At 33.0% G+C, this 230686-nt stretch carries 205 protein-coding genes, 2 tRNA genes, 21 pseudogenes, 1 riboswitch and 1 other annotated feature; of the genes and pseudogenes, 135 read left to right on the top strand and 93 right to left on the bottom strand.

What is annotated here, in order from left to right; translation table 11 throughout:
• Positions 1–330: 330 nt before the first annotated feature.
• The gene (gene icaR / locus JQN76_RS03980; protein WP_000653261.1) at positions 331–891 is read right to left on the bottom strand and encodes an ica operon transcriptional regulator IcaR; all 561 of its coding nucleotides are present in this window, start codon (positions 889–891) and stop codon (positions 331–333) included.
• A 163-nt stretch (positions 892–1054) separates the two neighbouring features.
• Here icaR and icaA point away from each other — a divergent pair, with 163 nt between their 5' ends.
• From icaA to icaC, 4 genes are read left to right on the top strand one after another with little or no spacing between them, the layout of a single operon-like run.
• Positions 1055–2293 carry a poly-beta-1,6 N-acetyl-D-glucosamine synthase IcaA gene (gene icaA, locus JQN76_RS03975; RefSeq protein ID WP_001159430.1) on the top strand — a complete coding sequence of 413 codons (1239 nt, stop codon included), beginning with the start codon at positions 1055–1057 and terminating at the stop codon, positions 2291–2293.
• Entirely contained in the window at positions 2257–2562 is a 306-nt protein-coding gene (gene icaD / locus JQN76_RS03970; protein WP_000240580.1) for an intracellular adhesion protein IcaD, read from the top strand. The genes icaA and icaD overlap by 37 nt, the downstream gene beginning before the upstream one ends.
• Entirely contained in the window at positions 2559–3431 is an 873-nt protein-coding gene (gene icaB, locus JQN76_RS03965) for an intercellular adhesin biosynthesis polysaccharide N-deacetylase (RefSeq protein WP_000877369.1), read from the top strand. The genes icaD and icaB overlap by 4 nt, the downstream gene beginning before the upstream one ends.
• Entirely contained in the window at positions 3418–4470 is a 1053-nt protein-coding gene (gene icaC / locus JQN76_RS03960) for a polysaccharide intercellular adhesin biosynthesis/export protein IcaC (RefSeq protein WP_000723832.1), read from the top strand. The genes icaB and icaC overlap by 14 nt, the downstream gene beginning before the upstream one ends.
• 447 nt (positions 4471–4917) lie before the next feature.
• On the opposite strand, the gene lip1 is transcribed toward icaC, so the two are convergent.
• From lip1 to JQN76_RS03875, 16 genes and pseudogenes are all read right to left on the bottom strand, one after another.
• Positions 4918–6960, bottom strand: a complete 2043-nt coding sequence (gene lip1 / locus JQN76_RS03955) for a YSIRK domain-containing triacylglycerol lipase Lip1 (RefSeq protein WP_072433551.1) — start codon at positions 6958–6960, stop codon at positions 4918–4920.
• Between the two features lie 720 nt (positions 6961–7680).
• On the bottom strand, positions 7681–7884 hold the full coding sequence (locus tag JQN76_RS03950; RefSeq protein ID WP_049872615.1) for a hypothetical protein: 204 nt from the start codon (positions 7882–7884) through the stop codon (positions 7681–7683).
• A 159-nt stretch (positions 7885–8043) separates the two neighbouring features.
• Positions 8044–9431: pseudogene (hisF, locus tag JQN76_RS14185) on the bottom strand (imidazole glycerol phosphate synthase subunit HisF).
• The gene (hisA, locus tag JQN76_RS03935; RefSeq protein ID WP_000571737.1) at positions 9428–10132 is read right to left on the bottom strand and encodes a 1-(5-phosphoribosyl)-5-((5-phosphoribosylamino)methylideneamino)imidazole-4-carboxamide isomerase; all 705 of its coding nucleotides are present in this window, start codon (positions 10130–10132) and stop codon (positions 9428–9430) included. Before hisA ends, hisF begins: the two are co-directional and overlap by 4 nt.
• Positions 10125–10703 (bottom strand): imidazole glycerol phosphate synthase subunit HisH, encoded by a 579-nt coding sequence (gene hisH, locus JQN76_RS03930; RefSeq protein ID WP_000635623.1) that lies wholly within the window; start codon positions 10701–10703, stop codon positions 10125–10127. The genes hisA and hisH overlap by 8 nt, the downstream gene beginning before the upstream one ends.
• Complete coding sequence (gene hisB / locus JQN76_RS03925; RefSeq protein WP_000640266.1) at positions 10700–11278, bottom strand: imidazoleglycerol-phosphate dehydratase HisB; 579 nt, start codon at positions 11276–11278, stop codon at positions 10700–10702. Before hisB ends, hisH begins: the two co-directional genes overlap by 4 nt.
• Positions 11247–12260, bottom strand: coding sequence for a pyridoxal phosphate-dependent aminotransferase (locus JQN76_RS03920; RefSeq protein WP_000639183.1), 1014 nt, complete (start codon positions 12258–12260; stop codon positions 11247–11249). The genes hisB and JQN76_RS03920 overlap by 32 nt, the downstream gene beginning before the upstream one ends.
• 15 nt (positions 12261–12275) lie before the next feature.
• On the bottom strand, positions 12276–13526 hold the full coding sequence (hisD, locus tag JQN76_RS03915) for a histidinol dehydrogenase (protein WP_001836605.1): 1251 nt from the start codon (positions 13524–13526) through the stop codon (positions 12276–12278).
• Positions 13519–14133: an ATP phosphoribosyltransferase gene (hisG, locus tag JQN76_RS03910; protein WP_001836604.1), complete on the bottom strand. Its 615-nt coding sequence runs from the start codon at positions 14131–14133 to the stop codon at positions 13519–13521. Before hisG ends, hisD begins: the two co-directional genes overlap by 8 nt.
• Positions 14134–14150: 17 nt before the next feature.
• A complete protein-coding gene (locus JQN76_RS03905) occupies positions 14151–14969 on the bottom strand; it encodes an ATP phosphoribosyltransferase regulatory subunit (protein WP_001065590.1) in 819 nt (272 codons plus the stop codon).
• A gap of 303 nt (positions 14970–15272) precedes the next feature.
• Positions 15273–16397, bottom strand: coding sequence for a polysaccharide deacetylase family protein (locus JQN76_RS03900; RefSeq protein ID WP_000549222.1), 1125 nt, complete (start codon positions 16395–16397; stop codon positions 15273–15275).
• Between the two features lie 117 nt (positions 16398–16514).
• On the bottom strand, positions 16515–17012 hold the full coding sequence (locus JQN76_RS03895; protein WP_001836606.1) for a GNAT family N-acetyltransferase: 498 nt from the start codon (positions 17010–17012) through the stop codon (positions 16515–16517).
• A 46-nt stretch (positions 17013–17058) separates the two neighbouring features.
• Positions 17059–17892 (bottom strand): energy-coupling factor transporter transmembrane component T family protein, encoded by an 834-nt coding sequence (locus tag JQN76_RS03890; RefSeq protein ID WP_001077824.1) that lies wholly within the window; start codon positions 17890–17892, stop codon positions 17059–17061.
• On the bottom strand, positions 17889–19601 hold the full coding sequence (locus JQN76_RS03885; protein WP_000138656.1) for an ABC transporter ATP-binding protein: 1713 nt from the start codon (positions 19599–19601) through the stop codon (positions 17889–17891). Before JQN76_RS03885 ends, JQN76_RS03890 begins: the two co-directional genes overlap by 4 nt.
• A gap of 52 nt (positions 19602–19653) precedes the next feature.
• Positions 19654–20208, bottom strand: a complete 555-nt coding sequence (locus tag JQN76_RS03880; RefSeq protein ID WP_000743714.1) for an ECF-type riboflavin transporter substrate-binding protein — start codon at positions 20206–20208, stop codon at positions 19654–19656.
• Positions 20209–20236: 28 nt separating this feature from the next.
• Complete coding sequence (locus tag JQN76_RS03875; protein ID WP_000528921.1) at positions 20237–21085, bottom strand: SAM hydrolase/SAM-dependent halogenase family protein; 849 nt, start codon at positions 21083–21085, stop codon at positions 20237–20239.
• Between the two features lie 379 nt (positions 21086–21464).
• On the opposite strand from JQN76_RS03875, the gene JQN76_RS03870 reads away from it, so the two are divergent.
• On the top strand, positions 21465–21980 hold the full coding sequence (locus JQN76_RS03870; RefSeq protein ID WP_000181131.1) for a YceI family protein: 516 nt from the start codon (positions 21465–21467) through the stop codon (positions 21978–21980).
• A 108-nt stretch (positions 21981–22088) separates the two neighbouring features.
• On the opposite strand, the gene JQN76_RS03865 is transcribed toward JQN76_RS03870, so the two are convergent.
• Positions 22089–22253, bottom strand: a complete 165-nt coding sequence (locus JQN76_RS03865; RefSeq protein ID WP_001029364.1) for a hypothetical protein — start codon at positions 22251–22253, stop codon at positions 22089–22091.
• Between the two features lie 204 nt (positions 22254–22457).
• Entirely contained in the window at positions 22458–23429 is a 972-nt protein-coding gene (locus tag JQN76_RS03860; RefSeq protein WP_000082554.1) for an SMP-30/gluconolactonase/LRE family protein, read from the bottom strand.
• Positions 23430–23672: 243 nt separating this feature from the next.
• Between JQN76_RS03860 and trhO the strand changes: the two genes are divergently transcribed.
• The 4 genes from trhO (at position 23673) to JQN76_RS03840 (ending at position 27643) form a co-directional block, all read left to right on the top strand.
• Complete coding sequence (gene trhO, locus JQN76_RS03855) at positions 23673–24629, top strand: oxygen-dependent tRNA uridine(34) hydroxylase TrhO (protein ID WP_001109276.1); 957 nt, start codon at positions 23673–23675, stop codon at positions 24627–24629.
• A gap of 151 nt (positions 24630–24780) precedes the next feature.
• Positions 24781–25419 (top strand): pyroglutamyl-peptidase I, encoded by a 639-nt coding sequence (pcp, locus tag JQN76_RS03850; protein WP_000547837.1) that lies wholly within the window; start codon positions 24781–24783, stop codon positions 25417–25419.
• A 103-nt stretch (positions 25420–25522) separates the two neighbouring features.
• Complete coding sequence (gene bstA, locus JQN76_RS03845) at positions 25523–25987, top strand: bacillithiol transferase BstA (RefSeq protein ID WP_000208919.1); 465 nt, start codon at positions 25523–25525, stop codon at positions 25985–25987.
• A gap of 237 nt (positions 25988–26224) precedes the next feature.
• Positions 26225–27643, top strand: coding sequence for an anion permease (locus JQN76_RS03840; RefSeq protein ID WP_000432352.1), 1419 nt, complete (start codon positions 26225–26227; stop codon positions 27641–27643).
• Between the two features lie 412 nt (positions 27644–28055).
• Here the strand turns inward: JQN76_RS03840 and rarD are convergent, their stop codons facing one another.
• Positions 28056–28964, bottom strand: coding sequence for an EamA family transporter RarD (rarD, locus tag JQN76_RS03835; RefSeq protein WP_001091168.1), 909 nt, complete (start codon positions 28962–28964; stop codon positions 28056–28058).
• A gap of 220 nt (positions 28965–29184) precedes the next feature.
• On the opposite strand from rarD, the pseudogene JQN76_RS03830 reads away from it, so the two are divergent.
• From JQN76_RS03830 to JQN76_RS03820, 3 genes and pseudogenes are all read left to right on the top strand, one after another.
• Positions 29185–29759: pseudogene (locus JQN76_RS03830) on the top strand (helix-hairpin-helix domain-containing protein).
• 165 nt (positions 29760–29924) lie between these two features.
• Positions 29925–30941 carry a HoxN/HupN/NixA family nickel/cobalt transporter gene (locus JQN76_RS03825; protein ID WP_000215642.1) on the top strand — a complete coding sequence of 339 codons (1017 nt, stop codon included), beginning with the start codon at positions 29925–29927 and terminating at the stop codon, positions 30939–30941.
• 242 nt (positions 30942–31183) lie between these two features.
• The gene (locus tag JQN76_RS03820; RefSeq protein WP_001017423.1) at positions 31184–31978 is read left to right on the top strand and encodes an arylamine N-acetyltransferase family protein; all 795 of its coding nucleotides are present in this window, start codon (positions 31184–31186) and stop codon (positions 31976–31978) included.
• 133 nt (positions 31979–32111) lie between these two features.
• On the opposite strand, the gene JQN76_RS03815 is transcribed toward JQN76_RS03820, so the two are convergent.
• Complete coding sequence (locus JQN76_RS03815; RefSeq protein ID WP_000410771.1) at positions 32112–32624, bottom strand: HdeD family acid-resistance protein; 513 nt, start codon at positions 32622–32624, stop codon at positions 32112–32114.
• Positions 32625–32906: 282 nt separating this feature from the next.
• Here JQN76_RS03815 and vraD point away from each other — a divergent pair, with 282 nt between their 5' ends.
• The 4 genes and pseudogenes from vraD to JQN76_RS03795 form a co-directional block, all read left to right on the top strand.
• Complete coding sequence (gene vraD, locus JQN76_RS03810) at positions 32907–33665, top strand: peptide resistance ABC transporter ATP-binding subunit VraD (RefSeq protein ID WP_000154162.1); 759 nt, start codon at positions 32907–32909, stop codon at positions 33663–33665.
• A complete protein-coding gene (gene vraE, locus JQN76_RS03805; protein WP_000143652.1) occupies positions 33655–35535 on the top strand; it encodes a peptide resistance ABC transporter permease subunit VraE in 1881 nt (626 codons plus the stop codon). Before vraD ends, vraE begins: the two co-directional genes overlap by 11 nt.
• 92 nt (positions 35536–35627) lie before the next feature.
• Entirely contained in the window at positions 35628–35819 is a 192-nt protein-coding gene (gene vraH, locus JQN76_RS03800; protein ID WP_000672038.1) for a peptide resistance ABC transporter activity modulator VraH, read from the top strand.
• A gap of 35 nt (positions 35820–35854) precedes the next feature.
• A pseudogene (locus tag JQN76_RS03795) lies at positions 35855–36367 on the top strand (IS30 family transposase); the annotation flags it as partial.
• 59 nt (positions 36368–36426) lie between these two features.
• Here JQN76_RS03795 and JQN76_RS03790 read toward each other — a convergent pair.
• On the bottom strand, positions 36427–36924 hold the full coding sequence (locus JQN76_RS03790) for a hypothetical protein (protein WP_000586232.1): 498 nt from the start codon (positions 36922–36924) through the stop codon (positions 36427–36429).
• A gap of 1 nt (position 36925) precedes the next feature.
• Positions 36926–37012 (bottom strand): annotated as a pseudogene (locus JQN76_RS03785) (toxin C-terminal domain-containing protein); the annotation flags it as partial.
• Between the two features lie 14 nt (positions 37013–37026).
• Here JQN76_RS03785 and JQN76_RS03780 point away from each other — a divergent pair.
• From JQN76_RS03780 to JQN76_RS03770, 3 genes and pseudogenes are all read left to right on the top strand, one after another.
• A pseudogene (locus JQN76_RS03780) lies at positions 37027–37353 on the top strand (IS30 family transposase); the annotation flags it as partial.
• Positions 37354–37381: 28 nt separating this feature from the next.
• A complete protein-coding gene (gene vraH / locus JQN76_RS03775) occupies positions 37382–37573 on the top strand; it encodes a peptide resistance ABC transporter activity modulator VraH (RefSeq protein ID WP_000672039.1) in 192 nt (63 codons plus the stop codon).
• Positions 37574–37965: 392 nt separating this feature from the next.
• The gene (locus JQN76_RS03770) at positions 37966–38166 is read left to right on the top strand and encodes a cold-shock protein (protein WP_001059079.1); all 201 of its coding nucleotides are present in this window, start codon (positions 37966–37968) and stop codon (positions 38164–38166) included.
• Positions 38167–38292: 126 nt separating this feature from the next.
• Here JQN76_RS03770 and JQN76_RS03765 read toward each other — a convergent pair whose 3' ends face one another.
• The 9 genes from JQN76_RS03765 to rpmH all read right to left on the bottom strand — a co-directional run bounded on the left by JQN76_RS03765 (position 38293) and on the right by rpmH (position 46063).
• Positions 38293–38862 carry a helix-turn-helix domain-containing protein gene (locus JQN76_RS03765; RefSeq protein WP_001054118.1) on the bottom strand — a complete coding sequence of 190 codons (570 nt, stop codon included), beginning with the start codon at positions 38860–38862 and terminating at the stop codon, positions 38293–38295.
• Positions 38863–39121: 259 nt separating this feature from the next.
• Positions 39122–39517, bottom strand: a complete 396-nt coding sequence (locus JQN76_RS03760; RefSeq protein WP_000779136.1) for a DUF3147 family protein — start codon at positions 39515–39517, stop codon at positions 39122–39124.
• 67 nt (positions 39518–39584) lie between these two features.
• Positions 39585–39938: a DUF3147 family protein gene (locus JQN76_RS03755; RefSeq protein ID WP_000491382.1), complete on the bottom strand. Its 354-nt coding sequence runs from the start codon at positions 39936–39938 to the stop codon at positions 39585–39587.
• A gap of 450 nt (positions 39939–40388) precedes the next feature.
• Complete coding sequence (noc, locus tag JQN76_RS03750; protein WP_000742837.1) at positions 40389–41228, bottom strand: nucleoid occlusion protein; 840 nt, start codon at positions 41226–41228, stop codon at positions 40389–40391.
• A gap of 42 nt (positions 41229–41270) precedes the next feature.
• Positions 41271–41990 (bottom strand): 16S rRNA (guanine(527)-N(7))-methyltransferase RsmG, encoded by a 720-nt coding sequence (rsmG, locus tag JQN76_RS03745; RefSeq protein ID WP_000215595.1) that lies wholly within the window; start codon positions 41988–41990, stop codon positions 41271–41273.
• Positions 41990–43867: a tRNA uridine-5-carboxymethylaminomethyl(34) synthesis enzyme MnmG gene (mnmG, locus tag JQN76_RS03740; protein WP_000249668.1), complete on the bottom strand. Its 1878-nt coding sequence runs from the start codon at positions 43865–43867 to the stop codon at positions 41990–41992. The genes rsmG and mnmG overlap by 1 nt, the downstream gene beginning before the upstream one ends.
• Positions 43868–43933: 66 nt before the next feature.
• On the bottom strand, positions 43934–45313 hold the full coding sequence (gene mnmE, locus JQN76_RS03735) for a tRNA uridine-5-carboxymethylaminomethyl(34) synthesis GTPase MnmE (RefSeq protein ID WP_000362503.1): 1380 nt from the start codon (positions 45311–45313) through the stop codon (positions 43934–43936).
• Positions 45314–45451: 138 nt separating this feature from the next.
• Entirely contained in the window at positions 45452–45805 is a 354-nt protein-coding gene (gene rnpA, locus JQN76_RS03730; protein WP_001789343.1) for a ribonuclease P protein component, read from the bottom strand.
• A gap of 120 nt (positions 45806–45925) precedes the next feature.
• Positions 45926–46063, bottom strand: a complete 138-nt coding sequence (gene rpmH, locus JQN76_RS03725; protein WP_000240855.1) for a 50S ribosomal protein L34 — start codon at positions 46061–46063, stop codon at positions 45926–45928.
• 730 nt (positions 46064–46793) lie between these two features.
• On the opposite strand from rpmH, the gene dnaA reads away from it, so the two are divergent.
• From dnaA to gyrA, 6 genes are all read left to right on the top strand, one after another.
• Positions 46794–48155 carry a chromosomal replication initiator protein DnaA gene (gene dnaA / locus JQN76_RS03720; RefSeq protein WP_001290433.1) on the top strand — a complete coding sequence of 454 codons (1362 nt, stop codon included), beginning with the start codon at positions 46794–46796 and terminating at the stop codon, positions 48153–48155.
• Between the two features lie 277 nt (positions 48156–48432).
• The gene (gene dnaN / locus JQN76_RS03715) at positions 48433–49566 is read left to right on the top strand and encodes a DNA polymerase III subunit beta (protein ID WP_000969811.1); all 1134 of its coding nucleotides are present in this window, start codon (positions 48433–48435) and stop codon (positions 49564–49566) included.
• A gap of 380 nt (positions 49567–49946) precedes the next feature.
• A complete protein-coding gene (yaaA, locus tag JQN76_RS03710; RefSeq protein ID WP_001789359.1) occupies positions 49947–50192 on the top strand; it encodes a S4 domain-containing protein YaaA in 246 nt (81 codons plus the stop codon).
• Positions 50189–51301 (top strand): DNA replication/repair protein RecF, encoded by a 1113-nt coding sequence (recF, locus tag JQN76_RS03705; protein ID WP_000775113.1) that lies wholly within the window; start codon positions 50189–50191, stop codon positions 51299–51301. Before yaaA ends, recF begins: the two co-directional genes overlap by 4 nt.
• A gap of 9 nt (positions 51302–51310) precedes the next feature.
• Positions 51311–53245, top strand: coding sequence for a DNA topoisomerase (ATP-hydrolyzing) subunit B (gene gyrB / locus JQN76_RS03700; RefSeq protein ID WP_000255578.1), 1935 nt, complete (start codon positions 51311–51313; stop codon positions 53243–53245).
• A gap of 36 nt (positions 53246–53281) precedes the next feature.
• Positions 53282–55945 (top strand): DNA gyrase subunit A, encoded by a 2664-nt coding sequence (gene gyrA, locus JQN76_RS03695; protein WP_000819084.1) that lies wholly within the window; start codon positions 53282–53284, stop codon positions 55943–55945.
• Between the two features lie 86 nt (positions 55946–56031).
• Here the strand turns inward: gyrA and JQN76_RS03690 are convergent, their stop codons facing one another.
• Positions 56032–56844 (bottom strand): NAD(P)H-hydrate dehydratase, encoded by an 813-nt coding sequence (locus tag JQN76_RS03690; protein ID WP_000449218.1) that lies wholly within the window; start codon positions 56842–56844, stop codon positions 56032–56034.
• A gap of 290 nt (positions 56845–57134) precedes the next feature.
• On the opposite strand from JQN76_RS03690, the gene hutH reads away from it, so the two are divergent.
• The 20 genes and pseudogenes from hutH to JQN76_RS03590 all read left to right on the top strand — a co-directional run.
• Positions 57135–58649 carry a histidine ammonia-lyase gene (gene hutH, locus JQN76_RS03685; RefSeq protein WP_000177459.1) on the top strand — a complete coding sequence of 505 codons (1515 nt, stop codon included), beginning with the start codon at positions 57135–57137 and terminating at the stop codon, positions 58647–58649.
• Between the two features lie 79 nt (positions 58650–58728).
• Positions 58729–58938, top strand: a binding site (T-box leader).
• An 89-nt stretch (positions 58939–59027) separates the two neighbouring features.
• Positions 59028–60314, top strand: a complete 1287-nt coding sequence (gene serS, locus JQN76_RS03680; RefSeq protein ID WP_000884334.1) for a serine--tRNA ligase — start codon at positions 59028–59030, stop codon at positions 60312–60314.
• A gap of 650 nt (positions 60315–60964) precedes the next feature.
• The gene (locus JQN76_RS03675) at positions 60965–61660 is read left to right on the top strand and encodes an AzlC family ABC transporter permease (RefSeq protein WP_000190726.1); all 696 of its coding nucleotides are present in this window, start codon (positions 60965–60967) and stop codon (positions 61658–61660) included.
• Positions 61657–61986: an AzlD domain-containing protein gene (locus tag JQN76_RS03670; protein ID WP_000628051.1), complete on the top strand. Its 330-nt coding sequence runs from the start codon at positions 61657–61659 to the stop codon at positions 61984–61986. Before JQN76_RS03675 ends, JQN76_RS03670 begins: the two co-directional genes overlap by 4 nt.
• Positions 61987–62190: 204 nt before the next feature.
• A riboswitch (SAM riboswitch) is annotated at positions 62191–62289 on the top strand.
• Positions 62290–62348: 59 nt separating this feature from the next.
• On the top strand, positions 62349–63317 hold the full coding sequence (metX, locus tag JQN76_RS03665; RefSeq protein WP_000186490.1) for a homoserine O-acetyltransferase MetX: 969 nt from the start codon (positions 62349–62351) through the stop codon (positions 63315–63317).
• A gap of 293 nt (positions 63318–63610) precedes the next feature.
• Complete coding sequence (locus tag JQN76_RS03660; protein WP_001791710.1) at positions 63611–64549, top strand: YybS family protein; 939 nt, start codon at positions 63611–63613, stop codon at positions 64547–64549.
• 14 nt (positions 64550–64563) lie between these two features.
• Positions 64564–66531 (top strand): cyclic-di-AMP phosphodiesterase GdpP, encoded by a 1968-nt coding sequence (gene gdpP, locus JQN76_RS03655; RefSeq protein ID WP_001081634.1) that lies wholly within the window; start codon positions 64564–64566, stop codon positions 66529–66531.
• Complete coding sequence (gene rplI / locus JQN76_RS03650; RefSeq protein WP_000864305.1) at positions 66528–66974, top strand: 50S ribosomal protein L9; 447 nt, start codon at positions 66528–66530, stop codon at positions 66972–66974. Before gdpP ends, rplI begins: the two co-directional genes overlap by 4 nt.
• A 31-nt stretch (positions 66975–67005) precedes the next feature.
• Complete coding sequence (gene dnaB / locus JQN76_RS03645; RefSeq protein WP_000375647.1) at positions 67006–68406, top strand: replicative DNA helicase; 1401 nt, start codon at positions 67006–67008, stop codon at positions 68404–68406.
• 277 nt (positions 68407–68683) lie between these two features.
• Positions 68684–69967, top strand: a complete 1284-nt coding sequence (locus JQN76_RS03640; protein ID WP_000095328.1) for an adenylosuccinate synthase — start codon at positions 68684–68686, stop codon at positions 69965–69967.
• 428 nt (positions 69968–70395) lie between these two features.
• Positions 70396–70470: transfer RNA gene (locus JQN76_RS03635), tRNA-Glu, on the top strand.
• A gap of 7 nt (positions 70471–70477) precedes the next feature.
• A tRNA-Asp gene (locus JQN76_RS03630) sits at positions 70478–70550 on the top strand.
• A 619-nt stretch (positions 70551–71169) separates the two neighbouring features.
• On the top strand, positions 71170–71871 hold the full coding sequence (gene yycF / locus JQN76_RS03625) for a response regulator YycF (protein WP_000101976.1): 702 nt from the start codon (positions 71170–71172) through the stop codon (positions 71869–71871).
• Positions 71872–71883: 12 nt separating this feature from the next.
• A complete protein-coding gene (gene walK / locus JQN76_RS03620) occupies positions 71884–73710 on the top strand; it encodes a cell wall metabolism sensor histidine kinase WalK (protein WP_000871607.1) in 1827 nt (608 codons plus the stop codon).
• The gene (gene yycH / locus JQN76_RS03615; protein WP_001060140.1) at positions 73703–75037 is read left to right on the top strand and encodes a two-component system activity regulator YycH; all 1335 of its coding nucleotides are present in this window, start codon (positions 73703–73705) and stop codon (positions 75035–75037) included. Before walK ends, yycH begins: the two co-directional genes overlap by 8 nt.
• A complete protein-coding gene (locus JQN76_RS03610; RefSeq protein WP_001104177.1) occupies positions 75038–75826 on the top strand; it encodes a two-component system regulatory protein YycI in 789 nt (262 codons plus the stop codon). It begins immediately after the preceding gene.
• Between the two features lie 395 nt (positions 75827–76221).
• Positions 76222–77022 carry an MBL fold metallo-hydrolase gene (locus tag JQN76_RS03605; RefSeq protein ID WP_000088649.1) on the top strand — a complete coding sequence of 267 codons (801 nt, stop codon included), beginning with the start codon at positions 76222–76224 and terminating at the stop codon, positions 77020–77022.
• Between the two features lie 227 nt (positions 77023–77249).
• Positions 77250–79568, top strand: coding sequence for an LPXTG-anchored adenosine synthase AdsA (gene adsA / locus JQN76_RS03600; protein ID WP_000645751.1), 2319 nt, complete (start codon positions 77250–77252; stop codon positions 79566–79568).
• Positions 79569–79935: 367 nt separating this feature from the next.
• A complete protein-coding gene (gene rlmH / locus JQN76_RS03595) occupies positions 79936–80415 on the top strand; it encodes a 23S rRNA (pseudouridine(1915)-N(3))-methyltransferase RlmH (protein WP_000704775.1) in 480 nt (159 codons plus the stop codon).
• 39 nt (positions 80416–80454) lie between these two features.
• Positions 80455–80814, top strand: a pseudogene (locus tag JQN76_RS03590) (DDE-type integrase/transposase/recombinase); the annotation flags it as partial.
• 116 nt (positions 80815–80930) lie between these two features.
• On the opposite strand, the gene JQN76_RS14180 reads toward JQN76_RS03590, so the two are convergent.
• Complete coding sequence (locus JQN76_RS14180) at positions 80931–81494, bottom strand: hypothetical protein (RefSeq protein ID WP_223297765.1); 564 nt, start codon at positions 81492–81494, stop codon at positions 80931–80933.
• Between the two features lie 187 nt (positions 81495–81681).
• Between JQN76_RS14180 and JQN76_RS03575 the strand changes: the two genes are divergently transcribed.
• Positions 81682–82197 (top strand): hypothetical protein, encoded by a 516-nt coding sequence (locus JQN76_RS03575; protein ID WP_000377077.1) that lies wholly within the window; start codon positions 81682–81684, stop codon positions 82195–82197.
• A gap of 194 nt (positions 82198–82391) precedes the next feature.
• On the opposite strand, the gene merB is transcribed toward JQN76_RS03575, so the two are convergent.
• From merB to JQN76_RS03540, 7 genes are all read right to left on the bottom strand, one after another.
• Positions 82392–83042 carry an organomercurial lyase MerB gene (gene merB / locus JQN76_RS03570; RefSeq protein ID WP_000790334.1) on the bottom strand — a complete coding sequence of 217 codons (651 nt, stop codon included), beginning with the start codon at positions 83040–83042 and terminating at the stop codon, positions 82392–82394.
• 81 nt (positions 83043–83123) lie between these two features.
• Complete coding sequence (gene merA, locus JQN76_RS03565; protein ID WP_000193219.1) at positions 83124–84767, bottom strand: mercury(II) reductase; 1644 nt, start codon at positions 84765–84767, stop codon at positions 83124–83126.
• A 57-nt stretch (positions 84768–84824) separates the two neighbouring features.
• Positions 84825–85163 (bottom strand): hypothetical protein, encoded by a 339-nt coding sequence (locus JQN76_RS03560; RefSeq protein ID WP_000968575.1) that lies wholly within the window; start codon positions 85161–85163, stop codon positions 84825–84827.
• A 134-nt stretch (positions 85164–85297) separates the two neighbouring features.
• Positions 85298–85978, bottom strand: coding sequence for a cytochrome c biogenesis CcdA family protein (locus tag JQN76_RS03555; RefSeq protein ID WP_001836597.1), 681 nt, complete (start codon positions 85976–85978; stop codon positions 85298–85300).
• On the bottom strand, positions 85975–86328 hold the full coding sequence (locus tag JQN76_RS03550) for a TlpA family protein disulfide reductase (protein ID WP_000746201.1): 354 nt from the start codon (positions 86326–86328) through the stop codon (positions 85975–85977). Before JQN76_RS03550 ends, JQN76_RS03555 begins: the two co-directional genes overlap by 4 nt.
• A gap of 16 nt (positions 86329–86344) precedes the next feature.
• A complete protein-coding gene (gene merR, locus JQN76_RS03545; protein ID WP_025175377.1) occupies positions 86345–86752 on the bottom strand; it encodes an Hg(II)-responsive transcriptional regulator MerR in 408 nt (135 codons plus the stop codon).
• Between the two features lie 299 nt (positions 86753–87051).
• The gene (locus JQN76_RS03540; protein WP_000163428.1) at positions 87052–88398 is read right to left on the bottom strand and encodes a dihydrolipoyl dehydrogenase family protein; all 1347 of its coding nucleotides are present in this window, start codon (positions 88396–88398) and stop codon (positions 87052–87054) included.
• Between the two features lie 282 nt (positions 88399–88680).
• Between JQN76_RS03540 and JQN76_RS03535 the strand changes: the two genes are divergently transcribed.
• From JQN76_RS03535 to JQN76_RS03515, 5 genes and pseudogenes are all read left to right on the top strand, one after another.
• Positions 88681–89355: an IS6-like element IS257 family transposase gene (locus tag JQN76_RS03535; RefSeq protein ID WP_001105999.1), complete on the top strand. Its 675-nt coding sequence runs from the start codon at positions 88681–88683 to the stop codon at positions 89353–89355.
• A gap of 58 nt (positions 89356–89413) precedes the next feature.
• Positions 89414–90037: pseudogene (locus JQN76_RS03530) on the top strand (replication initiator protein A); the annotation flags it as partial.
• A 19-nt stretch (positions 90038–90056) separates the two neighbouring features.
• A pseudogene (locus JQN76_RS14320) lies at positions 90057–90346 on the top strand (protein rep); the annotation flags it as partial.
• Positions 90347–90930: 584 nt separating this feature from the next.
• Positions 90931–91119: a hypothetical protein gene (locus JQN76_RS03520; RefSeq protein ID WP_001039249.1), complete on the top strand. Its 189-nt coding sequence runs from the start codon at positions 90931–90933 to the stop codon at positions 91117–91119.
• 660 nt (positions 91120–91779) lie between these two features.
• The gene (locus tag JQN76_RS03515) at positions 91780–92211 is read left to right on the top strand and encodes a hypothetical protein (RefSeq protein ID WP_000428914.1); all 432 of its coding nucleotides are present in this window, start codon (positions 91780–91782) and stop codon (positions 92209–92211) included.
• Positions 92212–92578: 367 nt separating this feature from the next.
• Here the strand turns inward: JQN76_RS03515 and JQN76_RS03510 are convergent, their stop codons facing one another.
• Positions 92579–92728 carry a hypothetical protein gene (locus JQN76_RS03510; RefSeq protein ID WP_001813125.1) on the bottom strand — a complete coding sequence of 50 codons (150 nt, stop codon included), beginning with the start codon at positions 92726–92728 and terminating at the stop codon, positions 92579–92581.
• Between the two features lie 208 nt (positions 92729–92936).
• On the opposite strand from JQN76_RS03510, the gene JQN76_RS03505 reads away from it, so the two are divergent.
• Entirely contained in the window at positions 92937–93104 is a 168-nt protein-coding gene (locus JQN76_RS03505; RefSeq protein ID WP_001813124.1) for a hypothetical protein, read from the top strand.
• 405 nt (positions 93105–93509) lie between these two features.
• Here JQN76_RS03505 and JQN76_RS03500 read toward each other — a convergent pair.
• The 3 genes and pseudogenes from JQN76_RS03500 to JQN76_RS14315 form a co-directional block, all read right to left on the bottom strand.
• Positions 93510–93623, bottom strand: a pseudogene (locus JQN76_RS03500) (IS3 family transposase); the annotation flags it as partial.
• A 52-nt stretch (positions 93624–93675) separates the two neighbouring features.
• Positions 93676–94485, bottom strand: a pseudogene (locus JQN76_RS03495) (IS30 family transposase); the annotation flags it as partial.
• A 66-nt stretch (positions 94486–94551) separates the two neighbouring features.
• The gene (locus JQN76_RS14315; RefSeq protein ID WP_012816687.1) at positions 94552–94773 is read right to left on the bottom strand and encodes an exotoxin beta-grasp domain-containing protein; all 222 of its coding nucleotides are present in this window, start codon (positions 94771–94773) and stop codon (positions 94552–94554) included.
• A 67-nt stretch (positions 94774–94840) separates the two neighbouring features.
• Here JQN76_RS14315 and JQN76_RS03490 point away from each other — a divergent pair, with 67 nt between their 5' ends.
• From JQN76_RS03490 to JQN76_RS03485, 3 genes and pseudogenes are all read left to right on the top strand, one after another.
• Positions 94841–98953, top strand: coding sequence for an Ig-like domain-containing protein (locus JQN76_RS03490; RefSeq protein WP_205397783.1), 4113 nt, complete (start codon positions 94841–94843; stop codon positions 98951–98953).
• 67 nt (positions 98954–99020) lie between these two features.
• Positions 99021–99092 (top strand): hypothetical protein, encoded by a 72-nt coding sequence (locus tag JQN76_RS14170; RefSeq protein ID WP_227710902.1) that lies wholly within the window; start codon positions 99021–99023, stop codon positions 99090–99092.
• 272 nt (positions 99093–99364) lie between these two features.
• Positions 99365–99616 (top strand): annotated as a pseudogene (locus tag JQN76_RS03485) (helix-turn-helix domain-containing protein); the annotation flags it as partial.
• A 140-nt stretch (positions 99617–99756) separates the two neighbouring features.
• Here the strand turns inward: JQN76_RS03485 and JQN76_RS03480 are convergent.
• A pseudogene (locus JQN76_RS03480) lies at positions 99757–100466 on the bottom strand (transposase); the annotation flags it as partial.
• 184 nt (positions 100467–100650) lie between these two features.
• On the opposite strand from JQN76_RS03480, the gene JQN76_RS03475 reads away from it, so the two are divergent.
• Positions 100651–100743 carry a type I toxin-antitoxin system Fst family toxin gene (locus JQN76_RS03475; RefSeq protein WP_001791613.1) on the top strand — a complete coding sequence of 31 codons (93 nt, stop codon included), beginning with the start codon at positions 100651–100653 and terminating at the stop codon, positions 100741–100743.
• Positions 100744–100914: 171 nt separating this feature from the next.
• On the opposite strand, the gene JQN76_RS03470 is transcribed toward JQN76_RS03475, so the two are convergent.
• Complete coding sequence (locus tag JQN76_RS03470; protein WP_001670418.1) at positions 100915–101886, bottom strand: oxidoreductase; 972 nt, start codon at positions 101884–101886, stop codon at positions 100915–100917.
• 123 nt (positions 101887–102009) lie between these two features.
• On the opposite strand from JQN76_RS03470, the gene JQN76_RS03465 reads away from it, so the two are divergent.
• Positions 102010–102429, top strand: a complete 420-nt coding sequence (locus JQN76_RS03465) for a MarR family winged helix-turn-helix transcriptional regulator (protein ID WP_000418034.1) — start codon at positions 102010–102012, stop codon at positions 102427–102429.
• Between the two features lie 285 nt (positions 102430–102714).
• Here the strand turns inward: JQN76_RS03465 and JQN76_RS03460 are convergent, their stop codons facing one another.
• Positions 102715–103290 (bottom strand): recombinase family protein, encoded by a 576-nt coding sequence (locus tag JQN76_RS03460; RefSeq protein ID WP_000690626.1) that lies wholly within the window; start codon positions 103288–103290, stop codon positions 102715–102717.
• Between the two features lie 266 nt (positions 103291–103556).
• Here JQN76_RS03460 and copB point away from each other — a divergent pair, with 266 nt between their 5' ends.
• Positions 103557–105602 (top strand): copper-translocating P-type ATPase CopB, encoded by a 2046-nt coding sequence (gene copB, locus JQN76_RS03455; protein WP_000069452.1) that lies wholly within the window; start codon positions 103557–103559, stop codon positions 105600–105602.
• 14 nt (positions 105603–105616) lie between these two features.
• Positions 105617–107050: a multi-copper oxidase Mco gene (gene mco / locus JQN76_RS03450; protein WP_000277154.1), complete on the top strand. Its 1434-nt coding sequence runs from the start codon at positions 105617–105619 to the stop codon at positions 107048–107050.
• Between the two features lie 66 nt (positions 107051–107116).
• On the opposite strand, the gene JQN76_RS03445 is transcribed toward mco, so the two are convergent.
• From JQN76_RS03445 to JQN76_RS03430, 4 genes are all read right to left on the bottom strand, one after another.
• A complete protein-coding gene (locus JQN76_RS03445; protein WP_047210381.1) occupies positions 107117–108763 on the bottom strand; it encodes an IS1182-like element ISSau3 family transposase in 1647 nt (548 codons plus the stop codon).
• 362 nt (positions 108764–109125) lie between these two features.
• Positions 109126–111306 carry a cadmium-translocating P-type ATPase CadA gene (gene cadA / locus JQN76_RS03440; RefSeq protein ID WP_000378396.1) on the bottom strand — a complete coding sequence of 727 codons (2181 nt, stop codon included), beginning with the start codon at positions 111304–111306 and terminating at the stop codon, positions 109126–109128.
• The gene (locus JQN76_RS03435; protein WP_000159128.1) at positions 111299–111664 is read right to left on the bottom strand and encodes an ArsR/SmtB family transcription factor; all 366 of its coding nucleotides are present in this window, start codon (positions 111662–111664) and stop codon (positions 111299–111301) included. The genes cadA and JQN76_RS03435 overlap by 8 nt, the downstream gene beginning before the upstream one ends.
• 237 nt (positions 111665–111901) lie before the next feature.
• Positions 111902–112279 (bottom strand): DUF6262 family protein, encoded by a 378-nt coding sequence (locus JQN76_RS03430; RefSeq protein WP_000361064.1) that lies wholly within the window; start codon positions 112277–112279, stop codon positions 111902–111904.
• 94 nt (positions 112280–112373) lie between these two features.
• On the opposite strand from JQN76_RS03430, the gene JQN76_RS03425 reads away from it, so the two are divergent.
• Positions 112374–113048: an IS6-like element ISSau6 family transposase gene (locus tag JQN76_RS03425; protein ID WP_001105942.1), complete on the top strand. Its 675-nt coding sequence runs from the start codon at positions 112374–112376 to the stop codon at positions 113046–113048.
• Positions 113049–113082: 34 nt separating this feature from the next.
• Here the strand turns inward: JQN76_RS03425 and JQN76_RS03420 are convergent, their stop codons facing one another.
• Entirely contained in the window at positions 113083–113295 is a 213-nt protein-coding gene (locus tag JQN76_RS03420) for a hypothetical protein (protein WP_001035802.1), read from the bottom strand.
• 277 nt (positions 113296–113572) lie between these two features.
• On the opposite strand from JQN76_RS03420, the pseudogene JQN76_RS03415 reads away from it, so the two are divergent.
• The 12 genes and pseudogenes from JQN76_RS03415 to JQN76_RS03355 all read left to right on the top strand — a co-directional run.
• Positions 113573–113950, top strand: a pseudogene (locus tag JQN76_RS03415) (helix-turn-helix domain-containing protein); the annotation flags it as partial.
• A gap of 60 nt (positions 113951–114010) precedes the next feature.
• Positions 114011–114325 carry an As(III)-sensing metalloregulatory transcriptional repressor ArsR gene (arsR, locus tag JQN76_RS03410; RefSeq protein ID WP_000120605.1) on the top strand — a complete coding sequence of 105 codons (315 nt, stop codon included), beginning with the start codon at positions 114011–114013 and terminating at the stop codon, positions 114323–114325.
• Positions 114322–115614, top strand: coding sequence for an arsenite efflux transporter membrane subunit ArsB (gene arsB / locus JQN76_RS03405; RefSeq protein ID WP_001834181.1), 1293 nt, complete (start codon positions 114322–114324; stop codon positions 115612–115614). The genes arsR and arsB overlap by 4 nt, the downstream gene beginning before the upstream one ends.
• 17 nt (positions 115615–115631) lie before the next feature.
• Entirely contained in the window at positions 115632–116027 is a 396-nt protein-coding gene (locus tag JQN76_RS03400) for a thioredoxin-dependent arsenate reductase (RefSeq protein ID WP_000358995.1), read from the top strand.
• Positions 116028–116406: 379 nt separating this feature from the next.
• Positions 116407–116700, top strand: a complete 294-nt coding sequence (locus JQN76_RS03395) for a lactococcin 972 family bacteriocin (RefSeq protein ID WP_000726502.1) — start codon at positions 116407–116409, stop codon at positions 116698–116700.
• A gap of 74 nt (positions 116701–116774) precedes the next feature.
• Positions 116775–118709: a bacteriocin-associated integral membrane family protein gene (locus tag JQN76_RS03390; RefSeq protein ID WP_000713732.1), complete on the top strand. Its 1935-nt coding sequence runs from the start codon at positions 116775–116777 to the stop codon at positions 118707–118709.
• Between the two features lie 3 nt (positions 118710–118712).
• Positions 118713–119024 (top strand): YxeA family protein, encoded by a 312-nt coding sequence (locus tag JQN76_RS03385; RefSeq protein WP_000831610.1) that lies wholly within the window; start codon positions 118713–118715, stop codon positions 119022–119024.
• An 11-nt stretch (positions 119025–119035) separates the two neighbouring features.
• Entirely contained in the window at positions 119036–119662 is a 627-nt protein-coding gene (locus tag JQN76_RS03380) for an ABC transporter ATP-binding protein (protein ID WP_000593106.1), read from the top strand.
• A 237-nt stretch (positions 119663–119899) separates the two neighbouring features.
• Positions 119900–120543 (top strand): annotated as a pseudogene (gene mobV / locus JQN76_RS14310) (MobV family relaxase).
• A 66-nt stretch (positions 120544–120609) separates the two neighbouring features.
• Complete coding sequence (locus tag JQN76_RS03365; protein ID WP_000273007.1) at positions 120610–121110, top strand: hypothetical protein; 501 nt, start codon at positions 120610–120612, stop codon at positions 121108–121110.
• Positions 121111–121474: 364 nt separating this feature from the next.
• Positions 121475–122335 carry a replication initiation protein gene (locus tag JQN76_RS03360; RefSeq protein WP_000145511.1) on the top strand — a complete coding sequence of 287 codons (861 nt, stop codon included), beginning with the start codon at positions 121475–121477 and terminating at the stop codon, positions 122333–122335.
• Positions 122336–122421: 86 nt separating this feature from the next.
• On the top strand, positions 122422–122763 hold the full coding sequence (locus tag JQN76_RS03355; protein WP_000761344.1) for a helix-turn-helix transcriptional regulator: 342 nt from the start codon (positions 122422–122424) through the stop codon (positions 122761–122763).
• 214 nt (positions 122764–122977) lie between these two features.
• Here JQN76_RS03355 and JQN76_RS03350 read toward each other — a convergent pair whose 3' ends face one another.
• Together JQN76_RS03350 and JQN76_RS03345 are read right to left on the bottom strand one after the other, a co-directional pair.
• Positions 122978–123073, bottom strand: coding sequence for a type I toxin-antitoxin system Fst family toxin (locus tag JQN76_RS03350; protein ID WP_001002795.1), 96 nt, complete (start codon positions 123071–123073; stop codon positions 122978–122980).
• Between the two features lie 549 nt (positions 123074–123622).
• Complete coding sequence (locus JQN76_RS03345) at positions 123623–124393, bottom strand: DUF536 domain-containing protein (protein ID WP_001813127.1); 771 nt, start codon at positions 124391–124393, stop codon at positions 123623–123625.
• A 443-nt stretch (positions 124394–124836) separates the two neighbouring features.
• Here JQN76_RS03345 and JQN76_RS03340 point away from each other — a divergent pair.
• Together JQN76_RS03340 and JQN76_RS03335 are read left to right on the top strand one after the other, a co-directional pair.
• Positions 124837–125172 (top strand): annotated as a pseudogene (locus JQN76_RS03340) (replication initiator protein A); the annotation flags it as partial.
• Between the two features lie 52 nt (positions 125173–125224).
• Positions 125225–125899 (top strand): IS6-like element IS257 family transposase, encoded by a 675-nt coding sequence (locus JQN76_RS03335; RefSeq protein WP_001105999.1) that lies wholly within the window; start codon positions 125225–125227, stop codon positions 125897–125899.
• 40 nt (positions 125900–125939) lie between these two features.
• Here the strand turns inward: JQN76_RS03335 and JQN76_RS03330 are convergent, their stop codons facing one another.
• The 7 genes from JQN76_RS03330 to JQN76_RS03300 all read right to left on the bottom strand — a co-directional run bounded on the left by JQN76_RS03330 (position 125940) and on the right by JQN76_RS03300 (position 130597).
• Positions 125940–126734 (bottom strand): replication initiation protein, encoded by a 795-nt coding sequence (locus JQN76_RS03330; protein ID WP_047210380.1) that lies wholly within the window; start codon positions 126732–126734, stop codon positions 125940–125942.
• 624 nt (positions 126735–127358) lie between these two features.
• Entirely contained in the window at positions 127359–127754 is a 396-nt protein-coding gene (locus JQN76_RS03325; RefSeq protein ID WP_001836857.1) for a hypothetical protein, read from the bottom strand.
• 112 nt (positions 127755–127866) lie between these two features.
• A complete protein-coding gene (locus JQN76_RS03320) occupies positions 127867–128877 on the bottom strand; it encodes a relaxase/mobilization nuclease domain-containing protein (RefSeq protein WP_001836862.1) in 1011 nt (336 codons plus the stop codon).
• The gene (locus JQN76_RS03315; protein ID WP_001836858.1) at positions 128864–129061 is read right to left on the bottom strand and encodes a hypothetical protein; all 198 of its coding nucleotides are present in this window, start codon (positions 129059–129061) and stop codon (positions 128864–128866) included. The genes JQN76_RS03320 and JQN76_RS03315 overlap by 14 nt, the downstream gene beginning before the upstream one ends.
• Positions 129037–129426, bottom strand: a complete 390-nt coding sequence (locus JQN76_RS03310) for a plasmid mobilization protein (RefSeq protein ID WP_001836861.1) — start codon at positions 129424–129426, stop codon at positions 129037–129039. Before JQN76_RS03310 ends, JQN76_RS03315 begins: the two co-directional genes overlap by 25 nt.
• Before the next feature lie 360 nt (positions 129427–129786).
• Entirely contained in the window at positions 129787–130041 is a 255-nt protein-coding gene (locus JQN76_RS03305; RefSeq protein WP_001836853.1) for a hypothetical protein, read from the bottom strand.
• A gap of 13 nt (positions 130042–130054) precedes the next feature.
• Positions 130055–130597 (bottom strand): recombinase family protein, encoded by a 543-nt coding sequence (locus JQN76_RS03300; protein ID WP_001836856.1) that lies wholly within the window; start codon positions 130595–130597, stop codon positions 130055–130057.
• A gap of 113 nt (positions 130598–130710) precedes the next feature.
• Between JQN76_RS03300 and JQN76_RS03295 the strand changes: the two genes are divergently transcribed.
• The 3 genes from JQN76_RS03295 to JQN76_RS03285 are packed head-to-tail and all read left to right on the top strand — an operon-like array spanning position 130711 to position 133088.
• Positions 130711–132162, top strand: coding sequence for a SulP family inorganic anion transporter (locus JQN76_RS03295; protein WP_001836864.1), 1452 nt, complete (start codon positions 130711–130713; stop codon positions 132160–132162).
• A 13-nt stretch (positions 132163–132175) separates the two neighbouring features.
• Positions 132176–132589, top strand: a complete 414-nt coding sequence (locus JQN76_RS03290) for a universal stress protein (protein ID WP_001836859.1) — start codon at positions 132176–132178, stop codon at positions 132587–132589.
• 55 nt (positions 132590–132644) lie between these two features.
• On the top strand, positions 132645–133088 hold the full coding sequence (locus JQN76_RS03285) for an MFS transporter (protein ID WP_001836860.1): 444 nt from the start codon (positions 132645–132647) through the stop codon (positions 133086–133088).
• Positions 133089–133535: 447 nt separating this feature from the next.
• On the opposite strand, the gene JQN76_RS03280 is transcribed toward JQN76_RS03285, so the two are convergent.
• Together JQN76_RS03280 and JQN76_RS14305 are read right to left on the bottom strand one after the other, a co-directional pair.
• On the bottom strand, positions 133536–133985 hold the full coding sequence (locus tag JQN76_RS03280; protein WP_001836863.1) for a hypothetical protein: 450 nt from the start codon (positions 133983–133985) through the stop codon (positions 133536–133538).
• 282 nt (positions 133986–134267) lie between these two features.
• Positions 134268–134357, bottom strand: a pseudogene (locus JQN76_RS14305) (replication initiation protein); the annotation flags it as partial.
• Positions 134358–134412: 55 nt separating this feature from the next.
• Between JQN76_RS14305 and JQN76_RS03275 the strand changes: the two are divergent.
• Positions 134413–135087, top strand: a complete 675-nt coding sequence (locus JQN76_RS03275) for an IS6-like element IS257 family transposase (RefSeq protein WP_001105999.1) — start codon at positions 134413–134415, stop codon at positions 135085–135087.
• Between the two features lie 264 nt (positions 135088–135351).
• Here JQN76_RS03275 and JQN76_RS03270 read toward each other — a convergent pair whose 3' ends face one another.
• The 10 genes from JQN76_RS03270 to ssb all read right to left on the bottom strand — a co-directional run bounded on the left by JQN76_RS03270 (position 135352) and on the right by ssb (position 144431).
• Positions 135352–135849, bottom strand: coding sequence for a GNAT family N-acetyltransferase (locus tag JQN76_RS03270; protein WP_000776433.1), 498 nt, complete (start codon positions 135847–135849; stop codon positions 135352–135354).
• A gap of 667 nt (positions 135850–136516) precedes the next feature.
• Positions 136517–136927, bottom strand: coding sequence for a DUF2871 domain-containing protein (locus JQN76_RS03265; RefSeq protein WP_001836564.1), 411 nt, complete (start codon positions 136925–136927; stop codon positions 136517–136519).
• 162 nt (positions 136928–137089) lie between these two features.
• Positions 137090–137311 (bottom strand): hypothetical protein, encoded by a 222-nt coding sequence (locus JQN76_RS03260; RefSeq protein WP_001836575.1) that lies wholly within the window; start codon positions 137309–137311, stop codon positions 137090–137092.
• Between the two features lie 13 nt (positions 137312–137324).
• Positions 137325–137828: a DUF1643 domain-containing protein gene (locus tag JQN76_RS03255; RefSeq protein WP_002494302.1), complete on the bottom strand. Its 504-nt coding sequence runs from the start codon at positions 137826–137828 to the stop codon at positions 137325–137327.
• A gap of 14 nt (positions 137829–137842) precedes the next feature.
• Positions 137843–138154, bottom strand: a complete 312-nt coding sequence (locus JQN76_RS03250; RefSeq protein WP_001836584.1) for a DUF960 family protein — start codon at positions 138152–138154, stop codon at positions 137843–137845.
• An 86-nt stretch (positions 138155–138240) separates the two neighbouring features.
• Positions 138241–138591, bottom strand: a complete 351-nt coding sequence (locus JQN76_RS03245) for an SAUGI family uracil-DNA glycosylase inhibitor (RefSeq protein WP_001836581.1) — start codon at positions 138589–138591, stop codon at positions 138241–138243.
• Between the two features lie 520 nt (positions 138592–139111).
• On the bottom strand, positions 139112–140740 hold the full coding sequence (gene ccrB, locus JQN76_RS03240; protein ID WP_001836582.1) for a cassette chromosome recombinase CcrB: 1629 nt from the start codon (positions 140738–140740) through the stop codon (positions 139112–139114).
• Between the two features lie 21 nt (positions 140741–140761).
• On the bottom strand, positions 140762–142111 hold the full coding sequence (gene ccrA / locus JQN76_RS03235) for a cassette chromosome recombinase CcrA (RefSeq protein WP_001836585.1): 1350 nt from the start codon (positions 142109–142111) through the stop codon (positions 140762–140764).
• Between the two features lie 233 nt (positions 142112–142344).
• On the bottom strand, positions 142345–144138 hold the full coding sequence (cch1, locus tag JQN76_RS03230; RefSeq protein WP_001836568.1) for a cassette chromosome replicative helicase: 1794 nt from the start codon (positions 144136–144138) through the stop codon (positions 142345–142347).
• A complete protein-coding gene (gene ssb, locus JQN76_RS03225; protein ID WP_001836558.1) occupies positions 144138–144431 on the bottom strand; it encodes a cassette chromosome ssDNA-binding protein in 294 nt (97 codons plus the stop codon). The genes cch1 and ssb overlap by 1 nt, the downstream gene beginning before the upstream one ends.
• Positions 144432–144664: 233 nt before the next feature.
• On the opposite strand from ssb, the gene JQN76_RS03220 reads away from it, so the two are divergent.
• Positions 144665–145806, top strand: a protein-coding gene (locus tag JQN76_RS03220) for an IS3 family transposase (RefSeq protein WP_100228308.1) whose coding sequence is annotated in 2 segments (ribosomal slippage) — positions 144665–144935 and positions 144935–145806 — 1143 coding nt in all. Because the reading frame shifts where the segments join, the coding sequence is not laid out codon by codon here.
• A gap of 71 nt (positions 145807–145877) precedes the next feature.
• Here JQN76_RS03220 and JQN76_RS03215 read toward each other — a convergent pair.
• The gene (locus JQN76_RS03215) at positions 145878–147392 is read right to left on the bottom strand and encodes a hypothetical protein (protein WP_001836559.1); all 1515 of its coding nucleotides are present in this window, start codon (positions 147390–147392) and stop codon (positions 145878–145880) included.
• 169 nt (positions 147393–147561) lie between these two features.
• Here JQN76_RS03215 and JQN76_RS03210 point away from each other — a divergent pair, with 169 nt between their 5' ends.
• The 9 genes from JQN76_RS03210 to JQN76_RS03170 all read left to right on the top strand — a co-directional run bounded on the left by JQN76_RS03210 (position 147562) and on the right by JQN76_RS03170 (position 159936).
• A complete protein-coding gene (locus tag JQN76_RS03210) occupies positions 147562–148611 on the top strand; it encodes an ATP-binding protein (RefSeq protein ID WP_001836576.1) in 1050 nt (349 codons plus the stop codon).
• On the top strand, positions 148604–150817 hold the full coding sequence (locus tag JQN76_RS03205; protein ID WP_205397782.1) for a S8 family peptidase: 2214 nt from the start codon (positions 148604–148606) through the stop codon (positions 150815–150817). Before JQN76_RS03210 ends, JQN76_RS03205 begins: the two co-directional genes overlap by 8 nt.
• 163 nt (positions 150818–150980) lie before the next feature.
• Entirely contained in the window at positions 150981–152252 is a 1272-nt protein-coding gene (pycC, locus tag JQN76_RS03200) for a Pycsar phage resistance system cytidylate cyclase PycC (RefSeq protein WP_000368660.1), read from the top strand.
• A 5-nt stretch (positions 152253–152257) separates the two neighbouring features.
• Positions 152258–152734, top strand: coding sequence for a Pycsar system effector family protein (locus JQN76_RS03195; protein ID WP_001836567.1), 477 nt, complete (start codon positions 152258–152260; stop codon positions 152732–152734).
• Between the two features lie 38 nt (positions 152735–152772).
• Entirely contained in the window at positions 152773–154287 is a 1515-nt protein-coding gene (locus tag JQN76_RS03190) for a class I SAM-dependent DNA methyltransferase (RefSeq protein WP_000190898.1), read from the top strand.
• A complete protein-coding gene (locus JQN76_RS03185) occupies positions 154277–155509 on the top strand; it encodes a restriction endonuclease subunit S (protein ID WP_000394003.1) in 1233 nt (410 codons plus the stop codon). The genes JQN76_RS03190 and JQN76_RS03185 overlap by 11 nt, the downstream gene beginning before the upstream one ends.
• A complete protein-coding gene (locus JQN76_RS03180) occupies positions 155493–158621 on the top strand; it encodes a type I restriction endonuclease subunit R (RefSeq protein ID WP_001836570.1) in 3129 nt (1042 codons plus the stop codon). Before JQN76_RS03185 ends, JQN76_RS03180 begins: the two co-directional genes overlap by 17 nt.
• A gap of 111 nt (positions 158622–158732) precedes the next feature.
• Positions 158733–159440 (top strand): hypothetical protein, encoded by a 708-nt coding sequence (locus JQN76_RS03175; RefSeq protein ID WP_000667076.1) that lies wholly within the window; start codon positions 158733–158735, stop codon positions 159438–159440.
• Positions 159433–159936 carry a hypothetical protein gene (locus JQN76_RS03170; protein ID WP_000575288.1) on the top strand — a complete coding sequence of 168 codons (504 nt, stop codon included), beginning with the start codon at positions 159433–159435 and terminating at the stop codon, positions 159934–159936. The genes JQN76_RS03175 and JQN76_RS03170 overlap by 8 nt, the downstream gene beginning before the upstream one ends.
• Before the next feature lie 90 nt (positions 159937–160026).
• Here the strand turns inward: JQN76_RS03170 and JQN76_RS03165 are convergent.
• The 4 genes and pseudogenes from JQN76_RS03165 to cstR form a co-directional block, all read right to left on the bottom strand.
• Positions 160027–160485: pseudogene (locus tag JQN76_RS03165) on the bottom strand (tRNA-dihydrouridine synthase); the annotation flags it as partial.
• 9 nt (positions 160486–160494) lie between these two features.
• A complete protein-coding gene (locus JQN76_RS03160; protein ID WP_001791873.1) occupies positions 160495–160596 on the bottom strand; it encodes a hypothetical protein in 102 nt (33 codons plus the stop codon).
• Positions 160597–160693: 97 nt separating this feature from the next.
• Complete coding sequence (locus JQN76_RS03155) at positions 160694–161449, bottom strand: sulfite exporter TauE/SafE family protein (RefSeq protein ID WP_000355841.1); 756 nt, start codon at positions 161447–161449, stop codon at positions 160694–160696.
• Positions 161449–161709: a persulfide-sensing transcriptional repressor CstR gene (gene cstR / locus JQN76_RS03150; RefSeq protein ID WP_001105089.1), complete on the bottom strand. Its 261-nt coding sequence runs from the start codon at positions 161707–161709 to the stop codon at positions 161449–161451. Before cstR ends, JQN76_RS03155 begins: the two co-directional genes overlap by 1 nt.
• 136 nt (positions 161710–161845) lie before the next feature.
• Here cstR and cstA point away from each other — a divergent pair, with 136 nt between their 5' ends.
• Genes cstA through sqr form a run of 3 tightly spaced genes read left to right on the top strand, consistent with a single transcriptional unit; the run spans position 161846 to position 165490 of the window.
• Complete coding sequence (cstA, locus tag JQN76_RS03145) at positions 161846–162913, top strand: persulfide response sulfurtransferase CstA (RefSeq protein WP_001836572.1); 1068 nt, start codon at positions 161846–161848, stop codon at positions 162911–162913.
• Between the two features lie 30 nt (positions 162914–162943).
• Positions 162944–164278: a persulfide dioxygenase-sulfurtransferase CstB gene (gene cstB, locus JQN76_RS03140; protein ID WP_000465473.1), complete on the top strand. Its 1335-nt coding sequence runs from the start codon at positions 162944–162946 to the stop codon at positions 164276–164278.
• Between the two features lie 18 nt (positions 164279–164296).
• The gene (sqr, locus tag JQN76_RS03135; RefSeq protein WP_001033011.1) at positions 164297–165490 is read left to right on the top strand and encodes a type II sulfide:quinone oxidoreductase Sqr; all 1194 of its coding nucleotides are present in this window, start codon (positions 164297–164299) and stop codon (positions 165488–165490) included.
• A 665-nt stretch (positions 165491–166155) separates the two neighbouring features.
• Here sqr and JQN76_RS03125 read toward each other — a convergent pair.
• On the bottom strand, positions 166156–167142 hold the full coding sequence (locus tag JQN76_RS03125; protein WP_000662023.1) for a tRNA dihydrouridine synthase: 987 nt from the start codon (positions 167140–167142) through the stop codon (positions 166156–166158).
• Between the two features lie 308 nt (positions 167143–167450).
• Here JQN76_RS03125 and JQN76_RS03120 point away from each other — a divergent pair, with 308 nt between their 5' ends.
• From JQN76_RS03120 to norC, 16 genes are all read left to right on the top strand, one after another.
• A complete protein-coding gene (locus tag JQN76_RS03120) occupies positions 167451–167654 on the top strand; it encodes a DUF6007 family protein (RefSeq protein ID WP_000389759.1) in 204 nt (67 codons plus the stop codon).
• 48 nt (positions 167655–167702) lie between these two features.
• Complete coding sequence (locus tag JQN76_RS03115; RefSeq protein ID WP_000201644.1) at positions 167703–167999, top strand: TfoX/Sxy family protein; 297 nt, start codon at positions 167703–167705, stop codon at positions 167997–167999.
• 207 nt (positions 168000–168206) lie between these two features.
• Complete coding sequence (locus JQN76_RS03110; protein WP_000908956.1) at positions 168207–168809, top strand: hypothetical protein; 603 nt, start codon at positions 168207–168209, stop codon at positions 168807–168809.
• A 266-nt stretch (positions 168810–169075) separates the two neighbouring features.
• Entirely contained in the window at positions 169076–172228 is a 3153-nt protein-coding gene (locus JQN76_RS03105) for a DEAD/DEAH box helicase (protein ID WP_001836569.1), read from the top strand.
• Between the two features lie 56 nt (positions 172229–172284).
• Positions 172285–172767 carry a hypothetical protein gene (locus tag JQN76_RS03100; protein WP_000410567.1) on the top strand — a complete coding sequence of 161 codons (483 nt, stop codon included), beginning with the start codon at positions 172285–172287 and terminating at the stop codon, positions 172765–172767.
• 205 nt (positions 172768–172972) lie between these two features.
• Entirely contained in the window at positions 172973–173959 is a 987-nt protein-coding gene (locus tag JQN76_RS03095) for a phosphatidylinositol-specific phospholipase C (RefSeq protein WP_000710555.1), read from the top strand.
• Between the two features lie 220 nt (positions 173960–174179).
• A complete protein-coding gene (locus JQN76_RS03090; RefSeq protein ID WP_000977774.1) occupies positions 174180–174950 on the top strand; it encodes a tandem-type lipoprotein in 771 nt (256 codons plus the stop codon).
• A 51-nt stretch (positions 174951–175001) separates the two neighbouring features.
• Complete coding sequence (locus JQN76_RS03085; protein ID WP_029693997.1) at positions 175002–175772, top strand: tandem-type lipoprotein; 771 nt, start codon at positions 175002–175004, stop codon at positions 175770–175772.
• A gap of 51 nt (positions 175773–175823) precedes the next feature.
• Positions 175824–176594, top strand: a complete 771-nt coding sequence (locus JQN76_RS03080; protein ID WP_001805401.1) for a tandem-type lipoprotein — start codon at positions 175824–175826, stop codon at positions 176592–176594.
• 51 nt (positions 176595–176645) lie between these two features.
• On the top strand, positions 176646–177416 hold the full coding sequence (locus tag JQN76_RS03075; protein WP_024273388.1) for a tandem-type lipoprotein: 771 nt from the start codon (positions 176646–176648) through the stop codon (positions 177414–177416).
• 64 nt (positions 177417–177480) lie between these two features.
• A complete protein-coding gene (locus JQN76_RS03070) occupies positions 177481–178251 on the top strand; it encodes a tandem-type lipoprotein (protein ID WP_031790901.1) in 771 nt (256 codons plus the stop codon).
• Between the two features lie 64 nt (positions 178252–178315).
• The gene (locus tag JQN76_RS03065) at positions 178316–179086 is read left to right on the top strand and encodes a tandem-type lipoprotein (RefSeq protein WP_000977800.1); all 771 of its coding nucleotides are present in this window, start codon (positions 178316–178318) and stop codon (positions 179084–179086) included.
• 63 nt (positions 179087–179149) lie between these two features.
• Positions 179150–179920: a tandem-type lipoprotein gene (locus JQN76_RS03060; protein WP_024273389.1), complete on the top strand. Its 771-nt coding sequence runs from the start codon at positions 179150–179152 to the stop codon at positions 179918–179920.
• A gap of 96 nt (positions 179921–180016) precedes the next feature.
• A complete protein-coding gene (aryK, locus tag JQN76_RS03055) occupies positions 180017–182254 on the top strand; it encodes a transcriptional regulator AryK (RefSeq protein ID WP_001188474.1) in 2238 nt (745 codons plus the stop codon).
• A gap of 150 nt (positions 182255–182404) precedes the next feature.
• Positions 182405–183583, top strand: a complete 1179-nt coding sequence (locus tag JQN76_RS03050) for a M20 family metallopeptidase (RefSeq protein ID WP_001075826.1) — start codon at positions 182405–182407, stop codon at positions 183581–183583.
• 1 nt (position 183584) lies between these two features.
• Complete coding sequence (gene norC, locus JQN76_RS03045) at positions 183585–184973, top strand: multidrug efflux MFS transporter NorC (protein ID WP_001006443.1); 1389 nt, start codon at positions 183585–183587, stop codon at positions 184971–184973.
• 405 nt (positions 184974–185378) lie between these two features.
• On the opposite strand, the pseudogene JQN76_RS03040 reads toward norC, so the two are convergent.
• From JQN76_RS03040 to JQN76_RS03025, 4 genes and pseudogenes are all read right to left on the bottom strand, one after another.
• Positions 185379–185795, bottom strand: a pseudogene (locus JQN76_RS03040) (transposase); the annotation flags it as partial.
• A gap of 280 nt (positions 185796–186075) precedes the next feature.
• Positions 186076–187736 (bottom strand): annotated as a pseudogene (locus JQN76_RS03035) (Na/Pi cotransporter family protein).
• A 325-nt stretch (positions 187737–188061) separates the two neighbouring features.
• Positions 188062–189837: an oleate hydratase gene (locus tag JQN76_RS03030; protein WP_001834576.1), complete on the bottom strand. Its 1776-nt coding sequence runs from the start codon at positions 189835–189837 to the stop codon at positions 188062–188064.
• Positions 189838–190010: 173 nt separating this feature from the next.
• Positions 190011–190883, bottom strand: a complete 873-nt coding sequence (locus tag JQN76_RS03025) for a DMT family transporter (protein ID WP_001038103.1) — start codon at positions 190881–190883, stop codon at positions 190011–190013.
• Between the two features lie 112 nt (positions 190884–190995).
• Here JQN76_RS03025 and JQN76_RS03020 point away from each other — a divergent pair, with 112 nt between their 5' ends.
• The 3 genes from JQN76_RS03020 to JQN76_RS03010 all read left to right on the top strand — a co-directional run bounded on the left by JQN76_RS03020 (position 190996) and on the right by JQN76_RS03010 (position 194910).
• Positions 190996–192393, top strand: a complete 1398-nt coding sequence (locus JQN76_RS03020) for an aminotransferase-like domain-containing protein (protein WP_001151814.1) — start codon at positions 190996–190998, stop codon at positions 192391–192393.
• A 189-nt stretch (positions 192394–192582) separates the two neighbouring features.
• A complete protein-coding gene (locus JQN76_RS03015; RefSeq protein ID WP_000036331.1) occupies positions 192583–193056 on the top strand; it encodes a DUF1648 domain-containing protein in 474 nt (157 codons plus the stop codon).
• 261 nt (positions 193057–193317) lie between these two features.
• Entirely contained in the window at positions 193318–194910 is a 1593-nt protein-coding gene (locus JQN76_RS03010; RefSeq protein ID WP_000173890.1) for an L-lactate permease, read from the top strand.
• A 328-nt stretch (positions 194911–195238) separates the two neighbouring features.
• Here JQN76_RS03010 and spa read toward each other — a convergent pair whose 3' ends face one another.
• The 5 genes and pseudogenes from spa to sirA all read right to left on the bottom strand — a co-directional run bounded on the left by spa (position 195239) and on the right by sirA (position 201280).
• Entirely contained in the window at positions 195239–196741 is a 1503-nt protein-coding gene (gene spa / locus JQN76_RS03005) for a staphylococcal protein A (protein WP_001836627.1), read from the bottom strand.
• A gap of 419 nt (positions 196742–197160) precedes the next feature.
• Positions 197161–197913: pseudogene (gene sarS, locus JQN76_RS03000) on the bottom strand (HTH-type transcriptional regulator SarS).
• A gap of 368 nt (positions 197914–198281) precedes the next feature.
• Positions 198282–199280 carry a staphyloferrin B ABC transporter permease subunit SirC gene (gene sirC, locus JQN76_RS02995; RefSeq protein WP_000136636.1) on the bottom strand — a complete coding sequence of 333 codons (999 nt, stop codon included), beginning with the start codon at positions 199278–199280 and terminating at the stop codon, positions 198282–198284.
• Positions 199277–200272 (bottom strand): staphyloferrin B ABC transporter permease subunit SirB, encoded by a 996-nt coding sequence (gene sirB, locus JQN76_RS02990; protein ID WP_000924990.1) that lies wholly within the window; start codon positions 200270–200272, stop codon positions 199277–199279. Before sirB ends, sirC begins: the two co-directional genes overlap by 4 nt.
• A gap of 15 nt (positions 200273–200287) precedes the next feature.
• Positions 200288–201280, bottom strand: a complete 993-nt coding sequence (sirA, locus tag JQN76_RS02985; protein ID WP_001045111.1) for a staphyloferrin B ABC transporter substrate-binding protein SirA — start codon at positions 201278–201280, stop codon at positions 200288–200290.
• Positions 201281–201510: 230 nt separating this feature from the next.
• Between sirA and sbnA the strand changes: the two genes are divergently transcribed.
• From sbnA to JQN76_RS14290, 21 genes and pseudogenes are all read left to right on the top strand, one after another.
• Positions 201511–202491 carry a 2,3-diaminopropionate biosynthesis protein SbnA gene (sbnA, locus tag JQN76_RS02980; RefSeq protein ID WP_000570808.1) on the top strand — a complete coding sequence of 327 codons (981 nt, stop codon included), beginning with the start codon at positions 201511–201513 and terminating at the stop codon, positions 202489–202491.
• On the top strand, positions 202488–203498 hold the full coding sequence (gene sbnB / locus JQN76_RS02975; RefSeq protein ID WP_001078456.1) for an N-[(2S)-2-amino-2-carboxyethyl]-L-glutamate dehydrogenase SbnB: 1011 nt from the start codon (positions 202488–202490) through the stop codon (positions 203496–203498). Before sbnA ends, sbnB begins: the two co-directional genes overlap by 4 nt.
• 20 nt (positions 203499–203518) lie before the next feature.
• A complete protein-coding gene (sbnC, locus tag JQN76_RS02970) occupies positions 203519–205273 on the top strand; it encodes a staphyloferrin B biosynthesis protein SbnC (protein ID WP_001179398.1) in 1755 nt (584 codons plus the stop codon).
• Complete coding sequence (sbnD, locus tag JQN76_RS02965) at positions 205266–206522, top strand: staphyloferrin B export MFS transporter (protein WP_000610042.1); 1257 nt, start codon at positions 205266–205268, stop codon at positions 206520–206522. The genes sbnC and sbnD overlap by 8 nt, the downstream gene beginning before the upstream one ends.
• Positions 206512–208248: an L-2,3-diaminopropanoate--citrate ligase SbnE gene (gene sbnE, locus JQN76_RS02960; RefSeq protein ID WP_001179871.1), complete on the top strand. Its 1737-nt coding sequence runs from the start codon at positions 206512–206514 to the stop codon at positions 208246–208248. The genes sbnD and sbnE overlap by 11 nt, the downstream gene beginning before the upstream one ends.
• Entirely contained in the window at positions 208157–210007 is a 1851-nt protein-coding gene (gene sbnF, locus JQN76_RS02955) for a 3-(L-alanin-3-ylcarbamoyl)-2-[(2-aminoethylcarbamoyl)methyl]-2-hydroxypropanoate synthase SbnF (protein ID WP_072399331.1), read from the top strand. The genes sbnE and sbnF overlap by 92 nt, the downstream gene beginning before the upstream one ends.
• Positions 209982–210758, top strand: coding sequence for a staphyloferrin B biosynthesis citrate synthase SbnG (gene sbnG / locus JQN76_RS02950; protein ID WP_001186807.1), 777 nt, complete (start codon positions 209982–209984; stop codon positions 210756–210758). Before sbnF ends, sbnG begins: the two co-directional genes overlap by 26 nt.
• Positions 210758–211960 carry a staphyloferrin B biosynthesis decarboxylase SbnH gene (gene sbnH / locus JQN76_RS02945; protein ID WP_001223704.1) on the top strand — a complete coding sequence of 401 codons (1203 nt, stop codon included), beginning with the start codon at positions 210758–210760 and terminating at the stop codon, positions 211958–211960. Before sbnG ends, sbnH begins: the two co-directional genes overlap by 1 nt.
• A 3-nt stretch (positions 211961–211963) precedes the next feature.
• Positions 211964–212728: a bifunctional transcriptional regulator/O-phospho-L-serine synthase SbnI gene (gene sbnI, locus JQN76_RS02940; protein ID WP_001015549.1), complete on the top strand. Its 765-nt coding sequence runs from the start codon at positions 211964–211966 to the stop codon at positions 212726–212728.
• A 195-nt stretch (positions 212729–212923) separates the two neighbouring features.
• A complete protein-coding gene (locus tag JQN76_RS02935) occupies positions 212924–213331 on the top strand; it encodes a hypothetical protein (protein WP_000094899.1) in 408 nt (135 codons plus the stop codon).
• Positions 213332–213367: 36 nt separating this feature from the next.
• Positions 213368–214006, top strand: a complete 639-nt coding sequence (locus tag JQN76_RS02930) for an MFS transporter (protein ID WP_000528197.1) — start codon at positions 213368–213370, stop codon at positions 214004–214006.
• A 211-nt stretch (positions 214007–214217) separates the two neighbouring features.
• Positions 214218–214994, top strand: coding sequence for a (S)-acetoin forming diacetyl reductase (locus JQN76_RS02925; RefSeq protein ID WP_000183771.1), 777 nt, complete (start codon positions 214218–214220; stop codon positions 214992–214994).
• Positions 214995–215137: 143 nt separating this feature from the next.
• Positions 215138–215260 carry a hypothetical protein gene (locus JQN76_RS02920; protein WP_001789407.1) on the top strand — a complete coding sequence of 41 codons (123 nt, stop codon included), beginning with the start codon at positions 215138–215140 and terminating at the stop codon, positions 215258–215260.
• Positions 215261–215329: 69 nt separating this feature from the next.
• Complete coding sequence (locus JQN76_RS02915) at positions 215330–216310, top strand: NAD-dependent epimerase/dehydratase family protein (RefSeq protein WP_001793242.1); 981 nt, start codon at positions 215330–215332, stop codon at positions 216308–216310.
• Positions 216273–216965: a sugar transferase gene (locus tag JQN76_RS02910; RefSeq protein ID WP_000736084.1), complete on the top strand. Its 693-nt coding sequence runs from the start codon at positions 216273–216275 to the stop codon at positions 216963–216965. The genes JQN76_RS02915 and JQN76_RS02910 overlap by 38 nt, the downstream gene beginning before the upstream one ends.
• A 209-nt stretch (positions 216966–217174) precedes the next feature.
• Positions 217175–218341 (top strand): glycosyltransferase family 4 protein, encoded by a 1167-nt coding sequence (locus JQN76_RS02905; protein WP_000692494.1) that lies wholly within the window; start codon positions 217175–217177, stop codon positions 218339–218341.
• Positions 218322–219560 carry an O-antigen ligase family protein gene (locus tag JQN76_RS02900; protein ID WP_000431226.1) on the top strand — a complete coding sequence of 413 codons (1239 nt, stop codon included), beginning with the start codon at positions 218322–218324 and terminating at the stop codon, positions 219558–219560. Before JQN76_RS02905 ends, JQN76_RS02900 begins: the two co-directional genes overlap by 20 nt.
• The gene (locus tag JQN76_RS02895; RefSeq protein ID WP_000834086.1) at positions 219550–220980 is read left to right on the top strand and encodes an oligosaccharide flippase family protein; all 1431 of its coding nucleotides are present in this window, start codon (positions 219550–219552) and stop codon (positions 220978–220980) included. The genes JQN76_RS02900 and JQN76_RS02895 overlap by 11 nt, the downstream gene beginning before the upstream one ends.
• A 267-nt stretch (positions 220981–221247) precedes the next feature.
• Complete coding sequence (locus JQN76_RS02890; protein ID WP_000874681.1) at positions 221248–221847, top strand: superoxide dismutase; 600 nt, start codon at positions 221248–221250, stop codon at positions 221845–221847.
• A 367-nt stretch (positions 221848–222214) separates the two neighbouring features.
• A pseudogene (locus JQN76_RS02885) lies at positions 222215–222816 on the top strand (hypothetical protein).
• Positions 222707–222940 (top strand): LPXTG cell wall anchor domain-containing protein, encoded by a 234-nt coding sequence (locus JQN76_RS14290; RefSeq protein ID WP_306008886.1) that lies wholly within the window; start codon positions 222707–222709, stop codon positions 222938–222940. Before JQN76_RS02885 ends, JQN76_RS14290 begins: the two are co-directional and overlap by 110 nt.
• Positions 222941–223130: 190 nt before the next feature.
• Here JQN76_RS14290 and JQN76_RS02880 read toward each other — a convergent pair whose 3' ends face one another.
• On the bottom strand, positions 223131–223886 hold the full coding sequence (locus tag JQN76_RS02880; RefSeq protein WP_001789411.1) for a GntR family transcriptional regulator: 756 nt from the start codon (positions 223884–223886) through the stop codon (positions 223131–223133).
• Between the two features lie 235 nt (positions 223887–224121).
• On the opposite strand from JQN76_RS02880, the gene deoD reads away from it, so the two are divergent.
• The 4 genes from deoD to deoB all read left to right on the top strand — a co-directional run bounded on the left by deoD (position 224122) and on the right by deoB (position 228137).
• On the top strand, positions 224122–224829 hold the full coding sequence (gene deoD, locus JQN76_RS02875; RefSeq protein WP_000843287.1) for a purine-nucleoside phosphorylase: 708 nt from the start codon (positions 224122–224124) through the stop codon (positions 224827–224829).
• A 6-nt stretch (positions 224830–224835) separates the two neighbouring features.
• The gene (tet(38), locus tag JQN76_RS02870) at positions 224836–226188 is read left to right on the top strand and encodes a tetracycline efflux MFS transporter Tet(38) (RefSeq protein ID WP_001100300.1); all 1353 of its coding nucleotides are present in this window, start codon (positions 224836–224838) and stop codon (positions 226186–226188) included.
• Between the two features lie 80 nt (positions 226189–226268).
• Positions 226269–226931, top strand: a complete 663-nt coding sequence (deoC, locus tag JQN76_RS02865) for a deoxyribose-phosphate aldolase (RefSeq protein WP_000667269.1) — start codon at positions 226269–226271, stop codon at positions 226929–226931.
• 27 nt (positions 226932–226958) lie between these two features.
• Complete coding sequence (deoB, locus tag JQN76_RS02860; RefSeq protein WP_000197808.1) at positions 226959–228137, top strand: phosphopentomutase; 1179 nt, start codon at positions 226959–226961, stop codon at positions 228135–228137.
• Positions 228138–228267: 130 nt separating this feature from the next.
• On the opposite strand, the gene phnE (JQN76_RS02855) is transcribed toward deoB, so the two are convergent.
• Genes phnE (JQN76_RS02855) through phnC form a run of 3 tightly spaced genes read right to left on the bottom strand, consistent with a single transcriptional unit; the run spans position 228268 to position 230655 of the window.
• Entirely contained in the window at positions 228268–229083 is an 816-nt protein-coding gene (gene phnE / locus JQN76_RS02855; RefSeq protein WP_000191092.1) for a phosphonate ABC transporter, permease protein PhnE, read from the bottom strand.
• Positions 229080–229880, bottom strand: a complete 801-nt coding sequence (gene phnE, locus JQN76_RS02850; RefSeq protein WP_001127863.1) for a phosphonate ABC transporter, permease protein PhnE — start codon at positions 229878–229880, stop codon at positions 229080–229082. The genes phnE (JQN76_RS02855) and phnE (JQN76_RS02850) overlap by 4 nt, the downstream gene beginning before the upstream one ends.
• A gap of 1 nt (position 229881) precedes the next feature.
• Positions 229882–230655, bottom strand: coding sequence for a phosphonate ABC transporter ATP-binding protein (gene phnC / locus JQN76_RS02845; protein ID WP_000078092.1), 774 nt, complete (start codon positions 230653–230655; stop codon positions 229882–229884).
• Positions 230656–230686: the final 31 nt, after the last annotated feature.

Here is a 230686-nt window from a genome sequence, read left to right as displayed (position 1 = left end):
ATTACTTTCCATTTCATCTAATTTATGCGGATTTCCTGTAATTAGATGACAACTTATTCTTTTCAGGGGAACATTACACTTTTATAATATGTTCAAAGACAAACTTAACCATTCACAAATATAAAGAATAATATTATCAAATCATTGAACAAATCGTATTTTGCAACAATTGATATTTATATTAATGTATTGCATTTAATTTATAAAATTCATATACATCTTAATATTCTCAATATCGATTTATATTGTCAACTTTATATAGATTTAAAAAAATAATCTCATGTCTTTTTTTACAAAAGTAAGTTAATTATTACAAACTAGTAACAAAAATTATTTCTTCAAAAATATATTTAGTAGCGAATACACTTCATCTTTGAATTGACTTTTACTTTCTTCCACTGCTCCAAATTTTTGCGAAAAGGATGCTTTCAAATACCAACTTTCAAGAAACAGCAATATTAAATTCTGAAAGTCTTCTTTTGTCATCTTTATCTTTGATTCATCATAGAATTTTGCTATCTCTTTACTTAATGATTGATTTAAATCTTGTATTTGTCCGTAAATATTTCCAGAAAATTCCTCAGGCGTATTAGATAATTGAACGTACATTCTAATATACCTTTCTTCGATGTCGAAAATAAACTCAAATAAGAATTGATATAAAGCATCAATTGAATAGTTCGATTTATTTTGATTCATCATAATAATATTATTAAGGTAATCAAAACAACATTTAACACTTTGTTCGTAAATACTTTTTTTCGAGTCAAAATGGTAATATAAACTCGCTTTTTTTATATTTACACTTTTAGCTATATCATCAAGTGTTGTACCGTCATACCCCTTCTCTGAAAATAAGGTTATTGCGTTATCAATAATCTTATCCTTCAATTTTTAAAACCCCCTACTGAAAATTAATCACACTATGTTACAGGAAAATTAAGTTGCAATTACAAATATTTCCGTTTAATTATAACAACAATCTATTGCAAATTAAAATACTATCAATTACCATATGGCTTACAACCTAACTAACGAAAGGTAGGTAAAGAAATTGCAATTTTTTAACTTTTTGCTTTTTTATCCTGTATTTATGTCTATTTACTGGATTGTCGGTTCAATTTATTTCTATTTTACCAGAGAAATTAGATATTCATTGAACAAGAAGCCTGACATAAATGTGGATGAATTAGAAGGCATTACATTTTTACTTGCCTGTTATAACGAAAGTGAAACAATTGAAGATACGTTGTCTAATGTTCTGGCACTCAAATACGAGAAAAAAGAAATTATTATCATTAATGATGGAAGTTCAGATAATACAGCAGAACTCATCTATAAAATTAAAGAAAATAATGACTTTATTTTCGTCGATTTACAAGAAAACAGAGGTAAAGCCAACGCACTCAATCAAGGCATTAAACAGGCTTCATATGATTATGTAATGTGCTTGGATGCAGATACTATCGTTGATCAAGATGCACCATATTATATGATTGAGAATTTCAAACATGATCCAAAACTTGGTGCAGTTACAGGTAATCCTAGAATTCGAAATAAGAGTTCTATTTTAGGTAAAATTCAAACGATAGAATATGCAAGTTTAATTGGCTGTATTAAGCGAAGTCAGACACTTGCTGGCGCAGTCAATACTATTTCGGGTGTCTTCACTCTATTTAAAAAAAGTGCAGTTGTCGATGTTGGCTACTGGGATACTGATATGATTACCGAAGATATTGCAGTTTCTTGGAAATTGCATTTACGTGGATATCGTATTAAGTATGAACCGCTTGCCATGTGTTGGATGTTGGTTCCAGAAACATTGGGAGGTCTTTGGAAGCAACGCGTGAGATGGGCTCAAGGGGGACACGAAGTATTACTACGAGACTTTTTTAGCACAATGAAAACGAAAAGGTTTCCTTTATATATTTTGATGTTTGAGCAAATCATCTCGATTTTATGGGTATATATAGTGCTTCTATATTTAGGCTATTTGTTCATAACAGCAAACTTCTTAGACTATACATTTATGACATATAGTTTTTCAATATTTCTACTATCATCATTTACTATGACTTTTATAAACGTTATTCAATTTACAGTCGCACTCTTTATTGATAGTCGCTACGAGAAAAAGAATATGGCTGGACTCATATTTGTAAGTTGGTATCCGACAGTATACTGGATTATTAACGCAGCAGTAGTTCTTGTCGCATTTCCAAAAGCATTAAAACGTAAGAAAGGTGGTTACGCAACATGGTCAAGCCCAGACAGAGGGAATACCCAACGCTAAAATCATCGCTAAATATTGTAAGAGAAACAGCACTTATCGCTATATCGTGTGTCTTTTGGATATATTGTTTAGTTGTTCTACTCGTTTATATTGGTACTATATTTGAAATTCATGACGAAAGTATCAATACAATACGTGTTGCTTTAAACATTGAAAATACTGAAATTTTAGATATATTTGAAACTATGGGCATTTTCGCGATTATCATTTTTGTATTTTTTACAATTAGCATATTGATTCAAAAATGGCAGAGAGGAAGAGAATCGTGAAGTATAGAAAATTAATAATTTTAGTGTTGAGTATCTTGATCATATTGCCTGTAAGCACACTGGATGGTCATCATATTGCAAATGCAGATGACGATTCACCTAAAAAACTGAAATATAAAGAAAATAGTGCTCTGGCATTAAATTATCACCGTGTAAGAAAAGCGAATTTTCTGAATAATTTCATTTACTTCTTTTCTAGTAGTAAAGAAATTAAAAATTATAGTGTTAGTCAATCACAATTTGAATCTCAAATAAAATGGCTAAAATCACATGATGCTAAATTTTTAACCTTGAAAGAATTTTTATATTACAAGAAAAAAGGTAAGTTTCCAAAACGAAGTGTATGGATTAACTTTGATGATATGGATGAAACTATTTATGAAAATGCTTATCCAATCTTAAAAAAATATAAAATACCGGCAACTGGGTTTATTATCACAGGTCATGTTGGGGAAGAAAACTTTCACAACCTCGATATGATTAGTAAAAAAGAACTAAAAGAAATGTATAAAACTGGGTTATGGGAATTTGAAACACATACCCACGATTTGCATAACTTATCTAAAAATAATAAGTCAAAATTAATGAAAGCTTCTGAAGCTACAATCATAAAAGATTTAAACAAAAGTGAAAAATATCTAACTAAAAACTTTAAAAAGTCGCAGAAAACTATAGCCTATCCTTATGGCTTGATGAATGACGATAAATTACCGGTAATCAAAAAAGCTGGGTTAAAATACGGTTTTTCATTAGAGGAAAAAGCAGTCACTCCGAACTCCAATGATTATTACATCCCTAGAATATTAATTAGTGATGATGCTTTTGAGCATTTAATTAAGAGATGGGACGGATTCCATGAAAAAGATTAGACTTGAACTCGTATATTTACGCGCTATTATATGTGCAATTATTATTATCACACATTTACTTACACAAATTACTTTAAAACATGAGAATATGGAGGGAGGATCCTTAGTATTACAATTTTACATTCGTAATATTGTGATTTTTGGTACACCTTGCTTTATTATCTTGTCACAGTTACTGACAACCTTGAATTACCAAAAAGTCACCTATAGATACTTAACTACACGCGTAAAATATATACTTATTCCTTACATATTAATGGGATTGTTTTACAGTTATAGTGAATCATTATTAACAGATTCAAGTTTCAATAAACAATTCATTGAAAATGTCCTATTAGGTCAATGGTATGGCTATTTTATCGTTGTTATCATGCAATTCTTTATTTTGAGTTATATCATTTTTAAAATTAACTATAACCTATTCAACAGTAAAATATTATTATTGTTATCTTTTATTTTACAGCAATTATTTTTATATTACTTTACGAACAACACAGCGTTTCACGATACCGTGCTACACTATTATCCATTAAGTGAAAACACTATAATATTCGGATGGATTTTTTATTTCTTTTTAGGTGCATATATGGGTTATAACTACGAACGTGTATTAAATTTCTTAGAACGTTATTTAGTTATTATGATTGTATTAGCTGTAGCTACTTATTTTGTGTTTATTGCGTTAGCAAATGGAGACTATTGGAACGTTACCAGCTTTTCATATTCATTAACACCATATAATAGTATTATGTTTATTGTTATCTTGGGTATTTGCACGCATTTTAAAACAATGTTATTTAATACGATTCAAATGATTAGTGCTTTCTCATTCTTTATTTATTTATTACATCCAATCATTCTAGACTCATTGTTTGCATATACAAATATATTTGAGGATAATACAATGGTCTTTCTAGCGATATCACTACTATTCATTTTAGGGTTATGTATAGGTGTCGGTATGATATTGCGTGAATTCTATATCTTTAGGTTTATTATTGGAAAACAACCATATAAATTGAACATTAATGCTTATTAATTATTAAGCTATGTTAAAAACACGCGGTGGGCGAAATCAGTTTGAATTGACTGACTTCGTTTTACCGCGTGTTTAATAATGTTATACATATATTCTAATTGCACATTTAAACTTCGTAAATGCCAATGGGAGTGGGACAGAAATGATATTTTCGCAAAATTTATTTCGTCGTCCCACCCCAACTTGCACATTATTGTAGGCTGACTTTCCGCCAGCTTCTATGTTGGGGCCCCGCCAACTTGCACATTATTGTAGGCTGACTTTCCGCCAGCTTCTTTGTTGGGGCCCCGCCAACTTGCATTGTCTGTAGAAATTGGGAATCCAATTTCTCTTTGTTGGGGCCCCGCCAAGATATTACTTGAATAATTCTTTTAGAATTCTAAATAATGATCCGATTAATTGAAAGAAGTCTGCTGTCATTGTATATACCTCCCTTTACTTTATAAATTATGCTTGCTTAGTATCAGTCACCTTTTCAGTTTTCACTAAATCGTCTGCTAAATGATGCCAAAAATCTTGTAATTCTTCTCTTGTGCGCACTGTATCAGAACTGTCTTGTCCTACAAAGTCAACATGATCCCAATCATGTTTTGTAGGCGTCACTTGCCAAATGCCTTTTTGAATTTTATCCGTCGCATTTGTATAAGCTTGATTAAATGGATGTTGAGAAGAAATAACGGATACTAAACCATCGTTTTCTCGCCATTCTTTTTCAGTTGCTTTACCGATTAAGTTACCAGTAATCACAAATGGGAAAAACATATTTAAGTCTGCTTTTTGTCTATCGCTATTTAATGCTTTGTGCGTTGCTTCACCAGTGTATGTTTTATACACAATGTTAGGGTTCAACGACGTTTTACGATTTAAATCTGTTGCACCCTCACGCGTCAGATCGTAAAATCCATTATCTTTTGATTTCCATAAATTAGATTGTTTAACGCGTTTGACATAATCAATATATGATTCATTTGGCTTCTGTTTTAGACCCCATTGAGCCAACCCGAAGTCTACTCTTGAATTTTTATTACCAAACATTTTACCGATATCAAATACGATTTGTCTCACTAAAGCTTCATTACCAGCTAAATCTGATGCGTGTGTACCATTATGTGGTGTTCCTAAAGTAGTAATTGATGAAATCATATTGTCATGATTACCTTTGAATAGTGGAGAAATTTCGCCACCATGTTTCTTTTGATACTCTATTTCTTCACGATTACCATTACGCAGTAATTCTTCTAGTTGACGTATCGTTTGACCGCCCATACTATGTCCAACTAGGTGTACCTTCTGTCCTGGTTTCCAGTCTTTGTAAATTCCTTCGTATGTTTTTCCATAACGTTCATGTCCATATTTTGCTGCATGTGCTGCACCATAATCTACACGACCGCCTTTGATATAATAATAAAGTTCAACTGCGCGGTCATAGTTACTTCCAAAAGCACTTATACTTGCTTCATAAGCTTTGTAACCATTTTCTTCTAAATCTTGGCGAATGTTCATTTTATTACCGCCCCAATAATGAGCTAACACTGAAGGATTAATATCATCTGTAAACCCATTGAAACCATGCACTAAAACGATAGGATCCTGATTTTTATACTGCCCTTGTTTGGCAACTTTATTCGTTTGATCATCTTTCGCTTTTGCAGTAAGTTCCTTTGTCCCTTTGTTTGGTAACGTTGCTACTGCACTACTTTTTAATAAATTTAATCCATTTTTCTTGTCATTTTCCTTTGTTGGTTCTACTGGTGATTTTTGATTGTTTTTTAAATCTGAAACTGATAGTGTTTTTTCGTCTTTTTGAGGTTTCACTTCTTGTTCATTTTTAAAATTGTAGTTAGTAATTTTATCATTCGCTTGATTATTTTGTTGTGGTTGTACTTTCTCTATTTCTGTCTCATTAACAATTTCTCGTTGACTTGTTTGATCTGACTTATTTAATGATGGTGCTTCCTTTGTTAAACTTTGTGAAGGTAGATTGTTATTAGCGTTTGAATCTTGACTATTATCTGCCTCTTTTGACTGTTGCTGTGACGTCACTTTACTTTGTTTGCCATCATTAATAGCCTGTTCTAACCCTTGATTTACATCGCTAGGATTAGCATTGTTATTTTTTGTTGTATCACGTTGAATATTTTTATTATTAAGCGATGATTTTTTATCATCCTTTAGTTGATCTTTATTCAAATCATCTGTTTTACGATGATTTTCTTCTGATATTGTTTTATCATTATGCAAGTTCTTAGTTAAATTTTCAGTATGTTGCTGTTCGTCAACACCGTTTTCACGTTGATAATTAGCATTTTCCCTAGTTTGTTGATCCCCAATAGATTGTGCTGTAACTGTATCCTCCTGTGAATTTCCCATATTCACTTGCTTCTCAGCTGCTTGTGCTTGTCCACCACTTAAAAATAGTAATGTAGCTATTAAAATGGAAGATGCACCTACACTAAATTTACGAATACTATACTTATTTTGACTTTTCATCATTGTCAGCACCTCTATTTTTTTATTTTAGATAAACAAATTGATAATTATTCGAGGAATAAACTCAAATAATTTACTTAACCAAGCACTCATAATGACCATCCTTTCTATTGTTTAATTTGACGAGAAAGCGTTTACATTTGTATTTAAAAAATATATTCTCCAAAGAGAATTTAAAGTGTATACGCTAATCATTTCAAATTATTAATTAATATTATATTTGGCAAAATTTAATTAGTCAATAATTAGACACAATTTAATTATGCAAATTGTAACTTTTTTACATATATCTTTTGTGATTTTTAATATTTACATGCTTGGGGCTTGATTCCAATGATGTATTATTTTTTTAGATTAGCTGTATGGGGTGATTTATGAGCTATCACAGTTATAATGTTTGCTGGTGTCGTATTTTAAACCTAAAAATATCATCCCATCCACAATAATTGTATCAGGATAAACCGTAATACTTGTTCCTAAACTAAATATATACAGTTAATTTTCTTCCCTCAAAGTAAGTATCCTACTATTTTTAATTTATTGTTTAATTACTCTTGAACTACCTTTAACTTAATCTCGAATTTATGATGATTAGCATAAAAATACATCCCATAAAGTTAGTTTTTTAGTCTAACTTTCGGGATGCACATCTTAGTTCTAATGGAGATTGTCTTTTAAATAGGCTATGACATTTCTATTTCAGGCTAGATATATTTTTATTTACAGTATAAATACAAAGAATGTAAAGACAACTATGATATTAAAGGTTACTAAATTCTCTTTAGCTTTTTCGCCATTTTTTCCCTTCATAACTTCATTATATCGATTCATATACTTTTCAACATCTTTAACAGTGACATCTATTCCTGAGTTGCTCAATTTACTTTTTATAATTATTTTTGATTTCGTATTGTGATTATCCACTACTTATCTATAACGAGTTCGCAACTTTAGTACCATCACAGCATTCATAGTTAAAATATGTTGGTGTCGTATTTTAAACTTGAAAATGTCACGTTTTCCACAATATTTGTAAGTGTATAAGCCATGATCCTTTTCCTTATATCTTAGTCCATACTTGCTTTACCACTGTTCGATATTTTGTCGTTCACCTTTAAAGTTATTGCGCTTATGATGTCTACGCGCTAATTCCGCCTCAATTTCTGAAAAATCGACGCCAAGCGCATGCATCAAGACAAATAAATGATAAAGTTCATCTGCTACTTCACTTACAAATGCTTTTTTGTCACCTTTAATTGCTTCAATTACGACTTCAAAAGCTTCTTCACCGTATTTTTTTGTAATCTTTTCTATACCTTCTGTTAATAAATATTTTGTATATGACTTTTCATTATTGGATTGGGCACTATCTTGAACTGTCTGCGCTAATGTTTGCACTGAAAATGGAACTTCTGTGTTGAAACAACTTTGACTGCCTGTATGACATGTTGGTCCATTTGGTATGACATCAATTAAAATAGTGTCATTGTCGCAATCTACATGAATATCTTTAACACGTTGCGTATGACCAGATGTTTCACCTTTTGTCCATAGCCGTTGTTTCGACCGCGAATAGAAACATACCACACCATCTTCTATCGTTTTATCAAAAGCTTCTTGATTCATATAGCCCAACATCAATACTTGTTTTGTTTGATTATCTTGTAAAATTGCTGGCACTAAACCTTTGCTAAAATCAATTTTATATTTGGTCATCTTACTGCTATACCCCCTTGCCGTATCACTTCTTTAATAGATTGAACCGTCGTTTCTCGGTCATGTAATATACTTGCAGCTAAACCTGCAGAAACATCCGTCTGATCAAATAATTCTACAAAGTGTTGTGCATTGCCACCACCACCAGAAGCAATGATTGGAATATTTACAAGAGACTTAATATTTGCTAGGTGTTCAATATCAAATCCTTGCTTCATACCATCATGTCCCATACTTGTAACGAGGAGCTCACCTGCACCTAACTGTTCTACTTGCTGTACCCAGTCATATACTTTAATATTTGTCATCTTTTTACCACCATGCGTACAACAATAATGTGCTTTTCTTTCAGGATCATAATAGCTATCAATTGCTATACAGATGCATTGTCTACCGAATTTATCACTCGCTTGTTTAATGAGCTGTGGATTTTTTAAAGCACTTGAATTTAATGATACTTTATCTGCACCATGATTTAACAATTGGGTAATATCATCGAGACTTTGAATCCCACCCCCTACAGTAAGAGGGATAAACAAGCGTGACGCTGTCTGTTCAATCACTTCTAGCATTAAGCTATGACCCTCTTCCGTCTTAGAGATGTCTAAAAATACTAATTCATCAGCACCCGCTTCATTGTAATACATTGCTAAATCAACAGGATTCCCAATATCCCTTAATCCTTTAAATTGAATCCCTTTAACGACACGACCATCTTTGACATCTAAACATGGAATGATACGTTTTTTAATCATTTTAGCCCCTCCCAAAAAGATGCTTGATGTGCAGCCTTTCCTATAATAGCAGCGTGAACATTTAGCGACGCTAATCGTTGAATATCTTGCTGATGTCTAATACCACCGGAAGCAATGACAGGAATCGTCGTTGCCTTTACTAATTGACCAGTTAATTCAAAGTTAGGTCCGGACATTTTGCCATCTTTAGCAATATCAGTATATATAATGCCGCCAAGAGGTATATCCGATAACTGTCTCACAAAACTAAATAAATTTAACTCTGTGTCCTCTTCCCATCCGTTCACTTTAATATCTTCTCCATAAGCATCAACTGACAGATAAATACGACCTGGAAATGTATGTGCCATCACTTTAAGCCAATCAGTATCTTGAATGCCTTTCGTTCCAACTATGCAATAATTAATCCCTGCGGCAAAGTAGTCCATGATTTGTGACTTCGTACGAATGCCACCACCTACTTCAATATCTTTGGTTGTTAATCTCCTCAATGACTTAATATAATCAAACTCTCGGGCATGCTGTGCCTTAGCACCTATCAAGTCGACGATATGAATACGATTCACACATTCAAATTGACTATAGTAAGCAATACTTTCTTCAGCCGAGCGTGACATTTTTTCTTCACTATCATATTTACCCTCTGTTAACCTCACACTTGTTGACCCAATCAAATCAATCGCTGGCCATAATTCAATCATTTATAAATCCCCCTTGTATTGCCTGACGCAAAATTTGTAACCCATATGTACCGCTTTTTTCAGGATGGAATTGAATACCAATATAATTGTTAAATTGAACAATTGCAGGAATATCAGCCCCATACTGCGCATATGCAATGACATTTTCTGACATCGGCGCTTGGTAAGAATGTACGAAGTAAACATCTTGATTTAACATAGGATGCTTACTCACTAAATTATTCCAACCTAAGTGCGGCACTGGGTATTCTGTTTGGATACGCGAAATATTTCCTGGGATAAACCCTAATCCAGATGCATCGCCTTCATCACTATGCTCATACATTAATTGCATGCCTAAACAAATACCAATCATCTTCTTATCAGTATTCTTAGCCAATATTGCATTGAGATTTAATCGTTTTATCTCTGACATCGCATCTTTAAAATGGCCGACACCGGGCAATATGATTGTTTCTGCTTGATCGATTATTTTTGAGGTATTTGAGACAACCACCTCATACCCCAAATGTTCAATAGCGCGTTTTACATTACTAATATTCCCTAATCCATAATCAACGATGACAATCATTCAATCACACCTTTCGATGACGGCACACGCTGATCATCAGTTGCAGTTAGCGCTATGCCTAATGCACGGGAAAACGCTTTGAATATAGCTTCAATTTCATGGTGTGTATTACCTCCACGAATTAAATCAATATGCGTTGTTAATCTTGCATTGATTACGACCGCTCTAAAAAATTCTTCTACTAACTCCGTATCAAACGTACCAACTTTTTCTTTACTTAATGATGCATTGAATGATAGGTATGGGCGCCCACTTATATCCACAACGACACGTGCTAATGTTTCATCCATTGGAATGTACATCGTTCCATAACGAACGAAATGCTTTTTATCTTTAATCATTTCAAGTAACAATTGGCCAATGACAATGCCGATATCTTCAGTTACGTGGTGATCATCTACGTCAATATCACCTTGTGCCTCAATGTTTAATGACAGACCGCTATGAAATGTAAACAAGGTTAACATATGATTTAAAAAGCCCACACCTGTATTAATATGCGATGGTGACTGATCATCAGATATTGAAATATTTAGTTGCGTTTCAGCTGTGTTTCGTTGTTTTTGATAAATCATATTTTGCACTCCATTCTTTAACAATTTCTTCTAATTGCTTTAACTGTGATGCTGTTGCAATTGAGTATCTTACATAGCCCTTCATCACCGGCTCATCATAAAAGCGAGGTTTAAATCCTTGTTCATATACGTATTGTCCTAATTGTTGCGCTGCTGAGCCTTTAGTAAGTACAAAATTAGCATTTGATGGGAACACTGACATTTTATCTGCAACATGTGTATCAAATATTTGTTTTAACTGCTCAGCTAACTGTCGTTGCATCGTTAAAAATTGTCTTGTCTCTTCTCTATGTCTAAAAATATAAGTCGCAATATTTAGCGTAAATACATTTAATGGATATGGATGTTCTATTTTTTGAATATGCTTTATCGTTCCAGCAGTACTAATTAAGACACCTAATCTTAAGCCGGCAATTCCAAACGCCTTTGATAATGTACGCATTCTTAAGATGTGTGGTGCCAGTTCCACGTCATATGCCGTACCATAATCTAAATATGCTTCATCAATGACAAAGTATCCGTTTAATGCTTTCATCTTATCTGCAATAGCTGTTAAAAATGCCGTATCAAATTGCTTGCCTGAAGGGTTATGTGGATTACTCATAATAAAAAATGATGGTTGTACTTCATCGATTTTCGTTAAAATGGTTTCCAAATCAAACGTTAAATCTGATCCTGCATCTACAAATGCAATTTCACGATTTACTTGTGCCGCATATGCTTGATACATAAAAAAATCAGGATTTAGCGTTAATGCCGGACCTTCTGGCATGATCAGCATTAACTTTTGAATCAATTCATCAGATCCATTTCCTGCAATAATTTGTTCAGGCGATAATCCGTAAAACTTAGCATAAGCTTCCTTGAATTGTTCATATGCTGCATCAGGATATAAATTATATGGCGTTGCACTAATAATAGACGTCATTGTTTTTTCATCCAACGGCGTAACTGGACTTTCATTTTTATCAATATAAATCATTTCAATTACACTCCCCTAAGACTGACGTATTAAAATAGACTGCTGGTGATTGTATAATGCTTCAACATGAGCAATATGTTGTGCTGAATCAGCAATTTGTTCAAACGTATCTTTTGATAAATGGATGACCGTGTTCCGTGTTAAGAAATCATTGACCGATAACCCATTGGTAAATCTAGCTGTTCTATTTGTAGGTAATACATGACTTGGACCTGCAACGTAATCTCCTATGACCTCTGGCGAATAATGTCCAATAAACAATGCACCCACATATTTCACTTTTTCAATATATGGTTGAGGATTTACTGTTTGAATCGACGCATGTTCAGGCGCGATTGTATTCATGACATGGCATGCTTCATCAAAATTACTAGCATGGATAAGGTAGTGTTGATTAGCGATACTTTTAGAAACAATGTCGTATCTGTCCACATTAGGCAATGCTTTAGCAATACGTGATTCTAAATCTTTAAGGACTTGCGCATCTTCACTAATGGCATATGTACGTGCTAATTCATCATGTTCTGCTTGTGCAAAAACATCATATACGATGGCATCTAAATCTGCTGTTTCATCAATAATAAGTGCTATTTCTGTTGGTCCAGCTATTTGGTCAATACCTACTTGTCCAAATAAATATTTCTTGGCATATGCAACAAATTGATTGCCTGGACCTACAACCTTATCAACTTTAGGTATCGTTTCTGTGCCATAAGTTAACGCAGCAATACTTTGAGCACCACCAACTTGAAATACTTGATCAACTTGCGTAATATAGCATGCTGCTAATACTTCTTGAGACACACCATTAGGTTGAGGTGGTGTCACAACGACAATATTTTCCACACCTGCTACTTGTGCTAACGTCGCTGTCATTAATACCGTTGAAGGATAACTTGCTTTACCACCAGGCACATAAATACCGACACTTTCTAGTGGATGGTATATTTCATAACACTCCACTGATTCTTCTAACTGTTGATTCGTCTGTTTAATACTTTCTTGATATGCTTTAATTCTTTCATAACTTTGTTGTAATGCTTGTTTTGTTTTTTCATCTAATGTGTCAAATGCTGCTTTAATTTGTTCATGACTAATTTCTAAATGATCTGTTTTCGTATGATCGAATGTTAGATTATACATTTTCAAAGCCTTATCTCCATGAACTTTAACTTCCTGACAAATATCGCGAATAATTGGATACAATGACTCATCTAATGGTGCTTCTAATGAAAATTGATTTAAAAATTGTTGTGCATTAAGCATTGGCAATAGACACCTCCAAAGAGCGAATAAATTGCTCTATTAATTGTGATTTTTTAAAATAAGCTGCTTTATTAGTTATTAATCTTGCATTGATATCACTAATATGTTGCTTTTCAACCAGTCCGTTCGCTTTTAGCGTAGTACCTGTTTGAACGATGTCGACAATTCCGTCTACCATATCTACAACACAGGCCAATTCAACAGAGCCATTCAATTTAATCAATTCGACATCAATACCTTTTGATTTAAAATATGTTTCAGCAGTATGAACATAACTCGTTGCGATTTTACGATAATTGGTCGTTTCAGGTTTCGCTGCAACCGCAAAATGACATGCTCCAAAAGGCATATTCAACAAATTATTAACATTATATTGGCGCTCATCTAATATGTCGCTACCAACAATGCCTATGTCTGCCATTCCTTGTTCCACATAGATTGGCACGTCACTTCCTTTTTCTAAAATGCATTCAATATTATCTACACTTAATAATAATTGGCGTTCTCTATTTTTTAATGTTTCTGATAATGTCGTATATTCAATTACATCTAAATAGTTAATTAAACTATCCATTAGACGTCCTTTGGCTATGGCGATTCTTAACATTGTGCATACTCCCTTACTTAAAGTGTTAATCCTAATCCAAACCCTTCGATGCTTCCTTTGTAATAACCACCTGTTAAAACTCGAGATTCATTTTCAGCAAAATGACATTGAATAAATAAACCTGTGTAATAGGATCTAGGTGGCTGCGCAGTAATATCTAAATGGATGTCTTTGTAACCTTGTTTATGTAACCAACGTTCCCATATTTTTAATTCAACGAGTGCTGGATGGTCATTTGGAATATAGTGTTCCAATACATTTAATTGTTGTTGCGTATTCTCTTTCAAGATTTGCACGATTGGATGTTCAGTCGACAAATATGTAACCAGTCCCGATAAATTACGTTCCTCAATCATTGATAGTATGTCTGGTGTTTGTAACGATTTATCGAGTAAGGCATCAAGCAATTGATAATGTCCCAATACAACAAAATGCACGTTGTCTCTCAACTGCTGTTGAATAAACTGAATAAATAGCTTTAAGCTCTGTTGTACATTCGCTAATGATGGTGCATAGTTTTCCAAACCAACTTGTACAGCCGCTTCATTATTCCGAATGATTAAACCTGTGTATGCCACTTTTGTTGCTGCAGTTGGATACATTGAGTAATAACGCAATAATTGATCTGTAAAATCATTTCGAAGTGCATAAATTTGATGCTCATGTTGCCAAAAATTTCGCTCACCCATCTGCTGCAAATCCTCATGGTTCAATTGTTTCCAGTCCAACTTTTCAACCACACTAAAATCAACTAACTCATAATCCGCTTTATTAAAATATTTTAAAAATGCTGTTTCCGATTCTTTTAACGCAATTAATTGTTCTGAATTATTCACTCGACCACCCTTTACTTTTAATACTGTATTTAAAATCACTTGGTATTTTCGTTGTTCACTTTACTTCTCTACCACGCTAAAGTGTAATATGATTAATAACTTATCATTTTTAGCAATACATTACAACCTTTTTCAGAAAATTTGGTGTATTGTATTTAAATTTTTACAAAAGAAAAAGGCAAGACATTTGTGCCTATAAAAATGCTTAACCAAGATTTTTATATTGAAGTTGTACTTCTTGCACATATTGTCCTTGCCTTATTATGTAAAGTTATTTTCTTTCTATCTTTTTATTAAATTTAACTATTCTTCATAATCCCGATTACCTTTAAAGAATTGTCTATCTTGTTTACTATATACATTTTCAGGATTAAAAAACGGTTTGAGTTTATATTTAAATTCAAATAAGTTTAGACCATCAATCGCAACCCTATCTTGGTAAACGTTCGTTGCTGATATATCTGTAAAATTGTTTGGACCGACACCTGCAATAAACTTAAACTCTGCTTCATCTACCAAATAATCATACGCTTGTGTATGTCTATCCTGTGCGCCATGTGGAAATACAAACATATCTGTTTTACCTACAATTGGTTCAACTTCATCTTTCCATCTTTTAGTATCACGTTTAATACCTTCTAAAGATGTTTTTTCAAAATTAATGTGACCATATGAATGACTCGCAAATGACCATCCATCCCGTTTCATTGCGCGAACAACTTCCTCAGCTGCCTTTTTATTCTTTGTATAATCTTTACTCGTTAATTCATTCGTGCGATAACCTAATACGCCCTCATAACCGGTTAAAGCAACAACACCCTTTTCACCATTTAAAGAAAAATCTGGATGCTCTTTTACAAATTTATTTAAAATTGGCACGATATCATTGTCATCAGAATAAGTAGCATGGCCTTTTTTGTCTGTCGTTTCAGATACAACATGTTTATTTTTATCGAGTACTAAACGGTCAGCATAACCATGGTGTCTCATGTAACTATAGTAATTCATATCATCAATTGAGATGATTAGTGGCTTTTTACCTTTCGGCAATTTTATTTTTTTGGCTTTTACATGATGAGATGATAAGTCGTATACATCATGTGGATTAACGATGATGTAATTATTTTTATATAATTCGTTCAATGATTTTTTAAATTCACTTACAGTAATCATCCAATCATTGTTGCCCTTAGCTTGGTGTGTATCTCCTGTAAACGCAACTTTTGGGTCTGTAATTAATGGGTGATAAAACACATGATAAACTTGGCCGTGATATGTTTCCCAATGTTCATCCATTTTCGATTTATGCTTTGCATACTCATTTGGATTAACAGATTTATTTTGAGCTTTCTCATTTTGCTTGGAACAGCTATATAACAATGCAACTGATAATAACAGAAAAAATAGCAATAAATATTTTTTATGCATTAAACATTCTCCCTATGTTTTATTATGCACAATTATAACATTTTTATTATGTGGCTCATAACTTTTTAAGAAACTGTTGGGATTTTAATTTTATTTTTTAGATAATGTCATAGTGTTTTATTTATAAAACACTATATCTCCTTGATTGATAATGTCGTCCATAGCTTTGTCTCGCTTGAATTTAAGCCTTTCTGCTAAATTTATTGAACGTTGGTTACACCTATTTGTCCTGATAACTTTTACTGTTTCTTGATCGATATAATTCACAAAATTTGTGATTGCTGTAATAGCCTCACATGCGTACCCTTGTCCTTCAAAACTTGGATGTAATTTATAAAATAAATTTAATACTGTTTCTTGCTTTAATTGTCGATATTCATATCCACAAATACCAATAACACTACAATCTATTTTTTTTACCAATACAAAGTAACCAAATTGATATTGTTGCCAATGGTTTCGCCATTTTTCAATCCACCGTTGTGTGTCTAATTTGGAATTATGTAAACCTTTGGGAGTGTATATATTTGCTTGTGGATGACTACAAATATTATAAAGTTCAATTAAATGCGAGGAACTTGGAATCATTAAATTTAATCTTTCAGTATTTATCATTAAATGTCTCCCTCCTATTTCTATTTAAAGACTATTTATATGAATACTAATGCCACGGGTTGAAATATCGACTATTATTTAAAAAGAATAATGTAACTACTAACATCAGAAGTATTAACGTCAAACACAAAACAACATAATCATCTTTTTTTAATTGTTTTTTGACGTACCAGGTTCTCCTTTTATACTGTCCGAATTGTCTTAACTCCATAGCAGTACTAATAGTGTCAATTCTTTCGATACTAGAAAATATTAAAGGTAACACAATGCGTTTGATACCTTTAACACGGCTAGTAAATTTCGCTTTTTTCGAATTATCATATCCTCTTGCTTGTTGCGCTTGTGAAATATTAAAATATGTTTCTTGAATATCTGGAATATACCTTAATGCTAGTGAGACTGCGTAACTGATTTTATAATTCACACCTAGCTGATTTAAACTTGCAGCAAAATGACTCGGATTCGTTGTGAATAAAAATATTAACGCTAAAGGAACTGTGCTAATATATTTTAATATTAGATTAAAAAGATAGAATAATTCCTGTGATGTTAGCGTAAATCGACCAATACCATTGACTAACTCTGTACGCTGATTATAAATCCTCACACCATATTCAGGGTCAAATATGTATACGGCAATAATATTTAATATTGTGAAAAACAGAATGAATTTAACAACAAAGCGAACTTGTTTCCATTCAATATGAGCATATTTGAACAATAAAATAGATGAAGCACTAATTAAAATTAAATATCTTGTGTCATAAGTCACCATTGCAGAAATAGAAACAACTAATAAGAATAAAAGTTTAACAGTCGCATTTAATTGATGAATACGACTATTTCCCGGGTGAAAACCTATAGTATTATATTGATTCATTGGCGTCTCACCTTCCTATCATGGTTAATAAATAATTGTACTAATTTCTGTGGCTCGCTAATCCCTATATATTCGGCCATTTCAAATAGCGATGTTTGTCTCAATGATGCAATCTCACAGATTTTTTTATCATTTAATACCAATACTGGCGTGGTATCAGCAACGACTTGTCCTTTTGATAATACAATTGTTCTTGAACTATACTCAGACAATAAATGCATATCATGCGTAATCATAATAATCGTCTTCCCCTGTCTGTTTAGCTCAATTAAAAATGACATTATCTCATTATAATGATAGAAATCTTGACCAGCAGTCGGTTCATCCAATATGATTATTTCCGGATTTAAGACTAAAACAGATGCTATAGTGACCCTCTTTTTTTGACCATAGCTTAAAGCTACAATTGGCCAATTCCGAAATGCATAAAGTCCGCATATTTTGAGCACATTCTCTACTCGTATCTTTATATCTGATTCTTTCATACCTCGTGCTCTTAACCCTAATGCTACTTCATCGTAAATCATTTTTTCAGAAATCATATGATTTGGATTTTGCATCACATAACCTACGAATTCAGATCGTTCGCTAATTGACAATTGATTAAATCCCCTATTACAAAATTGGATATTACCTGTTATATCTAAAAATCCACAAATTGCTTTAGCAAGTGTTGATTTGCCGGCACCATTGTGACCAACTATACTAAGCATTTCTCTTCTATAAACATTTAATTGAACATTATTAAGTACACTATTACTATAGTCACTATATTGAACACATACCTCATTTAATTCTAATAGCGGTTCAGATTTGTACTTATTATCATTATTTGCAGATGTTTCATCTATCCATTTTTTCACTTTAAATTTAACATGTTCACTCATACAAACGTCACGTAAATTCGCTAAGTTATCAATGGATTCGACATCTACTTCTGCATATTTAAGCGCTGTACAGTATAATGGTTCACGTATGCCTGCTTCTTTAAGCTTAGATGATTTTAGCAAATCACTAGGCGTTGTATTAGCGATGATTTTTCCATCTTTAAAAAGAAGAACTCTATCAAACGTATCATCTAATGATTCTTCTAATCGATGTTCGACAATAATCATCGTTGACTTTGTTTCTTCATGAATATTGTTTAACAATCTCAGCGTTTCATGTCCTGTCGCAGGATCTAAATTGGCCAGTGGCTCATCCAATATTAAAATAGGCGTACGATGGATTAATATACCACCTAATGAAACGCGTTGTTTTTGACCTCCAGATAAATCTTGCGGTCGGTGATTTAAATGTTCTATCATGCCAACTTTTTCAGCCCAATAACTTACATTTTTCTTCATATCATCTTGTTCAACACAATTATTTTCTAATAAAAAGGCCATATCTTCAGCTGCTGTTAAGCCTATGAACTGTCCATCTGTATCTTGTAAAACTGTACCAACAACATTAGATCTATCATGTAAACAACTAACGGTTGCATCTTGATTATTTATATATAGTTCCCCAGTTATGTTACCTTTAGTTTTAAATGGAATTAATCCGTTTATGCAATTTGCAAAAGTCGATTTACCACTACCTGAAGCACCAACTACTAGCACTTTTTCTCCTGGATAAATATCAACATTTATATTCTGTAATGTAGGTGTTGCTTGACTATGATATTGAAAACTAAAGTCTTTGAACGAGATAATTGGTTCAGTCATGATATATCATTACCTTTCTACATTCATTTACATATCTGATTCAACAAAATGATTATTCTTTACGTAAACTACCTTTTTTTATTTGAGATGAAGCATATGCTTTTAATAATATTGTCCCAATAATACCAACTGAAATAATATTTAATACTGCAGAGATAACACCTTGTGTATAAACCTTGTTAGCCGGTTCGTTATAAATCAAAATATCTAATGTTGGTGCAATAAGTGCCCAGCAAATAATATTCGCAATAATTTGACCGATATTAAAATAAATCATCGATTTCCTAGAAAATCGGCCTGAAGAAAGATTTAATTTTAGGCCAATCCATCCATATAAACAGCCTATAATTCCTGAACAAATAACCCAACTCCACCAAGCACTACCGTATGTCGTGAAATCTTTAATAGCGTGTCCAACTAATCCAGTCATTAAACCAGCAAAAGGCCCAAATATTGCAGATATTAATGCTAAAAATGCATAAGATGTTTCTATATTCGTATTAGGAAAACCTGTTGGTATTACAACAAAACGCCCTAAAATTACAAATACCGCTGCTCCTATACCAATTGCAACAACAGTTTTAACTGAAATATCTTGTTTTTTCATCTTCATTACTCCTTACATAAAAAATTCATTATATTGATGGTGCTTTAGATAAATGAATCGTCCAATCATTTCCAGTACCAATATGATATAAATCTGAAAATGAGTCTTGATTGACCGCTACACCAATATTTACTAGCGAGTTAACATACACAAGAGGTTCACCCACATTAACATCTGCAAACGATCGCGCAAATTTAATAATATTTTGATAGACTTTCTTATCTTGATGATAAATTGTTACCACCAAATTATTACCATGAACAATTTCCAAGGATTTTAAGAATGCCAATGGAATATTTGTCCATAATGACCCAAATCTGATATCTAAAATATCAATGCTTCCTGTAACAGAATCCTCATTTTTTGTCGCTTCTCTTATTTCTAATGCCTCAATACTATCAACATTAATTGCCTGACCGAGACGTTCAAACGCTATCTTATTTGCAGCTAATCTCGCACCATTGTATGCATAAACATCTCTACCATGAAAAGTATGACTTTCTTCCGAATGAGGCAATCGGCTTTTCACTTCATCAATTTCGATAACTTTTTTAATACCTTCGTAATGTTTAATATGACTTAAAGAACCATTATCAGGTGTAATAATGTAATGACCTGAAAATGTTAAGCAAGCAATGCTCCGCCTATCACTACCTACACCCGGGTCTACCACTGATACAAAAACTGTGCCTTTAGGCCAGTATTTTACAGTTTGATATAAACGATATGACGCTACCCAAATGTCATACGGTGGTATATCATGCGTTAAGTTTTCAACACGTATATCATCACTTACAGTATATGCAACTCCATACATTGCACTTACAGCGCCATCACTAAGTCCAAAATCTGATTGCAATACCAAATAATTTCCCATAAAATGCCTCCTTTTTTTAAAACTTCAAAAAAATATTATCTACATAATTAATGTTCTATATTTTGAATTTTCAGAATTATATTAAAATAGTACGAGTCACTTGATGCAAAGTCAATAGTAGTGACTATAAAAATGATAATAATAGTCAGATTTATCTCATTAACTAAATTTCACGGACTTGTAATCACTTCTTTATGTTTGAATTAATTGACTAGGGTATAACAATAGTGTGGTGTTTTATAGGTCATTCTTTAAATACATCACAGAAAATATTCGAATTCGAAATAAAATGCTTGCATCTTTGTTTTTTAGGTGGTATCGTATGTATATCAAGTATAAAAAATATATCTAAGAGATAAAAATATGGAGGTTTTATATTATGACTAACTTTACTTTTGATGGTGCACACAGTAGTTTAGAATTCCAAATTAAACATTTAATGGTTTCTAAAGTGAAAGGTTCATTTGATCAATTTGATGTAGCTGTTGAAGGAGATATTAATGACTTCAGTACTTTGAAAGCTACTGCAACAATTATTCCAAGCTCAATTAACACTAAAAACGAAGCACGTGATAACCACTTAAAATCTGGTGATTTCTTTGGTACTGACGAATTTGATAAAATTACATTTGTGACAAAATCAGTATCTGAAAGCAAAGTTGTTGGTGATTTAACAATTAAAGGCATCACTAACGAAGAAACATTCGATGTTGAATTCAACGGAGTAAGTAAAAATCCAATGGATGGTTCTCAAGTAACAGGTGTTATTGTTACTGGTACAATCAATAGAGAAAACTACGGCATTAACTTTAACCAAGCACTTGAAACTGGTGGCGTAATGCTAGGCAAAGATGTTAAATTCGAAGCATCAGCTGAATTCTCAATCTCAGAATAATCTCATTACACAATCCTCATTGTTTTAATATATATACGAAATGCCAACTATATCATCCCTAGGTATAGTTGGCATTTTTTAACTTCTAAATTAAAAATCATATTTAACTTAATTGATAATAACACCATAAAGTAACAATGATATTGATGAAATTAAAAGTAATACACTAGATAAAATATCTAGCCTTTTATCTTTTTTATCCCTTATTCTATTTGTCAAAAGTGCTCCAACTGCAACTAAAACTAGTATTGTACAAAAAATATAAATAGCCAAAATAAACAACTCCTTATTAAATTGGCATTGGCTTCATTAGAAATAATCAAGAAAATTCTTCTTTATACTTTCTTATATTAAATATTGCCTATTTACGTTATACAAAACTTCATTTTACAAATTGAAGCAAATTATATTTAACTTCTAACTTAAAAATCGCTAAGATTTAAACTTATATTAAGACGCCTTTCATTCAGGTAGGTCTTATTGAAACTGAAAACTTTGATGACCTTTTGCAAAGCCATTAACTGTATAAAGCATAGATCCTCCGCCCATTTCTATATCATTGGAACAAATGATGAGTTGATTTGTTCCAGGTATAAATTGCGGATGAGTAGAACGTAACATATGCCCTTCATCTCGGCCTGGTATCAATATTTGTCCTATTGGATAACCCCTTTTATTAAAAACTAACACTCGACCTTGACCATACATTGCTACGTATAAATTATCGTCACTATCAATACAACATGAGTCTGGTCCTTCATGACCTGTAAAATAGTACGGTATAGTAGCTCCAAATGGTTGTATCGTCACACCATCATCTTCAAGTGCAATGCGATGTAATCGATTGGCTGTAGTTTCTGTTACCCATAGTACTTTTTCATCTGTACTTAAAGCAATACCATTTGCTACGCTAATATTTTGAATGATAGGCGTCACTGTTCTAAAGTCCGGCGAAACATAATAAACGCCTCCTAGTGGATTGGTAGAGTATCCTCTAAAATCTGTAAAATAAAATCCACCTTTAGAATCAAATACCATGTCATCAATACAATATGCTGTTGAAAGATCTTCAATAATATCTTGTAAGTTGTCACCATTTTCTGTAGCTGCAAAAATGCCTCCTGTAGATTTAAAATCTCCTAAATAACAAACGAATAATCGGCCATCTTTATGTATTTTGATTGCTGCAGGATTCGCTTTGTGACTTACAAAAGGTTGTTTGATTTCCTTCGTTTCAGGATTGATTTTGAAAATATTGCCTTCGAATACATCCAATAAAAAGAGTTGTCCCTGCCGATCAAAGTTCAATCCTTCTAGTTGCAATCCTTTTTTGGAAATTTCAAGCCATGGTTCAGCTGTAATTGTTTGTAATTCACTTTCAGATATAATTGGAACAGCACTATTGGACTTCCCGCTATAAAATAATGTAGGTAAATCTTGTTGTGACATCATGATCATTCCTTTCATTTCATTCGTTTTAACTATCATTTTCATTTTAAACAAGATAACTATCAAATAAAATGATAACGGTTTCATTTATCTATTTTATCGGTCTAGTGGCTGATTTCAAGCTAGAAATATTGAATGACAATACAACTCTGTTAAAATGATGGACGTAGACAAATATGCGTATTGACGCTTTATTTTAAAAATTAACATGCTTATAACATGTTTTTAGAAGGAGATTAACCTATGAACTATCAAGTTCTTTTATATTATAAATATACGCCGATTGATGACCCTGCACAGTTTGCTCAGGATCACTTAGCGTTTTGCAAAGCACACCATTTAAAAGGTAGAATTCTTGTTTCTACAGAAGGTATTAACGGCACATTATCTGGTACAAAAGAAGAAACCGAACAATATATGGCACATATGCATGCCGATGAACGATTCAAAGATATGGTGTTTAAAATTGATGAAACTGAAGGACATGCTTTTAAGAAAATGCATGTACGTCCTCGAAAAGAAATCGTTGCTTTAGATTTAGAAGATGACGTCGATCCAAGACACACAACTGGCCAATATTTATCACCTGTAGAATTTAGAAAAGCTCTTGAAGATGATGACACAGTCATTATTGATGCACGTAATGATTATGAATTTGATTTAGGTCATTTCCGAGGTGCAATTCGTCCAAATATCACGCGCTTTAGAGATTTGCCTGACTGGATTAAAGAGAATAAAGCGTTATTTGCAGATAAAAAAGTGGTTACGTACTGTACTGGTGGCATTCGATGTGAAAAATTTTCTGGATGGCTTTTAAAAGAAGGTTTCGAAGATGTAGCTCAACTTCATGGCGGTATTGCTACATATGGTAAAGATCCTGAAACAAAAGGTGAATATTGGGACGGTAAAATGTACGTATTTGATGACCGTATCAGTGTTGATATCAACCAAGTTGAAAAAACAATTATTGGTAAGGATTGGTTTGATGGCAAACCATGTGAACGTTATATTAATTGCGCTAACCCAGAATGTAATAAACAAATATTAGTTTCTGAAGAAAACGAAACTAAATATTTAGGTGCATGCTCTTATGAATGTGCTAAACATGAGCGTAATCGTTATGTTCAAGCAAATAATATTAGTGATAATGAGTGGCAACAACGTTTAACAAACTTTGATGATTTACATCAACATGCTTAGTTTTAATTAAATACCTTTCAAAACACGCTTTGAAAATCCGATTTATAAAGGTTTTTCAAGGCTGTTTTTTATGCGCATACATAACCTGATATGTTTTTAATTATGCGCGTGTTATACTAAATTAAATTTTAATACTGCGGGGTGTCTTAAAATGCACATTTTAGTAACAGGGTTTGCGCCTTTTGACAATCAAAATATTAATCCCTCATGGGAAGCTGTGACTCAACTAGAAGATATTATTGGCACACATACAATCGATAAATTAAAACTACCAACCTCTTTTAAGAAAGTAGATAATATTATAAATAAAACGTTGGCATCTAATCACTATGATGTTGTACTAGCTATAGGACAAGCTGGTGGTAGAAATGCCATTACCCCAGAACGTGTCGCCATTAATATTGATGATGCACGTATTCCAGATAATGATGATTTTCAACCTATTGATCAAGCCATTCACTTAGACGGTGCGCCAGCTTATTTTTCAAATTTACCAGTTAAAGCAATGACTCAAAGTATTATTAATCAAGGACTTCCTGGAGCACTTTCAAATAGCGCAGGTACGTATGTATGTAATCACGTGCTTTATCACTTAGGTTATTTACAAGATAAGCATTACCCTCACCTACGATTCGGATTTATTCATGTGCCATACATACCAGAGCAGATTGGTGGTAAACCCGATACACCATCTATACCATTAGAAAAGATAGTTGCAGGTTTGACTGCAGCCATTGAAGCTATTTCTAATGATGAGGATTTACGTATAGCTCTAGGCACAACGGAATAGTTATAAGAGTAACAACAAAATACATTCCTTAAATGACTAACAACTTTGTTAATAGGGTAATACTTACGGAAGTATGTTTTATTTATGGGGGGAGGAATTAATAATGACTACAAAAACGGTATTTGATGTCATTGATATGGGTTTAGGATATTTAGTAAATGTGTATGATACTTGGAAAGTTGAAAAGATACTTGATGATTATCATAAGCCTTTTTCTAATACCATTCATTGGCAATTTGGGCATGTATTAACAATTTTTGAATCAGCCTTAGCTGTTACTGGTAAAGAGAATATTGATTTAAATATATATAGACCTTTATTCGGAAATGGTTCGTCTCCAGATGAATGGAAGGGCGAAGTACCGAGTATTGGAACGATTTTAGAAGGTCTTCAAACATTACCTGAACGTGCACGAAAACTAACTGAAGATGATTTAGCAATTGAATTGAAACAACCAATTGTTGGTTGTAATAACTTAGAAGAGTTATTAGTATTAAATGCCATTCACATCCCACTTCATGCTGGTAAAATTGAAGAGATGTCTCGTATATTAAAAAATTTAAAATAAATATGTGCTTATTAACCGTTAACAACACGTTAACGGGTTTTTTATTTGTTTAAAAGGTCACTTTTTTGAATTTAATAAACACCATCTATACCAGTTCTTCACCGATTCTCGAAAAATAATTATATTAATGATTTCGTTAATTTAATTTTATATTTAATTATTACTGTACATCTTTTGTAGTTAGCTTTATTCTTAAATTGAAATATGTATAAAACATAGAAAGAAGGACGTTTTAACATGGAAAACACGGTTAAATATCGTAAGTTTATACTCCCTATCGTTGTAGGTCTCCTTATTTGGGCACTTACACCTTTTAAACCGGATGCTGTGGATCCAACAGCATGGTATATGTTCGCAATATTCGTCGCGACAATCATTGCTTGTATTACACAACCGATGCCAATTGGGGCCGTCTCTATAATTGGATTTACAATCATGGTACTCGTTGGCATTGTTGACATGAAAACGGCTGTCGCTGGTTTTGGTAATAATAGCATTTGGTTAATTGCTATGGCATTTTTCATTTCGAGAGGATTTGTGAAAACAGGTCTTGGTAGACGGATCGCACTTCATTTCGTCAAATTATTTGGTAAAAAAACATTAGGCTTAGCATATTCTATCGTCGGTGTAGATTTAATTCTAGCGCCTGCTACACCGAGTAATACCGCGCGTGCTGGTGGAATCATGTTCCCAATTATCAAATCACTTTCTGAATCATTTGGTTCGAAACCGAAAGACGGATCAGCACGCAAAATGGGTGCATTTCTTGTTTTCACAGAATTCCAAGGTAATTTAATTACTGCGGCTATGTTTTTAACTGCAATGGCCGGTAACCCCCTTGCACAAAATTTAGCATCTAGCACATCTAATGTTCACATTACATGGATGAATTGGTTCCTAGCTGCTTTAGTTCCTGGACTTGTTTCCTTAATTGTTGTACCTTTTATTATTTATAAAATTTATCCACCAACTGTTAAAGAAACACCAAATGCTAAGAGTTGGGCTGAAAATGAATTAGCGACTATGGGTAAAATCGCTTTAGCTGAAAAATTTATGATTGGTATTTTTGTCATTGCTCTAACATTATGGATTGTCGGAAGTTTCATTCATATTGATGCAACTTTAACGGCCTTTATTGCGCTAGCATTGTTATTATTGACAGGTGTCTTAACATGGCAAGACATTTTAAACGAAACAGGTGCTTGGAACACATTAGTATGGTTCTCAGTATTAGTGTTAATGGCCGACCAATTAAACAAGCTTGGATTTATTCCTTGGTTAAGTAAATCCATTGCTACAAGTCTTGGTGGCTTAAGCTGGCCTATAGTCCTGGTCATTTTAATATTGTTCTACTTCTATTCACATTACTTATTTGCAAGTTCTACAGCACATATCAGTGCGATGTATGCAGCATTACTAGGCGTTGCCATCGCAGCCGGTGCACCACCATTATTCAGTGCATTAATGTTAGGTTTCTTCGGTAACCTATTAGCTTCAACAACACACTATAGTAGTGGCCCAGCGCCGATTCTATTCTCTTCAGGTTACGTGACTCAAAAACGTTGGTGGACAATGAACTTAATATTAGGTTTCGTCTACTTTATTATCTGGATTGGTTTAGGATCACTTTGGATGAAAGTAATTGGTATATTTTAAAATATTTAAATTAGTGCTCGAATCTCATTGATTTGGGCGCTTTTTAATTTGTATTTAAAATCAACCTTTGCTAAATCAAGACTCCCTTTTTAAAATACGTTTATCCTTTAAATCATTGCGTGCTTCACTGAAAATTTGTATAAAGATTTAAGTCATTACGTAACATCACATAAAATACATTTCTATACTATTCCGCTTCATTGATTAACATTACGTATGCCCTCATAAATCATCATACAAAAAACACCTTCGTTTAAATTCATTTTAATTGCGAATTCAACGAAAGTGCCTTATTTCATATTTAATGTTTCAAATTTATACGTCTGTCACTGTTACTGCACACATACCTCAGTCTCACCTCATCATGACACAAAGGATATTGAAAACACGTATAATTATCTTTCCTCGTATTTTATAGGGTTTTTGCGACCGGATGTTTCTTCAATTTAATGTATTGAGAAAGACTATATAACACAATACCTGTCCAAATAAATATAAACGTAATTAATTGATCTATACTAAAAGGCTCTTTGAAAACAAATATGCCGAGTACAAACATTATTGTTGGTCCAACGTATTGAATAAATCCTATTAGCGAAAGTGGAATACGTTTTGCCCCGGCTGAGAATAGGATTAGTGGTATTGCCGTAATAGCACCAGAAAATAACAACCAAAATGATGACATGTTCAATCCAAATGACATCTGATGTTGCTGCCATAAATAAATAACGTATATTAGTCCAGCAGGTGCGGTAACAATACATTCAATCGTAATACTGCTGATGGCATCAATATGTACTACTTTTTTCAATAATCCGTATGTACCAAAGGATAACGCTAATATAATAGAGACGATTGGGAATTCTCCAATCTTGAGCGTCATATATAATACACCGATGAATGCGAATAAAATGGCTAGCCATTCAAATTTATTGAATCTTTCTTTTAAAAAGATAAGTGCGAGCAAAATGCTAACAAGTGGATTTATATAATAACCTAAACTTGTTTGTAGGACGTGACCGTTCGTTACAGCCCAAATAAATGTACCCCAATTTAATGTAATGACATAGCCTGCTACGACAATCGCTAATAGCTGAATGGGCTTGCCTAACAATTGATTCTTATCTCGTTGAAATGCATTGCGTTGTTTTTGTCCAACCGCGAGTATGAATATCATGAATATTGCTGAAAATATAATACGAAAGGCTAAAATTTCAAATGCGCCTATTGCATCAACGAACTGCCAATATATAGGTAGTATTCCCCACAGAATGTATGCACTGAGTGCTAAAAATATACCTTTTTTATATTCTGTATTCACTTACATACCTCCTTACTCTCCCAATTTTTAACATGTTACGCTCACTTAGTTAAGCTAATATAACGATTTTACTAATAATATTTCGATAAAGATATCATTTTGTTTATATTTCCCACATTTATTCACCAACCACTAAACAATATTAATTTTATAAATAATTCTGTACAAATCAGGGTATATTGCCAGAAAGACTACCATACAACATAAAGGATGGATACAAATGACTTTACCTAAAATTGGAAAGCCTGCAACACGCGCGCTAAATTCACAAGGTATATACACATTAGAAGCAGTATCACAATATACGAAGTCATCTCTAATGGAGATGCATGGCGTTGGTCCTAAAGCTATATCAATATTGGAACAAGCTTTATTTCAGCACCAACTACATTTTAAAACGGAAGTTCAGTCTTCATTACCTTTTAAGTTAACAGGAGATGTGTCATGCAATCATGCGCCTAAACGTCAACAAATGATAGATTTTATAGTTGCTACAGCAGCATTAGATATTGAATTATTACGTTCACTGGTTACAACAGAATTTATTTGGTCTGTCCCTGGCCGCTTTGACATATACGGACCTCAAATATTAATTCAAGAACTATCTAATCATTACAATCAGGTTGCTAGTCTCAATATCCATTCCAGCATCACACATGGGTGCTTAGGTTCCATGCATGGTATTGAAATATTAAAAACTGGTAAAGAGATTCATTTTGCTCATTTTTTGAATTTGAAAATCATAAAAAGGATGCCAAGTTAAGCAAAGTGACATCTTACATTGTTGTTGGTTAATTTATCAAATTATATATATCGCAAAAAAATCTTTTGTGGTTACATGTATATTTTTATATAACAAATAATTTTGCATAACATTTTCGTTATATGAACACTTATTACTAGAGTGCACATTGAACATACAGTATGATTAAATATCATGTTATGAAAGAAGGATATATTTTGACTGTTTTTAAAAATGAGCGCTTAAGCTGGTTACCATACATAGCTATTGTCATTTTGTTACACGTTATTGGGTTTAGTTTTTTATGGATTGCTGGAAAAGACCATCATATCTTATTTGGTATGGGGATTCTTGCATATACATTAGGTTTACGTCATGCATTTGATGCTGATCATATCGCCGCGATAGATAATACGGTTCGCAAATTATTACAGCAACGCAAAGATCCATCTGGTGTGGGTTTCTATTTTTCAATTGGACATTCATCTGTCGTATTTTTAATGGCTGTTTTTTTAGGGGTATCTGTAAAATGGGCTAAAGATGAATTACCGCATTTCCAAGATATTGGTGGAACGATTGGTACACTAGTTTCAGGTTTCTTTTTAGTGCTTATCGGTGTGTTGAATCTAATTATTTTAATCTCTTTAATTAACTTGTTCGCTAAATTACGTCGTGAACACATTGAAGAAGCTGAAGTCGATGCATTACTTGAATCTAGAGGATTGGTTTCTCGATTTGTAGGACCTTATTTCAAATTAATCACGCGTAGTTGGCACGTATTGCCACTTGGCTTTTTATTTGGACTTGGTTTTGATACAGCTAGTGAAATTGCGTTACTCGCTCTTTCTTCAGGCGCATCACAACAAGCCATTTCATTTATCGGAATCTTATCTTTACCAATTTTATTCGCATCAGGTATGAGTTTATTGGATACATTAGATGGTGTTGTAATGAAGTATGCCTATAATTGGGCATTCTTCAATCCTATTCGCAAAATCTATTACAATATAACGATTACTGCGATATCAGTCATGGCAGCATTAGTGATTGGGATGATTGAATTGCTACAAATTCTTGCTGATAAGTTAGATTTACATGGTGCGTTTTGGGCATTCATTGGTTCGATCGAATTTGATTATTTAGGCTATATTTTAGTTGCATTATTTTTAATTACTTGGCTTATTTCAAGTTTAATTTGGAAGTTTGGTCGCATAGAACACAAATGGTCTAGATAAGGCAACTTGTCTTGCAACTACCTTTGTATTGTTGCATTTTTAGACACCCTGCACACTTCTTCCATTATGCTACGCTCTCAGTAGTCATCTTTAAATCGTTTCTTTTAGAGATGACTTCATTTTGAGAGCGTATTTTTCTATTTAAAATGTATTTATCCAAAATTCAATGCTTTCGAATTTAAAATTTCAGTATTTCTGTTTAAAATTTAATTATAATCTTTAATACAGGAGGCGCTATGCTTATGAATATTGCGAAGTTAGAGAATTATTTACAAATTGATTCATCTCGTTATAATCGACCGAGTATTGAAGCATTAAATTATTATGCAACACGTTTTATGTTAACTGTACCTTTTGAAAATATTGATGTTCAAAATAGTAAGCCGATATCTATAAATATCGATGCACTTTTTAATAAAATTGTTCATGATAAACGTGGTGGTTTTTGTTATGAATTAAATACATTTTTCAAAGCCTATTTACAACAAAAAGGATTTAATCCTGAATTAATGTCAGCTACTATTCACACACCCGGTGGCGGTCGTAGTCTGAACGGTTCACATGCTTCACTTGTTGTTTCTATAAATGATGTATTCTATGTAACTGATGTTGGCTTTGGAGACTTACCTCTACATGCCATTCCTATTACTTCATCTGAGCATACACAACCAATTACTGATATCAGTGGTACATTCCGCGCTATTTTTAACAACGAAGACAAGGATATTTTCTATGTTCAAAAATTCGAAAATGATCATTGGCATACAAAATATGAAGCTGAATTCAAACCTAAACAAATAGAAGATTTTAATAGCAACATCGAATATAATCAAACGCATCCAGATTCAATATTTGTACAGCATTTATTAATTACAATGCCACAATCATTTGGCCGTGCTACAATGTCTGAAAATCATTTAACTTTAACAAGGAATGGTAGCTCAGAAAAATTTGATGTCACTAAAGATAACTATAAACATTTTTTAGAAAAATATTTTGGACTAAATGTAACTATTAATCGTATTGAAAAACAATAATAGTAAAATATAAAAATATGGGCGTATCTTACTTATTGTAGGTAGCGCCCCTTTTTTATGCTTCATAAACACAACAAAAAGGATATGACACAAACTTCATGTCACACCCTTCTTTTGAACCGCTTCATTTTACTTAAGCAAGTGCATCTACAACATAAATGACACCTACGAATACAAATGCAATAGCAATCATCGTCGAAATAAAGACGATACCCATTAATGGATTAAATAATAAAATGACACCGAAAACAATACCTAATAAATTAAAAATCACTGAAATTAGTTTTAAGCTACCACTACCCGAAAACGTAAATAATCCAGAGATAGAACTAAAAATAAACCAAAAAGCAAACATATAAATAAAGAATGCTGAACTTGCGCCAACATTAAAAATAACTAATAGACCAAATAGAATATCTACAATCCCCATAAACAGAATCCAATTTTGGTTACCACCTACTAAAGCTTTTGCTTTTCTACGGTAAACGATTTGAATCACACCGTTAATTAATACAAACAGTCCAATCAACCAGGTAATAGCATAAAAATTTTCAATTGGAAATGTAAAAATAACGACTGCCAACATTAATAATAATACACCCATTATTAAACTAGACCATTTAATACCTTGATTTCCTTTTTCCATAACAATCAATTCCTTTCAAATAAAACCCTCTTTTAATTTTTACAAAAAATTTATTATACAATAATTAAATTCCCTTTTCTCAATTTACACAAACATCATCACTTAGAAAGCACCATTGCTTTTGTCTAATATGTACGATGAATCTGTATCCTCACTCAAAAATCTACTAAGTAGCGATAGCTTTCAACTCTGTAAGGTTCATTCATTGAATTGTAAGTTTAGATAAAGGCTACTACTCCAAACATTATTTAAAATGAAATTAAATACAAAAGGAGTGAGACTATGACGATATTATCAGTGCAACATGTTTCAAAAACATACGGTAAAAAGCACACATTTCAAGCACTTAAAGATATTAACTTTGACATACAAAAAGGCGAATTCGTTGCGATTATGGGGCCTTCTGGATCAGGTAAGACAACCTTATTAAATGTACTAAGTTCAATTGACCAAATTTCTAGCGGTAGCGTGATTGCTAACGGACAAGAGCTTAATAAACTTAATCAAAAAGCACTTGCCAAATTCCGCAAAGAATCATTAGGTTTCATCTTCCAAGATTACAGTATTCTGCCGACATTAACCGTTAAAGAAAACATTATGTTACCTTTATCTGTTCAAAAAATGTCGAAGGCAACAATGGAAGAAAATTATAAAGCGATCACGACAGCATTAGGTATTTATGACCTAGGAAATAAATACCCTAGCGAATTATCTGGTGGTCAACAACAAAGAACTGCAGCAGCGAGAGCATTTGTTCACAAACCACAAATCATATTTGCAGATGAGCCAACAGGCGCACTCGACTCGAAAAGTGCAAATGACCTATTACAACGTTTGGAAGAAATGAATAAATCGTTTGATACAACTATTGTCATGGTTACACATGATCCGGTTGCAGCAAGTTTTGCAGAACGTGTCATCATGCTAAAAGATGGCCAAATTCATACACAACTTTATCAGGAAGGACGTTCTAAACAGGCCTTTTATGAAGACATTGTACATCTTCAATCAGTATTAGGTGGTGTCTCAAATGACATTTAACCATATCGTTTTCAAAAACTTACGACAAAACTTAAAACATTATGCAATGTATTTATTTTCATTATTTTTTAGCATCGTCTTATATTTCAGTTTTACAACCTTACAGTTTACTAAAGGTGTAAATAATGACGACTCGATGGCCATCATTAAGAAAGGTGCTTTAGTCGGATCAATATTTTTATTTATCATTATTGTCATCTTTTTAATGTATGCCAATCATTTATTCGTAAAACGCCGTACACGTGAATTTGCGCTATTTCAGTTGATTGGTTTAACACGACAAAACATTTTGAAAATGTTAGCACTTGAACAAATGATCGTATTTTTAATCACAGGTGTTGTCGGTGTATTATGTGGCATTGCAGGTGCACAATTATTGCTTTCCATAGTATCTAAATTGATGTCGTTATCGATTAACTTATCGATACATTTCGAACCTATGGCCCTTGTTTTAACTATTTTCATGCTAATTATTGCGTATGTACTGATTTTATTTCAAAGTGCTTTATTTCTAAAAAGACGTAGTATCTTATCAATGATGAAAGATTCAATTAAAACTGATGCCACAACTGCTAAAGTAACGACTGCAGAGGTTATTTCAGGCGTATTAGGTATTGCTATGATTGCACTAGGCTATTATATGGCGACAGAAATGTTTGGTACGTTCAAAGCACTAACTATGGCTATGACATCACCGTTTATCATTTTATTTTTAACGGTTGTAGGCGCCTATTTATTCTTCAGAAGTTCCGTGTCACTTATTTTTAAAACATTGAAAAAATCAAAAAATGGACGCGTATCTATTACCGATGTTGTATTCACATCGTCTATTATGTACAGAATGAAGAAAAATGCCATGTCTTTAACTATCATTGCAATTATTTCTGCAGTTACAGTAACTGTATTGTGTTTTGCGGCATTATCTAAATCAAATACAGATCAAACCCTTACATCTATGGCACCAAATGAATTTAACGTGGTCGCTACTCAAGATGCTAAACAATTTGAAACTAAACTAAGCCAACAACAAATTACATTTTCTAAAAATACTTACGAAACTATTACTGTAGATAATGTTAATGATCAGGTTATTACTTTGGAAAATGGTAGTGATTCAGGTCGCACGAATTCTATTTTAAGTGCAAATAACAAGTTAACAGGCAACAATGCCATCATTACAAATACAAAATCGCTGCCTAACATTATTAATATCCATTTAAACAAAGATTTAGTAGTAAAAGGTACTAAGAATGAAACTTTCCGTGTTACACAAGAAGACAAAGGTAAGGTTTATCCTTTAAATCTAAGCTTCAACTCACCTGTCATCGAAGTAAGTCCTGAAAAGTATCAGCAGTTGAAAACACAAAATAACGTTCATACTTTTTATGGATATGATATTAAACAAACATCACAAAAGGAAAAAGCTCAAGCAATTGCAAAACAGTTTGGAGACAAAGTCATCACGTATGATGAAATGAAAAAAGAGGTCGATGCTACTAACGGTATTCTAATATTTGTTACATCATTTTTAGGATTAGCATTTTTAGTAGCAGCTGGATGTATTATTTATATTAAACAAATGGATGAAACTGAGGATGAACTAAGTAACTTCAGAATATTAAAACGCATAGGCTTTACGCATACAGATATGCTTAAGGGATTATTATTAAAAATTACTTTCAACTTCGGTTTACCATTATTGATTGCTATATTACATGCAGTATTCGCCGCAATAGCATTTATGAAATTGATGGGTAATATTTCCTTCATGCCGGTTATTGTAGTAATTGTTGTATACACCCTCATTTACATTACTTTTGCTTTAATTGCTTTTGTACATTCAAACAAATTGATTAAGAAAACCATTTAACACTTACGATTAAAAGATGCTTCATTAGATATTTTGATTTTAAGCAATGCAGTATAACTATTAATTGATTTAAGAAAAGGAGAGATTGAATCATGAAATTTAGAGAATTAGTAAAACAATCATATGAGGATTTGAAAAATTTGACTGTAACTTGGTATAACGTCATTGCTTTAACAATACTTGTTATTGTATTAAGCTCATTCACAACACCAATGATAGGCATTCCAGCTGGTTTATTAGGTGGCGCCTATTATTTAAAACGTCGTGAAGAAAAAGGTAAATAAATAAGCCTTATGTGCTAAACTCAATATGTATTTCCTACCAAAGAAAACATAAGGAGTTTGGACATCTTGAAGGAGATACTATTGTTGGTCGTCGTCATGGTAGTGCAATCATTACTTTGGTAGAAAGAGTATCCAAGATGATTATCACCTTACGACCCTTAGGTCGTAAGGCAACTGATATAGAAAACGCTCTACACTCAATGTTTTCATCTTTACCTTCTCATATATTTAAATCAATTACTTTTGATTGTGGTAAGGAGTTCTCAAACTGGAAAACATTATGTAACTGTCACGATATATCTATATTTTTTGCTGATCCAGGCACGCCATCACAGCGAGGTTTAAATGAACATTCTAACGGAATACTTAGACGCAGTGGATTAGATAAAGAACTAGATTTCAATTTAGTAACAGACGATCATATCATCAGTGTTGCTCAAAAAATCAATCATCGTCCTAGAAAATCTTTAGGTTATAGAACACCATTGGAAGTATTTATGAGTTTCATCGAAGATGATAAACTTGTCCAGCTTAATTTGACAATCTAAAGATTTATAAAAAAGCCGTTGGTCTCTTCGAAACTACGGCTTTTCTCTGTGCTATAAAATCAGTATGGCGAAGCACAGTGATCATTGAATTCTGACTTTATATAATCAAGAGTATCTTTGGATACACTGATGATATCTATAACAGCATTGCTAATGTAGAATATATTTTCTTGATTATAGAATACAATAAATGGCTCCACTAAACCTTTTTTAATATATAAAGAATAATCAATTAAGTCTTTGTTTTTTATATTTTTAATAGTTGCAATAACATACTTCTCATCGGTAGAATGGATTTCTTCGTACCAGTTAGTAATATTAAAAAAACGACCAATTCTTGTTTTTTCTCTAAATTTAACAGGATATAAGTATTCAGACAAAAATGTACATTTCGTCTTTGATTGGTTATTAAATATAACATTAATAATATTAGAAATTTGCTTTTTATTGAGAACATCAATATCTAAGCGTATCCTATTTTTCTCAGGTGCTTGAAAATAGGGAATTTCATGTTCTAAATCAAAATGTATTTGTTGTGTTTCAAGGTTAATAATCATTTTAATCTCCAATTCTTTTTAGGTTAGCATCGTATGTACCACTTCTTGTTTTCTTGCTACCTAAATTCTTAATACTGCTTGCACCTTTTCATTTTATCTTCTCATATATTTAAATCAATTACTTTTGATTGTGGTAAGGAGTTCTCAAACTGGAAAACAATATGTAACTGTCACGATATATCTATATTTTTTGCTGATCCAGGCACGCCATCACAGCGAGGTTTAAATGAACATTCTAACGGAATAATTAGACGCAGTGGATTAGATAAAGAACTAGATTTCAATTTAGTAACGGATGATCATATCATCAGTGTTGCTCAAAAAATCAATCATCATCCTAGAAAATCTTTAGGTTATAGAACACCATTGGAAGTATTTATGAGTTTCATCGAAGATGATAAACTTGTCCAGCTTAATTTGACAATCTAAAGATTTATAAAAAAGGAGAGATTGAATCATGAAATTTAGAGAATTAGTAAAACAATCATATGAGGATTTGAAAAATTTGACTGTAACTTGGTATAACGTCATTGCTTTAACAATACTTGTTATTGTATTAAGCTCATTCACAACACCAATGATAGGCATTCCAGCTGGTTTATTAGGTGGCTCTTATTATTTAAAACGTCGTGAAGAAAAAGGCAAGTAAGCACATTCCATCGGTATAGAACATTGCTATGACCTTTCAAGTCAGATTTTAATATCAACAAGTAGCGTTTATCGCTGCTTGTTTTTTATGGATTGCTTATAAAATCATCATGTTTAAACGATATGTCACTTTGAAAACTAGCAAACACCATAAAAGACTACAATTTTTTTATTTTTATAAACCCCTTTAAATCAACGTTTCTAAGGTTTTTAAAAATCTTTTTTAATTTATTTTCAAAAAACACTGTACATTATGCCAATATGAGCGTATAGTTGGTCTTACGTAATAAAAGCTCGTGAATTAAATTGTAGTGTATTTGTTTAGAATATCCTCTTTTTTAGTTATGAATTTGTTACAAATATTAAGTGCAAAAGCACACGGAGGTTTTCTATATGAATAACGGTACAGTAAAATGGTTTAACGCAGAAAAAGGTTTTGGTTTCATCGAACAAGAAAATGGCGGAGACGTATTCGTACATTTCTCAGGTATCGCTAGCGATGGCTACAAAACTTTAGAAGAAGGTCAAAAAGTTACTTTCGAAATCACTGAAGGTCAACGTGGAGACCAAGCAGTTAACGTACAAACTGTTTAATCTTACAACATAAAACGACTCATTATAAATGAATCGCTTTGATTACCAACAAGGTTCTAAATCTTGTTGGTATTTTTTTATGCTATTTTGGATAATATAAATAATATGAGACGATACCACGATGATTTATAAAAACTTATTTGCCAAATACACACTAAGGAAAATTATGAGGCTGAGTATACCAATTACTGATATAATAGAAAGCGCATTTGTCATCGTATTTCTAGCTTTAGTCGTTTGTACTTCACTAGGATCTTTTCCATTCATAAAAGCAACAATTCGATCGTAGTTGTCCATTTTATGCACTTTTTTTAAATCTTCTATTTTCATAGATGCATAAAAACCTATTCCCAAAATGATTGCCACCGTTACACCCCAAGTCCAATTCCAATAAACAACTAAAGGTCCCATTAAAATTGCAGCTAATGTCATGAAAATAAGCATCACATATGTCCATAAGTTAAGACTTCGTTGCGCTTTAATATCAGGTACAAATGGAATGGTCCCTTTTACTAAATCATCTAAAGTTACATTGAACAATTCACACATCATTAATAAGTTATGTATGTCTGGTAAGCTTTTGTCATTTTCCCAATTAGAAATACTCTGCCTAGATACATATAACTTTTCAGCAAGATATTCTTGTGAATAACCATCTCGTTCCCTATACTTTTTAATTTGTTTACTCAGATTCAATTACATACGCCTCCAGTCAATTAGTACAATCATTACAATCAGACTATCAGATAAAGTTAAATCAAGTCACCTTTATGATTGACTAAATGTTTTGACATACGACAACATCGGGGTTCGAAGACTCCCTTAAGACAGACCTGTATGATTACGCGCTTGTAATTTTCTCAATGCCAACTTGAATTTCACTTATTAATGATGCAACTTTTCCATGCTATTCAATGCTTGCAAAGTTAGTCCTAGTTAAGAGATTACGTTCACACTATTTACTATTCGATTTTCCAGCTTTCCAACTATGCTTTTCTAATCTTTTTTGTGCTATAAATTCTACCGCTTCAAAAATACATACTGCACTGATGAACCAGCTTAGGAAACCAACAACAATGCTAATCAACCACATGTGCGTCATATGTAACATCATCCATGTAACTAAAATACAAACTAATACCCCTGTCATACCAAACACTGCGCCACGACTTACATGCACAGCGACTTTATCACCATATTGCATACCTGTAATAAACATAGACACTAAAAATACTGCCGGAAACGTTGCAAATATACCGCCAAATTCTTTCCAAGGTAGTGTTACAGATACAATATAACTTAATAATACTGCAAATCCCCCCACAAAAAATTTCATTAATGTTAATTTCATGATGTTCTGCCTCCAATAATTTATTACTTAATAACTGAATACAACTAATTATCACGCATTTTCCAAACTATAAATGTCTAATACTGAATATTGCGAGGGAAATAACAAACCAACAAACAACCGTGAATATTGCGCCTTTCCGATAACCTTTATGCTTAATGTAGAGAGATGTCAAAAATACAGTTAATATACAAGACAGAATACCGACAATTGCTCCAGTACTAAGATTCATCGACATCTCCACTAATTGCGTACCACGATGATCTAAAGCTAATGCGATAATAGCCGCAAGAAAGACTGCCGGCATAGTAGCTATAATACCTCCTAACTTACCACCTACCTTATCAGCAATAATTGAAGCTAATGCAACAGCGATACCACCAATGACAAAATGAAGAATTGCACTTCCAATTGAAAACATCTTCAACGTACCTTTCTATAATTAATTCAATACAAAACGTATCATTCACACAAAGTGTAAAACTTAAATTTTCTACTGTAAAGGCAACTCAAGCGATGTTCATAAAGCTTTCATGATACTTTCATAAACTAGCAATAAAGGGTTCAAATGAAAGTATATCCAGCTCAAATTAGGGAGTGGGACAGAAATGATATTTTCGCAAAATTTATTTCGTCGTCCCACCCCAGCAAGGTTGACTAGAATTGAAAAAAGCTTGTTACAAGCGCATTTTCGTTCAGTCAACTACTGCCAATATAACTTCGTAGAGCATAGAACATTGATTTATGTACCAGCCTGATCAACATATAAATATAAATTTTTATGTTTCACGTAAAACAAAAAAAGACAAAGCTGTTATGATCTTAGCTTTGTCTTTTATGTGTTAGTCATCATGTATACGACATCCTACTACTAACGTTTATATATTCGAATTTTTATTTCATAATAATCTTCATGATCTTTGTCTTTATGCTCAACATGTAGTCCTGTTTGTTGAATCGCTTGGATACTTTTGCCTACCTCATCTCGTGCTTGAGTGACATCTTGTGCAAAGCGAAGGTTTTGTGCTTTGACTTTTTCGGGCCCCGTTTTTTGGCGTACTCTATCTTCAGTCTGTTTCACATTTAGTTTTTGTGCAATGACTTGCTCAATCAACGCTTCTTGTTCACTATCAGACAATGATAATACCGCTCTCGCATGGCGTTCAGTAATTTTACCTTCTCTTAAGCGAAGTAGTACTTTCGGCGCCAACTTCAATAAACGCAACTTATTTGCAATAAAGCTTTGACTTTTACCTAAACTTTTTGCCAATTCACTTTGCGTTGTATCACCAATTTCCAATAATTTCTTATAGGCTTCCGCTTCTTCAACAACAGACAAATTTTCTCTTTGAATATTCTCAATTAATGCAACAACAGCCGTCTCTTCATCATCCATATCACGAATAATAACGTCTGCTTGAGGTAAATTTAGTGATTGTATTGCTCTAAATCGGCGCTCTCCAGCAATAATTTCAAACATATCTTCTTCAATCGGTCTTACAACAATAGGTTGTAGTAAACCATGTTCATGTATTGATTCAGCAAGTTCTTTAATTTTATTTGGTTCAAACACCTGTCTTGGTTGATAACGGTTGGGAACGATACGTTCAATTTGAATGGATTCAACATTACTATTGCGATCTTCTTCAATATGTCCAATGATGTCATCTTTGTTTTTCAAACCAAATAATTTTGAAAAAGGTTTTTTCATTATCCATTCGCTCCTTTTATGTTAGTTGTAAAGGATTATGCATTATTTTTCAAGTAAAGGAGTCTTATTAGGCGTCCCTGGTTTTCTTGGATACTTTTTCGGCGTCTGTCTTTTTTTATCAATAATGAACATCTGGCGCTCTCCAGCATCTTCTGGCAATTCGAAAGTATGTGTTTCTGTAACATTACCACCTAACACACTAATTGCAAATTTTGCTTCTTCTAATTCTTCTTCACCTTTTGAAGATTTTAATGCAACAAACTGTCCACCTTTTTTAACTAGCGGTAAACACAATTCACTTAACACGGATAATCTAGCTACTGCTCTTGCAGTAACAACATCATAAGACTCCCTGTAGACACCCTTACCAAATGTTTCTGCTCTATCGTGTATAAAGCTGACATCCTGTAATTGTAATTCTGACGCTAAATGGTTTAAAAATTGAATACGCTTATTTAATGAATCAACAATCGTCACTTTTAACTGCGGAAACATTATTTTTAACGGAATACTTGGAAAACCAGCTCCAGCGCCTACATCACATATACTTATAGGCTGATTAAAATCAAAATAAAAACTAGGTGCAATGGAATCATAAAAATGTTTCAAATATACATCGTGTTCATCTGTAATACTTGTCAAATTCATCTTTTCATTCCATTCAACAAGTAAACGATAATATGTTTGAAACTGTTGTTTTTGAGTCTCAGTTAATTGAATATTATGTTCTTTTAATTGTTCTGCTAACCATTCTACAGTCATTAGTCACTCACCCTTTGGAGTTTACCTTGTTCTAAGTAAATCAATAATATAGATATGTCTGCTGGATTTACCCCTGATATTCTAGAAGCTTGTGCAATATTTAAAGGTTTTACTTCTGATAATTTTTCTCGCGCTTCAGTCGCCAAACTATCAATCTTACTATAATCTAAGTCTTCTGGAATTTTCTTCTCTTCCATACGCTTAACTTTCTCAACTTGTTGTAGTGATTTATTGATATAACCTTCATATTTTGTTTGTATTTCTACTTGTTCTTCAACATCTGCATTCAATTGATGTTCTTCTTCTAAAATTTCTAAAATTATATCGTAAGTCATTTCAGGTCTGCGTAATAAATCGATAGCTAAAATACCATCTTTTAAGCGAGAACCACCATGTTGTTCGATAATCGCTTGCGTATGTTCGTTTGGTTTAATACGAATATCTGATAAACGCTTAATTTCCGCATCAATTTGCTGACGTTTTTCATTAAAACGTGCATATCGTTCTTCAGAAATCATACCAAGTTCATATCCCATATCCGTCAATCTCAAATCAGCATTATCATGACGTAGTAACAAACGATATTCTGCACGTGATGTTAGTAAACGATAAGGTTCATTAGTACCTTTAGTTACAAGATCATCGATTAAGACACCAATATATGCATCTGAACGACTTAATATCTTTTCGCCTGTGTTTAACACTTTACCTGCAGCGTTAATACCTGCCATCAATCCTTGTCCTGCTGCTTCTTCATAACCAGATGTACCATTAATTTGACCTGCAGTATATAAGTTTTTAATCATTTTCGTTTCAAGTGTAGGCCATAACTGCGTTGGCACAATCGCATCATATTCAATTGCGTAGCCGGCACGCATCATATCTGCTTTTTCAAGACCTGGTATCGTCTCTAACATTTGACGTTGCACATGTTCAGGAAGACTTGTAGACAATCCTTGCACATATACTTCATTTGTATTACGACCTTCAGGCTCTAAGAAAAGTTGATGTCGCGGCTTATCATTAAATCGAACAAATTTATCTTCAATTGAAGGGCAATAACGTGGCCCGGTTCCTTTAATCATCCCTGAATACATTGCAGATAGATGTAAATTATCATCGATAACTTTGTGTGTTTCAGCATTAGTATACGTTAGCCAACATGGCAATTGATCTAATATATATTCTGTTGTTTCAAAGCTGAATGCACGACCTACATCGTCACCTGGTTGTATTTCAGTCTTCGAATAGTCAATTGTTTTTGAATTTACACGCGGTGGTGTACCTGTTTTAAAACGAACAATATCAAAACCAAGTTCTCTTAAATTGTCTGATAATGTGATTGATGGTAATTGGTGATTTGGTCCACTTGAGTACTTCATATTACCTAAAATGATTTCACCACGTAAAAATGTCCCTGTTGTGATGATAACTGCCTTAGAATGATATTCTGTACCAATATTTGTACGTACACCTTTAACTTCATCATTTTCTATAATTAATTCATCTACCATACCTTGCATGATATGAAGATTTTCTTCATCTTCAATCACACGTTTCATTTCTTGTTGATAAAGTACTTTATCTGCTTGCGCTCTTAGTGCTCTTACAGCAGGTCCTTTACCTGTATTTAACATTCTCATTTGAATGTGTGTTTTATCGATTGTTTTTGCCATTTGTCCACCTAAAGCATCAATTTCACGAACAACGATGCCTTTAGCTGGTCCACCTACAGATGGGTTACATGGCATAAATGCAATATTATCTAAATTTATTGTTAGCATTAATGTTTTAGCACCACGTCTTGCAGATGCTAAACCTGCTTCTACACCTGCATGTCCCGCACCTATAACGATTACATCATATTCTTGAACCACAATATAAACCTCCTTATTTGATATCTTACTAGCCTTCTTAAGACGGTATTCCGTCTATTTCAATTACTATTTACCTAAGCAGAATTGACTGAATAACTGATCGATGAGTTCATCACTTGCAGTCTCACCAATAATTTCTCCTAATATTTCCCAAGTTCTAGTTAAATCAATTTGTACCATATCCATAGGCACACCAGATTCTGCTGCATCAATCGCATCTTGTATCGTTTGTCTTGCTTGTTTTAATAATGAAATATGTCTTGAATTAGAAACATAAGTCATATCTTGATTTTGTACTTCTCCACCAAAGAACAAATCTCGAATTTGTATTTCTAATTCATCAATACCTTCTTGTTTTAACATTGAAGTTTGAATTAATGGCGTATCACCTATCATATCTTTAACTTCATTAATATCTATGTTTTGCTCTAAATCCATTTTATTAACAATTACGATTACATCTTCATTTTTAACCACTTCATATAATGTGTAATCTTCTTGAGTCAATGCTTCGTTATTGTTTAATACAAATAAAATTAAGTCTGCTTGGCTAAGAGCCTTTCTAGAGCGTTCAACACCAATCTTCTCTACTATATCTTCTGTCTCACGTATACCAGCAGTATCAACTAATCTTAATGGCACGCCACGAACATTGACGTACTCTTCTAAGACATCTCTAGTCGTACCTGCTACCTCAGTTACAATCGCTTTATTATCTTGTATTAAATTATTTAACATCGATGATTTACCTACGTTTGGTTTACCAACAATAACTGTAGATAAACCTTCACGCATAATTTTACCCTGCGCACCGGTATCTAATAAACGATTAATTTCCTGTTTGATTTCTTTAGACTGCTCTAAAAGAAATTCAGTAGTCGCATCTTCAACATCATCGTATTCAGGATAATCAATATTCACTTCCACTTGAGCGAGTATCTCTAATATAGATTGACGTTGTTTTTTGATTAAGTCACTTAGACGACCTTCAATTTGATTCATCGCAACTTTAGAAGCTCTATCTGTCTTCGAGCGAATAAAGTCCATAACTGCTTCAGCTTGAGATAAATCAATACGACCATTTAAAAAGGCACGTTTTGTAAATTCACCTGGCTCAGCCATTCTAGCGCCATATGTCATAGTAAGTTCCAGCACTCTATTAATCGTTAAAATACCACCATGACAATTAATTTCTATAATATCTTCGCGTGTAAATGTTTTTGGCGCTCTTAACACAGACACCATAACTTCTTCAATCACTTCTTTAGACTCTGGATCAATAATATGACCGTAATTAATCGTATGTGATGGAACATCATTTAAAAGATGTTTTCCTTTATATAATTTGTCAGCAATTTCAACGGCTTGCGGTCCAGACAATCGAACAATTCCAATTGCCCCTTCACCCATTGGTGTTGAAATACTCGTAATTGTATCTAAATCCATATTGCTACTCGCCTCCTTCAACGACGTGAATACATTTTAAAATAAGTTATTATAACCCAGAGGTAAGTCTTACGTTTGTATGAGGTAAGACTTCGGGATGTGTTGAGTGGTTAATGTTTTACTTCCCCTACCCTATCCTTACTTAATTTTTTTATTAAAAACTTTGGCAATTTTAAGTACGTGCTCAAGACTATTCTGTATTTGTAAAGTCGTCATATCTTTAGCTGGCTGTCTTGCTATTACAATAATATCTTTGGCCAATATATGCGACTTATGTACTTTGAAATTTTCACGTATTGCTCTTTTAATCTTGTTTCTTAACACTGCATTACCTAGTTTTTTAGAAACACTAATACCTAAGCGAAAATGGTCTATTTCTTTATTATTACAAGTGTATACAACAAATTGTCTGTTGGCTACAGAATGACCTTTTTTATATATTCTCTGAAAATCTGCATTCTTTTTAATTCGGTAAGCTTTTTCCAATAACATCACTCGCTTATTTATCGTTTTTATTTGAAGCTATATTTAAACTTCTATTGAGCTTATAACATAAATTTCTATTTATTCTTAATTTAAACGAAAAAAAAGATCACTGATGAGTCAGTGATCTTATGCAGATAAAACTTTACGGCCTTTACGACGACGGCGCGCTAAAACTTTACGGCCATTTTTTGTGCTCATGCGTTTTCTGAAACCATGAACTTTACTATGTTTACGTTTATTTGGTTGATAAGTACGTTTTACCATGCAAAACACCTCCATCTTTATACAGTTATCTAATATACCAGATTATGCAGACTCTGATCACTTTAATAGATAAGATTTTGCGTTTCTTAGATTAAAATTCTCGTATTAGCTCATTGATTATCTAGTCATAATTCAAGCAACTACTACAATATAACAAAATCCTTTTTATAACGCAAGTTCATTTTATACTACTGCTCAATTTTTTTACTTTTATCGATTAAAGATAGAAATACACGATGCGAGCAATCAAATTTCATAACATCACCATGAGTTTGGTCCGAAGCATGAGTGTTTACAATGTTTGAATACCTTATACAGTTCTTATACATACTTTATAAATTATTTCCCAAGCTGTTTTGATACACTCACTAACAGATATTCTATAGAAGGAAAAGTTATCCACTTATGCACATTTATAGTTTTCAGAATTGTGGATAATTAGAAATTACACACAAAGTTATACTATTTTTAGCAACATATTCACAGGTATTTGACATATAGAGAACTGAAAAAGTATAATTGTGTGGATAAGTCGTCCAACTCATGATTTTATAAGGATTTATTTATTGATATTTACATAAAAATACTGTGCATAACTAATAAGCAGGATAAAGTTATCCACCGATTGTTATTAACTTGTGGATAATTATTAACATGGTGTGTTTAGAAGTTATCCACGGCTGTTATTTTTGTGTATAACTTAAAAATTTAAGAAAGATGGAGTAAATTTATGTCGGAAAAAGAAATTTGGGAAAAAGTGCTTGAAATTGCTCAAGAAAAATTATCAGCTGTAAGTTACTCAACTTTCCTAAAAGATACTGAGCTTTACACGATTAAAGATGGTGAAGCTATCGTATTATCGAGTATTCCTTTTAATGCAAATTGGTTAAATCAACAATATGCTGAAATTATCCAAGCAATCTTATTTGATGTTGTAGGCTATGAAGTTAAACCTCACTTTATTACTACTGAAGAATTAGCAAATTATAGTAATAATGAAACTGCTACTCCAAAAGAAACAACAAAACCTTCTACTGAAACAACTGAGGATAATCATGTGCTTGGTAGAGAGCAATTCAATGCCCATAACACATTTGACACTTTTGTAATCGGACCTGGTAACCGCTTTCCACATGCAGCGAGTTTAGCTGTGGCCGAAGCACCAGCCAAAGCGTACAATCCATTATTTATCTATGGAGGTGTTGGTTTAGGAAAAACCCATTTAATGCATGCCATTGGTCATCATGTATTAGATAATAATCCAGATGCCAAAGTGATTTACACATCAAGTGAAAAATTCACAAATGAATTTATTAAATCAATTCGTGATAACGAAGGTGAAGCTTTCAGAGAAAGATATCGTAATATCGACGTCTTATTAATCGATGATATTCAGTTCATACAAAATAAAGTACAAACACAAGAAGAATTTTTCTATACTTTTAATGAATTGCATCAGAATAACAAGCAAATAGTTATTTCGAGTGATCGACCACCAAAGGAAATTGCACAATTAGAAGATCGATTACGTTCACGCTTTGAATGGGGGCTAATTGTTGATATTACGCCACCAGATTATGAAACTCGAATGGCAATTTTGCAGAAGAAAATTGAAGAAGAAAAATTAGATATTCCACCAGAAGCTTTAAATTATATAGCAAATCAAATTCAATCTAATATTCGTGAATTAGAAGGTGCATTAACACGTTTACTTGCATATTCACAATTATTAGGAAAACCAATTACAACTGAATTAACTGCTGAAGCTTTAAAAGATATCATTCAAGCACCAAAATCTAAAAAGATTACCATCCAAGATATTCAAAAAATTGTAGGCCAGTACTATAATGTTAGAATTGAAGATTTCAGTGCAAAAAAACGTACAAAGTCAATTGCATATCCGCGTCAAATAGCTATGTACTTGTCTAGAGAGCTTACAGATTTCTCATTACCTAAAATTGGTGAAGAATTTGGTGGGCGTGATCATACGACCGTCATTCATGCTCATGAAAAAATATCTAAAGATTTAAAAGAAGATCCTATTTTTAAACAAGAAGTAGAGAATCTTGAAAAAGAAATAAGAAATGTATAAGTAGGAAACTTTGGGAAATGTAATCTGTTATATAACAGCACTAATGATAACAATCATTTTTTACATTTCTATATGCTAATGTGGCAAGATGAGAAAAACTCATTTTGTGGATAATGTTTAAAAGTCATACACACCATACACAAGTTATCAACATGTGTATAACTTCGCCAAATCTATGTTTTTAAGACTTATCCACCAATCCACAGCACCTACTACTATTACTAAGAACTTAAAACCTATATAATTATATATAAACGACTGGAAGGAGTTTTAATTAATGATGGAATTCACTATTAAAAGAGATTATTTTATTACACAATTAAATGACACATTAAAAGCTATTTCACCAAGAACAACATTACCTATATTAACTGGTATCAAAATCGATGCGAAAGAACATGAAGTTATATTAACTGGTTCAGACTCTGAAATTTCAATAGAAATCACTATTCCTAAAACTGTAGATGGCGAAGATATTGTCAATATTTCAGAAACAGGCTCAGTAGTACTTCCTGGACGATTCTTTGTTGATATTATAAAAAAATTACCTGGTAAAGATGTTAAATTATCTACAAATGAACAATTCCAGACATTAATTACATCAGGTCATTCTGAATTTAATTTAAGTGGCTTAGATCCAGATCAATATCCTTTATTACCTCAAGTTTCTAGAGATGACGCAATTCAATTGTCGGTAAAAGTGCTTAAAAACGTGATTGCACAAACAAATTTTGCAGTGTCCACCTCAGAAACACGCCCAGTACTAACTGGTGTGAACTGGCTTATACAAGAAAATGAATTAATATGCACAGCGACTGACTCACACCGCTTGGCTGTAAGAAAGTTGCAGTTAGAAGATGTTTCTGAAAACAAAAATGTCATCATTCCAGGTAAGGCTTTAGCTGAATTAAATAAAATTATGTCTGACAATGAAGAAGACATTGATATCTTCTTTGCTTCAAACCAAGTTTTATTTAAAGTTGGAAATGTGAACTTTATTTCTCGATTATTAGAAGGACATTATCCTGATACAACACGTTTATTCCCTGAAAACTATGAAATTAAATTAAGTATAGACAATGGGGAGTTTTATCATGCGATTGATCGTGCATCTTTATTAGCACGTGAAGGTGGTAATAACGTTATTAAATTAAGTACAGGTGATGACGTTGTTGAATTATCTTCTACATCACCAGAAATTGGTACTGTAAAAGAAGAAGTTGATGCAAACGATGTTGAAGGTGGTAGCCTGAAAATTTCATTCAACTCTAAATATATGATGGATGCTTTAAAAGCAATCGATAATGATGAGGTTGAAGTTGAATTCTTCGGTACAATGAAACCATTTATTCTAAAACCAAAAGGTGACGACTCGGTAACGCAATTAATTTTACCAATCAGAACTTACTAAAAATAGATATAAATAAAGGATGACGTGATTAATTAAAACGTCATCCTTTATTTTTTTGCAAAAATAATTCTAGATGCGTATGTAAAATAAATTTGACAGCATTTTAAACAGCAAATAAAAGACGCCAATTAAATTTATGACAAATATATCCAAATTTTAATAAGTGTGCTTATATGCCCTCTAAATTTAAAATTTTAATAGTCAATAACAAGTTGAATATAAAAGTTAAACGCCGTTAAATAGCGTTAAAAAATTGAAAATGACAGTATTGCCAAAAAATAAGAATTAATTATTTATATGTAAACGGTTTCTACCTCTATTTTAAATGAAATTTGTGACAAAAAAAGGTATAATATATTAATGACATACAAAGAAATGGAGTGATTATTTTGGTTCAAGAAGTTGTAGTAGAAGGAGACATTAATTTAGGTCAATTTCTAAAAACAGAAGGGATTATTGAATCTGGTGGTCAAGCAAAATGGTTCTTGCAAGACGTTGAAGTATTAATTAATGGAGTGCGTGAAACACGTCGCGGTAAAAAGTTAGAACATCAAGATCGTATAGATATCCCAGAATTACCTGAAGATGCTGGTTCTTTCTTAATCATTCATCAAGGTGAACAATGAAGTTAAATACACTCCAATTAGAAAATTATCGTAACTATGATGAGGTTACGTTGAAATGTCATCCTGACGTGAATATCCTCATTGGAGAAAATGCACAAGGAAAGACAAATTTACTTGAATCAATTTATACCTTAGCTTTAGCAAAAAGTCATAGAACGAGTAATGATAAGGAACTCATACGTTTTAATGCTGATTATGCTAAAATAGAAGGTGAGCTTAGTTATAGACACGGCACGATGCCATTAACAATGTTTATAACTAAAAAAGGTAAACAAGTCAAAGTGAATCACTTAGAGCAAAGTCGTCTAACTCAATATATTGGACACCTCAATGTGGTTCTATTTGCGCCAGAAGATTTGAATATTGTAAAAGGCTCTCCTCAAATAAGACGACGCTTTATAGATATGGAGTTGGGCCAAATTTCTGCTGTTTACTTAAATGATTTAGCTCAATACCAACGTATTTTAAAGCAAAAGAATAATTACTTAAAGCAGTTACAATTAGGCCAAAAAAAGGACTTAACAATGTTGGAAGTATTAAATCAGCAGTTTGCTGAATATGCAATGAAAGTAACTGATAAACGTGCACATTTTATTCAAGAGCTAGAGTCGTTAGCTAAACCGATTCATGCTGGTATCACAAATGATAAAGAAGCGTTGTCGCTGAATTATTTACCTAGTCTTAAATTTGATTATGCTCAAAATGAAGCGGCACGACTTGAAGAAATTATGTCTATTCTTAGCGATAATATGCAAAGAGAAAAAGAACGAGGCATTAGCTTATTCGGACCACATCGAGATGATATAAGTTTTGATGTGAATGGCATGGATGCTCAAACATATGGTTCTCAAGGACAGCAACGTACAACGGCTTTGTCCATTAAATTAGCTGAAATTGAGTTAATGAATATCGAAGTTGGGGAATATCCCATCTTATTATTAGACGATGTACTCAGTGAATTAGATGATTCGCGTCAAACGCATTTATTAAGTACGATTCAGCATAAAGTACAAACATTTGTCACTACGACATCTGTAGATGGTATTGATCATGAAATCATGAATAACGCTAAATTGTATCGTATTAATCAAGGTGAAATTATAAAGTAACAGAAAGCGATGGTGACTGCATTGTCAGATGTAAACAACACGGATAATTATGGTGCTGGGCAAATACAAGTATTAGAAGGTTTAGAAGCAGTACGTAAAAGACCAGGTATGTATATAGGATCGACTTCAGAGAGAGGTTTGCACCATTTAGTGTGGGAAATTGTCGATAATAGTATCGATGAAGCATTAGCTGGTTATGCAAATAAAATTGAAGTTGTTATTGAAAAAGATAACTGGATTAAAGTGACGGATAACGGACGTGGTATCCCAGTTGATATTCAAGAAAAAATGGGACGTCCAGCTGTCGAAGTTATTTTAACTGTTTTACATGCTGGTGGTAAATTCGGCGGTGGCGGATACAAAGTATCTGGTGGTTTACATGGTGTTGGTTCATCAGTTGTAAACGCATTGTCACAAGACTTAGAAGTATATGTACACAGAAATGAGACTATATATCATCAAGCATATAAAAAAGGTGTACCTCAATTTGACTTAAAAGAAGTTGGCACAACTGATAAGACAGGTACTGTCATTCGTTTTAAAGCAGATGGAGAAATCTTCACAGAGACAACTGTATACAACTATGAAACATTACAGCAGCGTATTAGAGAGCTTGCTTTCTTAAACAAAGGAATTCAAATCACATTAAGAGATGAACGTGATGAAGAAAACGTTAGAGAAGACTCCTATCACTATGAGGGCGGTATTAAATCGTACGTTGAGTTATTGAACGAAAATAAAGAACCTATTCATGATGAGCCAATTTATATTCATCAATCTAAAGATGATATTGAAGTAGAAATTGCGATTCAATATAACTCAGGATATGCCACAAATCTTTTAACTTACGCAAATAACATTCATACGTACGAAGGTGGTACGCATGAAGACGGATTCAAACGTGCATTAACGCGTGTCTTAAATAGTTATGGTTTAAGTAGCAAGATTATGAAAGAAGAAAAAGATAGACTTTCTGGTGAAGATACACGTGAAGGTATGACAGCAATTATATCTATCAAACATGGTGATCCTCAATTCGAAGGTCAAACGAAGACAAAATTAGGTAATTCTGAAGTGCGTCAAGTTGTAGATAAATTATTCTCAGAGCACTTTGAACGATTTTTATATGAAAATCCACAAGTCGCACGTACAGTGGTTGAAAAAGGTATTATGGCGGCACGTGCACGTGTTGCTGCGAAAAAAGCGCGTGAAGTTACACGTCGTAAATCAGCGTTAGATGTAGCAAGTCTTCCAGGTAAATTAGCCGATTGCTCTAGTAAAAGTCCTGAAGAATGTGAGATTTTCTTAGTCGAAGGGGACTCTGCCGGGGGGTCTACAAAATCTGGTCGTGACTCTAGAACGCAGGCGATTTTACCATTACGAGGTAAGATATTAAATGTTGAAAAAGCACGATTAGATAGAATTTTGAATAACAATGAAATTCGTCAAATGATCACAGCATTTGGTACAGGAATCGGTGGCGACTTTGATCTAGCGAAAGCAAGATATCACAAAATCGTCATTATGACTGATGCCGATGTGGATGGAGCGCATATTAGAACATTGTTATTAACATTCTTCTATCGATTTATGAGACCGTTAATTGAAGCAGGCTATGTGTATATTGCACAGCCACCGTTGTATAAACTGACACAAGGTAAACAAAAGTATTATGTATACAATGATAGGGAACTTGATAAACTTAAATCTGAATTGAATCCAACACCAAAATGGTCTATTGCACGATACAAAGGTCTTGGAGAAATGAATGCAGATCAATTATGGGAAACAACAATGAACCCTGAGCACCGTGCTCTTTTACAAGTAAAACTTGAAGATGCGATTGAAGCGGACCAAACATTTGAAATGTTAATGGGTGACGTTGTAGAAAACCGTAGACAATTTATAGAAGATAATGCAGTTTATGCAAACTTAGACTTCTAAGCGCTGTGAACTGAACTTTTGAAGGAGGAACTCTTGATGGCTGAATTACCTCAATCAAGAATAAATGAACGAAATATTACCAGTGAAATGCGTGAATCATTTTTAGATTATGCGATGAGTGTTATCGTTGCTCGTGCATTGCCAGATGTTCGTGACGGTTTAAAACCAGTACATCGTCGTATACTATATGGATTAAATGAACAAGGTATGACACCGGATAAATCATATAAAAAATCAGCACGTATCGTTGGTGACGTAATGGGTAAATATCACCCTCATGGTGACTCATCTATTTATGAAGCAATGGTACGTATGGCTCAAGATTTCAGTTATCGTTATCCGCTTGTTGATGGCCAAGGTAACTTTGGTTCAATGGATGGAGATGGCGCAGCAGCAATGCGTTATACTGAAGCGCGTATGACTAAAATCACACTTGAACTGTTACGTGATATTAATAAAGATACAATAGATTTTATCGATAACTATGATGGTAATGAAAGAGAGCCGTCAGTCTTACCTGCTCGATTCCCTAACTTGTTAGCCAATGGTGCATCAGGTATCGCGGTAGGTATGGCAACGAATATTCCACCACATAACTTAACAGAATTAATCAATGGTGTACTTAGCTTAAGTAAGAACCCTGATATTTCAATTGCTGAGTTAATGGAGGATATTGAAGGTCCTGATTTCCCAACTGCTGGACTTATTTTAGGTAAGAGTGGTATTAGACGTGCATATGAAACAGGTCGTGGTTCAATTCAAATGCGTTCTCGTGCAGTTATTGAAGAACGTGGAGGCGGACGTCAACGTATTGTTGTCACTGAAATTCCTTTCCAAGTGAATAAGGCTCGTATGATTGAAAAAATTGCAGAGCTCGTTCGCGACAAGAAAATTGACGGTATCACTGATTTACGTGATGAAACAAGTTTACGTACTGGTGTGCGTGTCGTTATTGATGTGCGTAAGGATGCAAATGCTAGTGTCATTTTAAATAACTTATACAAACAAACGCCACTTCAAACATCATTTGGTGTGAATATGATTGCACTTGTAAATGGTAGACCGAAGCTTATTAATTTAAAAGAAGCGTTGGTACATTATTTAGAGCATCAAAAGACAGTTGTTAGAAGACGTACGCAATACAACTTACGTAAAGCTAAAGATCGTGCCCACATTTTAGAAGGATTACGTATCGCACTTGACCATATCGATGAAATTATTTCAACGATTCGTGAGTCAGATACAGATAAAGTTGCAATGGAAAGCTTGCAACAACGCTTCAAACTTTCTGAAAAACAAGCTCAAGCTATTTTAGACATGCGTTTAAGACGTCTAACAGGTTTAGAGAGAGACAAAATTGAAGCTGAATATAATGAGTTATTAAATTATATTAGTGAATTAGAAGCAATCTTAGCTGATGAAGAAGTGTTATTACAGTTAGTTAGAGATGAATTGACTGAAATTAGAGATCGTTTCGGTGATGATCGTCGTACAGAAATTCAATTAGGTGGATTTGAAGACTTAGAGGACGAAGACTTAATTCCAGAAGAACAAATAGTAATTACACTAAGCCATAATAACTACATTAAACGTTTGCCGGTATCTACATATCGTGCTCAAAACCGTGGTGGTCGTGGTGTTCAAGGTATGAATACATTGGAAGAAGATTTTGTCAGTCAATTGGTAACTTTAAGTACACATGACCATGTATTGTTCTTTACTAACAAAGGTCGTGTATACAAACTTAAAGGTTATGAAGTGCCTGAGTTATCAAGACAGTCTAAAGGTATTCCTGTAGTGAATGCTATTGAACTTGAAAATGATGAAGTCATTAGTACAATGATTGCTGTTAAAGACCTTGAAAGTGAAGACAACTTCTTAGTGTTTGCAACTAAACGTGGTGTCGTTAAACGTTCAGCATTAAGTAACTTCTCAAGAATAAATAGAAATGGTAAGATTGCGATTTCGTTCAGAGAAGATGATGAGTTAATTGCAGTTCGCTTAACAAGTGGTCAAGAAGATATCTTGATTGGTACATCACATGCATCATTAATTCGATTCCCTGAATCAACATTACGTCCTTTAGGCCGTACAGCAACGGGTGTGAAAGGTATTACACTTCGTGAAGGTGACGAAGTTGTAGGGCTTGATGTAGCTCATGCAAACAGTGTTGATGAAGTATTAGTAGTTACTGAAAATGGTTATGGTAAACGTACGCCAGTTAATGACTATCGTTTATCAAATCGTGGTGGTAAAGGTATTAAAACAGCTACGATTACTGAGCGTAATGGTAATGTTGTATGTATCACTACAGTAACTGGTGAAGAAGATTTAATGATTGTTACTAATGCAGGTGTCATTATTCGACTAGATGTTGCAGATATTTCTCAAAATGGTCGTGCAGCACAAGGTGTTCGCTTAATTCGCTTAGGTGATGATCAATTTGTTTCAACGGTTGCTAAAGTAAAAGAAGATGCAGAAGATGAAACGAATGAAGATGAGCAATCTACTTCAACTGTATCTGAAGATGGTACTGAACAACAACGTGAAGCGGTTGTAAATGATGAAACACCAGGAAATGCAATTCATACTGAAGTGATTGATTCAGAAGAAAATGATGAAGATGGACGTATTGAAGTAAGACAAGATTTCATGGATCGTGTTGAAGAAGATATACAACAATCATCAGATGAAGAATAATAAAAAATAAGACTTCCCTATATGTAGGGGAGTCTTATTTTTATGCTAGAAAGTAATGCTTTACTATATTCAATGATTAGTAATGACTAACTTTCTAATTGTTTCATTGCGTAAGGTATTTCATTGATAAGTCTTGATGGTGGCACCACATACATATCTTTTGCAAGGTTTTCGCCAATAAAACTATGTGTATATGTGGCACTCATAACCGCTTCTTTTAAGTTATCAAATTGACCGACAAAGCTTGTAATCATACCAGCAAGTGTATCGCCCATACCACCAGTCGCCATTGCTGGGCTACCGATTGTCAATTTAAAGTCTTCATCTTTAAAGAAAATTTCAGTACCATGTTTTTTAAGTACAACAGTTGCACCTAAACGATCAACTGCTTCACGATTACGCTCATATGTCTGTTCCTCAATAGGAATACCACTTAATCGTTCCCATTCTTTGAGGTGTGGTGTAAAGATCACACGACATGTAGGTAATTGCGGTTTCAGTTTACTAAAGATTGTAATCGCATCGCCGTCTACGATTAAATTTTGATGCGGTTGTATATTTTGTAGTAGGAATGTAATGGCATTATTTCCTTTGAAATCAACGCCAAGACCTGGACCAATTAGTATACTGTCAGTCATTTCAATCATTTTCGTCAACATTTTCGTATCATTAATATCAATAACCATCGCTTCTGGGCAACGAGAATGTAATGCTGAATGATTTGTTGGATGTGTAGCTACAGTGATTAAACCACTACCGCTAAATACACATGCACGAGCCGCTAACATAATGGCACCACCTAAGTTAGCAGATCCACCAATTAATAAAATTTTGCCATAATCACCTTTATGTGAATCTTCTTTACGCTTAGGAATGTTAATAGAATTTAACGTTTCCATAGTGATATAACCTCCCATGTAAAAGCCTTTTCCGAATTTATTCAATTTTAAAAATATATAGTAACTTTTAACAAAATGTATTATAAATTTCTGAATTCATTATTATTTGTCGTTAAATACAATAGATAAATTATTAAATATGCTTACAACAATCTTAATATCCTTTAACGCACTACAATAGTGCTCTGATAATAGGTTATAAATGTACGTAAAACCATTGTTTCAATAAAAATGAAAACGTATACTTCAAGAAGGATGGGTTACTTAATATAAACAAGGGGGTAACATATATGACTTTATATTTAGATGGTGAAACACTAACAATTGAGGATATTAAATCATTTTTACAACAACAATCAAAGATTGAAATTATTGATGATGCGTTAGAACGTGTCAAAAAAAGTAGAGCGGTAGTTGAACGTATTATTGAAAATGAGGAAACGGTTTACGGTATTACTACAGGTTTTGGGTTATTTAGTGATGTACGTATAGACCCGACGCAATATAATGAATTACAAGTGAATCTGATACGCTCACATGCCTGTGGACTAGGTGAGCCATTTTCAAAAGAAGTAGCATTAGTCATGATGATTTTACGATTGAATACATTATTAAAAGGTCATTCAGGTGCCACTTTAGAATTAGTGAGACAATTACAATTTTTTATAAATGAACGTATTATACCGATAATCCCACAGCAAGGCTCTCTCGGTGCATCAGGAGATTTAGCGCCATTATCACATTTAGCATTAGCATTAATTGGTGAAGGGAAAGTATTGTACAGAGGGGAAGAAAAGGATAGTGACGATGTATTAAGAGAATTAAATAGACAACCTTTGAACCTTCAGGCTAAAGAAGGTTTAGCATTGATTAATGGTACGCAAGCTATGACAGCTCAAGGTGTCATTAGTTATATAGAAGCAGAAGATTTAGGTTACCAATCTGAATGGATTGCTGCATTAACGCATCAGTCTCTTAATGGCATTATAGATGCATATCGACATGATGTGCACGCTGTTCGTAATTTTCAAGAACAGATTAATGTGGCAGCGCGTATGCGTGATTGGTTAGAAGGATCAGCATTAACAACGCGACAAGCAGAAATACGTGTACAAGATGCATATACGTTGCGTTGTATACCACAAATCCATGGCGCGAGTTTTCAAGTATTCAATTATGTTAAACAGCAATTAGAATTTGAAATGAATGCGGCTAATGATAATCCACTTATATTTGAGGAAGCAAATGAAACGTTTGTTATTTCAGGTGGTAACTTCCATGGACAATCTATTGCTTTTGCATTAGATCATCTTAAATTAGGTGTAAGTGAATTAGCAAACGTATCGGAACGTCGTCTAGAGCGACTAGTAAATCCTCAATTAAATGGTGATTTACCAGCATTTCTTAGTCCAGAGCCAGGATTGCAAAGTGGCGCGATGATTATGCAATATGCTGCTGCAAGTCTCGTTTCTGAAAATAAAACTTTAGCGCATCCAGCGAGTGTTGATTCTATCACTTCATCTGCGAACCAAGAAGATCACGTATCTATGGGAACTACAGCTGCTAGACATGGTTATCAAATTATTGAAAATGCAAGACGTGTGCTGGCAATCGAATGTGTTATTGCATTACAAGCAGCAGAGTTAAAAGGTGTTGAAGGTTTATCACCAAAAACACGTCGTAAATATGAGGAGTTTCGAAGTATCGTGCCATCCATTACACATGACCGTCAATTTCATAAAGATATTGAAGCGGTTGCACAGTATTTAAAGCAATCAATTTATCAAACGACTGCATGTCACTAAATCGACATGAGTGATGTTTGAAATCGTTACTTGAAAAAGCAAATATAGTTTGCTATATTAAAAATAACTTAATAAGACATTGTTCGTAGGACAAGTAATATATAGTGTTCGATATCAGAGAGCTTGTGGTTAGTGTGAACAAGAATCAACATATATATGAATCTACCTACTTAATTTAAAAGAACAATCGGTGATAACCGTTATTTTAGTGAAGTGCAATTTAGGTTTAGTGTATCTTTATAACTTAAATTGTTAAATAGGGTGGCAACGCGTAGACCACGTCCCTTGTAGGGATGTGGTCTTTTTTTATTTTCTAAAAAATAAAGACGTACGTCATTCCATAATAAATGATAATTATTTGGGAAAGGATGAAGGTTAATGTTAGACATTAGATTATTCAGAAATGAGCCTGACACAGTTAAGAGCAAAATTGAATTACGTGGAGATGATCCAAAAGTTGTAGATGAAATTTTAGAATTGGATGAGCAACGACGTAAATTAATTAGTGCAACAGAAGAAATGAAAGCACGTCGTAATAAAGTAAGCGAAGAAATCGCATTAAAAAAACGTAATAAAGAAAATGCTGATGATGTGATTGCTGAAATGCGCACATTAGGTGACGATATTAAAGAAAAAGATAGTCAATTAAATGAAATTGATAATAAAATGACAGGTATCCTTTGTCGTATTCCAAATTTAATAAGTGATGATGTACCTCAAGGTGAATCTGATGAAGATAACGTTGAAGTTAAAAAGTGGGGTACACCACGTGAGTTTTCATTTGAACCCAAAGCACATTGGGATATTGTAGAAGAATTGAAAATGGCTGATTTTGATCGTGCAGCAAAAGTTTCAGGTGCGCGTTTTGTATATTTAACAAATGAAGGTGCGCAATTAGAGCGTGCTTTAATGAACTATATGATTACAAAACATACAACACAACATGGTTATACAGAAATGATGGTACCACAGCTTGTGAACGCAGATACAATGTATGGTACAGGTCAATTACCTAAATTTGAAGAAGATTTATTTAAAGTAGAAAAAGAAGGATTATATACAATTCCAACTGCTGAAGTACCATTAACGAATTTCTACCGTAATGAAATTATTCAACCAGGTGTACTTCCTGAAAAATTCACTGGTCAATCTGCATGTTTCCGTAGTGAAGCAGGATCAGCAGGTAGAGATACAAGAGGATTAATTCGTTTACATCAATTCGATAAAGTGGAAATGGTACGTTTTGAACAACCTGAAGATTCATGGAATGCTTTAGAAGAAATGACAACAAACGCAGAAGCAATTCTAGAAGAGTTAGGTTTACCATACCGTCGTGTTATTTTATGTACAGGTGATATTGGATTTAGTGCAAGCAAAACATATGATTTAGAAGTTTGGTTACCAAGCTACAATGATTATAAAGAAATTAGTTCATGCTCAAACTGTACGGATTTCCAAGCGCGTCGTGCTAACATCCGCTTCAAGCGTGACAAAGCAGCTAAACCAGAATTAGCACATACATTAAATGGTAGTGGTTTAGCAGTTGGACGTACATTTGCTGCTATTGTTGAAAATTACCAAAATGAAGATGGAACAGTAACAATTCCAGAAGCATTAGTACCATTTATGGGTGGTAAAACACAAATTTCAAAACCAGTTAAATAAAGGCTTTAGCTACAAGCTTTAAAAAGTATATATCTACGTATACTTAAAGCAAGGGCAAGATACTTTAAATAATATTTTAAAAAGTGGTGACGAAGCTGTCGCCACTTTTTTTGTGCTGTAAAAGTATAATAGTGAGCCAATGCACATAACAACAATAAATTAAGTTTGTGGTTTAATGGGGTGAACGCATTTCATTATAGCAACAATACGGGATAATTATGATGAACTAAAACAATCTAAAACGTAACAATTTTGAGCATCACTATTATAGGAAATTAAGTGATAAAAAACTGATTTCGTTGATGTAGTATGAGTAATATCGATGGAGTAGGGTAGGGGGAGAGGATGATGATTATAAGGGAGTGTTACATGAATCAATATCCCAGACTCATCATTAGATATAAAAAATTATAAAATTAGTACTTAAAAACAACTACAAATCCGTAGAAAATATGGAGGTAGTCTTAAATAAAAAATTGAAAATTCTCAAAAATAAAAAGTTGATATGAAGATGATTGAAGACTCCAGTATGTCTAACCTCAGACAAACTGGTGTCTAATGTTATTGCTTAGGGTATAGAACTGTATTAGACTAGGTATATTATTTTTTCGTAATTATATAAATATAAAGTGGCAAAGGAGGTAATTGAGATGGCAACACATTTAAGTTTTAGACAAGGCGTGCAAGAGTGTATCCCAACATTATTGGGTTATGCCGGTGTTGGTATTTCATTTGGTATTGTGGCTTCGTCTCAAAACTTTAGTATTTTAGAAATTATCTTGTTATGTCTTGTTATATATGCCGGTGCTGCGCAATTTATTATGTGCGCGTTGTTTATAGCAGGTACACCGATATCAGCGATTGTACTAACTGTATTTATCGTAAATTCAAGAATGTTCCTTTTAAGTATGTCGCTTGCACCAAACTTCAAGACATATGGGTTTTGGAACCGTGTTGGATTAGGTTCATTAGTAACTGACGAAACGTTTGGCGTCGCCATTACACCTTATTTAAAAGGAGAAGCTATCAATGATCGTTGGATGCATGGTCTTAATATCACAGCATATTTATTTTGGGCAATTTCATGTGTAGCTGGGGCTTTATTTGGCGAATATATCTCAAATCCGCAAACGCTAGGGTTAGACTTTGCTATCACAGCTATGTTTATCTTTTTGGCCATTGCGCAATTTGAATCAATTACTAAATCGCGATTAAGAATTTACATAGTACTCATTATTGCCGTCATAGTAATGATGTTATCGCTAAGTATGTTTATGCCTTCATATCTAGCAATATTAATTGCAGCCACAATTTCAGCAGCGTTAGGAGTGATGATGGAACGATGATAACTCATATGAACATGTTAATACTTATTTTATTGTGTGGAATCGTAACGCTATTAATTCGAATTATACCTTTTATCATGATTTCAAAAGTGCAATTGCCTGATGTTGTGGTTCGATGGCTATCATTTATCCCAATCACACTATTTACGGCACTTGTCATTGACAGCATTATTCAACAGACGCCTCATGGTGAGGGGTATACATTAAACATCCCTTACATTATCGCGCTCATTCCGACGGTTATTTTATCTATAATCACGCGTAGTTTAACTATTACAATTATTAGTGGGATTGTTATCATGGCAACATTACGATTTTTCTTTTAAAAATAACTGAAAATCATTGAACAGATATTTAAACTTAGGTAAACTGTTAGTAATCAGAAAATTCTGATATACAAATCGTCTATGTTAAGATTGGGAATCGTGTATACGTAAGCGATTTGGCTAACGCATGACAATGATAACAACATTTTAAATGATAAAAGTAATTCATCACTGAATCTCAACTAACACATAACAATTTCATATTTCTTATTGTGAGAAGTTGAGGGACTTGGCCCTGTGATACTTCAGCAACCGACTTTATAGCACGGTGCTAAAACCAACGAGTTACTCGAATGATAAGTATAAAGACTTCTTACTTTTCAATAGGGTGAGAAGTTTTTTTGTTTAAGGAGGAAAGAACAATGACAAATTACACAGTAGATACTTTAAATTTAGGGAAATTTATTACAGAATCTGGGGAAGTCATAGATAACTTGCGTTTGAGATATGAGCATGTCGGTTATCATGGACAACCATTAGTTGTAGTTTGTCATGCATTAACTGGCAATCATTTAACATATGGAACAGATGATTATCCGGGTTGGTGGCGAGAAATTATTGATGGGGGATATATACCCATTCACGATTATCAATTTTTAACATTTGATGTTATTGGTAGTCCTTTCGGTTCAAGTTCACCTTTAAACGACCCTCATTTTCCTAAAAAATTAACATTAAGAGATATAGTCAGAGCGAATGAACGAGGTATACAAGCCCTTGGTTATGATAAGATTAATATTTTAATAGGGGGAAGTCTTGGAGGTATGCAAGCAATGGAACTACTTTACAATCAACAGTTTGAAGTAGATAAAGCCATTATCCTTGCTGCAACAAGTCGAACATCATCTTATAGTAGAGCTTTCAATGAAATTGCAAGGCAAGCCATTCATCTTGGTGGTAAGGAAGGTCTAAGTATTGCACGCCAATTAGGTTTTTTGACATATCGATCATCAAAAAGTTATGATGAACGTTTCACGCCGGATGAAGTAGTCGCATACCAACAACATCAAGGTAATAAATTTAAAGAACATTTTGATTTGAATTGTTATCTGACACTGCTAGATGTATTGGATAGTCACAACATTGACCGAGGTCGCACAGACGTAACGCATATTTTTAAAAATTTAGAAACAAAAGTGTTAACGATGGGGTTCATAGATGATTTGCTATATCCGGATGATCAAGTTCGTGCATTAGGTGAACGTTTTAAATATCATCGTCATTTCTTCGTGCCTGATAATGTTGGGCATGATGGATTCCTACTAAACTTTAGTACCTGGGCACCTAACTTATATCATTTCTTAAATTTAAAGCATTTTAAGCGTAAGTAATAATATATATATTTTCAAAGAATGAAGCCACTAAATCACAGTTATCATATTCAAAAACATCTAGAGTACATTGAGAGTGGAAATGAATTGTGAATCTAAATCAAGCTTGATTGCTATGTAGTGGGATTAAATAATCATATTGAAAATGAAAGCACACAAAAGCGATTCAAATGAGTATGTTAATTACTTATAAAACATGAAAGTTATTATTCAATTAAATGAAATAGAAGCATACAATCTATAAATTGTTAATTTCCATTAAAGAGGTTAAAATAATAGCTATAGTTAAAAATATGGGAGTGGCTTATGTGTTTTCAAAAATACAACCTAAAGCAACAATAATTGCAACGATTGCGTTGGTATTTGTCGCTTTAGCTTTATATCTAGTGCCTGGTTTAGGACTAATATTTGCATTATTTGCAACCATACCAGGTATCGTTTTATGGAATAAATCAATACAATCTTTCGGGATTAGTGCACTTATTACAGTAATTATAACAACTGTTTTAGGTAATACCTTCGTTTTAAGTGCCATCATATTAGTCTTAATTGCAAGTTTAATTATTGGTCAATTGCTCAAAGAAAGAACGTCTAAAGAAAGAATATTATACGTAACAACAGTAGCGATGAGCTTAATTTCATTAATCGCTTTTATGTTACTACAAACATTCGGAAGGATTCCACCATCAGCGAGCATAGTAAAACCTTTCAAGCAAACATTACATGAAGCGATTACGATGAGCGGTGCCGATGCGAATATGACCCAAATATTAGAAGAAGGGTTTAGACAAGCGACCGTTCAATTACCAGGTTTCATCATTATCATTACATTTTTAATCGTCTTAATTAACTTAATCGTTACATTTCCGATTTTACGAAAATTTAAAATCGCTACACCTGTATTTAAGCCACTTTTCGCGTGGCAAATGAGCGGTATTTTATTATGGATATACATTATTGTTATCATATGTTTATTATTTACAGGTCAACCGAGTGTGTTCCAGAGCATTCTTTTAAACTTCCAACTTGTGTTATCATTAGTAATGTATATTCAAGGTTTAAGTGTTATTCATTTCTTTGGTAAAGCGAAAGGTTTGCCGAATGCAGTAACGATTTTACTATTGGTTATCGGTACAATACTGACACCTACGACACATATTGTAGGACTACTTGGTGTTATCGATTTAAGTTTGAATTTGAAGCGAATCATGAAAAATAATTCTAAAAAGTGAATAGAGGTGGAATAATGAATCGGCAGTCCACTAAGAAAGCTTTACTAATACCATTTGTCATCATGATCATCACAGCAATTGTTTTAATGGGTGTATGGTTTATCTTTAATAGTCTTATAGCACTAATTGCATCTATCGTTCTTGTCGTGATGATTATTGTTAGCATCATTTTATTCAGACAAGCTTTAATGAAAATGGATAGTTATGTAGATGGTTTGAGTGCTCAAATTTCAACAACAAATAATAAAGCAATCAAACATTTACCAATTGGTATCATTGTTTTAGATGAAAATGATCACATCGAATGGGTTAACCAATTTATGACAGATCATATGGAAGCAAATGTCATTTCTGAATCTGTAAATGAAGTATTTCCAAACATTTTAAAGCAATTAGATAGAGTGAAATCCGTTGAAATAGAATATAATCAGTATCATTTCCAAGTACGTTATTCTGAGAATGATCACTGCCTCTATTTCTTTGATATAACTGAACAAGTACAAACAAATGAACTATATGAAAATTCTAAACCAATCATTGCGACATTATTTTTAGATAACTACGATGAGATTACGCAAAATATGAATGATACGCAGCGTTCGGAAATCAACTCAATGGTAACGCGTGTCATTAGTCGATGGGCAACTGAGTATAATATATTTTTCAAAAGATACAGTTCCGATCAATTCGTAGCCTATTTAAATCAAAAAATATTAGCTGACTTAGAAGAATCTAAATTTGATATCTTGAGTCAATTACGTGAAAAAAGTGTTGGTTATCGTGCCCAATTAACATTGAGTATCGGTGTTGGTGAAGGTACTGAAAATTTAATCGACTTAGGTGAATTATCACAATCAGGCCTAGACTTAGCATTAGGACGCGGTGGCGACCAAGTTGCAATTAAAAGTATTAATGGTAATGTGCGTTTCTATGGCGGTAAGACTGACCCGATGGAGAAACGTACTCGTGTAAGAGCACGTGTGATCTCACATGCGTTAAAAGATATCCTTGCAGAGGGTGACAAAGTCATTATCATGGGACATAAACGTCCTGACTTAGATGCAATTGGTGCAGCAATCGGTGTGTCTAGATTTGCAATGATGAATAATTTAGAAGCATACATCGTATTAAATGAGACTGACATTGATCCAACATTACGACGCGTGATGAACGAAATTGATAAAAAGCCAGAGTTAAGAGAGCGATTTATAACATCAGATGATGCTTGGGATATGATGACATCTAAGACAACCGTAGTGATTGTTGATACGCATAAACCGGAACTGGTTTTAGATGAAAATGTCTTAAATAAAGCAAACCGTAAAGTTGTTATCGATCATCATAGACGTGGTGAAAGCTTCATCTCTAATCCATTGTTGATATATATGGAACCATACGCAAGTTCGACAGCTGAATTGGTAACAGAGTTACTGGAATATCAACCAACAGAACAACGTTTAACACGTCTTGAATCAACAGTGATGTATGCAGGTATTATTGTAGATACAAGAAACTTTACATTACGAACAGGATCAAGAACATTCGATGCAGCGAGTTATTTACGTGCACATGGTGCAGATACGATTTTAACGCAACATTTCTTAAAAGATGATGTGGATACTTACATTAATCGATCTGAATTAATTCGAACTGTAAAAGTTGAAGATAATGGCATAGCCATTGCGCATGGTTCAGACGATAAAATTTATCATCCAGTAACAGTTGCACAAGCAGCAGATGAACTGTTAAGTTTAGAAGGTATTGAAGCATCATATGTTGTTGCGAGACGTGAAGATAATCTGATTGGTATATCTGCGCGTTCACTCGGTTCAGTAAATGTCCAGTTAACAATGGAAGCACTTGGTGGCGGTGGACATTTAACCAATGCGGCAACACAACTTAAAGGTGTGACAGTCGAAGAGGCGATAGCACAATTACAACAAGCAATTACAGAACAATTAAGTAGGAGTGAAGATGCATGAAAGTAATTTTTACACAAGATGTTAAAGGTAAAGGTAAAAAAGGTGAAGTTAAAGAAGTACCAGTAGGTTATGCAAATAACTTCTTATTGAAAAAGAATTATGCTGTAGAAGCAACACCAGGTAACCTTAAACAATTAGAGTTACAGAAAAAACGTGCAAAACAAGAACGCCAACAAGAAATTGAAGATGCTAAAGCATTAAAAGAAACGTTATCAAACATTGAAGTTGAAGTATCAGCAAAAACTGGTGAAGGTGGTAAATTGTTTGGATCAGTAAGTACAAAACAAATTGCCGAAGCACTAAAAGCACAACATGATATTAAAATTGATAAACGTAAAATGGATTTACCAAATGGAATTCATTCCCTAGGATATACGAATGTACCTGTTAAATTAGATAAAGAAGTTGAAGGTACAATTCGCGTACACACAGTTGAACAATAAAGTTGGATTGAAATAAGAGGTGTAACCATTCATGGATAGAATGTATGAGCAAAATCAAATGCCACATAACAATGAAGCTGAACAGTCTGTCTTAGGTTCAATTATTATAGATCCAGAATTGATTAATACTACTCAGGAAGTTTTGCTTCCTGAGTCGTTTTATAGGGGTGCCCATCAACATATTTTCCGTGCAATGATGCACTTAAATGAAGATAATAAAGAAATTGATGTTGTAACATTGATGGATCAATTATCGACGGAAGGTACGTTGAATGAAGCGGGTGGCCCGCAATATCTTGCAGAGTTATCTACAAATGTACCAACGACACGAAATGTTCAGTATTATACGGATATCGTTTCTAAGCATGCATTAAAACGTAGATTGATTCAAACTGCAGATAGTATTGCCAATGATGGATATAATGATGAACTTGAACTAGATGCGATTTTAAGTGATGCAGAACGTCGAATTTTAGAGCTATCATCTTCTCGTGAAAGCGATGGCTTTAAAGACATTCGAGACGTCTTAGGACAAGTGTATGAAACAGCTGAAGAGCTTGATCAAAATAGTGGTCAAACACCAGGTATACCTACAGGGTATCGAGATTTAGATCAAATGACAGCAGGGTTCAACCGAAATGATTTAATTATCCTTGCAGCGCGTCCATCTGTAGGTAAGACTGCGTTCGCACTTAATATTGCACAAAAAGTTGCAACGCATGAAGATATGTATACAGTTGGTATTTTCTCACTAGAGATGGGTGCTGATCAGTTAGCCACACGTATGATTTGTAGTTCTGGTAATGTTGACTCAAACCGCTTAAGAACGGGTACTATGACTGAGGAAGATTGGAGTCGTTTTACTATAGCGGTAGGTAAACTATCACGTACGAAGATTTTTATTGATGATACACCGGGTATTCGAATTAATGATTTACGTTCTAAATGTCGTCGATTAAAGCAAGAACATGGCTTAGACATGATTGTGATTGACTACTTACAGTTGATTCAAGGTAGTGGTTCACGTGCGTCCGATAACAGACAACAGGAAGTTTCTGAAATCTCTCGTACATTAAAAGCATTAGCCCGTGAATTAGAATGTCCAGTTATCGCATTAAGTCAGTTATCTCGTGGTGTTGAACAACGACAAGATAAACGTCCAATGATGAGTGATATTCGTGAATCTGGTTCGATTGAGCAAGATGCCGATATCGTTGCATTCTTATACCGTGATGATTACTATAACCGTGGTGGCGATGAAGATGATGACGATGATGGTGGTTTTGAGCCACAAACGAATGATGAAAACGGTGAAATTGAAATTATCATTGCTAAGCAACGTAACGGTCCAACAGGCACAGTTAAGTTACACTTTATGAAACAATATAATAAATTTACCGATATCGATTATGCACATGCAGATATGATGTAAAAAAGTTTTTCCGTACAATAATCATTATGATGATAAAATTGTACGGTTTTTATTTTGTTCTGAACGGGTTGATATATGTTAAGTTTGTGTATTGAAAGTGATAAATTAGTACTGTCAACGCCTCTGTTAAAGGGTTTTTAGGACGTTGAAGACGATTTGTTAAAATGATTTTTCTTTTAAAAAGGCCGAAAATCAATGTTCGATTTTTATTTGCATTATGGTCTCGATATTGGTAGAATATCAAATGGTTAAATGAGAAAAACTTGGAGGTGCTCACATGTCATCAATCGTAGTAGTTGGGACACAATGGGGAGACGAAGGAAAAGGAAAAATAACGGATTTCTTGGCAGAACAGTCAGATGTTATCGCGCGTTTTTCAGGTGGTAATAATGCAGGCCATACCATTCAATTTGGCGGAGAAACATATAAATTACATTTAGTACCATCTGGTATCTTTTACAAAGACAAATTAGCGGTAATCGGTAACGGTGTCGTTGTTGATCCAGTTGCACTATTGAAAGAATTAGACGGATTAAATGAACGTGGCATTCCTACAAGTAATTTACGTATATCTAATCGTGCGCAAGTGATTTTACCATATCACTTAGCACAAGATGAATATGAAGAACGTTTACGTGGTGATAATAAGATTGGTACAACTAAAAAAGGTATCGGTCCAGCATATGTAGACAAAGTTCAACGTATCGGCATTCGTATGGCAGATTTACTTGAAAAAGAAACATTCGAAAGATTATTAAAATCAAACATTGAATATAAACAAGCATATTTCAAAGGTATGTTTAACGAAACATGTCCATCATTTGATGATATCTTTGAAGAATATTATGCTGCAGGTCAACGTTTAAAAGAATTTGTAACAGACACATCAAAAATCTTAGACGATGCATTTGTAGCAGATGAAAAGGTACTTTTCGAAGGTGCGCAAGGTGTAATGTTAGATATCGACCATGGTACATATCCATTCGTTACATCAAGTAATCCAATTGCAGGTAACGTTACTGTTGGTACAGGTGTAGGTCCTACATTCGTTTCAAAGGTAATTGGTGTATGTAAAGCTTATACATCACGTGTTGGTGATGGTCCATTCCCTACTGAATTATTCGATGAAGATGGACATCATATTAGAGAAGTTGGTCGTGAATATGGTACAACAACAGGACGTCCACGTCGTGTAGGTTGGTTTGATTCAGTTGTATTACGTCACTCTCGTCGTGTAAGTGGTATTACAGATTTATCTATTAACTCAATCGATGTTTTAACAGGCCTAGACACAGTGAAAATCTGTACAGCTTATGAATTAGACGGTAAAGAAATTACTGAGTACCCAGCAAACTTAGATCAATTAAAACGTTGTAAACCAATCTTTGAAGAGTTACCAGGTTGGACAGAAGACGTAACAAGTGTGCGTACTTTAGAAGAATTACCTGAAAATGCACGTAAATATTTAGAGCGTATTTCAGAATTATGTAATGTACAAATTTCTATCTTCTCAGTTGGTCCAGATAGAGAACAAACAAACCTATTAAAAGAATTGTGGTAGAACTTTATATAAGTCATACGCAATGATTATAAATACATGAGCCTTCTATCTTTATTGGTAGGAGGCTTTTGCTATGCTTACTTCTGTATCGATTCGATTATTTAGATAAAAAATACTAACGTAAAGGTGATATTTGCTAGTCATAATTTAAAAGATTAGATGATATTTAACGAAATTAAGAAGAAACACTTGAATGTAATAAGTCTGATGTCGAAAATAGCTATTAAAATAGAGTAGACGTAAGTGTAAATGAAAGCACCTAAAATAGAAAAATTTCAAAAATAGCGTAATTATTATAATAAATAGACAGCCAATAAAATGCAATTTTTCACTTATAACATTCTTCAAAAAATAATAGCAAAATTATGTAAAAAATATCTTGTCATGGCAAGATTGGCTGTGCTATAATCTATCTTGTGCTTAAGAACGGCTCCTTGGTCAAGCGGTTAAGACACCGCCCTTTCACGGCGGTAACACGGGTTCGAGTCCCGTAGGAGTCACCATTTTTTAGGTCTCGTAGTGTAGCGGTTAACACGCCTGCCTGTCACGCAGGAGATCGCGGGTTCGATTCCCGTCGAGACCGTACAAATGCCTATCCAAGAGGATAGGCATTTTTTTGCGTTTAATATTATATTAATAAAAGATATATGGACGAATGATAATCATATTGATTTATCTGTTCGTCCATTTTCTTTATAATGTATGAACCTCAAGTAACTTAGTGGTTGGATATGAAAGATAAACGTAGACAATAAAATCTTTATTAGACGTACAAACATATGCTACTGTCAACATATTTCTTCGTTGTGATATGCCACCAGTCCTCCATAACATCAATTGTTAAAGTGACGAATAACGAATAATGATATTTATTTTCTGAGCAATGACGTGCAACTAGAAGTTGCCATTACCCTAATTTTATTATTGGAATAGAGACCTCATCATTGTGTTAAATATCATTGTCACAATCCGCCGTGAGAAACTAATAAAAAATATTAATATATAAGTTTATATTGGAAAATAGAATTAATAGCTTATAAATGGTAAATTATATAATAGGTTACTATACGTTATAAGACGGAAAATGCGCACAATAACAAAAATAGTAAGCGACATCCTGTGATTTTTTACACAAACATAAACGATAAAGAACAAAAAATGATAAAATAATATTAATGATTTAAGAAAAGAGGTTTATGCAAATGGCTAGAAAAGTTGTTGTAGTTGATGATGAAAAACCGATTGCTGATATTTTAGAATTTAACTTAAAAAAAGAAGGATACGATGTGTACTGTGCATACGATGGTAATGATGCAGTCGACTTAATTTATGAAGAAGAACCAGACATCGTATTACTAGATATCATGTTACCTGGTCGTGATGGTATGGAAGTATGTCGTGAAGTGCGCAAAAAATACGAAATGCCAATAATAATGCTTACTGCTAAAGATTCAGAAATTGATAAAGTGCTTGGTTTAGAACTAGGTGCAGATGACTATGTAACGAAACCGTTTAGTACGCGTGAATTAATCGCACGTGTGAAAGCGAACTTACGTCGTCATTACTCACAACCAGCACAAGACACTGGAAATGTAACGAATGAAATCACAATTAAAGATATTGTGATTTATCCAGACGCATATTCTATTAAAAAACGTGGCGAAGATATTGAATTAACACATCGTGAATTTGAATTGTTCCATTATTTATCAAAACATATGGGACAAGTAATGACACGTGAACATTTATTACAAACAGTATGGGGCTATGATTACTTTGGCGATGTACGTACGGTCGATGTAACGATTCGTCGTTTACGTGAAAAGATTGAAGATGATCCGTCACATCCTGAATATATTGTGACGCGTAGAGGCGTTGGATATTTCCTCCAACAACATGAGTAGAGGTCGAAACGAATGAAGTGGCTAAAACAACTACAATCCCTTCATACTAAACTTGTAATTGTTTATGTATTACTGATTATCATTGGTATGCAAATTATCGGGTTATATTTTACAAATAACCTTGAAAAAGAGCTGCTTGATAATTTTAAGAAGAATATTACGCAGTACGCGAAACAATTAGAAATTAGTATTGAAAAAGTATATGACGAAAAGGGCTCCGTAAATGCACAAAAAGATATTCAAAATTTATTAAGTGAGTATGCCAACCGTCAAGAAATTGGAGAAATTCGTTTTATAGATAAAGACCAAATTATTATTGCGACGACGAAGCAGTCTAACCGTAGTCTAATCAATCAAAAAGCGAATGATAGTTCTGTCCAAAAAGCACTATCACTAGGACAATCAAACGATCATTTAATTTTAAAAGATTATGGCGGTGGTAAGGACCGTGTCTGGGTATATAATATCCCAGTTAAAGTCGATAAAAAGGTAATTGGTAATATTTATATCGAATCAAAAATTAATGACGTTTATAACCAATTAAATAATATAAATCAAATATTCATTGTTGGTACAGCTATTTCATTATTAATCACAGTCATCCTAGGATTCTTTATAGCGCGAACGATTACCAAACCAATCACCGATATGCGTAACCAGACGGTCGAAATGTCCAGAGGTAACTATACGCAACGTGTGAAGATTTATGGTAATGATGAAATTGGCGAATTAGCTTTAGCATTTAATAACTTGTCTAAACGTGTACAAGAAGCGCAGGCTAATACTGAAAGTGAGAAACGTAGACTGGACTCAGTTATCACCCATATGAGTGATGGTATTATTGCAACAGACCGCCGTGGACGTATTCGTATCGTCAATGATATGGCACTCAAGATGCTTGGTATGGCGAAAGAAGACATCATCGGATATTACATGTTAAGTGTATTAAGTCTTGAAGATGAATTTAAACTGGAAGAAATTCAAGAGAATAATGATAGTTTCTTATTAGATTTAAATGAAGAAGAAGGTCTAATCGCACGTGTTAACTTTAGTACGATTGTGCAGGAAACAGGATTTGTAACTGGTTATATCGCTGTGTTACATGACGTAACTGAACAACAACAAGTTGAACGTGAGCGTCGTGAATTTGTTGCCAATGTATCACATGAGTTACGTACACCTTTAACTTCTATGAATAGTTACATTGAAGCACTTGAAGAAGGTGCATGGAAAGATGAGGAACTTGCGCCACAATTTTTATCTGTTACCCGTGAAGAAACAGAACGAATGATTCGACTGGTCAATGACTTGCTACAGTTATCTAAAATGGATAATGAGTCTGATCAAATCAACAAAGAAATTATCGACTTTAACATGTTCATTAATAAAATTATTAATCGACATGAAATGTCTGCGAAAGATACAACATTTATTCGAGATATTCCGAAAAAGACGATTTTCACAGAATTTGATCCTGATAAAATGACGCAAGTATTTGATAATGTCATTACAAATGCGATGAAATATTCTAGAGGCGATAAACGTGTCGAGTTCCACGTGAAACAAAATCCACTTTATAATCGAATGACGATTCGTATTAAAGATAATGGCATCGGTATTCCTATCAATAAAGTCGATAAGATATTCGACCGATTCTATCGTGTAGATAAGGCACGTACGCGTAAAATGGGTGGTACTGGATTAGGACTAGCCATTTCGAAAGAGATTGTGGAAGCGCACAATGGTCGTATTTGGGCAAACAGTGTAGAAGGTCAAGGTACATCTATCTTTATCACACTTCCATGTGAAGTCATTGAAGACGGTGATTGGGATGAATAATAAGGAGCATATTAAATCTGTCATTTTAGCGCTACTCGTCTTGATGAGTGTCGTATTGACATATATGGTATGGAACTTTTCTCCTGATATTGCAAATGTCGACAATACAGATAGTAAGAAGAGTGAAACGAAACCTTTAACGACACCTATGACAGCCAAAATGGATACAACTATTACGCCATTTCAGATTATTCATTCGAAAAATGATCATCCAGAAGGTACGATCGCGACGGTATCTAATGTGAATAAACTGACGAAACCTTTGAAAAATAAAGAAGTGAAGTCCGTGGAACATGTTCGTCGTGATCATAACTTGATGATTCCTGATTTGAGCAGTGATTTTACATTATTCGATTTTACGTATGATTTACCGTTATCAACATATCTTGGTCAAGTACTGAACATGAATGCGAAAGTACCAAATCATTTCAATTTCAATCGTTTGGTCATAGATCATGATGCTGATGATAATATCGTGCTTTATGCTATAAGCAAAGATCGCCACGATTACGTAAAATTAACAACTACAACGAAAAATGATCATTTTTTAGATGCATTAGCAGCAGTGAAAAAAGATATGCAACCATACACAGATATCATCACAAACAAAGATACAATTGATCGTACGACGCATGTTTTTGCACCAAGTAAACCTGAAAAGTTAAAAACATATCGCATGGTATTTAATACAATTAGTGTTGAAAAAATGAATGCTATATTATTTGACGATTCAACCATTGTTCGTAGTTCAAAGAGTGGTGTTACTACTTACAACAATAATACAGGTGTCGCAAACTATAACGATAAAAATGAAAAATACCATTATAAAAACCTGTCCGAAGATGAAGCAAGTTCCAGCAAAATGGAAGAAACGATTCCAGGAACCTTTGATTTTATTAATGGTCATGGTGGTTTCTTAAACGAAGACTTCAGATTGTTTAGTACGAATAATCAGTCAGGCGAGTTAACATATCAACGTTTCCTTAACGGTTATCCAACGTTTAATAAAGAAGGTTCTAATCAAATTCAAGTCACTTGGGGTGAAAAAGGCGTCTTTGATTATCGTCGTTCGTTATTGCGCACCGACGTTGTTTTAAATAGTGAGGATAATAAAACGTTGCCGAAATTAGAGTCTGTACGTTCAAGCTTAGCGAACAATAGTGATATTAATTTTGAAAAAGTAACAAACATCGCTATCGGTTACGAAATGCAGGATAACTCAGATCATAACCACATTGAAGTGCAGATTAACAGTGAACTCGTACCGCGTTGGTATGTAGAATATGATGGCGAATGGTATGTTTATAACGATGGGAGGCTTGAATAAATGAACTGGAAACTGACAAAGACACTTTTCATTTTCGTGTTTATTCTTGTCAACATCGTGTTAGTATCGATTTATGTTAATAAAGTCAATCGCTCACACATTAATGAAGTCGAGAGTAACAATGAAGTTAATTTTCAGCAAGAAGAAATTAGGGTGCCAGCCAGTATTTTAAATAAATCTGTTAAAGGCATACAATTAGAACAAATTACGGGACGATCAAAAGACTTTAGTTCAAAAGCTAAAGGTGATTCTGATTTATCCACATCAGATAGTGGAAAATTATTAAATGCGAACATCAGCCAATCGGTAAAAGTTAGTGATAATAACTTAAAAGATTTGAAGGATTATGTTAACAAACGTGTGTTCAAAGGTTCAGAATATCAATTAAGTGAGATTAGTTCTGGTTCTGTAAAATACGAACAAACATATGATAATTTCCCGATTTTGAATAATAGTAAAGCGATGTTGAACTTTAATATAGAAGATAACAAAGCGGCTAGTTATAAACAATCAATGATGGGTGACATTAAGCCCACAGATGGTGCAGATAAGAAGCATCAAGTTATTGGAGTGAGAAAAGCAATCGAGGCATTATATTATAATCGTTACTTGAAAAAAGGTGATGAAGTCATTAATGCTAGACTCGGTTACTACTCAGTCGTGAACGAAACGAATGTTCAATTGTTACAACCAAACTGGGAAATTAAAGTGAAGCATGACGGTAAGGACAAAACGAATACTTACTATGTCGAAGCGACAAATAATAACCCTAAAATTATTAATCATTAATATGAATCGTAATAAGCTAGTATTGCAAGCTCATCATATGTGAGAAGCGGTGCTAGCTTTTTGCTGGTACGGTTTATTATGGCTGACAGGCGACATTTCTGCGTCTCCAACGTGCGCATTTATTCATATTTTAAGTAGAACCGCATTGTAAAATTAGTGTAACTGTTATTTTAAAAACTTTAGTATTTGTCTAATCATTGTTATAATAATTAAGAAATTCATTGCACGTGATTATCAAAATTTAAATATAAGAAACCGGTCGATGAACTAAAGTTACATAATAGGAAAGGTATACAAAACAGCTAATATACTGATAGTTTCTGTAGGGAAAATCGTATATTTGCACTGATGTATATTGCAGTCATATAGAGAGATTGACTGTTTAAAGAGAAAGGATGAGCCGCTTGATACGCATGAGTGTATTAGCAAGTGGTAGTACAGGTAACGCCACTTTTGTAGAAAATGAAAAAGGTAGTCTATTAGTTGATGTTGGTTTGACTGGCAAGAAAATGGAAGAATTGTTTAGTCAAATTGACCGTAATATTCAAGATTTAAATGGTATTTTAGTAACCCATGAACATATTGATCATATTAAAGGATTAGGTGTTTTGGCGCGTAAATATCAATTGCCAATTTATGCGAATGAAAAGACTTGGCAGGCAATTGAAAAGAAAGATAGTCGCATCCCTATGGATCAGAAATTCATTTTTAATCCTTATGAAACAAAATCTATTGCAGGTTTCGATGTTGAATCGTTTAACGTGTCACATGATGCAATAGATCCGCAATTTTATATTTTCCATAATAACTATAAGAAGTTTACGATTTTAACGGATACGGGTTACGTGTCTGATCGTATGAAAGGTATGATACGTGGCAGCGATGCGTTTATTTTTGAGAGTAATCATGACGTCGATATGTTGAGAATGTGTCGTTATCCATGGAAGACGAAACAACGTATTTTAGGCGATATGGGACATGTATCTAATGAGGATGCGGGCCATGCGATGACGGATGTGATTACAGGCAACACGAAACGTATTTACCTATCACATTTATCACAAGATAATAATATGAAAGATTTGGCGCGTATGAGTGTTGGTCAAGTATTGAACGAACACGATATTGATACGGAAAAAGAAGTATTGCTATGTGATACGGATAAAGCTATTCCAACGCCAATATATACAATATAAATGAGAGTCACCCTATAAAGTTCGGCACTGCTGTGAGACGACTTTATCGGGTGCTTTTTTATGTTATTGGTGGGAAATGGCTGTTGTTAGATTGAACCGGCTTGATTGAAATGTGTAAAATAATTCGATATTAAATGTAATTTATAAATAATTTACATAAAATCAAACATTTTAATATAAGGATTATGATAATATATTGGTGTATGACAGTTAATGGAGGGAACGAAATGAAAGCTTTATTACTTAAAACAAGTGTATGGCTCGTTTTGCTTTTTAGTGCAATGGGATTATGGCAAGTCTCGAACGCGGCTGAGCAGCATACACCAATGAAAGCACATGCAGTAACAACGATAGACAAAGCAACAACAGATAAGCAACAAGTACCGCCAACAAAGGAAGCAGCTCATCAATCTGGTGAAGAAGCGGCAACCAACGTATCAGCATCAGCACAGGGAACAGCTGATGATACAAACAACAAAGTAACATCCAACGCACCATCTAACAAACCATCTACAGCAGTTTCAACAACAGTAAACGAAACGCGCGACGTAGATACACAACAAGCCTCAACACAAAAACCAACTCACACAGCAACATTCAAATTATCAAATGCTAAAACAGCATCACTTTCACCACGAATGTTTGCTGCTAATGCACCACAAACAACGACACATAAAATATTACATACAAATGATATCCATGGCCGACTAGCCGAAGAAAAAGGGCGTGTCATCGGTATGGCTAAATTAAAAACAGTAAAAGAACAAGAAAAGCCTGATTTAATGTTAGACGCAGGAGACGCCTTCCAAGGTTTACCACTTTCAAACCAGTCAAAAGGTGAAGAAATGGCTAAAGCAATGAATGCAGTAGGTTATGATGCTATGGCAGTCGGTAACCACGAATTTGACTTTGGATACGATCAGTTGAAAAAGTTAGAGGGTATGTTAGACTTCCCGATGCTAAGCACTAACGTTTATAAAGATGGAAAACGCGCGTTTAAGCCTTCAACGATTGTAACGAAAAATGGTATTCGTTATGGAATTATTGGCGTAACGACACCAGAAACAAAGACGAAAACAAGACCTGAAGGCATTAAAGGTGTTGAATTTAGAGATCCATTACAAAGTGTGACAGCAGAAATGATGCGTATTTATAAAGACGTAGATACATTTGTTGTTATATCACATTTAGGGATTGATCCTTCAACACAAGAAACATGGCGTGGTGATTACTTAGTGAAACAATTAAGTCAAAATCCACAATTGAAGAAACGAATTACAGTCATTGATGGTCATTCACATACCGTACTTCAAAATGGTCAAATTTATAACAATGATGCATTAGCACAAACAGGTACAGCACTTGCGAATATCGGTAAGATTACATTTAATTACCGCAATGGAGAGGTATCAAATATTAAACCGTCATTGATTAACGTTAAAGACGTTGAAAATGTGACACCGAACAAAGCATTAGCTGAACAAATTAATCAAGCTGATCAAACATTTAGAGCACAAACAGCAGAGGTTATTATTCCAAATAATACGATTGATTTCAAAGGAGAGAGAGATGACGTTAGAACGCGTGAAACAAATTTAGGAAACGCAATTGCAGATGCTATGGAAGCATATGGCGTTAAGAATTTCTCTAAAAAGACTGACTTTGCCGTGACAAATGGTGGAGGTATTCGTGCCTCTATCGCAAAAGGTAAGGTGACACGCTATGATTTAATCTCAGTATTACCATTTGGAAATACGATTGCGCAAATTGATGTAAAAGGTTCAGACGTCTGGACGGCTTTCGAACATAGTTTAGGCGCACCAACAACACAAAAGGACGGTAAGACAGTGTTAACAGCGAATGGCGGTTTACTACATATCTCTGATTCAATCCGTGTTTACTATGATATAAATAAACCGTCTGGCAAACGAATTAATGCTATTCAAATTTTAAATAAAGAGACAGGTAAGTTTGAAAATATTGATTTAAAACGTGTATATCACGTAACGATGAATGACTTCACAGCATCAGGTGGCGACGGATATAGTATGTTCGGTGGTACTAGAGAAGAAGGTATTTCATTAGATCAAGTACTAGCAAGTTATTTAAAAACAGCTAACTTAGCTAAGTATGATACGACAGAACCACAACGTATGTTATTAGGTAAACCAGCAGTAAGTGAACAACCAGCTAAAGGACAACAAGGTAGCAAAGGTAGTGAGTCTGGTAAAGATGCACAACCAATTGGTGACGACAAAGTGATGGATCCAGCGAAAAAACCAGCTCCAGGTAAAGTTGTATTGTTGCTAGCGCATAGAGGAACTGTTAGTAGCGGTACAGAAGGTTCTGGTCGCACAATAGAAGGAGCTACTGTATCAAGCAAGAGTGGGAAACAATTGGCTAGAATGTCAGTGCCTAAAGGTAGCGCGCATGAGAAACAGTTACCAAAAACTGGAACTAATCAAAGTTCAAGCCCAGAAGCGATGTTTGTATTATTAGCAGGTATAGGTTTAATCGCGACTGTACGACGTAGAAAAGCTAGCTAAAATATATTGAAAATAATACTACTGTATTTCTTAAATAAGAGGTACGGTAGTGTTTTTTTATGAAAAAAAGCGATAACCGTTGATAAATATGGGATATAAAAACGAGGATAAGTAATAAGACATCAAGGTGTTTATCCACAGAAATGGGGATAGTTATCCAGAATTGTGTACAATTTAAAGAGAAATACCCACAATGCCCACAGAGTTATCCACAAATACACAGGTTATACACTAAAAATCGGGCATAAATGTCAGGAAAATATCAAAAACTGCAAAAAATATTGGTATAATAAGAGGGAACAGTGTGAACAAGTTAATAACTTGTGGATAACTGGAAAGTTGATAACAATTTGGAGGACCAAACGACATGAAAATCACCATTTTAGCTGTAGGGAAACTAAAAGAGAAATATTGGAAGCAAGCCATAGCAGAATATGAAAAACGTTTAGGCCCATACACCAAGATAGACATCATAGAAGTTCCAGACGAAAAAGCACCAGAAAATATGAGTGACAAAGAAATTGAGCAAGTAAAAGAAAAAGAAGGCCAACGAATACTAGCCAAAATCAAACCACAATCCACAGTCATTACATTAGAAATACAAGGAAAGATGCTATCTTCCGAAGGATTGGCCCAAGAATTGAACCAACGCATGACCCAAGGGCAAAGCGACTTTGTTTTCGTCATTGGCGGATCAAACGGCCTGCACAAGGACGTCTTACAACGCAGTAACTACGCACTATCATTCAGCAAAATGACATTCCCACATCAAATGATGCGGGTTGTATTAATTGAGCAAGTGTACAGAGCATTTAAGATTATGCGAGGAGAAGCATATCATAAGTGATGCGGTTTTTTATCCACTTTTTTGCTTAATGAACGAGGTAAACTACGAGATAATCATTCAGCATATGCATTTATCAAACGTCTCATTAAACAATTTGGTAAACCTCAAGAGGTAATTACAGATAAGGCACCTTCAACGAAGGTAGCAATGGCTAAAGTAATTAAAGCTTTTAAACTTAAACCTGACTGTCATTGTACATCGAAATATCTGAATAACTTCATTGAGCAAGATCATCATCATATTAAAGTAAGAAAGACAAGGTATCAAAGTATCAATACAGCAAAGAATACTTTAAAAGGTATTGAATGTATTTACGCTCTATATAAAAAGAACCGCAGGTCTCTTCAGATCTACGGATTTTCGCCATGCCACGAAATTAGCATCATGCTAGCAAGTTAAGCGAACACTGACATGATAAATTAGTGGTTAGCTATATTTTTTTACTTTGCAACAGAACCGAACCAGGGCCATTGCCTTAATAAAGTCGCCCAGATTGTCCGGGTTAGTTACTTCATTTATTCAATGTTCTGAAGGTGTTTTGAAAAATAGTCTCCAGTCTGCCATATTTGTTCTTGATCCACTTCTGACAATGAGGGATTCGTGATCCATAAATCATTCGTAACTCTTTGAAAAGGATCGTTTTTAAAATGGATGTCGTTTTGGTTTCTAGGTTTTCCTATTTGTTTAAACGTATCAAATGGTACGACCATACGATCCCCCCGAATTTTGTGTTCATCAATACGGACAGCATGTTCACCTTCAAGGGTAATGGTACCGTCAAAAAGGATGAGGTGCATATCTTCTTTTATTGCCTGTAACGTCCACGGCATACCCGAATCGCGCTCAATCAATTCTTGAAAAGTTCTTAAAAAGTCCTTTAATCTGTTATCCACGTTCTGTTCATCCGCAAGTGCCGTCCTTATGCCGTATGAAGTCAAATGAAAGGCAAGAGAAACCTCCGGCACCCCGGCACCAATAATAATGACTTCGAATTCAGTGTATGGATCGATTGAACAACAACTAACCATAAAAACCACCCCTCCAATCTCACGGCCAATTTGGTCAACATATCCTATCATCACTAAGAAAAGCTATCTGATAGCAAAATCCCAGCAAAAAAATTACTGTCCAGTGTTAAATCCCATGTTAATTGCATTGCAGGCATTCGTTATTTACTGCAATCTGCCGATCATTAAATATACATTTACCTAAAATTCATTTATTGGGCATACAATGCTTTTAGGCAAATGTTTAGGAGGTATGGCAATGGATAGTCATTTAAATCACATTTTGTCCTATTGGCAGGGACCACCGTTGGAAGGGGCAAAAACCATAATTAGTAAGTATGGATATCCCCAGGAAGCAACAATGAGACGATTAATTTGGTACAATAGCGGGCCATGGAAACGCACGATAGTATATAAGGATCCAGTCCCTCATAACTTCCCTACCCCTCACCTTGATTTCCTTAAGCAGACCATCGATTATAAAGTGCCCGTACACTTATATGATGCGATTGCCGCTTTTGATGGAAGTGTCTACTTAGATCGAACTACAGGTGAGGCATCAGCAAAGTGTCATGAGGAAGCGATGAATTTTTTATCTTTAAACTTGTTAAATGACATTGTAACTGGCAAACGTGATGTTCAAGGAGCAAAAGCTTTCTACGCCCAAACTGCCGAACAGTTTACCAAATATCATATAACATCTCCTTATACAGAAGGTTTTCTTTTTCCAATGCAATATAATACGGCAGACCTTGGCGTTACATATTTTAAATAAGGTGCCATTTTGGCACCTTATTTACTCCTATATTCAAGAATCCACTTTCTCGCTTTATTAACTCCCCGATATAGGCACAAGCAATTGATCTTTTTATTTATTTGGTTTCCCATAAAATTGGTTTCACTAGATAGAGCTTCGGTTACAGGACATCATCGTAAGGCCAAGATTGACGCAGGCGTAATTGCCTAAGATTAAATGTTACAACAGGACCCATTAGTAGGTCCTGACTCCTCATAACGCGCTCCCAAATGGCGACCCAGTTCAAAGGCATCTTCAACGGGCAAAACGCTCGACTCAGGGTGTTGGTTAAGCCAGTCTTGGGCTGCACTCGGTGAACTGAAAAAGTGAACGTTGTTACAGAAGGCCGACCGAACCGAGGCCATTTCATCTGGTGTAACAATCGAGACAACGGCTGTTGAAGGCTCGACGCTTACAACGCGGTCCGGTTCCACCGTCAACCGTACGGACTTACCGGTGCCGTGACAAGGCGAAGCGATGTGGACCGTCCGGCCGATGAGTGCTGGGAACATAAGTGTGTCAAGGGCGCACCATGCATATAGTTGCTTCCCATCAACCTCGAAGCGATGGGGGGTAGGGACCAGTGTGAGGCCATAACCGACGACACGGCCCTGCTCATCAAGTTCCACACTAGGTAGAGTCTGTAGGACTTGCTTAACTTCCTCGACGGGCTTCCCGGTCTCCGCCGCGATGTCCTCAACGGGGACTGGATCGCCCTCCGCCAGCATTTTTAGCAACGGACGGAATAACCACTCCATAGAGACGGCTTCCCCTTGATCAAAAGTTTGATTAAGTTGGGCTGAGAATTCTGAAATATTTTTCATAAGCTTATTCCTCCTTATATTTTCTCCACTTCATTGTTTTAAGTGCCTCCTGCAACATAGCATTAGAATCAAAAGGAACCATTAGCCTGCACAACAAGATAATTTCGATACGTCTTTATCAAACGTCAAGGCTGCAAGCTTTAATCCTTCAGCCATCGTTAAATAAGGCGCAAAGCTATCCGTAAGGTCTTCAATGGTCAATCCAAATTGAACCGCTAACGTTGCCGCATAAATCACATCTCCAGCATTTTCACTCACAATGTGCGCCCCGATCAATTTCTGGGTTTGGGCGTTGACTACAAGTTTATAGACCCCTGTTGTTTCGTGATTGACTAAGGCCCGCGGTACAGCGTCCAACGGAAGGACCGATGTTTTGACATCGTAACCTTTTTCTTTTGCCTGTTGTTCAGTCAAGCCGACTGTGGCGATCGATGGATTGGTGAAGGTTACGCCGGGAACAAAGCGAAGATCGATTTTGCGTTTCGCTAGACCCAACGCATTATTTGCCACAATCCCGCCTTCATAAGCTGCAACATAAACGAATTGCGGACCGAGGGTCACATCGCCCGCGGCATATATTCGGTTATTCGACGTTTGCAAATATTCATTGGTCAGCACTTCGCCTTTTTTCCCTGTTTTCACACCTGCTGATTCAAGGTTTAAAGTCTCTGTGTTCGGCTTTCTTCCTGTTGCCACGAGGACTTGATCGGCTTCGATGACTTGTTCTTGACCGTTCACTTCAATATAAATGCTTGTCGACTTACCGTTTTGCTCAACCTTTTGATAAGTGACCCCAGTGATCAGGTTAAGTCCTTGCTCAGTTAAGGATTCATCGATGGCTTCGGAAATTTCAGGATCGTAGGTTTTAAACAGACGCTCGCTTCTTTGCATGAGAGTCACTTCTGTTCCGAGGTTGTGAAACATTTGACCTAATTCCGCTGCGATATAGCCAGAACCGATCACTGCCAATCGTTGTGGAACCTCTTTTAATTCGAGTGCGGATGTACTTGTTAAATAATCAACCTCATTCATTCCCGGGATTTCCGGAACAGCCGGAGAAGCCCCCGTTGCGATTAAAAAGCTTTTAGACGTGATGTTTTGTCCATTCACTTGTATCGTCTTATCGTCGATAAACGAGGCCTCGCCACGAATGAGATCAAATCCATATTCTTCGATCAAGTCTATATATTTTTCTTGACGCATTTGACTGACTAATCCATCTTTTTGTTCGGTCAATTGGGCAAGGTCCGCAGCACCGGTACTCGTTTGAAGTCCGGTAAACGGATTGTTTTGGGCGAGACCGTTTATTTCACCGGCACGAAGCATGGTTTTTGACGGTACACAACCGATGTTAACGCAGGTCCCCCCGACGGTTCCCCGTTCTACCATGGCCACTTTCGCCCCGTTTTCATTGGCCTTGATAGCTGCAGAAAACGCCGCACCGCCGGAACCAATAATCAGAAGATCGTAATCGCCATCCCGATTGAAATCTACACTGTTTTCAGAGGGCTGGCTTTCTTCCTCTCCGGGTTGATAGCCGGCTGCCGAAATATTTTGCTTAGCCTTTTCGATCTGATCATCGCTGAGTTCAAAAATGGCCTCACCGCGTCGGAAATCGGCCGAAACATCTTTAGCTCCGGCTTGTTCCAATGCTTCGGTTACATGTTCTTCACAGCCTGTGCATGTCATGCCTTGAATGGGTATTTTATATGAATTTTGAGTCATTTGAATCCCTCTTTCTATTTAAAGTTTGATAGACAGTTCTGTACATTTATCTCATATTTATCTTGTCTCATGTTTCCGATCCACGCTCTCTGGAGGCGTACAGCAATCCGTTTTATTTTTTGTTTTTCCATTGCCTTCAGGAGAATTGTATTTGTTCTTCAACAACTTGCTGAGGATCAGAGCAATCATAACAATGGCCAATGCTGCAAAAATGCCGGTCAACCACCAATTTCCTGTCGCACCAGCAAAGAGGGCACCAATACCTGTGCTCCCTAATGCAACAAGGAGAATCGGTCCTGCGCAACAAAGTAAAGGAACCAATAAAGGAACCAATAATATTCCGAAAAAGGCCCAAACACCCCAGCGGTTACCTTTCGAGCGATTCTCATCCATCATTCTCACCACTCTTTCTAAAAAAATTTTATTCTTTGGTTAAGGTACATACATGGCCTATAGCCTAACTTGAAATTTGTTCGTTTAGCTTTTTTACATCTTTCATCTATTTTTTGTTACACCTGATCGGTTGGATTTTAAAATGTACAAATGCCACCAGAACCGAAATACCAGTAATAAGCCATGTACAAACCGGAGAGGAAAATCACAACAGCTGCTATTTTTTGGATAGAACTCATATAGTTGTGCAGAAACTTCTGTACCAATTGTCGTGAAATCAATGAGACCATCGTGATCGCTGTCACCACAATTCCCATACCAAGGGAGTAGATGATGAACTTGATGATCACGGCCGTTACGCTATTGTCATTCAGCGATGCAGAGACCACCAACATAAAGGCTGGCAAGGTACAACCAAGTGATGTCACGGCATAGGCTATTCCGTAAAAATAGATAGACCATTTCCCTGGCTTGACTTGAAAAGATCCTATTTTAATCGGCAAATGCTTCCCAAATAGCATGCCCAACCCCAATAAAGCAATGAGTATACCCATAACCAATGAAAGAATCGGAAAAATTCCTGTTAGTGCGCTTCCCAATCCTCCTATCAACAAACCAGCCAATACAAAAATCGTTAAAAACCCCGTGGTCATCGCTCCACCAAGCCCTAATCCTTTAAAAATTGCATAGCGGAACGAATGATCCTTTGTTTCGCCTCCAATTAAATAGGAGATATAAGAAGGAAGCAAGGCGATACCACAAGGATTAAAGGCCGCAACCATTCCAGCGGTCAGAATGAAGAGAAACGAAAAACTCATAATTCCACTCCTATCTTTAAAACATGGGGCCAATCCCCGCCATAATCCTGTTTAAATTTCGCAAAGCTTTCTTTTGTATCTGTGTTAGGGTCTAAACTAACTGTGATCAATTGAACATCGTTCGGGTTTAGTTGATGAATTTCCTTAAAGATTTCCTCATTGTATATACAAGATGGACACCAGGTTGCCATAAAATAAATGAGTGTGGGTTTCTCATTAGGTAGGCTGACTGGATTTCCTTGAATGTCTTGAACCTTTGATTCATTCGCGGTATCAGATTCTGCTCCACAAGCTGTTAAACCGATTAACAACACCGTCATTATAGCGGTGAAGGAAATGCGTTTTTTCATTCAAATCTTCCCCCATTTATTTATCAGGCCCTCCCATTAACGTTTCAATAATAGGACAGGTATATATCGCCTTTTCATCTGGACACTTTTCTTTTAATTCCTCTAATAACCGTTGGATTCGTAACAAATCCTGCACTTTCCGCTCGATTTCTTTGGTTTTTTGAACGGTAAAGGCGTACATATCTTTACATCTCTCCCCATCTTGATCAACCACACCAAACAACAGGTGGATTTCCTTTAGCGAGAAATCCAATTCCTTCATTCGTTTAATAAACCGTACCCGATCTGCTGTTTCCTCTGAATATATTCGATACCCTGATTCGTTTCTGGGAGGCCCGGCTATCAATCCTTTCCGCTCGTAATACCGAACGGTTTCTTTATTCACATCACACGCTTTAGCCAATTCACTGATTTTCATCCCCATATTGTCACCTCAATAAAAAGTATAAACCCTGTACCATAGTACACGGTCAAGTCATACATTATTTTTTCTTTTATAGAATAATCTTATAAAATAGGTCAGATAAAAAACCTTATTTATCAAGTGTTCACATAAGCTTTTTTAGAAGTTTAAGAATAAAGATATCTGCTCTTCACGCCAAGAAGCCACATTCTTCCGTTGAAAAATGCGGCTGTCAAAAAAGTTATTTTCTTTTTGATTCTAAGATCATATAACAAGATTAGACGATAAAGTGGTTTATAAACATCTCACAAAACGCAAACTTACAACATGTGTGCAATGTCCGAAGCTGCCGTTGGATAGGCAAATATCATTTGTTTCAATTCTTTGGTTGAAATTCCAAAGCGAATGGCTGTTGCAAAGTGGTTAATTAGTTCATCGGCTTCATTACTAATCAAATGAGCACCGACAACTTGATCACTATCCTCGTCAATTAGCACTTTAAACGCAGCAAAGTCCTCATTTGTCCGTTTATACGTAAACCAGTCGGAGATGTTTTTCTGCTTTACTTTAATATTCCGGCCAGAGTTTTTGGCTTCCTCCTCGCTCATACCTACCGATGCCATTTTAGGTACGGTAAATACAGCAGATGGAATCACGGGATATTCAATTTTTTTGCTGTTCCCTTTCAATAAATTAGATGCTACGACATGAGAATCTGCACTGGCTACAGGTGTGAGGGGCAAGCCATCCGTTGCTGCAGCATCTCCAGCTGCATAGACATTCGGGTTACTTACACTTTGCAAATACTCATTAACATGGACACCATGTTTTTTCCTTTCTATATTCCCTTTTTCAAGATTCATATCTAAGGCAGGGACCCGTCCAGCACCATGAATAACAATGTCTGCTTCAAACCGCGTTATATCCTCTTTTTTTCGAGCGTACACATGAAACTTTCCTTGTTCTTTTTCAATGGATTCAACGGAATGTTGAAGATGTACCTGTATGCCAATCTCTTTCGACTTTTCTAAAAGGATATCTACAAGATCTATATCAAAATTCTCCAAAGGTCTTTGACCTCGATGGATAATATGAACTTCTGATCCAGCACGTGCCGCGATATGAGCAAATTCAAACGAAATATACCCACCACCAACAAAGACGATTCTTTGTGGTAATTCATCCAACTCCAAAAACTCATCACTATAAGTAAGATGTTCTTCTCCTTTTATGGGTAAAGGGGTAGGTTTCGCACCACTAGCGATCAAGAAATGACTCCCCTCGAGCACTTCTTTATTCACTTCAAGTTTGTCCTCACTCACGAAAGATGCATTGCCATGATACGTATCGATTCCCTGTTTATTCAATGCTTCCTCTTTTTTTTCCGGGACATCATCTGTAAAGGTTCTTTTAAAATTCATAAGATCTTTCCAGTTGATGGAGACTTCAGACGGTACTCCATTCTTAACCATCCGTTTGTTCCAATCAATAAGCTCGGCAGCACCATGTAGAACCTTTTTTGGGTCACATCCACGTAGTGCACACGTGCCTCCAAACGGCCTGTCATCTACCATAGCTACATTCCAGCCGGCTTTATTACATTTTGCTGCTGTGATTGACCCCGCAGAACCTGTACCAATCACAATAAGATCGTATTTCTTTGTCATCATTATCCTCCTCACAGAAATCACTCTTTAATAAGTTTTCCCTGTTTTTATCTAATGAAACTCTGTACCTCATCCACAGTTTGAAAAAATCCATCATCTTAACTAAACGGTGGATTCACTGTGTTGTTATCCCGGACAACATTGTTAAATATATGGCAAGGGGTTCTTTTAAATCTTCTACAGTTAAGCAAATTATCGGCTAATGTCGCCTCGTTGTATCGCAAATGGTTCTGTTGCAAAGTTGAATTTATAGTATAATTTTAACAAAAAGGAGTCTTCTGTATGAACTATTTCAGATATAAACAATTTAACAAGGATGTTATCACTGTAGCCGTTGGCTACTATCTAAGATATGCATTGAGTTATCGTGATATATCTGAAATATTAAGGGAACGTGGTGTAAACGTTCATCATTCAACGGTCTACCGTTGGGTTCAAGAATATGCACCAATTTTATATCGAATTTGGAAGAAAAAGCATAAAAAAGCTTATTACAAATGGCGTATTGATGAGACGTACATCAAAATAAAAGGAAAATGGAGCTATTTATATCGTGCCATTGATGCAGAGGGACATACATTAGATATTTGGTTGCGTAAGCAACGAGATAATCATTCAGCATATGCGTTTATCAAACGTCTCATTAAACAATTTGGTAAACCTCAAAAGGTAATTACAGATCAGGCACCTTCAACGAAGGTAGCAATGGCTAAAGTAATTAAAGCTTTTAAACTTAAACCTGACTGTCATTGTACATCGAAATATCTGAATAACCTCATTGAGCAAGATCACCGTCATATTAAAGTAAGAAAGACAAGGTATCAAAGTATCAATACAGCAAAGAATACTTTAAAAGGTATTGAATGTATTTACGCTCTATATAAAAAGAACCGCAGGTCTCTTCAGATCTACGGATTTTCGCCATGCCACGAAATTAGCATCATGCTAGCAAGTTAAGCGAACACTGACATGATAAATTAGTGGTTAGCTATATTTTTTACTTTGCAACAGAACCTTATATTTATTAAAACCAAAATATGATATTGAAGCAAGTCTTACCAAGGAACTTCCAAATTCACAGTTCCAGAACAATGAATTTGGAAGTTCTAGAACTGTGAATTTAAGTGGTCAAGAACTTCCAAATTCACAGTCTAATGATACTGAGTTAAATAATACTAATTATATAGAAAATGAGGATAATGATACGTATGATATGAATGATATTATATCTAATACTTTAATAAATAATAATAATCATCATTCGAATCATACAAATCATCAAAAAACTGAATTTAATAATGACGCCCTTAAGTTCCAAGTACTCGAAGAATTGCCACAACAACTTCAAAACTATTTAAGTAAATTTGAAATTAGAGAAATTCGGATTATTAAAAGCGTATTACTCAAAGGGAAAAAGTCATTTAATACTTCACATGATACTTATTATCGTTTAGAAGATGTTGAGTTTGAAATTGTAAGTGTATTGAAACGTTTTAAAGCGATGTTGCTACAAAAAAATGAAACCGTTGAAGCTATGCAAGGTTATTTAATGCAATCCATTAAAGCTGAACTTGAAGAAACACATGCCCTTTATATGCGCCGTAAAAACATGAAACAATATAATATCTTTAATCAATAATTCAAATGATTTTATAACAATCAAAGAGACATCAAAATATTCCGTTAAATCATCTGACTTTTTAACTGATGACGACGAAAAAAATCAAGAAATTTTAAGTGATCTAGAAAAGGTTTGTATCGAAAACGTATGTTAAGTTATGGTGGAATGCTTAAACAGAAGCATAAAATTTTAAATTTAGACGATGCCGAAGACGGCAATTTAATTAATACAAGTGATAAAGATAAAACAACAGATGAAGAAGAAAAGGCACATTCGATTACGGCAATTTGGAATTTCGAAAAGCAAAATTATTATTTAAGACATTAGTGATAACTGATGTCTTTTTTTATTGATTTTTTGTAAAAAAGTACTGTCTTATTTTTGTGACAAATGCTGTATGTAGTGTCACAAAACTGTGACAAACGCAATATATTGTGTCGCAAAAGTGTGACATTTCGTCTTTTTATGCCCCCATGCAAAAAGACCGACGAAGTCTTGAAATATCTGGCTTTGCCAGATCCCCCATTCATTGATGGGGACAAATTTCCCTTATGCTCTTACGGAGATTTTAGAGTTAAATTAAAATTTCTAAGTTTTTGATAAGAAAAGCCCTGCAGGAATTTAGAAAAACATGGGGAAGTTTTAAAGTATTTTATGCTAATTTTTAAATTTGCATGTAAATGGGCAGTATATAAAAAAATAGTCACTGGTTTTGCTCAAATTTTTGTTTTTGAAAATAGCATATATTTATTTGGCTCATATTTGCGTTTTAAAAGCGTATATAAGTTTCGGATATAAAAAACTATATGCCCTCCCTAAATCTTTAAAATACCCCCTTAAAATTTAAAATAAAGGTATTTATAATTTGAGTAAGTCTTGTGATAAAGTTTTTTAAAAAAGGAGTGTTTATTTTGAATAAAAACACAGTGTTAGATAAAGGTTACGTTATAGCAACTATTTTAAATGTTTTCTTTTTACTTGGATTAATTTTTATATCTCATTTGGAAAATTTATATATATTAATTCCGTATGTTATTTTGATGGGAATAAATGCTATTTATTTGGTTGTTAAGGTTATGAATTTCAAAAAGAATAATTAGAATATTTGAGGGGATTTTGAAACGAGTTTCTTCTTGTTTTCACACTGTTTTTTTTATTCCTATTGGTGTTGTTGCTTACTTTTTGTTTTTCTATAAAGATGATGCTTTTGACGAGATGGAAGAAAAATATGATTATCATGAAGATAATAAAAAATAGACGACGCATTTATGCCGAGAAAATTTATTGATGTTGAGAAGAACCCTTAACTAAACTTGCAGACGAATGTCGGCATAGCGTGAGCTATTAAGCCGACCATTCGACAAGTTTTGGGATTGTTAAGGGTTCCGAGGCTCAACGTCAATAAAGCAATTGGAATAAAGCAATTAGATGTTTTTACTTATTATTTTTTTATTTGTTCGTAGAGATATTGGGCAATGATGCATATACATATATTACTTAGCATAACTGTTACAGTCATCTGTATTCCTCCTTGTTTTTACTCTGTGTTTATTAATATAGCAATCAGCAGAGCAAACTATTCTTTTATAAAAAAGAGATTTAACCACTGAGTGATCAAAGCTTTAAATTTGCCCATAATATTATGTTCTTTCGAAATCCTGTTTTTTTCTGTCTAAGAGATAAAAATGCTTTAAGTTACCGTCAAATAAAGGTTTTTAAGGTGTATAATAATTAAAAATAAAAGAATGAGGGATGATTCATTGGAAAATAAAAGTAATGGTTTAGTTGGATATGCTATAGCAACTTTTTGTATTATTTTTGGCTTTTTTTGGTTTATGTTTGGTGGTGGAGGTTGGATTTGGATAGGTTTTCCGTTTTTAATATTTGGATTCTTAGGACTACTTGTTGAGTTGAGTGAAGAAGGCTATAAGAGGTATTGCTATTTTACTGGTGGAGTTGGAATGATTTTCTTATCTTTGTATTTTGTAGATTATGAATTTTTTGTTCTGAAATTTATATTTGCCATTTTAATTTGTGGTGCTATGACTTGCTTTGTAGTTGGTGCTATTTATGCTTTCAGAATTTCTAATGGTAAAGCTTCTTTTGCTGATACGCTTTTTAAGGTTTTTGATATTGCTGGTGCTGTATATTCTGCTTATTTATTATTCAAAGAAATTGTTAATTTCTTTTAGGTTTTGAAACGAGTGAAAACGAGTTTCTTCTTGTCTTGATACTATATAGAAATAACAAGCTATTATAAATAGTATAACGCTATAAAAAGGGAATGCGTCTACGAAGATAAACATAAATATGTTTGATTTTAAAGTGATCGTAATAAATGATTTGTATAAAATCATATTTAGAAAATGCAATCCAATCTTGTTTATTAACCAAATTAAAATGAGATATAAGTTGGGAAAATTGATAAATACATGTTCTATTTTCATTAGGTAAGTAACAATATTTTATGGTTTTATTTTGCAAGTAGTCTGTGAAACTTTTATTATATGCTGACCAATTTTTGTGTAGTAACTCTTGCATAGTTAGATTAAAGAAGCACTACACTTCATTGACAACATCAAATTTTAAATAGGTCGTATTACTTTCAATGCGATCTATTTTTCTTTTGGTATAATAAGTCGTTTTTAAAAATTTATTAAGTGATTTTGCCAATTTCTTTTGAGATATTTCTTCGTTAAGACGTTCCATTTTTAGTTTATAACTTAGTTTTATTTTGAACACTTCTTTTGTTATAGACACATCTTAAATATAGTATAAAAATTAGTGCTTTTAACATTTGATTTGATAATTTTTTCTTACATGTTATGAAAAAAATATATGGATATTATGAGCGTTTTAGTAAAAACGTGAAAATTAGTAAAAATCTTGTAAGAGCATAAGGGGAATTTGTACCCATTTGAAAATTGGTGATTTGGCGAAGCCAGATATTTCAAGAGATTTAGTATTTTTTGATGTGGGGGCCAAAATTTTGTTAGTGTTCCACCTTTTTAATGAGAAAGGTTGGGTTATTTTGGCTAACAAAGAACTGAAAATTAGAAATGTAGATAGTGGATTGCTAGGTTGATTAAGTATATTAGCTAAAGAGAAAAACATATCGAGAAATGAATTAATATTAGAAACATTAGAACTGCTATATACACTTGAAAGTTGTCAAAAATTATATGAAGAACAATCACATCAGCAAGCACAAAATACAAAAAAATTAAAAGAAATTGCGAGTAAATAAAGCAAAATTTTAGCGTTACTTGAATCAGTAGATTATTAAATATGAGAACAAAAGTTGAAAAAGTGTGAGCTATTTTATATTTAAAATGTATTGAAATTCAAAACGTTCATGCGTGGAATAAATTACAAAGATATATCCATTTTAACGCCAAAAGGAAATTTGATTGAGAGTATAAATAAAGGTATAAAAGATGAAAATTAAAAATTGAGTTTAAAGGACATAGAATGGTATGTCAACATTTTTTTAGACAGTTTTCATGTGTAAATTTTTAAATGTCACTGGCGTCAAATACTGTAATGAAGAATGTGGTCTAAAATTGTTGTACCAATTTACATAATCAAATAGTTCTGTTTCTAGTCATAATAAAATCAACTGCCTTCTTAGTTGAACAACATCTATTTTAATAGAGTTTATCTAATCCACTGCGTCTAAGTATTCCGTTAGAATGTTCATTTAAACCTCGCTGTGATGGCTTGCCTGGATCAGCAAAAAATATAGATATATCATGACAGTTGCATATTGTTTTCCAGTTTGAGAACTCCTTACCACAATCAAAAGTAATTGATTTAAATATATGAGAAGGTAAAGATGAAAACATTGAGTGTAGAGCGTTTTCTATATCAGTTGCCTTACGACCTAAGGGGCGTAAGGTGATAATCATCTTGGATACTCTTTCTACCAAAGTAATGATTGCACTACCATGACGACGACCAACAATAGTATTTCCTTCAAGATGCCCAAACTCCTTATTGAATAAAGGAAATTCTTCTATTCTTTCAGAAATATTTCTTTTAAAAGTCTGTCTGCCTCTTTTTTCAGAATGACCATTTGGCTTTCTTTTGCCTTTCATAGGTAAATCATGTACAGCAAAAATGTTCTCTTTAAACATTCTGTAAAGTGTTTTAACAGAACAGTTGATCGTGCGTTCACCTCTGCCAATAATAGTATTAGGTGTCCATCCATCAGCTATTTTCTCTCGGATATAATCAGACTGTTCTTCTGGAAGAACTATTCTATGCCTCCCACAATTAGACTTTCTTTGTTTGTATTCTTGATAATATTCAAGGGCAGACATCCCCGACTTAAAAGCATTGATTACGTTATAAATTGTCTGTATAGAACGTTTCAATCTACTCGAAATCTCTTTAACTGAAAGATTCTGGTGATAATATGATTCTATGAACGTAAGTTCATCCGTGTTAAGACGTGTATAGTCCATTCTGTACTAACTCCTTATGTTTTCTTTGGTAGGAAATACATATTGAGTTTAGTACAGAAGGCTTATTTATTTGTCTAACTTAATTTTACAATTGGCGAATTTGTTTTCTTTATATACGCCGTAGTTTTTAATTAAAATATTTCTTGATTGAAAGTCTAACTTTTTAAGTGGAATTTCCTCTTTTAAAATTGGAAATTGATAATCAGCGTATTGTCTTGTAATACTTCTTGTTTTTTCGCTTATACTTAAAATTAATTGACTAGTAAAAATTTTATGTTTTAGTATCACAAGTGTTCTAATTCAAAAAATATTTAAATTTATCTAATTATTGACACCCACATTTTCGGCGATTTTTATGGAAAATAAAAATAATAGGTATTCAATTCGTAAATTTTCAGTTGGTGTAGGATCTATTTTAATAGCTAGTTTTATAATGATTTTTCAAAATGAAGCTCATGCTTCTGAAAAAGCAATAGAAACACCTAAAGAGGAAAAAGCAATAGAAACACCTAAAAATTCTAATGATTTGAAGTTTTTAAAGGATGCAAAATTTTCTTCAGATTCAGAAAATTTAGATATACGTCTTAGACCTGAATATAATGTTGGGAATGCATTAGTCGTAAGAGTAGATAAAGAAATAAATCCTGAAAAATTTGTGGATTATCCAGAAGGATACACAGTACAAAGTTATGTGTCAAAAGGATCAGATTATCCAAGTGTTGAAAAGATAGTTAAAAATAAAATAACAGGTATGTATAAAATAACGTATACTCTTATGGATAAAGCTGGAAATCCTGTTAATGGTTCTGATGGGCAGGTTGTCATTCGTAGCCTTAATATATATTTTTATGATCCTACACCAGTATTAGAAAGTATTGATAAAGTAAATAAGAAAATAAAAGATGGGAACTACAGTAATGGAGATGAAGTTAAGAAAGAGCTAGATAAAATAAGAGTTGACATTGAAAGACCTAAAGAAATACCAAATATCAAAGAATTTTTAAGTAAGGTTGATATGGAAGAAAAAAAATTAAAAGTAACAGATACAACTGCACCAGAGGCACCAAGTGTAAATGACACAGAAGTAGGAAGTAAAAAAGTGTCAGGAAAAGGACACGAAGTAGGAAATACTGTAACTGTTACATTCCCAGATGGAAAAACAGCAACAAGTAAAGTAGATGAAAAAGGCAACTGGACAGTAGATGTTCCAGAGGGAACAGAGTTAAAAGTAGGTAATGAAATTACAGCGACTGAAACAGATATGTCAGGTAACAAATCAGAGTCAGGGAAAGGAAAAGTAACAGATACAACTGCACCAGAGGCACCAAGTGTAAATGACACAGAAGTAGGAAGTAAAAAAGTGTCAGGAAAAGGACACGAAGTAGGAAATACTGTAACTGTTACATTCCCAGATGGAAAAACAGCAACAAGTAAAGTAGATGAAAAAGGCAACTGGACAGTAGATGTTCCAGAGGGAACAGAGTTAAAAGTAGGTAATGAAATTACAGCGACTGAAACAGATATGTCAGGTAACAAATCAGAGTCAGGGAAAGGAAAAGTAACAGATACAACTGCACCAGAGGCACCAAGTGTAAATGACACAGAAGTAGGAAGTAAAAAAGTGTCAGGAAAAGGACACGAAGTAGGAAATACTGTAACTGTTACATTCCCAGATGGAAAAACAGCAACAAGTAAAGTAGATGAAAAAGGCAACTGGACAGTAGATGTTCCAGAGGGAACAGAGTTAAAAGTAGGTAATGAAATTACAGCGACTGAAACAGATATGTCAGGTAACAAATCAGAGTCAGGGAAAGGAAAAGTAACAGATACAACTGCACCAGAGGCACCAAGTGTAAATGACACAGAAGTAGGAAGTAAAAAAGTGTCAGGAAAAGGACACGAAGTAGGAAATACTGTAACTGTTACATTCCCAGATGGAAAAACAGCAACAAGTAAAGTAGATGAAAAAGGCAACTGGACAGTAGATGTTCCAGAGGGAACAGAGTTAAAAGTAGGTAATGAAATTACAGCGACTGAAACAGATATGTCAGGTAACAAATCAGAGTCAGGGAAAGGAAAAGTAACAGATACAACTGCACCAGAGGCACCAAGTGTAAATGACACAGAAGTAGGAAGTAAAAAAGTGTCAGGAAAAGGACACGAAGTAGGAAATACTGTAACTGTTACATTCCCAGATGGAAAAACAGCAACAAGTAAAGTAGATGAAAAAGGCAACTGGACAGTAGATGTTCCAGAGGGAACAGAGTTAAAAGTAGGTAATGAAATTACAGCGACTGAAACAGATATGTCAGGTAACAAATCAGAGTCAGGGAAAGGAAAAGTAACAGATACAACTGCACCAGAGGCACCAAGTGTAAATGACACAGAAGTAGGAAGTAAAAAAGTGTCAGGAAAAGGACACGAAGTAGGAAATACTGTAACTGTTACATTCCCAGATGGAAAAACAGCAACAAGTAAAGTAGATGAAAAAGGCAACTGGACAGTAGATGTTCCAGAGGGAACAGAGTTAAAAGTAGGTAATGAAATTACAGCGACTGAAACAGATATGTCAGGTAACAAATCAGAGTCAGGGAAAGGAAAAGTAACAGATACAACTGCACCAGAGGCACCAAGTGTAAATGACACAGAAGTAGGAAGTAAAAAAGTGTCAGGAAAAGGACACGAAGTAGGAAATACTGTAACTGTTACATTCCCAGATGGAAAAACAGCAACAAGTAAAGTAGATGAAAAAGGCAACTGGACAGTAGACGTTCCAGAGGGAACAGAGTTAAAAGTAGGTAATGAAATTACAGCGACTGAAACAGATATGTCAGGTAACAAATCAGAGTCAGGGAAAGGAAAAGTAACAGATACAACTGCACCAGAGGCACCAAGTGTAAATGACACAGAAGTAGGAAGTAAAAAAGTGTCAGGAAAAGGACACGAAGTAGGAAATACTGTAACTGTTACATTCCCAGATGGAAAAACAGCAACAAGTAAAGTAGATGAAAAAGGCAACTGGACAGTAGACGTTCCAGAGGGAACAGAGTTAAAAGTAGGTAATGAAATTACAGCGACTGAAACAGATATGTCAGGTAACAAATCAGAGTCAGGGAAAGGAAAAGTAACAGATACAACTGCACCAGAGGCACCAAGTGTAAATGACACAGAAGTAGGAAGTAAAAAAGTGTCAGGAAAAGGACACGAAGTAGGAAATACTGTAACTGTTACATTCCCAGATGGAAAAACAGCAACAAGTAAAGTAGATGAAAAAGGCAACTGGACAGTAGATGTTCCAGAGGGAACAGAGTTAAAAGTAGGTAATGAAATTACAGCGACTGAAACAGATATGTCAGGTAACAAATCAGAGTCAGGGAAAGGAAAAGTAACAGATACAACTGCACCAGAGGCACCAAGTGTAAATGACACAGAAGTAGGAAGTAAAAAAGTGTCAGGAAAAGGACACGAAGTAGGAAATACTGTAACTGTTACATTCCCAGATGGAAAAACAGCAACAAGTAAAGTAGATGAAAAAGGCAACTGGACAGTAGATGTTCCAGAGGGAACAGAGTTAAAAGTAGGTAATGAAATTACAGCGACTGAAACAGATATGTCAGGTAACAAATCAGAGTCAGGGAAAGGAAAAGTAACAGATACAACTGCACCAGAGGCACCAAGTGTAAATGACACAGAAGTAGGAAGTAAAAAAGTGTCAGGAAAAGGACACGAAGTAGGAAATACTGTAACTGTTACATTCCCAGATGGAAAAACAGCAACAAGTAAAGTAGATGAAAAAGGCAACTGGACAGTAGATGTTCCAGAGGGAACAGAGTTAAAAGTAGGTAATGAAATTACAGCGACTGAAACAGATATGTCAGGTAACAAATCAGAGTCAGGGAAAGGAAAAGTAACAGATACAACTGCACCAGAGGCACCAAGTGTAAATGACACAGAAGTAGGAAGTAAAAAAGTGTCAGGAAAAGGACACGAAGTAGGAAATACTGTAACTGTTACATTCCCAGATGGAAAAACAGCAACAAGTAAAGTAGATGAAAAAGGCAACTGGACAGTAGACGTTCCAGAGGGAACAGAGTTAAAAGTAGGTAATGAAATTACAGCGACTGAAACAGATATGTCAGGTAACAAATCAGAGTCAGGGAAAGGAAAAGTAACAGATACAACTGCACCAGAGGCACCAAGTGTAAATGACACAGAAGTAGGAAGTAAAAAAGTGTCAGGAAAAGGACACGAAGTAGGAAATACTGTAACTGTTACATTCCCAGATGGAAAAACAGCAACAAGTAAAGTAGATGAAAAAGGCAACAATTATAAAAATGAAAAGCTTCTACCAAATACAGGTATGAAACAAGAAGGAAAAAATACAGCTTTTTCATCAATCATAATAATATTGATGGCATCAATGTTATTTATTAATAAACGTAGAAAAAAAGAAAATAAAGAAATATAGTTTAAAATAGACAATAGAAAAAGGAAAATCATTAATTATTATTTTCCAATAATAATTATAAAATCAATTGATCAAGGCTCTATGTCAAATTGGACTGATGCATTCAATATCGGAAGTTAGGCAACTAAACATTGTTTAACTTCCTTTTTACTTTTTGGAGTGTAAAGTGTTGAACATAATAATAGGGTTCTATAATAAATTAAGATATATTATTATAAGTTAAAATGTTGAATCGTCTACACTTAGTTAACAATATCTATTTTTATAAAATTAATCAAACTAAGTGTAGACAGTTCATCTATATATTTATTTTTCGCCAATTGTAAAATTAAGTTAGACAAATAAATAAGCCTTCTGTGCTAAACTCAATATGTATTTCCTACCAAAGAAAACATAAGGAGTTAGTACAGAATGGACTATACACGTCTTAACACGGATGAACTTACGTTCATAGAATCATATTATCACCAGAATCTTTCAGTTAAAGAGATTTCGAGTAGATTGAAACGTTCTAGACAGACAATTTATAACGTAATCAATGTTTTTAAGTCGGGGATGTCTGCCCTTGAATATTATCAAGAATACAAACAAAGAAAGTCTAATTGTGGGAGGCATAGAATAGTTCTTCCAGAAGAACAGTCTGATTATATCCGAGAGTATGTAAAGCTAAAGCTGCAACTGAAACTATCAAAAATGAGTTAAAACGTTAATTTAGAGATAAATATTTTTAGGTTCTCCATCAAATGTGGTGGGTATATAATTTAAAGAACTATTTTAAATTACAACTTTTAGAGTTTTTATTATTAGGCGGCCAGTCCATTATTGGGCTTGGTTGTCTTCTTTTTTCTCCTTTGTATAAGCTGAAAATCATCATTATACGTGCTTTAAAGTTGTTGAAATTTCTGTAACCAAAAGAAATTCGCTTGATTAATTTTATCTTATTATTAATTCCTTCTATAGCACCATTATTAAATGCTGGGTAATAAATTGTATTTCTTAACATCCTTTGATGTTTTCTATAATATTTAACCGCTTTCCATACACCCTTACTCACAGACTTTTTACTAACTGAATTTAAACGATTAATAAATTTAGGCCAATTACATAACCTTAGGTCTTTTCGTAATCCTTGGACAAGTTCGTAGGAGTGTCGTAGTATATCGTCTTTTGAAAGCATGAATTCTACAATGTCAGATGAGCGTTTATAAGCCTTAAAAGATTTATTCCATCTGTATTTACTAAATATGGTTTTACTAGTATCCATCAATAGGACTTTCCAGTTATTCTTAAAAATTGTATAATCAGGTCCTTTTTTATTACGGTATTCATTCATAACTTGTACACGATACTTATTAAGTTCTCTATTTAAATGTTGAACGATATGGGATCTGTCAAAAATAATAGCTGCATTAGGAAATAGGTCGCGAAATAATCGGACATAGGGTTCATACATGTCAATAGTAACCGTCTTAGATCCAGTTACATTTTTAACGCTTTTAAATTCATCCATAGATTAATGAATTTAGGGGATGATTTTGAACTGCGTTTCTTCTTTTGTCTTGATACTATAAAAAACAAAGTTATATAACATAAGACGACTTATCGAAAGTAGATATGCTTGTATATTCACAGATGGTATAATAATAGAGTCGCCTATCTCTCAGGTGTCAATTGACGAAGAGAGGAGGTGCATTACTTTGCTAATCATTTTCGTTCACATCATAGCACCAGTCATCAGTGGCTGTGCTGTTGCGTATTATACTTATTGGCTTAGTAAACGCAACAAATAATTAATAGGCGACTTTATAAGCCAGCATCGAAAAAATCCCCACACTACTGCAATAGTGTGGGGATTGGTGCATTAATTGTTAATCATTTTCGTTATATAAATTATAACACTGGTTAGTAGAGAAATGCAAAATGATTGAATTAATAGTAAATGTATTAATGAATACTCATACTTATACTTTTAAAATAGTTCTTCCTAAATGTTGTCCTTTTAAAAGCTGATCTATCGTTTTATAGAATTCTTCAAATCCAATTTCATTGTATAGAAGTGAATTTCCTATATTCCATTCATTTGCTAACTTACTCCATATATCTTCACGGATATTATGATCAACATATACAGAATCAATGCCAATTAATTTAATACCTCTAAGAATAAACGGTAATATATTAGCGTTAAGTGAATTTCCTGCTACATTTCCACATACAGTAGCAACACCTTGATAATTTAGACGTTTTAAACCGTATAATGTTACATTACTCCCCACTGTATCTAGGAAATAATCAAAAATACCTTTTTTAAGTGGTTTATTATCATCTTCAATTATTATTACTTGTTTTGCACCTAATTTTTTTGCGATTTCTATTTGCTTTTCTTTTCTTACGATAGCAGTGATATTTTCATATCCAATTTTACGTAAAATTTGTATTGCAACACTGCCCACACCACCTGTAGCCCCAGACACTAAAATTTCAGGTTGTGATTTGATATTCATTCCATATTTTTCTAGTTCAAAAATTGATAATGCTGCCGTAAAACCGGCTGTGCCATATACCATAGACTCTTTAATAGACATTTCTTGGGGAATAGGAACAATCCACTCTCCAGGCACTTGTGCATATTCTGAAAATCCACCTGTATGTGTCACACCGACATCATAACCAGTAACTAATACATTATCGCCTTCTTTAAACTTATCATTCGAACTTGATTCAACAATACCTGCAAAATCTATACCAGGAATCATAGGATAATCTCTAATTACACCGCCTTTATATTGTAAAGCTAGCATATCCTTATAATTTATTGAAGAGTATACCACTTTTACTAAGACATCACCCTTCGATAAATGAGATTCATCAACGGTTTCTATTTTATAACTAACATTTGATGCACTTTTTCTCACTACTATCGCATTGAACATTTATTAGCCTTCTTTCACAATTGTTTTGTAGAGGTATGTTTTTGTTGCAAAACTATTTTCCTACAAAACTTATCATGATATGATAAGCGAGTCAATACTAATGATTTAAGAGGGGTTTTTGTTGTGGAATTAGATAATTGTATAAATTATTTGTTGAGTACTTCTCAGAATAGAGTGTTTAAACATTTTAAAAGTTTATTAAGTCCCTATAATATTACTCCAGCAGAATATGGTGTTTTGAATTGCTTGATTAATAGTAATTTGAATACACCTAAAGCGATTGGTAATACTTTAAATTTAGAACCTTCAACAATATCTGGAATATTAGATAAGATGTCCAAAAAGGATCTAATAACACGTCAAACTGATAATGAAAATAGAAGAACTGTGCTAATAAACAGTACAAATAAAGCAAAAGACTTATGGCCAACATTAGAAAAGAAAGCCTATCAACTTAATAATCATTACTTCGCTAATTTAACTAATGAAGAAACTGTAGTGTTTAAAAAGATATTACTAAAGATAAATGAAACTACTTTTTAATTTTTACGTTATTAAAAAGTTGAAGTGCGAATTATAATCGAGTAAATATAAATGATAGCTTAGCTTAATTATATATTAAAGCCAACTATACTTTTATTCTCGAAAAACCTACTATCCAAATTTCTAAGATACTTTAGTCTCTATAATAAAAATATTGTAATATAATTTATGTATTTTTTAGGTACATTCTAATCATACAAATGAAGTTGTTGAATTTATAATAGCTTAAACGTATGATTAGTGTGTATTTTTTAACTTTTATTATTGTTGAAAGTTAAGTTGTATTTACTTATCACTCTTTTCATCTTCTAATTTATTGAGATAACGATAAATTGTTGTACGTGAAACTTGCCATTGTTCAGCAATTGTCTTAATTGGCGTACCATTATCATAAAGTGTTTTGAGCAATTTTAAATCTTGTTTGTTTAATTTTTCGGGTCTTCCACCATACCGTCCTCTAGCACGTGCTGCAATTCTACCAGCTGAAGAACGTTCTAAAATTAAATTACGTTCAAATTCTGCAAATGCTGCGAATAAATGAAATAATAATTGTCCGGTAGAACTTGATTTATCCATCGTTATATTTTCTTCTAAACTATGGAAACTTACACCTCGTTCATTAAGCTCATTAACTAATGTAATTAAATCCTCCATATTACGTCCTAGTCTATCTAATCTCCAAACAACAATAGTATCTCCAGACCTTGCAAATTCAATTGCTTTATCTAAACCAGGTCTTTTACTTTTTGAACCACTCATATGATCGTTAAATATCTTTTCACAACCATATGCATTTAATCGATCTTCTTGTAAATTTAAATTTTGTAATCCTGTTGAAACTCTTGCATAACCTATTTTCAAAATACAAACCTCCTATATCCATCATTAGTGTACCATAACTTAAATACGGGTACTTTTATGAACATAGATTTTTTATTGGGTTTCTGAACATAAAAATAAATGTAATCCTCACTTATTTCGATATAAAAAAAGAGTGTACAGAAAATGGTTATTTTCTGTACACTACAAAATAAAAAAGTCAAATGGTATATACCCCTATCCCGTATATGTTACACTCAAATTGTCTTATTACTATCTTTAAAAATATAAAATTAGGAGGTTTAATTTTGTCGAATAACAAAAAACACCAAAATCATGAGCATCATAGTCATCAAGAACATGAAAATCACACTAGTCATGGTAATCATGAACATCACCATCATGGAAATTTTAAAAGTAAATTCTTTATTTCTTTGATTTTTGCGATACCGATTATTATTTTATCGCCCATGATGGGAGTTAAATTACCGTTTCAAATTTCATTTACAGGGTCAGATTGGATTGTATTAATTCTTGCTACAATTTTATTCTTTTACGGAGGAAAGCCATTTTTATCAGGGGCTAAAGATGAAATTTCAACTAAAAAACCTGGAATGATGACGCTTGTTGCTCTAGGTATTTCAGTAGCTTATATTTATAGTTTATACGCCTTTTATATGAATAACTTCAGTGGTTCATCCACACATACAATGGACTTTTTCTGGGAATTAGCGACTTTAATTTTAATCATGTTATTAGGTCATTGGATTGAAATGAACGCAGTAGGTAATGCAGGCAATGCACTGAAGAAAATGGCAGAACTTTTACCTAATACTGCAGTGAAGCTGATTGATAACAATCAACGAGAAGAAGTTAAAATATCAGATATTCATATTGACGATATTGTGGAAGTCAGAGCAGGCGAAAGTATACCCACAGACGGAATCATTGTTCGAGGAGAAACATCAATTGACGAATCATTAGTTACTGGCGAATCAAAAAAAGTTCATAAAACTCATAATGATGATGTTATTGGAGGTTCAATTAATGGTTCAGGTACAGTACAAGTTAAAGTGACTGCTACGGGTGAAAATGGCTACCTATCTCAAGTTATGGGTCTTGTTAACCAAGCTCAAAACGATAAGTCAAAAGCTGAACTCCTCTCTGATAAAGTCGCAGGTTATTTGTTTTACTTTGCAGTAAGTATTGGCCTGATTTCATTTATCGTATGGATGCTTATTCAAAACAACGTCGATTTCGCACTTGAACGGCTAGTAACCGTATTAGTCATTGCTTGTCCACATGCATTAGGCTTGGCAATACCTTTAGTTACAGCACGTTCTACCTCTATAGGCGCACATAATGGTTTAATCATTAAAAACAGAGAATCTGTAGAAATCGCACAACACATTGATTACATCATGATGGATAAAACTGGGACACTAACTGAAGGTAACTTTTCAGTGAATCACTATGAAAGTTTTACAGACGAGTTAAATAATGAAGAAATATTGAGTCTATTTGCTTCATTAGAAAGTAATTCTAATCATCCACTTGCCACTGGTATTGTTGATTTTGCTAAAGGCAAAAATATTTCATATGCTACTCCTCAAGAAGTTAATAATATTCCAGGTGTAGGCTTAGAAGGCACAGTTGATAATAAAAAACTCAAAATAGTGAATGTTTCTTATCTCGATAAAAGCAATTTTGATTATAATAAAGAACAATTTACGAATCTCGCTCAACAAGGGAATTCTATTAGTTATCTAATTCATGACCGACAAGTTATTGGTATTATCGCACAAGGCGATAAAATTAAAGAAAGTTCAAAACAAATGGTTTCGGATTTATTATCGAGAAACATTACGCCAGTCATGCTTACAGGCGATAATAAAGAAGTGGCACAAACAGTGGCTGAAGAATTAGGTATTAGTGATGTCCACGCGCAATTGATGCCCGAAGATAAAGAAAGTATTATCCAAGATTATCAAAGCAATGGTAGCAAAATCATGATGGTTGGTGATGGTATCAATGATGCGCCAAGCCTTATTAGAGCAGATATTGGTATGGCAATTGGCGCAGGGACAGATGTAGCTATTGAATCGGGGGATGTCATACTCGTTAAAAGTAATCCTTCTGATATTATCAATTTTTTGTCCCTTTCAAAAAATACGATGAAAAAAATGGTTCAAAATTTATGGTGGGGCGCAGGATATAACGTGATTGCAGTTCCTCTTGCAGCTGGTATATTAGCTTCTATTGGTTTAATATTATCACCTGCTGTGGGTGCAATACTTATGTCTTTAAGTACGATCATCGTAGCAATTAATGCATTTACATTAAAATTAAAATAAAAGAGGTAAATATAATGTATAAAAAAATGTTCACAATTTTAATTACGTTATTTTCTATAATGTTTATGGTTCCTAATGATACTTTTGCAGAAGGTAAGCACAACATGATGGACATGAAAGAAAATGATCAAAAGCGAAATGATATGATGGATATGAAAAGTCATGACGAAAGAAAAAATTTGAATTCTTCACAAGGAAAAAATGAAATAACATTTCCCAAAGTTTTAGATCCTAAAAAAGATAACAATGGTTATAAAAGTTATACATTAAAAGCGCAGAAAGGAAAGACAGAATTTTACAAAGGTAATTTCTCTAACACTTTAGGATACAATGGAAATTTACTTGGGCCAACTTTAAAATTAAAAAAAGGAGATAAGGTTAAAATTAAGTTAGTCAACAACTTAGATGAAAATACAACATTTCATTGGCATGGGTTAGAAATAGATGGAAAAGTGGATGGAGGCCCTTCTCAAGTTATAAAACCAGGAAAAGAAAAAACAATAAAATTTGAGGTTAAACAAGAGGCTGCTACATTATGGTATCATCCCCACCCCTCCCCAAATACAGCTAAACAAGTTTATAATGGTTTATCAGGGTTATTATATATAGAGGATGACAAAAAGAATAATTATCCTAGCAATTATGGGAAAAATGATTTGCCTATAATAATCCAAGATAAAACATTTGTATCTAAAAAATTAAATTATACAAAAACGAAAGATGAAGATGGTACTCAAGGTGATACAGTCCTTGTGAATGGGAAAGTAGATCCTAAATTAACAACAAAAGAAGGAAAAATACGTTTGAGACTTTTAAATGGCTCCAATGCTCGGGATTTAAATCTTAAGCTAAGTAATAATCAAAGTTTTGAATATATTGCTTCAGAAGGCGGCCATTTAGAAAAGACTAAAAAGTTAAAAGAAATTAATTTAGCTCCTTCAGCAAGAAAAGAAATAGTAATAGATTTATCTAAAATGAAAGAAGAAAAAGTCAATCTTGTTGATAATGATGAAACAGTAATTTTACCAATTATTAACAAAGAAAAAAGTACTAACAAAGACACTACTCCAAAAGTAGATAAAAAAATCAAATTAGAAGGTATGGACGATAATGTTACTATTAATGGCAAAAAATTCGATCCTAACAGAATAGATTTCACACAAAAGGTAAACCGTAAAGAAACTTGGGAAATTGAAAACGTCAAAGATAAAATGAGTGGTATGAAGCACCCGTTCCATATCCACGGAACGCAATTTAAAGTTTTATCAGTGGATGGGAAGAAACCTTCAGAAGATATGAGAGGCAAAAAAGACGTTATATCTCTGGAACCTGGACAAAAAGCCAAAATAGAAGTGGTTTTTAAAAATACTGGGACATACATGTTCCATTGTCACATACTTGAGCATGAAGATAATGGAATGATGGGACAAATAAAAGTAACAAAATAATTTATATCGTCGCGATCATTTTATCATCTCCAAATATTTTAGGGATGAGGCTGGGACATTAAGTTTTTAGGCAATGTAAAAAAGCTGATTTCTATTAATTATTTGATGGAAATCAGCTTTTTTGATATTTATTTTATAATGTACAGCTCGTTGAGCTGCTATTTTCCTTATATTAAGTGCCATTAATACAAAACCTAGCTCTCGTTTAACTTTATTTATTCCTCGAACTGACATTCGAGTGAAACCCAAAATAGCCTTCATAAATCCAAAAACAGACTCTACATCAATTTTTCTTTGACTATAGATTTTTTTCGTTTCTGGTTCAGAAAGCTTTTGATTAATTTGGGCTTTAAAGTATTCCCAATTATAATTCTTCATGATTTTCTTATTGGATTTCGAATTTGGCTTCATGCATTGTTGCCTCAAAGAACATGCTGAACAGTCATCGCATTCATATAGTTTGAAGTCACGTTTAAAACCATATCTATCATTACGGTTTGCATATCTTTTAAAACCTATTCTTTTGTTATTAGGACATATAAATTCATCATTAAGTTCGTCATATTTCCAGTTTTGAGTGTTAAAAATGTCACTTTTAAACTTTCTCGTTTTATCTTTAATAAACATACCATACGTAATAAGTGGCGTTTTATTAAAATCATCTATAATAGCCATATAGTTTTGCTCACTACCATAACCTGCATCAGCTACAATATACTCCGGTAAATAACCGAAGGTATTTTGAATCATTGTTAAAAATGGAACTAAAGTTCTAGTATCTGTCGGGTTTTGAAATAGGTCATAGGATAAAACAAATTGAGAATTTGTCGCTATTTGTAAATTGTATCCTGGCTTAAGTTGGCCATTTTTCATATGGTCTTCCTTCATTCTCATAAAAGTTGCATCATGATCAGTTTTAGAAAAGCTATTTCTATCTTTAAGAATCGATTTTTGTTCTTCATATTTACTTTTTCTTTCGGAATAATCATCAAATTTCTTTTTGAACTTCTTAATCTCAGTTCTTTTTTTACGGGTCTGTTTTCTAATTTGAGTACAATCTTCATTCTGAATAGAATGATTTAAATCTTCGATTTCTTTATCTAAATGACTACCAATTAAATCTATTTCTTCTATTGTTAAATCGCTATCTCCATCTTCTTTTATCTCTGGTATTATTTTTTCTTCAACTAAGTCACGATATAATGCTTTTGAATTTTCGTTCAATTTCGATTCGTGATTTTGAATACTTTTCTTCCACACAAATGTATACCTATTGGCATTAGCTTCTACTTTTGTACCATCAATAAAAATTGAATTATCATCAATAAGATTTTGCTTTAAACATTGACTATGAAACTGAATAAATAAAGATTCAATTAATGCATCAGTATTAGGATTTACTCTAAAACGATTAATAGTTTTATAAGAAGGTGTTTGATTTTGAGCTAACCACATCATTCGAATACTGTCATGAAGTAATTTCTCTATTCTACGACCAGAAAATACAGATTGAGTGTATGCATATAAGATAATTTTTAACATCATTTTTGGATGATAGGATGTTGCGCCACGATGATGTCTGAATTCATCGAATTCGCTATCAGGTATCGTTTCAACAATTTCATTAACATATCGTGAAATATCATTTTGAGGAATTCTAACAGAAGTTTCTATTGGTAGTGTAAGTTGGGTCATGTTATAATTTTTATACATAAGGCACCTCGTTAATTTAGTTTAGTGGTATTTATTAAATTATACGAAAGTGTCTTATTTTTTTAAAGTATTTCAAAGTAAAATTACATGTTAATACGTAGTATTAATGGCGAGACTCCTGAGGGAGCAGTGCCAGTCGAAGACCAAGGCTGAGACGGCACCCTAGGAAGGGATCCGTCATCAAAAATTCTATTTATAGAATTTTACAGTAATGTGCCAGACGGGCAAAGCGAAGCCATTCAATACGAAGTATTGTATAAATAGAGAACAGCAGTAAGATATTTTCTAATTGAAAATTATCTTACTGCTGCTTTTTAGGGATTTATGTCCCAGCCTCTCCGTAAATTGCACACATATAGTACCTATTTATCCTTCACTCTCATCAGTCGCAAACTATTTAATGCTACCAAAATAGTGGCTCCCATATCGGAAAGAATCGCAATCCAAAGGGTTAGCCAGCCTGGAATAACCAATAGTAAGGCAATTATCTTAATTCCGATGGCAAACGTGATGTTCGCTTTGATGATATTTAGCGTTTTCCTGCTAAGTCTTACTGCAAATGGAAGCTTACTTAAATCATCTCCCATTAATGCAATATCAGCTGTCTCGATGGCAGTATCTGTTCCAGCACCGCCCATTGCAATGCCAACAGTGGATGCAGCAAGTGCAGGAGCATCATTGACGCCATCGCCAATCATAGCTACATTACCATGCTCGGCTTTCATTTTTTTAATATAGTCCAACTTATCCTGTGGCATCAATTCGGACTGAATATCAGAAACGCCTACATGAGCACCGATTGCTTCTGCGGTACCTTGATTATCACCTGTCAGCATAATTGTTTGCTTGATTCCTAACTGATGAAGTTTTTGAATCACATTTTTACTTGTTTCGCGGACCTCATCTGCTACAGCAATCACGCCGAGGATTGTTTGGTCCGTTCCAATAATCATGGCCGTTTTCCCTTGGTTTTGTAAAACTTTCACTTTATTTTCAAACTCAAGGCTAAAATCGGAAACATTTAATTCTTTAAAAAGCCTTGGACTGCCAATGTAATAGGTTGTTCCATCTATATTCCCTTGAATGCCCCGACCTGTAATAGAAGTGAAGTCCTCCACTCTAACATCGGAATAAGTAATATTATCTTGCTCTGCTTTCTTCATTATTGCTGAAGCAAGTGGATGTTGTGATCGATATTCTAAAGCTGTAATAATGGAAAACAGCTCTTTTTCTTCCACTTGATCATTTAACACTTTAAAATCTGTTACCACTGGTACACCTTTTGTCAGTGTTCCTGTTTTATCAAATGCGATTGCCTTAATGGCTCCTAATTCCTCTAGATAGACACCGCCTTTAATCAACACACCTTTTTTAGCTGCATTTCCAATTGCCGAGACAATCGAGATTGGAGTAGAAATAACTAATGCACACGGACATCCAACTACAAGTACCGCTAATCCTTGATAAACCCAAGTATCCCAACTTCCACCAAAGAATAAAGGTGGAACGACTGCAACGAGCGCCGCAATAACCATAATGATCGGCGTATAATATTTCGCAAATTTATCTACGAATGCTTGCGCTGGAGCGCGCTCCCCTTGTGCTTCCTCAACCAGATGAATAATCTTGGAGATAGTTGTATCCTCTACGTATTTGGTGATTTTTACTTCAAGTAGTCCCTCTTCGTTAAGCGTACCTGCAAATACTTCATCATCTACCGTTTTGGCAACAGGGACAGATTCTCCTGTTATAGCAGCCTGGTTGACAGCCGACACACCATTTATAATGATCCCATCCATGGCAATTTTCTCCCCTGGTTTGACGATCATAATATCACCCACGGCAATATCGTCCACATGGATCATTATTTCCTGACCATTCCGCATAACAAGTGCTTCTTTTGGGGCAATATCCATCAATGAACGAATGGACTGTCTTGCTCTATCCATAGAAAAACGTTCAAGTGCTTCACTGATTGCAAAGAGAACGACAACAATGGATGCCTCTGCCCATTCACCAATGATGGCAGCTCCAATAACTGCTACGGTCATCAGGGTTTTCATGTCGAAATCAAAGCGTATCAAATTTTGAAAACCAACTTTAAATAGTGAATATCCGCCAATTACAATCGAACCTACAAATAACATGGAAGTTACAAGGTTATCTTCTCCATTTACAAAGTGAGAAAGGTAACCAAAAGCAATCAGTAATGTGGCAAACAGCAATGTGCTGTGTTTTTTATAAAACGGTATTTTCTCTTCTTTAGGAGCCTTAGTGTCTTCTTTGACCGCTTGCATCGATGAATTCGCTAGTTTTTCGGGAAATACCTTAAGATTCTCGAAAGCACCTGCTTTTTCAAGCTCTTGAACCGATGCATTTCCATATACATCAATTTTGGAAGCGCCAAAGTTCACTTTTGCATCCTGAACTCCAGCTAGTTGTTTTACATTTTTTTCAAACTTCCCAGCACAATTCGCACACGAGAAACCCTCCACACGGTAAACCTGTTTATCTTCTGTTAATGTTTTTGCTGAACTATCCAATACTAGCAACCTCCCTTTGATACAAGAAAGCTTTTTCTACAAGCTGTTTAACATGCTCATCATCTAGTGAATAATAGACTACTTTTCCTTCTTTACGGTATTTTGCTATACCTAAATTTTTCAATAATCTTAAATGATGGGATGCCGTAGCCGTTGAAGATTCAATGATATTAGCTACATCACAAACACATAACTCTCCCTCTAAAGACAAAACATAAGCAATTTTAACTCTTGTATCATCTGATAGAGCCTTAAAAACTTTCGCTACATCCATAGGATTCTGTTTAGCAAGGTCTTTTTTAGCCCTGTTTACCTTATCTTCATGAATATAGGTAACTTCACACATATCTTTTGTCATAATTATCCTCCTTATTCAAATGACTGTTTGTTTGATGATTATAATATATCCCACCATAAACAAATAGTCAAATGATTGTTTGAATGATATATAATTAATATTAAAAAGGATTGATTTCTAATGTTAGAAACCAATCCTTTCGGAGATTTTAACCAAATTTTAAAGTATCTTAAACATAACTGCCCCGTTAGTTTAAGTGCATCCTTTCACAATCTGTCTACAGATTAATAATTAAAACTACTCTTTATTATACAGATCTCCATATAATTTTTGAATTTGGTTCTGTAATTTTTTATTTTCTTTTTTTAATTCCATAACCCTTCTTTTTAAGGTTTTTATAAGGATTTCCTCCGAACGAGAACTTTTCTTGGGTTTTGAGACTACATTTGATGTTATTTGACGCTCACGAAGGGATTCGATTCTTTGCCTAATATCGTGTTCCTTATAAAGCCATGATTTAGAAACATTAGCTTCCTTTGCTATTGAATTAAAATTAATAGCTTTACCTTCAATCGAAAATTTAGAAATCGCTTTGTCTACTTTTTCCCTTGTCTTTTGTGATTTCTGCTTCGCCAAACGTACAATTTCTGTTGTATTTCTAACTTGTTTATCCATTGATAATTACCCCGTCAAACTTCCAATGATTTGTTCGGTTCTGTTGCAAAGTTAGAAATATAGTATAATAGTCAACAAAAATGAGGTGCAGAGGATGAATTATTTCAGATATAAGCAATTTGACAAAGATGTCATTACTGTAGCCGTTGGCTACTATCTAAGATATGCATTAAGTTATCGTGATATATCTGAAATATTGAGAGAACGAGGCATCTATGTTCATCATTCAACAATTTATCGATGGGTACAGGAATATGCTCCTATTTTGTATCAAATTTGGAAGAAAAAGAATAAGCAAGCTTATTATAAATGGCATATAGATGAGACGTATATCAAAATTAAAGGGCAATGGAATTATTTATATCGCGCTATTGATGCAGATGGCCATACACTAGATATTTCGTTACGTAAGAAACGAGATAATCACTCAGCATATACGTTTATTAAACGTCTTATTAAACAATTTGGCAAACCTCAAATGATAATTACAGACCAAGCCCCTTCAACGAAGGTGGCAATGTCCAAAGTGATTAAAGATTTTAAACTTACCCCCAACTGTCATTGTACCTCTAAATATTTAAATAATCTCATTGAACAAGATCATCGTCATATCAAAGTAAGGAAAATAAGTTATCAAAGTATCAATACGGCAAAGAATACGATCAAAGGCATTGAATGTATTTATGGACTATATAAAAAGAACCGCAGATCTCTTCAGATCTACGGGTTTTCGCCATGCCGTGTAATTAGCATCATGCTAGCTAGTTAATACGAAGTATTATTTTAAACATAAGGTTAGACACTTATTTTTTAACTTTGCAACAGAACCTCCTATTTTTAGTAATATTTATAGCCCTAACAGTTAGATAAACTGCATTTATAAAACCCAAAATAGTATATGGAATTAAAATATATAAATTTTCTAATTGAACTAAGAAAGTTAACCCAACTAAAAATAAAACATTCAAAACGGTAGACATAATAAAAGCTATATCTAACTCATTTTTTTTATTCAAAATACATTCCTCCTTTTTTAAAATTTTACCATAGTTGCTTTATTGATGTTGAGCCTCGGAACCCTTAACAATCCCAAAACTTGTCGAATGGTCGGCTTAATAGCTCACGCTATGCCGACATTCGTCTGCAAGTTTAGTTAAGGGTTCTTCTCAACGCACAATAAATTTTCTCGGCATAAATGCGTGTCTATGCGTAGACATGGAGACACTTCAGAATTATGGAGTGATTACATGAGTTTAACTATTTTTCTTTATTCAGTTTTAGGAAGTTTATTAGCAAATTATATCTACGAAAAATCTTCGAAAAGAAGTTCAGCTCATGATAACGAGTTTACCTATGATGAATGAAGTCATTGGAAATCCACTACTAGATAAATTTATGAAAGATTTAATTATTCAAATTTTAGCAATGATTTCAGAACAAGAAAGAAATGAAAGTAAACGTCGACAAGCTCAAGGGATTCAAGTCGCCAAAGAAAAAGGTATATATAAAGGGAGACCTATTCTGTATTCTCCCAATGCTAAAGACCCACAAAAGCGTTTAGTTTATTACCGAGTTGTTGAATTACTTGAACAGGGTAAATCTATAAGTACTATAGCTAAAGAAGTTGGTATTACACGTCAAACTATATATAGAATAAAAAATAGTAAATAAAATAACATAGACAATAATCTATATAGATGTTAATCTATTTAATGTCTAGGAGGTTTATTCATGTCTTATAAAGAACTATCAACAATATTAAAAATTTTATCAGATTCAAGTAGGTTAGAAATATTAGATTTACTTTCTTGTGGTGAGCTATGCGCTTGTGACTTATTAGAACACTTTCAATTCTCACAACCTACACTAAGTCATCATATGAAGTCATTAGTAGATAATGAATTAGTTACAACACGAAAAGACGGCAATAAACATTGGTATCAACTTAATCATGCTATTTTAGATGATATTATCCAAAACTTGAACATCATTAATACATCTAATCAAAGATGTGTATGTAAAAATGTGGAATCAGGTGACTGTTGATGACTATTTTAGCAATTGTAATTTTTCTTTTAACTTTAACCTTTGTGATTTGGCAACCAAAAGGTTTAGATATTGGTATTACAGCTTTAATTGGAGCTGTTGTTGCTATCATTACAGGAGTCGTAAGTCTTTCTGATGTATTAGAAGTAACAGGTATTGTTTGGAATGCAACTTTAACTTTTGTGGCTGTTATTCTTATTTCATTAATATTAGATGAAATTGGTTTTTTTGAATGGTCTGCGATACATATGGTCAAGGCTTCAAACGGTAATGGCTTAAAAATGTTTGTTTTTATTATGTTACTTGGAGCAATTGTAGCAGCATTTTTCGCAAATGATGGTGCAGCTTTAATCTTAACGCCTATTGTATTAGCGATGGTAAGGAATCTAGGATTTAATCAAAAAGTGATTTTCCCCTTTATTATTGCCAGTGGTTTTATTGCTGATACTACATCACTTCCCTTAATTGTAAGTAACTTAGTTAATATCGTTTCTGCAGATTACTTCGATATTGGATTTATTGAATATTTTAGCCGAATGATCATTCCTAATATATTCTCTCTGATTGCTAGTATTCTCGTTTTATGGTTATATTTCAGAAAATCCATACCTAAAACGTTCGATACAGAAAATCTATCAGATCCTAAAAGTGCAATTAAAGATTCTAAGTTATTTAAGCTTTCATGGATAGTATTAGCAGTACTACTCGTTGGATATCTTGTTAGCGAGTTTATCCAAATTCCTGTATCAATTATTGCTGGTATTATTGCTTTTATCTTTGTAATATTAGCTCGTAAATCTAAAGCAGTTCATACAAAACAAGTGATTAAAGGTGCACCATGGAATATCGTTGTATTCTCTATTGGTATGTATCTTGTTGTGTTTGGACTAAAAAATGTAGGTATTACAACGGTCCTTGGGGATGTTTTAACAAACATTTCAAATTATGGGTTATTTAGCAGCATCATGGGTATCGGCTTTATAGCTGCTTTCTTATCTTCGATTATGAACAACATGCCAACTGTTTTAATAGATGCAATAGCGATTGGCCAATCCAGTGCTACAGGAATATTAAAAGAAGGCATGGTTTATGCGAATGTCATAGGTTCTGATTTAGGACCTAAAATTACGCCAATTGGTTCTTTAGCAACATTATTGTGGCTACATGTCTTAACACAAAAAGGTGTGAAGATTTCGTGGGGAACATACTTTAAAACTGGAATTATCATCACTATTCCAGTCCTATTTGTAACACTCTTAGGTTTATACCTTACACTAATCATATTTTAAGAAAAGGGGCTTTAATTATGGATAAGAAAACAATTTATTTTATATGTACAGGAAACTCTTGTCGTAGCCAAATGGCTGAAGGTTGGGGAAAGGAAATATTGGGTGAAGGTTGGAATGTCTATTCTGCTGGTATTGAAACACATGGTGTTAATCCTAAAGCAATAGAAGCTATGAAAGAAGTAGATATTGATATATCAAACCATACGTCAGACTTGATTGATAATGATATTTTAAAACAATCAGATTTGGTCGTAACGTTATGTAGTGATGCAGACAATAATTGTCCTATTTTACCACCAAACGTTAAAAAAGAGCATTGGGGTTTTGATGATCCAGCAGGTAAAGAATGGTCAGAATTCCAACGTGTTAGAGACGAGATTAAATTAGCTATAGAAAAGTTTAAATTGAGATAATCATAAACACCTCTTATTTAGTTAATAAGAGGTGTTTTGCCATTTAAAGAACAAAATTTGTGCCATATACAATATGCCCTCTCTTTTTCTCATTAACGAACGTTTATAACGCAATCATGATGAGAGTATTAATACAGTTAATTATTTGAAATACTTTAGTTTACATAATGTTGAATTATAGGTAGTGAAATTGTATTTATTATACATTGTCATATCGTTGTTTAATGATAGTTAATTTAAGGATAATAGAATTAATATTATATATAGATGAACAAAACAAGCAACAGAGCAAAAAAACACTTTTAGATTATTTTTACTCATTATCTATTTTATTTATTTTTGCTATAATAAATAAAGAATATTAAATGGAGGTGTTTTTATGAAAAAGAAATTTGTTTCTAGTTGTATTGCTAGTACAATCTTATTCGGCACTTTATTAGGTGTAACTTATAAAGCTGAAGCTGCAACAGTACATGTAGCTGGTGGTGTTTGGAGCCATGGTATTGGAAAACATTACGTATGGTCTTATTATAGTCACAATAAAAGAAATCATGGTTCAACAGCAGTAGGGAAATATTCATCTTTTAGTGGTGTTGCTCGACCTGGTGTTCAATCTAAGGCATCTGCTCCAAAGGCTTGGGGTGGAAACAAAACATTTTATAGTCTTCACTAATTACATATATTAATTAAGGAGAATAGACAGAATTAAGTAAACTTAATTCTGTCTATTCTCTTGAAAGAGGCAATATGAAAAAATTCAAATTATTTTTAGATTTTAGTACTTTATTATTAATTTCAGGGCTATTATTTTTATTTTTCTTCAAAGAAAATGAAGAAATTATACCTGAAAGTTCCAATATTTTAACAATCTCTAATTGGGATAAATCTAACAGTAAATCAAAAGTGTTAGATGTCATTGAATCAGGCGCCAAAAATCAAAATATACAAATAATTAAATCCGTTAAAGATTTTGATAATAAAAAAGAATTTTTTGTTTTCAACTCAAAACGAAATAATTCTGACTTTATACGTAATAAAACATCACTTTTAACTCCATCAGATTTATTAAACAGAGAGATAAAAGGAAAGTATTATATTATTGGTGAACATTTCAATGTAGAAGAGCTTACGAGTGAATTAAAAAAAGCTGGTTTAACATCTGAAGTTGAATACATAAATAGAAACATATTATTTTTTGAATTAGTCATAGATAATGATTTATTAGTGCCTTTCATATTCTTAGGCGTATTATATCTTTTGTACTTCTTATATGACAGAGGATATAATTTGAAATTTTATGCTATTCAAAAGCTACATGGCTTTTCAACTACACGCATTATTTTTCATAATATTCATATAAAAATCATTTATTGGCTAGTACTTACCACTATTTTCTTTATTGCTAATATATTAATCATTCATATAGCCAATTTAGAATTGGATTTCTTAATGTTTATTCGTAGATTTATCGTGTTGCTTTTTGTTTTTGCTTGTATTACTACATTGTTGTGGCTGATTTCGTATAGTCTTCTTTTGAAGTTAAGTATTCCATTAACCTTAAAAGGGAAAAAAGGATATAAGTTTTCAATATTTATGGGTACCTTCACCAAATGTATCATGGTGCTAATACTATCTTTTTTACTGGCACAAAATTTAAATGCTTATACGAAGTTAAAGAATATATATGACTCTGAAAAAATCTGGCAAAAGTTAGATAATTACTATACATTAGAGATTTCTCCTAATATTAGAAATTCAGAAGAAAAACAAATTTTAGAAACTAATATATACAATTTAATTAAGAAAAGCGAACAACTTGGTGGATTGCTTTTAAAGAATAATAATATAGCCAATCCCGATAAAAACAATTACATTCCTGAAAATGGCAATGTCTTTTTTATCAATAACAATTTTCTGAATTTCTATAAAAATATAAATCATGATTTTAAAATGATTGTCAATCATTCGGATAAAATAAACGTGTTTATTCCTCCAAGGTTACAATATCAAAAATCTGAAATTCAAAAAAATCACCAAGGATGGATTGACTTTCAAAAGCAACAAAACAAAAAAGTAGATGTGCAAGTACTGTCAAAAAACGTATCTGTTTTTTCTTTTGATCGCACAACTAATTTGAAATTTGGATATCTAGATTCTCCAATAGTAATGTTGTTGACACCTGACGATTTAACAGGAGATTTTTATTTAGCTGCTGTTTCTCAAGGTGGATATCTATTTAAAGATTTAGATACACTTAAACAGTTGCTTAAAGATAATCACCTAGAAGAAGAAATTAGCGGTATAACTAATTACAAGGATTCTGTGTTAAATGAATTAAATGAAACGAAAACAAAAATGATAATAACAATAGTTACTATTATTATTAACGTTTTCATTCTTTTGATAGCTACTGTATTTGAAACAATTCAATATTTTAGCTGGAATAAAAAGCAACTATTATTAAGAAAAATTCATGGTTATTCATTATTCAGCAGTAATGTACGTTATTTAACAATTTCTATTTTACTTTCTATTATGTTAGCTTACACTACGCATATTTTATTTGGTTCAAAGATATTACTATTCATAATAATGTCTATTGCTATTATTCAACATTTACTTCAAATTGCTTATATTAAATATCTTGAAAAATACTTTAAAGATTTAATGAGGGAGATTTAAACAATGAAAAGAACTTTAATTATTGTAACAATTGTACTATTAATCATCATACTTAGTCTGTTATTGGTTAGAAATGAGCATTTAGATCGTTTTAACCCACTGTTAAAAGAAAAAGTATCTTATGCCAAAGTTCCAAAAGATACCCAGGACTATAGAAATATAACTGTATACTCTAAAAATGGAGAAAAAAAGAGTTATAAATTGGATTTTTTAGGTTATGATCCTACAAAAGAATATGTGAAAGTAAATCATAAAGGGAAATATGTGCGTTCGATAGAATACATTACAAAAGATATTCCTAGCTTTTTAAAATGAGGTGACCGATAGTGATAAAACTTGAAAATGTTTTTGTAAAAAAAGGTAATAAAAACATTTTAGACGGATGTAACTTTAATTTTGAAAAAGGAAAATCATATGCTTTAGTTGGAGAAAGTGGCGCTGGAAAATCTACTTTACTTAACATAATCGCCGGGTTCGAAGATGTATCACAAGGAAGCATATATATTGAAGATAAGTTACTAAAAAAGAAAGTCGATTTTTATAGATATACGTTAGGGTATTTGTTTCAAAATTTTGCTTTACTTGAAAATCAAACAATCAGTCAAAATTTAGGTTTAGCCCTAAAGTTCAAAAAGAATAAAAAAGATAATATGAACTTAAAGAAAGAAGTATTAAAAAAGGTCGGCCTAGATTTAGATATCAAGAGAATTGTTAGTTCTCTAAGCGGTGGTGAACAACAAAGAGTAGCATTGGCAAGATTAATATTAAAAGATCCGAAAATCATTTTAGCTGATGAACCTACTGGATCACTAGATACGAAAAATGGAAAAATAGTTATTGATTTATTATTGAAGCTACTTGATGAAAATAAAACTATGATTGTCGTAACGCATGATTTAGAGCTTGCGAAACGATTTGATGTCATAGTCAATATTTCTGAGCTTAGAAGTTAAGAAATATTGATAGGTATAGCCATACATAGAGAAAAAACAATATGAAATATGATTAGTCATTACTTTTGAGTTTTTTAATTTAAGGACTGGATTTTCCAGTCCTTTTTTGTGATGACAAAAAACAAGCCTCGCAGAGCACACGTTTTTAATGACTTATTTGGTTTTTAATAAGTCTAGTATGTTAAAACTTTTCTGTGTTTAGGTGTTATAATCATATGCAGTGGAAGTTGATTTATTATGTCTTATTCAATTATTCGAGTTGTTAAAGTGAAATCAAAAACAAATACAAGAGGTATTCAAAGAGAAAATAAAAATTATGAAAATATAGATATTGATTTAAGTAAGTCATATTTAAACTATGATTTAGTCAATGATACTAAGTTTGATTTTAATAAAAAAATTGATGAGAAAATCGAAAAAAATTATAAAGGGAAACGCAAAATTAGAACAGATGCCATTAAACATATTGATGGATTAATTACATCAGATAATGTGTTTTTAATCAATTATCTGAAGAAGAGACAAAATAGTTTTTTAAGCATGCTAAAGCGTTCTTGGAAGAAGAATACGGTAAAGAAAATCTTTTATATGCGACAGTACATATGGATGAGATAACACCACATATGCATTATGGCGTAATTCCTATTACTAAAGATGGACGTTTAAGTGCGAAAGAAGTTGTAGGTAATAAAAAAGCATTAACCGAATTCCAAGATAGATTCAATACGTATATTAATAAGCAAGGCTATGATTTAAAACGAGGAATTTCTAGACAACTTACAAAAGAAAAACATGATCAAGTTAGCGGCTATAAACAAAAAACAGAATATCATAAACAAATGTATATGCGCGAGAAGCAAATAGAGGATCATTTAAAGTGAGAAAATGATAAATTGATATAAAACTACCAAAAATCATTAGATACGCTTAAAAAGCTTCTGAGTGTCATGTATGAAATTAAAACTAAAAATGTAGGTGGATGGTTTCATAAAGAGAAGCAAGAAACAGGCAATATTGTAATTACTAAAACTTATTTTGAAAAATACACTAAACAAATTAAAGCAGCACAGATGATATTAGATGATTATGAATGGATTAAAAGTGGGAAGTCATTAAAAAAATCAGAGAAACAAAATGAAAGTTTAGTTAATGAATTGACTAGTGTCCATATGGAAAATGAAAAGCTGGTTGAAGAATTTAATGATTTAGCACAACGTTATAATTATTTGTTGTCAGAGAATGAAAAGAAAGATAAAGAACTAAATTATACGCTTAAGTTATTCAATCAAGTTTTTAAAATCATTAAAAGTATGATGAAAGAAGAGCGTTATCATACGCTAATAAATCATATTGATAATCATTTAGACAATTCTAAAATACGTGAAGTAATGACGATAGATAACAATGATGAACAGTTCTTTAAGAAGAAATATCAAGCACAAGAATGAGAAATCATTTTTAAAGAAGATAGAGAAGATGGTTATACATTATAAAAATAGATATTTAAATGCATTTGTTTGAGGTTAATTATTTTTTAGGATGAAAAATAGGTAGCCCCCCTCTAACTTTTTAATATATTTTTATAAATCTTTTTAAAAACCTTTTTAGGGGCTTGTTCAGACCTAGAGCAACAAGGGATTTCAATGCCTAAAGGAGTGTTTTTGCCACATAAAAGGAGTGTTTTAAAAAGTTGTACTCCTTTTATGGTTTGACATTGATAATAAAGTAGTTTATTGTGAATAAAAGTTTTCAAATGGGAGTGTATATTCAAACGATACTCCTTTAGGTTCGTAATAAAGGGGGGGCTGTATCATGACAGGAGAGACAGTTGTATATAAAAATGAAATGAATTTAGTTCCATTAAGGCGATTTACAGCTACTGAAATTAATTTATTTTTTGCGATGTGTAATAAATTAAAAGAGCAAGATACTAATACATTACGTTTGTCTTTTGATGAATTAAAAAAATTAAGTAATTATAGTCCAGAAACACGTAATATTAATAGATTTGCTAATGATTTAGATAATGTGTATAAAAAGATGTTGAATTTAACCATTAGATATGAAGATGATGATGTAATAGAAAGATTCGTTTTATTCAATCATTATAGAATCCATAAGCGAGAACAATATCTAGAAATATCAACTTCTTCAAATTTAAAACACATATTGAATTCAATTACTAATAATTTTACAAAATTTGAATTAAAAGAAATGACTAGGCTTAAATCTACATATTCTAAAAATATGTTTAGATTACTTAAACAATACAAACATACAGGCTATTTAAAAATTCACATCGATGATTTTAAAAATCGTTTAGATATACCTAAATCTTATCGTATGACTGATATTAACAAAAATGTTTTTAAACCTATTATTATTGAATTAGGTTCTATATTTAATAATCTTACTATCAATAAAATCAAAGCGAAAAAAGGGCGTAAAATTGAATGGATAGAGTTCACATTTGACGCTGAGAAACGCATTCATAACAAACGACAACCTCAAATGTCCAAGATAGATAAATCAAGACAATATGTGAGGCGTGAAAAGACGCCTAAATGGTTAGAAGAACGGTCATATGAAAAGCAACCTCAAAAAGATTACGACCCACAATTAGAGAAAGAACGAGAGGATTTTTTAAAACAACTTGAACTGAATTGGGAATAACGCAACTTTTCGTTGCGAGTTGGTTAACTAAAAGTATCGTGACTTTTCAATTATTTTAATTATAGTTTGAGTTAAGGAGTGATTTTATGAAATTAGCTGAAGCTATAAAAGAACAGAGAGAATTAAAAAGATGGTCTCAAGAGGAATTAGCCAATATATTAAAGGTTTCCAGACAAAGTGTTTCTAAATGGGAAAGTGCCAAAAACTATCCTTCCTTAGATATTTTGATTGCTATGAGCGATTTATTTGGAATCTCTTTAGAGCATTTAATTAAAGGAGATGCACGTTTTAAAAAAGTTATTTTAGAGGGAAATTATAGAGAGAGTAACAGGGCACCTTCCATAGTTGATTTTCTTTATGATTTTTGGTGGCTTTTCTTTCCTGTTGCCGGATTTTTAGTTTGGGCCATTCATTCGTTCATGGGTTGATTTTAAAATCAAAATTTAATGCACATCAGGCAATATGAAAAAGGAAAGTATTTTTACGACACCTTGAAATGTATTGATAAGAATAGAAGAGTTTACAAAAGGCAATATGAAATATATACTAAAAGTAACAAGAATTTCGTTTGTAAACGCACCAAACCCCGAACTATTCGCCGTAGTTCGGGGTTTTTTGGTGAATTGGCTTTAATCGTCTATATTATTTTTTATCACGTTTATGGAGCCAATAACCAAATAACGTAACGAGACAACCACTGATTGCCGTTGTCATGATGTGAACAAGAATTTCATTCATAAATCGCACCTCCTCTCTACGCCGAATTGACGTCTGAGAGATAGACGACCTTCACATTATAACAAATCTCTTCTTCCATGAAATAACATGAATATTAATAAATGTTGTTATATATTAAAGATAAATAAATATAAGGGTGGGATTGATAATGTTTGGCGATCAAAGATAAGAAGCTACAAAATATGTCATTAAAGAAGGTTATCAAGATATTTATTTCCTCAACAAAAACGGGGAATGGTATTATTTCGAAGTAAGAAGTGCCTGGCGTGGCAAACATATTATTAGAGTTAAAGATGGTTTGTTAGGTTGGAGAAAAGAAATAGTAACTGAATAAAGATACAAAATACTTGCCAATGCAAAAGAATGAAAACGCGTCAAATCAACGATGTATAAAAGATGCATAAAAGATAATGAAAGTAAAAAGCCATAAATGCCTATATGACGGCATTTATGGCTTTTTGTTTGGTTAACATAATCGATGATTACCAGAAGTTCTCACTATATAGAAGGCACTAAAAGTTATAAACTTTTAGTGCCTAATTAATTATTTTAGCTACCAAACAAACGACTCCAAAACCCCTTTTTAGGTGTTTCTACTTCCCTGTCCTCAGGTCCACTCTCTATTTCTTCAGATAGTTTATCATCTCTCTTTAATACGTCTTCGTTTTCACTGTCATCCTTTTTCGCTTTAGTTATGCCCTTATGATTTAATTCTGCTTCTATTGGTTGTATTTTCTTTTGTTGTTGGTTGCTATTTTTATATTCTTCAGTAAAAGTTGCTTCTTGCGGATTAATGCTTTGTCTATCATTAGTCGCTGTATCAAAAGAGTAATTAAGCTGTCTTTCTTCTTCTAATTGGTTTTCTAGTTTTTGAATCTTTTTATTACTTTCTAAAGCTAATATTTGTTGATTCTCCAACAGTTTATTTAATGTATTAACATTGCTATTTTGTTGATCTAGTTGTTTAGTTAAATTCTCAATATATTTTTCATCATTTTTAGCTCTAGTTTCAAAGATTTCTATTTGCTTTTCTAATTCATTTACTTTTGTTTTTAATGACTCAAAACTATTTGAATTATTGTATATATGCTTTTCAAACTCTGCAGTATTTTCATTAAATCTTTCTTTTTTTATTGATTCTTTATTTTGCATTGTCCTTTCTTTCTTAGTGATCTTTTCTATAATTTTTAAACAATCATTATCATTAATATAATTAATTCCATTTTCTTTTTTAAAAGATATATTTAAGTTTTTAGCATTATTAACAATAGTTTGTTTAGTTACATTCAATTCATCAGCAACCATTTTAATAGTTTTCATAACATTCATCCTTAGGTACATAAATTGGTACCTAAATTTTACCACCTAACAAATATTTTTTCATCTTTCGACATCTAAATTTACTACCTATTTCACTACTTTAGTACCTAATTAGCCGTTAAAAACTTCTATAGGTGGCTAATTAGGTACTAAAGTAGTGAATTTTTATCATTTTAAAGTTACAATGTTCTTTCAACTAAACTTAAAAAGCTTTATATACAATCTTAAAAGTGTTAATATTACTTTGTGAATATTAAAAGAGTCGATACTATTGGCGTAGCATCGACTCTCGGTAATAAAACGATTCGCATTCGTCTGTTTATATAATTTTTTGATACTTGTATTATATATATCTAATCATATAAGTGCAAGTACAAAACATATAACCTACGTAAAAATTGTTTTATTACCTCTATCCAAAAAGTGGAAATGAGGTTTTTATTATGCCCAATTTTGAGAAATACAATTTATCACAAGTAAAAACTGAAAGATTTTACCAACTGCCTAAATATTTGTTCGAAGATGCATATTTTAAGAAAATGTCAGCAGAAGCCAAAATTATGTATGCATTATTAAAAGATCGTTTCGAATTATCCATCCAAAATGAATGGGTAGATAGAAATAATAACATTTACTTTATTTTCAGTAATAAACATTTGTGTGAGTACTTAGGTTATGGAGAACAAAAAATCATAAAATTGAAAAAAGAGTTAGTAAATTTTAATTTATTAACTCAAGAGCGTGTTGGCCTTAATAAACCAAATAGATTATATTTGGTTCTGTTGCAAAGTTGAATTTATAGTATAATTTTAACAAAAAGGAGTCTTCTGTATGAACTATTTCAGATATAAACAATTTAACAAGGATGTTATCACTGTAGCCGTTGGCTACTATCTAAGATATGCATTGAGTTATCGTGATATATCTGAAATATTAAGGGAACGTGGTGTAAACGTTCATCATTCAACGGTCTACCGTTGGGTTCAAGAATATGCACCAATTTTATATCGAATTTGGAAGAAAAAGCATAAAAAAGCTTATTACAAATGGCGTATTGATGAGACGTACATCAAAATAAAAGGAAAATGGAGCTATTTATATCGTGCCATTGATGCAGAGGGACATACATTAGATATTTGGTTGCGTAAGCAACGAGATAATCATTCAGCATATGCGTTTATCAAACGTCTCATTAAACAATTTGGTAAACCTCAAAAGGTAATTACAGATCAGGCACCTTCAACGAAGGTAGCAATGGCTAAAGTAATTAAAGCTTTTAAACTTAAACCTGACTGTCATTGTACATCGAAATATCTGAATAACCTCATTGAGCAAGATCACCGTCATATTAAAGTAAGAAAGACAAGGTATCAAAGTATCAATACAGCAAAGAATACTTTAAAAGGTATTGAATGTATTTACGCTCTATATAAAAAGAACCGCAGGTCTCTTCAGATCTACGGATTTTCGCCATGCCACGAAATTAGCATCATGCTAGCAAGTTAAGCGAACACTGACATGATAAATTAGTGGTTAGCTATATTTTTTACTTTGCAACAGAACCTTGTTTTTCATATGTGCGTTCTTCTAACCATTTTGGTGTTTTCTCACGACTGATATATTGTCGTGACTTACCTATATTCACCATTTGTGGCTGTCGTTTACTGTGAATACGTTTCTCAGCATCAAAAGTAAACTCTAACCATTCAATTTTACGTCCTTTTTTTGCCTTTATTTTATTGATATTAAGATTATTAAAAATGAAGCCTAATTCTTTAATGATAGGGGCTAATACTTTTTGATTAATATTTGTCATACGGTAACTATTAGGAATATCTAGCCGTTCTCTAAAATCATCAATTTTAATTTTTACATAGCCAGTATGTTTATACTGCTTAAGTATTCTGAACATATGCTTAGAATATGTAGATTTAAGGTGTGTCATTTCTCTAAGTTCAAATTTAGTGAAGTTACTAGTTAATGAATTAATAATATGTTCTAAATCTGGATTAACACCAATAGCCACATACTCTTTATCTTTATAAATTTCTACTTTAGTAAAAAGAATAAATTTTCTAATAACATTCTCAGTTTCTTCTCTATATGTTAAAGAGAAAACTTTATCATAGAATTTTTCTAAATCTTGAATAAAAAGCTTTTTATCATGACTATAGTAATTACTTAATTCTTTTAATTCTTCAAATGGCACATTAACAGTCAAATTGCCTTTATCTTTTAATTTATTACACAAAGTAAAAAATAAATTAACTTCAGTATTATTAAATTTTCTCAATGGAACTAAATTCATATCATTTTTATATACTACTGTTTCTCCACTCAACTAACTCCACTCCAATCTAAAAGAAACCTTTATAGAATAAAGATTCCTATTAACTTTAATTGAAAATACTTATAATAACTATTTTATAAACAATAATAACATAAAGAAACCTAATATAAAAAAAGTTTCTTTAGTTTAATGATTGGTTGCCTTTAGTTTAATGATTGGTTGCCTTTAACATCTCAAATCCGTTGTCACTCTGAGGATCAAATCCCTCCTAAAAAGGTTTTAAAAAGATTTATAAAAAGATATTAAAAAGTTCGGGGCAATTTGCCCCTCACAAATTCAAAAGACAAAAAGGAAACCAACCACACTTGTGGTTGGTTTTTATTATTTAAAAAAGCAATAAGTAATATAACTTTAATGCATTATTCCAATTGCTTTATTGACATTGAGCCTCTGAACCCTTAATAAACCCAAAAACTGTCGACTCGTCGGTTTCATAGCTCACGCTATACCGACATTCGTCGAAACAGTTTAATTAAGGGTTCTTCTCAATGCACAATAAATTTTCTCGGCATAATGGCGTGTGTTACTTTTTATTTCTCTTTTCATTTCTAAGCTATTTTAAGCTTGATACAGCTTTTTTATTACCTCAAATGTGGTTTTTATTCAACATTTATATTAAATGCGCTTATACACGCTTAAAATGGCATATATAAGTCCTCCAAATAAAGCATAAGGAACAAGATAGAAAATAAGTATGAAATAACGCCATGCTGAATGACCTGTTTTCAGGACATAGTTCAGCCATTCATAAAAATGTTGCACACCTAACCAGTCGCCTAAGGGACTTAAGACTAAAAATGTGACCATGACTAAAGCAATAATAAAAAACATCGCTGTAATGCCTTTGGTTAAACGATGAAACGCTTGATCATATTGTTTAACAGCTGTTTCGTTGTGCTTGATACGTTCATCCATGGTTGCTTTATAATCGTTATTCGCTTGTTGCAGTTCTGCTTGATTGGTTTGTAACTGCTCAATCGCCTTATGTGTGTCTGTTTTTACATCTTTCAATTCTTCTTGGATGGCTGTTTGAAAATCTTGTTTTAAATTATCGTTATTAATGCGTTCAATATAGTGTTTCGCTACACTGATAAAACGCTTTTGTGTGATTTCAGTCGCTTGATTAAAGTTCGAGGCCGTGGTCTCGATCGTTGTTAATAATTCGTCGTGACGCTTGTTTCGCTCGTTCTCTCTCTTCTCGATCTCTTCGAGCCTTTTCATCAGCAAGTCTTGCTGATTCTGCAGCTTGTCTGCTACGCTCAAGCTCATTTGTGTCTTGGGCGAATTGGTCCCAATCTGATTGAGTGACGCCTGTATCTCGTTCAGTTGATTCATCACGACTTGAAGTTGGTCGTTTTGGCTGGCATTCGGTGTCTGAGTCTCGTTCTTGTTGTCTCCGTCGTTGAATTTGTCTTTCAAAGCCATCTTCGATACCTCCTTTATTGTAATCTTCGCCGAGTTTACGCCCACGCACCTTTTTATCTTCGGCTAAGTGTCGATAGGTAATGCTTTTGGGTGTGACACGTTCAATTTCAATACCATATTGGTTTAAATGGTCTTTGAATTCATCCATATTCGTTGCTTGTGATTGGTCTATCGCCTCTCTAATCTCATCTTTCCATGAATATTGGGCTGTTGATTTCGTATTAGGGTCAGCAATCGCTTTTTCTGTCTGCGTATAACGTAAGCGTGCTGTGTCCTTTTCTGGCACGCTTAAACCATGTTCCATGCAAACCTCATCATTGAAATTTCTGACATTACGTAACGCTTGTTTATTGTTATTGAATTTCTTACCTGTCTCGAGGTCAATTGAATTAATCACAATATGATTGTGTACATGGTCTGTATCTGCATGCGTATAGACCGCCACTTGATGATTCGGTGCGAGCTTTTCAGCGAGTGCTAAGCCTAATTGATTACATTGTTCGGGCGTGACTTCGCCAGGTTTAAACGATTGGATAATGACATGCCCTTGATTCCCATCGGTTTTACCATATAACTCACGAGAAGCTTTAAAACTCGATTTGGCATAGTCGACATCACAATTTAAACCACTTTTTTCAACCGCGCGTTTTTCAGCATAATTAATGGCCCGTGACGTTGATTTAGTCGCACTTAATTTAGTTGTCGCCATGATGATCACGTTCTTTCAATTTTTGATAAGACAGATAAAATTTAGTGCCATCAATAAAAGCTAATCCTAAAAAAATCAAACTTGGAAAAATTTGTTGTTCATGGAAAATTAAAAAACTGGCAATTGCTAAACAAACAACTAATAATATCGCACTTACAATCATTGTTCCTTTAGTGTTTTCCATACCTCATCAAGCCTTTCACGTAATTCACTGATATTGCGTTCTAATGCTTCATAGTTCGGTGCTTCATGTTGATGTTGATTACAATATTTGGCAATCTGATTGGCATTTGCGCCTAACATACTCAAATCTTTTGCTACCGATTGTCGCGTTGCTTGATCCAATTTGGGTGCGACCAATCGGGCACCTTGTGCCTTCTTCTTAACGAATGCAGGCACACTCATATTTAAAGTTTCAGCTGATTGTTGTAACTTTAAATATTCGGATTCGCTCACACGAAAACTAATTTGTTTCGGCGCCTTACGGTTGGGTTTACGGTTTCGCCCAACAGTTTCGTCGCTAGCCACAAATGTGTTTTGTTCGCTCATACATCCCACCACGCTTTCTACGAAAGATAACTCCTTAATATAATTTTACTTTACAGGGTAAAGCAAAATTTATCAAGTCGTTATGTGGTTTGGCAAGCACTGGCTTTGCTATCCACTTCGTTCTAGCACGCCGTACTTGATGGGATTATATCCCATACCCTTTATGTTTTTGCTAACGCAAAAAATGAGTGGCAAAATGCTAGCCACTCATAGTTCAAAACCAAATTCAAAATCAAAACACCAGCAACCAAAAATATGGTTGCTCATAAATGAAGTTCTGAAAAGCAAAGATTATTTATTAAGGTGTTATGCGTATTAAATATTCTTTTTTTCTATGTTTTAATCAAATTTTTACAGTTATTAATACTTATATTCTATTTGATATTCAGAAATATTTTTATGTCCTTTTTCTGTTAACTCTGCGTATCGTGTTGTCCCACAAATCGGAAAACATTTATTATAAAACAATTCTACATTTTCAGCTAAATCTTGTCTCGCTATACTCTCGAGTGCTAATAAAAAAGTTTTTTCACTCACATTTAAGGTTTTAAAATCTACACTTTCTCCTTCTTTAATCGATAACAGTACACTATACATTAAATCTTGTTTTAACAACGTTCATCACCTCTTATTTATCTAGATGACGATACAAAGTTGCTCTACTTATATTTGTCTGTTCTTTTATCTCATTTAAAGTGTATTTTTTACTCATATACATTTCAATAGCATCACTAAGATTTTTGTCGTTTCTTTTGGGTCTTCCTAAGTTTTTTCCTTCTTTTGCATAATTTTCTAAACCTAAACGAGTTCTAAATTTGACAATGTCACTTTGGAAGTCTGTGATATCATGTAATATTTCTATAAATTCACCTTTGATGTCTTTATAAATATAACGATTTAAATTAATAACATATAAAGATATATCCTCCTGAGAAAGATAATCTAATATATCTACTAAATGTTTCGTAGAATCTGCAAGAATACATAAATCCGTAACGTATAACATATCTCCAGAAACTAATTTTTCATTTAAAAGAACATCTAATATATTCCTCTTCTTATTATTAGCATGAATTTCTTCAACAATTTCATTTGTATGATTTTCTATTTTCTTTTTTTGTTCATTTAAATTGTCGTTTATTGTAACGGGTCTAATATAACCGTATTTCATTTAATTGCACCACCCTGTAGGTGAAGTGTAACATAAAGTTTCATTAACGGGTATACATATGAAACTTTTCTGTTATACTTTACAATATAATTAAATAAAAAGGAGAGTAAGTTATGGTTGAAAAATTAAAAAATGAATGGCTTAACCAGCCAGGAAAAAATATACTTGCCGGTATTGTAGTTGCTTTAGCTTTAATCCCTGAAGCTATTGCATTTTCAATTATTGCAGGTGTAGATCCAATGGTTGGTTTATATGCTTCGTTCATTATTGCTGTGGTTACTGCTATTGTAGGTGGCAGACCAGCAATGATATCAGGTGCAACAGGGGCTATTGCCTTATTAATTGTTCCACTTGTGAAAGATTACGGTGTAGAGTATCTTCTAGCTGCTACTATACTAATGGGGTTAATCCAATTAATTTTAGGACTACTTAAAGTTGGTCGTCTAATGAAATTTATACCTCATTCCGTCATGATTGGGTTTGTAAATGCCCTAGGAATAATGATTTTTATGTCTCAAATAGAACATATCTTTGGAATATCAATTTCAACATATATATATGTAATTATCACGTTACTCATTGTATATATAATTCCAAGATTTTTTAAAGCTATACCTGCACCATTAATAGCTATTATCGTGTTGACTGCCCTTTATATGTATACAGGTTCTGACGTGAGAACTGTCGGAGATTTAGGGAATATTAAACAAGCTTTACCTCACTTTTTAATCCCTAATGTGCCCTTTAATTTAGAAACACTTCAAATTATTTTCCCTTACTCTTTATCTATGGCTATTGTAGGTTTAGTAGAAAGCTTACTTACAGCTAAAATTGTAGATGATGCTACAGATACTTATAGTAGTAAAAATAGAGAGTCACGTGGTCAAGGTATCGCTAACATGATCACCGGTTTATTTGGTGGTATGGGTGGTTGTGCCATGATTGGTCAATCGGTCATCAATGTTAAATCAGGAGCAAACAGTAGATTGTCTACATTTACAGCCGGTATCGTACTTATATTTATGATTATTGTACTTGGAGGACTCGTAGTGCAGGTTCCAATGCCAATTTTAGCAGGTATTATGGTTATGGTTTCTGTTGGTACATTTGATTGGAATTCTTTTAAATATATTAAAAAAGCACCGAAAACAGATGCAGTTGTTATGCTCATTACGATGATTATCGTTTTAATGACTCATAACTTAGCTATAGGTGTTGTTGCAGGGGTCGTTTTCAGCGCTTTATTCTTTGCTACTAAAATTTCAAAAGTAGAAGTAATTTCTGAAGAATTCGGTAAAATAAATCGATTATCTTTTAAAGGACAAATCTTCTTTGTTTCTATTGACTCTATGATGGATCAAATTAACTTCGATATTAAAAATAGTACCATAGAATTAAACTTCAATAATGCACACTTATGGGATGATTCTGCAGTCGATGCAATTGACACGATAGTACGAAAATTCGAAGAAAAAAATAATATTGTTCGTGTAGAAAAATTAAATTCAGATAGTCGTAAAATTGTTTCAGAGTTAAGCCAACTAAATGAAAATCATTTAAACTAAAGGAGCGTTATTTATGTATAAATCAATTTTATTAGCAGCAGATGGGTCAGAAAATAGTTTGCGTTCAGCAAAAGAAGTTTTAAATTTTATAGATGATAATACTGTTGTTACTATTCTTACAGTTGTAGATGTTGAGGAGTCGAAAACAGATGTTTTACATGGTAAACAAAGTTCCAGTTTGACGAATGAAAGAGAAGACAAACTCTCTCATATCACTGAGTTATTTGTAGAGCATAATGTGAAATATGAAATGAAAATTGCACATGGTGTTCCTGCGGACACAGTTGTTTCAGTTGCAAATAGTGGAGAATTTCAGGCTATTGTTTTGGGAACACGTGGATTAAATAGTTTGCAAGAAATGGTGTTAGGTAGCGTCAGTCACAAAGTAGCAAAACGTTCAGAAATTCCCGTTGTTATTGTAAAATAGTCTGTCTAACTCAATCCGTGAAAGGATTGAGTTTTATTTTAGAGGTGAATATTAGATGAAAACCAAAAATTTCTATTATGGTTGGGTTATTGTATTTATTGCTGGTTTGACAGTTTTCTTCTCTGGCCCTGGCCAAACTTATTCAAACGCAGCATTTATTGATGAATATATTCAAACATTTGGATGGAGCCGTACAGAAGTTTCCTCAATATATTCTTTAGCTATTCTATTTGGAATCATATGGGGAATTGCGAACGGTCTAGAAAGAATTGGAACCAATATTGTTTGGGCTAACTACTTTGGACGTAAGCATGTAGGGAGTATAAATGGAATTGGATCAACTATGCTAGTGATTGGTTCCTCTTTAGGACCATTACCATTAGGCCTAGGTCATGATATTTTCCAATCCTATTCATTAACTATTTATATGATGATTATTTTCCCCATTATTGGTTTAGTTTGTGCATTATTGGCTAAAAAGCCAGTTAAAAATTATTAAAATATACCATAGAAAGAATGGTATTTAAGGGGAGATGTTATGAAGTTTTGCAAAGGAATATGTATTCTAATATTATTGGTTTTTTGTGATTTGTTGATTTTTAAACGGTCGAAAGTATGGGGAGTAGAGCATGAATCGAGTAATAATCAAATTCGAATAATAAAAGAAGAAGACTATACAGATATGGTTATTAACCAATACTAATCATATTTTAGTATAACAATATATAGATAAACCTCTTTATAAGAATGGATATGTTATACAAATCTACTACCTATAACACTTTATTATGTTAACTAAACCAAAAGGGACAAACGCCGTCATTTCAGCGTTTGTCCCTTTGTGTTTGGATTATCGATTATTCATATTTTATACATACCCTTAACCACACGTTTTCATGTATTTTCATTAAGAGAATTTTTGTATCTTTATTCAGTTGAAGAGCGTCTATTTTTTAGACGCTGATTGTTTTACGCGTTGTTTTGTAACGAATATTAATATTGAAATTAAAATGTTTATAATACCAGCAATTAACATGACTAATCCAAAAAGACTAAATATGAAGTCAATGATTGGGATCTTGTGAGCGAGATATATTAAAAATCTCCCTATACCTATATAAAACATACCCCCTAAAATTGGAAAGATGAGAGGTATATTACTTTTTAATGTATTAGCGATTTCTTCATTTGTCTTTTTATTTAAGAGTAAAAGTGATACTGGGAGTAATAGCAATGTCATTTCAAAAAATAAGTCGGAAGTTAAATGAATAGCAAAACCATAACCTCTGAAGTAATTTCTAAATGCGATACATAACATAATGATTAAAACTGAGAAATCAAACTCTCTACTACTAATTTCATCTAAATCAAAGAAATTTAATTTAATCCGTTTCATCATATCATCCTTTCTATTAATAATTTATAATAGAAAGGCACTTCCGTGCACAAAGGAGGTGTGCATATGGCGTTAACGATACTCTCACTTGTTGGAACATTTATCTTATCTGTTATTGCTGGTGTAGTTGCGAACTACATTACAGATAACCTAAAAAGATAAATAAAAAACCCCACTTTGCTTTGGTCGGCAGTGGGGTTTTGACATATGGCGAACCATACTTCACTTGTTACCTTCAGTATACATCAGCAGATACTATTTGTAAAAATTCATCTACTTTTATTATTCTTCCCAATCGGTTTGGAGCTGTTTTAAAAAGGCTTCTCGTTCTTTCTCTAATTGTGGATCATACTCATTTTGTGTTTGTTTTTGGTTCTGTTGCAAAGTTGAATTTATAGTATAATTTTAACAAAAAGGAGTCTTCTGTATGAACTATTTCAGATATAAACAATTTAACAAGGATGTTATCACTGTAGCCGTTGGCTACTATCTAAGATATGCATTGAGTTATCGTGATATATCTGAAATATTAAGGGAACGTGGTGTAAACGTTCATCATTCAACGGTCTACCGTTGGGTTCAAGAATATGCACCAATTTTATATCGAATTTGGAAGAAAAAGCATAAAAAAGCTTATTACAAATGGCGTATTGATGAGACGTACATCAAAATAAAAGGAAAATGGAGCTATTTATATCGTGCCATTGATGCAGAGGGACATACATTAGATATTTGGTTGCGTAAGCAACGAGATAATCATTCAGCATATGCGTTTATCAAACGTCTCATTAAACAATTTGGTAAACCTCAAAAGGTAATTACAGATCAGGCACCTTCAACGAAGGTAGCAATGGCTAAAGTAATTAAAGCTTTTAAACTTAAACCTGACTGTCATTGTACATCGAAATATCTGAATAACCTCATTGAGCAAGATCACCGTCATATTAAAGTAAGAAAGACAAGGTATCAAAGTATCAATACAGCAAAGAATACTTTAAAAGGTATTGAATGTATTTACGCTCTATATAAAAAGAACCGCAGGTCTCTTCAGATCTACGGATTTTCGCCATGCCACGAAATTAGCATCATGCTAGCAAGTTAAGCGAACACTGACATGATAAATTAGTGGTTAGCTATATTTTTTACTTTGCAACAGAACCAGCTTCATTCTGATAGATAGTCATTAATAATTGTTTGCAAATCGTTATTAAGTACCGTTGTTACAGCGTCATCATCCATAAAATCCTCGTAGATTTTATCAAGAATTTATTCCTCTTACAGACATTCGCGAGAAGTCCGTTTTAATTTTATTAGAAGTAATTCAGGTTTGAACCTACCTAAATGAATATATGAGTTATCTTTTATACTACAAAATATATTCAGATTTCAATAATGACATAAAATAGGCATCTTTATATTTACCTTTAGTGTAGAATTGCTCTTTGAGTAATCCTTCTGTTTTAAATCCTTGTGACTCGTATATATGAATAGCTTTTTTGTTATCTGCATCAACATATAGATAGATCTTGTGCATATTTAAAATATTGAATGCATAAATTATCGCTTTTTCGAATGCGAATTTTGCATAACCTTTACCACTGAACTCAGGTTTAATAATTATTTGTATTTCACAATTACGATGGATGTAATTAATTTCTACTAATTCAACAATACCTACGACTTGATTTTCATCTTCAACAATAAAACGTCTTTCCGATTCATCTAATAAATGCTTATCAAATAAATGTTGAAGTTCCGTTAAGGATTCATAAGGCTCTTCAAACCAATAAGACATAATAGAATATTCATTATTTAATTCATGAACAAAAAGTAAATCACTATATTCTAATGCTCTTAGTTTCATAATTCCACTCCCAAAATCTTCATATATATTTGCATTATAAATATAAATAACGAATAAGTCATCATCACTGTGAACACTTTTTTTAACAATTCATCACATATTAATTCTCATTTTCTTATTATTCTCGATTTATTACTCTTACTATGAAATCTATAAAATTCTCATATTTGTTTATATTAAGAATAAATACGTCAATAGTAACAATAAAAAATAAATAATAGAGCATCCCTCACCGCTAAGTGAAGGATGCTCTAGTTTTATTGAAATATACATTTCATTTTGTTAAATAATTATTAATAATATTTTGAAAATCATTATTACGTGAAATCTTCATAGATTTTATCAAGTATTTCTTTGTCTTCAATTGCTGTGAAGTGATGTACCAATCCTTTTTTACAATCATATGTAATTTTGTGACGCTAGGTAATTAGTAATTGTTCGTCAGTCTGATTGTATAGTATCAAGTTTCATAGATAATACTCTTTGATTTTAATGTCCACTTTGACGTGCTTTAAGATTGAGTATATACATAATGTCATTGTTGAATGTTAAAAATCCTATAAATGTTTATTCATCTGCAGGATTTTTTAATCTCCAAGAATAAAAATCATCATAGGACAACTGGATTATTGTTTGGATAAATAACGTAAACAATAATTAGGTACTATTATTTATTTTTGTTTATTCTTTTTCCTAACAAAATAAAGAAAAGAATAAACGCAATTGTTAAAAATATGTGTCCTAAACCAGCAATACCAGCAATAGCAGGACTTACACTTAGATCTTTAATGGTAGAAATACCGTTCACGAATTGCATTGCCACAGTAACAAGCACACCTACATGGTATATATAAAAGAAACTGTTAAACAGCTTTGTATGAGTTGTTAATTTGAATTGGCCCTCGATAATCATGAAAATTAAGAACATAATTGTACCTAGTACTAATAAATGTGTATGTGTAACATTTAATTGAGAAAAACCGCTAAAATCTTCCGCTTTTGTCATTTCTCTATAAAATAGACCACTTAATAACCCTAATAGTGTATAGAGCGCTGAACTATACATTAATCTTTTCATTTTAATTCCCCCTATTTTTAATTACGAGATAAGTATAGCGGTAGTTTATGAACTGAGTATGAACTTACAACAAAAAAATTAATGAAGTACTTTACAATAAACTCAATTTATTAGATGGTGGAGGGACGAAAAAGGATTTTAGAAAAATAAATTAATATATTTTTATTTTGATAAGTAATAATTAATAATATCTTGGAAATCATTGTTAAGTATTGTTGTAATACAATCGTCATTCATAAAATCTTCATAGATTTTATCAAGTATTTCTTCATTTTCAATCGCTGCGAAATGATGTACTAATCCTTTTACAATTGATACATAACTTTGCGATGCTAAACAACTAGCAACTGTATGCCAATCTGATTGTTTAGTTTCATGGTTCATAGATAATCATCCTTTATTTCAATGTCCATTTTTGACGTGCTTTAGGATTAAGCGGATGCATAATATCATTTGTTGCTGGATTTATCAACTTTTTCACCTTCTTTTTATGAGGTTTTAACATTTCCATTACCTGTGATACACGTTCAACGACAGTTGGCCGCTTCGCATAAGCTCCATAGGCTAGAATCACTGTGTCACTTTCACTTATCGCTTTCATCAAGTGAATATCAGTGTGCTCATCATATGGATTTTTGATGTGTTTGAGATTTTCTGGACTTTTAATATTAGAGAATAGATTTACAAGATATACAGCGCCATATTGTTCAGAATTAGCTAATTGGTTGAGGATAAGAACAGTTGTGAGATCGAGTGATAATACACCGTCTAAATGAGGATACATCGTTATCACTGTGCATGCAGCTTTCTTTTCATCCCATGTTTTCTTGAGTAAATAGCGGTGCTGTTCATCATCGCTAAATATGGCTTCTGTGTGTATCGTACTTTTGATTGTATTCATCATCGTCACTTCCTTTAGTATTCTTCTGGTAAAAGCATCACATAATAAAAAGCGTCCACGTCATCTTCACGAATGACGTAGACTTTCTTAGGTAATGCATTTTGATTTTTTTCATCGTTTGTATAGTGATATTCCAATTTGTATGTGGGTTGTTCTTGTTCATGCGTAACTGACAACATATTATCATCTTCTTGTAGTTTGAAAATGTGTAGGTAATCGGTATGAGAGTGGTTATCTCTTTCTTTTACCATATTCCAAAGTATGATTTGAAGGTCTAGAGATAGTTGTTCACTAATGCCTCTTGTGATGTATCGATTGATTTTCATACTATTTGCCTCCATTTTGCTTTTCTTTCATGATGTCAATCACTTCGTTAATGACTGTAACAGATATTTGTGCCACTTTGATCCAATTATTCATGGTCCTGACCTCCTTGTTTTAGTAAATGACGTTCATCAATAATGATATTTTGAGTATCTGTAAGGTACAGAAAGTCCATATCAAAATGATCCAGATAACCAATACTGATGAGTTGGTTATTGGCATACATTAGAAATGGATAGATACTTAGCTCATGTAGCTCATCATTATAGTAGGTATAAGTCTCGAGTGTGAGTTGTACCAGTGGAGAATCATTAATAAAACGTTCCGGTAGAATATTTTCTGCTGCTTCCTCCAGCGCTTCACATTCCCAAGCTTCGTTATTAGATAGTTGGAATAAGTGGGTCATATATTGTTTGAGTTCTTGAGTGATGGTTTTCATATTATTGCCTCCTAGATAGTGTAATAGTGATGTAGTTCATATACATCATTGAGATAATATATATTTGATTTGTCATTTATTACGAATCCCGGTGGGAATAAGAGAAAATTCCATATAAAAACCCGCTACAAACGTTGGTATGACAAGGAAATCCCGAAATTCCGCCTATTTTGACAAACAATCAACTCATTATTTATAAGTATTGATGATAGGGTTGTGTCTCTGCTTCCTTATATATATTATTTATTTATAAAAAGTAACGGGATTTTGGGATTGTGCTTGCACAATCCTTCTGCTTCTTCGAATCTGCAAATCCCAATCATTTCCCGAGAAAAAATCATTGTGGGATGTTCTTTAGCAATTTCAATATAAGCTTCGTGTAGTAGTAGATAGATACTGTCAATTCGCTCTCTCATTAGATAAGTGTTATTGAAATTGATAAAGAGAATTCTCAAAAATAGTTAGATAAAATAAGTAAAAGAAGATAGGAAAGATTATTGTCAAAAAATAGTTCTATTAGTTAAATAGTAAGATATAGGGTTTGTGGTAAAAATAAAGACGAAGTGCTGAGATGCACTTCGTCGAGAGGAGTATCATTGAAAACCTGTTTAATTACTTCATTATTAAGTTTGAGTGTGACATAGAACTGTTTTTTATGATTGTCATCTTTTCTAATATTAATACGATCAATCACTGATAGGTACAATGCTTTGAGTCGAGATTTTTCCATGTGCTTAATATCTTGAAAGATGTGTTGTAATAGTTTACTGATTTGTTTGGCATCAAATAAAGACTTATCTTCATTTTGTTGATTTTTGAGTTGGTTGATTTGATTCGTAATGTCATTGAGTTGCTTTTCATATTTTTGAATACTTGGTCTGATTACTGATGTTAAGTCCGGATTATCCTCGATGGTTTTAATCAAGTTATTTAGTTTGGTTTGTACTTCATCATATTGTTGTTGCTTATAAGCAATATCGTGATGAAGTGCAGCGCCATCAACTTTATTTTCTTGATTAACACGTGCTACAACGCGTTGAATGACTTTATCACTTTTGACTATTTCGAGTATTTGCTTCATCACATAATCTTCAATCACATCAGCTCTTACACTGTTTGCCGAGCATACTTTGGAACCCTTGTTCCGAAAATTACTACATGAATAGTAACGAATACGTTTCTTGGTCCCATCTTTAAGTGTATTCGTTGTATTGCTTGCTGCCATAGGTGCGCCACATTGAGGACAGTGAATAATGCCTGTAAGCAGATTCGTTCCTTTGCCATGGACTTGGGGTTTTTGACTGACTTGTTTTTTACGCATTTGTACTTTATCCCATAAATCTTGATTAATAATGGGGGAATGCTTACCTTCAGCTATCACTGGTTTATCATTCAGCCCTTTACGACGTTTTTCACTCCAATCTTTGTATTTCGCAAATTGAATTTTGCCGATATAGAATGGGTTAGCTAATATATATGTGATAGAACTAATACTAAAAGGTTTACCCTTTTTAGTGACATAGCCTTTGTGATTTAATGCATTGGCTATTTTACGATAGCCATGTCCTTTGGCATAGGACTCGAATATATATTTCACAATATTAGCTTCATGTTGATTAATCATCAGTTCATGTTTACTATTAGGTATTTTGTCATAGCCCAGCGGCAAATTGCCTTGATAATAGCCTTCTTGGGCACGTCTCGTTTGACCCATAAATACATTCTCGACAATGTTATTACGTTCGAATTCTGAGAAACTCGCAAGTATTTGTAACATGAGTTTACCAGAAGAAGTATTGACTTCCATACGCTCTGATAAACTGAAAAATTCGACATTTTGTTTATGCAAATCTTCGACGATTTTCAGAAGATCCGATGTATTACGAGCTAATCGGTTTGTTTTGTAGATCATAACACAATCTATATTGCCTTCTTTTGCATCTTTCAACATACGTTGGAGCTCAGGTCTGTTCATAGATTTACCTGAAATACCACGATCAGCGTATATATCTTTGACCTCAAAATGATGGAAGTCACAGTATTCTTTGATTTGATTGATTTGTCCATCGATACTATAACCTTCTGTGCTTTGCATTTCTGTTGAAACACGTACATAGATACCGACACGTTTTGTTTTAAGTTGTTGCATTATGTTTCATCCTTTCTTTGTTTATGCAATTGATGATTGCATGGTTTGATTGACGATATTGAGTGGTTCATTTTTGAAATAGATTCCTATAAGATTTTTATCTTTCGTAATGTGAATGGTTTCAATATAGGGGTACAATATGTTTAACGTGAAACGTTTTTGAATAATATTTTGAATGGTGTGTTGTATTTGATGCCCATTGATAGATGTAGTGCGTTGCGGTTGTTGACGTAATGATTGCGTTTGTTCTCTGAACGTTTCTGCATCAATGATGCCTTGTGCCAACTTTTCTATCAGTTGTTCTTGAGTCAATGTGTGATGTTTTTCTATGTTTCTTTGTCTTTTGATGCGTTTGTCAATCGCACTTTTAATTTTTGTGTAGATGCGTTGATTTTGATAAAAGTCTCGGCACACTTCTAATACTTTATCTTCAAGTGTTTGTGCATTGATGCCTTTAAAATCACAGACAAAGCGTGAAGCATTCATGTTTTTAGGACAGACGTAGTAACGTAATGTATGATTCTTTTTTCTAACGGTCATATTCGTAAGTGTTGCATTACAACATGGGCATTTGATTTTTTGTTTTAGTTGGTTATCCGAAGGTGTCTGTTTGGTTTGTTTTTGCGATCGAAGTCTCTGCGCTTGCTCATATATACTTGTGGAAACAATAGAAGGAAACATATTGTCGAATTGGCCATATTGATTATTGACACGACCACAATAATTAGGATTGATGATAATGTTACGAACTTGATAGGGTTGTCGATTGATATACGTGTTATCTTCTTCTAATAACTGTGCAATTTTCTTATAACCATGACCTTTAAGGTAATAATTGAATACACCCTTTACCGTTGGTGACTCATTTTGATTGATGATGAATGTTCCGTTGTGATATTCGTAACCAAAGGGCGCATGGGTTGTAATCAATCGACCTTGCTTTGCTTTTTCTTGAAGCCCATTTCTGACTTGTTCTCCAATGTTATCTGATTCAAGTTCGGCCAAGCTGATAAAAATATTAAGCTTGAATCGGTCGAAAGCTTGATCCATATCAAAATAACCATCATGCACACTTAAGATATGAACACGATATGTTTGACATAATTTGATGAGTTTTAATGCATTTTTCAAATTACGATGCAACCTATTAAGACGATAACAGCATAATATGTCACATTGTCCTTGTTGAATTAATTGTGTCATTTGTCGATACCCACTACGATTATCTTTGCGTCCTGATTGTTTGTCGCTATAAAAGTTGATATGTTGAATATGATGTTTTTCGGCTATTGCTTCGATAGCTTGTTTCTGTGCTGCAAGAGATTGTTGTTTCATCGTACTTTGACGTAAATAGCCTATGACTTGTTTCATATCGGCTCCTCCTTTCACAGTGATAATATATATTTATGGATGAATTGATATATAAGCCCAACATCAATGAGATGTTGGGCGTCCATATTAGTCATTCGTTTGATTGATTTCTTCAATTACCAAATCGGCTAATATCTCGATAAGTTCATCCATGTTTTTCACTCCGTTATTTGTTCTATCTTCAATACGTCGATTATTCAGTTTGATGCTTCACAGTTGTATGATAAAGACAATTAGAAATCTTCGTGAACTCCTGAAGGGCCTATCCCTTCATTAGCGGATTTAAAAAGTTCTTTCGCAGCTTTGTTATCATTTGACGGTGTCCAATTTTGAAGTAACGACTTATCTTTAGTTAATCCGAGGATAGATGCAAACTCTACATCTAATTTTAGATGGTAAAATACAAGTGATTGTTTTTTACCGCTATTATCTTTGACACTTCTTTTAGTTGTTTGGCGTCCACGGTCAGCTAATATGAAACCTTTATCTCTTAAGGCGTTGACAACATTATTAACATCTTGGAAGTGATGATTGTTTAGCATCTGTTTAAAAACGTTCGCAATCATTTTTACTTCGATATGGTCATCTTTTAATGAGATTAATCCATAGTTCTCAAACATATTTTTCAAAGCACCTTCATCTGAAAACTTACCTCTGTTTTGTGCCACAAATTGAATGATGACATCAATAGCTTTATCAGCTAATGAGCGTTCAGAGACTGTATGAGTATGATAATCAATAAAGTAGTCTCTTATATTAGCGATATCAATATCTGTAGATAAAACACGACCTAATATTTTCGCAGATGTTGTAATGACTGCATAACGCTTAAACATACGATTGCCTGTGTTGCTTTTATCATCTTTCAATTTAGCTTCAAACCAATCTACTTCCTTGTAAAACCATTGAATAACTTCATCTTCACGATTTATAAGATATTTAGCTACTAACGGTAAAACATGACCATAGTTTAGTGCTACAGCTTTTTTAATATTGTCAGCATTGGTCGCATTTGTAGTGAATTGTTCATTAATCTCGATGGTTCTTACACGTAATCCATCGTTTTGAGCTGAATCATTAAAAATACTGTATTCTGACGTTGAAATGACAGAAGTACCCCAATTCTTAGGCGTTTTAACTTCTCCATGAACGTTTGAACGTTGACGACCTTGACCTTCAGTGATGGAGTACAATAACCCCGTTGTATCTCTAAAAGTTGCTGATGAGAGTTCATCAAATACAATAGGTATACCAAAATTGTTACTCAAGTAACCTTCAAGTGCATTACGTGTGGCATTCCAATTTCTAAAGAGAGTTTCATTACCTTTGGTAGGGTTACCAGCGACTGATACAGCTAAAGAAGCTGCAGTTGACTTACCGGTTGAGGATTGACCTGTAAAACTAAAAATGATTCCGGCAAATTCGGTTTCATGTTTGTGCTTCAGGAAACTCGTTACTAAGGCAGAAATACCAAATACGACTGCTAATTCTAAAAGAAGAGAACCTTTAACCTCTTTTAGATACATGTTAAACCAATTATCAAATGTACCTTTAGGAGTTAAGTCATAAGCATTATCACAAATGGCGTCAGATGGAGATTTATTATCAAATTCTTTAGTAGTATAGATTTCACTTAACGATACAATAGGACCAAACGGTGTTTCCAGTATACCTACCCCTTCATATAAGTAGGAAATGGGTAATTGATTGCGCATTTGTTGCAACGCATAACCTAAATCTTTTGTATATTTTTCATTAATACTAAATCCATACTTCATTAAAGATGGCAGTTTTTGTGTTGTTAAAATATCACTAGATTCAACAATTTCTTTTTGATCCTCGTCTGTAATAATTACTTTTTCAGTGTTAGTTTTAGGGTCAATAAACTTATTTTCGATAACGATAGGACCTGCGATTTCAACTTCAGTAGGCATTCCTCCTTTTTCTTTGGGAGGCTTGTCTTTATACCAACCTTTTTGTGATTTGTATCGTGGTGAAGGATTAAATGAAGGGTTAGTTTGAGTCATTAGCGAACACCTCCTTTCGAAGGGTTGCTGTTATGGTGTGGATTAGGACCTGTTTTAAGATAAACTAAGTGACCGTGAGTATCCTTACCGATAATAATAAATGGAACACGTGGCGCATGTTTTACAAAATATGCGAACCAACGTCCAACATTTTGTTGTACTGCTTTAGAACACGGTACATTTGCACGACTGTTCAAGTCATGAAATGTAAATTCTTCTCCTTCAGGTAAATTGAATGCAATACCTAAAACCTTGCGTTTTAACAATAAAAAGTGGAGACTCTTTTTATTCATTTGGATCATCCTTTGTACATTAGTCATCATTTAAATGATGCACTTGTATCTTATATCTTTACTGAGATATAAAGTTCTAAATTTGAGAGGAAAATATTAGGACATTGGTATTACACCTTTTGATAAGTAAAAAAACAACGATTTTTTTAGGCTGACCTCAATTAGTGGGAATTATATAAAAACACTTTCGTTGAATTCATATTAAAATGAATCATACGGGGGTGTTTTTTTCTATGAAAAGAGTTTCTTATTCAGTAGAAACAAAGTATAAAGCAGTTGAAATGAAAGCAGCAGGATTTTCAACAAAAGAAATTATGAAAGAATTAAATATTAGAAATAGAACACAAGTGAAAACTTGGTGGCGATGGTATCGAAATGGGGAAAGTTATAGATTTTCACAACACGTTGGTAAACAATATACCTACGGTAAAGGATTAGAAGAGCCGTCAGAAGTAGAACAATTAAAATTAGAAAATAAGAGAAAAGATATAGAATTGGATATTTTAAAAAAGTACAAGGCATTGGAGAGGAAGTGGTACCAACAGTAGTCATAGATTTAGTGGATCAATTAAAAGTAAAATATTCAATCAAATTGATACTAGAAGTATTAAACATACCTAAATCAACATATTACCGATGGAAAAACAAAACCCATAAAAATGATACCGTAACACAAAAAGTCATTGAATTATGTAAAGCTAACCACTATACCTACGGTTATCGTAAGATTACAGCATTGATTAATCAATGTTATACCTCACCAATTAATCATAAGAGAGTACAGAGAATGATGCAGAAGCATCATTTGAACTGCCGAGTTAGACCTAAAAAGACGACAAGAATAGGTAAACCGTATTATAAAACGGACAATTTATTACAAAGACAATTTAAAGCGAGTTATCCAATGGAAGTATTAACAACCGATATTACTTATTTACCATTTGGTCATTCTATGTTGTATTTATCTTCGATAATGGATATTTATAACGGAGAAATTGTGGCGTATAAAATAGATGATAAACAAGACCAAAGTTTAGTTAATGATACATTAAATCAAATCGATATACCTGAGGGTTGTATATTACATAGTGATCAAGGCAGCGTTTATACATCTTATGCTTATTATCAATTGTGCGAAGAAAAAGGCATTATCAGAAGTATGTCCCGAAAGGGAACACCTGCCGATAACGCCCCGATAGAAAGTTTCCATTCCTCGCTAAAGTCTGAAACTTTTTACATCAATAATGAGCTTAATCGCTCTAATCATATTGTAATAGATATTGTCGAAAAGTACATTAAAAACTATAATAATAATCGAATTCAACAAAAACTAGGCTACTTATCCCCTGTAAAATACAGAGAATTAATAGCCTAGAACATGGTGTTTTTATTAAGTTCCCGTTTTAAGGGTTCAGTGTCTTTTAATCGTTGGTTTTTTTTATTGAATTAATAATATAAATTTGGTCCATCGTTAATATCTTCTAAACGTGTCTTGTAAAACTTACTGATTATTTGAATCATTAGTTTATCGAGAAAATCATTAGGATTATTATTAAAGTTGTCTCTTTTATAAAAGTTGCTAATATTATATTTTTTTAGATCGGTGAGTAAAGACCTTTCTACTTTTTCTGTCATTTTTATATCATTCATAATAATATTATGAATTAAATCTTTTAATCTAGTATTTCTTACATAACCATCAATAAGACTTTTAAAACGGGTTAATGATCGTTCGTGTTTGTGTGCTAATTTATTCAAATCATTTTTTAAATTAGAAATACTATATAAAGCGACTAATACATCGTATTGTGTCGCACTTTGAATGATTTTACTTGTTACTAAAACTAATTCATCCATTAAATCGGAAATGGCAGTGAATAATGCAAAGTGGAACGTATCTTCAATAGTTGTTAAATAATATAATTCATTGTCGCTAATTAGATCTTGTTTTTTCATAAATTCATTTATAGTGTTTTGAGACTCAATAAGTCCATCTATTGTTAAATTAACTTTACGTGACTTTTCTGTCAGAATACTACGGATGAATTTAAAGTATGTATCATTTTGATCATATAAGTTGAGAGAAATGCCGATAACAGCTTGCCTAAATTGGTCTAACTCATCAGATTGATTTAAGCTATACTTGTTATGAATCGAAGGTTTGATACTATTAGCAATTTCAAAGTATTGAGAATTACTTGTTCGTTCTTTGATTAAACCTTCCGTCACTAATTGTTTAAAGTAGTTAGACTTATTTAAGTTTGAGATATTTTTCTTAACATAAGAGTCTTGTTTTTCTTTATAAATGAGATATTTCGTTAAAAAATCACTTATTAATACATCGTCAAAATTTTCTTTAGATAAATCTTGATGAGTTTCTAATATTGTATCTTTCAGATTTATAAATGATTCCAAAGAAGATACATCGTCAATAGCTTTTTCATAATCTATTCTATAGTTAGCTTTTTTTAATTCAATATTTTCTCGAATCTGTTTTATTGTATTGTTAGCTATCTTTTTAGCAAAATCTGTTGTTTTATTGATTGTGGTTAAGAACTCGGTGAAATATGTATCTAGAGTTGTTGATTCTAACACATCTAGAGCATCTACACCTTGGTCAATGATTTCATTTGAAAGTTCATCTATGTCCACCATACTTTGACTATCAATAGAATACGTCAGATTATCTTTAGTAAAGCCACTAGGAATTTTATCGATAAATATACCCTCTTCACTACATTTCACAGTGTGTTGCTCAATATTTTGATCAGAGGTATTTACAAAGTAGCTTATATATATAGTTTCATTAGGTTGTGCTTCTCCCACTACATAATTTGTTCTAATTTCTTCAGGTAAAATATCTTTTGCATACTCTTTTAGTATAAATTCGTAATCAATTTTATGTATAAAATAATTAAAACTTTGAAACCACATTTCTATTTTCCATTTATTTTTAATCATTACATTCACTCGCTTTCTATATTGAAATTAAGTATACCAAACTAAGTTTAGTATTATTTAATAATTTTAATAAAAGAATACCAACAAACTATTTTATGATTTTTGTCCCAAAAACTTATTTTTTGTCCCTTTTGATGTTATAATTAGATTTATTAGAGAGGTGTAAAATTTGAAGAAAAAACAAATAATTAATTTAATCAAGTACTATTCAGAAAATAACGATATAGGGTTTAAAAAAGAAGCTTTTAATATCGCGAATTCATTTGAAAAGAATGGAGATACTCAATTAGCTCAATATATAATGTCTTTAATGTCCGATACTAATGTTTTTACACCACAAATGCAAAATCATAAATATGAATATATAAAAAAAATGAACATTAGCAATAAGTCTTTGCCTTTACCTGAGGTAATTAAAGAAGATGTAATAGGCATCGTAAATGCTATTGGTCATAATGCTGGAATTAGTAAATTTTTATTTGAAGGAGAGCCAGGAACTGGTAAAACTGAAACAGCTAAACAAATATCTAGAATATTAAATAGAGAGTTATTTTACGTTGATTTTGATTCTTTAATAGATAGTAAGCTTGGACAAACTTCAAAAAATGTATCAAATTTATTTAACGAATTAAATACTATAACTTACCCACAAAATGTTATTATTCTCTTTGATGAAATAGATGGATTAGCTATGAATAGAATAAATGAAAGAGATATAAGAGAGATGGGAAGAGCTACAACTAGCTTATTAAAAGGATTAGATAGTGTTAATGAAAATCTTGTTATTATTGGAACGACAAATCTTTTTAAAGATTTTGACAAAGCCTTAGTTAGAAGATTTGATGCAACTATTAATTTTAATAGATATGAAAAACAAGATCTCATTGAAATTGCAATTTTTATTGCTGAAGAATTATTAAATGTTTTTAAGTTTGCTGGTAGAAACAAGCGACTATTAAAAAAAATACTTGAAACAAGTGACAAATTACCTTATCCCGGTGATTTGAATAATTTATTAAAAACATCTTTTGCTTTTAGCAACCCTAATAATGAATTTGATTACTTAAAAAAGATATTTATTAATATCTTAGGTAAAGAAAATTTGACATTGGATTTCTTGAAAGATAATAGATACACAATGAGAGAAATCGAATTATTGACAGGTATTTCAAAAAGTCAAGTTGCTAGAGAACTGAAGGGAGATAACACCTATGAATAATATTTTACGTTTAAAAGGTACTTTAAATTATAAGAAAAATAGTAGTAAAATGGGGAACCGAAATTTACCTAAAAATACTACAGTGACCAGTGAACATTTAAAAAAGTTAGAAAAAGAATTAATACAATTAATTAATTTTTGGGAAAAAAATCTTTTGTTTGAAGGCGCTTTAGTAAGCGTATATTATAAAACAGTTATTGCTAAAAGTAACAGGATTAAAGCATACATGAAAGGTAAGTCTAGTAGCTCTAACGATTCAATTGTTGGAGCTAGATTCGATGATGAAAATAATAATAAGTATATAATTACACATTTAGTTGATTTAAACACATTACGCAATGATGTCAAAAATTTAAAGATAGTTATTAAAATTGTTAATGAACGTTTTAATGGAGAAATCGATGATAATATTATTAATCAAGTTAATAGTAAAGAGATTTTAATTGAAAATATTTCGAAGACAAAATTTACCCAATATATTATAGATAGCTATTATATAGAAAAATTTGATGTATATTATAATATTGAATTTCAAGATAAAAACTCCATTATTAGCTTATTTGATGTAAACCAAAATTTAAAGACTATGCTAGAAAATTTAGGAATAACTATCCCTAAAAGTCGTATTTATGACAATACAACTGTTTTAATGATGCCAAATGAAATTGAATTATTAAAAAATAAAGCTGCATTTTTAGTCTCAATGGCAGTAACTGATATTTCAAAATTAGACAGGTTTAATTTCGAAACAATTGAAAATCATGAAATCATGAGTATTCCTGAACCTAACAAGGAGGTTACTATTGGTGTTATTGATACGTTATTTGATAAAAGAGTGTATTTTTCTGAATGGGTTGAATACCATGACTTAGTTAGTAATGATATAGAAAAGAATGCCAAAGATTATGAACATGGTACAGCTATAACTTCTATATTAGTAGATGGTCCTACTATTAACCCCGATCTTCAAGATAACTGTGGAAGGTTTAAAGTTCGTCATTTTGGAGTAGCTGTAGCTAATAACTTCAGTTCCTTTAATATTATGAAATCAATATCAGATATAGTTATTAATAATCCAGATATTAAGGTATGGAATTTATCACTTGGATCAAATAAAGAAAAACCTAAGAATTTTATTTCACCTGAAGCTTCTATTTTAGATAAAATTCAATATGAAAATGATGTAATATTTATAGTTTCTGGTACAAACAAACCCAAAAATGTAGAAAGAAATATGGCTATTGGGGCGCCTGCTGATTCAATAAACTCAATAGTAGTAAATGCAGTTGACATAGAAAAAAATCCTGCAACATACACAAGGGAAGGTATTGTATTGTCATTTTATAATAAACCAGATGTGAGTTGTTTTGGTGGAGATAAAACTAAACTTATGAAAGTTTGTATGCCATTAGGGGAAGCAAATGTCCAAGGCACATCATTTGCTGCACCATGGATAACTAGAAAAGTTGCATATTTGATAGAAGTATTAGGATTTTCAAGAGAGGAAGCAAAAGCATTAATTATAGATTCTGCTACGACGTGGCATGAAAATAAATATAAGTCTAATATAGTGGGGTATGGAGTTGTACCTATAGATATTAATGAAATTATTAAATCGAAAAATGACGAAATAAAATTTATTATTTCTGGTGAGTGTAAAAAGTATGAAACTTATTCCCATTCTATACCTGTTCCTGTGATCGATAATGAGCACCCATATTTAGCAAAAGCTACGTTATGTTATTTTCCATTTTCAGAACGCAATCAAGGAGTAGACTATACAAGTACGGAATTAGATTTTAAGTTTGGAAGAATAGATAACAAAAATAATATAAAACCCATTGATAAGAATAAGCAAGATATAGAAGGTAACTACTTCAATGAAGATGAAGCAAGAAAGAATTTTAGAAAATGGGATAATGTGAAACATTATACTGAAGAATTAAAAGCTCGAAATAGAGGTAGAAAGAGTTATAAAAATGGGATGTGGTCATTTAATATTAAAGTCAAAGAGCGAGTTGACAAAAAGTATGGTGAAAATATCAAATTTGGGGTAGTTATTCGTTTGAAAGAAATAGAAGGCCGAAATAGAATAGAAGATTTTATTTATAACTGTCAATTAAAAGGTTGGTTAGTAGAACAAGTTAATGTAGAAAATAGGATAGAAATTCATAATCAAGCTGAAGAAGAAATTATATTTGACTAAAACTGAGTGGAAGAGAGCATTTGTATTAGAGTGCTCTTTTTTTGATTTTAATATATAATTAAAAATTACAATTAATAAAAAAACCGCTTCAATAACCGATACGCAGAGGCGTATCATAAGTAGAAGGGGGATTAGCCAATTTAATAAATAAAGGGGTGACAGAATGGACAATCACATAAAAATTTTTGACAATTTATTTCAAAGTAATATTTCAAAATTCCAAAATCTTTCTAGTAAATCATACATTATTAGAAATGATACTGAAAAGAATAGTTATCTTCCTATGGTTCAAGAGATAAGAGAGTTGTTTGGAAAAGAAGGAGAAATTTTTTCTAAAAGTATAGGAACACATCCTGACTTTTTTGAAATAGAAAACACTAATGAATACCAGTACATTTGTTCCCTTTTTGTAGATATATCTGGGTCTACAAAACTAGCTTTGAAATATAGTTTGGATAAAGTTAAACTTTATAAAAATGCGATAATTTCTAGTGCTATAGAAATATTTCGTGCATTTGACGGTCATATTCATAGAATACAAGGAGATGCGGTGCTTGTTTATTTTGGACATAAAGAACTGGAAAAAAGTGATGCAATAATTAATGCAATCAACGCTGCGTCATTAATGCAGTATTTTAACGCCACAACATTAAAAAAATTTTTTGAAAGTGAAAATTTAGAGCCGTTAAAAATTAGAATAGGAATTGATTTTGGTGATGATTCTAGTGTATTGTGGTCAAAATATGGAATTGATGGAATTAATGAAATAACTTCTACCAGTATACATACTGACTTAGCATCAAAATTACAAAACAAAGCCCCTTCAAATAAGATTATGATAGGAGAAAATATAAATAAATATCTTGATATTCCTACAAAGTTTAGAAGTATAAAAACTGAGAAGAACAATGGTGTTGATGTTGAGAAAAGATATATTTTAAATACAAATAATTTGGGAAGATATTCTATGGAAGTGTTTGAATGGGAAAAATACTTGAATAGTTTTTCAATGTTGCCTCCTTTTTCTACAGAAAATGAACAATTTTACTCACCTAGAGATTTGAAAATAAGATGTTGGATTATTGATGAAAAAAATCAGGATAAATATGAATATATTGAAAGAGGTAGTGCTTTAAAAAAAGAAATGAATTTGTTATTTAAATTAGAAATTTATAATCAATGTCTAGAATTTAAAAATATTAAATGGAGAGTGGTAAACTACGGAGAGGAGGCAAAAAAGGACAAGGAATTAGAATTTGAAATGAATCAGTATGAAGGGTATCAGTATTGTAATCAAAAGACAGCTTATACAGGATTACATTTTATGGAATGTTATTTGTACGACATCAATGATAAAATAATTTGTCATGATAGTTTTGGTCTTTTTATAAATGATAATAATAGAGAAGTGAGAAAATTAGGAATAGAGGATTGAGTAATGTGAAAAAAGATGAGTTCATAAAGTTACATCAAAGCTATCTAAATGAATATATTAAATTTGCTGATGCCAAGGCATTAGCTATCATAAGTATTAATGGCTTTATTTTAAATTTTAACTTTTCAAAACGTAATATTAAATTTCATAATACCGAAGACATTTTCAATTTTACAGCTTTTATATTATTGATAATTACAATTATACTAGCAGCATTTGCAGTATATCCAAGAACAAATAATAGAAGCGAAAAAGGAATTATTTTTTGGGATAATATAAATAGTATGGGAGAAAAAGAATTTATAGAGAAAGTGAAATTTGAAAAAGAGGAAGAATTACTTGAAAAAACGATACAACAAAATTATTTTTTAGCAAAAACTGCATCTATGAAATATTCAATCATTAGAAATGTTTTTATAATTTCAGCATTAGGCTATCTCTGTTTATTATTTTCAAGTATCTTTCAGATTATATGCTCTTGAATTTTCAGTTTTAACATGAAAAGGAGAAAAATAAAAATATGGCAACAATTGGATTTGAAGAAAAATTATGGCAAGCTGCGGATAAATTACGAGGGAGTATGGATGCAGCAGAATATAAAAATGTAGCATTAGGTATTATATTTTTAAAATATGTTTCTGATTCTTTTGAGGAAAAATATGAAGAATTATTGAATGATGAATATGCAGATGAAGAAGATAAAGATGAATATTTAGCAGAGAATATTTTCTGGGTTCCTAAAGAATCAAGATGGCAATACATAAATGATAATTCTAAGAAGCCAGAAATTGGTCAAATTATCGATAAAGCTATGATAGCAATTGAAAGAGAAAATGAGTCTTTAAAAGGAGTACTACCTAAAGATTATGCACGACCAGCTTTAGATAAGGAGAAATTAGGAGATATTATTGACTTGTTTACTTTCAAAGTCGGAGACTCTGAAAGTAAGAAACAAGATGTCTTGGGGCGTGTTTATGAATACTTCATCGCAAAATTCGCAAGCGCTGAGGGTAAGAATGCTGGGGAATTCTATACACCAGCATCAATCGTAAAATTGCTTGTTGAAATGATTGAACCATATCAAGGTAGAATTTATGACCCCTGCTGTGGTTCCGGCGGTATGTTTGTACAAAGTGAACGTTTTGTAGAACGTCACCAAGGACGCTTAGATAATATTGCGGTATACGGTCAAGAATCAAATCCAACCACTTGGAAATTAGCAAAAATGAATTTGGCTATTCGAGGTATAGATAATGATTTAGGTGATCATCATGCAGACACGTTTCATAATGATTTACATAAAGATTTGAAAGCTGATTTTATATTGGCTAATCCACCATTCAATGCAAGTGATTGGGGACGAGAAAAATTACTAGATGATTACCGCTGGAAATTTGGTATTCCACCTAAAGGCAATGCCAACTATGCATGGATTGAACATATGATTTCTAAACTTGCCCCAAGTGGTACAGCAGGATTTGTATTAGCGAATGGTTCAATGTCTACAAGTGGTAAAGATGAATTAGAAATACGTAAAAACTTAATTGAACAAGACTTAGTTGAATGTATAGTTACATTACCAGGGCAACTATTCTATTCAACTCAAATTCCAGTATGTTTGTGGTTCGTGACAAAAAATAAAGCTAAAAACGGCAAGAATGAACGACGTGGAGAAGTACTATTTATAGATGCTAGAAATATAGGAAGCATGGTATCAAGAACATTAAAAGAATTCTCAGATGATGAAATAAAAGATATAGCAAATGTTTATCACTCATGGCGTGGAACAAACAATAACCAATATGAAGATAAAGCAGGTTTCTGTAAAGTAGCAAAGACAGAAGAAATAAAAAACAATGAATATATCTTAACGCCGGGACGTTATGTAGGATTAGCAGAAGTAGAAGAAGACTCAGAACCATTTGAACAGAAAATGGAAAGAATCACAGCAGATTTAAGTGAACAATTTGCGAAATCAAAAGAACTCGAGGACCAAATCCGTAAGTCATTGGAGGGATTAGGTTATGGAGTTTGAAACATTTAATTTAACTGATTTATATACTATTAGTTCAGGTTTATCAAAAAATAGAAAATATTTTGGTACTGGTACACCTTTTTTAACATTTAAAGATGTATTCGATAATTTAATATTACCTAATGAGTTTTCTGGGCAAGTTATAACTGAAGAAAAAGAAAGAGAAAAGTATTCAGTTAAAAAAGGAGACCTTTTTTTAACAAGAACTAGTGAGAAACAAAATGAGTTAGGTATAAGTGCAGTAGCTTTAAAAGACTATAAAAATGCGACTTTTAATGGATTTACCAAAAGATTAAGACCAAACAAATATTGTGAGAATAAATTGTTACCAGTATTTGCTGCATTTTATTTTAGAAGTAATAATTTTAGAAATCAAGTAAATTCTATGTCTATCATGTCTACAAGAGCAAGTTTAAATAACGAAATGATTTCAAAACTTAAAATTACTATACCTAGTCTTCAAAATCAGATGAAAATTAGTCATATACTATTAGCACTTTTAAAAAAAGAAAAAATCAATCAAAAAATCATAGCAAATCTTGAAGAACTTTCTCAAACACTATTCAAACGTTGGTTTGTTGATTTTGAATTTCCTGATGAAAATGGAAATCCATACAAATCAAGCGGTGGAGAGATGGTTGATAGTGAATTGGGTGAAATACCTAGGAGTTGGAAAGTTGATGAATTAGGAAATTATATAAAAATAAAAAGTGGTAAAAGACCTAAAAATAAAGTTGATAAAGAAGATATAGAAAATGTGGTGCCAATAATTGGTGCTAGTAAAATAGTGGGTTATACGAATGATTATTTATATAATGAAAAAATTATTATAATTGGTAGGGTAGGAACTCATGGTGTAATCCAAAGGTTTTCTACAAGAACATGGCCATCAGATAATACTTTTGTAATAACAAGTGATTTTGAAAGCATTATATATCAAGTACTTAAAAGTATAGACTATATATCATTGAATAGAGGTTCTACACAACCTCTATTATCTCAAAAAGATATTAAGAATACTAAAGTAGTAATGCCCACCAATGCAACTTTGCTTTCAAAATATCAAAAGAAAAACAATCATATTTTAAAAATGATGGATCAAAAAATCATAGAAAACAAGAAATTAACACAACTCCGTGACACATTACTACCAAAATTAATGTCAGGTGAAATTGAGATACCTGATGACATCGAGGTGAATGAAGATGAGCTTTCAATTTAGTGAAGATGATTTAGAACAGGTTGCACTGAAGTGGTTTGAGGGTCTTGGCTATTCTGTTAAGAATGGTCGAGATAGTAGTGACAATGGGATTATGAATGAACGGGAGAGCGACAAAGATGTTGTGTTTGATGATCGTTTGGAAGCAGCTTTGAGACGTATTAATCCTGAACTAAATAATAGTGCAATTGAACAGGCTATGCGTGAAATTTCTATTGAGAAGTCTCCTAGTTTATTAGAGAATAATCGTTCTTTCCATGAAATGATTACTAATGGTATTGAGGTTGAACACTATAATGATGATGGTGAGACGATTAATGATTTGGTCTATGTGTTTGACTTTGATAACCCAGGAAATAATGATTTCTTAGCGGTTAATCAATTAACTGTTGTAAATGGAGATTATAAAAAAAGACCTGATATTGTGTTATTCATAAATGGATTACCAGTAGTGGTAATTGAACTGAAAAATTCTACAAATGAATCTGTTGGTATTGAAGACGGGTATCATCAGATAGAAACTTATAAAATGAGAACTCCACAATTATTTAATCATAATGCAGTATTAGTTACGAGTGATGGTATAAATACAAAAGCTGGTTCTTTAACTGCTGAGTATGATCGTTTTATGACTTGGCGTACTAAAGATGGAAAAACTGAAGATTCATCAACATTTCGTAGTTTAGATATATTGATTCACGGTATGTTAAATAAAGAGGTACTATTAGATTTAATTCGTCATTTTGTTTTGTTCCAAGATGATGGTAAAGGAAATATAGTTAAAATATTAGCTGCATATCATCAATATTATGCGGTTAATAAAGCTGTTGATCGTGCTATGGAAGCAACATCTGAACATGGTGATGGTAAGGGCGGCGTTATTTGGCACACACAAGGTTCTGGTAAGAGTTTGACAATGGTCTTCTTCTCAGGAAAGTTAATTCAAAAATTAAATAATCCAACATTAGTGGTCGTAACAGACCGTAATGACTTAGACAATCAATTATATGGTACTTTTGTTAAGTCCAAAGGACGCTCAGGTAAAGGGTTACTAAGACAAACACCTAAACAAGCAGAATCACGAAAAGAATTGAAAGAACTATTATCTGTAGAATCAGGTGGTATTGTATTTACAACTATGCAGAAATTCGAACCTGAAGAAGGTCAAGTGACAATGGATGCTTTAACAGAACGTAAAAATGTAGTAGTTATGGCAGACGAAGCACACCGCACACAATATGGTTTTAAAGCAACTTACAATGAAAAAGGTGAAGGTATAAAATATGGTTATGCAAAATATTTAAGAGACGCTTTACCTAACGCTTCGTTCGTTGGTTTTACTGGAACACCTGTATCTTCGACAGATAAGAATACGCAAATGGTATTTGGTAATTATATTGATGTATATGATATGACACAATCTGTAGAAGACGGTAGTACGGTTAAAATATACTATGAAAGTCGTATTATTCCATTAAATTTACCAACTGATTTAGATATTGATGATGCATATGATGTCATTACTTCTGGCCAAGAAGAAGATACTAAATCTCGATTGAAATCTAAATGGTCACGTATAGAAGCTCTATCTGGTGCAGAAAAACGAGTACATGCTTTAGCGACTGATATTATTAATCACTTTGAAACAAGACAGAAGGCAATGAAGGGTAAAGGTATGATTGTCACAATGAGTCGTCGTATTGCAGTTGATTTATATGATGAAATTATAAGACTTAAACCCGAATGGCATTCAGATGATGATAACAAAGGTGTTATCAAAGTCGTTATGACAGGTTCATCTAGTGATCCGCAAAACTTCCAAAAACATATAGGTCCTAAAAAGCGAAGAAATCTTCTAGAGAATCGTATGAAAGATGTTAATGATGAACTGCAACTCGTAATTGTGCGAGACATGTGGTTAACAGGATTTGATGTACCTTCAATGCATACAATGTACATAGATAAACCGATGAAAGGTCACAATTTAATGCAAGCTATTGCACGTGTTAATAGAGTATTTGAAGATAAACCGGGCGGCTTAATTGTTGATTATGTAGGTATTGCTGAAAGTCTGAAGGAAGCACTAAAAGAGTATACGGACTCTGATAGAGAACAAACAGGTATAGATACAGAAAAAGCGCTAGAACTAATGTTAATGAAATACGATATCATTCAAGATATGCTATATAACCATGACTATTCTGACTTTGAGTCAGAAGACCAATTAAATCGCTATAATGCTATCTCAAATACGATGGATTATATTATTGGATTAGGTGAGAAAGAAAGAGAGCGATTTGTGACAACAGTTACAGAGCTTTCTAAGGCATTTGCATTATGTGCAACAGAGGAAGCTGCTCAAGAACTGAATAGTGAAATTGCGTTTTTAAAAGCAGTAAAATCAGGGCTTGTTAAATTATTAGCTCCACCTAGTGAAGGAAGCAAGCGTAAAAAGACACCTGCTGAAATAGAAGCAGAAATAAATCAATTGATTTCAAAGTCAGTTGTAACTGAAGAAGTTGTAGATATTTATCAAACACTCGGAATTGAAAATCCAGATATCTCAATATTGTCAGATGATTTCTTAAAAGATGTAGAAGGACTACAGCAAAAAAATGTTGCAGTTGAATTGTTGAACAAATTACTCAAAGGACAAGTTAAGTCATTAATGAAAACTAATACTACTGTATCTAAAAGGTTTTCTGAGATGCTAAGTAAATCAATACAAAAATATAATAACCGTTCTATTGAAGCATCAAAAGTCATAGAAGAATTAATTCAAATGGCGAAAGAAATAAATCAAGAAAAAGAAAGAGGAAAAGAATTAGGTTTAAGTACTGAAGAAATTGCATTTTATGATGCATTAGCTTCACATGAAATAGCAAAAGAAGCGATGGATGATAAAGAATTAAGGGCTATTGCACATGAATTAACAAAAACTGTTAAGAATAATATGAGCGTAGACTGGTCAAAACGTGAGAGCGCAAAGGCTAAAATGAGAGTCCAAGTAAGACGACTATTAAAGAAATATGGTTATCCACCAGACTTACAAAAAATGGCAGTAGAACAAGTAGTGGAACAAGCAGAATTAATGGCAAGTCAACAATATAAATAAATACTGTTTATATTGTTGACCTGTTAGATACTTTTTTAAATTAAACATTTAAGACAGAGTATATAAAAAAGTGTCAATATACCGGTAGACTAAAGAGAAAAGGAGATTGATATGAAATTCGACTTAATTATAAGTAATATTATGATAGGGATATTAGTTATTTGTTCTGCATTTGCCTTAATGTTTGTCTTTTATATTCAAAGAAAGTTAACGCCGGAACAATACTTTTCTTTTTCAGAATTCTTTTTAATAGGAAGAGGTTTAAATATCAAGAAAATTTTGAATAGAATGATATTGATTGTTAGTTTCAACTGTATTTTGTTTTTAATACTTAAGAATTTTTTTAAAATTGAATTAGTATGTAGTATGTGTATACTAAGTACATTGTTGGGTTCGATTTTAATTATTTATCCGGCGTTTAAAATTAGGCATGATTTACCTAACAATGAGATGAAAAGTTTGTTGAACTATATGTATGTATCTTTTGTTTTTTTAGCACTTATTATTTCTACTCTTACTGTATTTACTTTAGTAGTATTATTTGATGATATTAGTATAGTAACACTTTGGCAAGAGCATAAAAGTGGAATAATTTTATATCTTCTATTAGTGATACCTAGTCTATTTTTTAATCCTACAAATTATGAAAAGAAAATGGAATATGCCATTGAAAAACATCATGAGAGTGAAAAAGAGATAAAGGAAACGCTAATAAAAAATAATAATGAAACAATTATACCAGACGAGTCGCAAAGTTCTTCACCATTCAAAATTAAAAAAGTTTTTAGATTGTTGAATAGGATTATGAAAGATGATTGAATATTATTTGAAGAAAATTATACATTTATATGAAAATAATAAATGCGAAATTTTACATTTAAAAGTTAATTTTAAGGATAACTTCGATATGTTAAGTTATATTTATTGTATTGAGAACATGCATAGAGGTTCAAATATTATAAAGATAGCGGAGTATATATTAGTAAAGTATTTTCAAAAATATTGTATAAATAAAGACTTTTCTATAGGTCCATTTCAAGTAAAAAAGAGTTTTTGCGTGTCTAATAATTTATATTTAGAGTCATTAGATAAATTATTGGGATTGCACAGTAGTGCACACTTAATTAATGAATTTATTGAAAATAAAAAATATTATTTGAATAATGATGAAATTTTATCCTTATATCATTCAGGGAAGGTGATGGATACTAGCTTTTCAACTTTAATGTATACAAGATTATTTAAACATTTTTCTAGTTATTTAAGAAAACACGAATTAAAAACAACTGATGATAACAAGTTTACTAATTATTAAATTTAAATCACCCTAGTTCATACCTAAAAGACTTTCACACAAACAAACAAAGGAGGAAACTTAAATTCCTCCTTTCCCTTATTACTCATACTATAATTCAATTTTAACGTCTTCGTCCATTTGGGCTTCAAATTCATCTAGTAGTGCCCGTACTTCTGCAATTGATTGTGTGTTCATCAATTGATGGCGAAGTTCGCTAGCGCCTCTTATGCCACGCACATAGATTTTAAAGAATCTACGCAAACTCTTGAATTGTCGTATTTCATCTTTCTCATATTTGTTAAACAATGATAGATGCAATCTCAACAAATCTAATAGTTCTTTGCTTGTGTGTTCGCGTGGTTCTTTTTCAAAAGTGAATGGATTGTGGAAAATGCCTCTACCAATCATGATGCCATCAATACCATATTTTTCTGCAAGTTCAAGTCCTGTTTTTCTATCGGGAATATCATCGTTAATTGTTAACAATGTGTTTGGTGCAATTTCGTCACGTAAATTTTTAATAGCTTCGATTAATTCCCAATGTGCATCTACTTTACTCATGCGTTTGATAAAAACTTAAATAATATTAATTCGGTCATCAGTGGCGTTAAATCTTTTATCATTTTTAGTTATAGTTGATAAATTTATATTTATAAGCATATATGGATATTTCATCAAAAATTTTTATTTATATAAATCCGAACTGCATACATATTTGTTTAAATAAGAGGTATTATTTTTCGGGAAATTGCTGTCTGAGTTAAAAGGATTAGTTTTATAAAATGAGTTGAACTATAGCAAAAACGATTAAAATACTGATAATCCATTTTTGTATTATGTTAGGGACTTTTTTACTTAATTTTAACCCTATTGGAGCAAATATAATACTCCCTATTATAAGGAATAAGGCGTCATATAAAGGGATATAACCTTGAATAAGTTTGATGACAAAAGCACCAATTGAAGATATAAAAGCAATTACTATACTATTAGCGACTACAGTATTCATTGGTAATTTGAATAAAACTAATAATATAGGAATAATAATGAAGGCACCACCTGCACCTACTATACCTGAAATGATACCAATGAAAAGGCCAATGATAACTAATAAATATTTATTAAATGAAGACTTTTCGGAACTAGGTTTCACTTTAATAAACATTAATGTTAATGCAAGTAAAGCAATAATGATATATACCGTATTTACAAATATAGCATCAAATAAATTTGCTAGAAATGCACCTAACATACTCCCTATAATCATGCCGCCACCCATATAAAGAACTAATTGTGGCGAGAACTCTGTTTTTTTTCGAGCTTTTAATGAGCCACTTAATGTACTGAAAAAGACTTGGCTAGAAGTAAGACCTGATGCGATATATGCGCTATATGCAGGGGCTCCGAATAATGGTGGTAATAATAAAATAGCTGGATAAATAATGATAGCACCACCTACGCCTACTAGACCAGATATGAACCCGCCGAATACCCCAATGAGTAACATGATAACTATATTAACAATATCCATTACTTACTTTTCACCAATAAGTTTACAGCTTCATTAATTAACTCTTGGGAGCTTTCTTCATCATCCGCAGCTGCTTTTACACATTCTATTAAATTCTCACTAATAATGATACTCATCAAGCGTTGGAGTGAACTCTTTGATGCACTTATTTGTGTAATGACATCTTTACAGTCTTTTCCTTCCTCCATCATTTTAATAATTCCATTTAGTTGCCCTTGTATTCTATTAATACGATTAATCATTTTTTTATCATAATTCATAGTCATACCTCCACTTTTAATTGAATAAAAATATATTAATAGATAAACACAAATGTGTCAAATACCCCTAGAGGTATTTGACAAGTTCCATCCAACTGTTTAAAATACCCCTACAGGTATTTTTAGGGAGGTTATTATGAAACAATATGGAGAAAAGTTTATCGATGAATTTAGTAAAGCAGAATTGGAAAAACTAGCCAAGCAAGGGCAATTAATTGATGTTAGAACAGAAGAGGAGTATGCATTAGGACATATCAATGGTTCCATACTTCATCCTGTTGATGAGATTGAGTCATTCAATAAAGAAAAAAATAAAACCTATTATGTAATCTGTAGAAGTGGTAACAGAAGTGCTAATGCTAGTAAATATTTAGCTAAACAAGGTTATAACGTTATAAATCTTGATGGTGGTTATAAAGCTTATGAAGAAGAAAACGATAGTTATGATACACAAGAAGAATATAAAAGTATAGAAATTAAAGCAGATCGTAAACAATTTAACTATCGTGGTCTTCAATGTCCAGGGCCAATTGTAAAAATTAGTCAAGAAATGAAGAATATTGAAGTAGGTGACCAAATTGAAGTCAAAGTCACAGACCCTGGATTCCCTAGTGATATTAAAAGTTGGGTGAAACAAACAAGGCATACTTTAGTTAAGCTTGATGAAAATGACAATGGAATTAATGCGATTATTCAAAAAGAAAAAGCAAAAGATTTAGATATAAATTATTCTGCTAAAGGTACTACAATTGTATTATTTAGTGGAGAATTAGACAAAGCTGTAGCAGCATTGATTATTGCAAATGGCGCTAGAGCTGCTGGAAAAGATGTAACTATCTTCTTTACTTTTTGGGGGCTTAATGCATTAAAAAAAGTGCAAACAGTTAATGTTAAAAAGCAAGGTATTGCAAAAATGTTTGATTTAATGTTGCCCAAAAAGAATATACGAATGCCTCTTTCCAAAATGAATATGTTTGGTTTAGGAAATATGATGATGCGCTACGTAATGAAAAAGAAAAATGTTGATTCATTATCAACACTTATCAATCAAGCTATTGAGCAAAATATCAAATTAATCGCTTGTACGATGAGTATGGATGTCATGGGTATTCAGAAAGAAGAACTTAGAGATGAAGTTGAGTACGGTGGTGTAGGCACTTATATTGGTGCTACTGAAAATGCGAATCATAATTTATTTGTCTAATTAAATCTATTAATAAAAGGAGTTGTTATCATGTTTTTTAAACAGTTTTACGATAATCATTTATCTCAAGCATCATATTTAGTGGGTTGTCAACGTACAGGAGAGGCAATAATAATAGACCCTGTTCGTGATTTATCGAAATATATAGAAGTTGCAGATTCTGAAGGTTTAACAATTACACAAGCTACAGAAACACATATTCATGCTGATTTTGCTTCAGGAATTCGTGATGTGGCTAAACGCTTAAATGCAAATATATATGTGTCTGGCGAAGGTGAAGATGCATTAGGGTATAAAAATATGCCATCAAAAACACAATTTGTTAAACATGGAGATATCATTCAAGTAGGCAATGTTAAATTAGAAGTTCTGCATACTCCAGGACACACGCCTGAAAGTATTAGCTTTTTACTCACTGATTTAGGTGGTGGTTCAAGTGTTCCGATGGGATTATTTAGTGGTGACTTTATTTTTGTTGGTGATATAGGTAGACCTGATTTATTAGAAAAATCTGTTCAAATAAAGGGTTCTACAGAAATTAGCGCGAAACAAATGTATGAGTCCGTTCAAAATATTAAAAATTTACCAGACTATGTTCAAATCTGGCCGGGTCATGGTGCTGGAAGCCCTTGTGGTAAAGCATTAGGTGCCATACCTATATCTACAATAGGTTATGAGAAAATTAATAACTGGGCATTTAATGAAATTGATGAGACTAAATTTATTGAATCATTAACATCAAATCAACCAGCACCACCGCATCATTTTGCACAAATGAAACAAGTTAATCAGTTTGGTATGAATTTATATCAATCATATGATGTTTATCCTAGTTTAGATAATAAGAGAGTAGCATTTGATCTTCGTAGCAAAGAGGCCTTTCACGGTGGCCACACAAAAGGAACAATCAATATACCATACAACAAAAACTTTATTAATCAAATTGGTTGGTACTTAGATTTTGAAAAAGATATAGATTTAATTGGAGATAAATCTACTGTTGAGAAAGCGAAACACACTTTACAATTAATTGGGTTTGATAAGGTAGCAGGCTATCGTTTGCCAAAATCAGGCATTTCAACCCAGTCCGTTCATAGCGCTGATATGACAGGTAAAGAAGAACATGTATTAGACGTACGTAATGATGAAGAGTGGAATAATGGACACTTATATCAAGCTGTTAATATTCCACATGGTAAATTATTAAATGAAAATATTCCTTTTAATAAAGAGGATAAAATATATGTACATTGTCAGTCAGGTGTTAGAAGTTCAATTGCAGTGGGTATATTGGAAAGCAAAGGTTTTGAAAATGTGGTGAATATTAGAGAAGGCTATCAAGATTTTCCAGAATCATTAAAATAATTTAAGGATGTGGAAAAAATGAATAAGCATTATCAAATTGTTATTATTGGTGGCGGTACAGCAGGTGTTACCGTAGCATCAAGACTATTAAGAAAAAATCAAAACTTAAAAGAGAAAATAGCAATTATAGACCCAGCAGACCATCATTACTATCAACCATTATGGACGTTGGTTGGTGCAGGGGTATCTAGTTTGAAAAGTTCTCGTAAAGATATGGAAAGTGTTATACCTGAAGGTGCTCACTGGATAAAACAGGCTGTTTCAAGTTTTCAACCTGAAAATAATAGCGTTATTTTAGGAGATAATACAGTCGTTTATTATGATTTTTTAGTAGTAGCTCCAGGATTACAGATTAATTGGTCTTCAATTAAAGGACTAAAAGAAAATATAGGTAAAAATGGTGTTTGCTCTAACTATTCACCTGACTATGTTAACGAAACTTGGAACCAAATTTCTAATTTTAAACAAGGAAATGCCATTTTTACGCATCCAAACACCCCTATAAAGTGTGGAGGTGCGCCTATGAAAATTATGTATTTAGCTGAAGATTATTTTAGGAAACATAAAATCCGTTCTAACGCTAATGTGATATATGCAACGCCAAAAGATGCTTTATTTGACGTAGGAAAATATAATAAAGAATTAGAGAGGATTGTTGAAGAAAGAAATATAACAGTCAATTATAATTATAACCTTGTTGAAATCGACGGTGACAAAAAAGTGGCTACATTCGAACATATCAAAACATACGATAGAAAAACAATAAGTTATGATATGTTACATGTAACACCACCTATGGGTCCCTTAGATGTAGTAAAAGAAAGTACACTTTCAGATAGTGAGGGATGGGTAGATGTTAACCCAACCACATTACAGCATAAAAGCTACTCTAATGTATTTGCACTTGGTGATGCTTCAAATGTACCTACTTCAAAAACAGGCGCAGCTATTCGTAAGCAAGCACCTATCGTCGCTAATAATTTATTGCAAGTGATGAATAATCAAATGTTAACGCATCATTATGATGGTTATACTTCATGTCCTATTGTTACTGGATATAATAGGTTAATACTTGCAGAGTTTGATTATAATAAAAATACTAAAGAAACAATGCCGTTTAATCAGGCCAAAGAACGTAGAAGTATGTATATATTTAAGAAAGATTTATTACCTAAAATGTATTGGTACGGCATGCTAAAAGGATTAATATAATAAAGTACAGAAAACAATAAATTTTTAATGAAAAATCTTTTACTATAAAATATTAAGTATTTAAATGACGTGTCAGTGTTGTGTTTATATGTCGTGAATTTTTAGCTCTAAATAGTAAAAGATTGAAAAAGTTGTTACTGTTTTAAATGATCACGATGAAGTCATTCAATAAGAATGATTATGAAAATAGAAACAGCAGTAAGATGTTTTCTAATTGAAAATCATCTCACTGCTGTTTTTTTAAAGGTTTATACCTCATCCTCTAAATTATTTAATAATAATTAATGGTATTTGAGCAAGTTTAGCGACTTTATGACTGACATTACCAATATCCATTTCTTGCCAGATATTCAAACCACGTGTACTCAAAATGATAGCTTGGTATGTACCTCCAATAGTAATTTCAACAACTTTGTCTGTTGAACACTAAGAGCAATTTTAATTTCATAATGTGTTGTAAGCAATTTTTTAATTGGAGTTTTTTTCTGAGTTAAACGATATCCTGATGTATTTTTAATTTTGCACCATTTCCAAAAGGATGAGTGATATAAGTAAAAAGGCATCATCGGGAGTTATCCTATCAGGAAAACCAGATAATACCTAAGTAGAAAGTGTTCAATCCGTGTTAAATTGGGAAATATCATCCTCAACCTTTATTACTCATACTATAATTCTATTTTAATGTCTTCGTCCATTTGGGCTTCAAATTCATCTAGTAGTGCTCGTGCTTCTGCAATTGATTGTGTGTTCATCAATTGATGGCGAAGTTCGCTAGCGCCTCTTATGCCACGCACATAGATTTTAAAGAATCTACGCAAGCTCTTGAATTGTCGTATTTCATCTTTCTCATATTTGTTAAACAATGATAGATGCAATCTCAACAGATCTAATAGTTCTTTGCTTGTGTGTTCACGTGGTTCTTTTTCAAAAGCGAATGGATTATGGAAAATGCCTCTACCAATCATGACGCCATCAATGCTATATTTTTCTGCAAGTTCAAGTCCTGTTTTTCTATCGGGAATATCACCGTTAATTGTTAACAATGTGTTTGGTGCAATTTCATCACGTAAATTTTTAATAGCTTCGATTAATTCCCAATGTGCATCTACTTTACTCATTTCTTTACGTGTACGAAGATGAATAGATAAATTGGCAATATCTTGTTCGAAGACGTGCTTCAACCAATCTTTCCATTCATCGATTTCATAGTAGCCAAGGCGTGTTTTAACACTTACCGGAAGCCCACCTGCTTTAGTTGCTTGAATAATTTCCGCAGCGACATCCGGTCTTAAGATTAAACCGGAACCCTTACCCTTTTTAGCAACATTTGCTACAGGACATCCCATATTTAAGTCAATGCCTTTAAAGCCCATTTTAGCTAGTTGAATACTCGTTTCACGGAACTGTTCTGGCTTATCTCCCCATATATGAGCGACCATCGGGTGTTCATCTTCGCTAAAAGTTAAGCGTCCGCGCACACTATGTATGCCTTCAGGGTGGCAAAAGCTTTCAGTATTTGTAAATTCAGTGAAAAACACATCCGGTCTAGCTGCTTCACTTACAACGTGTCGAAAGACGATATCTGTAACGTCTTCCATTGGCGCCAAAATAAAAAATGGACGTGGTAATTCACTCCAAAAATTTTCTTTCATAATATATTTATACCCTCTTTATAATTAGTATCTCGATTTTTTATGCATGATGATATTACCACAAAAGCCTAACTTATACAAAAGGAATTTCAATAGTTGCAACCATTTGAAAGGGAAGTCTAAGAGTAGTCTAAAATAAATGTTGTGGTAAGTTGATCAATACAAAGATCAAGGATTATAGTATTAAATTGTTCATTATTAATGATACACTACTTATGAATATGATTCAGAATTTTCTTTGGCTACTTTTACAGTAAAGCGATTTTTTAGTTATCTTATAACAAAGACAAATTTATAAAGGTGATATTATGGAAGATTTAAAGGAATCTTTAAAAAGTTTAGGTTGGTGGGATTTATTTTTTGCGATACCTATGTTTCTGCTATTCGCATACCTTCCAAACTATAATTTTATAACGATATTTCTTAACATTGTTATCATTATTTTCTTTTCCATAGGTTTGATTTTAACTACGCATATAATTATAGATAAAATTAAGAGCAACACGAAATGATTCATTAATACGAATGTGATTAAACATAAAACTGAAGGAGCGATTACAATGGCGACTAAGAAAGATGTACATGATTTATTTTTAAATCATGTGAATTCAAATGCCGTTAAAACTAGAAAGATGATGGGAGAATATATTATTTATTATGATAGTGTGGTTATAGGTGGTTTGTATGATAATAGATTATTGGTTAAGGCGACTAAAAGTGTACGTCATCAATTGCAAGATAATACATTAGTTTCGCCATATCCAGGTGCCAAAGAAATGATATTAATTCCAGACATTACCGAAGCAATAAATCTCACTAATTTATTTGAGCTCATAAAAAATGATTTGAAAAACTAATCATAAATTGCCATACTCAACTATTTTGAAAAGTATCAATTTCATATTATCAAATTATTGAGTATCTCGATTTATTGTTATACACAAACAGTATTTTTGCTATGATAGAGTTAATAAATATAATAAATTGAATAAGTAACTTTACAAAACTAGAATGATTCAATTCAATCACAATTATTTGAAAATAGAGGTGAGCAGGTGAACGATATGTTAATTAGTCTCGTAATCCCTGTTTTTGCTTTGTTAGTTATTGGTGGTATTATTTGGGTGATTATAGAAGGTATAGTACATATTTCAAAAAAGAATAAAGCAATCGATAACTTTTTAAACCAAGTTAATAAAGTAAGTGAGACATATAAATTCGCTACTGCTTTTTTATTTCTAATCTTGGCTACGGCTGGTATTTCTCAATTTTATCTATATTATATAGTATCAGCGTTTCTTTTTTGGCTTGTCATACTTACCTTTGGTATTGCAGGTATCATTTTTTTAATGCCATATGGATTATGTTTCCTACCACTTTATAAGCAAAAAAAGAAAAAACAGACATTTAAAAAATACATGGTTTACACTACGATTGGTTTGTCAATTTGTCTAGGCTTATCTCTAGTTTTGGTTCACACTACGAAAATTTATATGGACGAAGGTGGCGTAAGATACTATTACGGTAGTTTTGTAATGAAACAAGCGGGCGGTTATGCTTATTTAGCTTTAGCGGTACTTTCAACGTTGTTAATTGTTGCGAAAAAAGCTACAAATAAAAATAAAGAAATCGAAACCGTCGACAATACAAATATAACGGAAAGATAATTAAGGGAGTGCTCATTCAGGAGTGCTCTTTTTTGATGTCCAAATTTAGTTGCAAATGAAGGCATAGAAGAAATTTTTATAGTCATTTATTGGATAATAAATTATGGTCATATCGATTAATTTTATTAGTGAGGATTTTACAAACATTTGTTGAATAAATATGGTAATGATAATATATGAATATTTTTGAAAAAACACTAATATGATTAAATTATTTGTTAAAATAGCATTAAGTAAAAAACAAATAGGGAACAAGGTGGGATTTCATGAGTCAATTGCTAAATGATACGTTATCGGCTTGGTTGTTAATTGAATCTTTAAGTCCAGGAGAAGTAAATTTTACAGCGGAAGATATACTCTCAGCTGAACATTTTAAAAATGGTGCAAAGCAAGCACAACTTCAAAGTTTTGATGAATATTTTGAAATATGGAATTCTGAACGCTTTATTATATCAGAAGAAAAATCAGAGACTGGGGAACTTATATTTAAATTTTATAGACATTGCTTCCGCTATAATGAAATTAATTTGAAAATTCAGGATATTTTTGATGATTATTCTGATATTCATAATCCAAATGGGACACACTGTTATGGTTACACATTTAACACAGATAAACACGGCAAAGTGATAGTTGATTCTATACATATTCCGATGATTATGAGTGCATTAAAAGAAATTGAAAAGAACAAAAATGCCAATATAGAAGAAAAATTTAATGATTCTGTTGAAAAATTTTTTCAAAAAGTAAAAGAAATTTTAGCAGATGAACCAATTAATGAATTTAAATTGAAGAAGATGGACAAAGCTTATGATGAGTACTTTTCTGTATTAAATTCAAAGAAAGATGGATTATTTGGACATTATGTAGCAATAGAATATGTGAAAGATAGTGATTTACCACAGCCGGAATTTAACAGTTTCTTCATAAGTGATATTGAGAAAGCAAGAAAATCTCCCAACCAAACTTTAATTGATTACATTGAAGGTGTAGAAGAAAGTCAGCGCATAGAAGTAGATGAAAATAAAGAAATGTTTGACAAATTTTTACATCCTTCACGTTTGCCTGATGGACGATGGCCATCACAGACTGAGTTTAGATTGTCTTTAATGCAACAACTTGCTGTAAACCAAATTACGAGTGGTAATGAAAGAATAAGTTCAGTTAATGGGCCACCAGGGACAGGTAAGACTACTTTATTAAAAGATATATTTGCTCATCTAGTAGTTGAAAGAGGTAAAGAGTTAGCTAAACTAAATAATCCTAAAGATGCATTTGTCAAAACAAAAATTCATGAAACGGATGATAAATACGTATACTTACTAAAGGAATCTATTGCCAAATATAAGATGGTAGTCGCATCTAGTAATAATGGAGCTGTTGAAAATATATCTAAAGATTTACCGAAAATTGAAGAAATTATAAGAAATCCCGAAAAATGTAAATTCCCTAAATATGAACAGAATTATGCAAATTTAGCACATGAATTAAAAGATTTTGCTGAAATAGCTGAAGATTTGATTGGTGAAAGTGCCTGGGGCTTATTTTCTGGAGTTTTTGGTAAAAGTACTAATATTAACCAAGTATTGAGTCATATGTTAAAACAAGATGCGAATGATATTGGCTTTGCTAAATTACTACAAAATGAGAATAATCGTATGAGTTATAACGAGTTAATGAGTGAATGGCAATCACATCAACGTGCATTTTTAGAAGAGTTGAGGCATGTTGAAATGTTAAAAGAAGAATCTATTAGAGCATATGATGTTTATAAAAATTGTGAGTCTTTCTCTAAGATTGAACAGGTTATTAATAGTGAAAAAACAAGTATTGAAGAACAGGTATATCATTTAGATAATGAAACGTTACGAGACAATAAAGAAATAGAAGATTTGGATAATCGAATTAATTATATTGTTAAGCAAATAGAAACTTTAAATGAGTTAATTAAATCCATCAAAGAAAGCAACAAAGGTTTTATTAGCAAACTGAAAGCGATGTTTAATTCAGAAGAAGATGAAAGCTATAAAGATCATAATAAAGAGAAGCAACAATTATTAACACAACAGTTAGAGTTAGAGAAATGTAAAAAAAACAAACATGAAGACCTTGTTAGCAAACTAAAAGAAAAAGAGAAATTAATTAAACAATTAACTAAAGTACAGTTGCAATTAGACGAGTTAAATTCACAGTTACAAGAGTTAGAAGCATATCGTATTGAGTCAAAAATTACAATTCCAGAAAAAGATTTTTGGAGTGACAACAATTATGATGAGCGCCAAGTTACTAATCTGTGGACGAGTGACGAACTTCAATACAGACGTGCCATGCTCTTTTTAAGAGCAATGATATTGCATAAATTATTATTGATTGCTAATAATACAACTATTTATTATGCGATTAATGATTTTAAAGATAGAAGGAAATTAATTGATGCAAATCCAGATAAAGTACACAACGCATGGAATGTGATGCATTTAATATTTCCAGTAGTTAGTACGACGTTTGCAAGCTTTAAATCTATGTATGGGGGCATACCAAAAGATTTCATAGACTACTTATTTATTGATGAAGCAGGACAAGCAATACCTCAAGCAGCTGTGGGAGCATTATATCGTTCAAAAAAAGTTGTAGCTGTAGGTGATCCGATTCAAATAGAACCGGTTGTGACTTTAGAAAGTCATTTAATTGATAACATTCGTAAAAATTATCATGTTCCGGAATATCTAGTTTCTAAAGAAGCTTCTGTGCAGTCTGTTGCAGACAACGCCAATCAATATGGTTTTTGGAAATCTGATGCTACTGATAGTAATCAAAAAACCTGGATAGGCATACCTTTATGGGTGCACAGACGATGTTTAAAACCTATGTTCACGATAGCTAACCAAATCGCTTATAATAATAAAATGGTGTTGCCAAGTAATATTACAAAAGTAGGTAAAACAGGTTGGTATGACGTTAAAGGAAACGCAGTTCAAAAACAATTTGTGAAAGAGCATGGTGAAAAAGTAGTGGGATTATTAGCTGATGATTGGATTGAAGCAATTAAGGAAGGTAAAAATGAACCGAGCTCATTTGTAATATCACCTTTTTCAGCAGTACAGCAACAGATTAAACGTATGTTAAAGCAACAACTACCGACTAGAATTGATATTGAACGTACAAAAATTAATCAATGGGTCGATAAATCCATTGGTACTGTTCATACTTTTCAAGGTAAAGAGGCTCAGAAGGTGTATTTTGTAATAGGTACTGATAATACCCAAGATGGTGCTGTGAACTGGTCATGCGAAAAACCAAACTTGTTAAACGTTGCAGTGACAAGAGCTAAGAAAGAGTTTTATGTAATTGGCGACATGCAAAGAATACAGATGAAACCATTTTATGAGACGATTTTTAAAGAAAGAAATGTAAAATAACATACAAAAAAGTATATAGAGGAAGTTATACATTTTAAAAGGAGCAAAATTGAATAATGGAGAAATTTAACAACTGGATATTAAATGCAATAAGTGGATCTCAAACAGACAAGAATGAAACAACTGAAGAATTAAAAGGGGCAAAATTTATCATTTTATATGCATATTCAATGCTCGTTTTGCTTGCGTTAGTAATTTCTAACATATTCATTCACATTTTGGAGCCTAAACTATCAATCACCACTCAAATCATCATCGTTTTGATTTTAATTGAAGCACTAATTGGACTGCGTTTCTTGAAAGCGTACGATGTTAAGCGTGGCAAAGATAAAGAAAATAAGAAAAATAGTAAGGATTTCGTTAAACTAAAATCAATTTTAGTAGCAATTTTATTTACATCATTGGCGCTGACAGCAGGTACTGTAGCTGATATATACGGTTTCACTGACTTAGGAAATACTAGAAGTGATTTAATCGTTTGGAGCATAGGTGGTATTATATTTGGCCTCGTATGTTACACAATGGAAGATAAAAAATAACGATAAGGAGCTGGCGATTATAAAGCTAGCTCCTTTTTTAACTTATATATGTAAAGCACTATCCTAAGGGTCTTTAATCATATGTCAATAATTCCTATAATTAATACTCTTAAATATTGTTTAAATAAGTTTTAAAATTTTACACATATTTTTATTTAAAAAAGATGCATAATTAATGTATTAAATATAGAAAGAAGTTGATATTATGAAAAAGTGTATTAAGACTTTGTTTTTAAGTATCATTTTAGTAGTGATGGGTGGTTGGTATCATTCAGCACATGCGTCAGATTCGTTGAGTAAAAGTCCAGAAAATTGGATGAGTAAACTTGATGAAAGCAAACATTTAACTGAGATTAATATGCCAGGCTCACATGATAGTGGCTCATTCACTTTAACTGATCCGGTAAAATCGGTTTGGGCAAAGACTCAAGGCAAAGATTACCTTACTCAAATGAAGTCGGGAGTCAGGTTTTTTGATATTAGAGGTAGAGCAAGTGCTGATAATATGATTTCAGTTCATCACGGCATGGTTTATTTGCATCATGAACTAGGAAAATTTTTAGATGATGCTAAATATTACTTGAGTGCTTATCCAAACGAAACAATTGTGATGTCTATGAAAAAGGACTACGATAGCGATTCTAAAGTTACGAAGACATTTGAAGAGATTTTTAGAGAATATTATTATAATAACCCGCAATATCAGAATCTTTTTTACACAGGAAGTAATGCGAATCCTACTTTAAAAGAAACGAAAGGTAAAATTGTCCTATTCAATAGAATGGGGGGTACATACATAAAGAGTGGTTATGGTGCTGACACGTCAGGTATTCAATGGGCAGACAATGCGACATTTGAAACGAAAATTAATAATGGTAGCTTAAATTTAAAAGTACAAGATGAGTATAAAGATTACTATGATAAAAAAGTTGAAGCTGTTAAAAATTTATTGGCTAAAGCTAAAACGGATAGTAACAAAGACAATGTATATGTGAATTTCTTGAGTGTAGCGTCTGGAGGTAGCGCATTTAATAGTACTTATAACTATGCATCACATATAAATCCTGAAATTGCAAAAACGATTAAAGAAAACGGGAAAGCTAGAACTGGTTGGCTGATTGTTGACTATGCAGGATATCCGTGGCCTGGATATGATGATATCGTAAGTGAAATTATAGATAGTAATAAATAAGGATTCAATAATGATATTAAGACGAGTATGAAAATAGTTAGATTCTAATTATTTTCACTACTCGTTTTTATTTTGAAAATAAGTAATAATTCAACAATATTATAAATTGAACAGATTGTTTGTGAAATTTTTGATAATATTAAAGTGAAAAAGTGTTATAAATTGATAAATATATGTAATTAACAAAAACAAATCATTTTAAAAAGAAGAGAGTTGTAAGATGATGAAACGATTAAACAAATTAGTGTTAGGCATTATTTTTCTGTTTTTAGTCATTAGTATCACTGCTGGTTGTGGCATAGGTAAAGAAGCGGAAGTTAAGAAAAGCTTTGAAAAAACATTGAGTATGTACCCTATTAAAAATCTAGAGGATTTATACGATAAGGAAGGCTATCGTGATGATCAGTTTGATAAAAATGATAAAGGTACATGGATTATAAATTCTGAAATGGTTATTCAACCTAATAATGAAGATATGGTAGCTAAAGGCATGGTTCTATATATGAATAGAAATACCAAAACAACAAATGGTTACTACTATGTCGATGTGACTAAGGACGAGGATGAAGGAAAACCGCACGACAATGAAAAAAGATATCCGGTTAAAATGGTCGATAATAAAATCATTCCAACAAAAGAAATTAAAGATGAAAAAATAAAAAAAGAAATCGAAAACTTTAAGTTCTTTGTTCAATATGGCGACTTTAAAAATTTGAAAAATTATAAAGACGGAGATATTTCATATAATCCAGAGGTGCCGAGTTATTCGGCTAAATATCAATTAACTAATGATGATTATAATGTAAAACAATTACGCAAAAGATATGATATACCGACGAGTAAAGCTCCAAAGTTATTGTTAAAAGGTTCAGGGAATTTAAAAGGTTCATCAGTTGGATATAAAGATATTGAATTTACGTTTGTAGAGAAAAAAGAAGAAAATATATACTTTAGTGATAGCTTAGATTATAAAAAAAGCGGAGATGTATAATCATGGCTCAATCAGAATATGAAATCAATCCCGGAAAAAGAGAGTGATGAAATGATAAAACGTGTAAATAAATTAGTGCTAGGTATTAGTTTTCTGTTTTTAATCATCAGTATCGTTGCTGGTTGTGGTACAGGGAAAGAAGCGGAAATAAAGAAAAGTTTTGAAAAAACATTGAGTATGTACCCTATTAAAAATCTAGAGGATTTATACGATAAGGAAGGCTATCGTGATGATCAGTTTGATAAAAATGATAAAGGCACATGGATTGTTAATTCGGAAATGGCGACTCAAAATAAGGGAGAAGCTTTAAAAATTAAAGGTATGGTCTTGTATATGAATAGAAATACCAAAACAACAAAAGGATATTATTATGTAAATGCAATAAAGAATGATAAAGACGGAAGACCCCAAGAGAATGAAAAAAGGTACCCAGTTAAAATGGTCGATAATAAAATCATTCCAACAAAAGAAATTAAAGATAAAAACATAAAAAAAGAAATCGAAAACTTTAAGTTCTTTGTTCAATATGGAAACTTTAAAGATTTGTCGAAGTACAAAGATGGAGATATTTCATACAATCCAGAGGTGCCAAGTTATTCAGCAAAATATCAAGTAACTAATGATGATTATAATGTAAAACAATTACGTAAAAGATATGATATACCGACGAATAAAGCACCAAAGTTATTGTTGAAAGGTACAGGTAATTTAAAAGGCTCATCAGTTGGATATAAAGATATTGAATTTACTTTCGTGGAGAAAAAAGGTAAAAATATATATTTTAGTGATAGCTTAGATTATAAAAAAAGTGGAGAAGTATAATTATGTCTAAACCAGAATATGAAATTGATCCTGGAAAAAGAGAGTGATGAAATGATAAAACGTATAAACAAATTAGTGTTAGGTATTAGTCTTCTGTTTTTAATCATCAGTATCACTGCTGGTTGTGGCATGGGTAAAGAAGCGGAAATAAAGAAAAGTTTTGAGAAGACATTGAGTATGTATCCGATTAAAAATCTAGAGGATTTATACGATAAAGAAGGTTATCGTGATGACGAATTTGATAAAAATGATAAAGGTACATGGATTATTGGTTCTGAAATGGCAACTCAAAATAAGGGGGAAGCTCTGAAAGTTAAAGGTATGGTCTTATATATGAATAGAAATACCAAAACAACAAAAGGATTTTACTATGTTAATGCAGTAAAGAAAGATGGAGATGGTAGACCTCAGGATAATAAAATAGAATATCCGGTGAAAATGGTAGACAATAAAATCATTCCAACTAAAGGTATCAAAGACGAAAACATAAAAAAAGAAATCGAAAATTTTAAGTTCTTCGCGCAATATGGCAGCTTTAAAGATTTGTCGAAGTACAAAGATGGAGATATTTCGTACAATCCAGAGGTACCGAGTTATTCAGCTAAATATCAATTAACTAATGATGATTATAATGTAAAACAATTACGTAAAAGATATGATATACCAACAAATAAAGCGCCAAAGCTATTGTTGAAAGGTTCGGGAGACTTAAAAGGTTCATCAGTTGGATATAAAGACATTGAATTTACTTTTGTGGAGAAAAAAGGTAAAAATACTTTTTTTACTGATAGTCTACATCTTGAACCAAGTGAGGATAAATAATCATGACTAAAAAAGAGTATGAAATCAATCCCGGTAAAAGAGCGTGATGAAATGATAAAACGTGTAAATAAATTAGTGCTAGGTATTAGTTTTCTGTTTTTAATCATCAGTATCGTTGTTGGTTGTGGTACAGGGAAAGAAGCGGAAATAAAGAAAAGTTTTGAAAAAACGTTGAGTATGTATCCGATTAAAAATCTAGAGGATTTATACGATAAAGAAGGATATCGTGATGATCAATTTGATAAAAATGATAAGGGAACATGGATTGTTCGTTCGTCAATGTCGATTCAATCTAATGGAAAAGATATGAATATAAAAGGCATGGTTTTATATATGAATAGAAATACAAGAACAACAAATGGCTATTACTATGTTGATGTTATAGAAAGAGAAGATAAAGGTATACATCGTGATAACGAAAAAAGATATCCGGTTAAAATGGTCGATAATAAAATCATTCCAACTAAAGAAATTAAAGATGAAAAAATAAAAAAAGAAATCGAAAACTTTAAGTTCTTTGTTCAATATGGCGACTTTAAAGATTTGTCGAAGTACAAAGACGGCGATATATCATACAATCCAGAGGTGCCGAGTTATTCAGCAAAATATCAATTAACTAATGATGACTATAATGTAAAACAATTACGAAAAAGATATAATATACCAACGAATAAAGCACCAAAGCTATTGTTGAAAGGTACAGGGAATTTAAAAGGTTCATCAATTGGCTACAAAAAAATTGAATTTACTTTCGTAGAGAAAAAGGGAGAAAATATATACTTTAGTGATGGGCTACATTTTAATCCAAGTGAGGATAAATAATCATGATTCGATCAAATTATGAAATCGATCCAGGAAAAACAATAAAAAGAAATAGGATTGTGAAATTATGAAACGATTAAATACATTGGTATTGTACATCAGTTTTTTGATATTAATCATCAGTATCGTTGCTGGTTGTGGTACAGGGAAAGAAGCGGAAATAAAGAAAAGTTTTGAAAAAACATTGAGTATGTATCCAATTAAAAATCTAGAGGATTTATACGATAAAGAAGGCTATCGTGATGACGAATTTGATAAAAATGATAAAGGAACGTGGACTATTAGTTCTGAAATGGCAATTCAGAAAAAGGGAGAAGCCTTAAATATAAAAGGTATGGTTTTGAAGTTAAATAGAAATACAAGGAGTGCAAAAGGATTTTACTATGTTAATGCGATAAAGAAGGATGAAAATGGCAGACCTCAGGATAAGCAAATAGAATATCCCGTTAAAATGATTGACAATAAAATCATTCCAACTAAAGATATCAAAGATGAAAAAATAAAAAAAGAAATCGAAAACTTTAAGTTTTTCGCGCAGTATGGCAATTTTAAAGATTTGACGAAGTATAAAGGTGGAGATATTTCATATAATCCAGAAGCCCCGATTTATTCAGCAAAATATCAACTAACCAATGATGATTATAATGTAAAGCAATTACGTAAAAGATATGATATACCGACGAATAAAGCTCCAAAGTTATTGTTAAAAGGTTCAGGAAATTTAGATGGTTCATCAATTGGATACAAAAAAATTGAATTTACTTTCGTAGAGAAAAAAGGAGAAAACACTTACTTTACAGCTAACCTACATTTTAAACCGAGTAATGATGAATAATCGTGACTAATAAAGAGTATGAAATCGATTCAAGGAAACAAAATAAAAAGAAGAGAGTTGTAAGGTGATGAAACGTTTAAATAAATTAGTGTTAGGTATTAGTTTCTTATTTTTAGTCATTAGTATTACTGCTGGTTGTGGCATGGGTAAAGAAGCGGAAATTAAGAAAAGTTTTGAAAAAACGTTGAGTATGTATCCGATTAAAAACCTAGAGGATTTATATGACAAAGAGGGCTATCGAGATGATCAATTTGATAAAAATGATAAGGGAACATGGATTGTAAATTCTCAAATGGCAATTCAAAATAAAGGAGAACCTATGAAATCAAAAGGCATGGTTCTGTATATGAATAGAAATACAAGAACAACAAATGGCTATTATTATGTTAATGTGATTAAGGGCGAGGATAAAGGTAAACATCAAGACAATGAAAAAAGATACCCTGTTAAAATGGTCGACAATAAAATAATCCTTACTAAAGAAATTAAAGATGAAAACATAAAAATAGAAATCGAAAACTTTAAGTTTTTTGTTCAATATGGAAACTTTAAAGATTTGGAAAATTATAAAGATGGAGATATATCATATAATCCAGAGGTGCCAAGTTATTCAGCAAAATATCAATTAACTAATGATGATTACAATGTAAAGCAATTACGTAAAAGATATGACATACCAACAAATAAAGCACCGAAATTGTTGTTGAAAGGTACAGGGAATTTAAAAGGTTCATCAGTTGGATATAAAGACATTGAATTTACGTTTGTAGAGAAAAAAGAAGAGAACATTTACTTTAGTGATGGGTTAATTTTTAAACCAAGTGAGGATAAATAATCATGACTCGATCAAAATATGAAATCAATCCAGGAAAGATAATAATAAGAATAGGATTGTGAAATTATGAAACGATTAAACAAATTGGTATTGTATATTAGTTTTTTGATATTAGTCATTAGTATCACTGCTGGTTGTGGCATAGGTAAAGAAGCGGAAATAAAGAAAAGTTTTGAAAAGACATTGAGTATGTATGCAATTAAAAATCTAGAGGATTTATACGATAAAGAAGGCTATCGTGATGATCAGTTTGATAAAAATGATAAAGGCACATGGATTATTAATTCTGAAATGGTTGTTCAACCTAAAGGGGAACGTATGAAATCAAAAGGTATGGTTCTATATATGAATAGAAACACTAAGACTACAATCGGGAAGTATATAGTGAGTGAAACACTTCATGATGAAGATGGTAGACCTAAGAGTATAGATAAAGAATATCCCGTTAAAATGGTAGACAATAAAATCATTCCAACTAAAGGTATCAAAGACGAAAACATAAAAAAAGAAATCGAGAATTTTAAGTTCTTCGCGCAATATGGCAGCTTTAAAGATTTGTCGAAGTACAAAGACGGTGATATATCATACAATCCAGAGGTGCCGAGTTATTCAGCCAAATATCAATTAACCAATGATGATTATAATGTAAAACAATTACGAAAAAGATATAATATACCAACGAATAAAGCACCAAAGTTATTGTTGAAAGGTACAGGTAATTTAAAAGGCTCATCAGTTGGATATAAAGATATTGAATTTACTTTTGTGGAGAAAAAAGGTGAAAATATATACTTTAGTGATAGTCTACATCTTGAACCGAGTGAGGATAAATAACCTCCTGCCTCCCACACGATTCAACACGAATTTCAAATATGTTGCTGTAAAATAATGTAAAATAAACGTATTCATATTACTGAATTGAGGGATAGTATGCAACGTGATTATTTAATTCGAGTAGAAACTGAAAGCATGCCAGATTTCAAAAGGCTCAATAGTTTAATGATTGGTTTTGTTATTAAAGGTGAGGCACACATTTATGATGAAAATAATATGACGCAATGCAACAGTGGCGACATTTTCATCATTAACCACCGCGACTTGTATCGATTTCAACTTCAACAAGATGGCATCATATGTTATATCCAATTCCAAATGAAATATTTAGCAGACAAGTTTGATGATGTGCATTGTCTATATTTTCACTTAACAGATGCGACCACAACAAAGAATATACATCAACTGAGAAATATAATGGCAAGACTGGTTTCAACACATATCCGACATAATGAGTTGTCTAAATTGACTGAGCAACAACTTGTGATTCAGTTGCTTATGCATATGATTCATTATGTCCCGCGTACATATCATTCGAACCAAAGTATCTTAAATGATGATAAAGTGAATCAAGTATGCGACTATATCGAGTTACATTTTCATGAAGATTTAAGCCTTTCAGAATTAAGCGAATACGTTGGGTGGTCAGAGAGCCATCTGTCTAAAAAGTTTACAGAATCGCTAGGTGTAGGATTCCATCATTTCTTAAATACGACGCGAATTGAGCATGCGAAACTCGATTTGACATACACAGATGAAACCATTACTGATATTGCATTGCAAAATGGCTTTTCAAGTGCAGCGAGCTTTGCGAGAACATTTAAACACTTTACGCATCAAACACCTAAACAATATCGAGGTGATCGTCCAGCAATCACTGAAAACCAGCAATCGGCACAACATGATTATCACGACCGTGAATTGATATTACTTTTAAATGACTACATTGAAGAAATGAATCATTTTATTGAAGATATTGAAAAGATGAACTATAAAGAGATTGCCTTTCAACCAACCAATCACCAACTAAATCAATTTAATCATATTATTCAAGTGGGCTATTTGAGGAATTTGCTCAATACACAGTATCAATCACAGTTGCTTACATGTCATCATGATTTTCAAGTCAATGAAGTATTAGCATATGATGTGATTCCATATATCATGAAAAAGCTCAATGCGCCATTCACGTATGATGCAGAAATTTCGAATATATTTTATGATATTGATTTGTGTTTAGACTTTTTATTAGATCATAACTTTAGTTTGACCATGCATTTGGATCAGTATGACTCACGTGATTATATCGATGCATTTAAAATTTTTATCCATCACGTTGCCCTGCATGTCAGTCATAGAAAAGATTTGAAGTTCAACTTGTATGTGACGACATTGCACACGTCTTTGATTGAAATGATTGATTATTTTAAAGCATTATTCCCTAATGGTGGCTTGTACATTCACTTAGATCAAGCTACGGAAAGACATCTACCATTATTGAAACGACTTGAGCCACACATCGACCATTTTGTATTTGATGCCAATTCAAATGACGCTGTTGATTTTAATAAAATGAATGATGATGAATTTAAAACCGCGAGTCAAATGATTATTAATAAAACGAATTACCTTATCGACTTAATGCATCGTCATCGCCTAAAGCGTCCACTCATTTTACTCAATTGGAATACATTGACGGGTGATACATTTATTACAAACGGCGAATATTTTAGAGGTGGTATCATCATTGAGCAATTATTAAAATTAAGTTCTAAAGTAGAGGGTATCGGGTATTGGTTGAATTATGATTTGCACGTCAGTCATTGTAAAAATGAACGGGATTATATGAATTCTATTGAACTATTTCATCAATATAATGGAAAACGTCCGGTCTATTTCACGGCATTGCTATTTAATAAATTAACAAGCAATATTTTGTATTCTGATGATACATGTATTGTCACGGGGACTGATTCAAATTTTCAAATATTGTTATATGATGCAAAGCATTTTAATCCGTACTTAGCGTTGGACAATCAAATGAATATGCGTGCGACGGAAATGATTCATTTGAACATTAATGCCCTGGAAGAAGGTATGTATAAGATTAAACATTTTACCTTAGATAAAGAAAATGGTGCGTTATTTAATCTTTGGCGCAAACATCATACGATACATGGCATGGACAAGGACTCTATAGATTACGTTAATCGAATGAGTTTTCCGAAATTAGAAGTATATGATATAGATATCACGGACACACTGGCATTAAACATTAAAATGATTACGAATGGGATTCACTTAATTGAAGTAAAACGTTACCCAAGTTCATAAAATGATCACAAATCACAAATTTTGATATACATAATTTGTGATTTTTTATATTCAAAGCTAAAATTGCAAAAAATTAATGGTTAACATCTCTGTTGTTGGCAATATAAATAATGATTAATCATTTATGATGTAACTAAGGAGATGAAGGATATGAATCAACAATTAATTGAAACTTTAAAATCTAAAGAAGGCAAAATGATTGAGATCAGACGTTATTTACATCAGCATCCAGAATTATCTTTTCATGAAGATGAAACGGCGAAATACATCGCTGAATTTTACAAAGGTAAAGATGTGGAAGTAGAAACGAATGTCGGACCACGTGGAATTAAAGTAACGATTGATTCAGGGAAACCTGGTAAAACATTAGCAATCCGTGCAGACTTTGACGCATTACCCATTACTGAAGATACAGGATTATCTTTTGCATCACAAAATAAAGGTGTTATGCACGCATGTGGTCACGATGCACATACAGCATACATGCTTGTATTAGCAGAGACGCTTGCTGAAATGAAAGATAGTTTTACAGGAAAAGTCGTTGTGATACATCAACCAGCTGAAGAAGTACCACCAGGTGGTGCTAAAACAATGATTGAAAATGGTGTATTAGACGGTGTTGATCATGTATTAGGTGTACACGTCATGAGCACAATGAAAACAGGTAAAGTGTATTACAGACCTGGTTATGTTCAAACAGGACGCGCATTCTTCAAATTGAAAGTTCAAGGTAAAGGTGGTCATGGTTCATCACCACATATGGCCAATGATGCCATTGTTGCAGGTAGCTACTTCGTCACAGCGTTACAAACAGTTGTATCTAGACGACTAAGTCCATTTGAAACCGGTGTTGTCACAATCGGTTCATTTGACGGTAAAGGTCAATTCAATGTCATTAAAGATGTTGTTGAAATTGAAGGTGATGTACGTGGATTAACAGATGCTACAAAAGCAACAATTGAAAAAGAAATTAAACGTTTATCAAAAGGATTAGAGGATATGTATGGTGTAACTTGCACCTTAGAATATAACGATGATTATCCAGCATTATATAATGATCCAGAGTTTACTGAGTACGTGGCTAAGACGTTGAAAGAAGCAAACCTTGATTTTGGTGTTGAAATGTGTGAACCACAACCACCTTCAGAAGACTTTGCATATTATGCTAAAGAACGCCCAAGTGCCTTTATTTATACAGGTGCAGCGGTGGAAAATGGTGAAATTTACCCACATCATCATCCTAAATTTAACATTTCAGAAAAATCATTACTTATTTCTGCAGAAGCAGTAGGGACAGTTGTTTTAGATTACCTTAAAGGAGATAACTAACATGAATGAAACGTATCGCGGGGGCAACAAGTTAATCTTAGGTATTGTATTAGGTGTTATTACATTTTGGTTGTTTGCACAATCACTTGTAAATGTTGTACCGAATTTACAACAAAGTTTTGGTACAGACATGGGGACAATTAGTATTGCGGTCAGTCTAACTGCACTATTTTCAGGCATGTTTGTTGTTGGAGCAGGTGGTCTGGCAGATAAAATTGGGCGCGTGAAAATGACGAATATCGGTTTATTATTAAGTATTATTGGTTCAGCATTAATTATTATTACGAATTTACCGGCATTATTAATTTTAGGTCGTGTTATACAAGGTGTATCAGCAGCGTGTATTATGCCTTCTACATTGGCCATTATGAAAACTTATTATCAGGGTGCTGAACGTCAGCGTGCCTTAAGTTATTGGTCTATCGGTTCTTGGGGTGGCAGTGGTATCTGTTCACTCTTCGGTGGTGCAGTTGCGACAACTATGGGTTGGAGATGGATTTTCATCTTCTCAATTATCGTTGCCGTACTTTCAATGTTACTCATCAAAGGGACGCCTGAAACGAAATCAGAAATTACCAATACACATAAATTTGATGTTGCAGGGCTAATTGTTCTAGTAGTTATGTTGCTAAGTTTAAACGTTGTCATTACTAAAGGTGCAGCACTTGGTTACACATCATTATGGTTCTTTGGTTTGATTGCAATCGTAATTGTAGCATTCTTTATTTTCTTAAAAGTTGAGAAAAAAGTAGATAATCCGCTTATTGATTTTAAATTATTTGAAAATAAACCATATACAGGTGCAACGATTTCGAACTTCTTATTAAACGGTGTTGCAGGTACATTAATTGTAGCGAATACATTCGTGCAACAAGGTTTAGGTTATACAGCATTGCAGGCAGGATACTTATCAATTACTTATTTAATCATGGTGTTATTGATGATTCGAGTTGGTGAAAAATTATTACAAAAAATGGGTTCTAAGCGACCAATGTTATTAGGTACATTCATTGTGGTCATTGGTATTGCACTTATTTCATTAGTATTCTTACCAGGCATATTTTATGTTATCAGTTGTGTCGTAGGATATTTATGTTTCGGACTAGGCTTAGGTATTTATGCAACACCTTCTACAGATACAGCTATTTCGAATGCACCGTTAGATAAAGTTGGCGTTGCTTCAGGTATTTATAAAATGGCTTCATCACTTGGTGGCGCATTCGGTGTCGCAATTAGTGGTGCTGTATATGCTGGTGCAGTTGCTGCAACGAGCATTCATACAGGTGCGATGATTGCACTTTGGGTTAACGTATTAATGGGAATCATGGCATTTATCGCAATTTTATTCGCGATTCCTAATGATGATAAACGTGTCAAAGATGCGAAATAATAACGATGACACGCCAAGTGTTTTGATAATGATATAAATGAAAGTAAAGCAAATTAAATGAGGAAATGTATAGAGCAGTGCATATAGATAAATCTATGATTGGATTAACACTAATATAAATATAAATGAAAATGAAAAACCATCCACTTAAATTTTTGATAAGTTAGGTGGATGGTTATTTATTGCGTTGTTCTAAAAATTTGGACATTTATATGGAAAGAACTATATATAATGTGAAGGTTATGGCAATTCGCTTCAATGAAGGCGACGTGTAAAAGTGTATATTAAACGTTTCGGGGTCAGACTCCGAGAACAGTGTCCGTCATGCTTACCGCATACTAATGAAGCATTATTATATGAGTGTTTATAGCCGATTTAAGATAATAAAGTTTGCTAAATATAAAAGAGCTTGTGACATTCAATAAAAATCGAATTATCATCAATAAGATTTTGCTTTAAACATTGACTATGAAACTGGATAAATAAAGATTCAATTAATGCATCAGTATTAGGATTTACTCTAAAACGATTAATAATTTTATAAGAAGGTGTTTGATTTTGAGCTAACCACATCATTCGAATACTGTCATGAAGTAATTTCTCTATTCTACGACCAGAAAATACAGATTGAGTGTATGCATATAAGATAATTTTTAACATCATTTTTGGATGATAGGATGTTGCGCCACGATGGTGTCTGAATTCATCGAATTCACTATCAGGTATCGTTTCAACAATTTCATTAACATATCACGAAATATCATTTTGAGGAATTCTAACAGAAGTTTCTATTGGTAGTGTAAGTTGGACAAAGTGTCTTATTTTTTAAAGTATTTAAAAGTAAAATTACATGTTAATACGTAGTATTAATGGCGAGACTCCTGAGGGAGCAGTGCCAGTCGAAGACCGAGGCTGAGACGGCACCCTAGGAAAGCGAAGCCATTCAATACGAAGTATTGTATAAATATAGAACAGCAGTAAGATATTTTCTAATTGAAAATTATCTTACTGCTGTTTTTTAGGGATTTATGTCCCAGCCTGTTTTACATGCATCTGAATCTCTAATTTTAAAAAAATATGAATATAAATAAGACAGTAAAAATTAAATTTCAGTTGTTGCAATTTCTTCATCTGTAGGTACATCATCGTTAAGGCCAACAAGTGCTTCAGAAACATTTCGTGAATGATAACCGATACGTTCAAGAACACCAATCATATCGATATATAGTAATCCGCCTTTTGTTGTACATTCACCACGATTAAGGCGTTTAATATGACCTTTGCGTAGTTTATGTTCAATATTAAATGATTCTCTACTACGTTCTACAATTTCATCTTTTTTCGTTTTGTCATAAACATCTAACATGTCGATGGCTTTATCAAATGACTCAGCAACATGGTTGAATAATTTATCCATACCGCGTTGTGCATCTTCTGTAATGCGAATATCTTCATCATGTTGGCGTTTTAATTGAGCGACATACTCTTCTGTTAGCTCTGCTACTTTTAAAATAGAGCGATTGACATCAAACATAACTGCTAAACGCTCAACGTCAGCCTTCGTTATGGCTTTTGTAGAAATTCTAACTAAATAATTTCGAATACTATCATTGATTGTTTCAACAGCTTGATGCTTTTGTTCAAGCTTTTTGATCAATTTTTTATCGTCTTTTGTAATTTCGCGAATGTCTTCAAACATCGTTAAGACAATCTGACCCACATTTTGTAATTCTTTTTGAGTTTCTTGTAATGCAACACCAGGTGCGTGATAAACAAGATCTTTGTTTAAGTGCTGAGGTTTATAGTCATCAGCAATATCTTTACCTGGGACAAGCTTTGTAACTATCCATGCTAAACCTGCTACAAATGGTAATTGAATCAAAGTATTTGTTATGTTGAAGATACCATGTGATACTGCAATCGTCATCGCTGGTTTTAAGTGCCATACATCTTGTAACAAACTAATCAAATGAATCACAACTGGCAAGAAAATTGTGAAGATAATTACCCCGATTAAGTTAAAGATGACGTGTACAAGCGCCGCACGTTTTGCAGCGATTGAGCCGGCTAAACTAGCTAAGATAGCTGTAATCGTTGTACCAATGTTATCGCCTAGTAACACAGGGATTGCTGCGTTTAAGCTGATTAAATCTTGTTGATAAAATTCTTGTAAAATACCAATCGTCGCACTTGAACTTTGAACTAGTGCTGTTAACCCTGCGCCGACAATGACAGCAAGTATTGGATTTGATGACATATCAAGCATTAATTGTTTAAATCCATCTAATGATGCTAAAGGTTTAACGGCATCACCCATAAATTCTAGACCGAAGAATAGAGAACCGAAACCGAATAGTATGCGGCCAATGTTATTGATTTTAGAGCGTTTAAAGAAAAAGATTAAAAATGCACCTAATGCTAAAATTGGCATTGCATATTCGCCTAAATCTATACCGATAATAAATGCAGTTACCGTTGTTCCGATATTAGCACCCATTATCACTCCAATGGCTTGTTTCAATGTCATAAATCCAGCTGTTACCAGTCCGATTGTGATAACTGTCGTACCTGAACTACTTTGTATTAAAATAGTTACAACGATACCTGCAATAACACCTAATACTGGATTTGATGTAAATTTGTTTAAAATATCTCGTAGCCTGTCTCCTGCTGATGCTTGAAGCCCGTCTCCCATGATTTTTAAGCCGTAAAGGAAAATACCTAAACCACCTAAAAAGAGAAAATGACTTCTGTAACCGACATTTCCATTATTTCACCTCAAATAAGCTTTATATTTAGATTATCGCTTATAATTGTAAATTTAATGTTAAGATTAGGTAAAATTATTTAACAATATATGTTATTTGTATATGACTTGTAAAATATCGTCACTTATTATGTAAATTTTCAGTGTGAAATGGCAGGTTTGCAATCACTTGTTTAACAAAATGATGCAATCAATCATGTAATTATGTTTCATCAAAAAAATCATGAGAGTGGAACAACGAAATAATTTTTATGAAAACATCATTTCTGTCCCAGTCTCATGATTTGAAATCACCAAATAAAAATCTATTAATGGTTTTCGTTATAACAATTTGTGTTCTTTTAATAATGACTCAATGTACGTACCTTTTATCTTTTTAAGGAATCCTGCTAATGCGAGTTTTTGCATTTTCGAATCTTTAGTAATCTCACGCAAATCTTGGTGGTCATTCAGTTCGTATATGGCATCCATTAAGACGCGAAGATCAAATGGACTATTGATGACTTCTGGAATACCACGATCTATATTTAGTAATTGATAAACAGCTTCCATGGCAGTACGAACCGAATATTCTGTTGTAAATACAGTGTCTCGCTCTGTTTCTGCAAAGTTACCAATAAATGCTAAGTTCTGAGATTGATGCGGGACGACTAAAGGTCTGTCGCCGATAGCACGCGTCATGAAATAAGATGTGATATATGGCATATAAACAGGAATCGTATTAGATGCATGTTTTGCTAAGTCTTCAATTTTGTCAGTTGATACACCTAAGTGATACAGCCATTCTTGGCATATTTCATTACCACTACATTCTGTAATTGGCTTTTTAATATAATCGCCGTTTACATCTGAATATAAGGCATAAATCCATGTAGATATTTCATTTTCAGGTTGGTCTTTAAACTGTTGCTGACGATTGATTGTAAAACTCATTTGCCATGCAGAATCATTGATTGTAATAATACCGCCTGTAACTGTTTTGCCTGCAAGTGGGTCACGTTTACAAATACTTTCTATTGTATCGATAATCTCTTTATTGTTTGTTGTAGAAGTTGCTGAAACAAACCAACTTTTTTTAGGAATATTTTGGCAAAACTTATCAGGATTACCAAATTCAGGACTTTGTCGCGCTAAATTTTTCCATAGTGTCCAACTACCACCTAATTCGTCAGTTGGTGGCGCTGGTGTATCATTATCACCATAAGTAGAGCTTTCTGTAATACTACCGTTTGTCACAAAGACAAGATCGTTTATAGTCAGTTTAATAGATTCTGCATTACCATTACGGTCAATTAATATTTCTCGGGCAATTTTTTGACTTGTCGTAACATCTATTTTAATATCTTCGACTTTTACATCGTATTCAAATTGAACCCCATGCGATTTTAAATATTCAACCATAGGTAATACTAAAGATTCATATTGGTTATATTTAGTGAATTTTAAAGCTGAAAAGTCTGCGAGACCACCAATATGATGAACGAATCGCATTAGATAGCGACGCATTTCCATAGCAGAATGCCACGGTTCAAATGCAAACATCGTTTTCCAGTAAATCCAAAAGTTTGAATTAAAGAAGTCATCGGAAAATACATCTGTTATTTTGACATCATCTAAATCTTCTTCATTCGTTAAGCATAAATCTAAAATTTCTTTAATCGCCGTTTTAGTCAAAGTGAAGTCTCCATCTGTGACTAAACGTTGACCCTGTTTCTCAATAACACGACAACGAGAATAGTTAGGGTCTTCTTTGTTTAACCAATAGAATTCATCTAATACTGACGCGTTATCGATTTCTAATGAAGGGATAGATCTGAATAAGTCCCACAAACATTCAAAGTGGTTCTCCATTTCACGACCACCGCGGACAACATAGCCTTTTAAAGGAATATTTTCTCCGTCAAGACTACCACCTGCTTTAGGTAACTCTTCTAAAATATGAATCTTAGAACCTTCCATTTGACCATCCCTTATTAAAAAACAAGCTGCAGCAAGTGAAGCTAGACCAGATCCGATTAAGTAAGCGGATTTGTTTTCTACATTTTCAGGTTTTTTAGGGCGCGCAAATGCTTCATAATTTCCATAACTGTAATACATATCCACCAAGTCCTTTCGTATTGGAATACACTCAGACTATACCCCTTTGTGAATTGCAAATATTAGTATTTATATTGGTAAATTTGACGAAATTAGATCATTTTTATATTTTTGATTTTTAAAATTTTATCACTCGAATGTTTTTGGATTCTGAGGTGCGGGACTTGGAATAATTATGTATTTTGAAAGAAGTTACTTAAACTAACGCCTAGTAGAGTGATAATTCCGCCTATAATAGCAAGGGTTGTTGGTAGCTCGTCTAATAACAGATAAGATAATAATAAAGAAACGATAGGTGTTAAATAAAGAGACATTGTTGCATCAGAGACACCAACTGACTTCACAATATAAGCAAGCAAAACGTATGGAATTATAGTAGGGAATATAGCTAAATAAAGTACCGATACTATTGATGTAAAAGTGGCGCCGTGTATATCGTTGATGATTTCAGGAATAAAAATAAGCATAAATGGTGAGCTTGCCATTATTGTATATAGTGTGAAAGCGATGAAGCCGTATTTTTCTATGTATTTTTTCTGGAAAGTAAAATACAAACTTTCACTAAAAGATGCAAGTAAAATAATAAAAACACCTAATACATTAATAGTTGTGTAATCATCTTTACTTATTGAAATAATGGATATTCCTATAAATGCGACGAGTGAACTTAACCAATTCCATTTTGAAAAATGCTCTTTTAAAAATATATAAGCTAAAGCACTAGAAAAAATAGGCGTTGTAGAGACTAGAATTCCAGATATACCTGCACTAATCAAAGTTTCACCAAAATTTAAAGCTGTGTGATATATCACAAATCCACAAAATCCTAAAATAAAAATAACAGGGATATCTCTTAGTTCAGGGGTAGGCAATTTCTTTATAATTACGAACGGCAAGAGAATTATTGTTGCTAAAATTAAACGAAATGCCGACAATGATTCTGCACTAAAATCATTTAACGCAATCTTTATCATTGGAAATGCAGATCCCCACAATATGATAGTAAATAAATATGATAGAAAAGTAGTGTCTCGAAGTTTATTCATTAATATCATCACTCCTTTAATTATGTGTTTCTATATTAAAAAATATGATTTAAAATGAGTACAACCAATTTTGAATGGATTTACCTATCCAATTTTAAAAGGGAGGGAGAAGATGGCTAAATATAAAGATATTGCTAGTGACATAAGAGATAAAATAATCACAGGGGATTGGTTTTATGGAATGAAAATACCTTCACATAGGCAGTTGGCGATACAGTACAACGTAAATAGAGTAACGATTATTAAAAGTATTGAGTTATTAGAAGCTGAAGGATTTATCTATACTAAAGTAGGTAGTGGAACATATGTTAATGACTATTTGAATGAAGCACATATTACAAATAAGTGGTCTGAAATGATGTTATGGTCCTCTCAACAAAGAAGTCAGTATACGGTGCAATTAATTAATAAAATTGAGACAGATGATTCGTATATACATATAAGTAAAGGTGAATTGGGTATATCGTTAATGCCACATATTCAATTGAAAAAAGCCATGTCTAATACAGCCAGTCATATTGAAGACTTATCTTTTGGTTATAATAATGGCTATGGTTATATCAAGTTAAGAGATATTATCGTTGAACGAATGTCAAAGCAAGGTATAAATGTAGGTAGAGAAAATGTAATGATCACTTCAGGCGCTTTACATGCCATTCAACTTTTATCTATTGGGTTTTTAGGTCAAGATGCCATAATAATTTCGAATACACCATCATATATTCACTCTACAAATGTTTTTGAGCAATTGAATTTTAGACATATTGATGTTCCTTATAATCAAATTAATGAAATTGATACCATCATTGATAGATTTATTAATTTTAAAAATAAAGCGATTTATATAGAACCTAGGTTTAATAACCCGACAGGTCGTTCTTTAACGAATGAGCAAAAGAAAAATATAATTACTTATAGCGAAAGACATAATATTCCTATCATTGAAGATGATATCTTTAGAGATATTTTCTTTAGCGATCCAACTCCTTCTATCAAAACTTATGATAAATTGGGAAAAGTTATACATATAAGCAGTTTTTCAAAAACGATTGCACCAGCAATAAGAATAGGTTGGATTGTTGCTTCTGAAAAAATAATAGAGCAATTGGCAGATGTAAGAATGCAAATTGACTATGGATCCAGTATTTTGTCACAAATGGTTGTATATGAGATGTTGAAAAATAAGTCTTATGATAAACACTTAGTAAAGTTAAGGTATGTTTTAAAAGATAAACGAGACTTTATGTTAAACATCCTCAATAATTTATTTAAGGATATAGCACATTGGGAGGTTCCAAGTGGAGGTTATTTTGTATGGTTAGTCTTTAAAATAGATATAGATATTAAATATTTATTTTACGAATTGTTAAGTAAAGAAAAAATATTAATCAATCCGGGTTACATTTATGGCAGTAAAGAAAAGAGTATAAGGCTATCTTTTGCCTTTGAATCAAATGAAAATATTAAGCATGCGCTCTATAAAATTTATACATATGTGAAAAAGGTTTAATTAAAACAATAATTCGAATCATTATGTGGCATGTTAAACAGCTAAATATAAGCTATGCACATTTAACAAGCGGATACTCCTGACGCAATTATAGTATCATTACATATTGTTTAATCGTTTGGGGTAATGTAATTAAAAGGTAAAATAGGCAGAGTGTTATACACAAAATGTAAAGAAAGAGGCGATAGAATGTCTAAAATCAGGTCTTTTACAATATTAAGTCTACTTATTTACTTAGCTATGATGTGCTATACAGTAGTGACCTATTCAAAATTACCAACCAAAGTACCTATTCACTATAATTTAGCAGGGGATGCTGATAACTTTGCTGATAAATGGGTGCTGCTTTTGATTAATAGCGCATTTATAGTGATTTGGCTTATATTTTTCATTGCAGGTAGATACTATGAACGATTAGCCAAATGGTCACATTATAATCATACACCACGTGAAATTCGAGCGATTAAATTATTTTTAAGTACGTTAAATTTAGAGATTATGAGCTATATGTCTATCTTCACAGTATTAGAAATTTGGCAAATACAACACCATCATCAATTCAATTTACTATGGTTTAATATGATATTTATCATTATCATTGGTTTGACGCTTGTCATATTTTGTTTACTTCCTACAATTCATAAAATGAGAGATTCTCAATAAAAATATAAACTCTCATGATGCAGTTTTGAAGCGGATTCCTGAGATTATTATAAATAATATCAAGTATTTATAATTAAAATGATATATTATTTATTATAGTTAAATATTGTGTATATTTTGTGAACTTTTTGTAAAAATTCGATTGCCTGTCACATATAGGAGTGTTACATTTTAAATATGTGATCATCGCAAAATATAAGTTGAAATAGGTTGTAGATTAATCAGGATGATAAATATTTTATATAAAGAGAGGGAGTCATTATGACACTACTTACTGTAAATCCATTCGATAATGTTGGATTATCAGCCTTAGTTGCAGCAGTACCTATTATTTTATTTTTATTATGCTTAACCGTTTTTAAAATGAAAGGCATTTATGCAGCATTGACAACTTTGGTTGTTACATTGATTGTGGCTTTATTTGTATTTGAATTACCAGCGCGTGTATCAGCAGGTGCGATTACAGAAGGCGTTGTTGCCGGTATTTTTCCAATAGGATATATCGTTTTAATGGCAGTTTGGTTATATAAAGTTTCTATTAAAACAGGACAATTTTCTATTATTCAAGATAGTATTGCTAGTATTTCAGAGGACCAAAGAATCCAACTATTATTAATTGGATTTTGTTTCAACGCATTTTTAGAAGGTGCAGCAGGATTTGGTGTGCCAATTGCGATTTGTGCAGTATTATTAATTCAACTTGGATTTGAACCATTAAAAGCAGCGATGTTATGTTTAATTGCTAATGGTGCGGCGGGTGCCTTTGGTGCAATTGGTTTACCAGTTAGTATTATTGATACGTTTAACTTAAGTGGAGGCGTTACAACATTAGATGTTGCGAGATACTCAGCATTAACACTTCCAATTTTAAACTTTATTATTCCATTTGTTTTAGTATTCATTGTAGATGGTATGAAAGGTATTAAAGAAATTTTACCTGTCATTTTAACAGTGAGTGGTACATATACTGGATTACAATTATTATTAACAATATTCCATGGTCCAGAACTAGCAGACATTATTCCATCACTAGCAACAATGGTGGTGTTAGCATTTGTTTGTCGTAAATTTAAACCGAAAAACATTTTCAGATTGGAAGCGTCTGAACATAAAATTCAAAAACGAACGCCTAAAGAAATTGTCTTTGCTTGGAGTCCGTTCGTCATTTTAACTGCCTTTGTATTAGTATGGAGTGCACCATTCTTCAAAAAATTATTCCAACCTGGAGGTGCACTTGAAAGTTTAGTAATAAAATTGCCAATTCCAAATACTGTGAGTGATTTATCGCCTAAAGGAATTGCGTTGCGTCTCGATTTAATTGGTGCAACTGGGACAGCGATTTTATTAACAGTAATTATTACAATTTTAATTACGAAGTTAAAATGGAAAAGTGCGGGTGCTTTATTGGTCGAAGCAATTAAAGAATTATGGTTACCGATCCTTACAATTTCAGCGATTCTAGCTATTGCTAAAGTTATGACATACGGTGGTTTGACTGTAGCAATTGGACAAGGTATTGCTAAAGCTGGAGCAATTTTCCCATTATTCTCTCCAGTATTAGGTTGGATTGGTGTGTTTATGACTGGTTCAGTTGTAAATAACAATACTTTATTCGCACCTATTCAAGCGACAGTGGCACAACAAATTTCAACAAGCGGTTCATTACTTGTGGCAGCTAACACTGCAGGTGGTGTAGCAGCGAAACTTATTTCACCACAATCAATTGCCATTGCGACTGCAGCTGTTAAAAAAGTTGGTGAAGAATCAGCATTATTAAAAATGACGCTAAAATACAGTATTATATTTGTTGCCTTTATTTGTATTTGGACGTTTATACTAACGTTAATATTCTAAATATAAATAATGTTGTCACTTGGATTCAAATGACATTTTAAATCTAATTATTCATGAATCGAACTAGTACGAAATGCATTGAGCATCTTGTCTAGTTCGATTTTTTAATGTCTAAAAATGTCGTATATGTAATTAGAGTAGAAAGTGTTGAGGCGTTTCAGAAGTTGTTTAGAAAAGTAAGTAAAATAAAAAATGCACTGAGCAACAAAAGATGTTGCTAGTGCATTTAGATGATTCTTATCATTTCAAATAAGAATGTGTTAATCAACGTATATAAGTTAAAATTGGTTTGGATAAAATGATATCTATCGTTGTGTATTGTTTGTTTTTATAGTTCGCGACGACGTCCAGCTAATAACGCTGCACCTAACGCTAATGATAATCCACCAAATACAGTTGTACCGATGAATGGATTTTCTTCACCAGTTTCTGGTAATGCTTGAGCTTTGTTAGCATCTGCATGGTTTGCTGGTTGCTTCTTATCAACAACAAGTTCTTGACCAGGTTTGATCATGTTTTTATCAGCTAATTTGTTATCTGCAGCAATTTTGTCAGCAGTAGTGCCGTTTGCTTTTGCAATGTCATTTACTGTATCACCAGGTTTAACGACATGTACTCCGTTGCCGTCTTCTTTACCAGGTTTTTTGTTGTCTTCTTTGCCAGGCTTGTTGCCATCTTCTTTACCAGGTTTTTTGTTGTCTTCTTTACCAGGTTTTTTGTTGTCTTCTTTACCAGGCTTGTTGCCGTCTTCTTTGCCAGGCTTGTTGTTGTCTTCTTTACCAGGCTTGTTGTTGTCTTCTTTGCCAGGTTTGTTGCCGTCTTCTTTACCAGGTTTGTTGTTGTCTTCCTCTTTTGGTGCTTGAGCATCGTTTAGCTTTTTAGCTTCTGCTAAAATTTCTTTGCTCACTGAAGGATCGTCTTTAAGGCTTTGGATGAAGCCGTTACGTTGTTCTTCAGTTAAGTTAGGTAAATGTAAAATTTCATAGAAAGCATTTTGTTGTTCTTTGTTGAATTTGTTGTCAGCTTTTGGTGCTTGTGCATCATTTAGCTTTTTAGCTTCTGCTAAAAGGTTAGCGCTTTGGCTTGGGTCATCTTTTAAGCTTTGGATGAAACCATTGCGTTGTTCTTCGTTTAAGTTAGGTAAATGTAAGATTTCATAGAAAGCATTTTGTTGTTCTTTGTTGAATTTGTTATCCGCTTTCGGTGCTTGAGATTCATTTAACTTTTTAGCTTCTGACAATAGGTTAGCACTTTGACTTGGGTCATCTTTTAAGCTTTGGATGAAACCATTGCGTTGTTCTTCGTTCAAGTTAGGCATGTTCAAGATTTCATAGAAAGCATTTTGTTGTTCTTTGTTGAAATTGTTGTCAGCTTTCGGTGCTTGAGATTCGTTTAATTTTTTAGCTTCACCTAAAACGTTAGTGCTTTGGCTTGGATCGTCTTTAAGACTTTGAATGAAACCATTGCGTTGCGCTTCGTTTAAGTTAGGCATGTTCAAAATTTCATAGAAGGCGCTTTGTTGATCTTTGTTGAAGTTATTTTGTTGCGCATCAGCTTTTGGAGCTTGAGAGTCATTAAGTTTTTTAGCTTCACCTAAAACGTTAGCACTTTGGCTTGGATCATCTTTAAGGCTTTGGATAAAACCATTGCGTTGATCAGCATTTAAGTTAGGCATATTTAAGACTTGATAAAAAGCATTTTGTTGAGCTTCATCGTGTTGCGCAGCATTTGCAGCAGGTGTTACGCCACCAGATATAAGTAATGTACCTAAAGTTACAGATGCAATACCTACACCTAGTTTACGAATTGAATAAATGTTTTTCTTTTTCAAATTAATACCCCCTGTATGTATTTGTAAAGTCATCATAATATAACGAATTATGTATTGCAATACTAAAATCTATATTTATAATTAAATTTAAAGGTAAGTTTTACAACTTTATAAAATAAATATTTTTCTGAGATTTATTCAGGAAGTAAAAGGCTTAAAACCGCAAAATCACGCTATTTCGATTAATAAAAACAGATAAAATATAGAGATATTTTTTATAATGAAAGCGGTTTAATACATATGAGTTAAAAAATATTTTTAAGAATAAAGTGGGGCTTTGAATGTGCTGAGGTTTAATTTCGGAAATGGTTTTAAGTGATATAGAAAATAGAAAGTTGTTCATTATGTGCTGAGGTTTTATTAAAAAATAGAAAACACAAGTGCACTTTAGAATACAGCACACTTGCGTAATAGAGATATTATTCAAAAACAAGATGTAAATGATCTTTATCTGCTAATAATTGATTCACTTGAGCTAATAATTGTTCAGCATGGTCTTGCTGCGCGTCATCCATATGAATTAAAATTTTTCTTTCATCTTAAGTTGAGCGTTCTTTTATTAGATAGCCTTGCTTTTTTAAATTATTGAGAGCTCTAACAGTTTGAGGGTATTTATGGTGGATTGTTTCAATTAAATCTTTAAGAAGAACGATGTTTTTATTTTGAGAAGTGATAATAGCTAGAATTGTGAATTCTACAAAACTTAATGTTAGATGTTTTTTGATAATATTCTTGAAATACATTGTATACATCATCAAGTTTAGAAATTCTTTACTATCTTTTGGTATCATCTGTGATTCACTTTGATCTGCAAGGTTAAATTGTTTAATGATTTGATCAAACAATGTAACACGTTCTGCAATTTTCTCTCGTTGTTCTTCAGATATTGAAATGTAAGTATTACGCTCATCAATTTTACTTCGAACTTTACTAATATATGAATGTTTCACAAGTACTTTTATATGCTGTACTAAATCCGATTGTTTATAACATAAATCTGAAACAATCTTCTTAAATGGAAGTGTGTTTTCTTGCTGATGAAATAAATAAGTCAGTAATATAAATTCTTTTATAGTCATATCGACTTCAGGCTTGACTTTTTTCTTAAAACGAAACATATATGCTTCAATGATTATAAAATCTCTAATTTTGTCATGGTTATTATATTTCATTGTTTTATCTCCTTGTATATGCACTTTATTTTAATATAACACAATATAATAAGAAAAATAATCCATAATTTACAATTAAAAATAATATGATATTTTTATTAAAATTTGTGTTTTTGAATAAATGACATTATCAAACACTATATTTAAATAAGAAATAGTTATCGATATTTGAAAAATCGAAGAATATTGATTGATATTATAGAATATGAGTCGGTGTTATTTGTATATAAAGTATTAATATGTAATTAAGAAAGTCGACGCTTGTTAACAATAACAACAACTATATGTATAAAAAAACCTCGCAACTGTTAGTTAACTGAATCATTTAGCTAACTTCGTTGTGAGGTCATTTTGTTTTAATAATATCGTTATAACTTTTTCACGGTTAATAATAAGTATATGAAGAATGGGGCACCAAAAGCAGCAATAAATACACCTGCTGGCACTTCTTTAGGCAAGAATAAGGTACGCCCAATTAAGTCTGCAATAACAATTGATATGGCACCAATCATTGCTGACATTAGTAACTTTTTAGCATAACTTCCGCGAACGATTGTTTTCGCGATATGTGGTGCGATTAAACCGACAAACCCAATGTTACCTACTAAACTGATTGCCATAGATACGAGTATAGTAGAAGTGATTAATTGGATTAGTTTCATACGTTGTACATGTAAGCCTAAGCCAATCGCTACAGGGTCATCAAGTATAGATATTTTCATTTTTGGTATAACAAGAAATAACAACGGCACAACAGCTAAAATAACCATACCCAAAATGATTGTATCTTTAAACGTAGCACCGTAAAGACTTCCGACTAGCCATGTATAAGCTTTGGCAGCAGATAATTGCTTCGTTGTAATGAGTAATCCTTGGACAAGCGCAATAAACAACGTTTGCATCGAAATACCGATGATTATGAGTGTTGTCGGGCGTATTTGTCCTTTCGTTTGAAACACTAATAGTATCATCATTGCAACTGCGCCACCTAATACTGCAAATAGTGGAAGTAAATGTATCGTTAAATGGCTGAAAAATGCAATAAAGACAACAGCACTTAAGCTAGCACCACCTGTGATACCGATAATATCAGGTGAGGCAATTGGATTTTTTAATACATTTTGCAACATTAAACCACTCATTCCTAGTGCGGCACCTGCTAAAATCGCAAGTGTAATGCGAGGTAAGCGTAATACTTCTAAAGTGAATTGATCCATACTGTCATTTGGATTTATAAAGTACATCAGTACGCGTTGTAATGGTATAAAGCTTGAACCAATCATCATACTTACCACTGAAACGATGGCTAAAAAGATTAACGCGAAGATGAGATGGTAATTGTCTTTTTTATTAATCTTTTCGGTCATAAGCGTTGACGTCCTTTCTTCATAATATAGATTAAGACAATAGCGCCAATGACAGCGGTAACGACACCGATAGGCAACTCTAGTGGCTTAATTATTATACGAGCAACAATGTCTGAAATGATCATTAGGATTGCTCCAGCTAATGCAGTAAAAGGAATTAAATACTTATAGTTTGGTGGTAATAATCGTTTGCTAATATTCGGTACGATAAGACCCACAAAGACGATTGATCCAGCTACGGCTACCGAAATACCGGCTAACATACTGATGAGCATAATAATCATCCATTTGATTAATTTTATGTTTTGACCGAGGCCGGTTGCAATGTCGTCACTTGTCATCAAGATGTTGATGTGTGCAGCCATGCTAAATGCAATTAAAATAAGTATCAATACAAGCGGAATAATCCATGGGATATCCCAAATATTACGTAATGAAACGGAGCCACTTAACCAAAATAATAGGCCTTGTAAGTCTGTTTCGTTCATAATAAGTATGCCTTGAGTAAAGGCTGTAAATAGCATCGCAATCGCAGCACCTGCCAAAATGACACGGTGAGGTGAGAATAGTGTTTGTCTAAACATACCTAGCGCAACAACTAATATAGTAACAACAATGGCACCTAAAAATGCAATAACTACAATCATTTTAAAAGATTGAATTTGGATAAATGTAATACTAAAAATGACAAAAAATACTGCGCCTGCATTGACACCGAAAAGCCCTGGTGAGGCTATTGGGTTTCGTGTAAGTGCTTGCATCAACAAACCTGAGACAGCAAGGGCAGCACCAGTCAATAACGCAATGATTGTTCTCGACGCCCGTGCACCAGTGACAACATCATGTAAATCGTTTTCACTATCAAAGTTGAATAACGCCTGTATCACCGTACCTGGTGACACAAGCGTATTTCCAATCATTAAACTTAAGATAGCTACTATTGCAAGACATAAACCAGCAATAACGATTTGGTATTTTGGTTTAAGTAGCATCGTAAAACTCCTTAATTATTTTGATTGTTTTTCAATATTTAACTTTTCATATAAATCGTCAATCAATTTTAATGATGATTTATATCCGCCAGCTAAGTTCCAAGTGATTTCATCTAAATCATCAGATACTTGGTTGTTTTTAACTGCGTCTAAATTTTTCCATTCTTTACTTGAAGTCCATTCGCTTTCAGTCTTTTTAACTAATGCAGCATCTTTCGCATTTGGATCTGATTTTACTACAAAAATATGATCAGCGTTCATTAATGGAATGCTTTCTTTGGATGTAAGTTGGATAATATCTTTACCATTATCAACTTGTTTTTGTAAGTCTTTATTACGTTTGAATCCTAAATCATTTAAGATTTCACCAGCATATCCACCAGCATAAATTCTTGTATGATCAGCACGGAAGTTAACAACTGAAGCTTTCAATGGCCATGCATCTTTATACTTTGCTTTTGCATCTTTTTGGAATGCAGCTACTTTATCATCGTACTTTTTAAGTAAATCTTCAGCTTCTTTTTCTTTCCCTAAAGCTTTCCCCATTAACTTAGTTGTATCTTTGAATTTGAAAACTGTATCAGTAGAAACTGTTGGTGCGATTTTAGATAATTGATCGTAAACTTTTTCATTTCTAACTTTTGACGCGACAATTAAGTCCGGTTTTAATTTAGAGATTTCCTCTAAGTTAGGTGCAGGTTCTTGACCTACAATCTTAGTATCTTTTAAATCATTTTTTATGTATTCGAATTTCGGTTTTTGTGTCCATGATTCTACAGCACCTACAGGTTTAACACCTAAAGATACAGCGACGTCAGTGGCACCTTGATATAGCGTAACAACACGCTTTGGTTTCCCTTTAATTTCAGTTGTACCCATTGCATGTTTAATTGAAGTTGTTTCCTTATCTTTGTTATCAGATGATTGTTTATTTGAATTCCCACTACATCCTGCTAAAACAAGTAGGAAAGCAAGCGTAACAACAAGCATTTTAATTACTTTATTCATTGACTAATTAGCCTCCTTCGTGATGTATGACAATGAGAATCATTATCACTATTTAGTATGAATTAAATTTTTTCCTAAGTCAATAAAATATTTATGATTTACATGCAACTTATAATTATTTGACATATAAATGCATAAAAAATATAATCCTAATTACTTGATAGTGAGAATCATTATCAATTAGGCAACACACAATATTATAGAATTTTAAATTTGAGGAGGAAGCGCTTTTGATTGAAAAAAGTCAAGCATGTCACGATTCATTGTTAGATTCTGTAGGGCAAACACCTATGGTTCAACTTCATCAACTATTTCCGAAACATGAAGTGTTTGCAAAGTTAGAGTATATGAATCCTGGAGGCAGCATGAAAGATCGACCTGCCAAGTACATCATTGAACATGGTATTAAACATGGTTTAATCACTGAGAATACACATTTAATTGAAAGTACTTCTGGTAATTTAGGCATTGCGTTGGCAATGATAGCTAAAATCAAGGGATTAAAACTCACGTGTGTTGTTGATCCTAAAATATCACCAACAAATTTGAAAATTATTAAAAGTTATGGTGCCAATGTAGAAATGGTTGAAGAACCTGATGCACATGGGGGTTATTTAATGACTCGTATTGCAAAGGTGCAAGAACTGTTAGCCACTATTGACGATGCATATTGGATTAATCAATATGCGAATGAGTTAAATTGGCAATCCCATTATCATGGTGCAGGCACAGAGATTGTTGAAACAATTAAGCAACCTATAGATTATTTTGTCGCGCCAGTCAGCACGACAGGTAGCATTATGGGTATGAGTAGAAAAATAAAAGAAGTGCATCCAAACGCACAAATTGTTGCTGTTGATGCGAAAGGGTCAGTCATTTTTGGTGACAAACCTATTAATAGAGAATTACCTGGTATCGGTGCTAGTCGTGTACCCGAAATATTGAATAGATCAGAAATTAATCAAGTGATCCATGTAGATGATTATCAATCTGCTTTGGGCTGTCGAAAACTGATTGATTATGAAGGCATATTTGCCGGAGGTTCAACAGGTTCGATTATTGCAGCGATTGAGCAGTTGATAACGTCAATTGAAGAAGGTGCAACAATTGTCACGATTTTACCAGATCGAGGCGATCGTTACTTAGATTTAGTTTATTCAGATACATGGTTAGAAAAAATGAAATCAAGACAAGGAGTTAAATCAGAATGAATAGAGAGATGTTGTATTTAAATAGATCAGATATTGAACAAGCGGGAGGTAATCATTCACAAGTTTATGTGGACGCATTAACAGAAGCATTAACAGCCCATGCGCACAATGATTTTGTACAACCGCTTAAGCCGTATTTAAGACAGGATCCTGAAAATGGACACATCGCAGATCGAATTATTGCAATGCCAAGTCATATCGGTGGTGAACACGCAATTTCAGGTATTAAGTGGATAGGTAGTAAGCACGACAATCCATCGAAACGTAATATGGAGCGTGCAAGTGGCGTCATTATTTTGAATGATCCAGAAACGAATTATCCAATTGCAGTTATGGAAGCAAGTTTAATTAGTAGTATGCGTACTGCAGCAGTTTCAGTGATTGCAGCAAAGCATTTGGCTAAAAAAGGATTTAAAGACTTAACAATCATTGGATGCGGGCTAATCGGAGACAAGCAATTACAAAGCATGTTAGAGCAATTCGATCATATTGAACGCGTGTTTGTTTACGATCAATTCTCTGAAGCATGTGCACGCTTTGTTGATAGATGGCAACAACAGCGTCCGGAAATTAATTTTATTGCGACAGAAAATGCTAAAGAAGCAGTATCAAATGGTGAAGTAGTCATTACATGTACCGTAACGGATCAACCATACATTGAATATGATTGGTTACAAAAGGGTGCATTTATTAGCAACATTTCTATCATGGATGTGCATAAAGAAGTCTTTATTAAAGCTGACAAAGTCGTAGTAGATGACTGGTCACAATGTAATCGAGAAAAGAAAACTATTAACCAATTGGTGTTAGAAGGTAAATTCAGCAAAGAAGCACTTCATGCTGAACTAGGACAACTTGTGACAGGTGACATACCAGGACGTGAAGACGATGATGAAATCATATTACTTAATCCGATGGGTATGGCTATCGAAGATATTTCAAGTGCTTACTTTATTTATCAACAGGCACAACAACAAAATATTGGGACAACATTGAACCTATATTAAGAATGCGAGGTGTCTGAACATTGCAGAATCATACAGCAGTCAATACAGCACAAACGATAATATTAAGAGATTTAGTTGATGCATTATTATTTGAAGATATAGCCGGTATTGTATCGAATAGTGAGATTACTAAAGAAAATGGACAAACCATTTTGATATACAAACGTGAAACACAGCAAATAAAGATACCTGTTTATTTTAGTGCTTTAAATATGTTTCGTTATGAAAGTTCACAACCAATTACGATAGAGGGAAGGCTGTCTAAGCAACCTTTAACGGCAGCTGAATTTTGGCAAACAATTGCTAATATGAATTGTGATTTAAGTCATGAATGGGAAGTGGCTCGCGTTGAAGAAGGACTGACTACTGCTGCCACACAGCTTGCTAAACAATTATCAGAATTAGATTTAGCGTCGCATCCTTTTGTGATGTCCGAGCAGTTTGCAAGTTTAAAAGATCGTCCATTCCATCCATTAGCTAAAGAAAAAAGAGGATTAAGAGAAGCGGATTATCAAGTGTATCAAGCTGAATTAAATCAATCATTTCCTTTAATGGTTGCAGCAGTTAAAAAGACACATATGATTCATGGCGATACTGCAAATATCGATGAATTAGAAAATTTGACAGCACCTATAAAAGAACAAGCGACAGACATGTTAAATGATCAAGGGTTATCAATAGATGACTATGTACTATTTCCGGTACATCCTTGGCAATATCAGCATATTTTGCCGAACGTCTTTGCGAAAGAGATTAGTGAAAAGTTGGTTGTACTATTACCGTTAAAATTTGGAGATTATCTGTCGTCTTCAAGTATGCGTTCATTAATTGATATTGGCGCACCGTATAACCATGTCAAAGTACCATTTGCAATGCAGTCATTAGGCGCATTAAGGCTAACGCCTACGCGTTACATGAAAAACGGAGAACAAGCAGAACAATTATTACGTCAGCTTATAGAAAAAGATGAAGCACTAGCTAAGTATGTCATGGTTTGTGATGAAACAGCTTGGTGGTCATATATGGGTCAAGATAATGATATTTTCAAAGATCAATTAGGTCATCTAACTGTTCAGCTAAGAAAATATCCCGAAGTGCTAGCCAAAAATGATACGCAACAGCTAGTGTCAATGGCAGCACTCGCGGCAAATGATCGCACTTTATATCAAATGATTTGTGGAAAAGATAATATTTCTAAAAATGATGTCATGACGTTATTTGAAGATATCGCGCAAGTCTTTTTAAAGGTAACACTATCATTTATGCAATACGGCGCATTACCAGAGTTGCATGGTCAAAATATATTGTTGTCATTTGAAGATGGACGTGTACAAAAATGCGTGCTACGTGATCATGATACTGTCAGAATTTATAAACCATGGCTAACAGCACATCAGCTTTCATTGCCGAAGTATGTCGTCAGAGAAGATACACCTAATACGCTAATTAATGAAGATTTGGAAACATTCTTTGCTTATTTTCAAACATTAGCTGTATCGGTAAATCTATATGCCATTATTGATGCAATTCAAGATTTATTTGGTGTAAGTGAGCATGAACTTATGTCGTTGTTAAAACAAATTTTAAAAAATGAAGTGGCAACTATTTCCTGGGTTACAACTGATCAGCTAGCTGTCAGACACATTTTATTTGATAAACAGACGTGGCCATTCAAACAAATTTTATTACCATTGCTATATCAACGTGATAGTGGTGGAGGTAGTATGCCTTCAGGTTTAACTACCGTACCAAATCCAATGGTGACATATGATTAATCAGTCTATATGGCGCAGTAACTTTCGCATTTTATGGCTCAGTCAGTTTATAGCGATTGCTGGACTGACAGTACTTGTGCCATTATTGCCAATTTATATGGCATCACTACAAAATCTATCAGTAGTAGAAATACAGTTGTGGAGTGGTATAGCGATTGCTGCTCCAGCTGTAACGACGATGATAGCTTCACCGATATGGGGGAAGCTAGGTGATAAGATTAGTCGAAAATGGATGGTGTTAAGAGCGTTACTTGGTTTGGCGGTATGCTTATTTTTAATGGCATTGTGTACGGCACCATTACAGTTTGTACTTGTGAGGTTATTGCAGGGACTATTTGGTGGTGTTGTTGATGCATCAAGTGCGTTTGCGAGTGCAGAGGCGCCAGCTGAAGATCGTGGAAAGGTATTAGGAAGACTGCAAAGTTCAGTCAGCGCAGGGTCTCTTGTGGGACCATTAATTGGCGGTGTTACAGCTTCGATATTAGGTTTTAGTGTGTTACTGATTTGTATTGCCGTTATTACTTTTATTGTCTGTATTTTCGGTGCATTAAAATTGATTGAAACGACACATATGCCAAAATCACAAACACCAAATACTAATAAAGGTATTCGCCGTTCATTTCAATGTCTATTATGCACACAACAAACATGTCGATTTATTATCGTTGGCGTTTTAGCAAACTTTGCTATGTATGGCATGCTAACTGCATTATCACCACTTGCTTCATCAGTGAATCATACAGCGATAGATGACCGTAGTGTGATTGGATTTTTACAGTCCGCATTTTGGACGGCTTCAATATTAAGCGCGCCTTTATGGGGTCGCTTTAATGATAAATCATATGTTAAATCAGTATATATATTTGCCACGGTTGCATGTGGTTGTAGTGCGATACTGCAAGGTTTAGCGACGAATATAGAGTTTTTAATGGCTGCAAGAATACTTCAAGGATTAACATATAGTGCATTGATTCAAAGTGTCATGTTTGTTGTTGTAAATGCTTGTCATCAGCAACTTAAAGGCACATTTGTTGGAACGACAAACAGTATGTTAGTTATTGGTCAAATTATTGGTAGTCTTAGTGGCGCTGCCATTACAAGTTATACTACACCAGCTACTACGTTTATCGTTATGGGCATAGTATTTGCTGTAAGTAGTTTATTTTTAATTTGTTCAACCATCACTAATCAAATCAACGATCACACATTAATGAAATTATGGGAGTTGAAACAAAAAAGTGCAAAATAAAGAATTAATACAACATGCAGCGTATGCGGCTATCGAACGCATTTTAAATGAATATTTTAGAGAAGAAAATTTATATCAAGTGCCACCTCAAAATCATCAATGGTCTATACAATTGTCAGATCTCGAAACTTTAACGGGTGAATTTCGCTATTGGTCTGCGATGGGGCATCATATGTATCATCCAGAAGTATGGCTTATTGATGGAAAAAGTAAAAAAATAACAACTTATAAAGAAGCAATTGCACGTATTTTGCAACATATGGCTCAAAGTGCAGATAATCAAACGGCAGTGCAACAACATATGGCGCAAATTATGTCTGACATCGATAATAGCATTCATCGCACGGCGCGCTATTTGCAAAGTAACACAATAGACTACGCAGAGGATCGCTATATCGTTTCAGAACAATCTTTATACTTAGGTCATCCATTTCATCCGACTCCTAAGAGTGCAAGTGGGTTTTCAGAAGCAGATTTAGAGAAATATGCACCCGAATGTCATACATCATTCCAATTACATTATTTAGCTGTGCATCAAGATGTTCTGCTCACGCGCTATGTAGAAGGTAAAGAAGATCAGGTTGAGAAAGTATTGTATCAATTAGCAGATATAGACATATCAGAGATACCCAAAGATTTTATTTTATTACCAATACATCCTTATCAAATCAATGTGTTGCGACAGCATCCACAGTATATGCAATATAGTGAACAAGGTTTAATAAAAGACCTTGGCGTTTCCGGTGATTTAGTGTACCCGACGTCTTCGGTTAGAACTGTATTTTCAAAAGCATTAAACATTTATTTAAAATTACCGATACACGTTAAAATTACTAATTTTATACGTACGAATGATCTTGAACAAATTGAACGAACAATTGATGCCGCGCAAGTTATCGCATCAGTCAAAGATGAGGTTGAAACACCCCATTTTAAATTGATGTTTGAAGAAGGATATCGTGCATTGTTACCGAATCCATTAGGGCAAACAGTTGAACCTGAAATGGATTTATTAACAAATAGTGCCATGATTGTTCGTGAAGGGATACCGAATTACCATGCTGATAAAGATATTCATGTATTGGCGTCATTATTTGAAACGATGCCTGATTCACCGATGTCTAAGTTATCACAAGTGATTGAGCAAAGTGGTTTAGCACCAGAAGCATGGCTTGAATGTTATTTGAATCGTACATTATTGCCGATATTAAAGCTGTTTAGTAACACAGGCATTAGTCTAGAAGCACATGTACAAAATACATTAATTGAATTAAAAGATGGCATACCCGACGTATGCTTTGTCAGAGATCTTGAAGGCATTTGTCTATCTAGAACGATTGCTACTGAAAAACAGCTTGTGCCAAATGTTGTGGCAGCATCAAGCCCTGTTGTATATGCACATGATGAAGCATGGCATCGTCTTAAATATTACGTTGTAGTAAATCACTTAGGACATTTAGTATCAACTATTGGTAAAGCGACTAGAAATGAAGTTGTGTTATGGCAACTTGTAGCGCATCGTCTTATGACTTGGAAAAAAGAATACGCGAATAACGCAGTATTTGTTGACTGTGTAGAAGATTTATATCAAACGCCGACCATTGCGGCTAAAGCGAATTTGATGAGTAAATTGAATGATTGTGGTGCAAACCCTATTTATACACATATACCAAATCCAATTTGTCATAACAAGGAGGTATCGTATTGTGAATCAAACAATTCTTAATCGTGTAAAGACTAGAGTGATGCACCAACTGGTATCATCACTTATTTATGAGAATATTGTTGTGTATAAAGCGTCATATCAAGACGGTGTCGGTCATTTTACAATAGAAGGACATGATTCAGAGTATCGCTTTACTGCTGAAAAGACACATAGCTTTGATCGTATACGTATCACATCACCAATTGAGCGTGTCGTAGGAGATGAGGCAGATACAACAACAGACTATACACAATTATTGAGAGAGGTTGTATTTACATTTCCTAAAAATGATGAAAAGCTAGAACAATTTATTGTCGAGTTATTACAGACAGAATTAAAAGATACGCAAAGTATGCAGTATCGAGAATCAAACCCACCAGCAACACCTGAGACATTTAACGACTATGAATTTTATGCGATGGAAGGGCATCAGTATCATCCAAGTTACAAATCACGTTTAGGATTTACGTTGAGTGATAATTTGAAATTTGGTCCTGATTTTGTACCAAACGTTAAACTGCAGTGGTTAGCTATCGACAAAGATAAAGTAGAAACGACGGTATCAAGAAATGTTGTAGTTAACGAAATGTTACGTCAACAAGTTGGCGATAAGACTTATGAACATTTTGTACAGCAAATTGAAGCGTCTGGCAAACATGTAAATGATGTTGAGATGATACCTGTACACCCATGGCAGTTTGAACATGTCATCCAAGTTGATTTGGCTGAAGAAAGGCTTAATGGCACAGTACTATGGTTAGGGGAAAGTGATGAGCTATATCACCCTCAACAATCGATTCGTACGATGTCGCCAATAGACACGACAAAATATTATTTAAAGGTACCAATAAGTATAACGAATACTTCAACGAAACGAGTGTTGGCGCCTCATACAATTGAAAATGCAGCGCAAATTACGGATTGGTTAAAGCAGATACAGCAACAAGATATGTATTTAAAAGATGAATTAAAGACAGTTTTTCTAGGGGAAGTCTTAGGACAGTCTTATTTAAATACACAACTTTCGCCTTATAAACAAACTCAAGTTTATGGTGCGTTAGGTGTTATATGGCGTGAAAATATATATCATATGTTAATCGATGAAGAGGATGCGATACCATTTAATGCACTTTATGCAAGTGATAAGGATGGTGTACCATTCATTGAAAATTGGATTAAACAATATGGTTCTGAAGCTTGGACAAAGCAATTTTTAGCTGTAGCGATTCGTCCAATGATTCATATGCTTTATTATCACGGTATTGCCTTTGAATCGCATGCACAAAATATGATGCTCATTCATGAAAATGGTTGGCCTACACGTATTGCCTTAAAAGATTTCCATGATGGTGTTCGTTTTAAGCGTGAGCATTTAAGTGAAGCTGCTTCACACCTGACATTAAAGCCAATGCCAGAAGCACATAAAAAAGTGAATAGTAATTCATTTATTGAAACAGATGACGAACGTTTAGTACGCGACTTTTTACATGATGCATTTTTCTTTATTAATATCGCCGAAATCATCTTATTTATTGAAAAGCAATATGGTATCGATGAGCAGCGACAATGGCAATGGGTTAAAGGCATCATCGAGGCGTATCAAGAAGCATTTCCAGAGTTGAATAACTATCAACATTTCGATTTGTTTGAACCTACGATTCAAGTTGAAAAGTTAACGACACGTCGATTATTAAGTGACTCCGAGTTAAGAATTCATCATGTTACAAATCCATTAGGTGTAGGAGGTATCAATGATGCAACAACTATCTCTGAAACATAGATTAAACAATGGTGATTCAGTTTATGGCATTTTTAATTCTATACCGAACCCATTGATGATCGAGGTTATCGCAGCAAGCGGGTATGACTTTGTTGTGATTGATACAGAACACGTGGCGATTAATGATGAGACACTAGCGCATTTAATTCGTGCAGCTGAAGCAGCGCATATTATACCAATTGTACGTGTCACTGCAGTGATAGATAGAGATATCATTAAAGTGTTGGATATGGGTGCGAGAGGTATTATTGTGCCACACGTTAAAGATCGTGAGACAGTTGAGCATATTGTGAAATTAAGTCGTTATTACCCGCAAGGATTAAGAAGTTTGAATGGTGGTCGCATGGCAAGATTTGGACGTACACCATTACTTGATGCAATGGAGATGGCTAATGAGCATATTATGGTGATTGCCATGATAGAAGATGTTGAAGGGGTTATGGCCATTGACGATATAGCACAAGTCGAAGGTTTAGACATGATAGTCGAAGGTGCCGCAGATTTATCGCAGTCACTTGGCATACCATGGCAAACGCGTGATGATCAAGTAACATCACATGTTCAACATATTTTTGAGGTTGTGAATGCACATGGTAAACATTTTTGTGCATTACCACGTGAAGATGAAGATATTGCAAAATGGCAGGCACAAGGTGTACAAACATTTATTTTAGGTGATGATCGCGGAAAAATATATCGCCATTTAAGTGCATCTCTAGCGACGTCTAAACAGAAAGGGGATGATGGCTAATGCGTATAGTTCAACCTGTTATTGAACAATTAAAAGCACAATCTCATCCAGTTTGTCATTATATCTATGATTTAGTCGGACTGGAACATCATTTGCAACATATTACATCGTCATTGCCGAGTAATTGTCAAATGTACTATGCAATGAAAGCAAATAGTGAACGAACAATCCTAGATACAATTAGTCAGTATGTTGAAGGATTCGAAGTTGCATCTCAAGGTGAAATAGCAAAAGGTCTTGCTTTTAAACCAGCAAATCATATTATTTTTGGTGGCCCTGGTAAGACAGACGAGGAACTAAGATATGCAGTAAGTGAAGGTGTTCAGCGTATTCATGTTGAAAGTATGCATGAATTACAACGGCTAAATGCCATCTTAGAAGATGAAGATAAGACACAACACATTTTATTGCGTGTTAATTTAGCAGGACCATTTCCCAATGCAACGTTGCATATGGCAGGACGCCCAACACAATTTGGTATTTCTGAAGACGAAGTTGATGATGTCATTGAAGCTGCGCTAGCAATGCCAAAGATTCATCTAGATGGCTTTCATTTTCATTCTATTTCTAACAATTTAGACTCGAATTTACACGTCGATGTAGTGAAACTTTATTTTAAAAAAGCAAAATCATGGTCTGAAAAACATCGATTTCCACTCAAACATATTAATCTTGGTGGTGGCATAGGCGTTAACTATGCAGATTTAACTAGCCAATTTGAGTGGGATAATTTTGTAGAAAATTTTAAAACACTTATCGTTGAGCAAGAAATGGAAGATGTGACATTGAACTTTGAATGTGGGCGCTTTATTGTGGCACATATTGGTTACTATGTGACAGAAGTGCTAGATATTAAGAAAGTGCATGGTGCTTGGTATGCCATTTTAAGAGGAGGTACGCAACAATTTAGACTGCCGGTATCTTGGCAGCATAACCATCCTTTTGAAATTTATCGTTATAAGGACAATCCATATTCATTTGAAAAAGTTTCAATTTCGAGACAGGACACAACGTTAGTCGGTCAATTATGTACACCGAAAGATGTCTTTGCTAGAGAAGTACAGATAGACGCAATCAGTACAGGCGACGTTATTGTTTTCAAATATGCAGGTGCATACGGATGGTCTATTTCACATCACGATTTCTTAAGCCATCCACATCCTGAATTTATTTATTTAACGCAAACAAAGGAGGATGAATAACTATTGAATCATATTCATGAACATTTAAAATTGGTACCAGTAGATAAGATTGATCTTCACGAAACATTCGAACCTTTAAGATTGGAAAAAACGAAAAGTAGTATTGAAGCAGATGATTTTATACGTCATCCTATTTTAGTGACAGCGATGCAACATGGTAGATATATGGTTATAGATGGTGTGCATCGGTATACAAGTTTGAAAGCGTTAGGATGTAAGAAAGTTCCAGTGCAAGAAATCCATGAAACACAATATTCAATTAGTACATGGCAACATAAAGTTCCATTTGGTGTGTGGTGGGAAACGTTACAACAAGAACATCGCTTGCCATGGACTACTGAGACAAGACAAGAAGCGCCATTTATTACGATGTGTCATGGTGATACAGAACAATATTTGTATACGAAAGATTTAGGCGAAGCACATTTTCAAGTATGGGAAAAGGTTGTCGCAAGTTATAGTGGTTGTTGTTCTGTAGAGAGAATTGCACAAGGTACATATCCTTGTCTTTCTCAACAAGATGTACTCATGAAGTATCAGCCATTGAGTTATAAGGAAATTGAAGCGGTTGTTCATAAAGGGGAAACTGTGCCAGCAGGTGTGACACGCTTTAATATTTCAGGACGATGTCTTAATCTTCAAGTACCACTGGCATTACTTAAACAAGATGATGATGTTGAACAACTGCGTAATTGGAAGCAGTTTTTAGCAGATAAGTTTGCCAATATGAGATGCTATACTGAAAAAGTATACTTGGTGGAGCAATAGTTTTACTGTGATGTTGAGGGAAATATGATGATTTAGCGTATTGATAGCGAAAATATAATAAAACAATATAGTGTGGAGAACTTTTGATATTTTATAAATATTGAAGTTCTCCATTTTTGTATTTTGCATATAAAAATTAAATAAAATAAGGTATATTAAGGTAAAGTATAAATTTTAAATAAATGGGGAATGAGTATGAGCTCAATTATAGGAAAAATAGCAATTTGGATAGGCATCGTAGCTCAAATATATTTTAGTGTCGTTTTTGTTAGGATGATATCTATTAATATTGCTGGAGGATCTGATTACGAAACAATTTTTTTATTAGGATTAATATTGGCTCTTTTCACTGTTTTACCAACCATCTTTACTGCGATTTATATGGAAAGTTACTCTGTAATCGGAGGTGCACTTTTTATTGTTTATGCTATTATTGCACTGTGTTTATATAATTTCCTTTCGTCAATTTTATGGCTGATTGGTGGTATTTTGCTGATTTGGAATAAATACTCAAAAGATGAATCGACAGACGAAAATGAAAAAGTTGATATTGAAAGTACAGAGAATCAATTTGAATCTAAAGATAAAATCACTAAAGAATAAAGAGAATATTTAAGGTAAAGTATAAATTTTAAATAAATGGGGAATAGACATGGAAAAAATGTAGAAAAATCATTCATAAAGATAGGTTTATATTTTCAAATAGCTTATATAGTACTCATGGCTATAACTTTATGTGGGTTTGTAATTTGCTATGGACTAATTTTCGGCCTTTTCTATTTATTATCAGGTAGCAGAGCTGATTATTTAATAGTAACAATAGTTATATCGGCAATAATTTCTATATTTGTAATTATACTTTCAATCGTACCTGTCATCGTATTGGCATCTGACTTATTTAAAGAAAGGATTTCAAAAGGTGTCATATTAATTGTATTGGCTATTATTGCTTTAGTATTATGCAACTTTGTATCTGCAATACTCTGGTTTGTTTCAGCCATATCTATTTTAGGTAGAAAAAAATTAGTAGCTGCAGCAGATACTACCACTATTCAAAAAAGTAAAGGGAACGCAAATCAAGCATCACATAAAGACACGTGTAAAAAGGAACTTGATAGTCAAGACATGATGGAACATCCTGAGGTTAAAAATCCCACGACTAAAAACCTTGAAGGATTTAACGAAGAAATACATAAAGATGAAGCTACAACTAAAGTTGTCAGTGATAACACGGAACCGCCGATTGAATCAAAAGACCATGTCTCGAAAAAAGATTGATGACAAACTAATCGAGAGACTTAAAAAAATAATATTCAACATAAGCACTTTTAAAACGACATTTAAACGCATTGCCAATCACTAATGGTAGTGCGTTTAACTATACCTTAAATATCTGAATATTTTGTTAAATGGAGCTACCTTTGTTGTACTATTCAAATGAAGAGGAGTAAAATGTAATTAAAGGAAAGAAATTTGAGGAGTGATCTTTATGACAAACAACAAAGTAGCATTAGTAACTGGCGGAGCACAAGGGATTGGTTTTAAAATTGCAGAACGTTTAGTGGAAGATGGTTTCAAAGTAGCAGTTGTTGATTTCAATGAAGAAGGGGCAAAAGCAGCTGCACTTAAATTATCAAGTGATGGTACAAAAGCTATTGCTATCAAAGCAGATGTATCAAACCGTGATGATGTATTTAACGCAGTAAGACAAACTGCCGCGCAATTTGGCGATTTCCATGTCATGGTTAACAATGCCGGCCTTGGACCAACAACACCAATCGATACAATTACTGAAGAACAGTTTAAAACAGTATATGGCGTGAACGTTGCAGGTGTGCTATGGGGTATTCAAGCCGCACATGAACAATTTAAAAAATTCAATCATGGCGGTAAAATTATCAATGCAACATCTCAAGCAGGCGTTGAGGGTAACCCAGGCCTGTCTTTATATTGCAGTACAAAATTCGCAGTGCGAGGTTTAACACAAGTAGCCGCACAAGATTTAGCGTCTGAAGGTATTACTGTGAATGCATTCGCACCTGGTATCGTTCAAACACCAATGATGGAAAGTATCGCAGTGGCAACAGCCGAAGAAGCAGGTAAACCTGAAGCATGGGGTTGGGAACAATTTACAAGTCAGATTGCTTTGGGCAGAGTTTCTCAACCAGAAGATGTTTCAAATGTAGTGAGCTTCTTAGCTGGTAAAGACTCTGATTACATTACTGGACAAACAATTATTGTAGATGGTGGTATGAGATTCCGTTAATAATCATGCATTAACGATAAATAAATCCTTATTGTTAAGTTTAATCACTTAGCAGTAAGGATTTTTTAGTGCACTTAGAAGGGATTGTATTGGTAGAAAATTAATAAGCGAAGTTCTTAAATGAGTTATGATGTCACAGTCTAATGCATCAGTTGAAAGCATTACTAGTATTAACACACCCAAGATATTATAAAACATCACAAAAACACCACTATCTAATTTATCTCAATAAAAATTCACAAAGTTATCTCATTTTATTTTTATAAATAAAAAATATCGATAAAAAGCTTACAATACTTTATGTTTTTATGATATATTTTTAATGTATAAATGAGGTGGAAGATTTGGAAAGAGTTTTGATAACTGGTGGGGCTGGTTTTATTGGGTCGCATTTAGTAGATGATTTACAACAAGATTATGATGTTTATGTTCTAGATAACTATAGAACAGGTAAACGAGAAAATATTAAAAGTTTGGCTGACGATCATGTGTTTGAATTAGATATTCGTGAATATGATGCAGTTGAACAAATCATGAAGACATATCAATTTGATTATGTTATTCATTTAGCAGCATTAGTTAGTGTTGCTGAGTCGGTTGAGAAACCTATCTTATCTCAAGAAATAAACGTCGTAGCAACATTAAGATTGTTAGAAATCATTAAAAAATATAATAGTCATATAAAACGTTTTATCTTTGCTTCGTCAGCAGCTGTTTATGGTGATCTTCCTGATTTGCCTAAAAGTGATCAATCATTAATCTTACCATTATCACCATATGCAATAGATAAATATTACGGCGAACGGACGACATTAAATTATTGTTCGTTATATAACATACCAACAGCGGTTGTTAAATTTTTTAATGTATTTGGGCCAAGACAGGATCCTAAGTCACAATATTCAGGTGTGATTTCAAAGATGTTCGATTCATTTGAGCATAACAAGCCATTTACATTTTTTGGTGACGGACTGCAAACTAGAGATTTTGTATATGTATATGATGTTGTTCAATCTGTACGCTTAATTATGGAACACAAAGATGCAATTGGACACGGTTATAACATTGGTACAGGCACTTTTACTAATTTATTAGAGGTTTATCGTATTATTGGTGAATTATATGGAAAATCAGTCGAGCATGAATTTAAAGAAGCACGAAAAGGAGATATTAAGCATTCTTATGCAGATATTTCTAACTTAAAGGCATTAGGATTTGTTCCTAAATATACAGTAGAAACAGGTTTAAAGGATTACTTTAATTTTGAGGTAGATAATATTGAAGAAGTTACAGCTAAAGAAGTGGAAATGTCGTGAAAATGACATTGAAGCTGTCCATAATAATAAGGGTTATGCCTATCAAAGAAAATTAGACAAACTAGAAGAAGTGAGAAAAAGCTATTACCCAATTAAACGTGCGATTGACTTAATTTTAAGCATTGTTTTATTATTTTTAACTTTACCGATTATGGTTATATTCGCCATTGCTATCGTCATAGACTCACCAGGAAACCCTATTTATAGTCAGGTTAGAGTTGGGAAGATGGGTAAATTAATTAAAATATACAAATTACGTTCGATGTGTAAAAACGCAGAGAAAAATGGTGCGCAATGGGCTGATAAAGATGATGATCGTATAACAAATGTCGGGAAGTTTATTCGTAAAACACGCATTGATGAATTACCACAACTAATTAATGTTGTTAAAGGGGAAATGAGTTTTATTGGACCACGCCCGGAACGTCCGGAATTTGTAGAATTATTTAGTTCAGAAGTGATAGGTTTCGAGCAAAGATGTCTTGTTACACCAGGGTTAACAGGACTTGCGCAAATTCAAGGTGGATATGACTTAACACCGCAACAAAAACTGAAATATGACATGAAATATATACATAAAGGTAGTTTAATGATGGAACTATATATATCAATTAGAACATTGATGGTTGTTATTACAGGGGAAGGCTCAAGGTAGTCTTAATTTACTTAATAAGTTCAAATAAAAGTTATATTTTAAAGATTGTGACCAATTGTTACAGTATAACGAGGAATCCCTTGAGACAGTATCAAATGGCATTAAGAAATATGTGCCATCATTGATTTGCATGGCTATAAATACTATTCATCTGATGAGATAGCCATGTTAAGAAATTGAAAGTATAGCATTAAAGGGGTTTGTAACAGTTGAAAATTATATATTGTATTACTAAAGCAGACAATGGTGGTGCACAAACACATCTCATTCAACTCGCCAACCATTTTTGCGTACACCATGATGTTTATGTCATTGTAGGCAATCATGGACCAATGATTGAACAACTAGATGCAAGAGTTAATGTAATTATTATCGAACATTTAGTAGGTCCAATTGACTTTAAACAAGATATTTTAGCTGTCAAAGTGTTAGCACAGTTATTCTCGAAAATTAAGCCTGATGTTATCCATTTACATTCTTCCAAAGCTGGAACGGTCGGACGAATTGCGAAGTTCATTTCGAAATCGAAAGACACACGTGTAGTTTTTACTGCGCATGGATGGGCTTTTACAGAGGGTGTTAAACCAGCTAAAAAATTTCTATATCTAGTTATCGAAAAATTAATGTCACGTATTACAGATAGCATTATTTGTGTTTCAGATTTTGATAAACAGTTAGCGTTAAAATATCGATTTAATCGATTGAAATTAACCACAATACATAATGGTATTGCAGATGTTCCCGCTGTTAAGCAAACGCTAAAAAGCCAATCACATAACAATATTGGCGAAGTAGTTGGAATGTTGCCTAATAAACAAGATTTACAGATTAATGCCCCGACAAAGCATCAATTTGTTATGATTGCAAGATTTGCTTATCCAAAATTGCCACAAAATCTAATCGCAGCAATAGAGATATTGAAATTACATAACAGTAATCATGCGCATTTTACATTTATAGGCGATGGACCTACATTAAATGATTGTCAGCAACAAGTTGTACAAGCTGGGTTAGAAAATGATGTCACATTTTTGGGCAATGTCATTAATGCGAGTCATTTATTATCACAATACGATACGTTTATTTTAATAAGTAAGCATGAAGGTTTGCCAATTAGCATTATCGAAGCTATGGCTACAGGGTTGCCTGTTATAGCCAGTCATGTTGGCGGTATTTCAGAATTAGTAGCTGATAATGGTATATGTATGATGAACAATCAACCAGAAACTATTGCTAAAGTCCTGGAAAAATATTTAATAGACAGTGATTACATCAAAATGAGTAATCAATCTAGAAAACGTTATTTAGAATGTTTTACTGAGGAGAAAATGATTAAAGAAGTGGAAGACGTTTATAATGGAAAATCAACACAATAGTAAATTACTAACATTGTTACTTATCGGTTTAGCGGTTTTTATTCAGCAGTCTTCGGTTATTGCCGGTGTGAATGTTTCTATAGCTGACTTTATCACATTACTAATATTAGTTTATTTACTGTTTTTCGCTAACCATTTATTAAAGGCAAATCATTTTTTACAGTTTTTCATTATTTTGTATACATATCGTATGATTATTACGCTTTGTTTGCTATTTTTTGATGATTTGATATTTATTACGGTTAAGGAAGTTCTTGCATCTACAGTTAAATATGCATTTGTAGTCATTTATTTCTATTTAGGGATGATCATCTTTAAGTTAGGTAATAGCAAAAAAGTGATCGTTACCTCTTATATTATAAGCAGTGTGACTATAGGTCTATTTTGTATTATAGCTGGTTTGAACAAGTCCCCTTTACTAATGAAATTGTTATATTTTGATGAAATACGTTCAAAAGGATTAATGAATGACCCTAACTATTTCGCGATGACACAGATTATTACATTGGTACTTGCTTACAAGTATATTCATAATTACATATTCAAGGTCCTAGCATGTGGTATTTTGCTATGGTCTTTAACTACAACGGGGTCTAAGACTGCGTTTATCATATTAATCGTCTTAGCCATTTATTTCTTTATTAAAAAGTTATTTAGTAGAAATGCGGTAAGTGTTGTGAGTATGTTAGTGATTATGCTGATATTACTTTGTTTTACCTTTTATAATATCAACTACTATTTATTCCAATTAAGCGACCTTGATGCCTTACCGTCATTAGATCGAATGGCGTCTATTTTTGAAGAGGGCTTTGCATCATTAAATGATAGTGGGTCTGAGCGAAGTGTTGTATGGATAAATGCCATTTCAGTAATTAAATATACACTAGGTTTTGGTGTCGGATTAGTGGATTATGTACATATTGGCTCGCAAATTAATGGTATTTTACTTGTTGCCCATAATACATATTTGCAGATCTTTGCGGAATGGGGCATTTTATTCGGTGCATTATTTATCATATTTATGCTTTATTTACTGTTTGAATTATTTAGATTTAACATTTCTGGGAAAAATGTAACAGCAATTGTTGTAATGTTGACGATGCTGATTTACTTTTTAACAGTATCATTTAATAACTCAAGATATGTCGCTTTTATTTTAGGAATTATCGTCTTTATTGTTCAATATGAAAAGATGGAAAGGGATCGTAATGAAGAGTGATTCACTAAAAGAAAATATTATTTATCAAGGGCTATACCAATTGATTAGAACGATGACACCACTGATTACAATACCCATTATTTCACGTGCATTTGGTCCCAGTGGTGTGGGTATTGTTTCATTTTCTTTCAATATCGTGCAATACTTTTTGATGATTGCAAGTGTTGGCGTTCAGTTATATTTTAATAGAGTTATCGCGAAGTCCGTTAACGACAAACGGCAATTGTCTCAGCAGTTTTGGGATATCTTTGTCAGTAAATTATTTTTAGCGTTAACAGTTTTTGCGATGTATATGGTCGTAATTACTATATTTATAGATGATTACTATCTTATTTTCCTACTACAAGGAATCTATATTATAGGTGCAGCACTCGATATTTCATGGTTTTATGCTGGAACTGAAAAGTTTAAAATTCCTAGCCTCAGTAATATTGTTGCGTCTGGTATTGTATTAAGTGTAGTTGTTATCTTTGTCAAAGATCAATCAGATTTATCATTATATGTATTTACTATTGCTATTGTGACGGTATTAAACCAATTACCTTTGTTTATCTATTTAAAACGATACATTAGCTTTGTTTCGGTTAATTGGATACACGTATGGCAATTGTTTCGTTCGTCATTAGCATACTTATTACCAAATGGACAGCTCAACTTATATACTAGTATTTCTTGCGTTGTTCTTGGTTTAGTAGGCACATACCAACAAGTTGGTATCTTTTCTAACGCATTTAATATTTTAACGGTCGCAATCATAATGATTAATACATTTGATCTTGTAATGATTCCGCGTATTACCAAAATGTCTATCCAGCAATCACATAGTTTAACTAAAACGTTAGCTAATAATATGAATATTCAATTGATATTAACAATACCTATGGTCTTTGGTTTAATTGCAATTATGCCATCATTTTATTTATGGTTCTTTGGTGAGGAATTCGCATCAACTGTCCCATTGATGACCATTTTAGCGATACTTGTATTAATCATTCCTTTAAATATGTTGATAAGCAGGCAATATTTATTAATAGTGAATAAAATAAGATTATATAATGCGTCAATTACTATTGGTGCGGTGATAAACCTAGTATTATGTATTATTTTGATATATTTTTATGGAATTTACGGTGCTGCTATTGCACGTTTAATTACAGAGTTTATCTTACTTATTTGGCGATTTGTTGATATTACTAAAATCAATGTGAAGTTGAATATTGTAAGTACGATTCAATGTGTCATTGCTGCCGTTATGATGTTTATTGTGCTTGGTGTGGTCAATCATTATTTGCCCCCTACAATGTACGCTACGCTGCTATTAATTGCGATTGGTATAGTAGTTTATCTTTTATTAATGATGACTATGAAAAATCAATACGTATGGCAAATATTGAGGCATCTTCGACATAAAACAATTTAAGTACCGGTAATGCTATACTTTAGAAAATTAAGATTAAGAAGAAAAGGCAATTTCTTATTGAAAAATGGAAGTTGTCTTTTTTAATTCTTTTTAAAAGCGGGAAACAAAAGCAGTTAAATGCCTTTTTGCATTCAATATTAAATATTATATCAATTTCGAATATTTAAATTTTATATAATTGGATATAACAAATAAATAATAATTATTGCAAAACACACCCGAAATTAATTATTATAAAAGTATATTCATAAAAGGAGGAATATACTTATGGCATTTAAATTACCAAATTTACCATATGCATATGATGCATTGGAACCATATATAGATCAAAGAACAATGGAGTTTCATCACGACAAACATCACAATACGTACGTGACGAAATTAAACGCAACAGTTGAAGGAACAGAGTTAGAGCATCAATCACTAGCGGATATGATTGCTAACTTAGACAAGGTACCGGAAGCGATGAGGATGTCAGTCCGTAATAATGGCGGTGGTCATTTTAACCATTCATTATTCTGGGAAATACTATCACCTAATTCTGAAGAAAAAGGTGGCGTAATAGATGACATCAAAGCGCAGTGGGGCACTTTAGATGAATTTAAAAATGAATTTGCAAATAAAGCAACAACATTATTTGGATCAGGTTGGACTTGGTTAGTTGTTAATGATGGCAAATTAGAAATTGTGACAACGCCAAACCAAGATAATCCATTAACAGAAGGCAAAACACCAATCTTACTATTTGATGTTTGGGAGCATGCCTACTATCTGAAATATCAAAATAAACGTCCAGACTATATGACTGCATTTTGGAATATTGTTAACTGGAAAAAAGTTGATGAATTATACCAAGCAGCAAAATAATATAACTTAATATAATTGAGGTGGAGCATCTACAAGGTGTTCCACTTTTTTGTACTTAATATCTTTACTTATTTGTTTTTGTGTAATGGGATAGCACGTAAAAGTGGCAAAATAATAAGATAAATTTCAACTCGAAATACCTTATTATTGTTGACTATAATGATGACCTAAATGTTATATACATCAGACAACACTATTAATTAATCAACATATTGACATTAAATAAATTGACAAAATAAGTAATTATTGTGAATCTAAAGTGAAATTTTTATAAAAAATTGTAATGATTCAAAAATTTTGTTGCATTTCTTTTGTAATCATATGATAATGTAAATGTAATCAAATTGTAATATAAGGGGAAAAGACAATGAAAAAATTAGCAACAGTAGGTTCTTTAATTGTAACAAGCACTTTAGTATTCTCAAGTATGCCTTTTCAAAATGCGCATGCCGACACAACTTCAATGAATGTGTCGAATAAACAAAGCCAAAATGTACAAAATCATCGTCCTTATGGCGGAGTAGTACCACAAGGAATGACGCAAGCACAATATACTGAATTAGAGAAAGCTTTACCCCAATTAAGCGCTGGCAGTAATATGCAAGACTATAATATGAAATTGTATGATGCGACGCAAAATATTGCTGATAAATACAATGTGATAATTACAACTAATGTAGGGGTATTTAAACCACATGCTGTTAGAGATATGAATGGCCATGCGTTACCTTTAACAAAAGATGGCAATTTTTATCAAACGAATGTAGATGCAAATGGTATTAATCATGGTGGTAGTGAAATGGTGCAAAATAAAACAGGTCATATGAGTCAACAAGGCCATATGAATCAGAACACACACATGAACCAACAGCCACACATGCAACAAGGTCATATGCAATCATCAAACCATCAAATGATGAGTCCAAAAGCAAATATGCATTCATCAAATCATCAAATGAACCAAAGTAACAAAAAAGTTTTACCAGCTGCTGGTGAAAGTATGACATCAAGTATTCTTACTGCAAGTATTGCCGCACTACTATTAGTATCTGGGTTATTCTTAGCATTTAGACGACGTTCAACAAATAAATAAACATAATACGATTAATAATAGAAAAATCGTGTGATTATCTGAGCGAGCCTAGGACATAAATCAATGTCCTAGGCTCGCTAATGTTATATTGGCAGTAGTTGACTGAATGAAATTGCGCTTGTAACAAGCTTTTCCATTTCTTACCAACTCCCTAAATAGTCATCAAAAAATTTCTTATATTTTAATAATTTTAATAATCCGATTGTCTTATACGTGTCAGTGTTAATTCAGATATTTCCTGTGGAATATACCACTTATTAATCATAATTGGATAAGGTGTTTGTGCGTACAATGTTTCAATAATCAGCCAACAATGTGTATCACCATCAAACACGTGACTATGATTTTTGAAGTGGGGCGCTTTGGTAATAGACATTTTTAAATCTGATTGATATGCATTGCTATAAATCGTTTGCTCAACGAATGTCTTCATGTCGTCTTCGTTTTGTGTATTCACTTTAAATGTGTCAATGACATTTAACGGTATAAAGGTAAAGCAAAATGCATCAGCTTGCTTAGAATGATTGTCCTTTTTTTGATAATAGCGTTCCATTGCAATGACGGCAGAAGGATGGTTTGCAAACAAATGATTTGTATATTCACTTTCTAAATCAACACGATAATTAATTGATGACATAGATACGCGAGCTAGCAATATTTGATCAAGTGGATGCTTAAATTGATCCATACTTGAAGCGTGTTGGGCATTTGTTTGTGGAATAACAAAGTGTCCCTTCCCTCTTGTACTCTCTACGATGCCATCTTCGGCTAACAATTTTATAGCTTGGCGCAAAGTCATACGACTGACATCAAAGCGCGCACAAAGTTCCTTTTCAGTAGGTAATGCATGGCCACTCGGATATTTTCCTATTTGAATTTCTTTATATAACGTATTATAAATCGTTAAAAATTTTGGTTGTGTTTGCGTCACGTAGACAACCTCCATAAAGTTACTTAATCACTCTCATCATACAATAATTTTTACTCGAATTGGAAAAATTATAAAAATTAAATATAGATAGGCTTTGAAAATTAGTTTTATACAAGGTTAGTAGCTGTAACTGTAAAATGTTCTTAATATTGTCAAAATGTAATGCTTGAAAGCGCTTTTAAAAAATATTATTATATACATGGTTAGACAAATAGACAAATCACTATACAAATATTGGGAGGAATATTTTATGAAATCAACACCACACATTAAACCAATGAATGACGTCGAAATTGCAGAAACGGTTCTATTGCCAGGAGATCCGTTAAGAGCTAAGTTCATTGCAGACACTTATTTGGATGATGTGGAACAGTTCAATACAGTGCGAAACATGTTTGGTTTTACCGGAACATATAAAGGTAAAAAAGTTTCTGTCATGGGTTCAGGTATGGGTATGCCATCTATTGGCATTTACTCTTATGAATTAATTCATACATTTGGTTGTAAAAAATTAATTCGCGTTGGCTCTTGTGGCGCGATGCAAGAAAACATTGATTTATATGATGTGATTATTGCACAAGGTGCCTCTACTGATTCAAATTACGTTCAACAATATCAATTACCAGGTCATTTTGCGCCAATTGCTTCTTATCAATTATTAGAAAAAGCAGTTGAAACAGCACGTGACAAAGGTGTACGTCATCATGTAGGTAATGTGTTATCAAGTGATATTTTCTATAACGCGGATACAACAGCGAGTGAACGTTGGATGCGTATGGGTATTTTAGGTGTAGAAATGGAATCAGCTGCATTATACATGAATGCAATTTACGCTGGTGTCGAAGCATTAGGTGTGTTCACAGTGAGCGATCATTTAATTCATGAAACGTCAACAACACCTGAGGAAAGGGAACGTGCATTTACAGATATGATTGAAATTGCACTGTCATTGGTGTAGATGATTATGAATGTTGAATATTCTAAAATAAAGAAAGCAGTACCTATTTTATTATTCTTATTTGTATTCAGTTTGGTTATAGACAACTCATTTAAATTGATTTCTGTAGCCATTGCTGATGACTTAAACATATCTGTAACGACAGTAAGTTGGCAAGCGACATTAGCCGGTTTAGTAATTGGTATTGGCGCTGTAGTATACGCTTCATTATCTGATGCCATTAGTATACGCACACTATTTATTTATGGCGTGATATTAATCATTATCGGATCAATTATTGGTTACATTTTCCAACATCAATTCCCATTACTTTTAGTTGGACGTATTATTCAAACTGCCGGTTTAGCTGCTGCAGAGACATTATATGTGATATATGTTGCAAAGTATCTTTCTAAAGAGGACCAGAAGACTTACCTTGGCTTAAGTACGAGCAGTTATTCCTTGTCATTAGTTATCGGTACATTATCAGGTGGATTTATTTCTACGTATTTACACTGGACAAATATGTTTTTAATTGCATTAATCGTAGTATTTACGTTGCCATTCCTATTTAAATTATTACCAAAAGAAAATAATACGAATAAAGCTCATTTAGATTTTGTTGGCTTAATTCTAGTGGCAACTATTGCTACAACAGTCATGCTGTTTATTACGAACTTTAATTGGTTATATATGATTGGTGCCTTAATTGCGATTATCGTTTTTGCGCTATATATTAAAAATGCGCAACGTCCATTAGTAAATAAATCATTTTTCCAAAATAAACGTTATGCTTCATTTTTATTTATAGTATTTGTAATGTATGCTATCCAATTGGGTTATATTTTTACGTTCCCATTCATAATGGAGCAAATTTATCATCTGCAACTAGACACAACATCACTGTTATTAGTACCGGGTTATATAGTAGCAGTCATTGTTGGTGCACTAAGTGGTAAAATCGGCGAATATCTGAATTCAAAACAAGCGATTATCACAGCAATTATTTTAATAGCACTGAGCTTGATTTTACCTGCATTTGCAGTAGGTAATCACATTTCAATCTTCGTCATTTCTATGATATTCTTTGCAGGTAGCTTTGCTTTAATGTATGCACCTTTACTTAACGAAGCCATTAAAACAATAGATCTTAATATGACAGGTGTGGCTATTGGTTTTTATAATTTAATTATTAATGTGGCGGTATCTGTAGGTATTGCGATTGCTGCGGCTCTAATCGATTTTAAAGCATTAAATTTCCCAGGCAATGATGCATTAAGTTCACATTTCGGTATTATTTTAATTATTTTAGGTTTAATGAGTATTGTCGGATTAGTTTTATTCGTCAGCTTAAATCGTTGGACACAATCTGAAAAATAAATAGATATAAATTCGCGAGATATATTCGTATTTATAGTAAAATTAAATAAAGAGATTATATAACACGAGGAGTAGTAAGTATGAAATTTGAGAAATATATAGATCACACTTTATTGAAGCCTGAGTCAACACGTACGCAAATCGATCAAATCATCGATGAAGCGAAAGCATACAATTTTAAATCTGTATGTGTGAATCCAACACATGTTAAATATGCAGCAGAGCGACTAGCTGATTCAGAGGTGCTCGTTTGTACGGTAATAGGATTCCCATTAGGTGCGTCGACAACTGCAACGAAAGCATTTGAAACAGAAGATGCAATTCAAAATGGTGCAGATGAAATTGACATGGTCATCAACATCGGCGCATTAAAAGATGGACGTTTTGATGATGTACAACAAGACATTGAAGCAGTGGTTAAAGCTGCGAAAGGTCACACAGTAAAAGTGATTATTGAGACGGTATTGTTGGACCATGACGAAATTGTAAAAGCGAGTGAATTAACAAAAGCGGCTGGTGCGGACTTCGTTAAAACTTCAACAGGTTTTGCAGGTGGCGGTGCGACTGCAGAAGACGTTAAATTAATGAAAGATACAGTAGGTGCTGATGTAGAAGTAAAAGCATCAGGTGGCGTACGTAATTTAGAAGATTTCAATAAAATGGTTGAAGCAGGTGCGACACGTATTGGTGCGAGCGCAGGTGTTCAAATTATGCAAGGTTTAGAAGCAGATTCAGATTACTAATATATATAAATTTTGGGAGTGATAGCTATGACAAGACCATTTAATCGTGTACATTTAATCGTAATGGATTCAGTAGGTATTGGTGAAGCGCCAGACGCAGCTGATTTTAAAGATGAAGGTTCACATACTTTAAGACATACCTTAGAAGGTTTCGATCAAACTTTACCAAACCTTGAAAAGTTAGGTCTAGGGAACATCGATAAATTACCAGTAGTAAATGCAGTTGAACAACCAGAAGCATACTATACTAAATTGAGTGAAGCTTCAGTTGGTAAAGATACAATGACTGGTCACTGGGAAATTATGGGATTAAATATTATGCAACCTTTTAAAGTATACCCTAATGGATTCCCTGAAGAGTTAATTCAACAAATTGAAGAAATGACAGGTCGTAAAGTTGTTGCTAACAAACCGGCATCGGGTACGCAAATTATCGATGAGTGGGGCGAGCACCAAATGAAAACTGGTGACTTAATTGTTTATACAAGTGCAGACCCAGTATTGCAAATTGCTGCACATGAAGACATTATCCCATTAGAAGAGTTATATGATATTTGTGAAAAGGTTCGTGAGTTGACAAAAGACCCTAAATATTTAATTGGTCGTATTATCGCACGTCCATATGTTGGTGAACCAGGAAACTTTACACGTACATCTAATCGACATGACTATGCGTTAAAACCTTTTGGTAAAACTGTCTTAGATCATTTGAAAGGCGGTGGTTATGATGTTATTGCCATCGGTAAAATTAATGACATTTATGATGGTGAAGGTGTAACAGAAGCGGTTCGTACGAAGAGTAACATGGACGGTATGGATCAATTGATGAAAATTGTTAAGAAAGATTTCACAGGTATTAGCTTCTTAAACTTAGTAGACTTTGATGCATTATACGGTCATCGTCGTGATAAACCAGGTTATGCACAAGCAATTAAAGATTTCGATGATCGCTTGCCAGAACTGTTTAGCAACTTAAAAGAAGACGATTTAGTAATTATTACAGCAGACCATGGTAATGACCCGACAGCGCCAGGTACGGACCATACGAGAGAATATATCCCAGTAATTATGTACAGTCCGAAATTTAAAGGTGGTCACGCACTAGAAAGTGATACTACATTCAGTTCTATCGGTGCAACTATAGCAGATAATTTCAACGTAACATTACCAGAGTTCGGTAAAAGTTATTTAAAGGAATTGAAATAGAATAAATTTAGATATTATAAAAACAGCAGTGAAGTTAACTATAACAATAGTTTTCTTCACTGCTGTTTTTATTATAATAGAGAAACGTAAGACGGTAGGACCTCTTATTTAGGAGTATCCTGATTTAATGTTAAACAATACGTTTTCGGATTGAACCGGAAATTAAATCGACAATTGCGACCATTAGTACTAAACCGATTAATATAATACCTACACGGTCCCAAGAACGTGTTTGAATGGCAAATATGAGTGGTGTCCCGATACCACCAGCCCCAATTAGCCCCAGTATAGAAGCTGAACGTAAGTTTAGTTCAAAGCGATAAAGTATGAGTGATAGAAAGGCAGGCATAATTTGTGGTATGACTGCAAATACGAGTGTTTTAATTTTATTCGCACCACTGGCCTTTAATGATTCTACAGCACTGAAATCTAGACCTTCAATATCTTCAGCTAAAAGTTTCCCAAGCATACCTACGGAATGGATACCTAAAGCTAATACACCTGAAAATGAACCTGGGCCAACAGCTTTGATAAATATAAGTGCCATTACAATTTCTGGGAAGACACGTATAACACTTAAAATAAATTTGCTAACACCTGAAACTGGGCGTAGTTTTACCATATTATTTGCACCTAGAAATGCTAATGGAATACAGATAATTGCGGCGATGAAAGTACCTACAACGGCTATCGCAAAGGTTTCAAGTAAACCACGTAATAAGTCTTCGCCATCTGGTATATAGATATAGCTGATGTCAGGATGGAATAATCCGCTGAATATGGATTTTAAGATTTCTAATGATTTACTTTTAAGTTCTAAACTTGGTACACCTGCAAATGCCCATATGATAATAGCTAAGACGACAATTGCAATAAGCCATCTTTTAATCAATTTTCGTTTGTGTGCTTTTGTGTGAACATTATATTTTGCTATTTCCTGTGTCATGCGAGATGTGCCCTCACTTTCGTACTGATGTAATCAATGACGACGACGATAACTAAAGTAAATAAAATAATCGTTGCTGTTTTTGGATATTGAAATAAACCAAGTGTTTGATCATAAAACAATCCAATACCGCCAGCGCCGACTAATCCAAGCACAGCTGAAGCACGTATATTTACTTCAAATGCATATAATACGTATGACATAAATGACGATATGGCTTGTGGTACAACACCGAAAACAATCCATTTTATTTTATTAGCACCAACAGCCGTCATTGCTTCCATTGGACCTGGATCTATCGTTTCCAATGATTCATATAATAATTTTCCAATAATACAGATAGTTAAAATAAACAATGCTAATATCCCTGGAATTTGACCGATTCCAAATACCGCCACAAAGATTGCTGCTAATAGCAAATCCGGTATAGTACGAACTATATTTAAAATAAAACGCGAGGGTATTGAAATCCACTTTTGATGAACGATATTGCTAGCACATAATAACGCAATTGGTATTGAAACGATGCTACCTAATACTGTACTTACGATAGCCATTCGAATGGTATCTAACATTGGCGTTGTAATTTGTTGTAAATACTCGAAATCAGGTGGAATCATTTGTTTGAATAGATCACCTATTTGAGGTATTCCTATCATTAAATCTCCAAAATTAAACCCCGTATAAATGAAGCTCCAAATGATAAGCACGATGATTAACATGAAGGTAAAACTCGTTTTTAAAGAAACCTTTTTCTTTAAAAGGGAGTCATACTTTGTAGGTGTTTCTAAAGGCATGTTAGTTCACTCCTAGCTTTTCATCTTCTTTAATTGTACGTCCATATATTTCACTAAATACGTCATCTGTTGCTTCAGATGCAGGACCATCATAGACAACTTCACCATCACGTAAACCAATGATGCGTGTGCCATATTCTTTTGCCAAGTCAACAAAATGTAAATTAATTAAAATTGTAATGCCTAATTCTTGGTTGATTTTTCTTAAATCATCCATAACCTGTTTCGTTGTTAATGGGTCTAATGAAGCAACTGGTTCATCTGCAAGAATAATTTCGGATTCTTGGCATAGCGCACGTGCAATAGATATACGTTGTTGTTGGCCACCTGATAATTCATCAGAGCGTTGATTATATTTATCTAAGATGTTGACCCGTTCTAGTGCATCCATTGCTTTAATTTTGTCTTCTTTTGGAAATAAACCTAATACCATTTTCCAAGTAGGGTGATAACCTACACGTCCACTTAGTACATTTCGTAATACACTTGACCGTTTAACTAAATTAAAATGTTGGAAAATCATACCTATATTTCGGCGCATTTCTAATAATGCTTTACCATGGGCTTTAGTGATTGATTTACCTTGGATGAAAATTTCACCTGACGTGATATCATGCAAACGATTTACAGATCTTAATAACGTGGATTTCCCAGCACCAGATAGTCCGACAATGACTGCAAATTCACCTTTTTCAATATTTAAGTTAATATTTTTCAAGCCTACATGACCGTTAGGATAGACTTTACTGACGTTTTTAAATTCGATTTGACTCATGTTTGACACCTTTCTTTAATAAAGAAAAGCC

Origin of the sequence: Staphylococcus sp. SM3655, assembly GCF_016917315.1 — a bacterium.
GTDB lineage: Bacteria > Bacillota > Bacilli > Staphylococcales > Staphylococcaceae > Staphylococcus > Staphylococcus aureus.
The sequence above is the reverse complement of the archived record's forward strand: the minus strand, read 5'-3'. Positions and strand labels throughout refer to the sequence as shown.

Coding starts and splice junctions, on each gene's coding strand:
- icaD (WP_000240580.1), top strand. CDS start 2,257: ATGGTCAAGCCCAGACAGAGGGAATACCCAACGCTAAAATCATCGCTA.
- icaC (WP_000723832.1), top strand. CDS start 3,418: ATGAAAAAGATTAGACTTGAACTCGTATATTTACGCGCTATTATATGT.
- lip1 (WP_072433551.1), bottom strand. CDS start 6,960: ATGAAAAGTCAAAATAAGTATAGTATTCGTAAATTTAGTGTAGGTGCA.
- hisA (WP_000571737.1), bottom strand. CDS start 10,132: ATGATTGAATTATGGCCAGCGATTGATTTGATTGGGTCAACAAGTGTG.
- hisH (WP_000635623.1), bottom strand. CDS start 10,703: ATGATTGTCATCGTTGATTATGGATTAGGGAATATTAGTAATGTAAAA.
- hisB (WP_000640266.1), bottom strand. CDS start 11,278: ATGATTTATCAAAAACAACGAAACACAGCTGAAACGCAACTAAATATT.
- JQN76_RS03920 (WP_000639183.1), bottom strand. CDS start 12,260: ATGATTTATATTGATAAAAATGAAAGTCCAGTTACGCCGTTGGATGAA.
- hisD (WP_001836605.1), bottom strand. CDS start 13,526: ATGCTTAATGCACAACAATTTTTAAATCAATTTTCATTAGAAGCACCA.
- hisG (WP_001836604.1), bottom strand. CDS start 14,133: ATGTTAAGAATCGCCATAGCCAAAGGACGTCTAATGGATAGTTTAATT.
- JQN76_RS03900 (WP_000549222.1), bottom strand. CDS start 16,397: ATGCATAAAAAATATTTATTGCTATTTTTTCTGTTATTATCAGTTGCA.
- JQN76_RS03895 (WP_001836606.1), bottom strand. CDS start 17,012: ATGATAAATACTGAAAGATTAAATTTAATGATTCCAAGTTCCTCGCAT.
- JQN76_RS03890 (WP_001077824.1), bottom strand. CDS start 17,892: ATGAATCAATATAATACTATAGGTTTTCACCCGGGAAATAGTCGTATT.
- JQN76_RS03885 (WP_000138656.1), bottom strand. CDS start 19,601: ATGACTGAACCAATTATCTCGTTCAAAGACTTTAGTTTTCAATATCAT.
- JQN76_RS03880 (WP_000743714.1), bottom strand. CDS start 20,208: ATGAAAAAACAAGATATTTCAGTTAAAACTGTTGTTGCAATTGGTATA.
- JQN76_RS03875 (WP_000528921.1), bottom strand. CDS start 21,085: ATGGGAAATTATTTGGTATTGCAATCAGATTTTGGACTTAGTGATGGC.
- JQN76_RS03870 (WP_000181131.1), top strand. CDS start 21,465: ATGACTAACTTTACTTTTGATGGTGCACACAGTAGTTTAGAATTCCAA.
- JQN76_RS03860 (WP_000082554.1), bottom strand. CDS start 23,429: ATGTCACAACAAGATTTACCTACATTATTTTATAGCGGGAAGTCCAAT.
- trhO (WP_001109276.1), top strand. CDS start 23,673: ATGAACTATCAAGTTCTTTTATATTATAAATATACGCCGATTGATGAC.
- pcp (WP_000547837.1), top strand. CDS start 24,781: ATGCACATTTTAGTAACAGGGTTTGCGCCTTTTGACAATCAAAATATT.
- bstA (WP_000208919.1), top strand. CDS start 25,523: ATGACTACAAAAACGGTATTTGATGTCATTGATATGGGTTTAGGATAT.
- JQN76_RS03840 (WP_000432352.1), top strand. CDS start 26,225: ATGGAAAACACGGTTAAATATCGTAAGTTTATACTCCCTATCGTTGTA.
- JQN76_RS03820 (WP_001017423.1), top strand. CDS start 31,184: ATGAATATTGCGAAGTTAGAGAATTATTTACAAATTGATTCATCTCGT.
- JQN76_RS03815 (WP_000410771.1), bottom strand. CDS start 32,624: ATGGAAAAAGGAAATCAAGGTATTAAATGGTCTAGTTTAATAATGGGT.
- vraD (WP_000154162.1), top strand. CDS start 32,907: ATGACGATATTATCAGTGCAACATGTTTCAAAAACATACGGTAAAAAG.
- vraE (WP_000143652.1), top strand. CDS start 33,655: ATGACATTTAACCATATCGTTTTCAAAAACTTACGACAAAACTTAAAA.
- vraH (WP_000672038.1), top strand. CDS start 35,628: ATGAAATTTAGAGAATTAGTAAAACAATCATATGAGGATTTGAAAAAT.
- JQN76_RS03790 (WP_000586232.1), bottom strand. CDS start 36,924: ATGATTATTAACCTTGAAACACAACAAATACATTTTGATTTAGAACAT.
- vraH (WP_000672039.1), top strand. CDS start 37,382: ATGAAATTTAGAGAATTAGTAAAACAATCATATGAGGATTTGAAAAAT.
- JQN76_RS03770 (WP_001059079.1), top strand. CDS start 37,966: ATGAATAACGGTACAGTAAAATGGTTTAACGCAGAAAAAGGTTTTGGT.
- JQN76_RS03760 (WP_000779136.1), bottom strand. CDS start 39,517: ATGAAATTAACATTAATGAAATTTTTTGTGGGGGGATTTGCAGTATTA.
- JQN76_RS03755 (WP_000491382.1), bottom strand. CDS start 39,938: ATGTTTTCAATTGGAAGTGCAATTCTTCATTTTGTCATTGGTGGTATC.
- noc (WP_000742837.1), bottom strand. CDS start 41,228: ATGAAAAAACCTTTTTCAAAATTATTTGGTTTGAAAAACAAAGATGAC.
- rsmG (WP_000215595.1), bottom strand. CDS start 41,990: ATGACTGTAGAATGGTTAGCAGAACAATTAAAAGAACATAATATTCAA.
- mnmE (WP_000362503.1), bottom strand. CDS start 45,313: ATGGATTTAGATACAATTACGAGTATTTCAACACCAATGGGTGAAGGG.
- rnpA (WP_001789343.1), bottom strand. CDS start 45,805: ATGTTATTGGAAAAAGCTTACCGAATTAAAAAGAATGCAGATTTTCAG.
- rpmH (WP_000240855.1), bottom strand. CDS start 46,063: ATGGTAAAACGTACTTATCAACCAAATAAACGTAAACATAGTAAAGTT.
- dnaA (WP_001290433.1), top strand. CDS start 46,794: ATGTCGGAAAAAGAAATTTGGGAAAAAGTGCTTGAAATTGCTCAAGAA.
- dnaN (WP_000969811.1), top strand. CDS start 48,433: ATGATGGAATTCACTATTAAAAGAGATTATTTTATTACACAATTAAAT.
- recF (WP_000775113.1), top strand. CDS start 50,189: ATGAAGTTAAATACACTCCAATTAGAAAATTATCGTAACTATGATGAG.
- gyrB (WP_000255578.1), top strand. CDS start 51,311: ATGGTGACTGCATTGTCAGATGTAAACAACACGGATAATTATGGTGCT.
- gyrA (WP_000819084.1), top strand. CDS start 53,282: ATGGCTGAATTACCTCAATCAAGAATAAATGAACGAAATATTACCAGT.
- JQN76_RS03690 (WP_000449218.1), bottom strand. CDS start 56,844: ATGGAAACGTTAAATTCTATTAACATTCCTAAGCGTAAAGAAGATTCA.
- hutH (WP_000177459.1), top strand. CDS start 57,135: ATGACTTTATATTTAGATGGTGAAACACTAACAATTGAGGATATTAAA.
- serS (WP_000884334.1), top strand. CDS start 59,028: ATGTTAGACATTAGATTATTCAGAAATGAGCCTGACACAGTTAAGAGC.
- JQN76_RS03675 (WP_000190726.1), top strand. CDS start 60,965: ATGGCAACACATTTAAGTTTTAGACAAGGCGTGCAAGAGTGTATCCCA.
- JQN76_RS03670 (WP_000628051.1), top strand. CDS start 61,657: ATGATAACTCATATGAACATGTTAATACTTATTTTATTGTGTGGAATC.
- metX (WP_000186490.1), top strand. CDS start 62,349: ATGACAAATTACACAGTAGATACTTTAAATTTAGGGAAATTTATTACA.
- JQN76_RS03660 (WP_001791710.1), top strand. CDS start 63,611: ATGGGAGTGGCTTATGTGTTTTCAAAAATACAACCTAAAGCAACAATA.
- gdpP (WP_001081634.1), top strand. CDS start 64,564: ATGAATCGGCAGTCCACTAAGAAAGCTTTACTAATACCATTTGTCATC.
- rplI (WP_000864305.1), top strand. CDS start 66,528: ATGAAAGTAATTTTTACACAAGATGTTAAAGGTAAAGGTAAAAAAGGT.
- dnaB (WP_000375647.1), top strand. CDS start 67,006: ATGGATAGAATGTATGAGCAAAATCAAATGCCACATAACAATGAAGCT.
- JQN76_RS03640 (WP_000095328.1), top strand. CDS start 68,684: ATGTCATCAATCGTAGTAGTTGGGACACAATGGGGAGACGAAGGAAAA.
- yycF (WP_000101976.1), top strand. CDS start 71,170: ATGGCTAGAAAAGTTGTTGTAGTTGATGATGAAAAACCGATTGCTGAT.
- walK (WP_000871607.1), top strand. CDS start 71,884: ATGAAGTGGCTAAAACAACTACAATCCCTTCATACTAAACTTGTAATT.
- yycH (WP_001060140.1), top strand. CDS start 73,703: ATGAATAATAAGGAGCATATTAAATCTGTCATTTTAGCGCTACTCGTC.
- JQN76_RS03610 (WP_001104177.1), top strand. CDS start 75,038: ATGAACTGGAAACTGACAAAGACACTTTTCATTTTCGTGTTTATTCTT.
- JQN76_RS03605 (WP_000088649.1), top strand. CDS start 76,222: ATGAGCCGCTTGATACGCATGAGTGTATTAGCAAGTGGTAGTACAGGT.
- adsA (WP_000645751.1), top strand. CDS start 77,250: ATGAAAGCTTTATTACTTAAAACAAGTGTATGGCTCGTTTTGCTTTTT.
- rlmH (WP_000704775.1), top strand. CDS start 79,936: ATGAAAATCACCATTTTAGCTGTAGGGAAACTAAAAGAGAAATATTGG.
- JQN76_RS14180 (WP_223297765.1), bottom strand. CDS start 81,494: ATGATAGGATATGTTGACCAAATTGGCCGTGAGATTGGAGGGGTGGTT.
- JQN76_RS03575 (WP_000377077.1), top strand. CDS start 81,682: ATGGATAGTCATTTAAATCACATTTTGTCCTATTGGCAGGGACCACCG.
- merB (WP_000790334.1), bottom strand. CDS start 83,042: ATGAAAAATATTTCAGAATTCTCAGCCCAACTTAATCAAACTTTTGAT.
- merA (WP_000193219.1), bottom strand. CDS start 84,767: ATGACTCAAAATTCATATAAAATACCCATTCAAGGCATGACATGCACA.
- JQN76_RS03560 (WP_000968575.1), bottom strand. CDS start 85,163: ATGATGGATGAGAATCGCTCGAAAGGTAACCGCTGGGGTGTTTGGGCC.
- JQN76_RS03555 (WP_001836597.1), bottom strand. CDS start 85,978: ATGAGTTTTTCGTTTCTCTTCATTCTGACCGCTGGAATGGTTGCGGCC.
- JQN76_RS03550 (WP_000746201.1), bottom strand. CDS start 86,328: ATGAAAAAACGCATTTCCTTCACCGCTATAATGACGGTGTTGTTAATC.
- merR (WP_025175377.1), bottom strand. CDS start 86,752: ATGGGGATGAAAATCAGTGAATTGGCTAAAGCGTGTGATGTGAATAAA.
- JQN76_RS03540 (WP_000163428.1), bottom strand. CDS start 88,398: ATGACAAAGAAATACGATCTTATTGTGATTGGTACAGGTTCTGCGGGG.
- JQN76_RS03535 (WP_001105999.1), top strand. CDS start 88,681: ATGAACTATTTCAGATATAAACAATTTAACAAGGATGTTATCACTGTA.
- JQN76_RS03510 (WP_001813125.1), bottom strand. CDS start 92,728: ATGGAACGTCTTAACGAAGAAATATCTCAAAAGAAATTGGCAAAATCA.
- JQN76_RS03490 (WP_205397783.1), top strand. CDS start 94,841: ATGGAAAATAAAAATAATAGGTATTCAATTCGTAAATTTTCAGTTGGT.
- JQN76_RS03470 (WP_001670418.1), bottom strand. CDS start 101,886: ATGTTCAATGCGATAGTAGTGAGAAAAAGTGCATCAAATGTTAGTTAT.
- mco (WP_000277154.1), top strand. CDS start 105,617: ATGTATAAAAAAATGTTCACAATTTTAATTACGTTATTTTCTATAATG.
- JQN76_RS03445 (WP_047210381.1), bottom strand. CDS start 108,763: ATGTATAAAAATTATAACATGACCCAACTTACACTACCAATAGAAACT.
- JQN76_RS03435 (WP_000159128.1), bottom strand. CDS start 111,664: ATGACAAAAGATATGTGTGAAGTTACCTATATTCATGAAGATAAGGTA.
- JQN76_RS03430 (WP_000361064.1), bottom strand. CDS start 112,279: ATGGATAAACAAGTTAGAAATACAACAGAAATTGTACGTTTGGCGAAG.
- JQN76_RS03425 (WP_001105942.1), top strand. CDS start 112,374: ATGAATTATTTCAGATATAAGCAATTTGACAAAGATGTCATTACTGTA.
- arsR (WP_000120605.1), top strand. CDS start 114,011: ATGTCTTATAAAGAACTATCAACAATATTAAAAATTTTATCAGATTCA.
- JQN76_RS03400 (WP_000358995.1), top strand. CDS start 115,632: ATGGATAAGAAAACAATTTATTTTATATGTACAGGAAACTCTTGTCGT.
- JQN76_RS03395 (WP_000726502.1), top strand. CDS start 116,407: ATGAAAAAGAAATTTGTTTCTAGTTGTATTGCTAGTACAATCTTATTC.
- JQN76_RS03390 (WP_000713732.1), top strand. CDS start 116,775: ATGAAAAAATTCAAATTATTTTTAGATTTTAGTACTTTATTATTAATT.
- JQN76_RS03385 (WP_000831610.1), top strand. CDS start 118,713: ATGAAAAGAACTTTAATTATTGTAACAATTGTACTATTAATCATCATA.
- JQN76_RS03365 (WP_000273007.1), top strand. CDS start 120,610: ATGTATGAAATTAAAACTAAAAATGTAGGTGGATGGTTTCATAAAGAG.
- JQN76_RS03360 (WP_000145511.1), top strand. CDS start 121,475: ATGACAGGAGAGACAGTTGTATATAAAAATGAAATGAATTTAGTTCCA.
- JQN76_RS03355 (WP_000761344.1), top strand. CDS start 122,422: ATGAAATTAGCTGAAGCTATAAAAGAACAGAGAGAATTAAAAAGATGG.
- JQN76_RS03350 (WP_001002795.1), bottom strand. CDS start 123,073: ATGAATGAAATTCTTGTTCACATCATGACAACGGCAATCAGTGGTTGT.
- JQN76_RS03345 (WP_001813127.1), bottom strand. CDS start 124,393: ATGAAAACTATTAAAATGGTTGCTGATGAATTGAATGTAACTAAACAA.
- JQN76_RS03335 (WP_001105999.1), top strand. CDS start 125,225: ATGAACTATTTCAGATATAAACAATTTAACAAGGATGTTATCACTGTA.
- JQN76_RS03320 (WP_001836862.1), bottom strand. CDS start 128,877: ATGGCGACAACTAAATTAAGTGCGACTAAATCAACGTCACGGGCCATT.
- JQN76_RS03315 (WP_001836858.1), bottom strand. CDS start 129,061: ATGGAAAACACTAAAGGAACAATGATTGTAAGTGCGATATTATTAGTT.
- JQN76_RS03310 (WP_001836861.1), bottom strand. CDS start 129,426: ATGAGCGAACAAAACACATTTGTGGCTAGCGACGAAACTGTTGGGCGA.
- JQN76_RS03300 (WP_001836856.1), bottom strand. CDS start 130,597: ATGAAATACGGTTATATTAGACCCGTTACAATAAACGACAATTTAAAT.
- JQN76_RS03295 (WP_001836864.1), top strand. CDS start 130,711: ATGGTTGAAAAATTAAAAAATGAATGGCTTAACCAGCCAGGAAAAAAT.
- JQN76_RS03290 (WP_001836859.1), top strand. CDS start 132,176: ATGTATAAATCAATTTTATTAGCAGCAGATGGGTCAGAAAATAGTTTG.
- JQN76_RS03285 (WP_001836860.1), top strand. CDS start 132,645: ATGAAAACCAAAAATTTCTATTATGGTTGGGTTATTGTATTTATTGCT.
- JQN76_RS03280 (WP_001836863.1), bottom strand. CDS start 133,985: ATGAAACGGATTAAATTAAATTTCTTTGATTTAGATGAAATTAGTAGT.
- JQN76_RS03275 (WP_001105999.1), top strand. CDS start 134,413: ATGAACTATTTCAGATATAAACAATTTAACAAGGATGTTATCACTGTA.
- JQN76_RS03270 (WP_000776433.1), bottom strand. CDS start 135,849: ATGAAACTAAGAGCATTAGAATATAGTGATTTACTTTTTGTTCATGAA.
- JQN76_RS03265 (WP_001836564.1), bottom strand. CDS start 136,927: ATGAAAAGATTAATGTATAGTTCAGCGCTCTATACACTATTAGGGTTA.
- JQN76_RS03260 (WP_001836575.1), bottom strand. CDS start 137,311: ATGAACCATGAAACTAAACAATCAGATTGGCATACAGTTGCTAGTTGT.
- JQN76_RS03255 (WP_002494302.1), bottom strand. CDS start 137,828: ATGAATACAATCAAAAGTACGATACACACAGAAGCCATATTTAGCGAT.
- JQN76_RS03250 (WP_001836584.1), bottom strand. CDS start 138,154: ATGAAAATCAATCGATACATCACAAGAGGCATTAGTGAACAACTATCT.
- JQN76_RS03245 (WP_001836581.1), bottom strand. CDS start 138,591: ATGAAAACCATCACTCAAGAACTCAAACAATATATGACCCACTTATTC.
- ccrB (WP_001836582.1), bottom strand. CDS start 140,740: ATGCAACAACTTAAAACAAAACGTGTCGGTATCTATGTACGTGTTTCA.
- ccrA (WP_001836585.1), bottom strand. CDS start 142,111: ATGAAACAAGTCATAGGCTATTTACGTCAAAGTACGATGAAACAACAA.
- cch1 (WP_001836568.1), bottom strand. CDS start 144,138: ATGACTCAAACTAACCCTTCATTTAATCCTTCACCACGATACAAATCA.
- ssb (WP_001836558.1), bottom strand. CDS start 144,431: ATGAATAAAAAGAGTCTCCACTTTTTATTGTTAAAACGCAAGGTTTTA.
- JQN76_RS03215 (WP_001836559.1), bottom strand. CDS start 147,392: ATGATTAAAAATAAATGGAAAATAGAAATGTGGTTTCAAAGTTTTAAT.
- JQN76_RS03205 (WP_205397782.1), top strand. CDS start 148,604: ATGAATAATATTTTACGTTTAAAAGGTACTTTAAATTATAAGAAAAAT.
- pycC (WP_000368660.1), top strand. CDS start 150,981: ATGGACAATCACATAAAAATTTTTGACAATTTATTTCAAAGTAATATT.
- JQN76_RS03190 (WP_000190898.1), top strand. CDS start 152,773: ATGGCAACAATTGGATTTGAAGAAAAATTATGGCAAGCTGCGGATAAA.
- JQN76_RS03185 (WP_000394003.1), top strand. CDS start 154,277: ATGGAGTTTGAAACATTTAATTTAACTGATTTATATACTATTAGTTCA.
- JQN76_RS03180 (WP_001836570.1), top strand. CDS start 155,493: ATGAGCTTTCAATTTAGTGAAGATGATTTAGAACAGGTTGCACTGAAG.
- JQN76_RS03175 (WP_000667076.1), top strand. CDS start 158,733: ATGAAATTCGACTTAATTATAAGTAATATTATGATAGGGATATTAGTT.
- JQN76_RS03170 (WP_000575288.1), top strand. CDS start 159,433: ATGATTGAATATTATTTGAAGAAAATTATACATTTATATGAAAATAAT.
- JQN76_RS03155 (WP_000355841.1), bottom strand. CDS start 161,449: ATGGATATTGTTAATATAGTTATCATGTTACTCATTGGGGTATTCGGC.
- cstR (WP_001105089.1), bottom strand. CDS start 161,709: ATGAATTATGATAAAAAAATGATTAATCGTATTAATAGAATACAAGGG.
- cstA (WP_001836572.1), top strand. CDS start 161,846: ATGAAACAATATGGAGAAAAGTTTATCGATGAATTTAGTAAAGCAGAA.
- cstB (WP_000465473.1), top strand. CDS start 162,944: ATGTTTTTTAAACAGTTTTACGATAATCATTTATCTCAAGCATCATAT.
- sqr (WP_001033011.1), top strand. CDS start 164,297: ATGAATAAGCATTATCAAATTGTTATTATTGGTGGCGGTACAGCAGGT.
- JQN76_RS03125 (WP_000662023.1), bottom strand. CDS start 167,142: ATGAAAGAAAATTTTTGGAGTGAATTACCACGTCCATTTTTTATTTTG.
- JQN76_RS03120 (WP_000389759.1), top strand. CDS start 167,451: ATGGAAGATTTAAAGGAATCTTTAAAAAGTTTAGGTTGGTGGGATTTA.
- JQN76_RS03115 (WP_000201644.1), top strand. CDS start 167,703: ATGGCGACTAAGAAAGATGTACATGATTTATTTTTAAATCATGTGAAT.
- JQN76_RS03110 (WP_000908956.1), top strand. CDS start 168,207: ATGTTAATTAGTCTCGTAATCCCTGTTTTTGCTTTGTTAGTTATTGGT.
- JQN76_RS03105 (WP_001836569.1), top strand. CDS start 169,076: ATGAGTCAATTGCTAAATGATACGTTATCGGCTTGGTTGTTAATTGAA.
- JQN76_RS03100 (WP_000410567.1), top strand. CDS start 172,285: ATGGAGAAATTTAACAACTGGATATTAAATGCAATAAGTGGATCTCAA.
- JQN76_RS03095 (WP_000710555.1), top strand. CDS start 172,973: ATGAAAAAGTGTATTAAGACTTTGTTTTTAAGTATCATTTTAGTAGTG.
- JQN76_RS03090 (WP_000977774.1), top strand. CDS start 174,180: ATGATGAAACGATTAAACAAATTAGTGTTAGGCATTATTTTTCTGTTT.
- JQN76_RS03085 (WP_029693997.1), top strand. CDS start 175,002: ATGATAAAACGTGTAAATAAATTAGTGCTAGGTATTAGTTTTCTGTTT.
- JQN76_RS03080 (WP_001805401.1), top strand. CDS start 175,824: ATGATAAAACGTATAAACAAATTAGTGTTAGGTATTAGTCTTCTGTTT.
- JQN76_RS03075 (WP_024273388.1), top strand. CDS start 176,646: ATGATAAAACGTGTAAATAAATTAGTGCTAGGTATTAGTTTTCTGTTT.
- aryK (WP_001188474.1), top strand. CDS start 180,017: ATGCAACGTGATTATTTAATTCGAGTAGAAACTGAAAGCATGCCAGAT.
- JQN76_RS03050 (WP_001075826.1), top strand. CDS start 182,405: ATGAATCAACAATTAATTGAAACTTTAAAATCTAAAGAAGGCAAAATG.
- norC (WP_001006443.1), top strand. CDS start 183,585: ATGAATGAAACGTATCGCGGGGGCAACAAGTTAATCTTAGGTATTGTA.
- JQN76_RS03030 (WP_001834576.1), bottom strand. CDS start 189,837: ATGTATTACAGTTATGGAAATTATGAAGCATTTGCGCGCCCTAAAAAA.
- JQN76_RS03025 (WP_001038103.1), bottom strand. CDS start 190,883: ATGAATAAACTTCGAGACACTACTTTTCTATCATATTTATTTACTATC.
- JQN76_RS03020 (WP_001151814.1), top strand. CDS start 190,996: ATGGCTAAATATAAAGATATTGCTAGTGACATAAGAGATAAAATAATC.
- JQN76_RS03015 (WP_000036331.1), top strand. CDS start 192,583: ATGTCTAAAATCAGGTCTTTTACAATATTAAGTCTACTTATTTACTTA.
- JQN76_RS03010 (WP_000173890.1), top strand. CDS start 193,318: ATGACACTACTTACTGTAAATCCATTCGATAATGTTGGATTATCAGCC.
- sirC (WP_000136636.1), bottom strand. CDS start 199,280: ATGACCGAAAAGATTAATAAAAAAGACAATTACCATCTCATCTTCGCG.
- sirB (WP_000924990.1), bottom strand. CDS start 200,272: ATGCTACTTAAACCAAAATACCAAATCGTTATTGCTGGTTTATGTCTT.
- sirA (WP_001045111.1), bottom strand. CDS start 201,280: ATGAATAAAGTAATTAAAATGCTTGTTGTTACGCTTGCTTTCCTACTT.
- sbnB (WP_001078456.1), top strand. CDS start 202,488: ATGAATAGAGAGATGTTGTATTTAAATAGATCAGATATTGAACAAGCG.
- sbnD (WP_000610042.1), top strand. CDS start 205,266: ATGATTAATCAGTCTATATGGCGCAGTAACTTTCGCATTTTATGGCTC.
- sbnF (WP_072399331.1), top strand. CDS start 208,157: ATGATTGTGGTGCAAACCCTATTTATACACATATACCAAATCCAATTT.
- sbnG (WP_001186807.1), top strand. CDS start 209,982: ATGCAACAACTATCTCTGAAACATAGATTAAACAATGGTGATTCAGTT.
- sbnH (WP_001223704.1), top strand. CDS start 210,758: ATGCGTATAGTTCAACCTGTTATTGAACAATTAAAAGCACAATCTCAT.
- JQN76_RS02935 (WP_000094899.1), top strand. CDS start 212,924: ATGAGCTCAATTATAGGAAAAATAGCAATTTGGATAGGCATCGTAGCT.
- JQN76_RS02930 (WP_000528197.1), top strand. CDS start 213,368: ATGGGGAATAGACATGGAAAAAATGTAGAAAAATCATTCATAAAGATA.
- JQN76_RS02925 (WP_000183771.1), top strand. CDS start 214,218: ATGACAAACAACAAAGTAGCATTAGTAACTGGCGGAGCACAAGGGATT.
- JQN76_RS02920 (WP_001789407.1), top strand. CDS start 215,138: ATGCATCAGTTGAAAGCATTACTAGTATTAACACACCCAAGATATTAT.
- JQN76_RS02900 (WP_000431226.1), top strand. CDS start 218,322: ATGGAAAATCAACACAATAGTAAATTACTAACATTGTTACTTATCGGT.
- JQN76_RS02895 (WP_000834086.1), top strand. CDS start 219,550: ATGAAGAGTGATTCACTAAAAGAAAATATTATTTATCAAGGGCTATAC.
- JQN76_RS02890 (WP_000874681.1), top strand. CDS start 221,248: ATGGCATTTAAATTACCAAATTTACCATATGCATATGATGCATTGGAA.
- JQN76_RS14290 (WP_306008886.1), top strand. CDS start 222,707: ATGAACCAACAGCCACACATGCAACAAGGTCATATGCAATCATCAAAC.
- JQN76_RS02880 (WP_001789411.1), bottom strand. CDS start 223,886: ATGGAGGTTGTCTACGTGACGCAAACACAACCAAAATTTTTAACGATT.
- deoD (WP_000843287.1), top strand. CDS start 224,122: ATGAAATCAACACCACACATTAAACCAATGAATGACGTCGAAATTGCA.
- deoC (WP_000667269.1), top strand. CDS start 226,269: ATGAAATTTGAGAAATATATAGATCACACTTTATTGAAGCCTGAGTCA.
- deoB (WP_000197808.1), top strand. CDS start 226,959: ATGACAAGACCATTTAATCGTGTACATTTAATCGTAATGGATTCAGTA.
- phnE (WP_000191092.1), bottom strand. CDS start 229,083: ATGACACAGGAAATAGCAAAATATAATGTTCACACAAAAGCACACAAA.
- phnE (WP_001127863.1), bottom strand. CDS start 229,880: ATGCCTTTAGAAACACCTACAAAGTATGACTCCCTTTTAAAGAAAAAG.
- phnC (WP_000078092.1), bottom strand. CDS start 230,655: ATGAGTCAAATCGAATTTAAAAACGTCAGTAAAGTCTATCCTAACGGT.